We start from the raw sequence: 222,605 nt of genomic DNA, 5'->3' as shown, positions 1-222,605 counted from the left end.
CCGGCTCCGGCCGGGCCAGTACCCGCTGGACGGCGTCGGCGAAGGACGGACCGTCGTCGAGCGCGGTGTCGCCCCCGCCGCCGACCAGCCCGGCCAGCGCCGAGGCCGCGCTGGCGACCACCGGGGTGCCGCAGGCCAGCGCCTCCAGGGCGGCCAGCCCGAACGTTTCGGCGGGCCCGGGCGCCAGCGCGAGATCGGCGCTGGCCTGCAGGGCGGCCAGCCGGTCGCGGTCGGCGAGGTGGCCCAGGAACGCCGCGGGCAGCCGTTCGGCCCGCGCACGGGCGGCCAGCCGGCCCCGCAGCGGCCCGTCACCGACCACCACCAGCGCCGCGTCGATCCCGCGCCGGCGCAGCTCGGCGAGCGCGTCCAGGGCCCGCCCGGGCCGCTTCTCCTGGGACAGCCGGGAGCACATCAGCAGCAGCACCCCGGCCCGGCCCGCGCACCGGCGGCGCAGCTCCGCGCTGCCGCAGTCCGGGTGCCAGGCGTCCAGGTCCACCCCGAGCGGGGCGCGTACGACGTTGCGCGCGCCGGCCCGGGTGAACTCCGCGGCCGCCCACTCGGTGGTGCACACCACCCGGCTGTAGGCGTACGCGGTACGGCGGTTGAGCCGGTCCGCGGCGGCCCGGGCGAGCGGCCGCGGCACGCCCCAGGTGCCCAGCACCCCGTCCACGCTCTCGTGCGAGACCATCACCGCGGGGACCCGGGCCCGGCGGGCCCACTCGCCCGTCCAGCGCAGCGTCGTACGGTCCGAGACCTCCAGCCGGTCGGGAGCCAGCCCTTCCAGCAGTCGCCGCACCCGGTGCCGGTCGGTCAGCATCCGGTACCCCCCGCTGCCGGGCAGCACGCTCCCCGGCAACGTGAACACCCGCCCCTGGGCGGTGAGTTCCTCCCGCATCCGCCCGTCCCCGGGCGGCCCCGGCACGATGAGCACCGGTTCGTGCCCGGCGGCCCGGTAGCCGGCGCCGAGCGCGGCGAGCGCGGTGCGCAGCCCGCCGGAGGCCGGGGTGACGAAGTTGGCGATCCGTACGATCCGCAGGCCCGTCGTGCGGGCCGGCCGCCGGTTCATGCCGCCACCGCCGTCCGGTCGGCGAGCACGTCCTCGTAGTGGCCCAGCAACTGGTCGCCGACCGCCTCCCAGGTGCGGTCCGCGACGGCCCGGCGGGCCGCGGCGCCGTACCGCACGCGCAGTTCGGCGCTGCCCGCCAGGAAGCGCACCGCGTCCCGGAACGCGCTCCCGTCACCGGGGGTGACCAGCAGCCCGGTGCGGCCGTGGTCGACCAGGTCGACCGGCCCGCCGGCCCGCGGCGCGACCACGGGCACACCCGAGGCCATCGCCTCCTGCACGGTCTGGCAGAAGGTCTCGTACGGCCCGGTGTGCACGAAGACGTCGAGGGAGGCGTAGAGCCGGGCGAGCTCGTCACCGGTGCGGCGGCCGAGGAAGCGGACCTCCGGGAGGGCGGCGCGCAGCCCGGCGGCGCTGGGGCCCTCGCCGATGACGACGGTGCGGACGCCCGGCAGCCGGGACGTCTCGGCCAGCAGCCGGACGTCCTTCTCCGGCGCGAGCCGCCCCACGTACCCCACCAGCAGCTCCCGCCCGGCGGTCAGCGAACTGCGCAGCACCGCGTCCCGCCGCCCCGGGTGGAACCGGGTGGAGTCCACCCCGCGCGGCCACAGGTGCACCCGGGGCACCCCGTGCTCGGTCAGGTCCAGCAGCGCCGCACTGGAGGGAGCCAGGGTGCGGTCGGCGGCCCCGTGCACCGCACGCAGCCGCCGCCAGGCGGTGGCGGTGCCGCCGCCGAGATAGGTACGGGCGTAACGGCCCAGGTCGGTCTGGTAGACGGCGACGGCGGGCACCCGCAGCCGGGCCGCGGCGGCCATCCCGCGGGCGCCGAGGACGAAGGGCCCGGCCAGGTGCACCAGATCGGGCCGGTGACCGGCCAGCGCCGCGGACAGCCGCCGCCCGGGGAGCGCGATCCGCACCTGCGGGTATCCGGGCAGCGGCATCGACGGCACCCGCACGACGGGGCAGGGGCTGTCGTACGTACCGGTCGCGGGCGCGGCGCCACCGAGCGGCGCGATGACGAGCGGATCGTGCCCGCGCCGGACGAGGTGACGGGCGGTTTCCAGGGCGCAGTGGGCCACGCCGTTGACATCGGGCGGAAAGGATTCGGTGACGATGACGACACGCATACGGCTGTTGTCGACGCCCGGTGCGTGGAGCGAGCCACGTGGATCTTTCCTGCCGACGAACATTCCACTGCGCTTGCGCTTTGGGGTGCCTCCCACGTACTTGGCTGTCCCGCCGCGGGGCTCGCTCGCCGTTGCGCTTTGCGGCGCGCCCGCACGTAGCTGGCTGTCCCGCCGCGGGGCGTCTGGCCGTTGCGCTTTGCGGCGCGCCGCACGTACCTGTCTGCGGCGCCGCGGGTCGTCTCGCCGTTGCGCCTGCGGCGGGCTGGGTGGGTGTTGGGTGCGGTGACGGGCCTCCGGGGCCGGTTGTGTGGACTGCTGACGCTTTACGTCCACACAACCGGCCCCTCCGGCCCGTCCCCTCCCGCTGTGGGAGAAGGAATGCGGTGGTGGGGGCGGGCGTTGAGGCATGCAAGGGGACCTGGCTACCCCTACGGGACGGTCGAACAGAACCCCTAAGGGTCGCGAGGGCCCCCTGCAGGGCCACAACTCGACGCGCCGGGCGGGGCATTCCCGACACCCCACAACACCAGATGCTCGCTCAACGACGCGCGCCCCCACTCACCCGCACACTTCCTCAAACGGGAGGGGACAGGCCGGAGGGGCCTGGTGTGTGGACGTAAAGCGTCAGCAGTCCACACACCAGGCCCCGGAGGCCAGTCACCGCACCCACCACAAACCCAGCACGCCGCAGGCGCAACGGCCAGACGACCCGCGGCGCAGCAGACAGCTACATGCGAGGCGCCGCAAAGCACAACGGCGAGCAAGCCCCGCGGCGCAGCAGACAGCCACGTGCGGGGGCGCCGCAAAGCGCAACGGCGAGACGCCCCGCGGCGGGAAAGACGGCTACGTGCGGGGCGCCGCAAAGCGCAACGGCGAGCAAGCCCCGCGGCGCAGCAGACAGGTACGTGGGGGCTCACACAGCCGACGCATCGGGGCCGAAGCGGCTGCGGACGGCTGTTTGGACCTCGGCCTCCTCGGCGGGGTCGGCGGCGAGTCGGCGGAGTTGTTCGACGACCCGGTCGTCGCCGGTGGCGGCATGGCGGGCGGCCAGTTCGCGGGTGGTCTCCTCGCAGTCCCAGAGGCACTCGACGGCGAAACCCGCCGCGAAACCGGGGTCGGTGACGGCGAGCGCGGCGGCGGCCCGGCCGCGCAGGTGGGAGGAGGACGTCTCGCGGTAGATGTGCCGCAGTACGGGGGCGGCGCAGGCGACGCCGAGGCGGCCGGTGCCGTCGACCAGCTCCCACAGGCCGGCGGCGTCCGGGCCCTCCTCGCGGACGGTCCGGCGCAGCGCGGCCAGCACGAGATCGGCGTCGCGCTGCGTACCACGGCGGGCGAGCACGGCGGCGGCCGACGCGCCCAGCCGGTCGGTACGCGGCGCCCAGCAGCGGGCCCGCTCGACGGCGGCCGCACCGCGCATCCGCTCGAAGGCGGAGAGCCCGGCGGCGACCAGCGGCTCGGAGGAGAAGGGGCAGGTGACGGCGGTTTCGATCAGGTCGAGGACGTCCGGGTCGCCGCGCTCGGCGAGGTGGTGCAGCGCCGCGGCGCGCGCCGCGTCCGGGCCGCTGCGCGCCGCCCGGAGCAGCTCGGGGCGGTCGTCCGGGCCGGCGACGGCGGCCAGGCAGCGGGCGGCGGCGAGGTACCGGTGCTCCTCGGGTTCCAGCTCCAGTCCCTGCTCGGCCCACCCCAGGACGTCCGCGACGCTCCAGCCGGGGCGTGGTCCGCGCGGCCGCAGCTGGCGTTGCCAGCGGTCGAAGGAGCCCTGTTCGCCGGCGGCGGTCAGCCGCGGGCCGTACCGGGGGTCCTCGGCCCACAGCCGCCAGGGCCGGGGCTCGAAGGCGTCCCGGACCGCGACGGCCAGGTCGGCCCGGCCCTGCTCGGTCTCGGGGAAGCGGGCGAGGACGGCGGGGGCGAGCGACATCAGCCCGGCGTCGTCGTCACGCAGCGCGAGCTCGTCCAGGGCCCAGCGCCAGTTGCTGCCGACCGCGGCGTAGCTGCGCAGCAGCAGCCGGGCGGCGTCCCTGCCGTACGCGGCGAGGTGGCCGAGGACCGCGAGGGCCAGGCCGGTGCGCTCCTCACCGGTGTCGGTGCGGTCGTCGGGGTGGAAGAGGTGGCGTTCGATCTCCTCGAGCCCGCCGTCGAGCTGCATGTAGAGGCGCGCGTAGTACAGCGAGCGGTTCTCCACCTGCCAGTCGCGCCGGGGGTCACGCAGCACGCTGTCGTTGAGCGCGCCGAGCGCCTCGGCCCTCGGTGCCGCGAGGGCGTGCAGGGTCCCGTCGCCGCGGCCTCGCTGCAGGAGGCCGAGCAGGGTGCCACTGGGCGCTATGTCTGGATCGAACATGAGGTCAGCATCCGGTGCGGGGGTCGGGCTGGCAACGGGATTTCCGCTGACCGGCATTCTTGCCGGTGACCACGGGCCGTATGCCTCGTTCCCACCATGGATCGGCAGCAACGCCTGCAGTACGGCGGCCGAAGCCTAGCCTGGAACCTGTCATTCCGCCGATTCCCCCCGGCCTGCCAAGGGAGGCCGGAGGCATATGTCAGCTGCACCACCGTATCGGGTAGTGCCAAATCCCTTACGCACGGTCGCCGCCTGTGCAACAGTCGTTACCGGCCCTTCAGCCCGGCGCCGCCTGATCACGGAGTACGTCATGCCGTCCCCTCTCTTCGCGGACCATCCAGCCGACCGGCCCCCCGAGCGCGACACCGTCGAAGCCCTGATCACGCAGGCGCGCCGCCTGCGCGGCGACCTCGACGCGGTGCGCCGGGAGTCCACGGTGGACACCGGCCTCGCCCCCGACCCGCAGCTGCGCTGGCAGCGGGCACTGTGCGATCTCGCCGTGCATCACCTCGACGATCTCGGGGGTCATCTCGACCAGCTGAGAGACGGCCTGCCCACCGAGAGTGACGATGTCCCGGAGCCGGCGGCCGAGGTACCGGCGCTCCCGGCCGGGCCCGAGCCCCCTGAGCGCGGTGCGCTGCTGCGCCGGGTGGGCAGCGCCGAGTGGAATCTGCTCACCGACGAGGTCAGCTGGTCCGACGAGCTGTTCACGATCTTCGGCCGGTCCCCCGCCGAGGGCCCGCTGACCCTCGACGAACTGCCGTCCCTGGTGGACCCGGACGACCAGGAGGGGCTGGCCACGATGGTCACCGACTGCCTGGTGGACGGCCGGCCGATCGACGGCGAGTTCCGCATCGTGCGTCCGGACGCGAGCCTGCGCACGGTGCACATGGTGGGCGAGCCGGTGCTGGACGACGACGGCAGTACGGCCTGCATGTGGGCCGTCCTGCGGGACGTCAGCGAGCTGCGCCGCAGCCAGCAGGCGGTGCGCGAGACCCGTGACTCGCTGCACCACGAGCGCCGGGTCGCGGAGACCGAGCACCGGCTCGCGGTCGAGCTGCAGCAGGCCGTGCTGCCGCCGTGGCGGGGGTCCCTGCGGTTCCCGCAGGACGGTCGGGTCACCCTCGACCTCGCCGGCCGCTATCTGCCGTCCGGCTCCCACACGCTGATCGGCGGGGACTGGTACGACGCGATGCAACTCCCGGACGGCCGGACGCTGTTGAGCGTCGGCGACCTCACCGGGCACGGCGTCGCGGCCACGTCGGGGATGGCGATGGTGCTCGGCGCGCTGCGCGGGATGGCGGTCGCCGGCCACCGGCCCGGGCAGTTGATGGGGCTGCTCAACCAACTGCTGGACACCGCCGCCCAGCCGGCGCTCGGCAGTGCGGTGTGCGGCACCTTCGATCCGCGGACCCGGACGCTGGAGTGGGCCCAGGCCGGGCACCCCGCACCGCTGCTCTTCCGCGGCGGCACGGGGCGCGCGCTGGACCCGCCCGAGGGCGTTCTGCTGGGGGCGACGTCGGGGGCGGCGTACACCCAGTGCACCGAGCAACTGGAGCCCGGTGACCTGCTCGTGCTGCACACCGACGGGCTGATGCCCACCCGGACGTACGGCACCGGCACGGGCCTGGAGAGTGCCGAGCGGCTCCTGGCACTGGCACCGCGGTTCGCCGCGGCCCGCAGTGCGCAGGACAGCGTCCGCATCGTCGTCGAGGAGTTCGGCAGCGCCGAGCGCGAGGACGACGCGTGCGTGCTGATCGCCAGGGTCGGCGACTGACACACATCGCGGCAGGTGAGGGCGGACCGGCATCGTGCGAGCCGGCCGCCCCGCCCGCATGAGGCGAGAAGCCGTCGGTGGAGGCGTCAGACCGAGAGGTTCGGCCCCAGGCCCGTGCCGATGCCCGGGCCGAGCCGTGATTCCTTGGACTTGGGCCTGGGCTTCGGCAGGACATGCTGGATCTCCTCGCGCAAGTCCTGGATCTTGGCGTAGTTCGCGTACTGGCCCGTGAGCCGGAACATTTCGCGGAGCCGGTCCCAAGTGCGGTGGGAGGAGTTCTCACCGATGGACACCAGGGCCAACCGGGCGTAACGGTCGGCCTGTTCGGGGTCGTCGCCGATGAAGCAGGCCGAGGCCATCGAGAGGTAGTCGAAGATCTGCGAGCGCTGGCGGCCGCCCTCCCGGAGGGCCAGGGCCTGCTTGGCGTGGTGCTGGGCGATCTTGGCGGCCGCGGGGTCGTGTTCGGCGAGGGTGCGGAAGGCCAGGGCCTGCATGCCGTGCAGGTCCGCCTCGTCGAACATCTGCATCCAGCACGGGGGCGGGACGTCGCCCTTGTCCGAGACGAACAGTTCCTCGGCCTCGCCCAGGGTGCGCCGCATCGCCTGGCTCTGGCCCTTGGACGCCTGGGCCCACGCTTCGATGGTGTGCAGCATGGCGCGGGTGCGGGGCAGGGTCTCCTCGCCGGAGCCGGACTTGGCGAGCTTCATCAGGTCCAGCGCGTCGTCCGGTCGGCCCAGATGGACCATCTGACGGGCGGCGCGGGAGAGGGCCTCACCGGCGCGCGGGCGGTCGCCGCCCTCGCGGGCCGCATGGGCGGCGATGATGAAGTACTTCTGGGCGGTGGGCTCCAGGCCGACGTCGTGCGACATCCAGCCGGCCAGCACGGCGAGGTTGGCGGCCACGCCCCAGAGCCGGCGCTGGAGGTGGTCGGGGTGGCGGTAGGCGAGCATGCCGCCCACCTCGTTGAGCTGGCCGACCACCGCCTTGCGCTGCAGGCCGCCGCCGCGGGCCGCGTCCCAGGCGCGGAAGACCTCCACCGAGCGCTCCAGCGCGTCGATTTCCTGCGACCCCACGGGGGCCGCCTCATAGCGGTCGAGGCCGGTCTGGTCGAATTCGTCGAAGGGGTCGGAAGCGAACGGGTCGTCGTGGCGGGAGGCGCCGGTGGGGGCCGGATCGGTGTGGAGCCAGTCGTGCATGGCGCCGGTGAGTGCGGAACCCGCGGCGAGCGCCGCGCCCGCACCCACCAAGCCGCGTCGGTTGAGCATGAGGTCCATTCCCGTGAATTCCGTGAGGACCGCAGCGGTCCGTTCGGGAGCCCACGGCAGACCGTCCATGGCCTGCCGCTTCCCCGAGCGACCGGTTCTGGCGAACCCGAGGTCCTCGATGGTTACGACACGGCCGAGGCGCTCGGTGAACAGCGAAGCCAGGACCTTGGGCACGGGATCGCGGGGGGTCTCCCCCATGTCGATCCAGCGCCGCACTCGCGAGGTGTCGGTCGCCAGCTGCGGATGGCCCATGGCCGCCGCCTGCCGGTTGACGAGCCTCGCCAGCTCTCCCTTGGACCAGCCGGCCAGGCCGAAAAGGTCCGCGAGACGGGTGTTCGGCTGCCTGTCCACGTCAAGCCCCCAGGTTCCTCGACTGAGTTGACAGTAACGGCCGGTGACGTGCGCTGCGACCATTCGCCAGGGTTCGCCAGGGCACGCCAGATGGTCTGCCACCCGCAGCCGAGTGTTCTGTAGACGTGCCGCCCCCGGCCCGGTGGCGGGACCGCATTCCCCAGGGTGCGCGCCCTTCGCAGGGACCCTGGATCGGCCTCCTGCACGGGGCCCGTTCACGGGTTCCCTCCACCGGGCCGGGAGCGCACGCAACTCGTCGGCGCACGAAGGGATCTGTCTCACCCATGTATGCAGCATCGTCCGCCGTGACCGCCCCCGCCCGGCCGCACCGCCCGCACCCGACAGGAAGCGGGCCGTATCTCGCCCCGGCTCCCTCCGCGGGGGCGGTTCCCGGTCTCCCCGGCGGCCGGACCCGGCGGGCACAGGGGACGGGCACCCAACCGCTCAGCGGGAGACTCGACTTGTCCGGGCCCCAGGGCGCACAGCTGCGCGCCGCGGTTGCCTCGGTGCACCGCATCTGTCCCGAGTTCAATCCGGTCCAGGTGCTGCGCCGGAGCGGAAAATCCGTCCTCCTCGTCGGCACGACAGGCCGTATGACCGCGGTCGCCAAGTGTTTACTGGACCAGTCCCCCACGTGGGCGGAAAGGTTCCGGCAGGAAATAAGCGCATACCGCGCATTCGTCCGGCATCGTCCGCCGGTACGGGTGCCGCGGCTGGTGGCGGCGGATCCCGACAACTGCACGCTGATCGTGGAGCGGATGCCCGGCCGGGTCGCGGCCATGACGCGCCACCCGGCCGAGGCGCCGCCCCGGGCCGACATCCGCGCCGCGATCGGCGCGGTCTGCCAGCTCAACCGCTGGCGTCCGCCGGCCGGGCTGTTCGACGCCCCGCTGGACTACGCCGGCCGGATCGGCCGCTACCACGACCTGGGGCTGCTCACCGACCGCGACCTGGGTGACCTGCAGAAGCTGATGCACGGTCTGCCGCACGTCCAGGGCCAGTTCAACCATGGCGACGCGCTGCTGAACAACGTCCTGCTGTCGCCGGCCGGCCCGGTGCTGCTGGACTGGGACCACGCCGGCTGGTACCTCCCCGGCTACGACCTGGCGACGCTGTGGTCGGTGCTCGGCGACGCCCCGGTGGCGCGCCGTCAGATCAGCCAGCTCGCCCAGAACGCCGGTCCCGCCTCGCGGGACTCCTTCCTGGTGAATCTGATGCTGATCCTGACCCGGGAGATCCGGCGCTACGAGACCGCGGTCCAGCGGACCATGCGCGAACCGGCGCCGACGGGGACCACGGCCCCGGGACAACCCGGCGTCCCCACGGCGGGCGAGGAGCAGCGGCTGCTCCTGCGCCGGCTGCACGACGACTGCCAGATGGCCCGTCGTGCGGTACGGGCGGCGGTCGGCACGCGCTGACCGCCCAGGGGGAGTGCCTTTGTCTGCAGGCACTTCCCGCGGGGGATTGTGAGCGGCGCACCCGTTGTGCGGGAGGCGCCGCTCACCCATGTGCGCCGGGCGGTCATTGGTCCATTCCACTGACGCCCCGCAGGCCGGGCGGCGGTCCGGGAAGGCTCCTCTGGAGTTGCCCTGACATGCGAAATCCCGAACCGGTGCGGTATATGACGGGCCGTCGGCCCACCTATGGCTCTGGGCCCCACGGGGCTCTACTCTCGGGTCCACCCCGTACGGCCGTTGGTGCACCATCCGTCACACCGCCCGGCTCGGGCCGGCTGAGGAGGCTGTTGTGCGAGGATCCGCCCCGGAAGACCAGAGAACCCATCGCCCCGCCCTGCGCAGGTCCACCACCGCGGTGGCGGCGGCGGTGCTGCTGCTCCCGCTCACCGGAGCCCCGTCCGCGAGCGCCGGGCAGCCCCGGACGGACGCCCTGCAGCGGGCCTTCACCAAGGCCGCCGTCCGCTTCCACGTGCCGCGCAGTGTGCTGCTCGGCGTCTCGTACCTGGAGTCGCGGTGGGACGGCCACGGCGGCGCGCCGAGTGTCTCCGGGGGCTACGGCCCGATGCATCTGACCGACGCCCGGACGGCGCTGGCGCGGGCGCCGGAGTTCAGCGAGGGCGACGAGGACGCCCGGGGCGACGCCTCGCGCGCCCGCAAGCGGGTCCCGGAGGGTGCGGCGCAGCAGGCCGCGCTGCCCGCCGAACTCCCGGCCCGGCTGCGCACGTTGCCGTCCGCGGCCCGGCTGACCGGGTTGCCGGCCGAGCGGTTGCGTACGGACCCGGCGGCGAACGTGCTGGGCGGTGCGGCGCTGCTCGCCGCGGAGCAGCGCGGGCTCGGGCTGTCCGCCGACGACGATCCGGCCCGGTGGTACGCGGCGGTGGCGCGCTACGGCGGTCAGGACGATCCGCGCGGCGGCCAGGCGTTCGCGGACGAGGTGTTCTCGGTGATCCGCCGGGGCGCGGCGCGGACGACCGATGCCGGGCAGCGGGTCAGCCTGCCCGCGGCCCCGGGGCTGGTCCCCGACGCCGGGCAGCAGAAACGTCTCGGCGGCGCCGTCACCAGGGCCTCCGCGCCGGGTGGCGACCCCGGGCTGGAGTGCCCGCGGAACGTGGCGTGCGAGTCGGTCCCGGCGCCGTACGAGGAGTTCGGCGACCACGACTACGGCAACCACGACAAGGCGGACCGGCCGCGGGACCAGAAGGTCGACACCATCGTCATCCATGACACCGAGGGGTCGTGGGACGTCACGCTGAAGTTGATCAAGGACCCGAAGTACGTGTCCTGGAACTACACCGTGCGGTCCTCGGACGGGCTGATCGCCCAGCACGTACCGGGCAAGGACGTCGCCTGGCACGCCGGCAACTGGTACGTGAACTCGCACTCCATCGGCATCGAGCACGAGGGTTTCCTGGCCGCCCCGGACGCCTGGTACACGGAGGCGATGTACCGGTCCTCGGCCCGGCTGGTGAAGTACCTGAGCCGCAAGTACGACGTGCCGCTGAACCGGCAGCACATCCTGGGCCACGACAACGTGCCCGGCACGACGCCGTCCACGATCCCGGGGATGCACACCGACCCCGGGCCGTACTGGGACTGGGCGCACTACTTCGAGCTGCTGGGCAAGCCGTTCCACGCCACGGCGGGCAAGCACGGCGGGCTGGTCACCATCCTCCCCGACTACGACCGCAACCGGCCGCGCTACACCGGCTGCGAGAAGCCCGGGGACGCCTGCGCGCCGCACGGTTCCGCGGCGGTCCGGCTGCACACCGCGCCGAGCGGGAGCGCGCCGCTGGTCAAGGACGTCGGGCTGCACCAGGACGGCAGCGACTCGACGGACGGCGTGAACGACACCGGGGCCCGGGCCACGACGGGGCAGCGGTTCGCGCTGGCGGGCCGGGACGGTGACTGGACCGCGATCTGGTACCTCGGTCAGGTCGCGTGGTTCCACAACCCGCACGGTGCGCCGACGGCGGTGAACGCCAAGGGGCTGATCGCCACGCCGAAGTCCGGCCGGGAGGAGATCCCGGTCTACGGCCGGGCGTACCCGGAGAAGGCCGCCTATCCGGCCGGGGTGCCCTACCAGTCGGTTTCCCCGCTGCCGTACACGATCGCCGCGGGGCAGCGGTACGCGGTCGGCGGCCGGGTGACCGGCGAGTACTTCTACGCGCCGACGTTCGACGTCTCGAAGCACACGATCGTGCGCGGTGAGGACGACTACTACGAGATCCAGCTGGGGCACCGGGTGGGTTATGTGCGGGCGGCCGACGTGGACGTGCGGCGGTCGTCGTCCTGACCCGGGCGGCCGGGTGAGCGGATGAGGTGCGTGCGCCCGGTGGACGGGGTGTCGTCCACCGGGCGCGCCGCTGTCCCCTCCGGGGTGTCAGCCCTGCTGGAAGAGTTCCGCCGGCAGCGGCTTGAGCAGCGCGTAGAGGTCGTCGGTGATCGGCCGGTCCCAGCTGGCGATCGTGACCAGGACGCCGTCGTTGCGGTCGAACTGGGCGCAGGAGATGCGGCTCTCGGAGCACTTGATGCGCTTGACGATCAGCAGGTTGTCGTCGTGCATCACGGGGGTGTCCTCGCTCTCGACGACCGTGACCGGATCGTCGTTGCCGAGCGCGGCGAGCAGCTGGGCGACCTCGAAGGGCACCTGGTCGCCCTCCAGCTCGCGGGCCGGGGAGCCCTCCGGCAGGTTGCCGATGATCATCGCGGGGCCGCGGCCGCCGAAGAGGTCGTAGCGGAGGAAGACGCCCTGGCAGCTCCCGTCGGGTGCGGGCAGCAGCCCGGCGCCCAGATTGCCCGGCCAGTCCCCCGGGTCCATGGCGAGAACGTCGAAGTCGGGACCGGCGGGCGTGGCTGCGCTGCGGCGGCGGAGGAAGGACATGCCGCCATCGTACGTGGCCCGGCCGGGCCCGCCGCGCCGGACGTCGGGGGCGTGGGCGGCTTGCGGGCCGGTGGGGCGGGCGGTGTGCGGGGGGCCGGGGTTCAGGCCCGTCCGGCCAGTTCACCGAGGCGGCGCAGTGCCTCGTCGGCCGCCTCGTGGGGCACGAAGAGGTGGTCGTGGTGGAAGCCGGCGACGACGTTGCAGCTGAGGCCGGCGTCGGCGAGGGCGGTGGCGACGGCGGCGGTGAGCCCGACCGCGTCCAGTGCGGAGTGCACCCGCAGGGTGATCCAGCCGGCGACGTAGTCGTACGGCAGGCCGGTGCGGTCGGCTTCCTCCTGGCGCAGGACGAGGGTGAGTCCCTCGGGTTCGGCGACGGTGACGACCGGGGCGAGTCCGGCGGGGATCGCGCCGCGCACGGTCGTGAAGACGTACCGGCCCTCGTTCAGTTCGGGGCGCATCCCGCTCAGCAGGGTCACAAGATCGCGTTCACCGGTCATGCCGCCCACCTTACGAGGGGTGGTGCCGTCCTTCCTTGTGCCGCTCGTGGTGGCGGGCGACCCGGGCGCGGTTGCCGCAGGAGGGGCTGCACCATTCCTGGCGGGCGTGGTCCTTGACGAAGTAGCGGACGCAGCGGGGGGCGGGGCAGGCGCGCAGCCGGGCGCGGTCGGGGCCGGCGAGGAAGGTGAGGGCGGCGCGGCCCAGTGCGGCCACGATCCGGTCGGCGGTGGGCGGGGTGCCGTGCGGGTGCAGCCGCAGCGTGGGCACGGCGTCGGGCTCCCAGCTGAGCCGGGGGGCGGTGGGGACGAGGGCGGCGGCGGTGTTCAGCCGGTGCAGTGCGGTGTCCTCGGGGAGGAGCCGGTGGGCGTCGGCGGAGCTGGGCGGTCCGGGGCGGACGGCGCGGGCGAAGAGCGCGCGGACCGCGGCGCGCAGTTCGCGTACGGCGGTGTGGAGTGCCGGGTCGGCGGTGACCGGGTCGGCCGCGCAGTCGAGCAGGTCGGTCCGCTCGGCGATCCAGGCGGTGAGTCCGTCGGGGTCGGCCAGGTCGTCGGTGACACCGCCGTGGCCGTCGTGGCGGATGGTGACGGCGAGATCCAGTGCGAGCCGTGTTGCGGTCATGGAGCTAATGGTAACGTCACCGCCAGCCATTAGGTTCGTCGGGGGAGGTCAGGGGGAAACCTGGCCGGGCTCCGTCAACTGCCCTGCGTGCGCCCGGTGTTCGCGGGCACACCGCCGATCCCCGATCCGGTGGATCCGCCCGGCGGCCCGGTGGCACGCACGTACATCCGGCCGGCCCACCGCCGGGCCGGCGAGAACGGGACGAAGGAGCTGCTGTGGCCGTGACGAAGGAACCCGCCCTGTCGGCCGGGGCGGTCCGCGAGGCGATCGAGGCGGGCCAGGAGCGGTTGCGGGCGCTGCTGCCCGGGCTGACGGACACCGCGGTACGCGAGCCGAGCGCGCTGCCCGGCTGGTCCCGCGCCCATGTCCTCGCGCACATCGAGGGCATCGCCCGGGCCACCGCCCGGCAGGCCCGTTACGCGCTGCGCGGGGAGCTGGTCGAGCTGTACGACGGCGGGCGCCCGGAGCGGGCGGCCGGTATCGAGGCCGGTGCGGTGCGGGACGCGGCGCAGCTGCGGGACGCGGTGGGGGTGGCGTTGGAGGAGTCCTCGGCGGCCTGGGCGGCGGTCGGTCCGGCCGACTGGTCGCGCCCGGTGCGCTACCGGGACGGTGATCTGCGCACGGTGCTGTGGGCCTGGTGGCGGGAGCTGGAGATCCACACGGCGGACGCCCGGCTCGGCCGCGGCCCGCAGGACTGGCCGCACGGGCTCTGCCACCACCTGCTGAGCCATCTGGCGCCGCGCGCCCCGAAGGACGTGGCCCTCGTGCTGGAGGCCACCGACGAGGCGTTCCGGCGGGAGTACGGTGCCGCCGGCGCGCCGGAGGTGACCGTCCGCGGCCACCTCACCGACCTGGCGGCCTGGCTGGCCGGCCGCGCTCCGCACCGGCCGCTGGACTGCCGCCGGTCGGGTCGCCCCGCCGCGCTGCCGGAGCTGCTCGACTGGCCGTAGGGACGCGCCCGGCCCGCCCGGCCGGCTTCCGACCGCCTCGCCCGCACCCCCTGAACGGACTCCGCCATGCTCACCCCGTCCCGCACGCTCAACTTCTGGAAGGCCGGGCTGAGTGCGGTGCCGCCGGAGGTGTGGCGGCGCGCCGACTGGGAGGTGCTGATCCTCGCCGACAACGCCCTGACCTCGGTTCCGGCGGCGCTGGGCGGGCTGCGGGCGCTGCACACCCTCGACCTCGGCCACAACGCGCTGACCGGGATCCCCGAGGAGATCGGCGAGCTGACCGGGCTGACCCGCTACCTCTATCTGCACGACAACCGCCTCACCGCCCTGCCGGAGGCGCTCGGCCGGCTGGACCGGCTGGGCTACCTCAACGTCGGGGAGAACCCGCTCGGCCGGCTGCCGGACACGCTGGGCCAGATGGCCTCGCTGGTCGAACTCCGGGCGCAGCGGGCCTCGTTGGCCGAACTTCCGCCGGGGGTGGGGCGGCTCGGTCGGCTGCGGGAAGTGTGGCTGGGCGGCAATGCGCTGACCGGGCTGCCGGCGGGCTTCTCCGCGCTGCACGAGCTGCGGGTGCTGGAGCTGCGCGACAACGCCCTGCCCCAGGTGCCGGGGGCGCTGCGTGCGCTCCCCCGGCTGGCCCGGCTCGATCTGCGCGGCAACCGGATCGCGGAGCTGCCGCGGTGGATCACCGGGCTCCCGTCGCTGGAGAAACTGGATCTGCGCTGGAACGCCGTGGACGACGGTGCGGAGCCGGTCCGGGCGCTGCGCGCGAACGGGTGCGTGGTGCTCACCTGACGGCGGCCGCCCCCGGCCCGGGGCTAGGTGAGGTCGAACTCCCCGTCGCGGGCGTCGAGGACGAAGGCGCGCCACTCGGCGGGGCTGAAGATCAGCGCCGGGATCTCCGGGCTGCGGCGGTTGCGCATCGCGATGTAGCCCTCGACGAAGGCGATCTGGACGTCGCCCACGCCCTGGCTGCTGGACTGCCACTCGGCCTGGGTCAGGTCGAGATCGGGCCTGGGCCCGCTCGCGAGCCGCTGCTCGGTGATGCTGTCGGCCACGTCGCCGCTCCTCCCGGTTCGTCGTCCGCGGTCAGCCTAGCCACTGTGCCGGGGGACGGACAGAGGACGTGGCGGGGCGGGTCGGCGGAACCGTCAGGTGGCGGGCGGTTCGGTGCCGACCAGCCACATGGAGAAGAACTGGGAGCCGCCGCCGTAGGCGTGTCCCAGGGCCCTGCGCGCACCGTCGATCTGGTGCTCGCCGGCCCGGCCGCGCACCTGCAGCGCCGCCTCGGCGAAGCGGATCATGCCGGAGGCGCCGATGGGGTTGGTGGACAGGACGCCGCCGGAGGGGTTGACCGGGAGGTCGCCGTCGAGCTCGGTGACGCCGGACTCGGTGAGCTTCCAGCCCTCGCCCTCGTCGGCGAAGCCGAGGTTCTCCAGCCACATGGGTTCGTACCAACTGAAGGGGACGTACATCTCCACCGCGTCGATCTGCCGGCGCGGGTCGGTGATGCCGGCCTGCCGGTAGACGTCGGCGGCGCAGTCCTTGCCGGCCTGCGGGGAGACGAAGTCCTTGCCGGCGAAGAGGGTGGGTTCGCTGCGCATCGCCCCGCCGTGCATCCAGGCCGGCGGGTGCGGGGCGCGCGCGGCGCCGGCCCGGCCGGTGAGGATCATCGCGCAGGCGCCGTCGGAGGAGGGGCAGGTCTCGGAGTAGCGGATCGGGTCCCACAGCATGGGCGAGGCCTGGACCTTCTCCAGGGTGAGGTCGTGCTCGTGGAGGTGGGCGTAGGGGTTCTTCAGGGCGTTGCGGCGGTCCTTGTAGGCGACGAGCGAGCCGACGTGGTCCGGGGCGCCGGTGCGGCGCAGGTAGGCGCGGACGTGCGGGGCGAAGAAGCCGCCGGCGCCGGCGAGGAGCGGCTGCTGGAAGGGGACGGGGAGCGAGAGGCCCCACATCGCGTTGGACTCCGACTGCTTCTCGAACGCGAGGGTGAGGACCGTGCCGTGGACGCGGGCCGCGACGAGGTGGGCGGCGACGAGCGCGGTGGAGCCGCCGACCGAGCCGGCGGTGTGCACCCGCAGCATCGGCTTGCCGACGGCGCCGAGCGCGTCGGCGAGGTAGAGCTCGGGCATCATCACGCCCTCGAAGAAGTCGGGCGCCTTGCCGATGACGACCGCGTCGATGTCGGCCCACGTCAACGCGGCGTCGTCCAGGGCGCGTCGGGCGGCCTCGCGGACGAGGCCGGCGATCGACACGTCCCGCCGGGCGGCCACGTGCTTGGTCTGGCCGATGCCTACGACGGCCACGGGCTCCTTGCTCATCGGGGATCCCCTTCGAGGACGGCGACCAGGTTCTGTTGCAGACAGGGGCCGGACGTGGCGTGGGCGAGGGCGCGGTCGGACGCGCCGCGGTGGATGCGGGCGGCGGCCTCGCCGATGCGGAGGAGGCCGGCGGCCATGACCGGGTGGGCGGCCGGCGCCCCGCCGGACGGGTTGACGCACACGTCGTCGCCGAGCCGCAGGGCCTTGCGCAGGACGACCTCCTGTGGGGTGAAGGGTGCGTGCAACTCGGCGGTGTCGACGGGACGCTGGAAGGCGCCGGCCTTTTCGGCGGCCAGCCGGGTGGACGGTGAGTCGGTCAGGTCGCGGACGCCGAGGCCGTGTGCCTCGATGCGGTGGTCGATGCCGCGGATCCAGGCGGGCCGGGCGCACAGCTCCCTGGCCCGGTCCCCCGCGGCGAGGATCACGGCGGCGGCGCCGTCGCCGACGGGCGGGCAGTCGCCGGTGCGCAGCGGCCGTACGACGTAGTCGCCGTGCGGCACCGGACCGCGCAGCTGGGCATGGGGGTTGGCGGCGGCGTCCGCGCGGTTGCGGGCCCCGATCGCGGCGAGGGCGGGCTCGTCCGTCTCGCCGGCGTCGATGAGCGCCTGCGCCTGGAGCGCGGCGAGCGCCACGGAGTCCGGCCACAGGGGCGCGACGTAGTACGGGTCGAGCTGGCGGGTCAGCACGTCGCGCACGGAGCCGGGTGAGGACTTGCCGTACGCGTAGACGAGGGCGGTGTCGGCGTCGCCGGTGAGCAGCTTCGTCCACGCCTCGTACAGGGCCCAGGCGCCGTCCATCTCGACGTGCGACTCGGAGATCGGCGGCCAGGCGCCCACGCCGTCGAGGGCCATGGTGAAGGAGAAGGCGCGACCGGCGAGGTAGTCGGAGGAGCCGGAGCAGGTGAAGCCGATGTCGCTGGTCCGCAGGCCGGTGCGGTCGAGGACCTCGTGCAGCACCGGGAGGAGCATCTCCACCTCGGAGAGGTCGTCGCTGGTGCGCCGGTGGTCGGTCTGGGCGAAGGCGATGACCGCGATCTCACGCGTCACAACAGCTCCTTGTAGGTGTCGTACTCCGCGTCGGGCTCGCCGGTGGGGCGGTAGTGGTCGGGGTAGCGGCCGCCTTCCGTCCACACCGGTTCGACGCGCAGGCCCATCCGCACCTGGTCGTAGGGGATGCCGCCGATCCGGCCGTGCAGTGCGAGGCCGGCGCCGTCGAGGGCGATGTGGGCGTAGACGTAGGGGACCTCGATGTCCAGGTTCGCCGTGTGCGCGGCTTTGATGTTGACGATGCAGTAGGTGGTGACGGTGCCGCGCGGGCCCACCTCGACCTGTTCGGAGGTGGCGACGCCGCAGGTGGGGCAGGCACCCCTGGGCGGGACGTAGACCTTGCGGCAGGAGGGGCAGCGTTCGCCCACGGTCCGCCGCTCGGAGAGGGCGTGGAGGTAGCCGGACTGGGCGCGGCCGGGCGCGTAGACGTAGTCGAGGCGGGCGGGGGCGACGATGCCGGTGACGGGGTCGGCGAACCCGCCGGTGCGACCGGTGGTTCCGGCCGGGTCGCCGTCGTACGGCTCGAAGCAGGCGAGGTCGGTGATGGCGCCGGTGCGTTCCGCCGCCCAGCGGGCGCGGACCCGCATGCCGGTGTGCACCGCCTCGGGGCCGGGGGCGTCGAGGGCGTGCAGCAGGGCGGTGTCGGCGCCGTCGAGACGGACCAGGACCCAGGCGAACGGGGTGGCCAGGGGCTGGCCGCGGCGGGGCTCGGGGTTCCAGGCCCAGGTGGTGACGGTGCCGGTGGGGGCGACCTCGACCAGGTCGCGGATCTCGTCGGCGGTGACGGGGTCGTACTCGACGGGCGGGACGAGGACGCGGCCGTCGCGGGCCTTCACGCCGAGGACGACGCGTTCGCGCAGTCCGGTGAGGAAGGCGCTCTGGACGGGGCCGAGGGAGCGGGTGAAGGGGAATGCGACGACGAGCGGGGCTTTGAGGACTGCTGGCATCACTGGCTCCTCGGGGTCAGGCGCGCTTGTACACGGGCGGTCGCTTCTCCGCGAAGGCGCGGGCGCCCTCCTTGGCGTCGGCGGTGTCGAAGACCGGCCAGCCGCGGGTGAGTTCGGCGGCGAGTCCGTCGGTCTCGGTCATCTCGGCGGTCTCGTACACCGACGCCTTGACGGCCTCGACGGCGAGCGGGCCACAGGCGTTGATCCGCCCGGCGATCTCCAGGGCCTTGGCGAGCGCGGTGCCGTCGGGGACGACATGGCCGATCAGGCCGATGCCGGCGGCCTCGCGGGCGGTGTACGGGCGGCCGGTGAGCAGCATCTCCAGGGCGTGGGTGCGCGGGATCTGGCGCTGCAGGCGGACCGTCGATCCGCCGATGGGGAACAGTCCGCGCCTGACCTCGAAGAGCCCGAAGGTGGCGGACTCGCCCGCGACGCGGAGGTCGGTGCCCTGGAGGATCTCCGTGCCGCCCGCCACGCACGGGCCCTCGACGGCGGCGATCACCGGCTTGCGGGGGCGGTGGTGCCGCAGCATCGCCTTCCAGTGCAGGTCGGGGTCGGCGGTGAGCCGGTCGCGGTACTGCTGGCCGGCCATGCCCTTTCCGGCCAGGGCCTTGAGGTCCATCCCGGCGCAGAACGCGCCGCCGGCGCCGGTGAGCACGATCGAGCGGATCGCGTCGTCCTCGTCGGCCGCCACCCAGCCGTCGTACAGGCCGACGAGCATGGGGAGCGAGAGTGCGTTCTTGGCGTCGGGCCTGTTGAGCGTGAGCACCAGTGTGGCGCCTTCGCGCTGCACGGTGAGGTGTTCCGTCCCACCCATTGCGGTCTCCCGTCTGCAGGAACGAGAACAGGTTGCAGTAGCCGCACGGTGAGTTCAAGGCTTTTCTGACAGGTAGTCAGATTACTTGTGCCGGGCCCCTTCCCTGCTCCTGTCCGCGGCGCTCTAATGACCGCCGGGGTCCGGACCCGCGGGCCTCGCCCGCGCGCCGACGCCGCCCGGTCTGGAGGAGACGTGGAGTACAACCTTGCCGACCTCTTCGAGTCGATCGTGGACACCGTTCCCGATCGCGAGGCCCTGGTGTACCTCGACCACCCCGGGACCGGCGCGGAGCGGCGGCTGACGTACGCGGAGCTGGACCGCGCCGCCAACCGGCTGGCGCACCACCTCGCCGGCCGGGGCATCGGCCCCGGGGACCACGTCGGGCTGCACCTCTACAACGGCGTCCCCTACCTCCAGGCGGTGTACGCCTGCCTGAAGATCCGCGCCGTGCCGGTGAACGTCAACTACCGCTACGTCGAAGAGGAGTTGGTGTACCTCTACCGGGATGCGGACCTGGTGGGGCTGGTCTTCGACGCGGAGTTCACCGACCGGGTGGCCGCCGCGCTGCCGCGGGCGCCGCGCCTGCGGCACCTGGTCCGGGTCGGCACCCCGCCGGACGGCGCCCCCGAACCGGCCCTCGCGCCGGTCGCGCTCGCGGACGCCGAGGCGGCCGGCTCACCGGCCCGCGGCTTCGCGCCGCGCTCCGCCGACGACCAGATCGTCATCTACACCGGCGGCACCACCGGGATGCCCAAGGGTGTGATGTGGCGGCACGAGGACCTCTTCTTCTCCGGCATGGGCGGCGGGGCCCCGACCGGCGACCCGGTCACCCGGCCGCAGGAGCTGGCCGAACGGGTCGCGGCCGGCGGCGAGGGGATCGTCTTCTTCCCCACTCCCCCGCTGATGCACGGCACCTCGACCCTGACCGCGTTCATCGCCTTCCACTTCGGCCAGAAGGTCGTCCTGCACCGCAAGTACGTGCCCGAGGAGGTGCTGCGGACCGTCGAGCGGGAGCGGGTCACCAGTGTGTCGCTGGTGGGCGACGCGATGCTGCGCCCGCTCGTCGACGCGCTCGCCGGGCCGCTCAAGGGCACCGACTGCTCCTCGCTGTTCAGCGTCAGCAGCTCCGGCGCGATCCTCTCCGAGACCGTACGCGCCCAGTTCACCGCGCTGGTGCCGCACGCGATGCTGCTCAACAACTTCGGCTCCTCGGAGTCCGGCTTCAACGGCACCGCCACCGACGACTCGGGGCCCGCCAAGGGGTTCCGGCTGCGGGTCAACTCCCGTACGGCCGTGGTCGATCCGGCGACGCACGAGCCGGTGCCGGCCGGCGAGGTGGGGCGGCTGGCGCAGTGCGGCCACGTCCCGCTGGGCTACTACAACGACCCGGCGAAGACCGCCGAGACCTTCTTCGAGGCGCGGGGTGACCGGTGGGTGCTGCTGGGCGACATGGCCACCGTCGACGAGGAGGGCATCGTCACCGTCCTCGGACGGGGCTCGCAGTGCATCAACTCCGGTGGTGAGAAGGTCTATCCGGAGGAGGTCGAGCAGGCGCTGAAGGCCCATCCGGACGTCTACGACGCGCTGGTGGCGGGCGTCCCGGACGAACGGTGGGGCAACCGGGTCTCGGCGGTGGTGCAACTCCGTGACGGCAGCGGCCCGTTGGACCTGGCCGCCCTCCAGGCCCACTGCCGCACCCGGCTGGCCGGCTACAAGGTCCCGCGCGCGGTCGTCTTCACCGACCGCATCCAGCGCTCCCCGAGCGGCAAGGCCGACTACCGCTGGGCGAAGGCGGTGGCGGCGGGCGAACGGAGGGCGTGAGGGCCCGGGCGGCGCGCCGCCCGGACCGCCGCGGTCATCGGCCCGGGCCGCGGCCGTCGGCCGGGGGGCCGCCGTTCAGCCGGCCGCCCCGCACACCGACGAGAGCGAGCGGGCCAGGGCCACGGTGTGCAGCGGGTCCAGGTGGCGTGCGTGGCGTACCCCGGCGCCGGCCAGGGTCAGCAGCGGGTGGCAGGACGGTGCCGAGCGGGCCGGCGCGGAGGCGGCGATGGCGCGCACCAGTTCCGTGTTGATGCGGTTGATCTCCTTGCGGACCTCGCCCAGGTCCGGGCGCTCGGCCGGAGCCTTTGAGGGATCGGCGTCCCAGCGGCGGTGCAGGCCGCGCTGCACGATCTTGTTGGCCTCGATCTGGTCCCGGAAGATCCGCACCGTCGCGGCCGGGTCGGCGCCGAACTGCCGGGCCTGCTCGGCCACCGCGTCCAGCACCTGCTGCTCGCGGGCCGGATCGTCGATCGGGCTGCCGGTGCCCCACTTCGCCGCGGCCACCAGGTCGCCGGTGGCCAGCCGCTCCGCGGACAGCGCGGCGAGCGGCCGCAGGGCGGCGTACGGGGAGTGCGCCCGGACGGCGGCCGGGGCCGCGGCTGAGGGGGCGGCGGCTGCGGGGGCGGCGGGCGCGGCGACCGCGGCACCGGCGCCGGTGAACATCAGGGTCGCGGCGGCGCCGGCGATCAGCGCGCGACGCGCCGAGAGGGTCAGCTGCACGGTCGGCCTTTCTCGAACCTCCGGGCGGCCGGGGGGAGTTCCCCCGGCGGGCCGTACGCGGGGAGGCGTACGGCCGCGAGCCTAAGGGACGTGCGCGCCCGCCGGCCCCGGGTCGGCGCGGCCGGCTACCGCGGGGCCGGCAGGAACGAGGTGACCGCGGCGAGGAATTCGCCCGGCCGCTCCTCGTGGACGAGATGGCCGGCGCCCTCGACGGTCACCAGGCGGGCGTCGGGGATCAGGTCGGCCATCCGCGCGAGGTGTTCCTGCGGGAGGTGGCTGGTGGGGCCGCCGGCGATGACGAGGGTGGGGGCGGTGATCCGCGGCAGGCACTCCCACCACTGCGGGTCGGGCGCGTTGCGTTCGGCGACCACCGCCGTCTTGGCGCGCCAGTCGAACGCCGGCGTACCGGCCGGCTGCTCCGGTGCCTCCTGCGGCGGGTCGGCGGGGAGCGGCGGGGTGGCCTCCTCCAGGACCAGCCGGTCCACCAGCTCGGGCCGGTCGGCGGCCACCAGCAGGGCGGTCAGCGCACCGACCGAGTGGCCGACGAGGGTCACCCGCTTCAGCCCGAGGGCCTGGAGGAAGCCGATCGCATCGTCGCGCCAGCGGGCGAAGCCGTACTCCCCCGGCCAGTCGCTGTGCCCGTGGCCGCGCTGGTCGAGGGCGAAGACCCGGTGGGTGCCGGCGAGCCGGCCGACCACGCCGCGCCAGTCCTCGCCGTCCTCACCGAGGCAGTGCAGCAGCACCACCGGGGGCGCGTCCTCCTCCCCCCACACCCGGTACGCCAGCCGAACGTCACCTACCTGCACTTTCCGGACGTCAGTCATGCGCGGGACGCTACCCGGGGACGGGCTGCGGCACGCCCCTTGACGTGTTCGCCGCGCGCTGATTACTTGGATCACCATGCAGCTACCGAATGATCGGTAGGGAGACGAGGCGGTGACACTCCATGCCGGAAGCGACCACGGGCAGGGTGCCGGACAGCGCGGCGCGCGACGACGCGGAACGGCTCTCGCCACACGCCCTGCGGGACCTCCAGCTGACCCGGCTGCGCGCCTCGTTGCGCCACGCCTATGACCACGTGCCCTTCTACCGCGCGGCGTTCGACCGGGCAGGGGTGCGCCCCGAGGACTGCCGGACGCTCGGTGACCTGGCCCGTTTCCCGTTCACGGTCAAGGACGACCTGCGTGCGCAGTACCCCTTCGGGATGTTCGCGGTCCCCAAGGAGGAGGTGCGGCGGATCCACGCCTCCAGCGGCACCACCGGCCGCCCGACCGTGGTCGGCTACACCGAACGCGACCTCGCCCACTGGTCGGACGTGGTCGCCCGCTCGATCCGCGCGGCCGGCGGCCGGCCCGGCCACACGATCCACATCGCCTACGGCTACGGGCTGTTCACCGGCGGGCTGGGCGCGCACTACGGCGCGGAGCGGCTGGGCTGCACGGTCGTCCCGGCGTCCGGCGGGATGACCGGCCGGCAGGTGCAGATCATCCAGGACTTCCGGCCCGAGATCATCATGGTCACGCCGTCCTACATGCTCACCCTGCTGGACGAGTTCGAGCGGCGGGGCATCGATCCGCGGTCGACCTCGCTGAAGGTCGGCATCTTCGGTGCCGAGCCCTGGACCGAGCAGATGCGCCGCGAGATCGAGGAGCGGTTCGCGATCGACGCCGTGGACATCTACGGGCTGTCGGAGGTGATGGGCCCGGGGGTCGCCCAGGAGTGCGTGGAGACCAAGGACGGGCTGCACATCTGGGAGGACCACTTCTACCCGGAGGTGGTCGACCCGGTCACCGGTGAGGTGCTGCCGGACGGTGAGCACGGCGAGCTGGTCTTCACCTCGCTCACCAAGGAGGCGATGCCGGTCGTCCGCTACCGCACCCGCGATCTGACCCGGCTGCTGCCGGGCACCGCCCGGCCGGCCTTCCGCCGGATGGAGAAGATCACCGGGCGCTGCGACGACATGATCATCCTGCGCGGGGTCAACCTCTTCCCGGCGCAGATCGAGGAGATCGTGCTGCGCACACCCGGTGTCGCCCCGCACTTCCAGCTCAGGCTCACCCGCGAGGGCCGGATGGACCATCTGACCGTGCGCGCCGAGGCCCGCCCCGATGCCGGCCCCGAGGCGCGTACGGCAGCCGTGGGGCTGATCGCCCACGGGGTCAAGGAGGGCATCGGGGTCTCGGTCGCCGTGGAGATCGTCGATCCGGAGACGCTGGAGCGCTCGGTCGGCAAGATCAAGCGGATCGTGGACGCCCGGCCGCGGGACCCCGCCTGACCGCTCAGGTCATCTCCGGGTCCCCCTTGATCAGGGCGAACGGGGCGCCGAACGGATCCGTCACCATCGCCAGCCGGCCGACGCCGGGGGCGGTGGTCGGCGGGATGAGGACCGTGGCGCCGTGGTCGAGGGCGGCGGCGTAGGTCGCGTCGCAGTCGGTCACGCCGAAGTACGGGTGCCACTCCGAGGCCGAGCCGGCCGCCAGATTCTCCTCCGCCAGCTGCATCACGCCGCCCTGGCCGGTGTCCTCGCCCTGGCCGCCGCCCGGCGAGGAGACGATCGAGTAGAACCGGTCGCCGCCCATCGGCATGTCCTGGAAGCTCCAGGAGAACACCGAGCGGTAGAAGCCCTTCGCCATGGCCACGTCGGTGGTGTACAGCTCCGTCCAGCACAGGGTGTTCGGCTCCATGACCCGCTCCAGGCCCTGGACGTCGCCGGGCTGCCAGACCGCGAAATCGGCGCCGGTGGGGTCGGTGTAGGCGGCCAGCCGGCCGGCCGTGAAGACGTCCATCGGCGGGATCCGCACCGCGCCGCCGGCCTGCTCCACCGCCTTGGTCGTGGCGTCCGCGTCGGCGGTGTGGAAGTACGCCGTCCACGCGGGGCTCGCGCCCTCCTCGGTGAGCGGGCCGACGGCGCCGACGGTCTTCCCGTCGAGCTGGAAGAAGCCGTAGCCGCCGGCCTCCGGGCCGGCGGACGCGAAGCTCCAGCCGAACACGGCGGAGTAGAAGGCGACGGCGGCATCGACATCGGGCGTGCCCAGGTCGAGCCAGTTGGGGGTGCCGGGGACGTAACGGGTGGTCAGCATGGTGTCCTCCGTCGTACGGAACGAGACGTGCAGGGCCGTCGGCCGGCGGTGCTCCGGCCACGCGTTTTCAGCATGGCAGGGGGCACTGACAGTCGCCCTCCGCACGCGTCGCGCGCGCCGCCCGGTGCGCCGCGCACCGCACGGCTCAGGACGCCGCGAACCGTTCCCGCAGCTCCCGCTTGAGGACCTTGCCGCTGGCGTTGCGCGGCAGCGCGTCCACGAACAGCACCCGTTTGGGGGCCTTGAACGGCGCGAGCCGGGCCCGGGCCGCCTCGATCAGCTCCTGTTCCCCTACCGGTCCCCCCTCCGGCCGCCGCACGACCACGGCGGTGACCGCCTCGATCCACCGCTCGTCCGGCAGCCCGATGACCGCGACCTCGGCCACCTGGGGGTGGGCGTAGAGCGCGTCCTCCACCTGGCGCGAGGCGACCAGTACGCCACCGGAGTTGATGACGTCCTTGACCCGGTCCACCACGGTGAAGTAGCCCTCGGTGTCCCGGACGGCCAGGTCCCCGGAGTGGAACCAGCCGTCGCGGAACGCCTCGGCGGTCTCCTCGGGCTTGCCCCAGTAGCCGGAGCACAGCTGCGGGGAGCGGTAGACGACCTCGCCCGGGGTGCCGTCGGGCACCTCCCGGCCCGACTCGTCGACCACCCGCGCCTCCACGAAGAGCACCGGGCGCCCGCAGGAGTCCATCCGCCCCTCGTGCTCGTCCGGTCCCAGGACGGTGGCCAGCGGGCCGATCTCGCTCTGCCCGAAGCAGTTGTAGAAGGCCAGCCCGGGCAGCCGGGCGCGGAGCCGTTCCAGGACCGGCACCGGCATGATCGAGGCGCCGTAGTACGCCTTGCGCAGCGCGCTCAGGTCGCGGTCGGCGAAGCCGGGGTGCTGCGACAGGCCGATCCACACCGTGGGCGGTGCGAACAGGCTGTCCGCCCGGCCGGCCGCGACCAGGTCCAGGATCCGCTCCGGGTCGGGCGCGTCGAGGATCGTGTTCTCCGCACCGACCGCCAGGTACGGCAGCAGGAAGACGTGCATCTGCGCGGAGTGGTACAGCGGCAGGGAATGGACCGGGCGGTCGGTCTCCGCGAGGTCCAGGGCGGTGATCGCGCTGACGTACTCGTGCACCAGGGCGTGGTGGGTCATCATCGCGCCCTTGGGCAGTGCGGTGGTGCCGGAGGTGTACAGCAGCTGGACCAGGTCGCCCGCGTCCGGCGCCGCGGGGTCCGGGTCCGCGGGCGCGGTGCGCAGCCGGACCAGCAATGAGTCGTCGGTGTCGCGCAGCGGCAGCACCCGCGCGGAGTCCGGCAGCCGCCCGGCGAGCTGCGGATCGGCGAGGACGAGGGAGCTGCCGGACTGCTCGACGAGGTAGCGCAGCTCGTCGCCGGTGAGGTGGTGGTTCATGGGTACGTGGATCAGCCCGGCGCGGGCGCAGCCGAGGAAGCCGATGAGGTAGGCGTCGGAGTTGTGGCCGTAGGAGCCGACCCGGTCGCCGGGGCGCAGTCCGGCCCCGCGGAGCACCGCGGCCGCGGCCGTCACGGCCTCGTCGAGCTCCCGGTAGGTCCACGTCCGGTCGCCGTACCGGACCGCGGTGCGGTGCGGCACCCGCCGGGCGCTCCGCCGCAGGATCCCGTCCACCGTGCTGCTGCGCACATCAGTCATGGCGGGATCCTGCGGGCGGCCCGTGGCGAGGTCAAGTACCGCTACACGGCGCGCTCGCGGCCCTCCCAGTAGGGGTCGCGGAGCCTGCGCTTGTACAGCTTGCCGTTGGGGTCGCGCGGCATGACGGCGATGAAGTCGACCGACCTGGGCCGTTTGTAGCCGGCGAGTCGGCGCTCGCAGTGCGCCAGGATGTCGGCGGCCAGTCCGGGCCCGGGCGCATGGCCCTCGGCGGGCTCGACGACGGCCTTGACCTCCTCACCCCAGTCGTCGTGCGGGATGCCGAAGGCCGCGGCGTCGGCGACGGCGGGGTGGCCGAGGAGGGCGGATTCGATCTCGGCGGGGTAGATGTTCACCCCGCCCGAGATGATCATGTCGATCTTGCGGTCGCGGAGGAAGAGGTAGCCGTCCTCGTCGAGGTACCCGAGGTCGCCGACGGTGAAGAAGTCCCCGATCCGGTTCTTGCGGGTCTTGCCCTCGTCCTTGTGGTAGCGGAAGCCGCCGGTGGTCATCTTCATGTAGACGGTGCCGAGTTCGCCGGGCGGCAGGCGATTGCCGTCGTCGTCGAAGATGGCCAGTTCGCTGATCGGCCAGGCCCGGCCGACCGTTCCCGGTTTCTTCAGCCAGTCCTCGGCGGTCGCGAAGGCGCCGCCGCCCTCGCTCGCCGCGTAGTACTCCTCGACGCAGCCGCCCCACCAGTCGATCATGGCGCGTTTGACGTGGTCGGGGCAGGGTGCGGCGCCGTGGATGGCGTGCCGCAGCGAGCTGACGTCGTAGGCCGCCCGGGTCGCCTCGGGGAGCGCGAGCAGGCGGTGGAACTGGGTGGGCACCATGTGGGTGTGGGTGCAGCGGTGCCGGTCGATCAGGGCCAGCATGCCCTGGGGGGTCCACCTGTCCATCAGGACGACGCGGTGGCCGAGATGCAGCGAGGCGCCGGCGAACTGCAGGACGGCCGTGTGGTAAAGCGGCGAGCAGACCAGGTGGACGTTGCCGTCGAACGGCCTGATGCCGAAGATGCCGAGGAAGCCGCCGAGATGGGCCTGCTCGGGCGGGGTGCCGGGCAGCGGGCGGCGGATGCCGCGCGGCCGTCCGGTGGTCCCGGAGGTGTAGTTCATCACCCAGCCCAGCGTCCGGCCGTCGGGCGCCGAGTCGGGCCGGTCGTCGAGGAGTTCGCGGTACGGCCGGAAGCCGTCCGCCGTGCCGACCAGATAGCGCCGGGCGGCCGGCAGCTCCGCCTCGTCCGCGGCCTGCCGGGCCGCGTCGGCGAACCGCTCGTGCGCGATCACCACCTTCGCCCCGGAGTCGGCGACGATCCAGGCGATCTCCGGGCCGACCAGGTGGTGGTTGACCGGGACGAGGTAGAAGCCGGCCTGGGACGCCGCGAGGTAGGCGGTGAAGAACTCCACGCCGTTGGGGAGGACCACGGCGAAGGCGTCGCCGCGTTCCAGGCCGGCCGCGCGCAGCCCGTGGACCAGCCGGTTGCTCGCGGCGTGCAGCCGGCCCGCGGTCCACTCCGCGCCGTCCGGGGCGATCAGCACGGTACGGTCCGGGTCGGCGGCGGCCTGGGCCCAGAAGCCGTTGGGCGGTGGGGAGTTGGTCATTCCGCTGTCCTCCTCGGGTTCATGCGCGTCCGGCGATGCGGTTGATGCGGTCGATGGCCCGCTCGAAGCCGCGGGTCAGGTCGTCGAAGACGGCCTGGACGCTGCGTTCGCTGGTCATCCGGCCGACGATCTGGCCTACCGGGGTGCCCAGCAGCGGCTCGACCTCGTGCCGCTGGATGCGCGAGTTCGCCTCGGCGACCAGCAGTCCTTGCAGCGGCATCGGCAGTGGGCCGGGCCCGGCCGGGTCGTCCCAGGCGTCGGTCCACTCGGTGCGCAGCTGGCGGGCGGGTTTGCCGGTCAGGGCGCGGGAGCGGACGGTGTCGCCGGGGCCGGCGGCGAGCAGTTTGGCGGTCAGCCGCCGGGAGTGCAGTTCGGCCTCGCGGGTGGTCAGCCAGATCGAGCCGAGCCAGACGCCCTGGGCGCCCAGGGCGAGTCCGGCGGCGATCTGCTCGCCGGTGCCGATCCCGCCGGCCGCGAGCACCGGCAGCGGGTCGACTGCGGCGACCACCTCGGGGGTGAGGACCATGGTGGCGATCTCGCCGGTGTGTCCGCCGGCCTCGTAGCCCTGGGCGACGACGATGTCGATGCCGGCGGCCTTGTGGTGCCGGGCGTGCCGGGGGCTGCCGGCCAGTGCGGCGACCAGGACGCCGTGCTCGTGGGCGCGTCGGACGACGTCCGGGGGCGGGGGGCCGAGGGCGTTGGCGAGCAGGGTGATGGGGTAGTCGAAGGCCACGTCGAGCTGGGTGCGGGCGACCTGTTCCATCCAGCCGGTGATCCGCCAGCCGGACGCCTCGCCCTCGGCGAGCGGCGGTACGCCGTAGGTGTCGAGGAGGTGGTCGACGAACCGGCGGTGCCCGTCCGGGATCATCGCTTCGACGTCGGCCTCGCTGACGCCCGCCACCTTCTTGGCGGGCATCACCACGTCGAGCCCGTACGGCAGCCCGTCGGTGTGCTCCTGCATCCAGTCGAGGTCGCGGGCGAGGGCGTCCGGCGCGGTGTAGCGGACCGCGCCGAGCACCCCGAACCCGCCGGCCCGGGTGATCGCCGCGGCGACCGCGGGGAAGGGGGTGAACCCGAAGACGGCGTGCTCCGCGCCCAGCCTGTTGCTCAGCTCCGTCTGCATGCGCGCAGGATGCCGCAGGGCGCCGCACGAGGGAAGAGATTTTCTGATGCAGCGTCAGAAAACCGTCACGGTCCCGGCCGGCCCGGGACCGTGCGCGCCTCCCGGGCCGTCACGCCCTGCTGGAGGACCGTTCCTCCAGCACCGCCATCGCGGCGTTGTGGCCGGGGATGCCGCTCACCCCGCCGCCCCGCACCGCGCCGGCGCCGCACAGGAGGACGGCGTCGTGGCCGGTGGCCACTCCCCAGCGCGCCGCCGCGCCGGCCGGAGCCTCTGCCTCCGGATCGGCGTACGGGAACGCCAGCTCGCGGTGGAAGATGTTGCCGCCCGGCAGGCCGAGTTCGCGGTCCAGGTCGAGCGGGGACCTGGCCTCCACGCAGGGGCGGCCGTCGGCGTCCCGGGCGAGGCAGTCGGTGAGGGGCTCGGCGAGGTGTGTGTCCAGTTCGGCGAGGGTGGCCGCCAGGAGGCGGTCGCGGGTGGCGGCGTGGTCGGCGGTGTCGTCGGCGAACAGCCGCGCGGGGGTGTGCAGGCCGAAGAGGGTGAGCGTCTGGTAGCCGCGGCGGACCAGGTCGGCGCCGAGGATGGAGGGGTCGGTCAGCGAGTGGCAGTAGATCTCGGCGGGCGGGGCGGCGGGCAGGTCGCCGGCGGCGGCCTGCCGGTAGGCCCGTTCCAGCTGGTCGTAGCCCTCGGCGATGTGGAAGGTGCCGGAGAACGCCTCCCGCGGGTCCACCCCGGTGTCGCGGAGCCGGGGGAGCCGGGTGAGCAGCATGTTCACCTTGAGCTGGGCGCCCTCGGCGGGCGGTGGCGGCGCCTCGCCGAGGAGGCGGGCGAGTTCCCGCGGTGAGGCGCCCACCAGGACCCGGCGGGCGCCGATCGTGCCCTGCTCGCAGGTGACCTCGGCGGTGCGGCCGTCGGTGGCCAGCGCGGTCACCGGGCAGCTGGTGACGATCTCCGCGCCGGCCCGGCGGGCGGCGTCGGCCAGGGCGTCGGTGAGGGCGCCCATCCCGCCCAGCGGCACGTCCCAGTCGCCGGTGCCGCCGCCGATGACGTGGTAGAGGAAGCAGCGGTTCTGGCGCAGTGACGGGTCGTGGGCGGTGGCGAAGGTGCCGATGAGGGCGTCGGTGAGGACCACCCCGCGGACCAGGTCGTCGCTGAAGGTCTTCTCGACCAGCTCGCCCAGGGGCCGCTCGAAGACGGCGCGCCAGGTGGCGTCGTCGTCGACCCGGGCGCGCAGCGCGGCGCGGGTGGGCAGCGGCTCGGTGAGGGTGGGGAAGACCCGCTCGGCGAGCCGGCGGGTGGTGCCGTAGAAGCGCTCCCAGGCGGCGAACTCCCGGTCGGAACCGGTGAGTTCGGCGAAGGAGCGGCGGGTGCGGGCCTCGCCGCCGCCGACCAGGAGTCCGGTGGGGCGGCCGTGGCGCACGGTGGGGGTGTAGGAGGACACGGTGCGTTTGCGGACCGCGAAGCGCAGCCCGAGGTCCCGCACGATCTTCGGCGGCAGCAGGCTGACGAGGTAGGAGTAGCGGGACAGCCGGGCGTCGACACCGGCGAAGGCCCGGGTCGACACGGCGGCACCACCGGTGTGGTCCAGCCGCTCCAGCACCAGCACGCTCAGACCGGCGCGTGCGAGATAGGCGGCGGCCACCAGTCCGTTGTGCCCGCCACCGACGATGACCGCGTCGTACGAAGTCCGTTCCGGCATGCCCCTTGGTAGCACGCGGTGATCGCGGAGGCCAGGTGCACGCGGCTGAAACCTCCACTCCGGGCGGTGCGGCTTCTTGACCGGGTCCGGGGCTGCTCCTAGCGTCCGGCCGTGCTCCGCCTCGGCACCGCCCCGGCTGTCCCCCCGTCAGGCTGTCCCGCACACCCGTGAGGTGACCCCGTGTCCCGTCCTTCGGCACCCCGCATCGGCCGCACCGTCGCCGGACTCACCGCCGTCGCCGCCTGCTCGGCCGGGCTGCTGGCCTCCCCGGCGCCCGCCGCCGCCACCCCCGGCCCGGGCCGCGCGCCCGGCCCGGCGCCCGCCGCCGGCCCGTACCCGAACCTGGCCCCCACTCCCCCGATGGGCTGGAACAACTGGTCGTACTACACCTGCCACGTCGACGAGAAGGTGGTGCTCGACAACGCGCGGGCACTGGTCCGTTCGGGCCTGGCGCGCAGGGGCTACCGGACCGTCACGGTCGACGACTGCTGGATGGCCAAGCAGCGCGGCCCCAAGGGCGAGCTGCTGCCCGACCCGGTGAAGTTCCCGCACGGCATGGCCTACCTGGGGCAGCAACTGCACGCCATGGGGCTGAAGTTCGGGATCTACGAGGACGTCGGCACGCTCACCTGTGAGAAGTACCCGGGCAGTCTCGGCCACTTCGCCGAGGACGCGAAGCTGTTCGCGAGCTGGCAGGTGGACTACGTCAAGGCGGACGGCTGCAACGTGCCCACCACGCCGGGACACAGCAAGGAGGAGACCTACCGGGACCTGTACGGCCGGATGAGCCGCGCGCTGCGGGACAGCGGCCGGCCGATCACCTTCTCGGTGTCCGCGCCGGCCTACTTCCAGTTCGACGGCGACGGCGTCTGGCACCGGGTCATCGGCTGGTCGTCCGAACTGGGGAACCTGTGGCGGGGCGGCCGGGACGTGGCGCTGCAGCAGAGCACCCCGGCCGCCAAGTGGTCCTCCATCGTCTACAACTTCCACTACAACGCGAACCTCGCCGATCTGCAGCGCCCCGGGCGCTGGAACGACCCGGACTTCCTGCTCGCCGGGGACTCGGGGCTCAGCCCGGACGAGATGCAGAGCCAGATGTCGCTGTGGGCGATGATGGCGGCGCCGCTGATCTCCAGTACGGACCTCGGCAAGCTCTCCCCACAGGCCCGCGCGGTGCTGGGGAACGCGCACGTCATCGCCGTCGACCAGGATCCGCTGGGCGTCCAGGGGCGCATCGTCGCGCAGGACGAGAACTCGGCCGTCCTGGCCAAGCCGCTGAAGAACGGCGACCGGGCGGTGGCGCTGTTCAACTCCGGTGACGCGCCGCGCACGCTGTCGGTCACCGCCGGCGCGGCCGGTCTGCCGGAGGCGTCCTCGTACCGGCTGCACGATCTGGTCACCGGTCACCGCAGGCACAGCGACGGGGACATCGTGGCGAGCGACGTGCCGGCGCACGGCACGGTGCTGTACCGGGTGACGCCGGCCGACTGAGCGTCCCGCTACCGCCGGTGCGTCGCGCGCTCCCGGCGGAGGGCGGCGATCCGGCGGTGCAGGGCTGCCGCCTCGTCCTGGCGGCCGAGTTGTTCCAGGCACTGGGCGAGGTCGCTCTGGCTGGCCAGGGTGTCGGGGTGGGTGGCGCCCAGTGCCCGGGTGCGGGCGTCAGCGACCCGGCGGTAGCGGTCCAGCGCGTCGTCCCAGCGGCCCAGCCAGCCGAGGGCCACGGCGGTCTCCCGGAGGCTGACCAGTGTGTCGGGGTGGTCGGGGCCGAGCACCCGCTCGCGGGCCGCGGCCACCTGCCTGGCCTCGGCGAGCGCCTCCGGCCAGCGGCCCAGCCGCCCGAGGTTGACGCCGAGGCCGTGCCGGGCGCGCAGGGTGTCCGGGTCGTCGCCGCCCTGGGTGCGGGTGCGGGCGGCGACCAGGTCGTGGTAGAGCATCAGCGCCTCGGCGCTGCGGCCGAGCCGGCCGAGGCCGATGCCGACCTCGGCGCGGGCGTCGAGGGTGTCGGGGTGGTCGGGGCCGAGCGCGGCCGTACGGGCCGCCGTCACCTCCTGGTAGATGCCGAGCGCCTCGGCCCACCGGCCCAGCCGGCCGAGGACGTGGCCGAGTTCGTAGCGGGTGGTGAGGGTGTCGGGGTGCTGGGCCCCGAGGACCCGGGCGCGGGCCGCGGCCACGTCCCACGTCATGGCCCGGCAGTCCTCCAGCCGGCCCAGCCGGCCGAGGTTGCGGGCGAGGTGGTGACGGCAGTCGAGGGTGTCGGGGTGGTCGGGTCCCAGGGTGCGTTCCTGGGCGGCCAGCACCTCGGCGTAGATCTGGTGGGCCTCGAAGTACCGGCCGTCCTCGCCCAGGGCCCGGCCGGCGGCCAGACGGGCGGCGAGGGCGGTGCGGCGGTCGTCCGGAGGTGCGGGGCTGGCGATCCCGGCGGCCACGGCGGCGTCACCGGACCGGGGGTCGCCGCCGGTCCAGGCGTCGGTGAGGGCCGTGCCGGCGCGGCTCGGTACGGAGCGGGGCGGACGGTGGGCGGGGCCGGCCGGTGAACCGGGGGTGATGCCCTCCATCCAGTCCGTCAGGACCGGGACGGTCTCGCCGTCCTGGCGCGCGTCGGCGAGGCGTTTGGCCAGGTCGTCGGCGTCGCGGGGCCGATCGTCGGGGTCCTTGGCGAGCAGCTGGAGCATGATCCGCTCGTAGGCCACGGGCAGGTCGGGACGGAGGGAGCGCGGCGGGGTCGGCGCGGTGTCCCGGTGCCCGACGAGCACCGCCCAGGCGTCACCGAGGTCGAACGGCGGGACGCCGGTGGCGAGTTCGTACAGCACGCAGCCGAGGGAGTACAGATCGCTGCGGTGGTCGACGGGATGGGCGCCGATCTGCTCGGGCGACATGTAGTGCGGGCTGCCCATCGCGACGCCGGTGCCGGTGAGCCGGGCGGTGAAACCGATGTCGTGGCCCAGCCGGGCGATGCCGAAGTCACAGATCTTGACCGTGCCGTCGGCGGTGCGGACGATGTTCGCCGGCTTCAGGTCGCGGTGCACCACGGCCTGCCCGTGGGTGTAGGCCAAGGCGGCGGTGACCTGCTCGGCGATGTCGATGACGTCGGGGACGGGCAGCGGCTGGCGCCGGTTGTCGTCGAGCAGCTGGCTGAGGTTGCGGCCGGTCAGCAGCTCCATGACGAGGAAGAGGGTGCCCTGGTCCTCGCCGAAGTCGTGGACGACGGTGATGCCGCGGTGCTGGAGGGCGGCCGCGACCCGGGCCTCGCGGCGGAAGCGCTCGCGCAGGACGTCGAGGAACTCCCGCTCGTGCCGGGGCCCCAGCGGCTTGAGGCACTTGACGGCGATCTGCCGGCCCAGTGCTTCGTCGCGGGCCCGCCAGACCTCGCCCATGCCGCCGCGCCCGATCGTGCCGAGCAGCCGGTACCGTCCCTGGATCAGCCGGTTCTCCGCCATCGTCTGTCGCCGCCCCCGTCCCCGCCCTCACGACCAGCCGCGTCGCTCCCCCTGCCCGTCCAGTATGGCGGCGGCGCGGCGGAGCTTGTAGGCCGACGGGCGGGTGCCGGGCCCGAGTCGTTCGACGGCACGCAGGATGTGCCGGGGCGGCAGCTGCCAGCGGACGGCGGGCGGAATGGCGCGAAGCAGGCGGCCGGTGGCGCGCAGACGGCGGGTGACGGTGGCCGGTGGCGGCGCCGGGCGCCCGTAGAGCCGGTGGGCGTACGCCGGGAGGGCGCCGTAGGCGAGCCGGGCGATCCACGGCCAGAGCACCGCGCGGGCCGGGACGAACGCGGCGGGCACCGGCGGACGGCGGAGGAACGCGTCCACCTCCCGGGCCTCGGGGGTCGCCGCGAGCCGGGGCCGTACCGTTGCGAAGTACGCGGCGAGCGCGGCGCGGTCGCCGGGGACCCGCGCCGGCTCCAGCCCGACGAGCCGGCCGCTCTCCCGTTGTTCGCGCAGGTAGGTGTCGGCCTGGGCGCCGGTGAGCGGACAGCCGGAGCGGCGCAGCACCTGGAGGTAGGAGTCGACCTCGGCGCAGTGCACCCACAGCAGCAACTCCGGCTCGTCGATGCGGTACCGCTCGCCGGTGGCCGGGTCGGTGGCGGTCAGCCTCCGGTGCAGTCCGCGGACCGCGGCACCGGCGCGTTCGGCGGCGTCGGTGGTGCCGTACGTCGTCGTGCCGACGAAGTTCGCGGTCCGCATGAGCCGGCCCCAGGCGTCGCGCCGGAAGTCCGAGTTCTGCAGGACGCCGCGCACCGCGCGGGGGTACAGCGCCTGCAGGTAGAGCGCGCGGATCCCGGCGATCCACATCAACGGGTCACCGTGCATCTGCCAGGTCACCGACGAGGGCCCGAAGAGTCCGGGGTCAGCTGCTCCCACCACACCTCCCGCGCCCGGCGCGGCCCCCGAGGTGCCCGTCACCCGGCTCGGGCCGTCGGCCGCGCCCCTCCATTTGCTCATACCGCACCCGCCGGGAGAAAGCCCTGCGTGGCGAGGCCGAACGGTTCTGCATATCCTTGAAAGGTATGGGTGTCCGCCGGTTCTCCTGCGCGGTCCGGCCGCGGCGGACACTCGCGGCTGTGCCGCTCGCGGGTTCCGCCCCTGGCGCGCAGGGTGACCCGTCGACATTCGACGGAGGTCGGTGCCATGGACCTCAACACCATCACCGAAGTCGTCCGGCGGCCGTCCGACCGGCCGGGCGCGGACTGGCGCGAGGGCGACGCCTGGCTCGCCGGCGGCACGTGGTTGTTCTCCGTGGAGCAGCCGGGCCTGCGTCGCCTGATCGATCTGACGGCGTTGCGCTGGGAGCCCCTCGTCGCGGGCGAAGCGGGCCTCGACATCGGTGCCACGTGCACCATCCGCGAGCTGTACGCCTTTGCGCCGCCGGGTAATTGGTCTGCGGGCAGCCTCATCGCGAAGAGCTGCGAGGCGTTCCTCTCCTCGTTCAAGGTCTGGAACACGGCGACGGTCGGCGGCAACATCTGCATGTCGCTGCCCGCCGGCCCGATGATCACGCTGACGGTCGCCCTGGAGGCGCGGTACGAACTGTGGGCCCCTGACGGGTCCGCGCGGGCCGTCGACGCCCTCGACTTCGTCACCGGCGACCATCGCAACGTCCTCGCCCCCGGCGAAATCCTGCGGCGCATCACCGTCCCGGCGCACGCCCTGCACAAACGCGCCGCATACCGCCGCTTCACGCTGACCCGTCTCGGCCGTTCAACGGTGTTTCTGATCGGTACGCGGACGCCGGGCACGAGCGACCTGCTGCTCACCGTCACGGCCGGCACCACCCGGCCGGTGCGCCTCGCTTTCGACACGATGCCCGATGCCCGGACGCTGCAGCAGAGCATCGACGTCATTCCCGCCGACGTCTGGTTCGCCGATCCGAACGGGACCCCCGACCACCGCCGCCATCTGACGCGGCACTTCGCCGAGGAAATCCGCCGTGAACTCATGGCGGGGGGCCCGGCATGACGTACACCGTGAACGGCAGGCGCTTCGCCGATGAACCGGGCCCCGGCCAGTGCCTGCGCACGTTCCTCCGCTCGCTCGGCCACCACGGCGTCAAAAAGGGCTGTGACGCGGGCGATTGCGGTGCGTGCACGGTGTGGCTGGACGGCGATCCGGTACACAGCTGCATCACCCCGGCCTTCCGCGCGGACGGTCATGAGGTGACGACGATCGAGGGGCTCGGATCGCCCGGCAACCTGCATCCGATGCAGCGGCAGTTCCGCGATGCCCCCGGCTTCCAGTGCGGTTTCTGCACCGCGGGGATGATCATGACGTCGGCGACGTTCACCGAGGCCCAGAAGGCGGACCTGCCGAGGGCGTTGAAGGGCAACCTCTGCCGCTGCACCGGATACCGGGGCATCGAGGACGCCGTGCAAGGCGTCACCGGAGTGGAGGCGGCCGCGCCGGGAAAGGCCGTCGGGACGAGCGTCGGAGCGCCGGCAGGCGAAGAAGTGGTGACCGGGCGCGCCGAGTTCACGATGGACACCCACCTCGACGGCATGCTGCACCTCAAGGTGGTGCACTCGCCCCACGCGCACGCCCGGATCGTGTCGGTCGACAAGACCGCCGCACTCGCCGTCCCCGGTGTGCACCGGGTCTACACCTGGGAGGACGTGCCGAACAGACGCTTCACCACGGCGATCCACACCGACCATCTCGTCGATCCCGACGACACCCGGATCCTCGACGACACGGTCCGCTTCGTCGGCCAGCGCGTCGTCGCGGTGCTGGCCGACACGGCCGCGGCGGCCGAAGAGGGCTGCCGGAAGGTCGTCGTCGAATACGAGCAACTGCCGGCGGTGTTCGACCCGGAAGAGGCCATGGCCGAGGGGGCGCCCCCACTGCACGGCTCGCACGACCCCTTCGTCCGCGACCCCGCCCACAACATCCTTCTCGAGCTGCACGGCCACATCGGCGATGTCGACGCCGGGTTCGCCGAGGCCGACGTGATCCACGAAGGCACGTACTTCTCACCGCGCGTGCAGCACGCGCATCTGGAGACCCACGGTTCGATCGCCTGGATGGCCGACGGCCGTCTGAACGTCCGCACCAGTTCGCAGTCGCCGTCGATCGCGAAGGTCAAACTGGGGTACCTGTTCGCGCTGCGCCCGGACCAGCTCAGGGTGTTCTGCACCCGCGTCGGCGGCGGCTTCGGCGGCAAACAGGAAGTGATCTCGGAGGATCTGGTCGCGCTCGCCACCCTGGACACCGGGCGCCCGGTCTGCTTCGAATTCACCCGCGAGGAGGAGTTCACCACGGCGTCCCCGCGGCATCCGATGTCGCTGACGGTCAAACTCGGCGCGAAGGCGGACGGAACGCTCACCGCGATCCAGGTCCGCAATGTGTCCAACACGGGTGCCTACGGCAACCACGGCGGCGAAACGCTCTACGCGGGCGGCGCCGCCGTCATGATCTACCGCTGCCCCAACAAGAAGTACGACGCCTACTCCGTCTACACGAACACCGTCCCGAGCGGGGCACTGCGGGGCTACGGGATGACGCAGCCGGCGTACGCGGTGGAATCCGCGATGGACGAGCTGGCCCGCGCCGTGCACCTCGATCCGCTCGCACTGCGGCGCCGCAACATCGTGCGCCCCGGTGATCCGCTCATCGCGATGAGTGAGGGCCCGGACGACGTGTCGTTCAGCGAGGACGGCCTCGCGAGGTGCCTCGACCTGGTGGGCGAGGCCCTGGCCCGGACGGCCGACGAGCCCTCCCCCGGCCCCGGGTGGCTGGTCGGGACCGGCGTCGCGAGTTCCCTGCACGAGACCGCGCCGCCGACGGAGCACGTCTCCGAAGCGTGGGTCACGCTGGGCGACGACCTCGTGTACGAACTCGCCGTCGGCACCGTCGAATTCGGCGAGGGCACGTCGACCGCGCACGTCCAGATCGCGGCCAACCAGCTGGGCACGACACCGTCGCGGATCCGCCTGGTGCAGTCCGACACCGACCGCACCGGATTCGACACCGGCGCCTTCGCGAGTGCGGGGCTCTTCGTGGCGGGCAACGCGGTCCTGCGGGCGGCCAATGCCGTGCGCGACCGCATCCTGGAATTCGCCGCCGCCCACACGGGCGTCCATGTCGTGATGTGCTCGTTGCACGACGAGGGGGTCGTCTGCGGCGAACGGCGCCTGTCGCTGGCCGAACTCGTCGCCCTGGCCCGGGCGCGCGGCATCCGGTTCACCGCCGCCCGCAAGGCCTACGGATCGCCCCGGAGCGTCACCTCCAATACGCAGGGGTTCCGCATCGCCGTCCATCGGGTGACGGGCGAGATCCGGATCCTGCACAGCGTCCAGGCGACCGACGCCGCCGTGGTCATCAATCCCGGACAGGTCCGCGGGCAGGTGGAGGGCGGCGTCGCCCAGGGAATCGGCTTCGCGCTGACCGAGAATCACCACGTCGACGCGAACGGCGTCATGGTCAATCCGAATTTCCGCAACTACCGCATCCCCACCTACGCCGATGTCCCCCGCACGGAGGTGCTGCTGGTGGAGTCGTCGGATTCCGTGGGGCCCCTGCGGTCGAAGGGGATGGCGGAATGCTGTATCAACCCGGTGGCCCCGGCCTTGGCGAACGCACTGCACGACGCCACGGGCGTCCGTTTCCGTGCGCTGCCGCTGACTCCGGAACGCATCTACCGCCGGCTCAACGAGAGCCGGTCGGTGCCGGCGGCGTGAGCACACGGACGGGCTGAGCAGATGACCACGGAACGGCTCGACGACGGCGCCGCGACAGCGATCGAGATCTCCCGGCAGCCGGACTGGACCGTCGTCTACCGCTTCGATTCGATTGCCCATCTGCAGGTCTGGATCAACAGCGCCACCCGGCAGCGCTTCCTCGACACCGGCCGCCCGTTCCTTCTCCTTCGTGACGACCCGGATCTGGACGCTGCCCTGACCCTCAGCGCCGTACCCGCGGCATCCCCAGGCCGATCCACGCGATGATCTCGCGCTGGATCTCGTTGTTGCCGCCGCCGAAGGTGAAGATCACCGCGGAGCGGTAGCCGCGTTCCAGTTCGCCGTGGAGGACGGCGCCCGCCGAGCCCTCCTTGAGGGCGCCCGCGGCGGCGACGACCTCCATGAGCCAGGCGTAGGCGTCCCGCCGCGCCTCGGAGCCGTAGACCTTGACCGCGGAGGCGTCCTGCGGGGTGAGGGTGCCTTCCTGGAGGGCGTTCACCATGCGCCAGTTGAGGAGCTTCATGGCGTCCAGCCGGGTGTGGGTCTGCGCGAGGCGGCGGCGGACCCAGGGCAGGTCCACGACGCGGCGGCCGTCGGCGAGCTTGGTCTTTGTCGCCCAGCGCTGCACGTCGTGCAGGGCGCGGATGGCCATGGTGCCGTGGGCGGCGAGCGTGACGCGTTCGTGGTTGAGCTGGTTGGTGATCAGCCGCCAGCCCTTGTTCTCCTCGCCGACGCGGCGCGAGAGGGGGACGCGGATGTTCTCGTAGTAGCTCGCCGTGGTGTCGTGCGAGGCGAGGGTGTTGATCAGGGTGCAGGAGTAGCCGGGGTCGGAGGTCGGTACGAGGAGGATGGTGATGCCCTTGTGCGGTGGCGCGTCGGGGTCGGTACGGACGGCCAGCCACACCCAGTCGGCGGTGTCGCCGTTGGTGGTCCAGATCTTCTGGCCGTTGACGACGTACGTGTCGCCGTCGCGCACGGCCCTGGTCTTCAGCGCGGCCAGGTCCGTGCCCGCTTCGGGCTCGCTGTAGCCGATGGCGAAGTCGATCTCGCCGGAGAGCACGCGCGGCAGGAAGTACGCCTTCTGCTCCTCGGTGCCGAACTGCATGAGCGTCGGGCCGACGGTGTTGAGCGCCATCAGCGGCAGCGGGACACCGGCCTGGGCGGCCTCGTCGAAGAAGATGAACTGTTCCATCGGGGTCGACCCGCGCCCGCCGTACTCCTTCGGCCAGCCCACGCCGAGCCAGCCGTCCGCGCCGAGCCGGCGGACGGTCTCGCGGTAGAACCGCTTCTGCGCTGCCGGATCCGCGTACCGGGCGTGGGCGTGGTCCGGCACCAGTTCGGCGAAGTAGGTGCGCAGCTCGGCGCGCAACTGCTGCTGCTCGGGGGTGTATTCGAGGTGCACGGCGCCTCCAGATCGTCCGGCAGTCCGGTCGTCCGGCCGACGATCCGCCGGTTTCTGACGGGCCGTCGGTTAACGGATCGGAGGGCACAGTAGAACTTGTTACAGAAATTCGGAAGAGCGCGGGCGGGCGCACGAAGGCCCGGTGCGGCACCTGCGGGTACCGGACCGGGCCTGGGTGCCGGGCGCCATCAGCCCACGGCGTGCTTGGCCGCGTTGTTGTGGGGCGCGATCCGGCCGCGCTGCACTTCCTTGCAGTACTTGACGGAGCCGCTGTTGGTCACGTACTTCGCCGCGACCCAGGTCCCGCGCCCCTCGCCGGTCAGGTACCAGACGCTGTTGCCGCCGACGGGCTGGGTGCGGACCTTGCACACCAGGTTGACCTGGGCGCGGTGCCGCAGGTAGCCCTTCACCGAGGCGTCGGTGCTGGGGTACTGACGCTCGCTCAGGCCCATCTTGGTAGTGACGACGCCGTACGGTTTGGCGGTCGGGCCGGGCGCCGCCTGCGCCGGGGTCATGGCGGACAGCGTCGCTCCGAGGGCGAGCGCCGTGGTCAGTGCGCCCGCGCCGGCTGCGAGCTTCCTGCCGCGGACCGCGAGGAATTCGGTCGTGGACATGGGGGTCTCCTGTTCTTGACGCGCGATGCCACCCATTGGTGCGAAATGGACATTACGCGCAAACCACCCTTGAAATGTGGTGAAACGACGAACAGGCCGCCGATCGTGTGACGGTCAGCCTTCGGTGCCCGCGCGGTGGATGCCGAAGGAGGCCCCCTGCGGGTCCCGGACCACCGCGATCCGCGGGCCCTCGGGCACGTCGGTGGGAGGCACCAGCAGCATCCCGCCGGACTCCGCGGCCCGGGCCGCGGTGTCGTCGACGTCGGCGACGGCGAAGTACGGCAGCCAGTGCGCCCGCACGTCGTCCGGGTAGAACTCGTCCAGCGCGCTCAGCCCGCCGAAGTCGGCGCCGTCGATCCCCCATTGCGGATAGTCCTCATGGGTGCCCACGGTCCAGCCGAAGACCCGGGTGTAGAAGTGCTTGGCGGCCTCCTCGTCGCGGGTGGCGAGCTCCACCCAGCCCAGCGAACCGGGCGCGTTGAGCAGCGCCGCGCCGGGGAAGTCCCGGGCCTGCCACACCGAGAACAGCGCGCCCTCCGGGTCCGCCAGCACCGCGAAACGGCCCTGCTGGAAGACGTCCATCGGTGCCATCAGCTGCCGCCCGCCGGCCTCGGCGACCGCCGCGGCCAGCGCATCGGCGTCCCGGGTGGCGAACGAGACGGTCCAGGCGGTCGGCTGGCCGGGGGCGTAGAGCGGGGTCACCGCGGCGACCGGGGCGGCACCCAGGAGGAAGACGGTGTACCCGCCGGCCTCCGGGCGCAGGTCGGTCTCCGCGCGCCAGCCGAAGACCTCGCGGTAGTAGACCTTGGCGGCGTCGACGTCCGAGGTGCCCAGCTCCACCCAGCAGGGCGCACCGGGGGTGGGCTCGGTGATCTTCACGGTGGGTTCCGTCTCCGTGCGGTGCCGGTCGCTGTCCGTACGCTGCCGATCGTCCGACGGGCGGGCGGGGGCCGCAACCGGAGCTCCGCGCACCGGCGTCGAGCCGCTAGGGCCTGTCGTCAAATTCCCGTCGTCGCCCGAAGGGCGGCAGCGCGGCGTCTGGTGCGTGCTCTGGGGGTCCCCCCGGCCGAAGGCTGGGGGAGTGCCGGGTGGAAGTCCTCGTACTGGAGTACTTGGGCTTTCGCCCGGTGCGGCGAGAGTGCGTGCCAGGCGTCGCGGGGCAGACGGGAATTTGACGACAGGCCCTAGGCGTCGCCGGCCGTCGTCCGCAGGTGGCGCAGCGAGCCCTCCGGGGCGTCGGGGGCCAGGGCGTTGGCCAGGCCGCGGGCGGCCGCCTCGGCGGCGTCGGCGGAGCGGGGCAGCAGCACGGCCTCGTAGGCGCGCAGTGCCGCGTCCCGGTCGGGGTGCCGGACGAGGGCCAGGGCGAGTTCGCTGCCGTCGAGCATGGCGAGGTTGGCGCCCATGCCGGAGAACGGCGTCATGAGGTGCGCCGCGTCGCCGAGCAGCGTCACGCCCGGGGTGTGCGCCCAGGTGTGCGGCACCGGCAGGGCGAACAGCGGCCGGTTGACGAATCCGCCGTCGTTGTCGGTCAGCAGCGCCAGCAGCCGGTCGTCCCAGCCGGCGAACCGGCCGAGCAGCGCGGCCCGTACCGCCTCGGTGTCCGTCATCGTCACCCCGGCCTCCAGGGCCCAGTCCTCCGAGCCCCGGAAGGCGGCGTAACCGCGGAGGTGGCCGCGGCTGTTGCGCTGGACGATCAGCGCCCGCTCGGCGGAGGACGCCATCATGCTGCCGCCGCCGACCAGCTGGGCGATCGCGGGGTGGCGGGCGTCGGCGTCGTCGAAGGAGAACTCGACGAAGGTGACGCCGGAGTAGTGCGGGGTGGCGTCGGAGAGCAGCGGACGGACCCGCGACCAGGCGCCGTCGGCGCCGATGACCAGGTCGAACTCCTCGGTGTGGCCGTCGTCGAACTCCGCCTTGTGCCGGCCGTCGCCCAGCGGGTGCAGCGCGCGCAGGTAGTGGCCCCAGCGGACGGTGCCGGGGGCGAGCGAGTCCAGCAGCAGCCGCCGCAGCTCCCCGCGGTCGATCTCGGGGCGCTCGGTCACGTCTGCGGCCGGGGCATGCCGGAAGAGCAGGGTGGCGTCGCGGCCGTAGAGCCGCATCTCCTGCCCTTCGGGGCGGGCGAGGGCGGCGAACTCCTCGTAGAGACCGGCCGCGCGCAACGCCGCCTGGCCGGTGGCCGCGTGCAGGTCGAGGGTGCCGCCCTGCGGCCGGGCCCCGGCGGAGGCGTCCCGGTCGAGGACGGTGACCGGCAGGCCGTGCCGCTGGAGCACCCGGGCGCAGGTCAGCCCGCCGGGGCCGGCTCCGATGATCGCGGTGCGGGAAGGGGTGGTGGGATGCATGGACCACAGAAAAGCACATCCGATGCGAAAGTACAACGACTTCACTTTTCGTGTTGCTGCACCTTCGGTGCGGGTCTCCTGAACGGGCCTCACGGGGCGCCGGAGCCGGGTGTGTGGTCGCCGTAACGGCGGATGATCGCCTCGTGTGACACGTGGTTAACGGGCCCTTCGTAGGGTCGGAGCCCAGCTTCCGACCACGAAGGGGACCGTCCGTGACCGCAGCGGAAACACCGGCAGAGCGCCTCACGCAGGTGCGCACGGCGTGCCAGTACTGCGGTGTCGGCTGCGGGATCGTGCTGGAGGTCGCGACGGACGGGGACGGCCGGCGGACCGTGCGCCGGGCCAGCGGGGACAAGTCCCATCCGGCGAACCACGGCCGGCTCTGCACCAAGGGCGCGACCAGCGCCGAACTGCTCAGCGCGCCCGGCCGGCTGACCGGCGCCCTGGTCCGCGGCGACCGGGGTGACGAACCGGTGCCCACCGCCATGGACACCGCCGTCAAGCAGACCGCCGCCCGGCTGCGCGAGATCGTCGACGCGCACGGCCCGGACGCCGTCGCGCTCTATGTCTCGGGGCAGATGACGCTGGAGGCGCAGTACCTGGCGAACAAGCTCGCCAAGGGGTTCCTGCGCACCACCCACATCGAGTCCAACTCCCGTTTGTGCATGGCGAGTGCGGGCAGCGGCTACAAGCTGTCGCTGGGCGCGGACGGCCCGCCCGGCTCCTACGAGGACTTCGACCGCGCCGACGTGTTCCTCGTCATCGGCTCCAACATGGCCGACTGCCACCCGGTCCTCTTCCTGCGGCTGCTGGAACGGGTCAAGGCCGGCGCCAAGCTGATCGTGGTCGATCCCCGGCGCACCGCCACCGCGGCCAAGGCGGACCTCTTCCTGCAGATCGCGCCCGGTACGGATCTGGCACTGCTGAACGGGCTGCTGCACCTGCTGGTGGAGAACGGCGACATCGACCAGGAGTTCATCGACGGGCACACCGAGGGGTGGGCGGAGATGCCCGCGTTCCTGGCGGACTATCCGCCCGCGAAGGTCGCCGAGATCACCGGGATCCCGGAGGCGGAGCTGCGCCGGGCGGCCGAGTGGATCGGTGCCGCGGGCGACTGGACGAGCTGCTGGACGATGGGGCTGAACCAGAGCACCCACGGCACCTGGAACACCAACGCGCTGATCAACCTGCACCTGGCGACCGGCGCGATCTGCCGCCCGGGCAGCGGCCCGTTCTCGCTGACCGGCCAGCCCAACGCGATGGGCGGCCGGGAGATGGGCTACATGGGACCGGGGCTGCCCGGCCAGCGGTCGGCGCTGGTCGCCGAGGACCGCGCGTTCACCGAGGAGTTGTGGGGCCTGGCCCCGGGGACGCTGCGGGCGGACGACGGCGGACAGGGCACCGTCGAGATGTTCCGGCGGATGGCGGACGGGGACATCAGAGCCTGCTGGATCATCTGCACCAACCCGGTCGCCTCGGTCGCCAACCGCCGCACCGTCATCGAGGGCCTGGAGGCCGCTGAATTCGTCGTGGCGCAGGACGTGTTCGCGGAGACCGAGACCACCGCGTACGCCGATGTGGTGCTGCCGGCCGCCATGTGGTCCGAGTCCGAGGGCGTGATGGTCAATTCGGAACGCAACCTCACGCTGGTGGGCCGGGCCGCCGATCCGCCCGGCGAGGCCTGGCCGGACTGGCGGATCATCGCGCGGATCGCCTGCGAGATGGGCTATGCGGACGCCTTCTCGTACGACAGCGCGGAGGAGATATTCGAGGAGCTCAAGCGCGCGGGCAACCCGCGGACCGGGTACGACCTCGCCGGGGTGAGCTATCCGCGGCTGCGCGGGACGCCCGTGCAGTGGCCGAGCGCGGCCGCCGACGGACCGGACCGCAATCCGGTGCGCTATCTCAACGACGGGGCCGGCCGGGAGCCGGTCGTACGGCCGGACGGCAGCCGCCCCCGGCTGGTCTTCCCCACCGCCAGCGGGCGGGCCGCGTTCTTCGCCCGTCCGCACCTGCCGCCGGCCGAGCTGCCCGACGACGACTTCCCGTACCTGCTCAACACCGGCCGGCTGCCGCACCAGTGGCACACCCTGACCAAGACCGGCAAGGTCGCCAAGCTGGGCAAGCTGAACCCCGGGCCGTTCGTGGAACTCCATCCCGAGGACGCCGAGCGGCTGGGCGTGCGGGAGGGCGATGCGGTGGAGGTCGCCTCGCGGCGCGGGCGGGCGGTGCTGCCGGCCGTGGTGACCGACCGGGTACGGCCCGGGAACTGCTTCGCGCCGTTCCACTGGAACGACCTCTTCGGTGAGTACCGGTGCGTCAACGCGGTGACCCATGACGCGGTCGATCCGGTCTCCTTCCAGCCCGGGTTCAAGGCGTGTGCGGTCGCGTTGACCAGGGTGCCGGGCGGCGCCGGCCACCCGGAGACCGCGGCGCTCCCGGGCGCGGCGGCGGGCCCGGACGCGGAACCCGGCGGCCCGGCGGACCGGTCGGGGGGCGGTCCGGCGGGCGGCCCGGGAGGGGGCGCCGCGGGGGGCGCGGTGGCGGTCCTGACCGACCTCTTCCGGCTGACCGACCCCGCCCCGCCGGCCCTGGCCGAGCACGAGCGCCGCTATCTGTCCGGCTTCCTCACCGGGCTGGCGTCCCGTCCGGCCGGCGGTACGCCGGTGCTGCCCGCCCAGGCGCCGTTCGACGCGGACACCGCGCTGTGGGTGAACGGCGTGCTGGCCGGGATGTTCTCGCGGACCGCGGACGAGCGGACCGGGACGGCGGCGCGGCACGACCCGGAGGATCCGGGTGACGGGTCGTCGGATTCCGTTGCCCGTACGGTGATCGTGCTGTGGGCCTCGCAGACCGGCAACGCGGAGGAGGTCGCCGCGGACACCGCCCGCCGGCTGAAGGGCAGCGGGCGGGAGGCGACGCTGGTGAGCATGGCCGACAGCACCCCGGCCACCCTGCCGCGCACCGCGGACCTGCTCATCGTGACCAGCACCTTCGGCGACGGCGAGGCCCCCGACAACGGCTCCGGCTTCTGGGAGACGCTCAACGCGCCGGACACCCCGCGACTGGAGGGCCTGCGCTACTCGGTCCTGGCGCTGGGCGACTCCTCGTACGACGACTTCTGCGGCCACGGGCGGCGGCTGGACGCCCGGCTGGCGGAGCTGGGCGCGGTCCGGCTGGCGCCGCGCACGGACTGCGAGCCGGACTACGCACAGCCGGCCGGGCAGTGGCTCGACCAGGTGCTGCGGGCGCTGGAGGACGGATCGCCGGAACCGGCGGCCGACGGGCACACCGGGACGCCACCGGCCCCGGCCGCCCCCGCGGCCTCCGCAGCCCCCGCCAAGGACCCCACCGTCACCGCCCGGCTCGTCGGCAACGATCTGCTCAGCCGGCCCGGCGCCACCAAGGAGGTGCGCCGGTTCACCTTCGACACCCGGGACGCCGAGGGGGTGCCGCTGGCGTACGAGGCCGGTGACGCGCTCGGGGTGCAGCCGCTGAACTGCCCGGAGCTGGTGGCGGAGTGGCTGGATCTGACCGGTCTGGACCCGGCGGCACCGGTGGACGTCGACGGGGTGGGCACGGTGGCGTTCGGCGAGGCGCTGCACCGCCATCTCGACATCACCCGGATCACCCCCGCGCTGCTCCGGCTGGCCGCCGAACAGACCGGGGACCGGACACTGCGGAAGCTGCTGCGGCCCGGCAACAAGGGCGAGCTGGACCGGTGGACCTGGAGCCGGCAGGCCGTCGACGTGGTGGCCGAGCACCGGGTGCGGGCCGACGCCCGGGAATGGGCCGCGCTCCTCCCCCGCCTGCGGCCGCGGCTGTACTCCGTCTCGTCGAGCCCGCTGACCGATCCCGCGCTGCTGCGGCTGACGGTCTCCGTGGTCCGCTACGAGAACCGGCAGGGCCGCTCGCGCAAGGGCGTGGCCTCCGCGTTCCTGGCGGATGCCGAGCCCGGCAGCCCGGTGGAGATCTTCGTGCGGCGCAGCGCACACTTCCGGCCACCGGCCGACCCGGCCACGCCGATGGTGATGGTCGGGCCCGGCACCGGCGTCGCGCCCTTCCTCGGCTTCCTCGACGAGCGGCGGGCCCGCGGCCACCACGCCCCCAACTGGCTGTTCTTCGGCGAGCAGCGCCGCGCCACGGACTTCTACTACGAGGAGGAGCTCGGCCGGCTGCACCACGACGGGCTGCTCACCCGGCTGGACACCGCCTTCTCCCGCGATCAGCGCGCCAAGGTCTACGTCCAGGACCGGATGCGGGAACACGGCGCCCAGCTGTGGTCCTGGCTCCAGGACGGCGCGCACTTCTACGTGTGCGGCGACGCCTCGCGGATGGCCAAGGACGTCGATCGCGCGCTCCGCGAGATCGCGGTGGCCCACGGCGGCCTGACGGAGGACGCCGCCACCGGGTACGTCAAACAGCTCGCGGCCGAGAAGCGGTACGTACGGGACGTGTACTGACGGCTCCGCGCTCCCCTCCCGCTGCCTTTCCTCCTGCGGGTTCTTCCTGCGGTTTCCTCCCGCGGACCAGGTTTCCGCCCCGAACGGGCCGAGTACCCGCATGGGACGCAGGATGGAGAGGAAGGAGAGCGCTATGACCCATGTGAGCACTGAACCCGCGCCCAAGGGGCCGGGCCCCGTACCGAGCGAGCCGGACCCGCTGCCGCGGGACCCGGTGCCGGCCGAGCCGGAACCGGAAACGGAGGAGCCGGGCACCGCCCCCGCCGAGCCGCCCGGGGCCGAGCCGGGAGAGCATCCCGCGCCCGAACCGCCCGACTGACGCAACCGCCCTGGTCAGGCCCTGGTTGCAGGCCCCGGTTGCAGACCCCGTCCCGCGACAGCAAGGTGGGTTGAATGGTGCAGATCGGATACACAATGATGACCGAACAGGCGGGCCCGCGGGCCCTGGTCGGTCATGTCGTCGGTGCCGAACGCGCCGGCTTCGACTTCTCGGTGACCTCCGACCACTACTTCCCGTGGCTGGACTCGCAGGGCCACGCCCCGTACGCCTGGAGCGTGCTGGGCGCCGCGGCGCAGGCCACCACCCGCATCCCGCTGATGACCTACGTGACCTGCCCGACGACCCGCTACCACCCCGCGGTCGTCGCCCAGAAGGCCGCGACCATGCAACTGCTCTCCGGCGGCCGGTTCCGGCTGGGGCTGGGCTCCGGTGAGAACCTCAACGAGCACGTGGTGGGCGCGGGCTGGCCGGCCTCACCCGTACGGCTGGACAAGCTGGCCGAGTCGATCGAGATCATCCGCAAGCTCTTCGGCGGCGGTGAGGTCACCCACCACGGCACCCACTTCGACGTGGTGCACGCCCGGCTGTGGGACCTGCCCGACGAACCGCCGCCGATCGGGGTGGCCGTGTCGGGCGAACGGTCGGTGGAGATCGCCGGCAAGCTGGGCGACCTGCTCATCGCCACCGAGCCCAAGGCCGGGCTGCTGACGTCCTTCGACCGGCACGGCGGCGCCGGCAAACCCCGGGTCGGCCAGCTGCCGGTCTGCTACGACCCCGACCGCGACGCGGCCGTCGCCCGGGCGCACGACCAGTTCCGCTGGATGCTCGGCGGCTGGCAGGTCAACTCCGAACTGCCCGGCCCGAAGGGGTTCGCCCAGGCCACCCAGTACGTCACGCCCGAGGACGTCGCGGAGGCGATTCCCTGCGGCGACGACGTGGGCCGGTTCGTCGAGGCGGTGCGCCCGTACGTGGACGCGGGCTTCACCGAGGTCGCGCTGGTGCAGATCGGCGGCGGCCACCAGGAGCCGTTCCTGGAGTGGGCGGAGGCCAAGCTGCTGCCCGCGCTGCGCGACCTGTGACCTTGACCGTCCGTTGCACGCCACCGTCGTGAGGAGCTGAGCATGTCCGACGCGCACGCCCCGGCAGCGCCCGGAACCAGGCGGTCGGCGGCGCCGGGGCCGCTGGACGCCGCCGAGCTGCGCGCCCTGGACGCGCACTGGCGGGCCGCCAACTACCTGTCCGTCGGGCAGATCTACCTGATGGCGAACCCCCTGCTGGAAGCGCCGCTGCGCCCCGAGCACATCAAGCCGCGGCTGCTGGGCCACTGGGGCACCTCCCCCGGACTGAACCTGGTGCACACCCATCTGAACCGGGTCGTCAAGGCCCGTGAGCTGGACGCGCTGTGCATCTGGGGGCCGGGGCACGGCGGCCCCGCCGTGGTGGCCAACTCCTGGCTGGACGGCACGTACGCGGAGACCTATCCCGACGTCGGCCGGGACGGGGAGGGCATGGCCCGGCTGTTCCGGCAGTTCTCGTTCCCCGGCGGGATCCCCAGCCATGTCGCCCCGGAGACGCCGGGATCGATCCACGAGGGCGGTGAGCTGGGCTACTCCCTCACCCATGCCTACGGAGCGGCCTTCGACAACCCCGGCCTGCTGGTCGCCTGCGTCGTCGGCGACGGCGAGGCGGAGACCGGCCCGCTCGCCGCGTCCTGGCACGCCACCAAGTTCCTCGACCCGGTGCACGACGGCGCCGTCCTGCCGATCCTGCACCTCAACGGCTACAAGATCGCCAACCCCACGGTGCTCGCCCGGCTCCCCGAGGAGGAGCTGGACTCGCTGCTGCGCGGCTACGGACACGAGCCGGTGCACGTCACCGGTGACGACCCGACGGCGGTGCACCAGGCACTGGCCGCCGCCATGGACCGCTGCCTGGACCGGATCTCCGACATCCAGCGCCGGGCCCGCGGCGACGGCCTCACCGACCGCCCGCGCTGGCCGGTGATCGTGCTGCGCACGCCCAAGGGCTGGACCGGCCCGCACGAGGTCGACGGGAAGCCCGTCGAGAACACCTGGCGCTCCCACCAGGTCCCGCTGGCCGGCGTCCGCGACAACCCCGGGCACCTGCGGCAGCTGGAGGAGTGGCTGCGCTCGTACCGGCCCGAGGAGCTCTTCGACGCCCAGGGCCGGCCCACCGCGGAGGTGCTGGCCTGCGTCCCCGAGGGTCCGCGCCGGCTGGGCGCCACCCCGCACGCCAACGGCGGGCTGCTGCTGCGGGACCTGCCGGTGCCGCCGCTGGAGCGGTACGCCGTCGAGGTCGACAAGCGCGGCACCGTGCTGCACGAGCCGACCCGGGTGCTGGGCGGCCTGCTGTCCGGGATCATGGCGGCCACCGCCGGGCGCCGGGACTTCCGCGTGGTGGGCCCGGACGAGACCGCCTCCAACCGGCTGGAGGCGCTCTACGACGTCACCGGCAAGGCGTGGCAGGCCGAGGTGCTGGACACCGACGAGCACCTGGCGCACGACGGCCGGGTCATGGAGGTGCTCTCCGAGCACCTGTGCCAGGGCTGGCTGGAGGGCTATCTGCTCACCGGGCGGCACGGCCTGTTCTCCAGCTACGAGGCGTTCGCGCACATCGTCGACTCGATGGTCAACCAGCACATCAAGTGGCTGCGCACGGCCCGCCGGCTGCCCTGGCGGCGCCCGATCGCCTCGCTGAACTACCTGCTCACCTCGCACGTCTGGCGCCAGGACCACAACGGCTTCTCGCACCAGGACCCCGGGTTCGTCGACCACATCCTCAACAAGAGCCCCGAGGTGGTCCGGGTCTACCTGCCGCCGGACGCCAACACCCTGCTGTCGGTGGCCGACCACGCGCTGCGCAGCCGGGACTACGTCAATGTGATCGTGGCCGGCAAGCAGCCCAGCTTCGACTGGCTGTCCCTGGACGAGGCCCGCGCGCACTGCGCCCGCGGCGCCGGCGCCTGGGAGTGGGCCGGCACCGAGGACGGCAGCCGCGAGCCCGACGTGGTACTGGGCTGCGCGGGCGACGTCCCCACCCTGGAGACGCTGGCCGCCGCCGACCTGCTGCGCCGTCATCTGCCGGAGCTCGCCGTGCGGGTGGTCAACGTCGTCGACATGGCCCGGCTGCTGCCGGCGGGGGAACACCCGCACGGCATGACGGACGCCGAGTACGACGCGCTGTTCACCCGCGACAAGCCGGTGATCTTCGCGTACCACGGCTACCCGTGGCTGATCCACCGGCTCGGCTACCGGCGGGCCGGCCACCCGAACCTGCACGTCCGCGGCTACAAGGAGGAGGGCACCACCACCACGCCCTTCGACATGGTCGTCCGCAACGACCTCGACCGCTACCGGCTGGTGATGGACGTCATCGACCGGGTGCCCGGCCTCGGCGTACGCGCCGTCGCGCTGCGCCAGGCGCTGGCGGACGTCCGCACCCGTCACCACGCCTGGATCCGGGAGCACGGCACCGATCTGCCCGAGGTCGCCGACTGGACCTGGTCCGGCTGACCGGCCGTCCGGCGCTCCGGCGCCCGCGCCGCACGCCGCGCGCCCCGACGGAGTAATGCGCGGCGCGGTGACGGGGCGGCCGGGGCGCCGCATGTGAGCCTGAGGCGCGGGTACCCGGTCGGCAGGGAGGTGGGTGGCGGATGGTGCGAGCGCTGGCGGCCGGGGGTGAACTCCTGGGCTGGTGGGCGGCGTTGACCCTGCTGTGGATCATGCTGATCGGCCCCGTCGACACCCTGGAATGGGTGGTCGGTGCGGGCGCCGGACTGGTCGCCGCCGCGGCGGCCCGCGGGGCCCGGCGTGCGGTCGGCGACCGGTGAACGGCTGGACCGCCGCGGGCACCGCGCTGCTGCTGTGCGGCTTCGCGCCGGCCGCCTGCGGTGTGGCCACCGGGCGGGCCCGGCGGCGGGTGCCCGCACAGAACGTGGCGACCACCTTCCTCAGCCTGGTCTTCCTGCTGCTGTCGCAGGGCTTCGCCCGGCCGGCCTACGTCGACACCGCGCTGATGCTCTCGGTGCTGGGCCCGGCCGGGACGCTGCTCTTTGTGCGGCTGCTCGCCGACCAGTTGGCGGACCATCCGCCCGGGCAGCGGTGGCTGCGCGCGCTGACGGCGGTGAACTACGTCGCGGTGGCCGCCGTGGTGCTGCCGCTCTGCGTCGCCACCGGGCCCGGCCGGGCGATGGTCAAGCTCCTGGTCATCGGGGTGCTGCTGGCACTGGGCTGCCGGGTGGCGACCCGGGCGGTGCAGGCCGCGGCGGCCATCGGCCACGGGCGGGGCGCACCCGCGGAGGGTATGTCCGATGACCGGTGAACTGCCGGTGCTGCTGGGCCTGCTCCTGGTGGCCGCCGCCGGGACCGCGGCGGTGCTGGTGCGCGATCCCGTCCGCCAGTCGTTCGTGCTGTCGCTGCTCGGGCTGTCGCTGGCCACCCTCTTCCTGCTGCTGCAGGCGCCCGACGTCGCGCTCTCCCAGCTCGCGGTCGGTTCCGCGCTGACGCCGCTGATGGTGCTGCTGTCCGTGCGCAAGGTGCGCCGCAAGGCCCGCAGCGAGCGCCGGGAGGAGCGGGAATGACCATGCGGCTGCGGATGTGGGTGCTGGCCCTCGGCGGGCTCGGCGCGGCGGTGCTGTACGTCCTGGCCTGCCTGGACCTGCCCTCGTTCGGGGGCGACTGGCACCCCTACGGCGACCGGGCGGTGCGGGCCGCGCTCGCCCGGCACACCGCCAACACCGTCTCCTCGGTCAACTTCGACCAGCGGGCCCTGGACACCCTCGGCGAGGAGTCCATCCTCTTCGGTTCGGTGCTGGGCACCGTCGTCCTGCTGCGGCAGACCCGGGACGAGGACCGGCAGCAGCCCGAGCCGGCCCGGGTCGCGCCGTCGGTGCGCCGCTACGCGCTGTTCGCCCTGCCGGTCACCCTGCTCATCGGGCTGTACATCGTCGCGCACGGCCAGCTCAGCCCCGGCGGCGGTTTCCAGGGCGGGGTGGTGGTGGCGACCTCGCTGCACCTGCTCTACATCGCGGTGGACTACCGGGCGCTGGAGCGGATCCGGCCGCTGGGGATGTACGAGGTCGCGGACGCCGCGGGCGAGGCGGCGTACGTCCTGGTGGGCGCGGCGGCGCTGCTGGCGGGCTGGGCGTTCCTGGGCAATTTCCTGCCCTACGGCACCTTCAACACCCTCTCCTCGGGCGGCACCGTCCCACTGCTCAACGCCGCCATCGGCGTGGAGGTCGCCGCCGGGGTGGTGGTGCTGCTGGCCCGGTTCCTGGACCAGGCGGTGGAGATCGCGAGTACGGACGAGGAGGCGGAGGACCGGGCATGAGCGCAGCGCCGTACGTGGTCGCGGGCTGGCTGTTCCTGATGGGGTGTTACGGGCTCGCGACCAGCCGCAACCTCATCCACGCCGTGGGCTGTCTGGCGGTCTGCCAGTCGTCGACCTACGTCCTGCTGCTGGCCGTCGGCTACCGCTCCGGCGCCACCGCGCCGGTGTTCTCCGACATCGCCCCGGGCTCGCGTCCGGTCGTCGATCCGGTCGTCCAGGCGCTCACGCTGACCGACATCGTCATCGGCGCGACCGTGACCGCCCTGCTGCTCTCCCTGGTCATCCAGGTCGCCAAGCGCCACCGCACGGTGGACCCGGACGAGCTGTCGGAGCTGCGGGGGTGAGCGTCGCACAGACCCTGCCGCTGATCGTGGTCACCCCGATGTTCGGTGCGGCACTGCTGGTGGGGGCGGGCCGGCGGCTGCCCCGGTACGCCGCCGAGACGCTGGGCTGCCTGTTCGCGGCCGGTGCCGCGGTGCTCGCCCTGCTCGCGCTGGCGGCCACGCCGTCGGCGGCCGGGCAGCCCGCCGAGTGGGTGGGCGGTTGGCGGCCGCACGGCGGGGTGAGCGTGGGCATCGTGCTGGTCGGCGACCGGACCGGCCTGGGGCTCGCCACCCTGGTCTCCCTGCTGGTGCTGGCGGCGCTCGCGTACGCCTGGCGGTACTTCGACGAGCCGCCGCGCCGGCACGCCGGTTCGTTCCCGGCGCTGGTGCTGCTCTTCCAGGCCGGCATGTGCGGATTCACGCTCACCGGCGACCTCTTCAACGCCTTCGTGTTCTTCGAGCTGATGGGCGTGGTCGCGTACGCGCTGACCGGCTACCGGGTGGAGGAGGCCCGGGCCGTCCAGGGCGCCCTGGTCTTCGGCGTGGTCAACTCCCTCGGCGGATACGCCACGTTGCTGGGCATCGGCCTGCTCTACGCGCACACGGGCGAGCTGGGCTTCGCCCAGATCGGCAACGCCCTGGCCGGGTCGCCCGGCGGCACCCCGGACGCGCTGCTGATCGCCGCCTTCACCCTGGTCGTGACCGGACTGCTGGTCAAGGCGGCGGCGGTGCCGTTCCACTTCTGGCTGGCCGACGCCCATGCGGTGGCCCCGACACCGGTGTGCATGCTGATGTCGGGGGTGATGGTGGAGCTGGGGCTGTACGGCACGGCCCGGGTCTACTGGACGGTGTTCGCCGGTCCGGGCGGGCTGCCGGCGCCGGACGCCCACCGGGCGCTGCTGGCCCTGGGCGTGCTGACCGCCGTCCTGGGCGCGCTGATGTGCTGGCAGCAGCGCCACCTCAAGCGGCTGCTCGCCTACTCCACGGTGGCGCACGCCGGACTGTTCCTGGTGGGCATTGCGGTGCTCAGCCCGGAGGGGGTCGGCGGCGTCGCGGTGTACGTCCTGGGGCACGCCGGGGTGAAGGCGGCGCTGTTCGCGTGCGTGGGCATCCTGCTGGACCGGTTCGCCAGCGTCGACGAGCACCAGCTGCACGGCCGGGGGCGCGAACTGCCGTGGGTGGGCGCGCTGTTCGGGGCCGGCGGGCTGGCGCTGGCCGGGCTGCCGCCGTTCGGCACCGCACTGGGCAAGGCGGTCACCGAGGAGGCCGTGGGCGGCTGGGCGACCGCGCTGTTCGTCCTGGTGTCGGCGGTCACCGGGGGCGCGGTGCTGCGGGCCGGGGCCCGGGTGTTCCTCGGTCTGGGCCCCCGGCCGGCCGACGCCGGTGAGCACCCGGCCGACGAGACGACCGGTGAGGAGGAGCCGGAGACCCGGGGCGGTCTGCTCTCCCGGATCCCGGACACCATGCTCACCGTGCCGGCGGTGCTGCTCGCCGCGGCCCTGGCGGTGGGGCTGATCCCCGGCCTGCGGACCGGCATCGGGCAGGCCGCGGACGCCTTCACCGACCACACCGGCTACCTCGCGGCGGTGCTGCACGGCCGGGCGGCGGAGCCGGTGCCCACTCCCCCGCCGCACTGGACCGCCGCCGGGGTGGGGTGGGGTCTGGTGGCCACCGCACTGGCCGCGGGTCTCGCGCTGGGGACCGTACGGCGGCCGGTGCGCGACGAACCGGCCCGCTGGACCGTGCCGCTGCGCCGGGTGCACTCCGGTCATGTCGGCGACTACATCGCCTGGTTCGTCGCGGGCGTCGCCCTGCTGGGGGCCCTGATCGCCTGACGGCTGCGGGCGGTCACCGGTCGCCCAGGGCTCCCGGCCGCCTCAGCCGTCCGCCGCCTCGCGCACGTCGTCCACCACGGACCTGTCCAGCGCGGCCCGCACCAGCGCCGAGGCGAGCGCCGCCAGTTCGTCCTCGCCCACCAGCCGGGCCAGCCTGCGGCCGTCCTCCGGGAGGCCCAGCCGCTCGGCGCCCTGGAGGGCCTTGCCGTCCACGCAGGGGGCGAATTCGGGCCAGACGCCCTGCACCTCGCGCAGGAAGATGTCGCAGCCCGCGGGCCCGAGGCCGGGCACCTTGCGCAGCGCGCCGCGCAGTTGGGCGGCGTCGCCGGCCGCCGCGTCCCGCATCCGCCGCAGGTCCCCGCCGTACTCGTCCAGCAGCAGCTCCGCCGCGTCCCCGAGCTGGGTGGCGGTCCGTTCGTCGTAGCGCCGGTAGCCGCCCTCGCCCAGCGCGTCGACCCGCTGCTGCCAGGTCGCGTCGGCCATCCGCCGCGGCGTGCGCAGACCGGCCTCGAACAGCGCACGCGCCGACGCCACCGCCACGGAGGCCCGGATCCGGGCGCTGAGCAGATGGGCCAGCACCAGCACCTGGTAGAGCGGCTGCGGGGTGTTGCGCAGCCGGATGCCGCTCTCCTGGGCGTAGGTCGTACCGTGTCGTTCCAGCAGCGTACGGGCAAGGGCCCGGTCGGATGTACCGCCCATGGCCGGCTCCTGACGTCGTCGGGCTGCGGGTCTCCTCCCGCTTCCAGGCTGCCCCCTTCGCCGGGCCGGAACCAACCGGTCGGCCCGGGTGCGCGCCGCGCCGCGGGCGGCTACGCTTCGCGTCGGCCGGCCGACCGACCACCGGAGGCACGTGGTGTCGAACGGGACTCAGGACGAGACGCAGGACGAGACGCAGGGCGATGCGCAGGGCACTGCGCGTCACGGGCCGCAGGGCGAGACGCAGGACGGGCCGTCGCAGGACGGGGCGGACGCCAGGACCGCGGTCACCGTGTTCGTGGCGCTCGGCGCCAACCTGGTGATCGCCCTGGCCAAGGTGGCCGGCGGGCTGATCGCCGGCTCGCCCGCGCTGCTCTCCGAGGCCGCGCACTCGGTCGCCGACAGCCTCAACGAGCTCTTCCTGCTCGCCTCCCTCAAGCGCAGCACCCGCGCACCGGACTCCCGGCACCCGTTCGGTTACGGCAAGGAGCGGTACTTCTGGTCCCTGCTCGCCGCCGTCGGGATCTTCGTCATGGGCGGCTGCTTCTCGTTCTTCCAGGGCGTCGAGGCGCTGCGCTCGGGCAGTTCGGAGAGCCGCACGGGCTACACGGTCGGGCTGGTCGTCCTGGGGGTCGCGCTGCTCGCCGAGGGCTCGTCGCTGCTGCGCGCGCTGGCGCAGGTCCGCGGTCAGGCGCGGGAGACCGGCCGGAGCATGCCGGCCGCGATCCGCGCGGGTGACGATCCGGCGTTGCGGACGGTGCTGGCCGAGGACGCCACCGCCTGCTTCGGCGTGCTGGTCGCGATGGCCGGGGTGGGGCTGCACCTGCTCACCGGCGAGGTGGCGTGGGAGGGCTGGGCGTCGGTGGTCATCGGGGCGCTGCTGATGTACGTCGCCTACCAGCTCGCCAAGGAGTCCCGCGGCCGGATCATCGGTGAGGCCGCCGACCCGGCGCTGCGCCAGGCGCTCGCCCGATTCCTGGACCGGCAGCCGGAGATCGACGCGGTGACGACCCTGCTGACCATGCGGCTGGGCACCCGGTCGACGCTGGTCGCGGCCCGGATCGACCTCGTCGGCGGGCTGGACAGCGAGGAGGTCGAGGAGGTGCTGGTCCGGGTGAAGACGGAGCTCCGGCGGCGCTGGCCGGTCGCCGACCAGATCTTCCTGGACGTCACGGAAGCCTCGGCCGAGGACCGGGAACGGGCCCGCCGGGAGCGACAACTGCTCGACGAGGCGGTGCTCGCCGACCGCGAACGGCAGACGCCGGGACCGCACGCCGGGCCGCACGCACCGGGACCGCATGCCGGGCCGGACGCGCCGGACACCGGACCGCCGGCGGACTGACCGGGCCGACGGCCCCTCAGCGCAGTCGGTCGAGCCGCTTGCGGGCCGTGCGCAGCGACCGCCCGCGGGCCGGCACCGCCGACCACGGCCGGGCCCGGGCCTGCTCCAGGACGCCCGCCAGGTCCGTCAACGCCCAGCTCCGCGCGGTCAGTTCGGGGTCGTCGAGCTGCTCGTGGCGGATCGGCACGGCAACCGGCGCGCCCGGCTTGGCCCGTAGCGACCAGGGGGCGACGGCCGTCTGTGCGTAGGCGTTGCGCTGGACGTCCAGGTAGAGCCGGTCGCCGCGGGCCTTCTTGCGCACGGCCGTGGTGAGCCGGTCCGGGTGGCGCCCGGCCAGCACCTCCGCCACGTCCTGGGCGAAGCCGCGCACGGTGTCGAAGTCGCCGCGGCCGTCCAGCGGGACGATGACGTGCAGCCCGCGCGAGCCGGTGGTCATCAGCATCGTCGGCAGCCCGAGTTCGTCCAGCAGCCCGACGAGTTGCCGGGCGGCCTCCCGTACCGGCTCGAAGCCGGAGCCGGGCGGGTCGAGGTCGAACACCAGCCGGTCCGGGTGGTCGGGCCGGCCGGCCCGGGACAGCCAGCGGTGCAGGGTGAGACAGGCCTGGTCGGCGAGGTAGAGCAGGGTGGCCTTGTCGTCGCAGACGGGATGGGTGACGGTGCCGCCCTCCTTGGCCATCTCTTCGCGGCGGATCCAGTCCGGGTAGTGGTCCGGGGTCTCCTTCTGCATGAAGTGCGGCCCGTCCAGCCCCTCCGGGAGCCGTTCCAGCATCAGCGGGCGGTCCCGCAGGTGCGGGACCGCGGCCGCGGCCACCTGGCGGTAGTAGTCGACGACATCGGCCTTGGTCAGCCCGTCGTCCGGGAACAGCACCTTGTCCGGGCGGTGCACCTCCACCGTCCGGCCGCCCGCCCGCACGGTCTTCGTACCGCCCTGGCCGCCCTTGCCGCCCTTGCCGGTCCGCTTGCTGCCGGTTTCCGGGTTCCTGTCCGTGTCCTCCATGCGGGCGGGGGTACCCGCTGCGGGCCGCCGTACGCTCCGGCGTCCGGGTGGCGGCCGCCCGCCACGCCGCATGCCGGGCCCGAAAACGGCAACAAGGGTGGTGTCCCGAAGGGGCCTCATGGGCGTACCGCCCGTGGGGCCGTAGCGAAGGAGGGTGTTGTGCCGGAATCCGTACCGGACGCGACGTGCCGTCAGTGGGGGCGCGGAGCCCGCGACCCCGTACCACCGACGCCGGGCCCGGGGCCCGGGCCGCCCGGACCCACGCCGGGCCCGCGCCCCGGCCCGGTGCCCGCCCCCGGCCCTGATCCGGTTCCGCCACCGGTACCGGCCCCCGAGCCGGATCCGATCCCGCCGCATCCGGCGCCGCCCACGCCGGGGCCCGAACCGGGCCCCGCGCCCGATCCGCTGCCCGCGCCGGGCACCTCGGGCGCGGCCGCGGCGCCGCGCCCCGGGGCCGGCCGGCGCTGATCCCCCCTCAATGCGGGCCCCTCACCCCTGACATGCGGCCGGCCGGTCCCTGTGGAAACGTGGAAACAGTGCATGACCACATGACCCCCGCCGGGATCGCGCCGGCGGCCGGCCGGGTTTCCCAGGTGAGGAGTGAGCCATGGCCACGCAGAAACCCACCATCGTCGGGGGATGGACGGCCTTCGCGGGCGTCCTGATGATCTTCGGTGGGGCGATGACCCTGCTGGAGGGCATCTCCGCCATCGCGAAGGACACCGTCATTCTCACGACGCGGAACTACGTGTTCTCGTTCAGCCTCGCGGGCTGGGGATGGATCCACCTCATCCTGGGCATCGTGATCCTTGCGGCCGGCGTCGCCCTGATCGCCAGCGGAGCGATGTGGGCGCGCATCCTCGGCGTCGTCCTCGTCGGCCTCAGCGCGCTCGCGAACTTCCTGTGGATCCCGTACTACCCGTTCTGGGCCCTGACGCTGGTCGCCATCGACATCTTCATCATCTGGGCGCTCTGCGCGGGAGACCACCGGCACGCCGTGGCGTGACCTGACCGCCCACGGGGCCGCCCGGGGTGCGGGCGCCCCGGGCGGCCGCCGCCCGACCCGATCGGGCCATGCCCGATATGATCCGGGATGTACGGTTCGCCCGGTCCGCTTAGCATGGAGCCGAACGCACCGATGAAGGCGGCCCCCATGCGTCCCACGGCGAAGTTCGCCATCAGCTTCGGCCTGGTCACGATCCCGGTCGCCGCGTACAACGCCACGGAGACCTCCGCATCGGTCAGCTTCGTCCGCATCCACACCAAGGACGGCGGGCGGGTGCGCAACCAGCCGGTGTGCTCCCTGGAGGACGCCGAGGTCTCCCCCGACGAGATCGGCCGCGGCTACCGGCCCGGCGACGGCGACACGGTCGTCCCGCTCAGCGACGAGGACCTGGAGGCCCTCCCGCTGCCCACGGCCAAGACACTCACCATCCTCGCCTTCGTCGCCGGCGGTGACATCGACCCGCTACAGCTGGGCAAGGGCTACTACCTGGGCATCGACGGCCCGGCCGCGGCCAAACCGTACGTCCTGCTGCGCGAGGCGATGGAACGGCACCAGCGGGTCGGCCTGGGGAAGATCGCGCTGCACGGCCGGGAGACGCTGGCGATGATCCGGCCGATGGGCGAGGTCCTGGTGATGCAGCAATTGCTCTGGCCGCACCAGATCCGCCCGTTGCAGGGGGTGCTGCCCGAGCGCGAGGCACCGGTGCACGCCAATGAGGTGGCGGCCGCCGAGGCGCTGATGGACTCCTTCGGCGGACTGTCCGAGGAGGACGTGCACGACCACTACCGCGAGGCGCTCGAAGAGCTGGTGGCGGCGAAGCTGGCCGACCGCGAGCCGGAGTTCGAGACCGGCGAGGAGCCCCCGGCCGGCCAGGTGATGGACCTGATGGCGGCGCTGCAGGACAGCGTCCGGGCGGCGAAGCGGTCGCGCGGCGAGGACGAGGAGTCCGGCCCGGCCGCGACCGCGAAGAAGTCAGCGGGGCGGAAGGCCGCGGAGAAGAAGACGGCCGCCAGCGCGACGGGCACCAAGAAGACCGCCGAGAAGACGGCAGGCACGAAGAAGACCGCCGCGAAGAAGCCGGCCGCGGCGAAGAAGCCGGCCGCGGCGAAGAAGACCGCGGGCCGCGGCGGCCGTCGCGCGGGCTGAGCCGCCCGCCCGGGCCCACCTCGGGGCCCCGCCCCCTCCCCCCGCGCCGGACGTCCCGCCGCGGCCGCGGACATAAGGCCCCCGCCCCGGGGTAACCGCACTGTCAACAGGCCTGACCGTCAAAACCAGTTATGGAGGCAAACACCATGGGTATCGGCGGGTGCATCGGTCTGCTGGCGGTGGGGGCGATCCTCACGTTCGCGACCGACTGGCACATGGCCGGGATCAACCTCGACCTGGTCGGCATCATCATGATGATCGTCGGCATCATCGGGCTCGCGACGTACGTGAGCATCCTCAAACGGCGGCGCACCCAGCCGCCCTCCCCCGGCGCTCCGGTGGTGGACGTCGAGGACAACCGTTACTACCGGGGGTAGCCGGTCCACGGGCTGCCGGCCAGCGGACCGCTCAGCCGCAGCTGCTGCCCGGCCCGGGCAGCACGCCGTCCATCAGGAAACGGTCGACATGATTCTGGATACAGGTGTCGCCGGTGGTGTAGGCGGCGTGCCCTTCCCCGCGGAAGGTCAGCACGACGCTGGAGTTGTCCAGCGCCCGGGCCATGTTGAAGGCGCCCTGGTACGGGGTCGCCGGATCGTTGGTGGTGGCGACGAGCAGCATCGGCGGTGCGTCCGGCGCCGCGACGTCGCGGGAGGAGTCGTCGCCCGCGACCGGCCAGGCGTAGCAGTCCAGCAGGGTCGGGGCGATGTCCGGGCCGAACAGCGGTGAGGCCCGGGTGAGTTCGCGCTCCGCCCGGGGATAGTCGGCGGCGCCGTAGCGCTCCGAGGTGTCCCGGCAGGAGATCGCGCGCAGGGCCAGCTGGTCCTGCGGCGGCAGTTGGTCGTCCTGCCCGGTCCGCCGCGGCGGGAGTCCGGCCCGCGGCGGTACGGCAACGGCCGTGCCGCCGCGGGCCCTGCTGCTGTGGGGGGCCAGGCTGCCGCCGCTGTCGCTGAGCCGGAGGATGCCCGCGCCGTCACCGCGCCGCAGCTGCGCCAGGGCCTGCCGCAGGGCCGGCCAGTCGCTGCGGCTGTAGAGGGCCTCGCGCAGCGCGTAGACATAGGTGGTCTCGTCCACCGTACGCCCCTGCACCGTCAACGGTGTATCGGTCAACTCCCGGTACCAGCGGAGCAGTTGGTCCTGTGCCCGGCCGTCGTCCGTGCCGAGCGGGCAGTCGGCGGCACGGACGCAGTCGGCGGTGAAGTCGTCCAGCGCCCGCTGGAAGCCCCGGGCCTGGCCGAGCGCGGTCTGCCAGGTGTTCTTGGTGGGGTCCTCGACGCCGTCCAGCACCATCCGGCCGACCTTGTCCGGGAATTCATGGGCATAGACCGCGCCGAGCTTGGTGCCGTAGGAGAATCCCAGGTAGTTGAGCTTGTCGTCGTGGACCGCGGCGCGCAGCACGTCCAGGTCCCGGGCGACGTCCGTGGTGCCGACCCAGGGAAGCAGTCCGCCGGAGTACCGCCCGCACGCCTCGTTGATGCGCTTCTCCTTCGCCGCGAGGGTGTCGTCGGCGCCGTTGCCGGGCGGCGGGGCGAGCCGGCTGCCGCAGGAGACGGGTTCGGTGCGCCCGGTGCCGCGCGGATCGAAGCTGACGAGGTCGTAGCGCTGGTTGGGGCGCGCGAAGGCGCTGCCGCTGCCGATCAGGTAGTCGACGCCGGAAGCGCCCGGACCTCCGGGGTTGAGCACGAGGGAACCGAGCCGTTTGCCGGGCCCGGTGGCCGGCAGCCGGACCAGCTGGACCTGCAGCGCGGTCCGGTCGGGGTGGGCATAGTCCCGCGGTACGGTCAGCCGGGCGCATTCCAGCCGGTCGGAGAAGCCCGGCGGCGCGGTGTCGCCCTGACTGCGGGCGCTCTCCTGTACGTCCGGTCCGCACCGGGCCCAGGAGAGCCGCTGCTGGTAGAAGCGCGCCGGCCCGGGGCCGGGGGACGGTTCACCGGCGACCGCCGGCACGGGAGTTACCGCCAGGGCGGCGGGGACGCCGGCCGGTACGCCGAGCAGCGCCACCACCGCCGCCACGGCCGGCAGCCGGGCCGCGGCCGCACACCGGCGGACCCGCCGCGTTCCCCCGGCTCCCCCACGATCTGCCCCCGTACGAGGCGGGGCACGGCGTGATCCCGGCATATTCCGAGCGTAGGACCGTCGCCCTCGGTCCGCACACCTACGGGCCGACGGCAGGCCGGACGTCCTGCGGTTCTTTGACCGCTTTTTGACCGCATCGACGCCACTTTGACGGACCCGCGTGTTTTTCTTCCGGACCGCCGGTAACCCGTAGAGCGGGCTGCCCGTAACGGCGGGCGAACCCGCTGTTCCGGCCTGCCCACGGGGCGCGGCCGCGCTCCGCACCCGCGAGAGGCGCCCGAGATGCGCAGGTCACCACAGGGATCACTCTGGAGATATGGCGCCGATCGGCAGGCTGCCCAGGAAAAGGTGACACGTCCATGAACGAGAGAACGAAGATCATGCTCGCCGCCGCGATGGCCGGCGGCTATGTGCTGGGCCGTACCAAGAAGGGCCGGCTCGCGCTCACGGCGGCGTCCTATCTCGCCGGGCGCCAATCCGGCCTCAACCCCCGTCAGCTGGTGTCCGACAACCTCCGCAAGCTCGGGGACATCCCCCAGGTCGCGGATCTGGGCGACCAGCTCCGCGGTGAGGTGATGGATGCCGGCCGCAAGGCCCTGACGGCCGCCGCCACCCGCCAGCTGGCCTCGCTCGCCGGGACCCTCCAGGACCAGACCCGCCGCCTCCGGCTCGGCCCCGAAGAGGACGAGGAAGAGGAGGAGGAGTACGAGGAGGAACCTCGGGAGGAGGACGAGGAGCCCGAGGAGGAGGAAGAAGAAGGCGAGTACGACCAGGAGGACGAGGAGGGGCCGGACGAGGAAGAGGAGGAAGAGGAGGAAGAGGAGCCGCCTCGCCGCGGCGGCGGAGCCCGCGGGGAAAGGGCTCCGGAGAAGAAGACCGCCGGCAGCCAGGCCCCGGCCAAGAAGGCCGCCGCCAAGAAGGCCCCGGCACGAAAGGCCGCCGCCAAGAAGGCACCGGCGGCGAAGAAGACGGCCAAGGCGGCCAAGAAGGCTCCGGCGAAGAAGAGCGCCGCCAAGAAGACCGCGTCGCGCGGCAGAGGCGGGAGGTGACCGGTCATGGCACGAACGGGATCGGGCCTGGACTCGGGGCTGGACCGGGTGCGGGACGAGTTCGGCAACCTCATGACGGCGTGGGTGGGAAACCTCGCCGAACGCGCCGGCGACAAGCTGACGGACGTGACGGACCGGCTCACGGATGTCGCCGAGAACGGCGGCTCCCTGGGCAAGGAGATCGGCATGGGCCTTCTGGGCGGCAAATCCCCCGCCAAGGCAGTGCTCTCCGGAACGGCGAAAAGCGTCAAGGACAAGCTGGTCGGAAAGGCCAAGGAGGCTTTCGGCGGCGGAAAGAAACGCGCCTCGGGCGACCGGAAGGTCACCAACATCATCGAGGTCCTGGACGTCGGTGTGCCGGTGCGTACCGCCTATGACCACTGGACGCAGTACGAGAAATTCAGCCGCTTCACCAAAGGCGTGCGCAATGTGTCGCCGCACGACGAGACGAGCAGCGACTGGAAGGCCAAGGTCGGACCGTCGACCCGGGGCTGGAAGGCGACCGTCCAGGAACAGATACCGGACGACCGGATCGTCTGGACCTCGGAGGGGGCCAAGGGATCGACCCGGGGCGCGGTGAGCTTCCACGAGCTGGCGCCGAACCTGACCCGCATCGTGCTGGTCGTCGAGTACTACGCCTCGGGCTTCTTCGAGAAGACCGGAAACATCTGGCGTGCGCAGGGACGACGGCTGCGGCTGGACTTCAAGCACTTCCAGCGTTACGTGACCCTCACCACCGAGGAACCGGAGGGCTGGCGCGGCGAGATCCGCGACGGCGAGGTCGTCCGGACCCATGAAGAGGCCGTCGAGGAGGAGGAGAGCGAAGCGGCCGAGGAAGAAGAAGGCGAGGAAGAACGCGAGGAGGGCGAAGGAGAAGGCGAAGAGGAGGAAGAAGAGGAGGAGGAAGAGGAACCGGGAGAAGAGCGCGAGGAGGACGAGGAAGCGCCCGCCGAAGAGGACGAGGAAGAGACCGAAGAGGAGTGAGGCTGATGCGGCTCTCCGCGCGGTACACGAAATTCGCCGTCCTCTCCCCGGGTACGGGTGGCGTCCTGCGGACCGCCACCGGTTCCGGCAGCGACACCGGGACGTGGAAAGGCGCCGCGGCCCGCGCCGAGGCCACGTTCCTGCGTTCCCTGGACGAACTGAGCCGCCTGGAGAAGCTGGACCCGGTGATCGGCCCGCTCCGGCGGGCGGTCCATGGGCTGCCGCTGGGGCGCTGGCGCGATGTGCTGCACGGGCTGCCGATCGGCCATCCGCTGCACCCGGCGCTGGTACAGCTCCCGCTGGGCTCGTGGCTGTCCGCCGCGGTGCTCGACCTGGTGCCCGGCGACCGGCGCGGGGCCCGGGTGCTGGTGGGCGTGGGCGTGCTGTCCGCGCTGCCGGCCGCGCTGGCCGGCTGGGTCGACTGGGCCGAGCAGCAGCAGGACCAGATGCGCACCGGGCTGGTGCACGCCGCGTCGAACGCCGTGGCCATCGGCCTGTACGCCAACTCCTGGGTGCAGCGCGGCCGCGGCCGTACCGCGCTGGGCAAGGCGCTCGGATTCGCGGGGCTGTGCGCGGCCGGTACCGGCGGGCTGCTGGGCGGGCACCTCGCCTACCGGCAGGCCGCGGGCGCCAACAAGGCCCAGCCGGTGCCGTACCTCGTGGCGGCGGGCTGGCACACCGTGGGACGGGTGGAGGACTTCCCGGTCGGCGAGGCGGTGCGCCGGGAGCTGGGTGAGGTGCCCCTCGTCGTGGTGCGGCAGCCGGGCGGCCACATCCACGTCCTCGCCGACCGGTGCAGCCACCTGGCGGGGCCGCTGTCGGAGGGGAAGGTCGCGGACGGCTGTGTGGAGTGCCCCTGGCACGGCAGCGTCTTCCGGCTGGCGGACGGCGCCAACGTACGGGGGCCGGCCACCGCGCCGCAGCCCGCGTTCCAGGTGAGCGTGGAGTCCGACGGCACCGTGCGGGTACGGCTGCCCGACGCCGGCGGCTGACACCGGCCGGGGCCGGGCCGCGCGCACACGCCACCGGTCCCCGCCGCCCGCACGGAGACACGGGCGGCGGGGACCGGTTCTCGTCGGCCGTTCCGGCCGGGCAGCAGGCTCAGTGCTTCAGTGTGTGCCGGCCCTTCTCCACGGCCTGCTTGACCTTGCCCATGGCCTTCTCGGCCCTGCCCCGGTGTTCGAGCCCCGCGTCGCCGCGGGCCCTGCCGGTCGTTTCCTTGGTCCTGCCGATCGCTTCCCTGGCCTTGCCCGCGGCGGTGCCGCCGAGCTCCCGGGTCTTCTTCCTGATGTCCATCTCGCGCTCCTTGTCGTGCTCCTTGTCGTGCTCCTTGTCGTGCTCCTGGTCGTGCTCCTGGTCGTGTTCCTGGTCGTGTTCCTGGCTTCGTGCTCCTGGTTGCGGGACGGCGCCGGTCAGGACGGTGCCGGTGGCAGCAGCGTTCCGAGGGGTCCGAGGTCCAGGTTGAGGTCTTCCAGTGACAGGTCGTACCGGGCGCAGAGGTCCACCATCCGGCTGTGCAGGATCATCAGCGTCTCGCCCAGCCGTTCCTCCTGCTCCTCGGTCAGGTCCCCGGCGTCGACCCGGTGCAGGGCCTGGCGCTCCATGAGTTGCCGCAGCAGCTCGACGAGGGTGAGGACGAGCTTCATGAGGTCGCGTTCCACCGTGTCGGGATCGGTGGCGATCCGGTGGGCGGGCCGGTGCGACGGACCGCCCGGCGTGCGCAGGACCTCGTCCTCCGGTGCCGCGGGCAGCAGGCGGAAGGCGCGCTCCGCCGCGTCGGCGACCTCGTCGAAGCGGGCGCCGGCCGGCCACCGGGCGTCCTGGGTCATGGTCCGCCCTCCGGGAGCGTCGGCTCCTCCGGGTACGGCAACTCGCCCCGCTGCGCCAGTTCCTCGCGCGACGGCCACGGGGAGGGGTTCGCGGCGCTGATGGAGACGACCAGCGCGCGCAGCGTGATGCGGACGAGGTCGATGTCGGCGATGGAGAGCACCACGTCGCCGGTGAGCACCACACCGCCGCTGAGCAGCCGGTCCAGCAGGTCGATCAGCGCGACCTGCTGGTTCGGCAGCGGCTCGTCCGTCCTGGCCGGCGGCCCGCCCACGGGCCTCACGGCGCGGCTCTCCGCACGGGTTCGGCCTCGGCGGGGACGGCGAAGGAGTAGGGCGCCCAGGGCCCGGTGACCTCCACGCGGACGCCGGGGAAGCCGTCACCGGCCCGGAGGACGTCGGTGCGGAAGTCCTCGGCGTCCTGCTGCGGCACGAGGTAGGCGTCGTTGACGACGTTCTCGCCCGGGCCCTGGGCCAGTTCGCCCTGCTGTGCCCGGTGCCTGACCTGGTCGACGGCATAGGTGCGGGCGGTGTCCTCGACCCGCCGGGCCGCCTCTTCGGCCTGCCGGTAGGCGTCCTGGCGGGCGTGCCGCTGGGCCCTGCGCCGGCTGAGGTAGGCCCGCCCGGGGCTCACGTCCTGGTCGGCGGACGGCTCCTCGGGGGCCTCGGCGGCCTCGACGTAGATCTTGACCCCCCACTCGGTCTGGGCGGCCAGCTCGGCGAGCCGGTCGGCGAACGCCTGCCGGCGGTCCGCCAGCATCAGCCGGACGCTTTCGTCGTCGACGTAGACGGTGGCCAGCCGCAGCGGCAGTACGGTGCTGCGGGCGGCCAGCGCCTCGATCACCCGGTGGTGGGCGCGGGCGACCACCTCCAGCCAGTCCAGGTCCTCGAGGTGGGAACGGAGTGCGCTTTCGTCGAAGTCCGCCGCAGGCACCGCGCTGACGGCGACGACCACATCGCCGTCGTCACCGGTACGCACCAGACGCACGGGCGCGTCGGCCACCCCCGGGAGCCCGGACAGTTCCGCCTCCAGCGATCCGTCGGCGTCCCGCGCGACCGCGTAGGCATAGCTGATGAGCTCGGTCATGGCTCGTCCCGCTTCTTGCCCCGGGGGCGCGGCTCGGCCCGCTTGCGTGCGGTGCCGGAGGTGCGGGCCCGGCCCGAGGTGCCGGACGTGCCCGAGGTGCCCGAAGTGCCGCTCACGGTGCGCCGTCCGCGGGGGGCCGGGCGGTCCGCGCGCTCGGCGGGCTCGGGCGGTCCGGGCGGTTCGGCCGGCTCGGCCCCCGGGGCCCGCTTGGCCCGCCTGGCCTGCCCGGCCTGCCTGGTCACCGCGGCCTGCTCGTTCGCCCGGACGTTCTCGGCCTCGTCGCCCGCCGCGGCGTCGTCGGGCTGCTCCGCGGTGTCGCCCGGCGGCAGCTCGTCGCCCACGGGCCGGTCGCGCGCCGCGGCGAGTTCGGCCCGCAGCCGCCGGTTCTCCTCGGCGAGCGAGCGGTAGCCGTCGGAGGCCCGGGAGGACAGTGCGGGGTCGTGCTCCCACCAGTCGATGCCCATCTCCTTCGCCTTGTCCACCGACGCGATCAGCAGCCGCAGCTTGATGGTGAGCAGCTCGATGTCGAGCAGGTTGATCTGGATGTCCCCGGCGATGACGAGGCCCTTTTCCAGGACGCGTTCCAGGATGTCGGCGAGGTTGGCCGAGGTGCCCTGGCCGCCGGACGGGGCGGCCCTGGACGGATGGTCACCCAGCCTCCTGGCGACGGGTTCACTCACGGACCTGCACCTCGCTTCCCTGCCGTTGCGGCGGCCGGGCGGCCCGGCTCAGCCGCCGGTGCCCCGGATATGGGCCCGGATCTCCTCCAGCCGGTCCAGCAGTTCGTCCTCCCGCCGGTCGAACGTCTCCTCGTCGATCTCCCCGGCCAGCAACTGCCGCTCCAGATCGGCGAGTTGCTTCTCCACGGGGGCGGGGTCGTAGTACTCGTTCTCGGCGGCCTCGACCACCCGCTCCATGACCCAGACGACCCCGCGCACCGGGGCGAGCGGAAGGGTGGCGATCTGTCCCAGCAGACCCATGGGAACTCCCTGGACGAGGCCGCGGACCGGACGTCCGGACGAGCCGGACGACCGGCCGGGCCTTGGCGGATCAGACGAAACTGTAGACCGGGAGCGGACCGCGCAGCCGCAGGTCGAAGTCCTCGCCCAGTTCGTCGGCGATCTTCTGCACCGCGGTGCGCAGGCGTTCCTCCCGGTCCCGGTCGACGAGGAACGACACGCTCAGGAAATCGTCCCCGGCCGCCTTGTAGGTGCTCACCTCGCGGGCGAACCCGCTCAGCGCGTCGGAGACCACGGCGGCCAGCCGTTCCTTGCGCGCCTCGACCTCCTTCGAGACCAGTTCGCCGAGCGCGAGCGGCAGGTCCGGGCCGGCCCGGCCGCTTCTGACCTCCTCGTTCATCCGGCGCGCCTGGTCCGATTCCGTGAGGATCTGGCGCAGCAGCGCCTCCTCGCTCTGGGCGGCCTTGAGGTGGTACTCGACACAGCCCTCCAGCGCCTGCAGCCGCTCGGCGTACTCCTCCGCGCGTTCCTCCAGCACGGTCCGCACCGCGTCCTCGTCGTCGGCCGTGAAGCCGAACTGCAGCGGCAGGGCCGTGCCGTCGGCCATCAGCCGTTCCTGCACGGCCTGATGGGCGGCGAGGTCGCGGCGCTTGGGCCGTAGCCCCTCGGGGGCATCACTGACCACCGCGGTCAGCTCCTCGCCGGCCACCGTGCGCAATTCTGACGGCGGGTCGCCCACTCCGTTCAAACCGTCCAGCTTCTGCGGATGGCTGCGGGAGACGATCGCGTAGACGTAGACGGGCATGGCTCAGTCCTTTCGGTGCCTCACCGGTCGCTCGCGCTTGGCCGCGGGCTCCTTGTGCCGTTCCTCGGACTCCTGGACGCCGGCCTTGAGGGCGTCGGCCACGGACTCCGCGACACCGCTCAGGGCCCCCTTGGTCTTGCCGCGCGCGCCGCCCTCGGTGACCTCGCCGACGACGTCCGTCAGCTTGGACGGGGCCTTGCGGCCGGACTCCAGGTCGAGGCGGTTGCAGGCTTCGGCGAAGCGCAGATAGGTGTCCACGCTGGCCACGACGATGCGGGCGTCGACCTTGAGGATCTCCAGGCCCACCAGCGAGACCCGTGCGAAGACGTCGATGACCAGACCACGGTCCAGGAGCAGTTCCACGACGTCGTAGAGGTTGCCGGTGGCCTGTCCGCCACCCGTCGCAACGGCTCCTCCTCCTTGCGGCACTACACTCACGGTGCCTCCCTTTCACCGGCGCACTCCGGATTCCACCGAGGTGGCCGTGTCGTTCACTTGCCGAACGGTGATGTCGGCGTCGGCTAGCTCTGGCCGATCTGTCCTTTGGTGTAGCGGCGGGTGCGCTCGTAGGACATCAGCTCGCCCTCTTCGTCGAGCGTCACCCGGTAGCTCGCCATCACGCTGCTCGTGGTGGGGACGCGTTCGAGTTCCAGAACCTCCACGTCGGCCATCCAGCCGTCCTCCGTCGGTTGCACCGCGGAGACCGACTCGGGGGCCCGGCCCAGGAGCTCCTGGAGCTGCTCGGCCGCGTAGCGCATCGCCCGCGGCGCGGAAACGCGGCGGGCGGCGCGCTCCGTTCCACTCTCATCCGTTTCCCGGCTGCCGGAAGGTGCCTCGCTGCCTTTCCCCGCCGTCTTTCCGCGGCTCGGGCGCCGGTCCGGTGCTTCGTCGTCCTCTTCTTCTGCGGCCATGTTTCCTCTCAGGATTCGGAGGTGACATGCTGCCCGCGCCAGGTTCAAGAGGCGCCATTACATGATATACGGCGGTTTGTCCTATATCGCGAGCCAGACGGCCCGCAGCCGTCCGGCCCTCCGCGTGCCCCGCCGGCACCCGGGCGCCGGTGGCCGCTCGCATGCCGTGATCCGGCCGTCGGCGTAACGTCAGCACTGTTCCGCACGGACGGCGGGCCGGAGTGGGTCGCAGATGTCACGACGACAGCGGTGCGAAGGTGCGAGATGAGCGGCGGGACCGGGACCGACCCGCTGGACCGGGTACTGCTCCGGACGATGCGGGACGCCGGGGCGTCCGCCGGCGGGGTGTACGTGCTGGCGGACGACGAGCCGGTGCTGCAGCTGACCGTCATGAGCGGGGTGCCCGTGCCGTTCCTGGAGCCGTGGAGCCGGGTGGCGCTGGCCGCCCCCATCCCGGTCGCGGTCGCCTTCCGCCGGCGCCACCTGGTGTGGGCGGGCAACCACCAGCAGCTGGTCCGTGACTTTCCCCGTACGGCGGTGGCCGTGCCGTACGACTTCGCGCTGGCCGCGGCGCCGATCGGCGACCGGGACGCGGGCGGGGGCCGGGGCGCGCTGCTGCTGCTGTGGCCGGCCGAGCATCCGCCGCACCTGTCGGCGGACGAGCGGGAGCGCGTCGAGAACGGCTGCCGGCAGCTCGCGGCGGTGCTGGCGGAGCAGCCCCGGCGGTCCGCCGGACACCCGCCGCGGCCGGTCGAGCCGCGGGTGCTGACCCCGCCGCCGGCCCGGACCGTCGGCCCCCAGGAGGCGCTGGCCGCGGTCGATTTCGCCGAACGGCTGCCGGGCGGCGCCTGCGCGCTCGACCTGGACGGCTCCCTCACCCTGGTCACGACCGGCGCCGCGGAACTGCTGGGCGCGGAGCCGGACCGGCTGCTCGGGGCGCGCCCCTGGGAGGCGCTGCCCTGGCTGCGCGACCCGGTGTTCGAGGACCGGTACCGCGCCGCGGTGATCAGCCGTCAGCAGATGTCCTTCGTCGCCTTCCGCCCGCCCGACCGGTGGCTCACCTTCCGGCTCTTCCCGGACGGCCGCGGTCTGAGCGTGTGGATCGCGCCCTCGGAGGTCCCGGCCGGCAAGGAGTACGGCCCGTTGCCGGTGCCCGCGCCGGGAGAGGCGGTGCCGCCCCGGGCCGGCCAGATCTACCACGTGCTGCACCTGGCGGCCGCGCTCACCGAGGCGGTGGGCGTCCAGGACGTCGTCGACCTCGTCGCCGACCAGATCGTGCCGGCCTTCGGGGCCCAGGGGATGCTGATGTACGCGGCGGAAGCCGGCCGGCTGCGGACCATCGGCCACCGTGGTTATCCCCCCGAGGCCATCGCCGCCTTCGAGGGGCTCGCGCTGGGCGCCGCGAAGAGCCCGGCCGTGCACGCCCTGTCCACCGGGGAGCCCAGCTTCTACACCACCCCCGAGCAGATGGAACGCGACTACCCGGGGCTGCCGCGGCTGACCGGCAAGGCGGCCCGGGCCGTGCTGCCGCTGATCGTCTCCGGCCGCCCGGTCGGCTGCTGCATCCTCTCCTACGACCGCCCCCGCACCTTCAGCATGGACGAGCACCAGGTCCTCACCTCGCTGGCCGGACTGATCGCCCAGGCACTGGACCGGGCACGGCTGTACGACGCCAAACAGCAGCTGGCCCACGACCTCCAGGCCGGGCTGCTGCCGCACGGTCTGCCGTCGGTGCCCGGTCTCGCGGTCGCCGCCCGCTATCTGCCGTCGACCCGCGGGATGGACATCGGCGGCGACTTCTACGACCTGATCCGCCTCGACGAGGACAGCGTGGCCGCGGTCATCGGTGACGTACAGGGCCACAACGCGGCGGCGGCCGCCCTGATGGGGCAGGCCCGCACCGCCGTGCACGCCCATGCGACGGCGGGCGCCTCCCCGGGCGAGGTGCTGGCCCGGACCAACCGGCTGCTGACCGATCTGGACCCCGACCTGTTCACCAGCTGCCTGTACGTCCACCTCAACCTGCGCTCCGGCCGGGCCTGTCTGGCCAGTGCCGGCCACCCGCCGCCGCTGCTGCGCCACCCCGACGGGCACACCCGGGTGCTGGACGTGCCGCCCGGGCTGCTGCTGGGCATCGACCCCGACTCCCGGTACGAGGCCACCGAGATCGACCTGCCGCCGGACTCCGTACTGGCGCTCTACACCGACGGCCTGGTGGAGCAGCCGGGGGTCGACCTGGACCGGGCGGTCGCCGAGCTGGCCGGCCGGCTGACCGCGGCACCGCCCCGGCAGCCCGACGCCCTCGCGGACGTGCTGCTGGGGAACCGGTACTCCGGGGCGGACCGCCAGGACGACGTGGCGCTCATGCTGCTGGCCCCGGACAGGATCGGACCGGACGGGCCCGCTTGACCGCTCCGCGGCGGGGTAGCCGCCCTTCCCCGGGGTCGCCCGGCCCCGGCGTGCCAGACCCGAACAGGAGTGACTTCGATGTCCGGTGCCTCGCCGATCCGCCCGGTCCTGGCCGGTGTGGACGAAGGAAGCGACCAACGGACGGTGGTCCGGCACGCCGCACGGCAGGCCGGGCTGCACCACACCCCGCTGCATCTGCTCCACGTCACCGGCCACCCGGATCCCGCCGGTACCACGACGGACGGGCACGGGCCACCGGCGCCGGCGGCCGCCGTCACCGAACGGCTCGCCGAGCTGGCCCGCGTGGAGTTCCCCGGCATCACGGTGACCACGGAGACGGTGCCCGGCCGGGCCGCGCCGGTCCTGCTGGAGCGCTCGGCGGAGGCCTCCTTCCTCGTCCTCGGCCACCGCGGCAGCGGCGGCTTCCCGCGGCTGTCGCTGGGCTCGGTGAGCCAGCAGGTGGCCACCCACGCCGACTGCCCGGTCATCGTCGTACGGCCCGGGGAGACCTCCGCGGACCCGGACAACCGGGTGGTGGTCGGGGTGGACCTCGGCGACCTCCGCGCGCGGGCACTGGACGTGGCGTACGAGGAGGCGGCGGCGCGCGGGGCGAGCCTGCAGCTGCTGCACGCCACCTTTCACCCCGGCGAGGTGCCGACCGGACCCAGCCTGGTCGCGCCGGACTTCGAGGCGCTCGACGCGGCCGCGCTGGAGATCCTCCGTACCGAGGCCGCCCGGCGCCTCGACCGTTTCCCCGAGGTCACGGTGCAGGCCCGCGTCGAACGCATCCGCCCGGCGGCGATGCTGACCGAGTCGTCCCGCGGCGCGGCCCTGGTGGTCGTCGGCACCCACGGCCGCCGGGGCCTGCGCCGGCTGATGCTCGGGTCGGTGAGCGGCGAGGTGCTGCACCGCGCGGCCGCGCCCGTCATGGTCGTGCCGGGGCGGGACGGCGACCACCAGGCGTCATAGGGCGCATCGCACGGAGCGCGCCGCGTCGTCCGCGCGGCGCCGGCGGGCGCGGGCACGGCCGGGTGTCAGGGCCAGGTGCCGGCGCGGAGCGGGACGCCCCGCCCCAGGGCGCGCTGGGTGCGGTGGAGCAGGCTGCCCGGTGCGCGGCGCAGGGCCGCCCGGGCCGCGTTGGCCCCCGGTGCGCCGTGCACCCCGCCGCCCGGATGCGCGCCGGCCGAGGCCAGGTAGAGCCCCTCGACGGGGGTTTCCGGGCGCCCCAGCCCCGGCAGCGGCCGGAAGAACAGCTGCTGGTGGACGGCGGTGGTGCCGCCGTTGACCGCGCCGCCGTGCAGATTGGCGTCCAGCGCCTCCAGGGTGGGCGGGGCGAGGATGCGCCGGGCCTTGATCCGCGCCCGGAAACCGGGGGCGAACCGCTCGACCTGCGCCTCCACCCGGTCCGCCATCGCCTCCTGGTCCCCGCGGTCCCAGGCGCCGGTGATCCCGCCCCGCTCCGCCGCGTCCCCGCGGACCCGGTGCGGTACGTGGGTGTAGGCCCAGGCCGACTCGGTGCCCGGCGGCGAGCGGGTGGGATCCGCGGTGGTCATCTGCCCGAACAGCGCGAACGGCCGGTCCGGTACCTGCCCCATCGCGATCTGGGCGGCGAACCGCGTGAGTTCGTCCATCCCGTCGGCGAGGTGCACGGTACCGGCGGTGGCGGCGGCCTCGGCCGCCCACGGCACCGGACCGCCCAGCGCCCAGTCCACCTTGAACGTGGCGAAGTCCCACTGGAAGCGCCGCAGGTCCGCCAGCACCCGACCGGGCAGCTCACGGGGGTCGATCAGCCGGCCGTACAGCGCCGGGACGGACACGTCGGCCAGCACCGCCCGGCGCGCCGGCACGGTCTCTCCGATCGCGGTGCGCACCGCCACCGCGCGGCCGGCGCGCACCACGATCCCGACCACCCGCTCCCCGCAGCGCAGCACCCCGCCGCGCCGCTGCAGCCGCCGGACCAGCGCCCAGGTCAGCTCCTGCGCCCCGCCGGCCGGCACGGGGAAGCCGTAGGCCTGCGCCAGCATCGACATCAGCCAGCCGAACCCGCCGCTGCCCGCCGCTTCCGGGGCGAGGTCGGCGTGCAGTGCGTTGCCCGCCAGCAGCAGCCGCCCGGCCTCGCCCTGGAACTCCTCGTCGCCCAGGCGCCGTACGGGCAGCAGCAGCTGCCGGGCCAGCCGCAGTCCGCCCGCGGCGCGGAGCCGGGCGGCCAGCCGGGCCGTCGCCCGGACCGGGGGGAACGGGGTGAACAGGGCCTGGAGCAGGTCGGGGCCGATCCGGTCCCACATGCCGCACAGCCCCTGCCAGGCGACCCCGTCGCCGGCGCCGAAGGCTTCCAGTGCGGCCGCGGTGTCCTCGGGGCAGCGGTCCAGCACCGCGCAGCGGCCGTCCGTCAGCGGATGGGCCAGCACCCGGGGCGCATGGCTCCACACCAGCCCCTGCTCGTACAGGTCCAGGCGTGCGAGGACCGGCGAGGCGGCGGCCAGCGGGTAGAAGGAGCTGCACAGGTCGCTGACGTAGTCGGCGTGCACGCCGCGGTCACTGCGGACCGCGCCGCCCGGCTCCTCCTGCTCCTCCAGCACCTCGACCGTCCACCCGGCGTCGGCCAGCAGGTTCGCCGCGACCAGCCCGTTGGGCCCGGCACCGATCACCACTGCGTCCGGCATCGCCGTCTCCCGTCAGGAAACCGCCCCTCGCGTCAGGACACCGCCCCCTCCGCGGCAGGAAGAACCGGCGCGGCTCACCCGCCGTGCTCCACCAGCTCCTTGAACTGCTGCAGGTCGCTGCGCAGGCCCCGCTCGATGGCGGCGGCCTGGGCGAAGCCCTTGGGCCCGCCGAAGGTGTCGGTGATGGTCCCCGGCTCGTACTCGAAGCGGGCCTGCAGGCGGGTGTGGTCGTCGTCGAGGGACAGCAGCGAGAAGGCGCCCCCGAGGCTGGGTCCGCTCGTGGTGCGCCACGTCATCACGTTCTCCCCGCCCCGGTCGGTGATCGTGATCTCGAACTCCCGGGTCCGGCCGCCCGCCTCGACGTCGAGACGGGTCCGCTCCCCCTCCGAACGGGCGGCCCGCACCCCGTCCAGGAACTGCGGATACGCCTCCGCCCGATGCAGGCATTGCCATGCCGTATCGAGCGGAACGCTGATGTCTATGTGTTCTTCGAGAGTGCTCATCGGGCACCTCACAACTCGGCTCATGGCACGCGATTACGCTTCCAGGGTGCCCCGCCCGGAGCGGGGCGGCGACCCGGCCGAGGGGTGCCGCGCGCACCGGATTCGCTACGTCCGCGGTGCGGCGAAGGTCTGTTCGCGGACGAAATCGCAGGAGCGGCGCAGGAGGCGGGAGATGTGCATCTGGGAGAGGCCGACCCGGTCGCCTATTTCCTTCTGGGTGAGGCCCATGAAGTAGCGCAGGTAGAGGATGCGCCGCTCACGCTCCGGGAGCATGCGCAGGCCCGCGGTGGCCGCCGCCCGGTCGTCGACCAGGGCCAGGGCCGGGTCCTCCTGCCCGACGAACTCGCCGAGCGTGTCGGAGCCGTCGCCGCCCAGGGGCCGTTCCAGGGACAGCGTGGTGAAGGTGTTCTCGGCGTCGAGGCCGAGCAGGACCTCCTCCTGGGTCAGGCCGGTGTGGGCGGCCAGGTCGCGTACGGTGATCTCCTGCTGACCGGCGTGCGCGGCCAGCTCCTCCCGGGCGTGGAAGACCTTGGTCCGCAGGTCCTTGACGCTGCGTGGGACGTGCACCGCCCACATCGCGTCGCGGAAGTGCCGCTTGAGCTCGCCGACGATGGTGGGCACCGCGAACGCGCCGAACGGGGTGTCGGCCCGCGGGTCGAACGCGTCGATCGCCTTGAGCAGGCCGAGCGCGGCCACCTGCCGCAGGTCCTCGTCGCTCTCACCGCGGCCGGTGTAGCGGCGGGCCAGCCGGTGGGCCATCGGCAGCCAGGCCCGCAGGATCTCCTCGCGCAGCCTCTCCTTGCGGTCACCGTCGGCCAGTGTGGCCAGTTCCTCGAAGGCCGCCCCGGTGTCCGGGTCCAGGTGCGCGTACCGGCCGGAACCGGCACCGCTGGTCATCGCGCCTCACGCCTCCCGATCAGCCTTTTCGCCCTGCCGCGGGCTGCCCGCCCGCTGCTCGTCCAGCTCATCGTTTCCACTGTGCGGCCAGGGGCGGACGCGCGCGAGACGACCGGGGGCCGCCCCGCCGCACCACCCGTGCCGGAGCACCGGGTGGGAGAATGGGAGGGAGGGCGAGCCGCGCCCCGGGTCCGCAGGCGGTGGGTGAGGGAGCCGCCGCGGTGCCCCCGGTGGCGAACGGCTCGGCTCAGCGGCCCCCGTGCCGGGGATTCCCCGGCACGGGGTCGGCCGATCGGAAGGGGACGCGACCGTGTCCGAGTACCGTCCGGACGGGCCCCGGTCTGAAGGCCGCCGGCGCAGCGGCACCGAGCCGGTCACGGCCCGCAGTGCGCTGCGGCTCCGGCTGGTCCTGTCGGCCGCCGCGGTGGTGGTCTTCGGCGCCGGAACGGCGTGTTTCGCGGTGTGGTCGGGGGCAGCCGGCCCGCAGGACTCCCCCGGCCCGACCGCGCTGCTGGTGCTGGCCGTGGTCTGCGGGGTGCTGGTGCTTCTCGCCGTGCTGGACCTGGTCGTCGTGCGGGGCCGCATCCGCCGCGAGCGGCGCGTGGCCGCCGGGCCGGGCCCGCGCTGAGCCCCGGTCTCAGCGCGCCAGGGCCGGGATGACGCCGCCCGCCAGGACCGCCCGGCGCCGGCCGGGCGAGAGCCGGTGATGGACCGGATACCCCTCGTCGCGGGTGGTGTTGCGGACGCGGAGGGCCGGCGGACCGTGCTCCGCGAGCGCCGCGTGCAGGCCGGTGAGCCGCAGCCGGTCCCCGGGCTCGATGCGCCCGTAGTCGTCGGGGTCGTCGAATTCCAGGGCCAGTACGCCGAAGTTGGCGAGGTTCTGCCAGTGGATGCGGGCGTAGGACTTCGCGATGACGGCGCGTAGGCCGAGATAGCGCGGAGTGATGGCGGCGTGTTCCCGCGAGGAGCCCTGGCCGTAATTCTCCCCGGCGACGATGAGGTGGCCGCCGTCCTCCTGGGCCGCTTTCGCGCGGCGCGGATAGTCCGGGTCGAGCCGGGTCAGGGTGAATTCCGCGAGTTTCGGGATGTTGGACCGGTAGGGCAGTGCCCTGGCGCCCGCCGGGGAGATTTCGTCGGTCGAGACGTCGTCACCGGCCTTGAGGAGAACGGGGAGTTCCAACTCGTCCGGCAGCGGGTCGAGTTCGGGCAGTGCGGAGATGTTGGGGCCGCGTTCCAGCTCCACCCGCAGCGCCTCGTCCGGTGGCAACGGCGGTTCCAGCATGGCGTCGTTGACCGACACCGGGTCCGGGGCGTCGGGTGCCGGGGGGTCCACGGCGCAGCGGGCGGCCCATGCGCGGGGATCGGTGAGGGTGCCGGTGAGCGCGGAGGCGGTGGCGGTCTCCGGCGAGCACAGCCAGACCGCGTCGTCGTCGGTGCCGGAGCGGCCGGGGAAGTTCCGCGGGAAGGTGCGCAGCGAATTGCGGCCCGCGGCCGGCGCCTGCCCCATGCCGATGCAGCCGAGGCAGCCCGACTGGTGGATTCTGGCGCCGGCCGCGATCAGGTCGAAGGTGGCCCCGCACCGGGTCAGGTCCTGGAGGATTTCCCGGGAGGTGGGATTGATGTCGAAACTCACTCCGGGGGCGGTCTGCCGCCCGCGCACCATGGCGGCGGCCACCGCGAAGTCGCGGAACCCGGGGTTCGCCGACGATCCGATGACGACCTGGCCGACCGGTGCCCCGGCGACCTCCCGTACGCCGACGACATTTCCCGGCGAGGTCGGCCGGGCGATCAGCGGTTCCAGCGACGCCAGGTCGATCTCCTCCGCCACGTCGTAGGCGGCGTCCCGTTCGGCGACGATTTCGGTGAAGTCGGCACCCCGCCCGACGGCTTCGAGGAATGCCCGTACGGCGTCGTCGGCGGGGAAGACGGTGGTGGTGGCGCCGAGTTCGGCGCCCATATTGGCGATGACGTGCCGGTCCATGGCGGTGAGGGAGGCCAGTCCGGGGCCGTGGTATTCCAGGATGCGGTGGACACCGCCCTGGACGCCGTGGCGGCGCAGCATCTCCAGGATGACGTCCTTGGCGCTCACCCACGGCGGGAGTTCGCCGGTCAGCCGGATTCCCCAGATCTGCGGCATGGTGAGGTGCAGCGGCCGTCCGGCCATGGCGAGGGCCACTTCCAGCCCGCCGGTTCCGATCGCCAGCATTCCCAGGGATCCGGCGGCGCAGGTGTGGGAATCCGAACCGGCCAGGGTTTTCCCGGGAATTCCGAAGTGCTGCATGTGTGTCGGATGGGAGACGCCGTTGCCGGGTTTGGAGAACCACAGTCCGAAACGGCGGGCGGCCGAGCGGAGGAAGAGGTGGTCCTCCGCATTGCGCTCGTCGGCCTGGAGGATGTTGTGGTCGACGTACTGCACGCTGACCTCGGTGCGGACCCGTTCCAGCGCCAGCGCCTCCAGCTCCTGCATGACCAGCGTGCCGGTGGCGTCCTGAGTGAGCGTCTGGTCCACCCGCAGGGCGATCTCCTCACCCGGTTCCATGCGGCCGGACACCAGGTGGTCGCTGATCAAGCGCTGCGTCACGGTCCCCTGCGAACGCCCCATTTGTTCATGTTAGCCCTCCTCTGCCGCGCCGGCCCTGCCGTACCGTCGGCCGGCCACCGGCCCAGGACCGGCCGCGCGTGGGGCAGACTTGTCGGACAGGCTGGGACGCCGTGGGAGAAGGAGACCGACATGGCCGGCAGGCAACCGCAGCGGCGACCGGTCGTCGCGCTCTACGAGCGCATCGTCGAGGCGGTCCGGGACGGCACCTATCCGCCGGGCTCCACCCTGCCGACCGAGCCCCGGCTCGCCACCGAGCTGGGCGTGAGCCGGCCGGCGCTGCGCGAGGCGCTGATCCTGCTCCAGGAGGACGGCGTGATCACCGTGCGGCGCGGGGTGGGCCGCACGGTCAGCCACCATCTGCCGCCCCGCGGCTTCGAGCACCTCAAGCCGGTCGAGGAGCTGCTGGGCGAGGGCCGCCAGGTCGCCACCACCGCCCTGGCCCGTACACATGAGGAGCCGACCGACTTCTCCACCCAGCACCTGCTGCTGCCGGGCACCTGCCATGTGCGCTTCTGGGAGAGCCGCATCGAGGTGGCCGGTCTGCCCTCGTGCCTGACGCAGGAGTGGGCGGCGCAGGACGAGCTGCTGGCCGAGCTGCTGCCGGCGGCGGTGGAGGCGTTCGACGGGCCGGCGGCGGGCTCGTCGTCGATGCTCCGGCTGCTGCTCGCGGCCGGGCGGGGACTGCCGCTGACCGGCGGCAGCACGGTGGTGGCCACCACCCTCGGCCGGCAGCGCGGGGCGCAGCTGGGCCGCCCGGCGGACACCCCCGCGGTGCTGATCACCCAGGTCGTCCGGCTGGACCGTACGCCGCTGCTGGCGGCCAAGCACATGCTGCCGCCGGGCGCGCCCGCCCTGCCGGTCTGGCAGGCCCGGTAGCCGGCCGGCGGGACGGCCGGCGGGCCCTCGGCCTGGACGGCCCGCCGCTGGTCCGGCCGGCACCCGTTCCCGGGACGCGTTCGCCCTCCCAGGGAAGTCGTGTCATACTCCCGCCCCATGACCTTGTCTGACAAGCTGCCGCTGGTGGCTCCCCACGTCCTCGATGAGCGGCAGATCCGGCGCGCTCCCAAGGTGCTGCTGCACGACCACCTCGACGGCGGCCTGCGCCCCGCGACCGTCATCGAGCTGGCCGGGCACATCGGGTACCGGGACCTGCCCACCACCGACCCCGCCGCGCTGGGCCGCTGGTTCCGCGACGCCGCCGATTCGGGTTCGCTGGAGCGCTACCTGGAGACCTTCGCGCACACCTGCGCGGTCATGCAGACCCCGGAGGCGCTCTTCCGGATCGCCGCCGAGTGCGCCGAGGACCTCGCGGCCGACGGCGTGGTCTACGCCGAGGTGCGCTACGCGCCCGAGCAGCACCTGGCCGGCGGGCTGTCCCTGGACGAGGTCGTGGACGCGGTCAACGCCGGCTTCCGGGAGGGCGAGCGCCGGGCCGCGGCCGCCGGCCACCGCATCCGGGTCGGCACCCTGCTCTGCGCCATGCGCCACGCGGACCGCTCCCTGGAGATCGCCCGGCTCGCGGTCGCGCACCGCGACCGCGGGGTGGCCGGCTTCGACATCGCCGGCGGCGAGATCGGCAACCCGGCGAGCAACCACGCCGAGGCGTTCGACCACCTGCGCGCCCAGGGCGCCCGGGTGACCATCCACGCCGGTGAGGCGGTCGGCATGGACTCCATCCACGAGGCGGTGCTGCGCTGCGGCGCCCACCGCATCGGCCACGGCGTGCGGATCACCGACGACCTCTCGACCGGCCCGGACGGCCGGGTCACGCTGGGCCGGCTCGCCTCGTACGTCCGCGACATGCGGATCGCCCTGGAGGTGTGCCCCACCTCCAACCTCCAGACGGGCGCCGCCGCGAGCTACCCCGAGCACCCGATCGACCTGCTCCGCCGGCTCGGCTTCCGGGTGTGCCTCAACACCGACAACCGGCTGGTCAGCGGTACGACGATGACGCAGGAGTTCCAGCACCTGGCCCGCGCCTTCGGCTACGGCGCGGCCGAACTGGAGGAGTTCACGGTCAACGCGGTCAAGGCCGCCTTCCTCCCCTTCGACGAGCGCACCGCGCTGCTGAACGAGGTCGTCCTCCCCGGCTACGCGCGGCTGCGCGCCGAGGAACTCGGCCGCGTTCCGGCCGGCGCGGGCAGCCTTGTCTGACAGCTAGCCGTCGGCAGGGGCCGGACTCCGCCACGAGGCAGCGGCCCGGGCACCTGCCCGGGCCGCTGCCTCGTCCGCGGGTGCGCCGCCTCCACCGTCTACCAGGAGGACTTGGTGACGCCGGGGAGGAACCCGGCGTGCGCCTGCTGCCGCACCCGCACCCGGGACAGGCCGAACTTCCGCAGGTGCCCGCGCGGCCGGCCGTCCACGCTGTCCCGGTTCCGCACCCGGGTCGCGCTGGCATCGCGCGGCTGCCGGCGCAACTCGGCCTGGGCGGCCGCGCGTTCGTCCCCGGTCGACGAGGGCCGCCGGATGATCTCCTTCAGCTCGGCGCGCCGGGCCGCGTACCGCTCGACGATCACCTTGCGCCGCTCGTTCTTCGCGATCTTGCTCTGCTTGGCCATCTGACCTTCACCCTCGCAACCCCCCACGGGTGCCGCGGCGGAACGTGGGGTGCGCGTCAGCGAGGGGTGAGCACCATCCGGAAGCGGGCCGTTCCGGAGAGCATCTTCCGGTAGGCCTCGTCGGTCCGGTCCAGCGGCGCGGTCTCGATCATCGGGCGGATGCCGTGCAGCGCGCTGAAGGCCATGGTGTCCTGCACGTCCTGGGCGGTGCCGGACGGATGACCGCGGACGGCCTTGCCACTCATGATCAACTGCACCGGGCTGATCCCCAGCGGGTCGGTGGACACCCCGATGACCACCAACTCGCCGCGGTGGGACAGCCCGTCCACGGTCGCGGCGATGGCCTCGGAGCTGGCCGCGGTGGCCAGGACGACCTTGGCGCCGCCGAGGGACTGCAGGGCGTCCGCGACGGGGGTGGCCGCCGTGCTGTCGACGTAGTGGTGCGCGCCGAGCTGCTCGGCGAAGTCGGCCTTGGCCGCGCCACGGGCGATGGCCACGGTCTCGAAGCCCATCGCGGCCGCGTACTGCACGCCGAGGTGGCCCAGGCCACCGATGCCGAGGACGGCGACCAGGTCGCCCGGCCGGGCGGGGCTGCGCCGCAGCCCGTTGAACGTGGTCACCCCCGCGCAGGCCATCGGCGCCGCCTCGGCCGCCGGGAGCGCCTCAGGGATGCGGGCCAGCGCGTCGGTCGGCGCGATCACCACGTCCGCGTAGCCGCCGTCGTACGCCCAGCCCGGGACCTTGAGGTTCTGGCACACCACGAAGTCGCCCTGGCGGCACGGCGGGCAGTGGTGGCAGCTGCCGCCGAACCAGCCGACGGCCACCCGGTCGCCCACGTGCCAGCCGTCGTCCACGTCCACGTCCGCGCCCAGCGCCTCGATGCGCCCGGCGATCTCGTGCCCGGGGACCAGCGGAAACCGTACGCCCGGGACCTGGGCGTCCACGAAGACGGAATCGCTGTGGCAGATCCCGCAGGCGTCCACGGCCACCCTCACCTGCCCGGGGCCGGGTTCCGGCACCTCGCGTTCGACGATCTCGAACGGGGCTTGGGCGGCGGCGACCTGGGCGGCGCGATAGCTCCTCATACGGCCCTCCGGGGACGTGCGACGGGAACGTGCGGACGGCCCCCGTTCCAGCACACCACCTCCGGGCCGATCACGCGCGCGCAGGCGCCCGGCGCGTGCCGGTGCCGTCGGCGCCGCCGCGGGCCGATACTTGAACCGCCGGACCGGCCCGCCCACCAGGAGGTACCCGTGAAGATGCTGATCAACGTGCCGGAGACCGTCGTCGGGGATGCGCTGCGGGGGATGGCCGCCGCGCATCCGGAGCTGGTGGTGGACGCCGAGAACCGGGTGGTGGTGCGGCGGGACGCGCCGGTGGCGGAGAAGGTGGCGCTGGTGTCCGGGGGCGGCAGCGGGCACGAGCCGCTGCACGCGGGCTTCGTCGGGCCCGGGATGCTGGACGCGGCATGCCCCGGAGAGGTGTTCACCTCCCCCGTACCGGACCAGATGGTGCGGGCGGCGGCCGCGGTGGACAGCGGGCGCGGGGTGCTGTTCGTGGTGAAGAACTACACGGGGGACGTGCTCAACTTCCAGATGGCGGCGGAGCTGGCGGAGGACGAGGGGATCCAGGTCGCCAGCGTGCTGGTGGACGACGACGTGGCGGTGACGGACTCGACGTTCACGGCCGGGCGGCGCGGCACGGGCGCGACGCTGTTCGTGGAGAAGATCGCCGGCGCGGCGGCCGAGGAGGGCATGCCGCTGGAGCGGGTGGAGGCGGTGGCCCGGCAGGTCGTCGGGTCCTCGCGCAGCTTCGGGGTGGCACTGAGCGCCTGCACGACGCCGGCCAAGGGCAGCCCGACGTTCGATCTGCCCTCGGGAGAGCTGGAGTTGGGGGTGGGCATCCACGGCGAGCCGGGGCGGGAGCGGCGGCCGATGATGACCTCGCGGGAGATCGCGGACTTCGCGCTGGACGCGGTCCTGGAGGACCTCGAACCGCGGCTGCCGGTGCTGGTGCTGGTCAACGGCATGGGCGCGACACCTCTGCTGGAGCTGTACGGATTCTCCGCGGAGGTGCGCCGGGTGCTCGACGAGCGCAAGGTGGCGGTGGCCCGTACGCTCGTCGGCAACTACGTGACGTCGCTGGACATGGCGGGCTGTTCGGTGACGCTGTGTCAGGTGGACGGGGAGCTGCTGCGGTTGTGGGACGCGCCGGTGCAGACGGCCGGGCTCCGGTGGGGCCGGTAGCGGATCCCCCGGCGGCGCCGGGCCGTTTACCCGTCCCGGTGCTCGTGTATGTAGCTGGGTACCCGTTGCCGCAGGTGAACCGTGAGCAACTCGATCTGAGGAGAGTGGTCCGTGTCCGTAACGGCCCTGGATGCCGCGTTCTTCGTACGCTGGATGACGGCGGCGGCCGCCGCCATCGACCGGGAGGCGGAGCGGCTCACCGAGCTGGATTCGGCCATCGGTGACGCCGACCACGGCACGAACATGCAGCGTGGTTTCGCGGCCGTGGTGAAGATGGTGGAGGCCGAGCCGCCGGCCACGCCCGGGGCGGTGCTGACCGCGGCCGGGCGGCAGCTGATCTCCAGCGTGGGCGGGGCGTCCGGACCGCTGTACGGCACGCTCCTGCGGCGCACCGGGAAGACGCTGGGCGACGCGGCGCAGGTGTCCGCCGAGGAGCTGCGGGCCGGGCTGGGGGCCGGGGTGGACGCGGTGGGGCAGCTCGGCGGGTCGGCGCCGGGTGACAAGACGATGCTGGACGCGCTGGTGCCCGCCGTGGCGGGGCTGGCCACGTCCTTCGAGGCGGCGGCCGGGGCGGCCGAGGAGGGCGCGCGGTCGACGGTGCCGATGCTGGCCAAGAAGGGGCGGGCGAGCTACCTCGGCGAGCGCAGCATCGGGCATCAGGACCCGGGGGCCACGTCCTCGGCGCTGCTGTTCGCGGCACTCGCCGAGGCGGCGAAGTGAGCAGCGGGGGCGAAGTGCGCGGCCAGGGCCCGGCCGGCGGGGCGGAGGCGCTGGTCGGGGTGGTGCTGGTGTCGCACAGCGGGCCGGTCGCGGAGTCCGTGGCCGCGCTGGCCGTCGGGCTGGCCGGGGGCGGCGCCAAGGCGCCGGTGGCCGCGGCCGGCGGCACCCCGGACGGCGGGCTGGGCACCAGCGCGGAGCTGATCACCGAGGCGGCCCGGCGGGTGGACCGCGGTGCGGGGGTGGCGCTGCTGGTCGATCTGGGCAGTGCGGTGCTGACCGTCAAGGCGCTGCTCGCCGAGGGGGACGAGCTCCCCGAGGGCGCACGGCTGGTGGACGCCCCCTTCGTGGAGGGTGCGGTGGCCGCGGTGGTCACCGCCTCCGCCGGGGCGGATCTGGACGCGGTCGCGGCGGCGGCCGGGGAGGCGTACGGGTACCGCAAGGAATGAGCGGGCGGGGCGGCCCCGTTCGGCCCGCTTCCGGCCCGCTCCCGGCCCCCGGCACTCCGCGCGTCAGGGCTTGCGGGCGACGGCCGCGTAGCAGGCGGCCTCGGCGTCGGTGACGTGGGTGGCGTCGGCGGGGTCGTCCGGTCGCCACTGGTGGGAGAGGGCGATGCCCGGCTCCAGCAGGTCCCAGCCGTCGAAGAAGCGGAGGAACTCGGGGCGGGAGCGGAACTGCAGGCGGGTCCCGGCGTCACCGTAGATCTTGATGATCTTCTGCATCGTCTCGGGGGCGAAGTCCGCGGTGGCGTGGCTCATGGCGAGCGTGGAGCCGCTGGGGAGGGCCGCCTTGAGGGTTTCGACGATGGTGTGGGCGCGGTCCCGGCCGTCGTCGGGGACGAAGTGCATCAGGGCGTTGAGGCTGAGGGCGACCGGCCGGGACAGATCGAGGGTGTCGAGGAGTTGCGGCGCGCCGAGGATGCCCCCGGGGTCGGTGACGTCGGCCTGGACGTAGGCGGTGCGGCCCTCGGGGGTGCTGAGCAGCAGGGCCGCGGCGTGCGCGAGGACGATCGGGTCGTTGTCGGTGTAGACGATCCGGGCGTCGGGGGCGCTGCCCTGGGCGATGTCGTGCAGGTTGGGCGGGGTGGGGATGCCGGTGCCGATGTCGAGGAACTGGCGCAGGCCGGACTCGGCGAGGAAGCGGGTGGCGCGGTGCATGAACTCGCGGTTGATGCGGGCCGCGACGAGTGCGGCGGGGAACACTCCGAGCACGCTGCCGGCGGCCATCCGGTCGGCCAGGAAGTTGGTCTTGCCGCCCAGGAAGTAGTCGTAGATCCGGGACGAGTGGGCCCGGTCCAGCTGTAGGTCCACCACCGGCTCGTGTGCGTTCATCGTCCGCTGCCTCCCCAGGTACGGCTCCCACTTGGGCACAGCGCCGCAGGCCGGGCGGCCGGGGGCGCACGCGAAGAGAGCGTGCGCCCCCAGCGCGGGCTTTCGGCCGTTGTGCGCTGGGCTGTGGGAGCTCTGCCCGGTGACGGCCGGATCATGCGGGGCGCACACCCGCGCAGGCAGTGACAGCCCGCCATCTCGGTGTCACGATTCGTCACATGCCATCGTCATGGGTAGTCATATGAATACGCAGCGGAAGATTTTTGCGCCCCTCGTGCCACAAACGGGGCCTGTTTCCTGTTCATTGGAGGGTGAGGGCAAACCGTCCTCCCGCTGTCCTCGGGACACCGCCACCCGGTCAGCGGTGCACGGCAAACGGAACGAGGACTGCTCGTGAGCGCAGACCGGGACCGACTTCTACCGGCGTGCGCCCCGGCGCACACCCTCATCACGGAGTTAGCCGCGCTCCCCCGGTGCCCCCTGCCGCCCGTCACACCGGCCCGGTCCGACCGCCAGCTGTCCATAACCTTCGAGGCGTTCCTCGCGACCCATGCCCGCAAGTGGCTGACCTACGCCTATCTGCACACGGGCAGCGAGCCCGCGGCCCGCGAGGTCGCCCTGTCCGCCTACGAGCAGCTCGGCCGGCTGTGGCCGCACGCGCTGCGGCAGGCGTCGGTGGAGGCGTACGCCTGGTCGGTCCTCAAGGAGCGGGTGGTGGAGTGGCTCTACGACCACCAGCAGCCCACCGCCCTCACCGAGACCGCCGCCTTCGCCGTCGTCACCCATGCCCTGCTGCGCGAGTGCCAGCAGCAATTCGCCATGCTGGAAAGCCAGTTGGGGCTGTACGCGGCGATCGCCAGACTGCCGGAGCGGCAGTGCGACGTGATCGTGCTCCGGCACGTCATCGGCTACAGCGACGCCCAGATCGGCGCCCTGCTCGGCGTCGACGAAGTCACCGTCCGCTCCTACGCGAGCCGCGGCAAGCGCAAGCTCGCCGCGGCGCTCGGTATCGATCAGGGAAATCCCAGGGGGAACTGACCATGTCGCACACCCATTCCGCCGGGCGGCGGGAGACCGTCGAGACGCTGCTCAGCGCCGCCGCCGCGGTCGCCGGGACCGACGGGCCGGCGGGCCTGTACGGTCCCGGCGGGCCGACGCCGCCCGGCGGCCCCCGCCGGATCGGCGTCCCCGTACCGGCGGGCGCCCTCGCGGCGGACGGGACCGGGCCGGCCGGGCTGCCGGGCCGGGCCGACCGGGCGGCGCCGAGCGGCTATCCGAGCGCCCGGGACGAGGCCACCCATGAACTCCAGCTGGCCTGTGCGCTGGTGGTGAACGCCGCGGCGGCCGCGGCCAGCCTGGAGCGGCTGGTCGACGACCACCGCATCGACCCCGAGGGTGCGCTGGTCTTCGCCTGTCTGCTGCACATCACGGGCCGCACCGACGCGGCGCACTTCTGGTGGCACTTCGGCGCCGGCGCCGGCAGCCGGACCGCCGCCTACTGCCTGTACCTCTCGCACCGCCGCAACGGCGAATACCGCGACGCCGCGTACTGGCGCGAGCAGGCCGCGCACGGGCCCGACGAGGAGCGTCCTTCGATGGCCGCGTTCGACGAGAAGCAGCTGCTCCCGGACGCCGCCCGGCACAACCTCCTGGTCCAGTGGCACAGCGGGCTCGCCCCGACCCTGCCGGCCGCCCTGGAGCACGTGATCAACCAGCTGGTCGTGGACAGCGACGACGAGGACTTCGGCGAGATCCCGCGCCCCTCCCCCACCCTGGTCCGGGACCTCGGCCGGACCTGGTAGCCGGCGGCCGGCGGGGCGGTGGTCAGACGAAGCTGACGCCCTGGGCGAGCGGGAGGTCCGCCGAGTAGTTGACGGTGTTGGTGGCCCGGCGCATATAGGCGCGCCACGCGTCGGAGCCGGACTCGCGGCCGCCGCCGGTCTCCTTCTCCCCGCCGAAGGCGCCGCCGATCTCCGCCCCCGACGTACCGATGTTGACGTTGGCGATCCCGCAGTCGGACCCGTCGGCGGCGAGGAAGCGTTCGGCCTCGCGCTGGTCGCGGGTGAAGATGCTGGAGGACAGCCCCTGCGGCACGTCGTTGTGCAGCGCGAGCGCCTCGTCGAAGGTGCGGTAGGTCAGGACGTAGAGGATCGGCGCGAAGGTCTCGGTGCGGACGATCCCGTTCTGCTCGGGCATCCGCACGATCGCCGGGCTCATGTAGGCGGCCTCGGGGGCCTCGTCCGCCAGGCACCGCTCGCCACCGGTCAGCAGCTTGCCGCCGGCCCGCTGTGCGGCGGCCAGCGCCTCGGACATCGCCGTGCGGGCGGCGGGGCCGATCAGCGGGCCGACCAGCGTGGCCGGGTCGAACGGGTCGCCCAGCGGCAGCTGTTGGTACGCGTGGACGATGCGCGGCAGGAAGCGGTCGGCGACGTCCTCGTGGACGATCAGCCGGCGCAGCGTCGTACAGCGCTGGCCCGCGGTGCCGGCGGCGGAGAAGACCACGGCGCGGACGGTCAGGTCCAGGTCGGCCGACGGGGTGACCACGGCGGCGTTGTTGCCGCCGAGTTCGAGCAGGCAGCGGCCGAACCGGGCGGCCACCCGGGGCGCGACCTCGCGTCCCATCCGGACCGAGCCGGTCGCGCTGACCAGGGCCACCCGCGGGTCGTCGACCAGGTGCTCCCCGCAGTCCCGGGCGCCGAGCAGCAGGTGGTGCACCCCGGCGGGCGCGCCCGTGTCGGCGGCGGCCCGGGCGAGCAGCGCGTCGCAGGCCAGCGCGGTGAGCGGGGTGAGCTCGGACGGCTTCCAGACCACCGGGTCGCCGCAGACCAGGGCGATCGCGGTGTTCCAGGACCACACGGCGACCGGGAAGTTGAAGGCGGAGAGCACGCCGACCACGCCGAGCGGGTGCCAGCTCTCGGAGAGCCGGTGGCCGGGGCGTTCGCCGGCGATGGTGCGGCCGTAGAGCTGCCGGGACAGGCCGACCGCGAAGTCGCAGATGTCGATCATCTCCTGGACCTCGCCGAGCGCCTCGGAGCGGATCTTGCCGGCCTCGATGGTGACCAGGTCGGCGAGGTCCTCCTGATGGGCGGTCAGCAGCGCGCCCAGCCGTTTGACCAGCGCCCCGCGCCGCGGCGCGGGCACCGTACGCCACTCCTGGAACGTCCGGTGCGCCTCGGCCACGGCCGCGTCGATCTGCTCCGGCGTGGTGGCGGCGAGGTCGGCGAGGAGGCCGCCGGTGAGGGGCGTACGGGCGGGGAGGGTCGTGCCGGAGGCGGCGGTGACGGCGTCGAGGTCGGCGCCGCAGTGGCGGAGGGCGGTGGCCGCGCGGGCGCGCAGCGCGGCGGTGTCGGGGAGCCGGGGGCCGGCGGGGCTGGCGGCGGGCATGGCGCGCTCCTGGGGGGGAGAAGGGGGCGTTCAGGGGGCGGGGACGGGTTCCGGGTCGATCAGTTCCCCGTGGTCCAGGGCGCGTAGCGCGGCACCCGCCCGGAGGGTGAACAGCGCCTGCCGCAGCGAACGGTCCTGCTGCCCGGCGTAGAGCGCGAACGGGTCGGCCACCGGGCGGCCGATCGCCTCGGACAGCCGGTCGGCGTCGAAGGGCGCGCCGGCCCGGTCCGCGTCGTGGCGGCCCGCCCCTGTCAGGTTGGAGCGGAAGATGCCGGCGGCGGAGCGCGGCAGGAAGTCCTCGTAGACGATCGGGTGCGCGGTGAGCCAGCCGTGGGTGAGCAGGCCGGCCAGGTCGGCGGGCGGGCGCCGGCCGTCCCGGGGGCGCGCGGGCTCCGGGCGGTAGGTGAAGAACGCCAGGTGGGAGAGGGCGAGTTGGTGTTCGGAGCCGGGGAAGCCCTGGAGCCAGAGGCAGCGGGCGGTCTGCTGCCGGTCGGCGCCCGGGCGCAGTACCGTCCGGCGGTCGGTCTCGGCCATGAGGTGGTCGTAGCGGGCCCGGCCGGCGCGGGTGAGGGCGATCCCGCGCGCCTCGACCTCGCCGAACCGGACGCGCAGTGCGCCGCGGGTGAGCCGGCCGTCGGGCTCGCGGAAGGTCCGGGTCTCGGCCAGGGCGCGGAAGGAGGTCTGGCGCAGCAGGACGTCGGGGCCCTCCCAGCGCGGCGGTCCCTGGATCCGGTCGATCATGGTGATGCCGCGTTCGCCCATGCGGCGGTGGAGGGCGTCGATGTCGAGGACGCGCGGGGTGAGGTGGTTGAGGTGGGTGGTCGTCACCCCGCCGATGTCGGCGGCGACGGCCGAGACCCGTTCCAGTTCGGTGTACCAGGCGCGGTCGACCGGCTCCCGTGACATGGCGAACGCGGCGGCCGCGAGGGTGAGGAAGCGTTCGGCCTGGGGGTCGGGGAGCCCGCCCTCCGCCTCGGCGCGGGCGGCCAGGGCGAGGAGTTCGGGCGGGAAGAGCTGACGGCGGGCGAGGAAGGCGTCGAGCCGGGCGGCGAGGTCCGGGCCGAAGAAGCGGCGGTCGGAGGTGGTCAGGAGGGAGGTGAAGACGCGGAAGGGGTTGCGTTCCAGTTCCTCGGGGGCGGTCGGCCGGAAGGCGGTGGAGACGACGGGCACCGCGCCCTCGCCGCCGTCCCGCAGGTCGTAGAAGCCCACCGGGTGCATGCCGAACGCCGCGAACACCTGGGCGGCCTGCCGGAGTTCCTCCGGTGTGCCGACGCGGACGGCGCCGTGCCGTTCCACGCCGACCCGGCCGAGGCCGCCGAGCCGGGCGGCCTGTGGGTCCCGGGCCGCGACCTCGTCGTTGATCTGTGCGGTCACCTCCAGCAGCGTGGTGTACGCGGGGACTTCGGTGCCGTACATGCCGGACAGCCGGCGGGCGAACGCGGCGCGCAGTTGCCAGGTGGGGACCATACGCAGCTCCGGGGACGGGGAGGGACGGGTGCCGGGGAGGGGCTCCGGGGCCGTCGCCGGTGTCGCGGTGGAAGCCATCCGGTCCGCCTTCCCGTGTCGTGGTGCGGGAGCCGGTGCCGGTCGGGCACCGGTGGTGCAGAGGATGACGGGCGTGCCGTCGCGCGTCCATGGGGCGGGGGGCGGACGCGGTGTCCCGGGTTCCGGAACTGCGGGTTTCCGGTCCCAGGGTTCTGGGCGGGGCGGGGTTGCGCAAGGTGGCCGGCTGCTCCGGGCGCGCGGTCCGGTCACCCCGACGGGGCCGGCCGGCGCGCCCGCCGGGCCGCCCTCGCGCACGCTGGAGCGGCCCCGTCGTGTCCGCCTGGAGGTACCGGTGCCCGCAGCCGCCCGCCTGCGCACCCTGGCCGTGCTGCTCGCCGCCGGCGTCGGCGCCGCCCTGCCGACCGCGCCGGGGGCGCCCGCCGCCGTACCCGTCCCGGAATCCGGCCGGGGTGCGCTGTTCGAGACCACGGATCTGGCGGTGTCCGGGCAGGGCGCGCACACGTACCGCATCCCCGCGCTGGCCACGCTGCCGGACGGCACGCTGATCGCGGCGTACGACCGGCGGAACCACAGCGCGGCCGATCTGCCGGGCGACGTGGACGTGATGGTGCGGCGCAGCGTCGACAAGGGGCGCACCTGGAGCGCGCCGCGGGCGGCGGTGGACTACGACGGCGGGGTCGGTGCCGGGGACCCGAGCCTGCTGGTGGACCGGACGACCGGGCGGATCTTCCTCTTCCACGCGTACGCGCCCAAGGGGGTCGGCTTCGGCACCGCGGGCCCCGGCAACGCGCACGACAGCACCGGCGTGCTGCACACCGATTACAGCTCTTCCGACGACGGCGGCCGCAGCTGGCGGCACCGCCGGATCACCCGCGCCCTCAAGGACCCGTCCTGGCGCGGCATCTTCGCCTCGTCCGGTTCCGGCAGCCAGCTGTCCGGCGGGCGGCTGCTGCAGCAGTACGCGTTCCGCAAGGCGGACGGCAGCATGTGGGCGGCGAGCGCGTACAGCGACGACCACGGGGCGACCTGGCGGCTGGGCAGGCCGGTGGGGCCGCGGATGGACGAGAACAAGACCGTCGAGCTGGCCGACGGGCGGGTGCTGCTCAACAGCCGCACCACGAGCACGCCCCGGCGGCTGGTCGCGCACTCGCGGGACGGCGGGCTGTCCTACAGCGCCCCGACGGCCGACGACGCCTTGCCCGACCCGGCCAACAACGCCTCGATCCTGCGGTACGACCCGGCGGCCCGGGCCGGCCGGCCGCGGGCGCACTGGCTGCTGTTCAGCAATACGGCCAGCGCCCGGGCCCGGGAGAACCTCACCGTGCGGGGCTCGTGCGACGACGGGGAGAGCTGGCCGGTGTCCCGGACGGTGGTGCCGGGGCCGGCCGGGTACTCGACGCTGACCCGGCTGCCGGACGGCACGTTCGGGCTGCTCTACGAGTCCGGGCCGTACCGGAAGATCACCTTCGCCCGGTTCAACGGGGCATGGCTGGGGATGCGCTGCCCGGGGCCGTCACCCGGGTGAACCGCCGCTTCACACGGACGGGTCCTCGACGCCGGGCGGCCAGGCCGGGCGGGCGCCGTCGGGGACGGCGGCCAGCGCATGGCCGACCGTCGGGTAGCAGGAGAAGACGCCGAGGGACTGGGTGCCGACCAGCAGCCGGAGCATCCGTACGCCGAGGGAGGCCAGCAGCAGCCGGCCCTCCAGGCGGCGGCACAGCCATTCCAGGGCCAGCAGGCAGCTGAGCCCCCGGGAGTCGCAGAAGCGCAGGGCGGTCAGGTCCAGCACGAGGAAGCGGTGGCCGGCCGAGACCACCGACCGTGCTTCGGCGAGGAACGCCTGCTCGGTGCGGAGGTCGAGTTCCCCGCTGACGCGCAGCACCGCGCACTCCTCCGCCTCCACGACCGAGGTGACCGCCAACGACCGCATCTCCGAGCTCATGCCGTCCAGACTATGCGGCGCCGCCGCCGGCACCACCGCTGCGGGCGGCCGGATCCGATCGGGCGGTCCCGGTGGGCCACGGGCACGCCACAGGAGGGGTACGGGCAGCCGCCCCGGGTCCCGGCCGGTGCGGGAGCGGTCCGGAGCGGGCAAAAACGGGCAGTTTTTCTGTCACTACGGGCAGGACTCCGGTCGGCCCCGGTTGCTATAAACCTGATGCGGGCGGAAACGGGCAGGCCCGTGACCGAACGGAAGCCACCGGAAACCGCCGGACACCGGGCAGGAGTGAGCCATGAGGGCCGAGGAACGCCAGCACCGCATCCTCGCGCTGGCCAGGCAGTCCGGCCGGGTCGAGGTCGCCGATGCCGCGGCCGAGTTCGGCGTGGCCCGCGAGACCGTCCGCCGCGACCTGAGCGAGCTGGAGCGCCGCGGGCTGGTCCGGCGGACGCACGGAGCCGCGTACCCGGTCGAGAGCGCCGGTTTCGAGACCACACTCGCCCGGCGGGAGACCCAGCAGGTGGCCGAGAAGCGGCGGATCGCCGCGGCGGCCGCGGAGCTGGTCGGCTCCGCCGAGACGGTGTTCGTCGACGAGGGCTACACCCCGGAGCTGGTCGCCATGCTGCTGCCCACCGACCGCCCGCTGACCGTGATCACCGCCTCGCTGCGGACCGCGTCCCTGGTCTCCGTCGCGGAGTCCGCCACCGTGCTGCTCGCCGGCGGCCGGGTGCGCTCCGGGACGCAGGCGACGGTGGGGTCCTGGGCCCGCGACATGCTCTCCCGGTTCGTGATCGACCTGGCGTTCCTCGGCGCGAACGGCGTCTCCCGGGAGCATGGACTGACCACCCCCGACCCGGCGGTCGCGGAGGTGAAGGAGCAGGCCGTCCGCTCCTCGCGGCGGCGGGTGCTGGTCGGGGTGCACAGCAAATTCGGCGCCAGCAGCTTCTGCCGGTTCGCCGAGGTCGGCGACTTCGACACGATCGTCACCGACGCGGGACTGTCCGCGCCGGAGGCCCACCGCTACTCCCTCCTGGGGCCGCAGGTGCTCCGGGTCTGACCCACGGCCCGGACCGCACCGGTCCACACGCCACCACCAGCCGCCGCCGAGGCCGCACCGCACCGCGGGCCCTCGTGCGGTTCCCCCACCGTGCCTCGGCACGACCTTGTATCCCCAACATGCCGACATGCAGTGAAAAAGAGAGGTATGAGCCGTGCGAGCACGATCCCCCGGGCCAGGCCGCGGCCCCCGCGCGGCGGGGCTCACCGCCCTGGCCCTGGCCCTGTCGCTGTCCACCACCGGCTGCTACCGCGGCGCCGGTGACGCCGGCAACGACGGCCGCAACACCCTGAACGTCCTGATGGTCAACAACCCGCAGATGGTGGATCTGCAGCGGCTCACCGCCGAGCACTTCACCAAGGAGACCGGCATCAAGGTCAACTTCACCGTGCTGCCGGAGGACGACCTGCGCGACAAGATGAGCCAGGACTTCTCCAGCCAGGCCGGCCAGTACGACGTGGCCAGCGTCAGCAACTACGAGACCCCCATCTACGCCCGCAACGGCTGGCTCGCGGAGCTCGGCACCCGTGCCGCGAAGGACCGGACGTTCGGCCAGAACGACATCCTCCCGCCGCTGCGCAGCTCCCTCACCGCCGCCGACGGCAAGATCTACGCGGAGCCGTTCTACGGCGAATCGTCCTTCCTGATGTACCGCAAGGACCTGCTCCGGGCCGCCGGCCTGACCATGCCCGCCCGCCCCACCTGGCACCAAGTGGCCGCACTGGCCGCCAAGCTGGACGGATTCCGCAAGGGCATGAAGGGCATCTGCCTGCGCGGCCAGCCCGGCTGGGGCCAGCTGGCCGCCCCGCTGACGACCGTCGTCAACACCTTCGGCGGCACGTGGTTCACCAAGGACTGGAAGGCACGGGTCGACAGCCCGGAATTCACCCGGGCCACCCGGTTCTACGTCGACCTGGTCCGCAAGCACGGCGAGGCGGGCGCCCCGCAGGCCGGCTACACCGAGTGCCTCAACGACATGCAGCAGGGCAAGGTCGCCATGTGGTACGACGCCACCGCCGGCGCCGGCTCCCTGGAAACCACCGGCTCCAAGGTCGCCGGCCGGATCGGCTACGCCCCCGCCCCGGTCGAACGCACCCGCACCTCCGGCTGGCTCTACACCTGGGCCTGGGGCGTGCAGAAGGCCAGCACGCATAAGGACGCGGCCTGGAAGTTCATCCGCTGGGCCTCGGGCGCCCCGTACGAACGGCTGGTGGGCCGCGAACTGGGCTGGTCGAGGGTGCCCGGCGGCAAACGGGCCTCGCTCTACCGCAACCCCGACTACACCCGGTCCGCCGGCGCCTTCGCCGCGGCCACGCAAGCCGCCATCGGCTCGGCCCGGCCCGGCGACCCCGGCGTCCAGCAACGCCCCGCCCCCGGGATCCAGTTCGTCGGCATCCCCGAATTCTCCGACCTCGGCACCAAGGTCTCGCACGAGATCAGCGCGGCCATCGCCGGCAAGCAGAGCGTGCCCGAGGCCCTTACCGCGAGCCAGCGACTGGCGCAGGAGGTGTCCGATGCCTACGCAGACCACTGAGCCGGCCCGGGAGGCCGCGGGTCCGGGAGCACCGCCGGCCGGCGGACCGGTCGCCCGCGCCCGCCGCACCGGGCGGGCCAAGGACTGGGCCCGGCGCGCCCCGCTCCTCCCCGCCCTGGTCTTCCTGATCGCCGTCACCCAGCTCCCGTTCGTGGCGACGGTGGTGATCTCCTTCACCCGCTGGAACGCGCTGGCCCCCGACCACCGCGGCTTCGCCGCCTTCGCCAACTACCGGGCGGTCTTCACCGATCCGGCACTGCGGTCCTCGGTGGGCACGACGGTGCTGCTGACCGTGACCGTGGTGCTGGTCAGCCTGGTGCTCGGGCTGGGCCTGGCGCTGCTGCTGGACCGCAGCTTCCGCGGCCGCGGCATCGTCCGGACCCTGCTCATCACCCCGTTCCTGGTCGTTCCGGTGGCCTCCGCGCTGCTGTGGAAGCACGCCCTCTACAACGCCTCGTACGGGCTGATCAACGGCTCGCTGACCTGGATATGGGGCCTGTTCGGCAGCAGCGACGCACCGCAGCCGGACTGGATGACCGACGTGCCGCTGGCCGCGGTCGAGGTGTCGCTGATCTGGCAGTGGACACCGTTCATGATGCTGATCCTGCTGGCCGGGCTGCAGAGCCGGGCGACCGACGCGGTCGAGGCGGCCCGGATGGACGGGGCCACCGCCTTCGACATCTTCCGCTACCTCACCCTGCCGCATCTGCGCCGCTACCTCGAACTGGCCGCGCTGCTGGGCACCGTCTACGTCGTCCAGAACTTCGACGCGGTGTTCACCATCACGTCCGGGGGCCTGGGCACCGCCAACCTCCCGTACACCATCTACCAGACCTTCTACCAGGCCCACGACTACGGACGGGCGTCCGCGCAGGGCGTCGTCGTGGTCGTGTGCTCCCTGCTCGTGGCGACCTTCGCGCTGCGTACCGTCTCGTCCCTGCTGCGCGAGGAGGTCACCCGATGAACCGCGCACCCCTGACCCGGCGCCCACGGCGAACCGGGAGCCTGCTGGGCCTGGCGGCCTGGCTGTGCGGCATCGCCTTCTTCCTGCCGGTCGCCTGGATGGTGCTGACGTCCTTCCACAGCGAGGCGGACGCGGCGACCAACCCGCCGAGCGTCGGCGCGGGGCTGAGCCTGCACGGCTACCGGGAGTTCTTCGGCGCGGACAGCGGCGTCAGCCCCTGGCCGCCGCTGCTCAACTCCCTGACCGCATCGGTGGTTTCCACCCTGCTCGTGCTGGCACTCGCCTTCCCGGCCGCGTACGCCCTGGCCATCAAGCCGGTACGGAAGTGGAGCGACGTCCTGTTCTTCTTCCTCTCCACGAAGATGCTGCCGCTGGTGGCCGGGCTGCTGCCGGTGTACCTCGTCGCCCAGAACACCGGGCTGCTCGACAGCGTCTGGCTGCTGGTCATCCTCTACACGTCGATGAACCTGCCGATCGCGGTGTGGATGATGCGCTCGTTCCTCGCCGAGGTGCCGGTGGAGATGCTGGAGGCGGCCTCGATCGACGGTGCCGGGCTGACCACCACCCTGACCCGCATCGTGGCCCCGGTCGCCCTGCCCGGCATCGCCGCGACGGCGCTGATCTCGTTCATCTTCAGCTGGAACGAGCTGCTGTTCGCGCGGGTCCTGACCGGGATCGTGGCCGGCACCGCGCCGGTGTTCCTGACCGGACTCGTGACCAGCCAGGGCCTGTTCCTGGCCAAGGTGTGCGCCGCCGCCACCGTCATCTCGCTCCCGGTGCTCGTCGCCGGGTTCGCCGCCCAGGACAAACTCGTCCGGGGCCTGTCGCTCGGAGCCGTGAAATGACTCGCGGCCGTGCAACGAAGGGAACCGTGAAATGAAGGCCGCACTGATCAGCGCCCCCGGCAAGGTCGAGGTCACCACCGTCGACGACCCCACCCCCGGGCCCCGCGAGGTCGTGGTCCAGGTCGCCGCCTGCGGGCTGTGCGGAACCGATCTGCACATCCTCCAGGGCGAGTTCGCGCCCACCCTGCCGGTCGTCCCGGGCCACGAGTTCGCCGGAACGGTCGTCGCGACCGGCAGCGCGGTCACCGAGCTCGACGAGGGCGACCGGGTCGCCGTCGACCCCTCCCTGTACTGCCACGAGTGCCACTACTGCCGGATCGGCCGCAACAACCTCTGCGAGCGCTGGGCCGCGATCGGGGTGACCACGGCCGGCGGCGCCGCCGAGTTCGCCGTGGCACCGGTCGCGAACTGCGTCAAGCTGCCCGATCACGTCCGTACCGAGGACGCGGCCCTGATCGAGCCGCTGTCCTGCGCGGTCCGCGGCTACGACATCCTGCGCTCGACGCAGCTCGGCAGCCAGGTGCTGATCTACGGCTCGGGCACGATGGGCCTGATGATGCTGGAGCTGGCCAAGCGGACCGGTGCGGCCGGCGTGGACGTCATCGACATCAACCCCGAACGGCTGGCCACCGCCCGCACGCTGGGCTGCAGCAACGCCGCCGGCTCCGCCGACGAGCTGGACCGGCCGCGCGGCTGGGACGTGGTCATCGACGCCACCGGCAACGAACGCGCCATCCAGGACGCGCTCGGCCGGGTCGGCAAGGGCGGCACGTTCCTCCAGTTCGGCGTGGCCGACTACGCCGCCCGCGCCGTCATCGAGCCGTACCGGATCTACAACCAGGAGATCACCATCACCGGCTCGATGGCCGTCCTGCACAGCTACGAACGCGCCGCGGAACTCTTCGCGGCGGGCGTCCTCGACCCGGAGGTCTTCATCAGCGACCGCCTCCCCCTGGACCACTACGCCGAGGCGCTCGGCCGGTTCCGGGCCGGGCAGGGCCGCAAGATCCAGGTCTGCCCGTAGGACGTGCCCCGGCGTCGTCCACGCCCTCACCGCGGCAGCCGGGCCGGCGCGAGCTCGCCGTGCAGCAGCGCGGTGCCGAGCGGGGTGAGGGCATGGACGACGCAACCACCGTCGCGCCGGCTGCGGGCCAGGCCGGCCTCGCGCAGCGCGCTGACGTGCTCGCTGGCCGACGGCGCGGAGACCCGTAGGCGGCGGGCCAGTTCACCGGTGGTGGCGGGCGCGTCGAGGGCGGCGAGGACCCGGGCCCGGGTGCGGCCGAGCAGGGCGGACAGGGCCTCCGGTCGGCAGCCGCGGGTGGCGGCCGGCGCCCAGCCGGTCGCGTGTTCCACCGGGTGGACGAGGACCGGCGGCAGGCCGGGGTCGGCGAGCGCGATGGGCCGGCGCCAGCAGAAGTGGGACGGGATCAGCCGCAGCCCGCGGCCGCGCAGATGCAGCTCGCGCTCGCAGGGATAGTCCACGGACAGCACCGGCGGGTCCCAACACGCCGACGGGCGCAGCGAGTCGAGCATGCCGTCGACCCCGCCGCGGCAGAACGCGCGGGTCCGGGCGCCGCGGTCGCAGCCGACCGTGGCGGCCACCTCGGTCCAGTCGGGCGCGACCACCGCACGGTGCACCTCCTCGAAGGCGGTGGCCAGTTCGTCGAGCGGCTGCCGGCTGCCGGCGGCCAGCGCACCGGCCCAGCGCGGCAGCCGGGCCGGCAGCGCGGCCCGGGCGGCCTCCGCGACCAGTCGTTCGGCGGGGGTGTCGCGGAGCGCCGCCAGGCCCGCGGCGAGCCCGTCGCGGGCCGCGTCGGGGGTGAGGAAGTCCGGGAAGTAGCGGGCGCCGGCCGGGGCGAGAACGCTGATCAGCCGGGCGGCCCGGGCCAGCCCGCGCGCGTGCAGCTCGCGCCGGGCCCGGGCCCGCCAGGCCGCGTACACCGGCACTCCGGGACCGGCCGGCACCAGCTGGTGCATCGCCAGCACCGTTTCCCAGAGCGGATCGGGTTCCGCGGCGATCTGCACCCGCGCGACATCCCGGTCCTCGAAGTGGATGCGCAACATGCGGCCCCCGCGGCATGCTCACGACCCCGTTGCCGGAGCCCTGTGTTCCGGGCCTCCCCCGGGGCCCCGCCGTCAGCCTGCCGGGCCGGGGACGGGGTGTCCAGGGCGAGGGCCGGCCGGCCGTGTGCACAGGTGGTGAAGGCGGGGAGCGCGGGGCACGGTGCGCGAGCGGCCCGGCGGCCGGTTCCGGGCGCGGGGCGGGGCCTTGGCGGGCCCCGGAGTCAGCCGTCGGCCGTGAGCCGCTCGGCGAGGCGTGCCAGGAACACCCGCTGCCCCGTCACCAGCCGCCCGTGCGCCTCGTCCGGGGCGAACCACGCCACCCGGTCGATCTCCGGGAAGCTGCGGACCGTGCCGGAGCCGCGCGGCCATTCCATGGTGAAGGTGCCGGGCACGATCCGTTCGGGGTCGAGATCGCCCTCGACGGCCCACACGGTCACCACCTTGCCGCCGGACTGCCGGGTCTCCCCCAGCGGCAGGTAGGTGCCGTCGGGCGGCGGCACCCCGAGCTCCTCCTCGAACTCCCGCCGGGCGGCGGCCCACGGCTCCTCGGGCGGCAGGTACTCCCCCTTGGGCACGGACCAGGCGCCCGCGTCCCGCCGGGCCCACAGCGGTCCGCCCATGTGCGCCAGCAGCACCTCGACGCCGGGCCCGCCGCTCCGGTACAGCAGCAGGCCGGCGCTGCGCCGCGCCGCCACGGCCTACCCCTCCCCGCCGGGATGCGCGGCGAGGACGGTGCCCACCGTGTCCGCCTCCGCGGCCGTCTTGTCGTCCCGGTAGCGCACCACGCGCGCGAACCGCAGCGTCACCCCGGCCGGGTAGCGCGAGGACGTCTGCAGCCCGTCGTAGGCGATCTCCACGACGAGTTCCGGCCGCACGGTCACCACATGCCCGTCGTCGGACACCGCGAGCTCCCGCAGCCGCTCGGTCTGCCAGCCGAGGACGGTGTCGGTGAGCCCCTTGAAGGTCTTGCCGAGCATGACGAACCCGCCGTCCGGGTCGCGGGCGCCCAGGTGGAGGTTGGACAGCTTTCCGGTGCGCCGGCCGTGCCCCCACTCCGCCGCCAGCACCACCAGGTCGAGGGTGTGCACCGGCTTGACCTTCAGCCAGGCGGCGCCCCGGCGGCCGGCGCTGTACGGGGCGTCGAGCGCCTTGACCATGACGCCCTCGTGGCCGCGGTCGAGCGTCCGGGTCCAGAACTCCTCGGCGGCCGCGCGGGCCGCGGGGTCGGCCGGGTCCTCGACCACACAGCGCCGCACCCGCATCGGCTCCGGCACCAGCCGCGCCAGCTCCGCATGCCGCCGGGCGCCCGGCAGTTCCAGCAGTTCCCGGCCGTCCACCGCCAGGACGTCGAAGAAGACCGCGGAGAGCGGCAGCGCGGCCTGCGCGGCGGCGACGTCGACCCGTGATCCGAACCGGCCCGCGACCTGCTGGAACGGCACCGGGCGACCGCTGCGTCCGAGGGCGATCACCTCGCCGTCGAGGATGAAGCGGGTGGCCGGCAGCTCCCGGGCGGCGGCGGTCACCTCGGGCAGCCGCCCGGTGACCTCGTCCAGCGTGCGGGTGTAGATCCGCACGTCCGGGCCGTCCCGGTGCACCTGTACGCGGATGCCGTCGAGCTTCTCCTCCACGGCGCAGGCCCCCAGTTTGTCGATGGCCTCGGCCACGGACTTGGCGCTGTGCGCCAGCATCGGCCCGACCGGCCGGCCGACGGTCAGCCGGAAGCGGGTCAGCGCCGCCGGCCCCTCCGCGAGCAGCGCCCGGGCCACGTCCTGCAGCGAGCCCGCGAGCATCACCGCCCGCCGGACGTCCTCGGCGGGCACCTCGGTCGCCGCGGCCAGCCCCTCGACCGCGAGGGCGTCCAGCGCGCCCTGGCGCACCTCGCCGGTGAGCAGCCCGACCAGGAACCGCTGCTCCTCGGCGGTCGCCGCGCCCAGCAGCTCCCGCACCCGCCGGCGCCGCTCCGCCTGCGCCCCGGCCCCGGCGACCCCGGCCAGCCCGGTCAGCGCCGCGTCCGCCTCCCGTACGGTCAGCGTGGCCCGCTCCGCCGCCGGAACCGGCTCGCGCAGCACGCTCCAGCCGACCCCGATCCGCCCCTGGGGCAGCCGCCCGGCCAGATACGGGATGACCACCGGGACGTCCTCCGGCGCCGCGGCCCGGAACAGCCCGGCCAGCAGCGCGATCTTCCGCGACCGCGCGGAGGTCGCGGCCACCTCCCCTGACACCTGCGCGAGATCGGCCAGCAACATAGGGCCATGGTGCCTCCGTACGGCCCGCGGCGCAGCGGGGCCCGCCGTGAAGTAGCTTCACCCACAAGCACTTTCTGCGCCGAACGGGCTGCCGGCCCAGCCGGATTCCCCCGTGCCGCGCGGAGGCGATGCCGCTCGGAGGTCGCGCGATGGACCCGGAAGACCTCATGGCGGAGGCGGCGCGGCTCGCCACCGAATCCGCGGAGAACGGCTGGGGCGGCCCCTTCGGCGCGGTGCTCACCCGCGACGGCGAGATCCTCGCCCGCGGCCAGAACCGCGTCCTGCTGACCGGTGACCCCACCACGCACGCCGAGGTGGAGTGCCTCCGCGAGGCCGTGCGCCGTCTCGACCCCGAGGCCCCGTCCATTTCGCAGGAGCGCCAAGGCGAAAGCACCCTGGCTTACGTACCGCGCCCGGAAGGCTCCTCCGGTCCGGTCCCCGCACGCGCCCGGATGCTCCACCCGGAGCTGGGCGCCCGCGCCTGCGACGCCTGGCGGGCCCGGGCGGACCGGCACTGGTACTGAGTCCCCGTCCGCCCGTGGACGGCCCGCTCACTCGTACATCACGTACTCCGGCTGCGGCCTGAGCGCCAGCACCTCCTTCGGCGTCATCAGGCGGCTGCCGCCCTGCGCGTCCTCCTCGTAGAAGAGCTTGAAACCGGTGTGCAGCCCGTCCGGCAGATCGCGCACCAGCCGCTTCCAGGTACCGCGTTTGAGCCCCGGCGAGCCGATGCCGTCGGCGCTCTTGATCAGCGCCACGCCCGGCTGCGGCCGCAGCGCGGACTGCTCCCGTACGACGGACGTGGCGACCTGATGGAAGACCAGCGGTTTCTCCGGCAGGTCGTGCGCCTCGACCAGCCCCGACAGATAGCGGGCCACCGAGGTGAGCTCATGGCCGTCGGTCCGCCCGTAGGAGTCGCCCGGTATGTCGCCGGGGCCCATCTCCCACTCGGGGTCCAGCGCCACCCCCACGTCCGGGTGGACCAGCCACTTCCGCAGCGCCTTGACCTCGTCGAGCACCGCCGCCCGCCCGGGCTGGACGTTCAGCAGCAGCATCGCCCGCCGGCGGCGCGCCAGCCGGTGGAAGCGGTCGATCGTCGCGGCGGGCGTCCGGGAACGGTATGTGCCGTCCGGGCCGGGGGTGGAGTTGGCGACCACGGCCAGCAGCTCCAGTACGGGCAGTGGTTCGCGCCCCGCCGCAAAACGGCGGGCCGTCTTCTCGATCTCGTCGGCGCGCTCCGCCGAATCGCCGGTCCCGAGCCGGCCGAGCGCCGCCGCACCGGGCAGCCCGCAGAAGCCGACCATCCGGTACCGCGGGAACAATTCGCGTCCGCCGCGCGGGAGTTCAGGGCGGGGGCGGTGCGGTGTCCGGGTGGGGGCGGGAGAACCCTGCGGGCCGGACGGGCCGGGCGAGGCATGCGAGGGCCGGGGAGCGGGTTTGGCGTCCGAGCGGCCGGCGGACGGCGCCTCCCCGCAGCCGGTGAGCAGCGTGAGGCCGGCCGCCGCGGTCGCCGCGAGCACCTCCCGGCGACCGACGCCCGCTGCCCTTTCCGGCGCTCCGTCCGTTGTCCGCCGTGCTGTCCCGTCCGTTCCGGTTCCTGCCGCGGTGTCCGGCACACTGCCTCCGTCCTTCGGGCGACCCTTTCCGTCCAGTGCGCTTCTCCAGCCGATTCCGCGCAAAACCCGCGCCGCCGGCCTCCTTTCGCCGACCCGGCCGGGTCAGGCCATTTCCGGCCCCTCCGGACGAGTGCACGAGGGCGGAGCAGGCGCAACGCCTCCCCCGGCGCGTAGCGTGAAGGTGTGACCAGGCCCCGACGCCTCGATGACGCCACCGCCCGTCCGGACGGCGAGCGCCGCCTGTGGTACGCCGCCTACGGCTCCAACATGCACCTCGACCGGCTGACGTCCTACCTGGCCGGCGGGCGTCCGCCCGGCGGGCTGCGCAGCCATCCCGGCTGCCGGGACCCGCGCCCGCCCGCCCGTACCGAGCCGGTCATGCTGCCCGGCCGGATGTACTTCGCCACCACCTCACAGGTCTGGGCCGGCGGCCGCGCCTTCTACGACCCCGGCCCCCGCGCCCCGCGGCCGCCGCACGGCACCGACGGCCGGGCGCCCGAACTCCCCGCCCGGCTCTACCTCCTGACCCCTGCGCAGTTCTCCGACATCGCCGCCCAGGAGATGTACCGGGAACCGGGCGGGGAGCTCGATCTCACGGAGGTGCTGCGCGAGGGAAGGGCGTGCATCGGCCCGGGCCGCTACGAAACGCTGGTGTGTGCCGGGCGGCTGGACGGCCTGCCGGTGCTGACGTTCACGGCCCCCTGGAACCCCGCCGACGGCACCGTCGACCTGAACCCGCCGTCCGCGGCCTATCTGCGCCACATCGCGGCCGGGATCATCGCCGCCCACGGCTGGAGCGCACGCCGCGCCGCCGGCTATCTGGCCGGCTGCCCGGGCGCCCACGGCCACTGGACGGCGAGGGACATCGCCGCGCTGCTCAGCGGCCCAGCAGCGCCGGCAGATCGGCGAACGAGTCGATGACCTCGTCCGGGGTCCCGTCGGCCGCCTCGACGGCCTCGGGCTGGTACTTGCCGGTCCGGACCAGGACACCGGTGATCCCGCAGCGCTGGGCCGCGAGCACGTCGGACTCGACGTCGTCGCCCACCATCAGCGTGTCGGAGGCGGACGTGCCCAGGTGCGCCAGTGCGGCGGCGAAGAACGCCTCGGACGGCTTTCCGGTGACCACGGCATCGACCCGCGCGGCCCGTTCCAGTCCCACGAGGAAGGCGCCGGTGTCCAGGTCCAGCCCCTGTGCCGTGCGCCAGTACAGATTGCGGTGCATGGCGACGAGCCGGGCACCGGACCGCAGATACCGGAACGCCGCATTCAGCGCCGGGTAGCTGAATTCCTCGCCCGCCCCTCCGAAGACCACCACATCCGGCGGCGCCCCGGAGTCCGCCTCCGGACGGTCCGCCTCCGGTCGGTCCGTCCCCTGGACGATCTCGACGCCTTCCAGGTCGGCCCGGACGTCACCGCTGTTGATCAGCAGACAGCGCGCGTCCGGATGGTGTTCTTGCAGGTAGGCGGCGGTGACCGCGGGTGCGGTGAGGATGTCGTCGGCGCCGACGGGAAAGCCCTCCCCGCCCAGTCGCCGGGCGATCTCGGCGCGGGTGCGCGAGGTGGTGTTGGTGACCAGGGCCAGCGGGAGGCCCGCGGCGCGCAGCCGTTCCATGGCCTCGACGGCGCCCGGCAGCGCCTTCCAGGACACCGTGAGCACCCCGTCGATATCGATCAGCACCGCCCGGATGTGTTCCATGTGCACGACGGTAACCACGGTCGGCGGCATCCGGCCGGTGGACGGACGGCGGCGACCGGCCCGACTTGCGCCCGCCCCCCACTTGCGGTTACGTCGGAGACAGGTGTACGGGGTCGAGGACAGGTAGGGCCGTGACCTCCGTCCCCTGGGCAGGGGGTGCCCATCGTGCTGTTCACCGATCGCGTCGACGCAGGTCAGCGCCTTGCCGAAGCGCTGCGGCAACTGGCGCAGGAAGAGCCCGTGGTCCTGGGCCTGCCGCGGGGCGGGGTCCCGGTGGCCTTCCAGGTGGCGCGGGCGCTGAACGCGCCGCTCGATGTGATCGTGGTCCGCAAGCTGGGCGTCCCGTACCAGCGTGAGCTGGGGTTCGGCGCCATCGGTGAGGGCGGCGTGCGGGTGATCAGCGATGACATCGTCCGTCGCGGCCACCTCGGCCAGGCGGACCTGGCGTCCGTCGAGCGCACCGAGGAGGCGGAACTGGTGCGCCAGGCGGAGAAGTTCCGCGCCGGACGCCCCCGGCTGTCCCTCGAAGGACGGACCGCGATCCTGGTGGACGACGGTATCGCCACCGGCTCCACGGCGGCCGCCGCTTGTGAGGTGGTACGGGCGCAGGGCGCGGCCCGGGTGGTGCTGGCCGTGCCGGTGGCGCCTCCGGACGCGGCCGAACGGCTCCGCGGCAGCGCCGATGAATTCGTCTGTCTGTCCACGCCGTTCGGGTTCTCCGCCGTGGGCGAGTGGTATCAGGACTTCTCCCAGACCCCCGACGACGAAGTGGTCTCCCTGCTGGCGCAGGCCGCCGCCCGGCCCGGTACGGGTGCCGGCGCGACCGCCGACGAGAATCCGGGCGCCGGAGAGGGCGCGGCCCCCGTGGAGGACGGGGACGTCGAGGAGGAGGTGGACGTCGAGGAGGAAGTGGCCATCGACGCTGCCGGGGTCCGGCTGACCGGCGATCTGACCTTGCCGGCGGGCGCCAAGGCGGTCGTGATGTTCGCCCACGGCTCGGGCAGCAGCCGGCACAGCCCCCGTAACCGCCTGGTCGCCACCGCCCTCAACCGGGCGGGCCTGGGCACCCTGCTCTTCGACCTGCTCACACCGGCGGAGGAAGCCAACCGGGCGAACGTCTTCGCCATCGAGACGCTGGCCGAGCGGCTGACCGACGCCACGGAGTGGCTGCGCGGCCGCGTTCCCGTACCGATCGGCTACTTCGGCGCGAGCACCGGGGCCGCCGCCGCGCTACGGGCCGCCGCCTCCCCGAGCGCGGACATCGGCGCCGTGGTCTCGCGCGGCGGCCGCCCGGACCTCGCCGGGCCGATGCTGGCCGGCGTCCGCGCACCGACCCTGCTGATCGTCGGCGGCAACGACCCGCTGGTCCTCGACCTCAACCGCGAGGCCGAATCCGCACTGCGCTGCGAGACCCGTCTCGACGTCGTCCCCGGCGCCACCCACCTCTTCGAGGAGCACGGCGCCCTGGCCCAGGTGTCCGAGCTCGCCCGGGACTGGTTCCTCGACCATCTGGTCGGCTGAGCGGCCCGGTGCCGGCGCCCTCACGTCTCGTCGGTCTCGTGAGCCTCGTCAGTCTCGTCAGTCTCGTCAGTCGATGGTGAGTTCGCCCATCGCGCTCCAGCCGTGGGCGCCCTCGATGGTGGTGCTCACGATCTCGGGGGTACGGCGCAGCAGCGGGCGCATGGCTTCCAGACCGGCCCGGAAGTGAGCGGAGTTGACGTGCGCCTCGCCGGCGTCGTCCTGGAACGCCTCGACGAGGACGTAGGTGTTCGGGTCCTCCAGGCTGCGTGACCACTCGAACCACAGGTTGCCGGGTTCGGCACGGGTGGCACCGGTGAAGGCGTGGACGTGCTGCGGCCACTCCTCGGCGTACTCGGGCTTCACGGGGAACTTGACGACAATGAAGATCATCCGGCGATTCTAGATCACCTGCTGATGTTTCCTGTTAGCCGTGGGTTTGAGTGTGAGTGTCATGGTCTGCGCTGCCGTTCCGCGCTGTGCTCCGGCCGTGATCAGCGCCGGATCAGCGCCGGATCGGGGCTCTCTCAGAGGTGTCTCAGGGGTCTCTCAGGGACGGATCAGGGGCGGGTCGGGGAAAGCCCTGACGGAATCGCGGCGGACTTTCCTCATGCTGAGTCACATGAGTTCTTCTTCCTTGTCCCGCAGGGCAGTTGTGGGTGCGGCGCTGTCCGGTGCGGCGGTCCTGGCGACGCCGGGCCTCGCGCAGGCCGCCGGCCGCTCCCCCGGCCCGCGCCCGCCGCACCGGCCCGTCCCCACCGTCCCGTCCGCCCCTGCCACTCCCCCGGTGCCGGTGCCTCCGCTGAACGTTCCGGCGCTGCGGGCCGCCATCGGCGATCTGGAGCATCCGCAGCTGACCGCGGCGCAGGTGCGGGTGAGCGGCTCGGCGGGCCGGTGGTACGGCGCCGCGGGCGTCGCCGATCGGGACACCGGCCGGGCCGTCCAGGCCCACGACACCTTCCGCATCGGCAGCATCACCAAGGTCTTCGTCGCCACGGTGGTGCTCCAGCTGGTGGCCGAGGGCCGGGTCGCGGTGGAGTCGCCGATCCAGCGCCGGCTGCCCGGGCTGCTGCCGGCCGGGTTCCCGCCGATCACGGTGCTGCAACTGCTGAACCACACCAGCGGGCTCCCCAACGAGCAGGGCGAACCGGACCTGTCCACGCCCGAGGCCATCGCCCGGCACCGCTACGACCGGTGGACCCCCCGTCAGCTCGTCGCCCTCCTCCCGCCCGGCGCGATGAAGTTCACGCCCGGCCGGAAACAGGAGTACCGCGGCATCAATTACGTCCTGCTGGCGCTGCTCATCGAGCGGCTGACCGGCCGGCCCTACGGAGAGGTCGTCGCGGACCGCATACTGCGCCCGCTCGGACTGCACCACACCTGCGTGCCGGGCAACGACCCGCGGATCCACGGCCCGCATGTGCACGGCTATATGAAGATGACGGACGGGTCCCTGCTGGACATCACCGATTTCGACCAGTCGGACGCATGGGGCGAGGGCGAGATGATCTCCACCACGGGTGATCTGGACCGTTTCCTCACCGCCCTGTTCTCCGGTGAGCTGCTGCCGCCCCGTGAGCTGGACCGGATGTTCACGCTGCCGCCGGAGGAGGTGCGGATGCTGGACGGCACCCCGGCGCGCTACAGCGCGGGGCTGCAGACGGTGACGGTGAACGGGATCACCTTCTGGGGGAAGACCGGCGAACGCTTCGGCTATGCCTCGGCCATGGTCGCCACGCAGGACCAACAGCGGCGTGCGGTCCTGTCGTTCAACCCGGTCCGGCGCGATGCCACCCAGGTACAGGCCACCCTCCGCATGGCCGACGCCCTGACGAAGCCCCCGTCCGGGCGCTGACCAGGACCGGCCAGGCCCCGGCCGGACGAAGGCGTAGCCGGCGCCCACGGGGTTGACGGGGGTCGTCCCCAGGGGTGCCGGCTACGAGCGAGGGCGGCCGGGCCTCAGCTCAGCACTGCGGCCGCTTGCCGTGGTTGGCTCCGTTCTTGCGGCGTGCCTTCTTCTTGCGACGGCGCTTCGAGGACATGGCGTCTCCCTTCTCCCTGGCGGCTCATCGATGGTTTCGCCGAATTTCTACCACTTCGGCGCGGTATCCCGCCCGGCGATCATGAGGCCCGTACCCAGCGTTCCGGTGCATCACCCTCCGGCTCCCTGTGAGTCATGCCACCGGACGTCGTCCCGCCGAGTCGTCCCGCCCGGTCCGCCGGGACGACCGCCGCACCGACCCGCAGATCCCCTCCGCACAGATCCCCTCCGCACGGATCGGCCCCTCACAGATCGGCCTCCTCGCCGAGGTACAGACCGGCGAACGCCTCGGCCGCCGAACGGGAACCCAGCAGCCGCCGCAGCCGGGCGGAGGCCGTGCCGGCCCGGAACCGGTCGCCGGACGAGGCGCCGTGCAGCACCTCGGAGAGCCACTGCGAGAACTCCAGGTACTGCCAGACCCGCCGCAGGCAGGCGTCCGAGTAACCGGCCAGGCCGGTGTCGTCGCCGTTGTGGTGCGCGATCAGCGCCTCGGCGAGCAGCAGGGCGTCGTTGAGCGCGAGGTTCATGCCCTTGGCGGCGATCGGCGCGACCAGATGTGCGGCGTCGCCCGCCAGGTAGAGCCGGCCGTACGCCATGGGTTCCACGACGTAGTTGTGCATGTCCAGGACGACCTTCTCCCGCAGGGGCCCTTCGGTCAGGGGCGGGGCCCCGGCGGCGGCGAGCCGGGTGTGCAGTTCGTCCCAGACGCGGGCGTGCGGCCAGTCGTCCGCGTCCTCACCGGGCGGGACCTGGAGGTAGTAGCGGGTGATCTGGGGGCTGCGGGCCATATGGGCGCCGAGTCCGCGCTCGTGGATGCCGAAGACCACACCGTCGGCGGAGGGCGGGGCCTCGGCGAGCAGGGCGAGCCAGGCGACGCCGTGGTCGTAGCGGGTCAGGACGGTCCGTCCGGCGGGTATCGCCGCCCGCGTCACCCCCGCGCGCCGTCGCAACCGGCGATGATGTCGCAGGAGATGTGGTGCCGCGCGCCGGTCCGCGGATCGGTGTACGACACGGCGGGCCGGTCGCCGTCGATGTCGTGCAGCCGGACGTCGCGCACACCGAAGCGGGCATCACCGCCCGCCCGGTCGACGTATGCCGCGGCCAGGTCGGTGACCAGCAACGGCTGGGGGTAGACGAAGTGCCGGCGGCCGGAGAGTTCGGCCGTCCGGAAGGTGTGCCGCTGCCCGTCGGAACGGAACTCGAACTGCGCCTGCGTCTCGGCCGTTTCGAGCAGCCGGTCGGCCAGCCCGTGCCGGGCCAGGGCGCGTACCGCCCACTCCTCGATGAAGCCGGCGCGCGGCCGTTGTTCGATGAACTCCCTGCTCTCCGCCTCCAGTACCACGCAGTCGACGCCGGCCGCGCGGAGCAGATTCGCGAGGGTGAGCCCGGCGGGCCCGGCGCCGACGACGGCGACCGAGGTGCGGGTGAAGGAGGCGGAGGCAGGCGGGTTCACGTCGTGCGATTCCCTTCGGGCGGGGAGAAAGATCGCACGCAGTATGGCGGTTGGCCGGGACGCCCCTCCCGGCGGGCCTCAGTGCTGCCAGACCCGTACGTAATCGACCTTCATGTCCTTGGGCAGAACGGTCGGCCCGCCGATCGACGACGACACCGTGTGGTCCATGACCAGGTATTGCGGGGACCTGGTGATGCCCGTCGCGATCCGGCCGACCTTCACACCGTCGTAGTAGTAAGTGACGCTGCCGGGCTCCCAGTCGGAGGCGAAGGTGTGCCACCCGCTGAGGTTGCCGGGTACGCAGTTGCCGGGGCCGCCCGAGGGGGAATGGAAGTGGAAGCAGGCCTTTCCGCCGAGGCCCTCCATCGTGTCGTTCTCACCGTCCGTCGGCCAGTTCTGGCCGTTGGACCACAGGGCGGGCCAGTTGGCTATCTGCGTCCCGCCGGAGGGGAGGTACGCGCGCCACTCCACCGTGCCGTAGGTGTAGGAGAACCGGCCGTTGCTGCTGACCAGCGCCCCGGTGTTCGGCTTGGTCTGTCCGCCGCAGGTCGAACGGCCTGCCTTGGCCGTCAGATGCAGGGCGCCGTCACCGGGCAGCGTGACATTGCGGGAGTCGTAGCAGGCCTGTTCCTTGCCGTTGACCGGCTTGGTGACCCCGGTGCCGAACCAGCCGGGCGTCCAGCTGCGGGACAGCGTCGTCCCGTTGAATTCATCGGCGAATTTCGTGGTCCAGCTGCCGGGGATTCCGGCCGGCCCGGCCGATGCGGGCCGGGGTGCGACGGCAGCCGAGGGGCGGGCGGTGGTGGACGGCTGGGCCGAGGACGTCGCGGCGGCCTCGGCGATCGCCGGGGCGGAAACGAGCGCCCCGACGGCAAGTGCGGTCGCGGTCACCTTCAGACGATGCACGATTGTGTTGCCCCTCTCGAGCAATCCCCCAGGTGTACGGAAATTCGACAAAGAAATGCGGAGATGGAATGCCGGTGATTGCGCTGTGCTTTCGGCGCACTACCGAATAATCCCGGTCACTTCGCCTCAACCGGGCGAAGGCGAATACCAGGCATACACGGAAAGAGCGGGAATCCACCAGATTCACCGGCCCGATGTGCGAGGTCTCACACACCGGGCCCCTGCCCCTTTCCCCTCCTCCTCCCGCTTCCCCCGGCTCACGCCTGGCGGGTCGGCAGCACGATGGCCTGGCGCAGGTTGACGTGGCGGGCGCGGCTGGTCGTGTAGGCGATCAGGTCCGCGATGTCGTCCGCGGACAGCCCGGTCAGGGCGTCGAACATCCCGTCCAGCTGACCGGACAGCTCCGGGTTGTCGATGTGGCCGCCCAGCTCGGTGTCGGTGAGGCCCGGCTCGATGTTGGTGACGCGGACGTCGCGCGGGCCCAGCTCCGTGCGCAGGGACTGCGAGAGGTAGGTCAGCGCGGCCTTCGTCGCGCCGTACACCGCGTAATTCGGGAAGGGGATGTGCGCGCCGATCGAGGAGATGTTGACCAGGTCCGCGGTCCGGCCGGACTCCGCCACCGCGATCAGGTCGGGTGTGAAGGCGCGGATGACGCGGAGCGCGCCGGCGACGTTGGTGTCGAGCATGCGCTGCCATTCGTCGGAGCGGCCGTCGGTGACCGGGTTGGGCAGCATCACGCCCGCCGCGTTGACCACCAGGTCGACCTGGCCGTACGCGGCGTGCACCCGTTCCGTCGCCGCCTCCACGGACGCCGGGTCGGTGACGTCGGTGACGACCGCGAGGGCCTGCCCGCCCGCTGCCTCGATCTTCGAGGCCAGCTCCGTCAGCCGCTCGGCCCGGCGGGCGAACAGCGCCACCCGTACGCCGTGCGAGGCGAGCAGCAGGGCGGTGGCCTCGCCCATCCCGCTGGCGGCTCCGGTGACGACGGCGGTACGGCCGGTGAGGGTGTCGTACGACATGGGAACTCCTGGTGAGAGGGGGTGTGCCGCCGGGCGTCCCCCGGCGATGACCTCACCTTGCTCCGGTCCGCCGGCCTTACCCAGGGTTGCCGTTTTCCTGGGTCTGGCAGTACCAGGAACGGGGCTGCTGCGGCGCCTAGGATCACGGCATGGACATATCCCCGGACCGGGAACTCGGTGACTTCCTGCGCTCGCGGCGCGCCCGTATCCAGCCCGAGGAGGTCGGCCTGCCCGGTCATGGCAGGCGGCGGGTGCCGGGCCTGCGGCGTGAGGAGGTCGCCCAGCTCGCGGGCGTCAGCGTCGACTACTACATCCGTCTGGAACAGGGCCGCGGCCCTTCCGTCTCGGATGCCGTGCTCGACGCCGTCGGGCGCGTGCTGCGCCTCGACGACACCGAGCAGGAGTACCTGCGCACGGTGGCCAGGCCCGCCGCCCGCCGTAGGGCCGCCGCCGTCTGCGCGCCCCAGAAGGTCCGCCCGGGGCTGCGCCTCCTCCTGGACAGCATCGACAAGGTCCCCGCGTTCATCCTCGGCCGGCGCATGGACGTGCTCGCCTGGAACGCGCTGGGCGACGCCGTCGTCGGCTTCTCGCAGATGCCGCCCGGGGAACGCAATATGCCGCGGCAGGTGTTCCTCCATCCGCAGGCCCGCGAGGTGTACCCCGACTGGCCGGCGGTGGCCGCGGAGACGGTGGCCTATCTGCGCCTGGACGCGGGCAGCCATCCGCACGACCGTCAACTGGCCACGCTGGTGGGCGAGTTGTCGCTCGGCAGCGAGGACTTCCGTCGGCTGTGGGCGGACCACCTGGTCAAGGAGAAGACCGCCGGGGCGAAGCGCATGAGGCATCCCGTGGTGGGTGAACTCACCATGCCGTACGAGACCTTGACCGTGTCCGGGGAGCCGGACCAGATGCTGGTGGTCTACACGCCGGAGCCCGGTTCGCAGACCGAGGAACGGCTGCGGCTGCTGGCCAGCTGGGCGGCGACCCCGGCGGTCTGAGGCCGGCCGGTGACCACGGGCCGCACCTTGGTGAGCATCAGGTCCAGGAACTGGTCGGGGTGGCGGAACGACGCGAAGTGGCTGGCGTCGCGTAGGAGCGCGAATTCCTTGACCGGCGCGGTGACGTCGTCGAAGAACCGCCGGGCGGGCTCGGGCGGGGTGAGCACATCGCGGTCGCCCTGGAAGAGGAAGAACGGGAGACGGAACGCGGTCCCCTCGGCCCATTCGTCGATGCCCATGGCCTGGGGCCCGAGCTGCTCGGAGAAGCTCATGCCCCTGAGGTAGGTGCGCAGCTCGCGGAGGCTGTGCAGCGGGGAGAACCAGAGCGAGCGGACCACCACGGTCTTCATGGTGTCGTAGGTCAGCGGGTCGGTCGTGACGACCAACTTGGCGTACTGCGACCACTCTTCGGCGCTCCAGGCGGAAGCGTCCGCCCCCATGGCGGTGACGGCGGCCAGCTCCTTGCGCTTGCCGGATTCCCGGAGGCGCTCGCACAGGGCGTCGTACGAGGCTAGGTCGCGGCCGCCCGCGACGATGTTCTGGTCGGTGCCGACGTAGCCGGAGAACAGCTCCGGGTGGCTGCGGGCCAGGCGGAGCCCGACGAACGTGCCGAAGGAGTTGGCGACCAGCAGGACCTTGTCGACGCCGAGCCGGGCACGGAGGTGCTCGGTCAGCTCCAGGGCGTCGCTGTGCAGCCGCGCCAGGCTCATCTCGCCCTGCCCGGCCGGGCCGCCGCGGCCGAAGGTCTTGCCGGCGCCGCGCATGTCCCACCGCACGATCGTGAAGTGCTTCTCCCAGGCACGGGTGCGCGGGGCGTGGATCAGGTTGGACGCCCCGGGGCCGCCGTGCAGCTCCAGGACGACCGGGTTGCGGCGGTCCTCGCCGCGGACGGAGACGTACTGGTCGATGCCGCCGATCCGGACGAAGCCGGCCTCGTCGATCCCCCCGGGTGCGGTGATGCGCAGCCGCCGGGTCAGAGCGGCGCGCTTGACCTGGCGGTATCCCAGCAGCCCCGCCGTCGGCGCGGCAACAACGGCGGCAGCAGAAGCCCCAAGAACGGTTCCCAGCATGATGGGTGTCCCCCCTAAACTATTTATGCCATCAGCAGTGAGCTTTACGGTATATACAGTTGGAGCGGACGTCAACCGGCTTCCGTCGACCGCGAGGAGAAGGAGGACCGCCGTGGCCAGGACCACCAAGGCCAAGGAGGCGCGGGACGTGCGCGCGAGCCTCGCGCTGCTGTGGGGCGAGCAGGACCGGCCCACCCGGGGGCCCAAGCCCAGCCTCACCCCGCACCGCATAGCGGAGGCCGCCGTGGCGCTGGCCGATGCCGAGGGCCTGGAAGCCGTCTCCATGAACAAGGTCGCCGGCGCGTTCGACGTCTCGGCGATGGCGCTGTACCGCTACGTCCCCGGCAAGGCCGAGCTGGTCGAGCTGATGATCGAGGCCGTGCTCGCGGAGCGGCCCGACCTCTCGGCGGCGGGAGACGGCTGGCGGCCGCAGCTGACCGAGTGGGCCCGCCGGTCCTGGGCCGTCCACCAGGCGCACCCCTGGCTGCTCGCCGCCACCGCGATGCGCCGCCAGGCCATGGGGCCCCGTCAACTGGGCTGGCTGGACGCCGCGTTGGCGGCCCTGGAGCCGACCGGTCTGACCGCGGCGCAGCGGCACCAGGTCTTCCTGCTCGTCGTCGGGCTGATCCGCAACCTCGCCCAGCAGCTGGTGGACTTCGACGCGGAGCAGGACCAGGAGTGGAACCGCCTCACCGGCGAGCTCCTCGACCGGCACGCCGACCGCTTCCCCGCCCTGACCAAGGCCGTCGCCGCCGGTGCCTTCGCCCCCACCGCCGAGGACCCGCTCGTCTTCGGCCTGGACCGCATCCTCGACGGGGTGCAGACCCTGATCGACCGCGAGGGCCCGCGCGCCGGCTAGGGCCTGTCGTCAAATTCCCGTCGTTGCCCGGAGGGCGGCAGCGCGGCGTCTGGTGCGTGCTCCGGGGGTCCCCCCGGCCGAAGGCTGGGGGAGTGCCGGGTGGAAGTCCTCGTACTGGAGTACTTGGGCTTTTCGCCCGGTGCGGCGAGAGTGCGTGCCAGGCGTCGCGGGGCAGACGGGAATGTGACGACAGGCCCTAGCGGTGTCTCCCCCTGGCCACGACGCCCCCTGCTCCCCGGCCTTCCTGGTCCACGGTGAGTTTCGCGTGGTCGGTGTCGGGGAGCCAGTCGCGCCGGGGGGTGTAGTCCAGCCAGCGGTGGGAGCGGCCGGTTTCGGTGAAGCCGCGGAGCAGGGTGTCGAGCAGCGGGTGGCGGGCGGACTCGCGCCAGGCCAGCGACCAGGCGTACAGCGGGACCGGCTCGACGAGCGGGATCGCGCGCAGGCCCGCGTGGTCGGGGAGCGGGGCGTCGGCGGGGAAGAGGGTGAAGCACGCGGTGTCGCCGCGGAGGTGCTGGACGAGGTGGTCCAGCCCGAGGTTGGGACCGTCCTGCCGCCGGGTGATGCCGAAGGCGTCGGCGAAGCGGCGGAGGAAGTCCAGCCGGGTCAGTTCGGCCGGGCACCACAGCGTGCACGCGCGCAGGTCGGCCGGGCGCAGCGCGTCCGCGCCGGCCAGCGGATGGTCGGGGCCGACCACCGCGTCGACCGGTTCGAGCCGCACCAGCCGCTGGGTGAGCCCCGCGTCGCGGCCGCCGGGCAGCGGGTGGACCCGGCCGAAGCCCAGGTCGGTGCCGCCGTGCAGCAGGGCCTGCGCGACCGAGGGCCAGTCGCGTCCGGGGCCGGGCTCCAGCCGCACCGGACCGAGCCCCTGCACGGCCTGGGCGACGGTGCGCATCGGCGCGTAGAGATGGCCCCAGGTGTCGATGCGTACGGCCGGGCCGGACCCGCTCACCGCCGCGATCGCGCGCTCGCCCGCCGCCAGCGCCTCGTGCGCGGCCGGCAGGAACCGCTCGCCCGCCTCGGTCAGCCGGATGCCCCCTTTGCGCACGAAGAGCCGCACGGCCAGCAGCTCCTCCAGCCGGGCGATGCGCTTGGACAGTGCCTGCTGACTGGTCCTCAGCTCCTCGGCGGCCCGCCCGAAGTGCAGCGTCCCGGCGGTCGTGGTGAACGCACGGACCAGGGCGAGGTCGAGATCCATGCCGCTGACCTTATGCGACAACCGCGCGTTGTCGGCCGGGTGGTCCGGTTGTTGGCCGGGCCGTCCCGCCGCCCGGTCAGATGGTCCCCGACGCCCCACCGGGCGCCGCACCGGGGACGGCCCCCGGAGGCCACCGAGGAGGACCGACCACGATGAAAGCCCTGATACCGACCGGGGATCCCGCCGAACCGGTCGTGCTCGCCGACGTTCCCGAGCCGGCCCCGCGCCCCCATGAGGCGCTGGTCAAGGTGGAGGCGTTCTCGGTCAACCGGGGCGAGACGTTCAAGCTGGAGCGGCCGGTCCCCGGCGAGCGCCCCGGGAAGGACGTCGCGGGGCTGGTGGTGCAGCCGGCCGCCGACGGAAGCGGACCGTCCGGGATCACCCGGGTCGTCGGCCACCCCATGGCGGGCGGCTGGGCCGAGTACGTGGCGGTGCCGACCGATGCGCTCGCGGTCCTGCCGGACGGGGTCCCGGTGCTCCAGGGCGCGGCGCTGCCGCTGGCCGGGCTCACCGCGTTGCGGCTGCTGCGCGCGGCCGGGCCCGTGGTGGGCCGGCGGGTACTGCTGACCGGTGCGTCCGGCGGTGTGGGCCACTACGTGACCGAGCTCGCGGCCGCGGCGGGGGCAGAGGTCACCGCCGTGACGAGGGACGCCGAACGCGGCGCCCGGCTGGCCGGACTCGGCGCCGCGGAGATCGTCCACGAGGTCGCCGACGCGAGCGGGCCGTTCGACCTGGTGCTGGAGTCGACCGGCGGCCGGGCCCTCCCGCTCGCCCTGGCGCGGCTGGCCCGGCGCGGCACGCTCATCTGGTTCGGCCAGGCCAGCCGCACCCCTGCCACGCTCGACTTCTTCGACTTCTTCCGCGGTCCCGAATCGGCCGTGCTCCGGCACTTCCACTACCTCGACGCGGACACCCGCCTCGACGACGACCTGGCGGCGCTGGTCCGGCTGACCGCCGAGGGCCGGCTGCACCCGGAGATCGGCCGCGTCGCGGACTGGGCCGGCACCGCGGCCGTCCTCACCGACCTGCGCGACCGCCGCATCCGCGGCAAGGCCGTCCTCACCCTGTCCTGAACCCTCCCCCGGGCCGGAAGACCCCGGCCCGCGAACGCAACCCGAACGAAGGAGCACGCTCATGAGCACCCTCACCGACCCCCGGTCCGTCGTCATCCGCTACGTCGAGGCCGTGCGCGACGGCGACGCGGACGTCATCCGCGACAGCTTCGCCGAGGACGCCACCTGGGACTACCCGGGCGATCTGCCGGTCTCCCGGGTGTGGCAGGGCCGCGACGCGATCGTCAATGACTTCCTCGGCGGCATGGGGCCCGCCTTCGTCCCCGGCACCATGGACATCGCGCTGGTCAGCACCGTAGCCGAGGGCGACCGGGTGGTCGCCGAATGGACCGCGAAGGCCACGACCGTGCACGGCGACCGGTACGACAACCGCTGCCTCGGGATCTACACCGTCCGCGACGGCCGGATCACCTCGGTCATCGAGTACGCCGACACCCACCATGTGGCCCGCACCCTCTTCCCGGACCACGCCAACTCCCGCTCCACCGGCGGCGCGTGAGCCGGGCCACCGGCCGGAGGAACGCCGGGCGGACAGGTTGACGTCCGCCGCGGCGGCCCCGGGCAGGTGGGCGCCGCGCCGCTTCGCTCAGTCGGTGGCCACCAGGATCTGCGGCGCGGCTTCCTTGATGCGGGTGGTGATCCAGGTGGCCTGGGTGCGGGTCTGCTGCTGGAGCGGGCCGAGGGCGGTCAGCAGGTCCTGGTCGCGGAGGGCCCGGGCGGCCTGGCCGAGCATGATCCAGTTGATGTAGGCGGCCTCGGCCTTGACGTACAGCCGGCGCAGGTCGCGGAGCAGGAGGAGGCCGGACCCGGGGCGGCGGCCGAGGAGTTCGGAAGCGTCGTGGCGCAGCGCGTCCCTGGCCGCGGTCAGCAGGTCGGAGTGGACCGGCGGGTGGAGGGATGCCCCGTAACGCCCGCCCCAGCCGCGGATCTGCTCGGCGTGTGCGTCGCACTGGGCGGCGAGGGTGTGGCACGGGGAGGAGGTGCCGTGGTCGGCGGCGTGGCGCTCGGCCACGGCGTGGTAGGCGGCCGCCAACTCGGTTTCGGAGGCGTGGAGTTCCTTCAGCAGGAGGCCGGTCTTGCTCATGGCCGCTCCTTCGGGGGCTGCGGCGGGGCCACGGCGCTGAGGCCGGGCTCGCTGATGACGACGGGCCGGCCGCCGGCCGCCGCATCGGCGACCTTGACGATGCGGACGGCGGTGACCTTGTAGACCGGCTGTTTGGAGACCGGGTCCCATTCGGTGCGGGTGAGTTCGTTGGCGGCCCGGTTGTGGCGGTCGGGGTCGGCCTGGTCGAAGTAGCCGTAGTGGAACGGGGCGAACACCACGCCGGGCCGGGGTCCGCGCAGCAGGGCGGGGGCGACGAGGTCGCCGCGGCGGGAGGCGACGCGTACCAGGTCGCCCTCGGCGATGCCGGCGTGTGCGGCGTCCTCGGGGTGCAGTTCGACCCACATCTCGGGCGCGGCGTCCTGGAGTTGCGGGCTGCGCGCCGTCTTGGTGCGGGTGTGCCAGTGGTGGACGGTGCGGCCGGTGGTGAGTTGCAGGGGGTAGCGCTCGTCGACCGGTTCGTGCGGCGGCAGGTAGTGCGCCGCCTTGAGTACGGCCCGGCCGTCGGGGTCGTGGGCCCGGTAGGTGTCGGCGTCCTTCTGGGCGCCGGTGGTCAGGTCGTGGCCGTAGTCCTCGCAGCGGTCGGCCGCGGTGGGGAAGAGGTGGTCGGTGTAGAGGCGTTCGGTGCCGTCGGGCGCCCGGTCGGTGCAGGGCCACTGCATGCCGCCGGCGCGGCGCAACGCGTCGTAGGTGAGGGCCGACTGGTCGCAGGGGCGGCCCTGGGTGAGGGCGGTGAAGTCGTGCCAGGCCTCCTCGGGGCGGCTCCACGGGGGCAGGGGGCGGCCGTCCCGGTCGGTGAGGTCCATGCGCCGGGCGTAGTCCAGCAGGACGTCGAAGTCGCTGCGGGCCTCCCCGGGCGGGTCGACGGCCCGCTCGGACAGGTGCACGGTCCGGTCGGCGTTGGTGAAGCAGCCGGTCTTCTCGCCCCACATCGCGGCCGGCAGGACGACGTCGGCCAGGGCGGTGGTCTCGGTGGGGAAGGCGTCGGAGACCACGAGGAACAGCCGGTCGGAGCCGTAGATGGCGCGGATGCGGTGGAGTTCGGGGAGGGAGACGGCCGGGTTGGTGCCGGTGACCCACAGGAACCTGATCGAGCCGTTCTCGCAGTGCCAGAAGATCTCCATGGCGTGGGTGGGCGGTGACCAGTGCGGGATCTGCAGGGCGTCGACGTTCCAGGCGTCGGCGAGCCGCTGTACGTGCGCGTCGTTCTGCCAGTTGAGGTACGCCGGCAGGGTGCCGTCGGCGCCGGTCTCGCGGGTGTTCTCGGCGGTGGGCTGGCCGTTCATCTGGAAGACGGTGCAGCCGGGGCGGCCGATCATGCCGCGGACCAGGTTGATGTTGTTGACCTGGACGGCCGCGGCGGTGGCCTGGTGGGACTGGTAGACGCCCTGCAGCACGGTGGAGACCAGCCGCGCTCCGGTGCCGATGATCCGGGCGGCCGCGCGGATGTCGTCGGCCGGTACGCCGCAGATGTCCGCCGCCTTCTCCGCGGGGTACTGCGCGGTCACCTCCGCCAGGTCCGGGAAGCCGACGGTGTGCGCGTCGAGGAAGGCCCGGTCGATCCGGTCGTTCTCGATCAGCTCGTGGAGCAGGGCGTTGAGCAGGGCGACGTTGGTGCCCGGCCGGAGGGCCAGGTGGACGTCGGCCTCGCGCGCGGTGGGCGTCGAGCGCGGGTCGATCACGACCAGCCGGGGGCGGTCCGGGCCGTGCAGCCGGTCCAGCATCCGCGACCACAGCACGGTCTGGGTCTCCGCGACGTTGTGGCCGACCAGCAGCAGGGTGTCGCAGACGTCGATGTCGGTGTACGAGCCGGGGACGCCGTCGCTGCCGAAGCTCTCGATCAGCGCCCATTCCGCCGTGGCGGTGCACAGCCGGGTGTTGCCGTCCAGGTGCGGGGTGCCGATGCCGGCGCGGGCGATCAGCGCCTGGGCGTAGTACTCCTCGGCGAACAGCTGGCCGCTGGTGTAGAAGGCCATGGCCAGCGGCCCGTGCTCGGCGAGCACCGCCTTCGACCGGTCGGTCACCGCACGCATCGCGGTCTCCCAGTCCGCCGGCCGGAGGACGCCGTCGGTGCGGACCAGCGGCCGGGTGAGCCGGTCGCCGGAGTGGTTGGCCTGCCAGCCGTAGAGGCCCTTCGGTCCCAGCCGGCCGTGGTTGACCCGGTCGTCCTCCCGGCCGCGTACGCCGACCATGCGTCCGCCGGCGACCGCGATGTCCAGCCCGCAGCCGTTCGAGCACAGCACGCAGGCGGACGGCACCCAGCGCTCGACCTCGTCGTCCGGCACGGTCAGGTACCGGTCCCCGCGGGGCGGCCACCGGTCGCCCGCGCCGAACGGGGTGCGTGCCCCCCACACATCGGTGGTCCGGTCAGCCATCGGAGCAGTCCCTTCCAGGTGTGTCACGTCCGGTGCCGGAGGCGGTGCCGCCACCGTCGTCGGCCTGTGCGCCGATGAGGAGGAGCGCGATGTCGTCGCCCCGCGGTGAGGTGAGGCCGGTGCGGCGGAGGAGGTCGTCGGCGAGGGTCTCCATGGGCGGGGGCCCGGAGCGGGCGAGGTGGCCGGCGAGGCCGGCGATCTCCTCCTCGATGTCACCGCCGGGCGTTTCGACGAGGCCGTCCGTGTAGAGGGCGAGCACGCTGCCGGGCCGGAGGGTGATCTCGGTCGTCGGGTAGTCGGTGTCGGGGTCGATGCCGAGCAGCAGGCCGGGCGGCAGGGTGAGGACCTCGGTGTACCCGTCCGGGTGGCGCAGCAGCGGGGGCGGATGGCCGGCGCTGGCCATCCGGGCGCGGTGCTCGGCGAGGTCGAGGTGGACGTAGAGGCAGCTGGTCAGCAGTCCGGCGTCCAGGTCGGTGAGCAGCCGGTTGGTGCGGGCGAGGACCTCGCCGGGGGGCGCGCCGGCGGTGGCGTGGACGGCGGTGCGGACCTGGCCCATGAGGGCGGCGGCGTTGACGTTGTGTCCCTGGACGTCGCCGATGGCCGCGGCGGCGGCGCGGTCCCCGAGGCGGATGAGGTCGTAGAAGTCGCCGCCGATGTCGGTGACCCGGCCGGCCGGGAGGTAGCGGGCGGCCACGTCCAGGCCGGGGATCCGGGGCAGGCGGGTGGGCAGCAGTCCGGCCTGCAGACTGCGGGCGAGCCGGTGTTTGGTGTCGTAGAGCAGGGCGCGGTCCAGGGCCTGGGCGACCAGCCCGGCGAGGGAGGTCAGCATGGCGCGCTCCTGCGGGGACCAGGGGAACGGCCGGTCACAGGCGAGGACGAGGGAGCCGACGGGTGCGCCGGAGGCGATCAGGGGCAGGAAGGCCCAGGCGGCCATGTCGTCCTGCAGGCCGGCCTCGGGGTAGGCCCGTCCGAGGTCCTCCAACGTGGCGAAGAAGCTGGGGACGCCGCTGCTCAGCACGCGGACGACCGGGGTGTCGGCGGTCAGCGTCAGGCCCTCGAAGCGGTCCAGGACGTCGGCGGTGAAGCCGCGGTGGCCGACGATGCGCAGCCGTCCCTCGGCGGCGGTCGTCAGGGCGAGGGCGTGCACGCCGAAGGCGGGCATGATCTGGTTGGCGACCCGTTCGGTCACGTCCTGCACGCCGACCGCTTCGGTCAGCGCGGCGGCCAGGTGCAGCAGGTGGTAGAGCACATCCGTCCGGCTCGGCCCGGCGGGCCCGGCCGGCCGGCTCCGGCCGGCGCCGTCCGCGGGGCGGTCCGCGGCGGTGGACAGGTCCGCGGGCCCGTCCGTGGTCCGGTCCGTCGGCCGGTCCGTGGGTGCCGGGGCGATCAGGACGCTGAGGCCGCCGGCGTCCGGGTGGAGGCGGAAGGACAGCCAGCGGTCCGGCGGGCGCAGCGCGGTGAAGGACACCGGTTGCCGGCTGATGACCGCGGCCCGGTAGTGGTCCTCGAAGACCGGGTCGTGGAGCCAGGGCAGCGCCTCCCACGGCAGCGCGCCGCGCAGCTCGCCGACGGTGGCGCCGACGAGCTCCGCGGCGGTGGCGGTGACGAAGGTGATCCGGCCGTCGAGGTCCAGCGCGCAGGCGCCCTCGGGCAGCCGCTCGGCGAAGTCGAAGGCGGCCAGCGCCTCGGCCGCACCGGGCGCGCGGGTCCGCAGCGCCGGGATGATCCGCGGCTCCGGGCCCGGGAGGACCGGGTGGCCGGTGTCGGCGGCGTGCTGCAGCAGCAGTCCCAGGTGGTGGCAGCAGGCGCGGAGGCTGTCGTGCTCGCGCGGGGAGAGTTCCGGCGGGTGCGAGCCGGGCCAGAGCAGCGCCAGGCCGCCCCAGTCGGTCCCGTCGGCGGTGATCGGCGCGGTGGCCAGCGCGAAGGCGTACGGCAGGGCGAGGGCGGCGCGGGGGTACCGGCGGGCCATCTCCTCGTGGCCGGCGACCCAGACCAGGCGCCGCTCGCGGACCGCGTCCGTCACCGGGACCGATCCGGCCAGCCGCATCCGTTCCCAGGGGGCGACGATCCGCTGGGAGATGCCCGTCATGACGGTCAGGTGCAGCCGGCTGTCGCCCGGGGGCAGCAGGAACACCAGGCCGGCGGAGGCCCCCGATTCCTGGACGGCCTGGACCAGGGGAGCGTCCAGCAGCATGTCGGAGCCCCCGGCGGCAGCGGGCCCGAAGATGTCCGTCACCGCGTCAGCCTCCCCGGCCGGTTGCCGCGTCTGCCGCACCGCGCATGGACCATATCGGGACGATACGCCCGCGATCGGGGGTGCGTCTGCGCCCGGCCGGGCGTGCTGCCGTCGCCGCTCCGCGGTGCCGTTACGCGGACTTCCCACGCCCCGTGACGAAGTCCCTGGCCCGGTCCACCAGCCCGGCCCCGGGCGCGAGCAGCTTGTTCGCCGGCGGGGTGTCGGGCGCGGAAGGGTGCGGGCGGGTGGGGGCCATCTTCTTCGCGGTACGGATCTTGTCGCCGAGGGTGTCCAGGGCGTCGGCGGAGCAGACCGCGCGCAGCCGGGGGAAGAGGTTGGCCTCCTCGTCCTGGACGTGGCTGGTGACCGAGTCCTTCAGCAGCATGAAGAGCTGGTCCAGCTGCGGGTCGTCGGCCGAACAGCCTTCGAGCTTCTTGAGCATCTTCTCGACCTCGGCGTGGTCCTTGAGCTCCTTGTCGGCCATCGCGGCACCGCCCTCGACGTGCTCACGGACCGTCGGGTACAGGTACTGCTCCTCGGCGACGGAGTGCCGTACCAGCTCGATGGTGACCTGGTCGATGAGGTTCTTGCGGTCCTTGTGGCCGCTGGGCATGGCCTCGATCCGGCGGAAGAGGTCCTCGACCTCGCGGTGGTCGGTGGTCAGTTCGTCGATGATGTTGCCGCCGTGTGCCATGAATGCCTCCTGAAACGGTGGGCCGTACTGCCCGCGCACCGTGCGGCGGGCCTCACCACGGGTTCCCGGGCCCAGCGCTTCCTAACGGGGAGAGGGGCGTCTTGGCCCTGGTTGGCGCCGCGTTGTCACCCGGAGGCGGGGACGGGGAGGCGGCGGGCGACGGCGGCGGGGTGCCGGCACGGAGGGGGTGCCGGCACGGAGGGGCAGAAAATTCGGGGCTTTCGCGTGAGCTGCGTCATTTCGCCCGATAGGCCGGGCGCCTAGGCTTCCGGAGGCCCGGTTCCGCGGGCCGCACCTCCTCCCCGTTCCGCGCTTCCTCCCGTTCCGCACCCCGGACGCCCTCGCCGCCGAAGACGCCGGGGCCGCCGCTGCCGCCAGAGAAGGGACCCCGTGCCGTTGTCCGCCGACATCTCGCCGGTCATAGCCTCCACCGCGCAGTGGCTGCTGCGCTCCTACCCCGTCACCGGCGGCGCCCTCGACACGGCCCTCGCGCAGGCCCAGGCGCGGCAGGCCGTCACGGTCGCCGCCTGGCTGCGCTACCCCACGACGGCGGACGCCGCACTGGTCGCGCTGGTCGGCCCCGGCGGTTCGGCCCGGCTGGACTGGCTCACCGGTGCCGACGCGTCCGGGCCCGAGGCCGCCGAGGAAGCCTGGCGGAGCTGGGTCGACGAGGTCGTGGCCAGCTGGGCGGCCTGCCTGCTCACCACCCCCCGGCTCGCCGAGGACGCGGTGGCCGCCCTCGCGGACGGTGAGCACGTCGCCGGAACGTCCCCCGATTTCCGCCGGCTGACCCGGCCCGACGAACGCGACCGCCGGGCCGCTGCCCTGCTGCGCCACCCCGACCTCCTCGCCCCGGTCGCCGAGCTGCACCGCGAGGCGCTCGTACGGCACCTGGACGGCGACCTGCTCGACGCGGACTGCGCCTGACGGACGGCCCCGGGCCTGCCGGCCCGGGCGGGGGAAGGCGCCCGCGCGGCGGGTGACGGGCCGGCGGGCGATAGTGGACAGGTGCCGGTGTCCGACTGTCGCCGGAGGTCCGGATGGACTTGATCCACTTGCGCATGGTCATGCCGCCCGCACTCACCCCGCCGGCCGTCGGCCTGCTCAGCGCGGACGACCGCGTCCTCAACCTCATGGTCGTGCGGTCGGCGCACCTCCCGGAGGGCGACGCGCTCGAATGCGACGTGATGAAGGGCGCCGCGAACGACGTCCTGGGGGAGCTGCGCGAGCTGGGTGTCGACCGGGCGGGATCGATCGCCGTCGACGGTGTGGAGATGATGTTCTCGCACCGCGCCGAGCAGGTCGAGGCCGACCAGCCGAGCGCCCTGGTCCACGCGCCGCTGTGGGCCACGGTCGAGGCACACATCCGGTCGGAGGGCACCTACCTGCCGTCCTTCTACCTGTTCCTGGTGATCGCCGGCCTGATCAGCGCGGTCGGCATCATGTCGAACTCGCAGATCCTCATCGTGGCGGCCATGGTGGTCGGCCCCGAGTACCACGCGATCACCAGCATCGCCCTCGGCCTCGACCGGGGCAACCGGCGCCGGGTCCGGGACGGGGCCCGTGCGCTGACCGTCGGCTTCCTGCTGGCCATCGTGGTCACCCTGGGATTCGCCGCGCTGTCGCGGGCCGCACATCTGCAGTCCGAGGCCTTCGACCTGGGCCTGCGGCCCGTTTCCCACCTGATCGACACCCCGGACGTCTTCTCCCTCGTCGTCGCCTTCCTCGCCGGCGTGGTCGGCATCGTCTCGCTCACCGAGGCGCGCGGCACTGCGCTGCTCGGTGTCTTCATCTCCGTGACCACGATCCCCGCCGCCTCGGACATCGCCGTCTCGCTGGCCTTCGCCGACTGGCACGAGGCGTGGGGCTCGCTGGTCCAGCTCCTGCTCAACGTCGTCGTGCTGGTCGTGGTCGGCGTCCTCACCCTCCGTCTGCAGCGACGCCTGTGGCGCCGCGCGGGCCGGCGTGCCACGAAGAAGCCCCGGCAGTAGGGGCCGGCCGCCCGCGACCGGCCCCCGGGCCCGGCGCGCCGGGTCCGGGCCCCCGCCTTACGCTGGGCGGGGGGCCGCAGCATTCGGCTGGCTCGCACGCCGAAAGGGGCGCCCCGATGGACGACTACCCACTGATCGAGAACCACGGCCTGCTCGGGGATCTGCAGACCGCGGCACTGGTGACCACGGACGGGACGGTCGACTGGCTCTGCTTCCCGCGGTTCGACTCGCCCAGTGTGTTCGGGGCGCTGCTCGACAAGGACAAGGGCGGGCACTGCACGGTCCGGCCGCTGCACCCGACGCATGCGACCAAGCAGTTGTACCTTCCCGACACGGCGATCCTGGTCACCCGGTTCATGACCGAGGCGGGCGCCGGTGAGGTGCTCGACTTCATGCCCGTGACCGGGACGACGGTCACGGCCGGCCACCGGCTGGTGCGCATGGTCCGCTGCGTGCGCGGCAGCATGTCCTTCAAGGTCGAGATCGCCCCGCGCCTCAACTACGGGCGCACGCCCCACCAGTTGCACATCACCGAGCACGGAGCGGTGTTCGCCGCGGACGACGGCACGCAGCTCACCGTGCACCCCATCCGTGAACCGGAGGACGAGCAGCTGCTCGACATCCGGCCGGGCGGGGACGAGGACCTGCATTTCACGCTGACCCTGCGGGCGGGCCAGCAGCGCGGACTGGTGCTGGCGTGGGCCGCCGACGGGCCGCCGAGGGAGATCCGGCTCGCCGAATACCAGCAACTCTTCGAGGACACCGTCGCGTTCTGGCGCTCCTGGCTGGGCCGGTCCCGCTACTCGGGGCGCTGGCGGGAGGCCGTGGAGCGCTCCGCGGTGACGCTGAAGCTCATGACGTACGCCCCCAGCGGCGCCCTGGTGGCCGCCCCGACGGCGGCGCTCCCCGAGCAGCTGGGCGGCGAGCGCAACTGGGACTACCGGTTCACCTGGATCCGCGACGCCTCCTTCTCGGTGTACGCCCTGCTGGGGCTGGGCTTCACCGAGGAGGCCAAGGCGTTCATCGGGTGGCTGGGCGACCGGGTCCACGAGCGGGCCGGGACCGACGAGGACTCCGACCCCCTCAACATCATGTACAAGGTCGACGGCTCCTCCGACCTGGAGGAGCAGATCCTCGGCCACTGGGAGGGCTATGCGGGTTCCGCACCGGTGCGGATCGGCAACGGCGCCGCCACCCAGCTCCAGATGGACATCTACGGCGAGGCCCTGGACAGCGTCTACTTCGCGCACCGGCACGGGATCCAGGTGGGGTACCAGGGCTGGAACGCGCTGCTGACGAACCTGGACTGGCTGGTGGACCACTGGGACCAGGCGGGCGAGGGCATGTGGGAGACCCGCGGCGGCCGGAAGGACTTCACGTACGGCCGGGTGATGTCGTGGGTGGCGTTCGACCGTGCGCTGCGGCTCGCCGAGTCCAACGGCCGGCCGGCCGCGGCCGACCGCTGGCAGCGTGCCCGGGACGAGATCTACGAGCAGGTCATGGCGAAGGGCTGGAGCGAGGGGCGGCAGGCGTTCGTGCAGCACTACGGCAGTGACGTCCTGGACGCGTCGCTGCTGCGGATGGCGACGGTGGGGTTCCTCACGCCCGACGACCCCATGTGGCACTCCACCCTGGACGCGATGGAGCAGGAGCTGGTCAGCGACAGCCTGGTCTACCGCTACGACCCCGGGGCCTCCCCCGACGGCCTGCGCGGCTCCGAGGGCACCTTCTCGCTGTGCACGTTCATGTACGTCGACGCGCTGGCCCGCGCGGGGCGCCTGGACAAGGCACGGCTGGTGTTCGAGAAGATGCTGGGGTACGCCAACCACCTGGGCCTGTACTCCGAGGAAATCGACCTGACGGGTCGCCAACTGGGCAATTTCCCCCAGGCGTTCACCCACCTCGCCCTCATCGACGCGGCCCTCACCCTGAACGCGGCGCTCGACCGGCGGTAGCCGGACCGGTCAGCCGGCCGGTTCCGCCCCCGTCGCGGACGCCGGTCCGAGGAGGATCAGCGTGTCGCCCTCCTCCGCGGTGACCGGCAGGGCCGCGGTGACCGGGTCCAGCCGGCCGTCGCGCCGGACGACGAACAGGGTCGCGTACCCCGGCGGGGGCGGGACCGACGCGGGCTGTACGTGGAAGCGGGCGCCCTGCCCATGACGGGCCACCAGGGCGTGGCGGAGGAGGCCGGTGCCGAAGAGGGTGTCCCCGGCCGTGTAGGGCGCGACGACGCCGCGGCCGTCCGGTGGCGGGCCGATGCGGTACACGGGGCCGTCGACGCTGTCCCGCAGGACGATCGAGGCGAGGGCGTTGAAGTCGTCGTCGTCGGTCAGCAGGAAGGCCGCGGTGACCCCCTCCAGCCGGGCCTGCGGGTCGGTGGCCGCGGCCATCAGCTCCCCGGCCGCCAGCTCGATCCCGGCCTCCGCGATCCGGTCCCGCTGGTGTGCCGGACCGGCCCACATCAGCACGTCGAGTCCGGCGGCGCGCAGCGACCGGGCGAGGTCGACGGCCCAGGGATCACCGCCCACCAGGAGCGGACGGGCCCGGGTGGGGCGGGCGACGCCCAGCCCGGCGGCCACCGGCTTCGCCGTCAGCGCGTAGACCAGGACCGTTCCGACGATCACCAGGAAGGTGACGGGGAGGATCGTGCCGGCGCCGGGCAGTCCCGCTGCGGTGAGCGAGGCGGAGAACGTGGTGGCGGTGGAGGCGGCGACGATGCCGCGCGGGGCCATCCAGCCGATGAAGGCCCGTTCGGGGGCGGCGAGTTCCGTCCCGGCGGTGGAGAGCAGCGCGACCAGGGGTCTGACCAGCAGGACGAGCAGGGCGACGAGGGCGAGGGTGGGCAGCAGCACCGGGACGACGGACGTCGGCGGCACGGTCGCCGAGATGGAGACGAACAGCAGGCCGATGATGAGCTGGACGAGCGTCTCGAAGAACGGCCGCCGGGCGGGCATGTCGAAGCCGGGGAGGTTTGCGACGATCAGACCGGTGACGACCGCGGCGATCAGCCCGGTGTTGTCGTAGACCATGTCGCAGCCCGCGGCCACCGCGACGACGGTGGCCAGTTGGGCGAGCGTGCCGAGCGTCTCGCCGAGCCCGAGCCGCCGGAGGGTGAACCACAGCAGTGCGGCACCGACCACCCCGCCCGCGGTCCCCAGGGCGATGCCGGCGACGAAATCCGCGGCCCGGAACCCGTGTCCGGTCCGGAAGCCGCCGGAGACGACGGAGTGGAAGACGACGGCGCCGAGGATGCCGCCGACGGGATCCACCAGGGACCCTTCCCACAGCAGGACCCGCCGCACCTTGTCCGACGGCCCGACGTGGTCGAGCAGCGGAGCGACGACGGTCGGCCCGGAGACGACGAGGATCACGCCGATCATGCAGGCGACGGCGAACGGCACGCCGTACAGGACCGGCCCCAGCGCCATGACGCTGCCCGCGGTGAGCAGCACGCCCAGCACGATCAGGCGCACGACGACGCTCCGGGTGGCGCCTTTGAGGTGCCGCATCTCCAGCCCCAGGCCGGCGTCGTAGAGGATGAGCGCCACCGACAGCGACACCAGGGGCGAGAAGGCCGGCCCCAGGAGCGCGTCGGGGCGGACGGTGTCGGTGAGCGCTCCGGCGGCGAACCCGGCCGGCAGCAGCACGATCAGGGCCGGGATCCGCAGCCGGCCGGCGAGGATCTGGGAACCGACGGCGAGGGCCACGGTCAGTCCGACGCCCAGCAGGATGTCGTCGGTGCTCATCGCGCCCTCATCCCCCGGTGCGCGCCCCGCGGTGCGCGACCGCCACCGGGCTCAGCCCTCGTCACCGGCGACCGGGCGCCGCAGGTCGGCGTCGGTGAGGCCCTCCAGTTCGCCACGGGTGTCCAGCCGGTACAGCAGCGCGACCGCGGGGACGATCAGCACGAGCGCCACCAGCGTGACGAGCCCGAGCCAGCGCAGCGTGGTGGGCGCGCCCGCTCCCTCGGCGACGGTCAGCGAGGTCGGGATGAGGTACGGGCGCTGTGCCATGCCCCAGCCGAGGACGGCGGACGCGACCACGCCGGCCGCCGCGACCCGGGACCAGGCTCCGGAGGGGCGGAGCAGCAGCCAGGCGGTGGCGAGCGTGCCCAGCGCGGACACGACGACGAAGACGAGCCCCACGCCGTGGGTGAGCCCGTGCCAGACGTGCGGCGCGTCCCCGTGGGTGACGAACAGCGTGACCACGCCGAGGACCGCGACGGCCACCAGGGCGGCCAGCGCGCGCCGCCGGAAGTAGCCGTCGAGTGCGGGCGCGGCGAAGCGGCGGGCGTCCGCCGCCAGGAAGACCGCGCCGAGCAGGGCCGTGGTCGCGACGGCGAGCAGGCCGAAGAGGATCGAGGTGGGGTTGGCCCAGGCGTCCGTCGATGCCGTGGTCGCCGCGGTCACCCGCCCCGAGGCCACCCCGCCGGCCGCGGCGCCGAGGAAGAACGGCGTCAGCAGCGAGGAGACCGCGAACATCGCTCCGTACAGGCGCCGTCGGGCCAGCCGCCGGGCGGGCTTGCGCAGGGCGAAGCCGGCGCCGCGCAGCACGATGCCGACGGCGGCCAGTGCCAGGGGCAGCCACATGGCCGTGAACGCCCGCTGGAAGAAGACCGGGAATCCGGTCCACATGATGACCAGCACGAAGATCAGCCAGACGTTGTTGACCTCCCACACGGGCGCCATCGCATGGTCGATCAGGTCGCGGGGCCGCTTGCCGCGTTCCGCGCCGCCCGCGAGCAGGTCCCAGAACCCGGCTCCGTAGTCGGTGCCGCCGGCACAGGCGTAGGCGGCGACCGCGAGCAGCAGCACGACGGCGATGACCCCGGCGATCACGGCCGGCTCCCCGCGGAGCGCGGGCCGTACGGCGTGTCCGTCTCCGGTGTCTGTGTCCCCGGTCCTTCCGCCGGCGGCGGCCCCTGGCCCGTCGTCGCGTCGGCGAGCCGCCAGCGGGTGCGCATCTTCAGCAGCACCGCGAGGAACGAGCCGAAGACGACCAGGTACACCAGGACGACCAGGCCGAACATGATCCACAGGCTGGTGGAACGGGTCGACGTCACGGCTTCGGCGACCCGCATGTTCTGGTAGACGATCCACGGCTGGCGGCCCACTTCGGTGGTGATCCAGCCGCATTCGACGGCGACGACGGAGGCGAGACCGGCCACGGCGGCGCAGCGGAAGAACCACGGTGAGGCGGGCAGCCTGCGGCGGCGCAGCCACACCAGGGCGTACCAGAGGGCGAGCAGCACCAGCACGGAGCCGATGCCGACCATGATGTCGAAGGTCCAGTGGATGAGGGTGGCCTGGGTGGCCGTCGGCCGGTCGGCGGCCGGGACGGAGGTCAGACCGGTCACCCGGGTGTCCGGGCGGAAGCCGGCGAGGACGGAGTCCAGCTGGGGGATCCTGATGCCGCCGGAGATGCTCCCGTCGGGGTGCAGCCGCCCGAAGAGGTATTCCGGCACATGGGTGTCGGTCTTCCAGACGATCTCCATCGCGGCGAACTTCACCGGCTGCTGGTGGAATACCTGCCGGGCGATGGAGTCGCCGAGCACGAACTGCACCGGGGTGAACACCGCGGCGAGCGTGAAGGGGACGGTGAAGCCGAGCCGGTGGTAGCGGTCCCGGCGGCCGCGCAGCCAGCCGACGGCGTAGACGCCGGCCGTGACGAAGCCGGCCGTCACGAGCATCGCCACGACGAAGTGCCAGTACTGCGGGCCGAACATGGGCGTGAAGATCGCCTTCCAGATGTTCACGTCGACGGGGTTGCCGGCGGGGTCGAGGGAGAAGCCCCGCGGGGTGTTCATCCAGGAGTTGGCGGCCAGGATCCCGAAGGCGCCGAGCAGGGCGGCGGCGGGCAGCGGCAGGGCGAGCAGGAAGTGGGTACGGGAGGGCAGTCGGCGCCAGCCGTAGAGGTAGAGGGCGATCAGCACGGCTTCCAGGAAGAACGCCCAGGTCTCGACCCCGAACCCGATGCCGAAGACATCGCCCCACCGGCCCATCATGCCCGGCCACAGCAGCCCGAATTCGAAGGACAGCACGGTGCCGGTGACGACGCCGATCGCGAACTGCACCGCCATGACCGCCGACCAGCGCCGGGCCAGCAGCAGGGCGGCCGGGTCGTTCCGGCGCAGTCCGTGGCCGTGCATGATGAGCGTGATCAGCGGCAGCGCCACGCCGAAGGGCACCAGGATGATGTGCGAGGCGAGGGTGAAGGCCATCAGCGAGCGGGCCGGGAGCAGCTGCGCCGGCGCGTCGGCCAGCAACGAAACCGCGGGGTGCATGGGGGTCTCCTCGGGACCGGCGTGCGCGGGGGCCGATGTGCGCGCGACCGGTCAGCCGCCGGTGGCGAACCCGGGGAAGAGGGTCATCCCGCCGTCCACGTAGAGGGTGGCGCCCACGACGTAGTCCAGGAGGTCGGAGGCGAGCGCGACGGCCGCGTGGGCGATGTCCTCGGGGGCGCCGACACGGTCGTAGGGGATCAGCCGCAGGAGGTCCTGCTGGGCCTGGGGGGTGTCCCAGGCGTCGCGGTTGATGGGGGTCTTGATGGCTCCGGGGGCGATCGCGTTGACGCGGATCTTCTTCGGGGCGAGCTCCTGCGCCAGCGTCTCCATCATCATCTGCACACCGCCCTTGGAGGCGGCGTAGTTGACGTGGCCGGCCCACGGGATGATCTGGTGCACCGAACTCATGCAGATGATCTTGCCCGCCGCACGCGACACCTCGGGGACGACCCCGCGCCGCAGGAACTCCTTGGTCGCCTCGCGGGCACAGAGGAACTGCCCGGTGAGATTGACGTCCAGGACCTTCTGCCACTGGGCGAGGGACATGTCGGTGAACGACGCGTCGCGCTGCAGTCCGGCGTTGGCCACGAGGATGTCGACGGTGCCGAACTCCTTGACCATCCGGTCCGTCATGGCGACGATCTGGCCCTCGTCGGAGACGTCCGCCTCGTAGGCCGCCGCCCGCACGCCGAAGGACGCGATCTCCTCGACCACCTTCTCGGCTTCCTCGCGGCCGGCCACGTAGTTCACGACGACGTCGGCGCCGGCCCGGCCCAGGGCGACGGCGGTGGCCCGGCCGATGCCCGAATTCGCGCCGGTGACCAGCGCCTTCTGGCCCTTCAGCAGATCCGTGGGGAACACGTCCTGGGGTGCGCCTTCGGGGGAACTCACGATGACCTACTCCTCCACTGCGTGGCCCGGGATCAGCCGGGCCGTGGCCCGGAGGTGCAGGCGTCACACAACCACCGGGGAGGGGTGGCGGCGTGGCCGGGCGGTCCGCTTTGCGCTGCCCGACTGACGATCTTCGCCCGATCGGTGGTGCGTCGCCGCGGGCCGGTCAGCCGAGCCGGGCGAGGAGGTGGTCGCCCACCCGCAGGGCGTTCGCGATGGCCGTCAGGGACGGATTGACCGCGCCGATGCTCGGGAAGAAGCTCGTGTCGACGACGTAGAGGTTGTCCAGGTCGTGGGCCTTGCAGTGGAGGTCGAGGGCCGAGGACGCCGGGTCGTCACCGAACCGCACGGTGCCCGCCTGGTGGGCGGTGGCGCCGATCGGCATGCCCTTGTGCAGGTAGATGCTGTGGGACAGCAGATGGTGCTCGTGCATGCCGAGGTGGCCGAGCATGTGCTGGAGCTTGTGCCGCAGGCGGGTCAGGCCGGCGGTGTTGTTGGTCTCGTCGAGGGCGAGGTGGATGCGGCCGTCGGCGTCCAGGGTGACCCGGTTGTCCGGCTGCGGCAGGTCCTCCCCGCACAGCCAGAAGTCGACGGCGTGGTGGGCCAGGACCTCGAAGGGCATGTCCGGGGTGACCGCGCCGGCCCAGCGCGGCGCCTCGCCGTGGATCTGCTCGGCGTCCGACTTGCCGAGCATCTGGATCCCGCCGAGGGGGTAGTCCCAGTCGTCCGCGCCCAGGTACCAGTCGTGCAGGGCCAGGGTCTTCTGGAACTGGGTGTCGTTGGGCTCCTTCGAAATCGCCATCAGGGCGAGGTTGTTGTGCCGCATGTAGTAGCGGCCGACCACGTCCGAGCTGTTGGCCAGCCCGTGGGGATGCTGGTCGTTGGCCGAAGCGAGCAGCAGGGCAGCGGAGTTGACCGCCCCGCAGGCCACGACCACGATGTCGCCGGAGAACCGGGCCTGCTCCGCGTCCGGGAGCTCGGCGACGACGGTGGTGACGCTGCGTCCGGTCGGATCGGTTTCGAGCCTCGTCACCCGGGCGTGGGTGATCAGCTCGACGCCGTCGTGCCGCAGTGCCGGCTCCACACCGATCACCTGGGCGTCGGACTTGCCGCGGACCAGGCACGGGAAGCCGTCCACCCGGTTGCAGCGGATGCAGACGCTGGAGTGGGCCGCCCGCCCGTTCCCGTCCTGGGTGAGGTCGACCCCGATCGGCAGGTGGAAGGGGTGCAGCCCGCGCTTCTCCAGATCGTCGCTCAACTGCTGGATGCGCGGCTCGTGTTCCACCGGCGGGTAGGCGTACGGTTCGCTGCACGGCCCTTCCGAGGGGTCCTCACCGTGCCGGCCGTGCACCAGGTAGAGGTGTTCCGCCTGGGTGTAGTACGGCTCCAGGTCCTCGTAGCGAAGCGGCCAGGCGGGAGAGACGCCGTCGTGGTGGCGCAGCTCACCGAAGTCCTCGGGGCGCAGCCGGAACAGCGCCGCGCCGTAGAACTTGGTGTTGCCGCCGACGTAGTAGTTGACCTCGGGCGGGAACTCGTTGCCGTGCCGGTCGAGCCAGAACTCCGGGGCCCGGTACTTCGCCTTGACGAAGACGGCGGTGGAGTCCCAGTTGTCGCGTTCGCGCGGCAGCCAGCCGCCGCGTTCGAGGAGGAGCACCCGCTTGCCGGAGGGGGCGAGCCGGTGGGCGAGGCTGCCGCCGCCGGCGCCGGTGCCGATGATGATGACGTCGTAGTGGGAGGTGCCGCCCACGGCGACCACCGTCCTTGCCGTTGTGGTCGCCGGCCGCTGCCGGGACCTGCCGGTAGCCTTCTCCGCCCCTTCGAACGTATACGCCCCGGGACGGCGCGGCACCTGGAAGGGGCAGCGCGTCCCGGCCCGGTCACAGGACGGCGATCGGGTTCACCGGGGAGCCGGTGGCCGCCGGGAGCCGCAGCGGGGCGACCACGCACAGGAAGTGCCAGCGGCTCAGCTGGGCGCACACCGGTACCAGTTCCTCGAAGTTCAGGTAGTCCATGAGATGCAGCCCCATGGCGTTCACGGCCAGCACGTGCACCGGGAACGGGACCTCGGCGACCGCACCGGGGGCCGTGTCGTTGTTGCCGTCCGACCCGAGCGCGGCCACCCGCCGCTCGGCGAGGAAGGGCATCGCCGCCGGGTGCAGGCCGGCCCGCTGCTGCGCGGCGTTCCAGGCGCCGAGGCTCCGGCGCCGGCGACGGTGCCCGACGCGTACGAACAGCAGGTCGCCCGGCCCGACCGTGACGCCCTGGGCCGCCTCGGCCGCGACGAGGTCGTCGGCGGTCACGTGGTCGCCGGGCTCCAGCCACGGCACCCGGCGCAGGCGCGGGACGTCCAGCAGCACACCGCGGCCGACGATGCCGTCGCGCACCAGGTCCGTCGTGAGCGCGCCGGCCCCGTGCGGCGTCACGCTGCTCGCCGGAACACCGCCGTAGAGCTCGCCGTCGAACAGCACATGGCACAGCGCGTCGAGGTGGCTGTCCGCGTCCCCGTGCACGTTCATGGCGAACCGGTCGAGGGCGAAGTGCAGTCCCGGGGCGTCGGCCTCGCCGGGTGCCGGTGCGGTCATCCGGTGGGTGGCGGGCTGCGGGTCGTCCGGCCCCGGCGTGGTCTCGATCGGGGCGGCCAGCGATACGGTCCGGCCGGCCCGCACCCCGGTGGCGGCGGCCACCACCCGCTCGGGGGTGAGGTGGCCCAGCGCTCCGCGCCCGGGATCCGGGCCGTTCAGCGCCTGCTCACGCAGCCGGCGGTACAGGGAGCGGAAGGCCGCCCCGGACATGGGCTGCCGGGCCCCGGGCGTGCGGTCCCCGGCCCCGGGCGGCGACGTCGCGTCCTGGTGCGCACGATCCGGCACGTGAGCTCCTCCTCGTCCGGCGCGGGCCCTGGTCCCAGGGTCGGCCGCCGCCGTTCCCCCCGCATCCCGGAGCGGTCCCGCGGCGTCGTCAGCCGGCGTCCCAGCCCGGGATCGTCGGCAGGACCTTCTCGGCGACGCGGAGCAACGCCGCGTCATCGGGCATCCCCTCGTCCTGCCGCCAGACGACGACCTCGAAGGAGCCGCCGCCGTCCTTGGCGTTCCTGGCGACCTGCAGGCGGCGGGCGATGCCGCCGGGCGCGCTGTCGGCCTTGCCGGGCTTGCCACCCTCGAAGTTGAAGCGGATGGCGATGGTCCGGTCCGAGGAGAGGACCGCGGGACGCCCCAGAACCGTTCGCTTCTCCGCGGTATTGCCCAGGAGGTCGGCCGTCCGGGCAACGGAGAGGTCGTCGGAGGACGCCGAGAGCTGCACGGAGTAGGTCTTCAGCGTCACTTCCGCCTCGGGGGTGACGAACGTGGTGCCGCCGGCGAGCTTGGTCGTGCTCTCGCTGCCGTCAGCGGTCTCCGCCCGCTCCGCCGGCGTTCCGAGGAGCTCCGGCAGGTCCGCACGGTTCAGCGCCGTGCACAGCTGCGCCCCCGAAACGTGCTTGGCCGCGCCGTGCTTCGACGCGGCATGCTTCGGCGACCGGGCGTCGTCATGCGCGGGCGAGCAAGCAGCCGGCTTGCTCTCCTCCACCTCCTGCCCCGAGGCCGTCGCCATGACCCACATGCCCCCCGCGAGGCCCCCGACCAGCACCACCGCCGCGACCACCTGCGCCCCGGCGTTCATCCCCTTCTCGGGCCCGGCCTTGGATCCGGTCACGGATCCGGTCACGGACTCGGGTCCGCTCCCGGTCGCGGTTCCGGTCGCGGATCTGTCGAATTCGCCGTCCATGTCCCCCACTTCCCCCACTTCCCCCACCTGCTGATTCGCGCCGCATGCGCGCCGGGGGAGCGTAACCGGTGATCGCCGGGCCGTCACATGAGGTGCCGGCTTCGGCGCTGCCGCGGGGCCGTGCGGGCCCTCATGGTGGGACCGCGCACCCCGGTGCCCGGAACTATGGCGTCCCACCACATGGGCCACTGACCTGCGCGTTCCTACCGTGTGGCGGCACGAGCACATCCGCCGACCGCCTGGAAGTGGTGCACATGGCCCGCACAGCAACCGCTCCCCCACCACCCGCCGACCTCACGCGCATCGTCGCCGCCAGCCTGATCGGGACCACCATCGAGTGGTACGACTTCTTCCTCTACGGATCCGCCGCCGCGCTGGTCTTCAACAAGCTGTTCTTTCCCGGTTCCGATCCCCTCGTCGGGACCCTGCTGGCGTTCCTGACGTACGCGGTCGGGTTCGCCGCGCGGCCCGTCGGTGCGCTGGTCTTCGGGCACTTCGGCGACCGGCTGGGCCGGAAGAGACTGCTGGTGCTGAGCCTGCTGATGATGGGTGGTGCCACGTTCGCGATCGGGCTGCTGCCGACGCACGCCACGATCGGTACGGCGGCGCCGGTGCTGCTGACCGTGCTGCGGCTGGTCCAGGGGTTCGCGCTGGGCGGTGAGTGGGGCGGCGCGGTGCTGCTGGTGTCGGAGCACGGTGATGCGCGGCGGCGCGGGTTCTGGGCCTCGTGGCCGCAGACCGGCGCGCCCGCCGGGCAACTGCTGGCCACCGGTGTGCTCTCGCTGTTGACGGCGCTCCTGCCGGCCGCGGCGTTCGCCGCCTGGGGGTGGCGGGTACCGTTCCTGCTCTCCGGTGTGCTGGTCCTGGTCGGGCTGTGGATGCGGCTGTCGGTGGACGAATCACCCGTGTTCCGGGCGGCGTTGGAGCGTGCCGAGGCCCGCCGGGCGGAGGGGGCGGCCACCCGCGCGGAGAGGCTGCCGCTGGTCGCCGTGCTCCGGCACCACTGGCGTGAGGTGCTGATCGCGATGGGCGCGCGGATGGCCGAGAACATCTCGTACTACGTCCTCACGGCGTTCGTGCTGGTCTACGCGACCTCGCACGCCGGGGTGGCGCAGCAGACCGCGCTGAACGCGGTGCTGATCGCCTCGGCGCTGCACTTCGCGGTGATCCCCGCCTGGGGCGCGCTGTCGGACCGGATCGGGCGCCGGCCGGTCTATCTGCTGGGCGCGGCCGGCGTCGGCGCCTGGGCGTTCCCGTTCTTCGCGCTGGTGGACTCCGGCCGGTTCGGTCCGCTGCTGCTCGCGGTGGGCGTCGGGCTGTTCTTCCACGGTGCGATGTACGCGCCCCAGGCGGCCTTCTTCGCGGAGATGTTCGCGACCCGGATGCGGTATTCGGGCGCCTCGATCGGTGCCCAGTTCGCGTCGGTCGCCGCCGGTGCGCCGGCCCCGCTGATCGCGACCGCGCTGCTCGCCGACTTCGGCGGCCCGGCGCCGATCGCGCTGTACGTCGTCGCGGCCGCGCTGCTGACGCTGGTCGCGGTGGGCGCGGCCCGGGAGACCCGCAGCCGGGACCTGGCGGCGGTGGCGGAGGACGAGCCGCGGCCCGCCTCCGGGAGGACCGGCGACGGGCGGGAGATGAGGGTCTGATGTGCGGCGGGGGCGCGGCGGGCCGTGGGACGCTCCGGGAGACGGGGCAAGCTCGCCCGCCGCGCCCCCGCCGGACGTCAGGACCGCTCGGTCCTGCGCTTGATGGACTCCTTCGTGCCGCGGATGTTCTCCCCGGCGTCGTCCATGGTGTCCTTGGCCTTGCCCTTGGCCTCTTCCATCCGGCCTTCGGCCTTCAGGCGGTCGTCACCGGTGATCTTGCCGGTGGCCTGCTTGGCCTTGCCCTTCAACTTGTCCTTGGCGCCCTTGCCGGCCATGTCCAACTCCTTCGTGCGTGATCTGGGGCCCGTGGTCCGCGTACGGGCCGGGAAGCCACGGGACGTGCGGAGCACTCGCGGAATGGAGGGCTCCGCATCCAGGCTGCCGCACGCCCCACCGGCGCGCACCCGGAGCTACGGCCCGTTACTCCTCCGTTTCGCACCCGCGCCCACCGGTCCGTCCGCTGCGCCCTTACCGCTCGCTCCCCTGCTCCACGGCGGACGAGAGCTGGTGCAGCCGCAGCGCCAGCTGGAGTTCCAGGGCGCGCGCCGGGCTCTGCCAGTCGGGCCCCAGCAGCCGGCCCACCCGCTCCAGGCGCTGCGCCACGGTGTTCACGTGGACGTGCAGCTCGTCCTTGGTACGGCCGGGGCTCATCCCGCAGGCGAAGTACGCCCCCAGGGTGCGCAGCAACTCCGTCCCGCGGCGGGCGTCGTAGTCGGCGACCACGCCGAGCGTGCGGCGCACGAAGCCGTCGACGTCGCGGGTGTCGGCGAGCAGCAGTCCCAGGAAGCCGAAGTCGGCGGCGGCCGCGCCCTGACCGGCCCGGCCCAGCACCCGCAGCGCCTCCCGGCAGCGCCGGGCCTCCGCGTACGCGTCGGAGACCGCCGCGGGCCGCCCGGCGGGGGCCGGGACCGGGGCCGAGGCACCGACCGTGACCGGTACGTGGAGCGCGGCGCCCAGCCGGGCGGCGACCTCCCGTGCCCGGCCGGCCGGATCGCCGTCGGGCCCGAGCGGCAGCAGCAGGACGGCGCCGCCGTCGCGCACCGCGGCCAGCCCGTGCCGGGTGGCGGCGAGATGGGAGGCCGCCGACCACAGGCGCCGCCGGTCGCCGGCGGCGTCCTGGGCCGCGGGGGCGTCGATCCGGGCGGCCAGCACGACCTGCGGCGCGTCGAGGTCGGCGCCGACCCGGGCCGCGCGTTCCCGCAGCAGCCGGGGGTCGCGCCCGGCGGCGTCCAGGAGGTCGTCCAACAGCTCGCCGCGGACCCGCTGTTCGGCCTCGCCCGCGGTCCGGCGGGCGAGCAGCAGCAGCGAGGTGACCACGGCGGCCCGTTCCAGGGTCCGCTGGTCGACCGGGTCCAGGGCCGGGTGGCCGCGCAGGACCAGCGCGCCGAGGACCTCCCCGCCCGCCGATACGGCGGCGACCCAGTCGGCACCGTCCCGTACGGCGTGCCCGTCGGCCCGGGAACGGTCCAGTGCGTCGGCCGGGGCGTCGGCGGGTTCGGTGAACTCCACCTCGCCGTGCAGCACTTCGGCCACCGCGGCCGCGACGTCCTGCACCCCGCCGCCGCGCAGCACCAGTTCCGTCAGCCGGTCGTGGATGTCCGAGGCGCGTTCGATGACCGCGCTGCGGTCGCGGATGATCTCGTTGGCCGCCTCCAGCTCGGTCAGCGCCTTACGGGTCCCGGCGAGCAGGCGGGCGGTGTCGAGGGCGACCGCGGCGTGCGCCGCGTGGGCGGCGAGCAGGGCGATCTGGCCGGGTTCGAAGACCCGCTCACGGCGGTCGGCGGCGAAGAGCACCCCGATGACGCCGCTGCCCAGCATCAGCGGCACGCCCAGGATCGCCACCAGGCCCTCGTCGCGGACGCCGGCGTCGATGGTGCCGGTGTGCCGGAACCGCTCGTCGTGGAGGTAGCTGTCGGTCACGTACGGGCGGGCGGTCTGCGCGACCAGTCCGCCCAGTCCCTCGCCCATGCCGAGCCGCAGTTGCTGGAACCGCGCGGAGACCGAGCCGTCGGTGACCCGCATAGAGGTGTCGCCGGCGGCCGGGTCGTGGAGGGTGAGGTAGGCGACCTCGGTGCCCAGGAGGGAGCGGGCCCGGCGCACGATGGCCCGCAGCACGGCGTCCAGGTCGCGCAGCCCCGCCAGGTCGTGCGCGGTGGCGTAGAGCGCGGACAGTTCGGCCTCGCGCCGCCGGCGGCCCTCCAGCTCGGTGCGTATCCGCAGCGCCTGGCGTTTGGCCCGCTCCAGGGCGGCGAGCCGGCCGGGCGCGGCGCCTTCGGCACGGGCGCGCAGCACCGGCCGCTCGTAGTCCTCGGCGGGGGCGTCGGCGGCGAGCAGCGCGAGGAAGGGGGCCTCGGCCGGTTCGGTGGCGGGCGCGGACGAGGACGGATCGGTGGGCATGGTCACAGGGATACCTTCGGGTCGTCGCCGTGCGCCAGGGGCTCGGGGGTCCCTCCCCCTGGTGCCGCTCGGCGCCCCTGGATCGTCAGTGCGCGGTCCAGCCGCCGTCCAGGGTGAGCGAGGCCCCCGTCACGAAGGACGCCTGCGGGGTGCAGAGGTAGGCGACGGCCTCGGCGACCTCCTCCGGTTCGAGCAGCCGCTTGACGGCCGCGTCGGCGAGCAGGACGTCGGCCAGCACCCGCTCCTCGGGGATGCCGTGCGCGGCGGCCTGGTCGGCGATCTGCCGTTCGACGAGCGGGGTGCGGACATAGCCGGGGTTGACGCAGTTGCTGGTGACGCCGTGCGGGGCGCCCTCCAGCGCGGCGGTCTTCGACAGGCCCTCCAGACCGTGTTTGGCCGCCACATAGGCGGACTTGAACGGCGAGGCCCGCAGCCCGTGCACCGAGGAGATGTTGACGATCCGGCCCCACCCCCGCGCGTACATGTGGGGCAGGGCGCCGCGCAGCAATCGGAAGGGGGCCTCCAGCATCACGGTCAGCACCTGGTGGAAGACCTCGGGCGGGAACTCCTCGATGGGGCGGACGAGTTGCAGTCCGGCGTTGTTGACCAGCAGGTCGGTGCCGGCCGCGGCCCGCTCGGCGGCGTCGAGGTCGGTCAGGTCGAGGACCTGCGGCTCGATGGTGCCGCCGGAGCCCTCCGGGAGGTCCGCGGCCAGTGCGGCCAGACCGGCGGCGTCCCGGTCGACCGCCCGCACCGTGGCGCCGGCCGCCGCCAGCCGCAGGGCGCAGGCGCGTCCGATGCCGCCGGCCGCGCCGGTGACGAGGGCGGTGCGGCCGCCGAGGTCGAGGGAAACCGGGCCCGGGGTGCCGATCGTGGTCATGTCCGCACCTTAGGCACGGCCGGGCGGGGCACCGATGTGCCGCGGCACCACAGTTCGCGGGCGGAAGGTGGGGGCCGGCCACCCGGTGGGCGCGACGCGCCGGGTCACCTGATCGGCCGCCCCGGTTCGCCGCGCTCCCCCCGGGCTCCTAGCGTCGTACGACGCAGTACGCCGCCTGCACCGCCGCCACGAGGGAGTCCCACATGCGGAGGCTGATCACCGTGCCGACCGTGCTGCTCGCACTGGCCGCGGCGGGCTGCGCGGACGGGGACGACAGCGGCACCCGCTCGGCGTCGTCCACCGGCACCGGGCCCGGGCCGCAGCGCACCGGGGAGGGCTCACCGGGTGTGCCCGGCCAGCCGGTGAGCTGCGGGCGGCTGAAGGACGCGCTGGGCCAGGAGGGGGACGTCGCGCTGTACGCGGACCCGACGGCCGCGGGCACGGTGCCGTGCGCCCAGGCCCGGGACGTGATGACCGAGTTCTTCCTGCGGGCACCGCGGGAGGCCGGCGACGACCGCGGCACGCTGTCCGTACGCGGCTGGTTCTGCCACTACGAGAGCGGGCCGACCGGCACCTGGATCTCGGCCTGCAGCAAGGACAGCCGGGAGATGCACACGGAGGAGGCGGACGGCCAGGACACCGGCCCGGACGCACCCGGCGGGCCGGACGAGCCGGACGTCCCGGACGGCTCGCAGCTGCCCCCGCTTCCCGGTGATCCCTCCGCCCCGATGGACGACCCGTCGACGGAGGAGCTGTAGTCGGCACAGGGGCGGTAAGGGGGTCGTGTCTTCGGGCGGGCCCTTTCTAGACCTCGTCCATCCCGTGGAACCACGTCGGGCCGGCCGCGACGGCCCGGCGGATGCGGGTCAGTGCGTACGCGTCCAGCTCCGGCAGGGCGTCCATGGCGAACCAGCCGACCTCCAGCGACTCGTCGTCGTTGACCCTGGCCCGGCCGCCGACCGCGCGGCAGCGCAGCGTCACGTCCATGAACTGGCAGATGTCGCCGTTGGGGTACTGCGTGGGCGGCATGGTCTCGACGAGGACCACCCCCTCGGGGACGACCCGTACGGCAGTCTCCTCGTAGACCTCGCGCACCGCGGTCTGGGCGGGCTGCTCACCGGGCTCGGGGATGCCGCCGATCACCGACCAGCCGCCGGTGTCGGCCCGCTTGCCCAGCAGGACCCGCCCGTCGTCGTCGAAGACGACCGCACTCACCCCGGGCAGCCACAGCAGCTGCCGGCCGATGGAGCTCCGGAGGTCACGGATGAATTCGGGTGTTGCCATGCTCCGACCCTACGGGACGGCCCGGAGGGCTCCCCGGCCCCCAAGCGCGGCCCGCTCCGCACGCCCCCGACGCGCGCTAGGCGCCCGCCGGGCTCCCCTTGCGCGGCCGCAGCCGGCCGCGGACGGCCCGGACCGCGCCCTCGGCGTCGTCGACCGTGATGGTGAAGGTGCGCCCGTCGCCGAGCCGGAGGACCACGGCCTCCCCGCGGCGGACGACCACCGCCGTGCCCTGGTCCGGGCGCCAGCGGTAGCCCCAGCCGCCCCAGTGGCGGGGCGTGACCCGGGGCGCGAACTCGGCTCCCACGACGGTGTCGAGGGGGATCCGGCGGCGCGGCACCCCGATGTGGCCGCAGCGCACTTCCAGGCACTCCTTGTCGACCCGGACCGCGACGTGGACGAAGGCGAGCGTGCCGAACAGCACCAGCAGGCCGGCCGCGACACAGCCGACCACCGCCATCACCAGCGGCGCCAGGCCGGAGGTCCAGCTGCTGTCGACGGCCAGCTCGATGCCGAGCGCCAGACAGGCCGCCCCGATCGCGGCCAGCAGCCACTGGATCCGGTTGGTGGCGCTGCCGTGCCAGACCTCGGGGAGCTCCGCGTGCGAGCCGCCGGGCACCCGCCCCGGCCCCGCGGGCCGGCCGGTGCCGTCGGTACCGTCGTCCGTGCTGTCGTCTGCGCCGGGGGCTGCTGCCCCCTCGTGGGGGTGGTCCCTCATGAGACGCAGCGTACGCGTCTTCGCACGCTGCGGCAGGGTGTCGGACCCCCCGTTCAGCCGCTCAGCGCCCCGGCGGTGTCCGTACGGGACTGCGCCAGCAGCCGGCCCTCGGCGTAGGCGAGCGTCGCGGCGGGGAGCTCCGCCGGGCGGCCGCTGAGGAGCACGGTGAGTCCGCCGGCCGGGGTGGCCGCGGGCGCCGGCTCGGCACCGATACGGCGCAGCGCCTGGGCGGCGACCGCCTCGGCCGAGCCGTGCAGGACGAGCGCCGGGGCGCCGGGCTGCTGGAGGGCGGCGCGGATGCGTTCGGCGACCAGCTCGTAGTGGGTGCAGCCCAGGACGACGGCCCGCACGTCGCGCGGGGTGCGGCCTGCGGCGACGGCGACGGCCGCGTCGATGGCGGCCTCGTCGGCCTGCTCCACCGCGTCGGCGAGCCCGGGGCAGGCGACGCCGGTGACGTCCACGCCGCGCGCGAAGCGTTCGATCAGGTCCCGTTGGTAGGGGCTGCCGGTGGTGGCGGGGGTGGCCCAGATGGCGACCGGGCCGCCGCCGGTGGCGGCGGGCTTGATGGCCGGGACGGTGCCGATGACCGGGACGGCCGGTTCCAGTTCGGCGCGCAGCGCGGGCAGGGCGTGGACGGACGCGGTGTTGCAGGCGACGATCAGCGCGTCGGGGCGGTGCGCGGCGGCCGCCCGGGCCACCGCGAGGGCGTGCGCCGTGACGTCCTCGGGCGTGCGCGGGCCCCAGGGCATGCCGTCGGGGTCGGAGGAGAGGATCAGATCGGCGTCCGGCCGCAGTCGCCGTACGGCCGCGGCCGCCGCGAGCAGGCCGGTTCCGGAGTCCATCAGCGCGATCTTCACCCGGACACTTTACCGGGCGGCGGGTCCGACTTGTCATACCGGCCCGGCGAGCGGGTGGCCCCGGCCGGACCTGTCCCCCGGACGGGACGCGTCCGGGAGGACACGTCCGGCCCGGCCCGCGCCGGGGACGTCCGGCGGCGGGGCCGGTGCGGCAGACTGCGGCCGTGGGAGCGATGGAGTGGATCGGTGCCGGGTCGCTGCTGGCCTGGCTGTGGCTGCTGCTGGGCCAGGGTTTCTTCTGGCGGACCGACGTCCGGCTGCCGGAGCGGCGGGACCCGGACCGCTGGCCGTCGGTCGCGGTGGTGGTGCCGGCGCGGGACGAGGCCGCGGTGCTGCCGGAGAGCCTGCCCTCGCTGCTCGGCCAGAAGTACCCGGGCCGGGCGGAGGTGTTCCTGGTCGACGACGGCAGCGGCGACGGGACCGGTGCGCTGGCGCGGGAGCTGGCGGCCGCGCGGGGCGGACTGCCGCTGACGGTCACCTCGCCCGGGGAGCCGGGGCCGGGGTGGACCGGGAAACTGTGGGCCCTCCGGCACGGGATCGCGCTCGCGCGGGAGCGGACCGCACCGGACTACCTCCTGCTGACCGACGCGGACATCGCCCACGCCCCGGACAGCCTGCGGGAGTTGGTGGCGGCGGCCCGGTCGGCGGACCTGGACCTGGTGTCCCAGATGGCGCGGCTGCGGGTGGTGACGTTCTGGGAGCGGCTGATCGTGCCGGCGTTCGTGTACTTCTTCGGGCAGCTGTACCCGTTCCGGCGGGTCAACCGGCCGGGGGCGCGGACCGCGGCGGCGGCCGGCGGCTGTGTGCTGCTGCGGCGGGAGGCGGCGGAGCGGGCGGGTGTCCCGGAGGCGATCCGGCACGCGGTGATCGACGACGTGACGCTGGCGCGGGCGGTGAAGCGGTCGGGCGGCGCCGTCTGGCTGGGGCTGGCGGACCGGGTGGACAGCGTGCGGCCGTATCCGCGGCTGGCCGAGCTGTGGCGGATGGTCTCGCGCAGCGCGTACGCCCAGCTGCTGCACCGGCCGGTGCTGCTGCTCGGCACGGTCCTGGGGCTGGCCCTGGTCTATCTGGCGCCGCCGGTGGCGCTGGTGGCGGGGCTGGCCGGCGGCGGGGCGGTGCTCGCGGCGCTGGGCGGGGCGGCCTGGGCGGTGATGTGCGGGACGTACCTGCCGATGCTGCGCTACTACGGTCAGCCGCTGTGGACCGCGCCCCTGCTGCCGTTCACGGCGCTGCTCTACCTCCTGATGACGGTGGACTCGGCGGTGCAGCACTACCGGGGGCGCGGCGCGGCCTGGAAGGGCCGGACGTACGGGGCGCCGTGAGCCGCGCCCGCCGGGGTGTCGTCACTTGCTGGCCGGCGACCAGTTGAGCCCCCAGCCGTAGGCGAGGTCGACGGTGCGCTGCGGGCTGACGCCGGGCTGGGGGACGAGGTAGCGGGCCTCGCGCTGGACGACGAGCTCGCCGCCGTTGTGGGTGATCAGGGCCAGCGCGCAGACGTTGGACGGGACCGTGCAGGCGTCGAGGGTGAAGTCGACGGGGGCGCCGTGCTGCGGCTGGAGGGTGACCGTCGCGTTCAGGCCCTCGAAGGTGCGGGCGCCGGCATAGACGGTGACGAAGATCAGGATGCGCTTGATGCGCGCCTGGTGGTCGAGGTTGATGGTCATGTTCTCGCCGGCCGCGACCGCGCCGGTGCGGTCGTCGCCGTCGAGCTGGATGTACGGCGGGGCGTGCAGGGCACCGAAGTTGTGGCCCAGCGGGTGGATCACCCCGGCCGCGCCGTCGGTGAGTTCGTACAGCGCGCACAGGTCGAGATCCAGCTCGCCGGACGGGGGCAGCAGGGCGCCGCGGGCGCCCATGGCCTGCATCGCCTTGCGGCCGAGCTTCTGGGTCAGCCGCTTGCCGGCGCTGCCGCCGCTCCAGTTGAGGTTCACCCGCATCACCCCGGAGGTGCCGCCCTGCTTCGTCAACGAGACGGCGGGGGCCTCCTTCGTGAGGGTGACTTTTGTCAGACGAACGGCAGGCGACGCGGGGGCCGGCCCGGGCCGCCCCGGCGGGGGCGCCATTGACGCCGCCGGTTGACCGGCCGGCAACGGGGGCGCGAACGCCGCGGGGGGCGGCGCGACGGGGGGCGCGGGCGCCGCGGCCGGGGGCGCGGCGGGCGGTGCGGCGGGCGGCGGAACGGGCGCCGCGGTGGCGGCCGGAGCCGCGGACGGTTCCTCGACGCTGATGCCGAAGTCGGTGGCCAGACCGGCGAGTCCGCTGTCGTACCCCTGCCCGACCGCGCGGAACTTCCACGCCCCCTGGCGCCGGTAGAGCTCCCCCAGCACGAACGCGGTCTCCGTGGTGGCGTCCTGGCTGTCGAACCGGGCGAGTTCGGTGCCGTCGGCCGCGTCCAGTACGCGGATGTGGAGCCCGGGGACGCCCCCGAAGGTGCCGCCGTCGGCGGAGGCGGCCAGCACCACCTTGTCGACGGCCGGCTCCACGGCGCCGAGGGTCACCGTCAGCCCGTCCGTAGAAGCACCACCCTCGACGTGCTTGCCCTCGTGGCGCACCGCGCCGGAGGCGTGCACGGGCTGGTTGTAGAACACGAAGTCGCCGTCGTCGCGGACCTTTCCGGACGAAAGGAGGAGCGCGGAGGCGTCGACGTCCGGTGTGCCGGGGCCGGCCCGCCAGCCCAGTTCCACCCGTACCGCCGGGGCCGGGACCGGAACGTTGCCGCCTTTGGGCATCGACATGCTGCGCCTTCCTCTCGTCCGCCGTGCCGCGTGCGCGGTGGCACCCGTGGCACCCCACCCACGCGACCTCCCTCAACCTAACGTGCCCCGGACCGCGCCGAACGTCCGTCGTTCACCCGCGAGAAGCGAGGTCTTTACACGATTCCAACGGGCGATCGCGACCGATTTTCCCAAGTTCGCTCGCATTGGGGATCCATGGCCACTCCGCACACGTAAAACAACCTTCTTTTCAGGCTCCCCAATCGACACATCGTGGGCTTAACTTATGACGCATGACCTCCCCCCGCTCTACCTACGGCGGCGGCTACTACGCTTCGCCTTCCTTCCCCGACACCCCGATCTACGACAGCCTCGTCGCCGAGCGCGGCACGCCGCAGATCGCGCCGATCAGGGTGAACCCGTCGCCCTACGACACGGGCTCGTCGTATTTGCCGGCGCTGCCCTCGGCGCTGCCGGCACTTCCGGCCGCTCCGTCCCACTCCTCGCCCGCGCAGGGCTACCCGGCTGCCTCCGCGCATCCGGTCGCCCCTCTGCAGCAGGCGCCGGCGCCCTACATCCCCCAGCAGGCGGGGGCCCGCGGCGGCTACCAGCCGCAGCAGGCGCCGCAACCCCAGCGCCCGGCCCCGGGCACGGGCTACGAGGCCATGCGGCCGGCCGCTCCGGTCGCGCCCCGGCCGGCCCCGACGTACGACGATCCGTACGGCCGGCAGTATCCGCGCGGGTACTGACCCGGTCACCGGATCCGCTGTCGGAGGTGCCTGGCAGGATGGAACGCATGCTCAAGCCTGCGCTCCAGTCGATCCATCTCTATCCGGTCAAATCCATTGCGGGGTCCGGTCCCGGCGAGGCGGTCGTGGAGCCGTGGGGGCTCGCCGGGGACCGACGGTGGCTGTTGGTGGACGCCGAGCGCCGGCAGATCACCCAGCGTCAGCAGCCGACGCTGGCGTTGGCGCATGCCGAGGGGCTGCCGGGCGGCGGCCTGCGCCTGACCGCTCCCGGCCAGGAGCCGCTGACGGTGGAGGTGCCCGAGTACACCGGGACCCTCCCGGTGGAGGTCTGGCGGGACGTGGTCGAGGCGGTGCCGGCGGGCACCGCCGCCGCGGAGTGGTTCAGCGCGTATCTGGGCGTCGAGTGCCGGCTGATGTACCTCGACCTCCCGGAGAAGCGCCGGCCGGTCGATCCGGAGTACTCCGGGCCCGGGGACACGGTCAGCTTCGCGGACGGCTTCCCGCTGCTGCTGACCACGACTTCCTCGCTCGACGCCCTCAACTCCCTCATCGCGCAGGGCGACCACGCCGACGAGGGCCCCCTGCCCATGAACCGTTTCCGGCCCAATGTGGTGGTGGACGGCACGGCCCCCTGGGCGGAGGACGACTGGCGCCGGGTCCGGATCGGCGAGGTGGTCTTCGAGGTCGTCAAGCCCTGCTCCCGCTGTGTCGTCACGACCACCGACCAGCTCACCGCGGAGCGCGGCAAGGAACCGCTGCGTACCCTCGCCCGGCACCGCCGCTTCGGTGACCGTCTGGTCTTCGGCCAGAACCTGATACCCCGCGGGGTCGGCACGATCTGCGTCGGCGACCCGTTCGAGATACTCGGCTGACGGGTCGGCGCGGCCCCCGCCCGGCCGCGCCCGCCGCCGGCGGAGCGCGACGGGAGGACGAAGAACTGCGTGTCGATGCCTGCGAACGCCCCTTGGAGCGACCCTCTCCTTCCCGTCCAGCAGCTGCGCCCCGGGGACCATGCCTTGGTGAGTTACGGCAATGACGAGGTGCGCTGGGACGTGGTCACGGCGTTCGTACGGCTCGGGCTGGCCCGCGGCGAGAAGGTCCTGGTGCTGCCCTGCCCCGACGTGCCCGAGGAAGAGGTGCCGGCCCGCATCGACTTCCCCAGCCGCAGCACGCTGCGGGCCCGCGAGCGCCGCCAGTTGGTGGTGAGCAGCATGCGCGAGGTGATCCGCCCCGACGCGGAGTTCACCGCCGCCCGCCAGAGGGGCCGGCTGGCTGCCGAGACGGACCGGGCGACGGCCGGGGGGTACGCGGGACTGCGGGCGTTCATCGACATGGGCTGGGTGCGCGCGCTCGGCGCCGGCGTCGAGGCGATGATGCACCGCGAGACCGGCGCCGAGGCGCTGTTCACCGGCCGGCCGTACAGCGAGATCTGCGCCTACGACCGCCGCCGGTTCGACCGCGCGGTGCTCACCGCCATGGAACGGTCGCATCCGCGCGCGCTGCTGGAGCGGCTGGGCAGCCTGCGCCGGGAGCGCGAGCCGGACGGCGCGCTGCGCTTCGTCGGTGAGGCGGACGCCGCCCAGCAGGACGCCTTCACCCGGGCGCTGCGGATCGCGCCGGCGCACACCGCACCCGCCCGGCGGCTGACGGTGGATCTGACCGGGCTGCACTTCCTGTCGGTGAGCTGCGCCGTCGGCCTGCTCATATCGGTCCGCGGCGCCGTGGGCCACGATGTGGTCGAGGTGCGCTGCGACGGCGGGCAGCGCCGGATGCTGAGCCGGATGGGCGGCGAGGAGTTGCCGCGGCTGGTGTGGGAGGAGGTGGTACGGCCGTGGTGAACGCGGATCCGGCGGACCCGACCGAGGGGTCCGGCCGCCGGCTGCTCCAGCGGCGGTTCACCGCCCGGCTGCTGCCGCAGTTGCGGCTGCTGGTCGAGGAATGCGCCGCCCGGGAGGGCCTGTGCGAGCCCCGGCGGGGCGAATTCGTGCTCGCCGTCGACGAGATCGCGGGCAACGCCGTGGAGCACGCGGGCGGCTCCGGACGGCTGGTGCTGCGCCGGATCGGCGACGAACTGGAGTGCCGGATCAGCGATACCGGCCCCGGGTTCAGCGAGGCGGTGATCCCCGAGCTGCTGCCCGGTCTGGACGGCGCACCGAAGGGGCGCGGGCTGTGGCTGGCGCGCCTGGTGGCGGACCGGTTCTCGGTCGCCTCGGGCCCGGCCGGGACGGGCATGCCGGGGGCCGAGGTGACCCTGGCCGTCCGTCTGCGCTGACCCCGCCGGCGCCGTACGGCGGGCCCGTGCCGCACGGCCGAACCTCCCTTCCGCCCGCGGCCGGGCATCGTGCGCCGGGGGCGTGAGGTAGCTCTCTCTTCGCACAACCCTCGCGTGGACCGCCCCTGATGCGGTATTCAACGGACACGAGAGGGGGCGACGATGCGCGCGATGACAGGAGTCTGGCGCTGGCGGCGCAATCCGCTGCGCCGCCGCACGGACCGGATCGAGGCCTGGGCGGCCCTCACAGCCGCGCTCCTGATCGTGCTCGCGGCGCCCCTGGCGGGCTGGTTCACCGGCCGGGCCGCGCACGGCGCCCTGCTGGAGACCGTACGGCTGCAGCACCAGCAGCGGCATCTGGTCCGGGTCAGCGTCGACCGGCTGGTCTCCCGCGCCCCGCTCGACCCCGATCCGGAGACGTCGTCGCAGCGCGATGCGCACCTCCGGGTCATCGCCCGCTGGACGGCCGTCGACGGCAGTGGGCACATCGGGCAGATCGCGGCGCCGCATCCGGTGGAGCCCGGCGGCGGGTTCCGGATCTGGACGGACGGCCGTGGCCGGGTGATGCCGCGCCCGATGGACGTCAGCACGGCCGGTACGCATGCGGTGCTGGCCGGTCTGGGCACCGCCGCCGCGGCCGGCGGACTGATCGAGGCCGGCCGGCGGCTGGTCGTCGGGCGGCTGATGGCGCGTCGCTTCCGCCGGTGGGACCAGGAGTGGGAGCGCGCGGGCCAGACCTGGGGCCGGGCGGACGCCGGTAGTTGAGGCTTCCGGCCCCGGCGGCTGACCAGCAGCTGACCGTGTCAACTGCCGCCCTCCGGGCGCGCTACGGTGGGGGCGCCAGCCTCCCGGCTGGGGCCCGGCGGACCCGAATGCGGACATCCGCGGACGGAGCGTGCCGGGCCGACATCAGCCGCACGAAGTGGGGACACGACAGCGCCATGGCACAGGGCTCGGTCCAGGTGACGCACTCCGGCACGTCGCGATGGCGGCGCCGTACAGGGGAGTACAGCTCGCTCGCCGCAGCCCTGGAGGCCGCCGGGGACGGTGATGTGCTCACCGTCCCGGCCGGTACGTACCGCGAGAACCTGGTGCTGGCGCGCGCGGTGACGCTGCGCGGCGCGGACGGGTCGCGCGGCTCGGTGCGGATCGCGCCGCCGGACGGCGTGGCGCTGACCATACGGGCGTCGGCGACCGTGCACGACCTCCATCTGGAAGCCACCGATTCGGCCGCGCCCGCACTGCTGGTGGAGGACGGCGCCCCCGAGCTGTCCGGGCTGCGGGTGGTGACCCGGTCCGCGTCCGGCATCGAGGTGCGCGGCGGGGCCCGTCCGACGGTGCGCCGCTGCACCGTCGACAACGCGGGCGGTGTGGGCATCAGCGTCCTGGCCGGCGCCGGCGGGCTCTTCGAGGACTGCGAGGTGATGGCCGCCGGCCAGGCGGGGATCACGGTGCGCGACGGCGCCCACCCCCGCCTGGAGAACTGCAAGGTCCACCACGCCTCGGGCGCGGGCCTGGCGGTCAACGGCGAGGGCAGCGCGGTCGAGGCGGTGGGCTGCGAGCTGTACGAGATCAAGGGCACCGGGATCCAGGTGGCGGCGCGGGCCACCGGCCATCTCACCGACTGCACGATCCACCGCACCTCCGCCGACGGCGTCACCCTGGACACCGACGCGGTGCTCACCCTCGCCGACTGCGACATCCACGACATCCCGGAGAACGCGGTCGATCTGCGGTCCCGTTCGGTGCTGACGCTGACCCGCAGCACGGTGCGCCACTTCGGGCGGAACGGCCTGTCCGTATGGGACCCGGGCACGCGGGTGGACGCCAACCAGTGCGAGATCCACGACAGTACGGGCGACTACCCGGCGGTGTGGGTCAGCGACGGCGCCACCGCCGTACTGGACGCGACCCGGGTGCACGACGTACCGGACGCGCTGTTCGTCCTGGACCGCGGCTCCCGGGCCGACGTGGTGGACTGCGACCTCGCCCAGGTGCGGAACACCGCGGTGTCGGTGAGCGACGGGGCCACCGTCCAGCTGGACGACTGCCGGATCCGGGAGGCCGCGACCGGCGCCTGGTTCCGCGACCACGGCAGCGGCGGCACGCTCGCCAACTGCACCATCGACGGCGCCCAGACCGGCGTGATCGTCACCAAGGGCGCGGACCCCACCATCGAGGGCTGCACGGTCAGCTCCCCGGCGGAGGCCGGGTTCTACGTCTCCGCCGAGGGACGCGGCACGTTCCACGGCTGCCGGGTCACCGGCAGCTCCGGCTTCGGCTTCCATGTGATCGACGGCTGCCGTACGACGCTGACCCGGTGCCGTACGGAGCGGTGCGCGCGCGGCGGCTACGAGTTCGCCGAGGGCGGCGCCGGACAGGGCGACGGGCCGACCGTCCAGGACTGCACCAGCGACGAGAGCCGGGCCGTGCCCGCGCCCGGGACCGGCACCGCGCCCACCGTGCAGCACGCGACGCAGACCGCCGGGCTGCTGGGCAACGTCCCGGCGCAGAGCCCGCCGCCGGCCGCCACCGCCACCGCGGCCCCGGAACCGGAGCCGGCCGTGCAGAGCCGGCCGTCCGACGAGGTACTGGGCGAACTGGACACCCTCGTGGGGCTGGAGAGCGTCAAGCGGGAGGTGCGCAGCCTGATCAACATGATCGAGGTGGGCCGCCGCCGGCAGCAGGCCGGCCTGAAGGCCGCGTCGGTGCGCCGCCACCTCGTCTTCACCGGCTCCCCCGGCACCGGCAAGACCACGGTGGCCCGGCTCTACGGTGAGATCCTGGCCTCCCTCGGGGTGCTGGAGCGCGGTCATCTGGTCGAGGTGTCCCGGGTGGACCTGGTCGGCGAGCACATCGGGTCGACCGCGATCCGCACCCAGGAGGCGTTCGACCGGGCGCGTGGCGGGGTGCTGTTCATCGACGAGGCGTACGCCCTCTCCCCCGAGGACTCCGGCCGGGACTTCGGCAAGGAAGCCATCGACACCCTGGTGAAGCTGATGGAGGACCACCGGGAAGCCGTGGTGGTGATCGTGGCCGGCTACACCGCCGAGATGGAACGCTTCCTGGCGGTCAACCCCGGTGTCGCGTCGCGCTTCTCACGCACCATCAGGTTCGGCGACTACGCCCCGGAGGAACTGCTGCGGATCGTCGAGCAACAGGGCGAGGAGCACGAGTACCACCTCGCCGAGGGGGCCGGCGAGGCGCTGCTGAAGTACTTCACCGTGCTGCCGAAGGGCCCGTCGTTCGGCAACGGCCGCACCGCGCGGCAGACCTTCGAGGCGATGGTCGAACGGCACGCGGGCCGGGTGGCGCAGCTGACCGACCCGAGCACCGACGACCTGACCCTGCTCTACGCCGAGGACCTGCCCGAACTGCCCTGAGCGGGGCGGCCGTCCGGGTGGCCGCCGGCCGGCCGCTGCTCCGGCATCCCCGGCAGCCCCGGGCCGAGCCGGGCGATCAGCTCGGCCCGGACGGTGTCGAAGACCGGGTCGGCCTGGTAGTCGCCGTGGCCCAGTATCTGGGCGGGCAGCGGGTTCTGCAGCGTACGGCCGAAGGCGAGCGGGTCGCGCAGCGGCCCCTGGTCGACCCGGCGGCCGTCCTCGCAGGTGAGCCGGATCGGCCCGCCGATCGGGTCGGTGAACCGCCACAGATTGCGCCAGTCGTCCATCTCGCGGTGGAGTCCGGTGAGCGCGGGCGGGCCGAAGAAGGCCGGGAACCAGCGTCCGTAGAGGCGCTCCAGGGGGCTGCCGTACGTCAGCAGGGCGACCCGGCTGCGGGTGACCAGGTCCAGCTGCCAGACGGCGGCGGCCGCGAGCACGCTGCCCTGGGAGTGCCCGGAGATCACCAGCCGGCCGTCGAACCGCTCGGTCCAGGTGGCCATCCGCCACGTGAGGTCCGGTACGGCGCGCTCGGCGTAACAGGGCGGCGCGAAGGGGTGGGCGGCGCGCGGCCAGAACGTGCCGACGTCCCAGAGGATGCCGATGGTGCGGCGGGCGGAGTGGTCGCGGTAGGCGCGCCGGCCCATGGCGAGCAGCAGTATGACGCCGGCGCTCATCAGCCAGGAACCGAGGGACTCGGCGGTCTCGGCGGCGGCGTGCACGACGGGTGGTGCGCCCTCGGTGGCGCGGCCGGGCGCGCGGTCGGTCAGCCAGGCGCCGGCCACCGCGCCGGCGCCGAGGACGAGGGTGACCGCGGAAGTGGCGGCGACCAGGACGGGCGCGGCGTCGGTGAGCCCGGCCCGGGCGATGGTGCCGGCGATCGCCCGCGTACGGCGGTGGTCGGGGTGTTCGCGCGGGTCGTAGAGGCCGGGCACGTCCGCGGCGACCCGGCGGCGGACGATCAGCACGCGGACGGCGGCGAGCACCGCGACGACCGCGCACACGACCAGCAGGGCCGGGATGGCCGAGGCCTGCCAGGACAGCAGCACCGGCGGGCCGGGGATGGGCGCGTGCGCCTGACCCGGCGTCGCCCCGCCGTCCATCCAGTCGGCGAAGCGCTGGGCCACTCCCCCGGAGAGCACCCCGCCGACCGCGCAGGCCAGCAGGGCGACGGCCGGGCCGCCCATGCCGCGCAGGGCCGTCCGCCCGTCGTCGTCCCGGGCGGCGGCGCGCTGCAGCATCCAGGCGGTCACCGCGAGGGCCAGGACCAGCGCCCCCTGGAAGACGGCGATGCCGCCGAAGGCCGCGGCGCCGGGCAGCGGGCCGTGACTGTGCGATCCGGGCCGCTCCCAGCCGGAATGCACGGTGATCAGCCCGAGCACCGTGAGGGCGGCGTAGGGCAGGGCGCGGACGACGAGCCGGTCGGACTCCTCGTCCGGCGCGGCCTCACTGCGCGCGGTGCGCCAGACGACCACCAGGGTGGCCGCGGCGAGCAGGATGACCAGGGCGGTCAGCACCCGCCCGGTGACCGCGAGAACGGAATAGTGGCCTCCGGCCCCGTCCGCCTTCGCACCGGCCGCGAGCAGCACCGCCGCGATGGTGAGCACCCCCGCGGTGGTGTGCGCGGCACGCAGCCGGGCGACCAGCCGACGGCCGTACCAGAAGCCCTCCAGGCTCAGCGCGGTGCGTTCGGCGTCCGGGGTGTAACGGGAGCTGCCCGGCACCCGTGGTGGCGGCGAGGCGGATTCGTAGGCGCTCCAGGTGCGGTGCGAGAGCCACCACAGGAAGCCGATGACGAGCAGCGGCACCACCGAGGCGAGCGCCAGCCGCCGGCCGGGGGCGCTCCACCAGCCGCCGTTGTCCGGGCTGAGGAACCCCAGCCAGGACTTCCCGGCCACGCACACGGGGGTTCCGGCACACTGCCAGGCCGTGAGGTCCAGGGCGACCTCACAGGCCGCGGCGGCGAGCAGGACGGTCAGGGTGAGGGCGAGCATCCGCACCAGCAGGTCGTAGATCCGCTGCGCCCGGTGGTCGGGTGGTGCGGCCGGGCGCATCCAGTGCGCGAGATTGGCGACCATGAAGGGCACCAGGATCAGCCACAGGGCGCGCGCCCCGTTGCCCGAGGTGAGGTTGGACCAGCAGTACGCCTCCCGCACCGGCTCGCCCCGGTAGTCACCGGGCCGCTCCTCGGCGTCGGCATCCTCCGTACGCCGGTAACAGGCGGCGGTGTCGTCCCCGGTGATCAACTGCACCCGCGGATCACCGAGCATGTCCTGGGCGGTCGTACCACCCACACCGTGCACCAGAAGCTCCAGGGAGAGCTGAGGGGCGGCTGGTGGGCAGTCAACTGGTGGACCGGCAACTGGCCTGGTGGCATGGGTGGTTGAAGGACCGTGATCGTGTCCGTGCGGGTCGGTCGGTACGGGTTCCGCGGTCTCCACTGGTGTCCCCCGTTGTCGGTGTGGCCCGGCCGCGCGGCGGCTGGGCGGCTGGGTGCGGTGTGCGTGTGGTGTGCGTGTGGTGTGGTGTGGGTGATGGCTGTGTGCGGCGCCTGTTGTGGGGCAGTTGTTGTGCGTGGTGCTTGTTGTGTGGTGCTTGTTGTGTGGTGCGGCACTTGGTCTTGGTGCTGCATCGTCGTACTGCGTTGGCTTCGTGCTGCGTCGGTCTTGGTACGGGCTTGGCCTTGGTACCGGCTTGGCCTTGGTGCGCCGGCGAACGTGATGCGGCGCACCAAGGATTGTCCCTTTCCGGCGGGGGCCCATCCACCCGAACTGCCGCACGGATAGGTGCGGCGGCCGGCTGACGGCGCATCCACGCCATGCCACCCGGGCGGACGCGACTTAAGCGAGTGCCCGGGTGTTCCGGGTCTTCCGGGTGGCCCGGATGGCCCGGATGGCCCGGGTGCCACGGGTGTTCCGGGTGGCCCGGGTGTTCCGGGTGTTCCGGGCGCCACGGGGACCCCGGCTGTTCCGGGCGCCACGGGGGCCCGTGTTTCAGATGCCCCGGGTCCCCCGGGTGTTCGGGGTGCCTCGGGTGTTCCGGGCGCCTCGGGTGCGCTTCGCGCGCGACGCCCATCCCCCCACCCCCGAACCCACCCCCCGCCCCCTCCCCCGAAGGGGGAGAGGGGGAGGGGGCGGGGGAAGCCCCGGCAGGCGGCTGCGGGCGCGGCAGGCGGGCGCCGGGCGCTGGCCGGCGGGCGGCGGGCGCCGGGCGGCGGGTGCCGGCAAGGGTAGGTGGGCGAACCGGACGGGCAGGGAGGCGTCCGGGGGTGTCAGCGGTCGGCTCGGTTTCGGCGGTGTTCGTCGGGGCGGCGGCGGTGTCAGTGCCTCGTGCGAGGATGAGGGCATCAGTGATCGCAGGCGGGAGCCGGCGCGTATGACCCGACATGGCGAGCCGGGCGGAAGGGACGGGCGGGGTGAGCGACAACCAGAACCTCCTCGCGGAGCAGCGGCGGGCCCTGATTCTCGACGAGGTCAGGCGACGCGGAGGGGTGCGGGTCAATGAGCTCACCCGCAAGCTGAGCGTGTCCGACATGACGGTCCGTCGCGATCTCGACGCGCTGGCCCGCCAGGGCATGGTGGAGAAGGTGCACGGCGGCGCGGTGCCGGTCAGCGAGCCGAGCGCCCATGAGCCCGGGTTCGAGGCGAAGTCCGGGCTGGAGCTGAGCGCCAAGGAGGACATCGCCAAGGCGGCGGCCCAGATGGCGGCGCCCGGCAGCGCCATCGCGCTCGCGGGCGGCACGACCGCCTTCGCCCTGGCGCAGCAGCTGCTGGACGTGCCGGATCTGACGGTGGTGACGAATTCGGTCCGGGTGGCCGATGTGTTCTACACCGCCCAGCGGGCGGCGGCCAGCGGCGGTGCGGCGCCCCGTGCGGGGGCCGCGACGGTCGTACTGACGGGCGGAGTACGGACGCCCTCGGACACGCTCGTGGGACCGGTCGCCGATGCCGCGATCCGCTCGCTCCATTTCGACGTACTGTTCCTCGGCGTACACGGCATATCGGTGGAAGCCGGACTGTCGACGCCGAATCTGGCGGAAGCAGAAACCAACCGGCATTTCGTCCGGTCCGCGCGGCGGGTGGTGGTGGTCGCCGACCACACCAAGTGGGGCACGGTCGGGCTGAGTTCGTTCGCGACGCTGGACGAGGTGGATGTCCTGGTGACGGACGCGGGGCTGCCCGCGGAAGCCCGGGCCGAGTTCGCGGAGTTGCCGCCGGAGCTGGTGGTGGCGGGCGAGCTCCCGGAGGACGGAGACCTCTGAGGGCCGGCGGCGGAGGACGGGCCGAGGGACGGGTGAACGGACAGGCGGACGGGCGGGCGGGCGGACGGAGACGTCTGGCGGCTGCGGCGCGCACCTGGGCGGTGAAGGGCTGGCCACCTGATGCAGCGTCAGGTACGGTGTGCGGCCCCATCACCTCCTCACCATCATCCCCGCCGCCCACCAGGCTTCCATCCGGCCCGTACCACCCGGCACGACCCCGTACCACCCCTACCGGGCGGCTCCGCACCGTCCGTTCCCTCCCGTCCCCCAGGGGGTGCTCGTCCATGGCACGCCGACTTCGCGCCGTCGAGCTGGACTTCGTCGAGTCCGCGCCGCTGCGGCTGGTGTTCACCGGAGAGGTTGCCGCGCCGCCCCGGGCGGTCTATGCAGCGCTCGCGGACGACGTGGCCGGGTGGTCATCCTGGTTCACGGGGGTGGCGTGGGCATCGTCGACGCACGACGGCCGGGGCCGCGAGGTACGGCTTACGGGAGGCACCCGTTTCGCCGAGACGGTGCTGGCGGCCGAGCCGGACGCGCACTACGCCTACCGGGTCGACGCCACCAACGCCCCAGGGCTGCGCGCCCTGTTGGAGGACTGGCGGCTGACGCCGGCGGGGAGTGGTACCCGTCTGCGGTGGACGTTCGCGGCGGACGGCCCGGCACCGTTCCGCTGGGTGATGGCGCTGGCCAGGCCAGGACTGGGCCGGGCCTTCCGGGAGTCGGCACGGGCGCTGGACCACCGCCTGGCCCGCCCGTAGCTGACGTCAGGCCCCGTCGCGCCGTGGCCCTCGCGGTCGGCCGCGTGCCACTGCAAGCCGCTGCATACCCCCCGACCCCGCACCCCGCCCCCGCCACCCCGAAGCGGGCTCAGAGGCGAGCCGCCCCGTGGGCTCAGAAGCGAGCCCCCCGGTGGCTCGGAGGCGAGCCGCCGCCAGCGCGCTCAGCAGGGCCAGCGCCCCGTGGCCAGGAACTCGTCGAGCGTGCGCGCATAGGGCGTGATGTCCAGGCCCTGGGCGGCCAGCCAGTCGTCGGAGTAGTACTTGTCGAGGTAGCGGTCGCCGGGGTCGCAGAGGAGGGTGACGACGGATCCCGTACGGCCCTCGGCGACCATCTCGGCGACGATCCTCAGGGCACTCCACAGCCCGGTCCCGGTCGAGCCGCCCGCCTTGCGGCCGATCGCCGCCTCCAGGGCGCGTACGGCGGCGATGCTGGCCGCGTCCGGGACCTTCATCATGCGGTCTATCGCGCCGGGCACGAAGCTCGGTTCCATCCGCGGCCGGCCGATGCCCTCGATACGGGAGGCGGTGGCGCAGTCCGTTTTGGCGTCGCCGGTGAGCCAGCCGTCGAAGAAGCAGGAGTTCTCGGGGTCGGGGACGCAGATCCGGGTGTCGTACTGCATGTAGTGGACATAGCGGGCGATGGTCGCGGAGGTGCCGCCGGTGCCCGCGGTGGCCACGATCCAGGCCGGTTCCGGGTACCGCTCCAGCCGCAGCTGCTGGTAGATCGACTCGGCGATGTTGTTGTTGCCGCGCCAGTCCGTGGCCCGTTCGGCGTAGGTGAACTGGTCCATGTAGTGGCCGCCGGACTCGGCCGCGAGGCGGGCGGAGACCTCGTAGACCGTCCGCGGGTCCTGGACGAGATGGCAGCGGCCGCCGTGGAACTCGATCAGCCGGGTCTTCTCGCGGCTGGTCGTCGCCGGCATGACCGCGATGAAGGGGACGCCGATCAGCTTGGCGAAGTACGCCTCGGAGACCGCCGTGGAGCCGCTGGACGCCTCGATGACGGGCTTGCCCGGCCGGATCCAGCCATTGCACAGGCCGTAGAGGAACAGCGAACGGGCCAGCCGGTGCTTGAGGCTGCCGGTGGGGTGCGTCGACTCGTCCTTGAGGTAGAGGTCGATGCCCCACTCCTCCGGCAGCGGGAAGCGCAGGAGGTGGGTGTCGGCGGTGCGGTTGGCGTCCGCCTGGACCTTGCGTACGGCTTCTTTCAGCCAATCCCGGTAGTCCGGATCCGAGCGGTCGACGTCGACGGTCGGCATCGGGGCCCCGGCCGCGACCGTGTCGCCGGGCCGGCTCGTGGGCTGCTGTGCGGTACTCACCGGCGCACTCCTCAGACGGTTGCGAGCCCGCGCACGACGCCGGGCCTGTTTCCGACTATAACCATCGGTCGCACCCTTCTCACCTGCATAAACATCACTTTGAGAGACCCCAAGGCAGCCCTGGGGCGGGCCTCTTGCGGCGGAGATTCCGGTGGGATCACCGGCGGAGTCGTCCGGTACAGGAGCCCGGAAGGGCGGCTTCCGGTAAGCAACGAACCGCCGCGACCGCCGCGACCGAGGGGCCCGTGCCCCCGCACGGTGACCTGCGGCACTGGTGCGCCGGGCGCCCTCCCGGCAAACTTCCCACAAGGGGCGGTGGAGGGGATCCGCCCGTCTCACCGAGGAGGTGCCGGCCATGGCGGAGCCGGAGTTCACCGCGACCGGCGTACGGATCGAGCGCGCGCTGCGGTCGCTGACCCGCGCCGGACAGGTGGTCATCAGCGACGGCCGACTGGTACTGCTGACCAGTTACGGCACGGAGATCGACAGCGCCCCGCTGCAGTCGGTCGAGGCCCACAAACCGCTGTTCGCAGCGCGGGACCGGGCGCTGGCCACCCTCAACGGCCACCGCTATTCGCTCACCCTCGACACACCGGAACTCTTCTTCAAGGCCCTCGAAACGGCCCGCCCGCCGCGTTCCTGACCGGCCGCCGCGACCGGTGAGGTGCGGTTGCGGGAGCGCACCGTCTGACTGACCCTGGACTCGTATCACTGAGGGTTCACCAGCGGTGACGCTGTGGTGCAGCGGGCATCGCTGGATCCGATCTTCGCCCTGCCAGGAACCGGGGGGCGCCCGGCCTCATCAGGGAGTCGCGGTCGTGATCACGCAGCCCAGCAGGCACTGCACGGTGGAGCTCCACGCCGTTCCGGCACGCATCGGCCACGTGCGAAGAATCGTCTCCGCCCAGCTGCGGCGCTGGCATCTCGCCGCCCTGATAGACCCCGTGACGCTCGGGGTGACCGAACTCCTCGCCAACGTCCACCGGCACGCGAGCCCCAGCAAACGCTGCACCGTCGAACTGTGCCTGCTCACCGGCCAGTTGACGGTCTCCGTGCACGACGACGATCCCCGGCTGCCACGGATCCGGACCGCCGGCAACTGGGAGACCTGCGGTCGCGGGCTGGCGCTGATCGCGGCGCTCAGCGAGAGCTGGGGGATGCGCCCGGAGGGCGGCGGGAAGGTCGTGTGGTTCACCCTTCCGGCCCTGACCGCAGCACCCGGGGAGGCCCGCACGGTCCGCTCCCGCTGGGACCCGTTGCCGCTGGACGGCGACCCCGTTCGTACGCCCGCCGAGACCGCGCCCCGGAGCGGCGTACGGGGCGCCCGGGTCGGCTGACCCGACGGGCGACCTATCCGGCCGACCCGGCCGATCCCACCGATCCCACCGATCCGGCAGGGCGACAGGGCGACAGGGCGACAGGGCGACAGGGCGACAGGGCGACAGTCGCCAACTGCCCTGGAGGTAGGGAAGAAACGCAGAAGCGGCACTCCGCGCACTGCCGGCGGCCCGCACCGGCGCCCAGCCGAGGAATCCACCGAGCGCCGGACCGCCAGACCACCGGACGACTGACCGCCGGCCGCCGGTCGCCGGGGAGAGGAGTGAAGACGCCGCGGCCTGTTATGCCGCGCCGCTCTTGGGTCCGCCGGTGGCGAAGTGCTCCTCCAGGACGGACAGCCGGCGCCAGTACTCCTCCTCGTCGATCTCGCCCGCCGCAAATCGACGCCCCAGTACGGCGATCGGGGACGGGACGTCCGCACCGGAGGAGCCGGCGGTGCGGCCCGTACGGGCGGCGGAGCGCGGGCCGCCGGCGAACCGCGGACCGGGCCCGCCGTGGCGCCAGAGCGTGCGGCGCAGCAGCGTGACCACGCCGAAGACCGCCAGCGCCCAGAGGAACGGAACGAAGAGGATCCAGGGGCCGGGGCCGCCGCCGGACCAGGGTTGGGCCAGCTCGAACATCGCCATCAGCTCCTTGGGAGGACGGGACCGCCGTCCTTGCGGGACGGGGGTCGTTGCCCTTCCGAGCCTGGTCTCCCGAGGCCCGCCCGTCGTCGTACGGCCAGCGGCTTCGCCGGTACCACGTGGGGAGTACGGGGAGGTGAGGGGATGCTCCACCGGCCGCAGGACGGCACCCGGCAGTGCGGCGCCCCGCAGTGCGGCGCCCCGCCGGTCTCCCCCTCCACCACCAGCCTCCGCCCACCCCTCCCCAAGCCATACGCCATACCTCACACCTCTACCCTCCCTTGATTTCTGTAACTACTGGTATGTACAGTCCTGATCATGAGCACTCAGGAGCACCGGCCCGCCCCTCCGGCGGCGCAGCAACGGCTCGGCACACAGCCACGGCTCGGCGCGCAGGAGCGGCTGGTGCGCAGCACACAGGAGCTCCTCTGGGAGCGCGGCTATGTCGGTACCAGTCCGAAGGCCATCCTGGAGCGGGCCGGCGTCGGACAGGGCAGCATGTACCACCACTTCTCCGGCAAGTCCGATCTCGCCCTGGCGGCCATCCGGCGGACCGCGGAGGACATGAGGGCGGCCGCCGAGGAGTGCCTGGCCGCTCCCGGTACGGCGTACGACCGGGTGGCGGCCTATCTGCTGCGCGAGCGGCGGGTGCTGCGCGGCTGCCCGATCGGGCGGATGACACAGGACCGCGACGTGGTGCAGAGCGCCGAACTGCGGGCTCCGTTGGACGAGATGTTCGGCTGGCTCCAGGAACGGATCGCCGAGGTCCTCGCCGAGGGAGTGCGCCGCGGCGAACTGGCCGCCGGACTCGATCCGGAAGCCACCGCCGCCACCGTCGCGGCCGTCGTCCAGGGCGGATACGTACTGGCCCGGGCGGCCGACGACCCGGCGCCGTTCGACGCGGCCGTCCGCGGTGTGCTGGCCCTGCTCGCGGCCCAGGCCACCGGGAGCGCCTCCGGCCCCGCCCCGGCCGCCGACGGCGGCCGGTGACACGCCACCGTCCGCCCGTCCCCCCGCCCGTCCGGCCGCCCGTCCGTCCGTCCGTCCGCATCCGTATCGAGACTTCGGAGACCCGATGCACGCCATGCAATACGCCGTCACCCTGCCCGCCGACTACGACATGGGGATCATCCGGGAGCGGGTGCGGTCCAAGGGCCACCTTCTGGACGCCTACGAGGGGCTCGGCCTCAAGGCGTACGGGATGCGGGAGCGGGGTGTCGACGGCTCGCCGGTCAACCAGTACGCGCCGTTCTACCTCTGGGCGGACCCGGAGGCGATGAACCGCTTCCTGCTGGGTGACGGGTTCCGCGGGGTGGTCCGGGACTTCGGGCGGCCGGTCGTCCAGCACTGGAGGGGGCTCTTCCACCGGCCCGGCCCGGCGGCCGGTGCCGTTCCCCGCACGTACACACGGCGGGCCGAGACCCTCCCCGAGGGCGCCGACCTGGCCGCCGTAGTGGCGGAGGCGGCCGACGCGCAGGAGGAGTTGGCCTCGTCGGACGGCGTGCACAGCGCCGTGGTGGCGCTCGATCCGCGGCACTGGGAGCTGATCCGCTTCACCCTCTGGGCGGACGCCGCGGCGGACGTTCCGCCGTCCGCAGGCGATCGCTATCAGGTGCTGCACCTGTCCGCTCCGGGCATCGCCGGGCTCGGTGCGGGGCGGCAGTGGTGACCGGGCCGACGATCCGTACGGTCCTGGGCGACATCGCGCCCGCCGACCTCGGCGTCTGCGACGCACACGACCACCTGTTCCTGCGCAGCCCCCAACTGCCGGGGCAGGAGCTGGCCGACGCCGGTGCCGCGGCCGCGGAACTGGCCGCGTTCCGGGCGGCCGGCGGCGCCGCGGTGATCCAGTGGACGCCGTACGGCATGGGCCGGGGCGCCGCCGAACTTCCGCGGCTGGCACGGGAGTCGGGGGTCACCGTGGTCGCCGCCACCGGGCTGCACCAGGCGGTGCACTACGCGCCGGAGACCGTGGAACGCGTCCGCCCGGGGCTGGCCGAGCTGTTCGTCACCGAGCTGACCGAAGGTATCGGCGGCACCGGGACGCGGGCCGGGATGATCAAGGTGGCCGGCGGGTTCCACGGGCTGGACCCGCACGCCCGGTACACCATGGCCGCGGCCGCCGAGGCCCAGCGGGCAACGGGTGCGGCCATCGGGGTCCATCTGGAGCTGGGCACCGGGGCGCTGGACGTACTGGAGCTCCTCTGCGGCGAGTTGGCGGTGTCGCCGGACCGGGTGATCCTCGGGCACCTCAACCGCTCGCCCGATCTCGCGGTCCACCGGGCGGCCGCGGAGGCGGGCGCGTATCTGGCCTTCGACGGGCCGTCGCGGGCGAACCACGCGACGGACTGGCGGCTGCCCGAGGCGCTGGCCGCGCTGGCGGAGGCGGGCTTCGGTGACCGGATCCTGCTCGGCGGGGACACCACGACGGCCGCCGCGCGCTCGGTCGACGGCGGCCCCGGCATGCCGCACCTGCTCCGCCGCCTCCGGGCCCGTCTCGAACTCGCCCTGGGCGCCGACCTGGTGACCCGCTTCCTGACGGACAACCCGGCGCGGGCGTTCGCGGCGGAGTGGGGGCGGAGTGAGGGGCGGAGTAGGGGGCAGGTGGCGGCCTCGGCCTAGATTTCCGGCGACGGGCGCGCATTCTTCCCGCCGCTTTTCCTCCGCGCTCACCTTCGTTCATCTTTCCCCGCCGCCCACCCCCCTTCGGGGGTGGGCGGGTGTAGTGGTCCACTCCCGCGCCGCGGCCCGCACGACGGTTCCGGACCCCCCGACCCCCGCGAAGACCGCCAGCTCTACCGGGGGCCTCAACCGCTGCGAGGATCGCGACCGTGCCGGGATCGCCGCCGTTGCGATGCGGCGATCGCTACCGCTCCAGCACCACCAGCGGATCGTCCAGCACCGGCTGCCAGGCCAACTCCGCCGCGCCCACCAGGCTGTTGTGGTCGAGGCTGCACGGCAGGATCGGTACGCCGCCGCTGCGGCCCCACAGGCTGCGGTCGGCGACCACCGCGCGCAGCCGCTCCGGGTCGGCCTCCAGCAGGGAGCGGTGCAGCCCGCCGAGGATGATGCGGTCGGGGTTGAGGATGTTGACGAGCCCGGCGATCCCGAGGCCGAGCCGGTCGACGAGGAGGTCGGCGGCGGCGCGTACGCCCGGGTCGGCGTATTCGTCCCGCAGCAGGTCGGCGGCCTGCCGGAGCAGCGAGACCTCGGGGCCCGGTTCACGGCCGGCCGCGACGAGGAAGGCCAGCGGGTCGGCCTCGACGTCCAGGCAGCCTCGGCTGCCGCAGTGGCAGGGCGCGCCCTCGGGGTTGACGGTCAGATGGCCGACCTCCAGCGCCAGCCCCGAACTGCCGCTGTGCAGCCGCCCGTCGAGCACCAGCGCCCCGCCGACGCCCCGGTGGCCGGAGGCCACGCAGAGCAGGTCCCGGGCGCCCCGGCCGGCGCCGTGCCGGTGCTCGGCGAGCGCCATGAGGTTGACGTCGTTACCGGTGAAACCGATCGCCTCGGTGACGCCGGGGATGCCGGCATCGGCGAGCGCCTGGAGGAAGAGGGCGCGTACCGGTGCGCCCGAAGGCCAGGCGAGGTGCAGTGGGTTGAGGGCCTCACCATCCGGTTCCGCGACGGCGGACGGCACCGCCAACCCGGCGCCCAGGCAGCGCCGCCCGGTCTCGCGCAGCAGTTCCGAGCCGGCCGCGACGGCCTCGGCGAGGACGAGGGCCGGATCGGCGGGGATGGTGCCGCAGCCGCTCGTCGTCGCCACGATGCGCCCGCCGAGGCCGACCAGGGCGACCCGGTACCCGTCGGCGTGGATCTGCGCGGCGAGCACCACCGGGCCGTTCTCGTTGACGAACAGCCGGTGGGACGGGCGCCCTTGGGAGCCGGCGGAGGCGGTCGGCCGGGAGTCGACGGTGATCAATCCGAGCGCTTCGAGCTCGGCGGCCACCGCGCCCGCGGTCGCGCGGGTCACGCCGAGTTCCGAGGTCAGCACGGCACGGGTGGGCGCGCGTCCGGTGTGTACGAGCTCCAGTGCGGGTCCGAGGGCGCCACGGCCCCGCTCCAACCTGGTTGTCCGAATCTGGGTCACCCCCCTATTCTGACTTTGTGCCGACGCTAAACAAAATACGGTGGGCCTGGACGAAGCACCACGGCCCCGTCCCCGCCGATCGACACCTGACCCCGTCCCCCTCCGATCCGTCCCGCACCGCCCTGGCCCGACTGCGGCTCGCCCTCACCGCATTCTTCGCCATGGACGGCTTCCTGTTCGCCGGCTGGGTCGTGCGGATCCCCGCGATCAAGCAGCAGACCGGCGCCGGCGCCGGCGCGCTCGGGCTCGCCCTGCTCGGCGTGTCGGCGGGCGCGGTCGCCTTCATGATGCTGACCGGGCGCCTGTGCCGCCGGTTCGGCAGCCATGCCGTGACGACCGCCTCCGGGGCCGCCATGGCGCTGAGCATCGTGCTCCCGCCGCTCACCCACTCGGCGACCGCTCTGGGGCTCGTCCTGCTGGTCTTCGGCGCCGCCTACGGTTCGCTCAACGTCGCGATGAACAGTGCCGCCGTCGACCTGATCGAGGCGCTGCGCCGCCCGGTGATGCCGAGCTTCCACGCGGCCTTCAGCCTGGGCGGCATGCTCGGTGCGGGCCTGGGAGGCCTGATCGCGGGACGCCTCTCCCCCACCGTGCACCTGCTGCTGCTCGCCGTGATCGGCCTGCTGGTGACGGCGGTTGCGGGGCGCGTCCTGCACACCCACCCGGCCCCCGTCGTCCCCGAACGGCTGCCGGCGTCCGCGGACCGCCCGCAGAACGCCGGCCCGTCCCGCGGGCGCCGTCTCGTCCTCGTCTTCGGACTGATCGCCCTCTGCACCGCCTACGGGGAGGGCGCGATGGCCGACTGGGGTGCGCTGCACCTCTCCCAGGACCTGTCCGCCGGGCCGGGGCTCGCGGCGGCCGGCTACGCGGTGTTCGCGCTGGCGATGACCGCGGGGCGGCTGTCGGGGACCGCGGTGGTGCAGCGGTTCGGGGCCGCCCGGTCGCTGATCGCGGGCGGTACGACGGCGGCCGCCGGCATGCTGCTCGGCGCGCTCGCCCCCACCGCCTGGGCGGCCTGCCTCGGCTTCGCCGTCGCCGGGATCGGGCTCGCCAACATCTTCCCCATCGCCATCGCCCGGGCCGGTGAGGCCGGCGGGTCCCACGGGGTCGCGGTGGCCTCCACGGTCGGCTACGGCGGCATGCTGCTCGGCCCGCCCGCCATCGGGTTCCTCGCCGAGACCAGCACGCTGCCGGTCGCCCTCACGACGGTCGCCCTGCTCGCCGCGGTCGCGGCGGGCATCGCCCACACGACACGACGGGCGCACCACGCGGGTCGCTAGGTGTGGCGTCTCGGGACCTTGGTGACACGAAGTCCTCGGAGGTGAGCTGCTGCGGGACGTCCGCGAGTGGTTCGGGCGGTCGGTCGAAGACGATCCGGTAGTCGCTCCCGGCGGTCCGGCTGATGGGCGGTCGGCCGCCGCAGCGCCTCCACCAGGTCGGCGGTGTGCTCGGGGGTGCGGGCGGGACCGGTGGCGGGGCGGGAGGAGTGGTCGAGCAGTCCGTTCTCGCCGTGCGCGCGCCGGCGGGCGTACCACTTGGCCAGGCAGCGGCGGGAGATCCCGGCTCCCGCAGCGACGTGCGCGATCGGTCGTCCGGCGTCGATCCGCAGAGGCGCAGACGTCCTTCGGGGGTCAGCGGTGCGTTCCGATGTCCCCTGCTGGTGGCGCTTTTGGACTCCGCGGCCGCGTTCACCGGGAGCCCTGGGACCTCAGGGCTCCCGCGTGAGCGGCTGTGCGTGGCGTCAGCGTGCGAACTTTTCGATGGCCTCCGGGGTGACGGGGGTGAAGAAGTTGACGAGGTTGCCGTCGGGGTCGCGGAACAGCAGCGAGCGGTTGCCCCAGGGCATCGTGGTGGGCTCCTTGACGACGTCGGTGACGAAGCCGGTCAGGTTCTCGTAAACGCTGTCCACGTCGTCGACGAGGAACTCGGTGATCACGCTGTGGTTGTCCGCCGGGCGGGCAGAGCCCGGGGCGAACAGCGGGACGGTGCGGGTGCTGCCGATCGCGAGGGTGGCGCCCGCGGTCTTGAGTTCGGCGAAGTCCTCGGTGGCCCACGTCGCCCGCGCCCCTGTGGCTCGCTCGTAGAACTCGACGAGGCGCGCTACGTCGCTGGTGATGATGCGGATCGAGACGAAGTTCATGGGAATCTCCTTGGCTGTGCTGGAGTCGGGCACGTCGCAGGCTAGGAGAAATAGTGGACAGAATCGGTCCTATATTCGCGTTAGGCTGCGGACATGCCTCGACCCACCGGCCGCGTGCTGACACTCCTGGAGCTGCTGCAGTCGGGCGGCACCCGGACGGTGGCCGAACTCTCCGACCGGCTCGGCGTCGAAGGGCGCACCGTGCGCCGGTATGTGGGCCAGCTGATCGACCTCGACGTACCCGTGGAATCGGTGCGCGGCCGCTACGGCGGGTACCGGCTCGCCCCCGGGTACCGCTTGCCTCCGCTCATGCTCAGCGACGACGAGGCGCTGGCCGTGCTGCTCGGCCTGGTCGCGGGCCGCCGAGCAGGGTTGACGACGACGGAGCGCACGGCAAGCGAGACGGCATCGGCGAAGATCCGGCGGGTGCTGCCCAAACACATCGCCCGTCGGCTCGACACCCTCCTGGCAGCTCTCGCCTTCACGGACCAGCCCGGGGAGTTCGACACCCCGGACGCCGGGGTCCTGCTCACGATCGCCGATGCGGTGCGCCACCACCGACCGGTCTCGATCCGCTACACCGACCGTGACGGACGGCGCAGCGAACGCACGCTGCACGCGTACGGGATCGTCGCCCATGCGGGCCGGTGGTACGTCACGGGCAAGGACGCCCAGATCGCCGAGGACCGGACCTTCCGGCTCGATCGCATCGCAGACGCGCGGACCCTGCCCGGCTCGTTCGAAGCGCCAGTGGGTCCCGGTCCGGCGCAGCGCGTGTTGTCAGGGTTCGCCACGGCCGAGTACCGGCATGAGGTGATCTTGCGGATCCACGGGACGGTTGAGGAGATCCGCGCCCACCTTCCGGCCGGCGTCGCGAGCCTGGAGGAGCACGAGTCCGCGGCCGGCGAGGACCGGGCGGCCGAGCGCTGGCTGCGCGTCGAGCTGCGGGCGGAGCGGCTCGACTGGTTGCCTCCGGTACTCGCCGCACTCGACCGGCCGTTCGTCATCGAGCGCCCCGACGAACTCCGCGACCTCGTCATCGCGCTCGCCGAGCGCCTCACGTCCTGTGCCCGCCGAGCCTGACAGCGAGGAACCAATGTCAGGAGAGGGCACAGCCAGGGGGCCGCGACGGGCGCACCGATCGGGCCGCCAGGGGTGAGTCCCCTGGTCGCCGGGCCCCTTTGGTCGCTGGTCCCCTGGTCCCTTTGGCCCCTGGCCCCCTGGATCTCCGGTCCTCGCCCCCGGGCGGTGGGCGGGCCGATACCGGCCGGCGGGCGCCGCCCCGGCCGGGCGTTGCGGGCGTGGTCCACGCAGCGCGCCCGCACGCCCTTCTGGCTGCGGTGGACCCGCGCCGGTCCGTTGTCAGTGGCGGCTGGCACACTCGTGGGCATGGAGATCACTGAGTTCGTCGAAACGCTGCGTCTGGACGGCGGTCTGCTCGCCGACGCCGCCCAGGAAGCTGGCCTGGACGCGGCCATTCCGGCCTGCCCCGAGTGGCGGATGCGGGACCTGGTCGTCCATGTGGGCCGGGTCCACCGCTGGGCGACGGAGATAGTGACGCAGGGGCTGCAGCAGCCCATCCGGCCCGCTGAGGCACCGGATCTGACCGACGACGCACTCGTGCCCTGGCTCCGCGAGGGCCACCACCAGCTCGTCCTGGCGCTGCACGGCGCCCCGCGGGACCTGACGGCCTGGACGATATTGCCGACGGACTCGCCGCTGGCGTTCTGGGCCCGCCGGCAGGCCCACGAGACTTCGGTGCACCGCGTCGACGCCCAGCAGGCGGCAGCCGCCTCCCTCACCCCCCTGCCGTCCGCCTTCGCCGCCGACGGAGTGGACGAACTCCTCACGGGCCTGCACTCCCTGGAGCGCAGCAAGCTGCGCGCCGACATCCCGCGGACCGTCCGGGTGCGCGCGACGGACGTGCCCGGCGCCGACTGGACCGTCCACCTCTCCGACGCGCCGCCGCGCGCGATCCGTACGACCCCGGCGCCGGCCCCGACTCCCGGCACCCCGGTGGACCAGCCGACGGCCGACGTGAAGCCCGCCGACTGCACGATCGAGGGCCCCGCCGAGGAGCTGTACCTCGCCCTGTGGAACCGCCTGCCGTGGGACGCCCTCACGGTCACGGGCGAGCAGGCCCTGGCCGAGCTGTGGCGTGCGAAGGGGGGCATCTGAGAGGGGAGCGGGACGGTATGTCTGAGGTGAAAGCGGGGCTGTATGCCTGAGGTGAGAGCGGGACGGTATGTCGCCCAGCCGTAGCCGCGCCGAGCGTGACGCGATCACCGTCGAGATCATGTTCGCGCTGGTCAGCGGCGGATTTCTGGGAGTCGCCGGATTCCTGGTGCTGGGCAGTGCGGTGTTGTGGGCCGGCCTGCCTGGCGGATGGAAGGGGCCGTGGCTCACGGTCAGCGCCGTGGTCGGCGGTGTGCTGTTCGCCGTCCGGGTGGTGCGGGTCTTGCGCCGGCCCTACGTCGCGTCCGGCGGACGGCCGAGCGTCCGGGACGTCGTGTGGGGGCCCGATCAGCCCAGCCAGCCGGGCCGCACCAGCCCGGACTCGTAGGCCAGCACGACGAGTTGGGCCCGGTCGCGGGCGCCCAGTTTGACCATGGTGCGGCTGACGTGGGTCTTGGCGGTCAGCGGGCTGACGACCAGGCGGCGGGCGATCTCCTCGTTGGAGAGGCCGATGCCGACCAGTGCCATCACCTCGCGCTCCCGCTCCGTCAGGGCGGACAGCGCGTCGGCGGCGGCCGGTTCCTTGGAGCGGGCCGCGAACTCCGCGATCAGCCGCCGGGTGACCCCGGGCGAGAGCAGTGCGTCACCGGCCACGACGGCACGCACGGCCCGCAGCAGTTCGTCCGGTTCGGTGTCCTTGACCAGAAAGCCGGAGGCGCCCGAGCGGATCGCCTCGAAGACGTACTCGTCCAGCTCGAAGGTGGTCAGCATGACCACCCTGACGTCTGCCAGTTGCGGGTCCCCGGTGATCCGCCGGGTGGCGGCCAGCCCGTCGAGCACCGGCATGCGGATGTCCATCAGGACGACGTCCGGGCGGTGTTCGCGGACCGCGGCCACCGCCTGCTGCCCGTCGTCGGCCTCGGCGACCACCTCGATGCCGGGCTGGGCGTCCAGCAGCACCTTGAAGCCGGCCCGGACCAGCAACTGATCGTCGGCGAGCAGTACGCGGATCACGACTCCTCCTCGGTGGCGGGGGCCGATTCCTGTGCCGGGGCCGGCGTGCTGGCGGGGTGTGGATTCGTGGCGGGGGCCGACTCGGGAGCCGGTGACGGGGCCGGGGCAGAGGCCGGGGCAGAGGCCGGGTGTGACTCCGGGACAGGCGCAGGGGAAGGGGCTGGGGCCGACTCCGGGGCAGGGGCGGGGGCAGGGGCCGGAGACGAGAACGGGGCCGACTCCGGGGCAGGGGACGGAGACGGGGAGGAGGCCGGGGACGGGGACGGGGGCACGGTATCGGGCGGTTCCTCGGCCGCAGCGGCGGTCAGGGGGATGCGGGCGCGGATGCGGAAGCCGCCGTCCCGGCGCGGGCCGGCCTCGACGGTGCCGCCGAGTGCCGCGGCCCGCTCCCGCATTCCCACCAGCCCGTTGCCGCCGCCGGCCGGCTCGCCTGTCGTGGAGGTCGCCGGGCCGTCGTCGTCGACCCGGATGTCCAGTTCCCCGGGCGCGTAACGGAGCCGTAGCCGGGCGGTGCGGGAACCGGAATGCCGGACGATGTTGGTGAACGCCTCCTGGACGATGCGGAAGGCCGCGAGGCCGGTGCCGGGCGGCAGCGGGCGCGGGGTGCCCTCGGTGGTGACGGCCACGGCGAGTCCGGCGCGCCGGGCCTGCTCGGTGAGTTCGGGCAGCCGGTCCAGCCCGGGCGCCGGGGAGCGCGGCGCGGCACCCCGGGTACGCAGGGTGTCGAGGACCTGACGGACCTCGCCGAGCGCTTCCTTGCTCGCCGCCTTGATGGTGGTCAGTGCGGTGCGCGCCTGCTCCGGATCCTGGTCCAGCAGGGCCAGGCCGACCCCTGCCTGAACGTTGATGACGGAGATGCTGTGGGCGAGGACGTCGTGCAGCTCGCGGGCGATCCGCAGCCGTTCCTCGTCGGCCCGGCGGCGTTCCGCGGCGGCCCGCTCGGCCCGGGCCCTGGCGAGCTGCTCGCGGCGTACGCGGACCAGTTCGGAGAGGGCCACCACGGCCACCACCCAGGCAGTGACGAAGAGTTCGTCGCTCCAGGGGGCGGGGCCGTCGTGCGGGGGCGGCAGCCAGCGGTACAGCCAGTGGGTGACGAGGAGATGGGTGGCCCACACCCCGCCCAGCGCGCACCAGGCGACCGCGCGGTGTCCGGCGACAAGTGCGGCGAAGGCACCGAGGGCGAGTGTGAGGAAGACCGGCCCGTAGGGGTAGCCGGCGGCGAGGTAGGCCGCGGTGGTCGCGGCCGCGCCGAGCGCGACGGTGCGCGGGGCGCGATGCCGGAACAGCAACAGGACCGCGCCGACGACCAGGAGCGCGCGTCCGAGTGCGTCCAGCGGGGCACGGTCCGGCTGCTGGTGCGCGGCGAAGCCGGAGCCGACGGTGACGAAGACGGTCACCGCCAGCGTCGACAGCCAGGGCAGCCGGGCGGCCGGACGGTCGTGCCCGGGGGCGGGCGGGGCCGACAGCCACCGCTCCCACACCGGGCCGAGGCAGCGCCGCGCCCACGGCGGCCGTGCGTTCTCCATGCCGCAACGCTAGACCGTGGCGGGGCGCGACGTCGTCAGCCGGACGCGGTGACCGGTCGTACTCCCACGGGAGTACGACGAGCCGGCGAGCGACGCGGCGGACCCCCGGCACACCCACTCAGCCCCCTCCCCCGGCTCGCCCTCCCCCTCGGTCCGGCGCGCGGCGCTCCCACGCCGGCCGCCCCCTCATCCCCGGTCCAGCGCCTCCAGGGCGCGGCGGGCCATGCCGTTCGTGCGGATCATCTCGGCGAGGGTGGTCGTCCCGCGGGTGATCTTCGCGAACGCGTGCCAGGCCGGGCGGAAGCCGGTGACCGCGGCGTGCATCATGCCGGGGCGGCGGGAGAAGACCTGGAGCATGCGCCGGCCCACGCCCATCTCCACCCCGAGGCCCGCCTTGATCGCGAAGGCGTAATTGAGCGCCTGGCGACGGGCGTCGACCGCATCGTGGGCCTCCGCGACCCGGACCGCCCACTCCCCCGCGAGCCGCCCGGACCGCAGGGCGAACGAGATGCCCTCCCGGGTCCACGGCTCCAGCAGGCCGGCCGCGTCGCCGCACACCAGCACCCGGCCGCGGGAGAGCGGCGAGTCCTCGGCGCGGCAGCGGGTCAGATGGCCCGAGGAGATGCTCGGCTCGAAGCCCGCCAGGCCCAGCCGGCCGATGAAGTCCTCCAGGTACCGCTTGGTCGCCGCGCCCTCGCCGCGCGCCGAGATGACGCCGACGGTGAGCGTGTCGCCCTTGGGGAAGACCCAGCCGTAGCTGCCGGGGAGCGGACCCCAGTCGATGAGCACCCGGCCGGCCCAGTCCTCGGCGACCGGCTCGGGCACCGGAATCTCCGCCTCCAGCCCGAGGTCGACCTGGTCGAGCTTGACCCCGACGTGTGCTCCTATCCGGCCGGCGCTGCCGTCCGCGCCCACTACGGCGCGCGCCAGCACCACCTCCCCGTCACCCAGCACCACCGCGACCGTGCGGCGGTCCGGGACCGAGGCGCCGTGCTGCTCGACCCGGGAGACCGTGACGCCCGTACGGACCGTGGCGCCGGCGTCCTTGGCCGACTCGACCAGCCGGGCGTCGAATTCCGGCCGGTTGATCAGTCCGAAAAGCATGTGCTTGGAGCGGCGGGTGCGGCTCAGCCGGCCGTTCAGCGAGAACGTCACGGCGTGCACGCGATCGCGCAGCGGCAGGTCGAAGCCGGGCGGGAGGGAGTCGCGCGAGGGGCCGATGATGCCGCCGCCGCAGGTTTTGTAGCGCGGCAGCTCGGCCTTCTCCAGGAGGAGCACCCGGCGCCCCGTACAGGCCGCGGCGTGTGCGGCCGAGGCGCCCGCCGGCCCCGCCCCCACCACCACGACGTCCCACACCTGCTGGTTGCCCTCCGCTGCCCGATCGCTGCTCACCTGTGCTTCTGCTCCCGTTCGATGCCTGGCTGCGTACCGCCCTCGCATCCTACGGGCCGCTGTTGCGCACGGGGCCTGTGGGAAGATCGGTGGAATGCACACCCGCAGGGCCCCTACGGGAAGCCGTGCCCTGCGTCCGGCCCGGCCGGCTCACGAGGCCGGGCGGCCGGTCCCCACACGCCGCGCCCACAAGGAGCGTTCATGTCCGACAGCCCGCTCGCGCAGACCGTCGCCGCGCTGCAGCCCCGTGCCAGGACCGAACTGGCGGAGCTCGTGGCCTTCAAGTCGGTGGCCGATCCGGCCCAGTTCCCCCCGAGCGAGTGCGAGGCGGCCGCCGAGTGGATCGCCGCGGCGCTGCGGGCGGACGGTTTCCAGGACGTGGCGCTGCTCGACACCCCGGACGGCACCCGATCCGTCTACGGCTATCTGCCCGGCCCCGAGGGCGCGAAGACCGTCCTGCTCTACGCCCACTACGACGTGCAGCCGCCGCTGGACGAGGCCGCCTGGGTCTCCCCGCCGTTCGAGCTGACCGAGCGGGACGGCCGCTGGTACGGCCGCGGCGCCGCGGACTGCAAGGGCGGGCTGATCATGCATCTGACGGCGCTGCGCGCGCTGAAGGAGCACGGCGGGGTCCCGGTCAACGTCAAGGTGATCGTGGAGGGTTCCGAGGAGCAGGGCACCGGCGGGCTGGAGCGGTACGCCGAGGCGCACCCGGAGCTGCTGGCCGCGGACGCGGTCGTCATCGGTGACACGGGGAACTTCCGGGTCGGGCTGCCGACGGTGACCGCGACGCTGCGCGGGATGACCCTGGTGCGCGTCCAGGTCGACACCCTGGAGGGCAATCTGCACTCCGGACAGTTCGGCGGTGCGGCCCCGGACGCGCTGGCGGCGCTGATCCGGATCCTGGACTCGTTGCGCGCCGAGGACGGTTCCACGACGGTGAACGGGCTGGCCGGCGACGCGAGCTGGGAGGGCCTGCAGTATCCGGAGGAGAAGTTCCGCCGGGACGCCAAGGTCCTGGACGGCGTGGAGCTGATCGGCAACGGGTCGGTCGCGGACCGGATCTGGGCCCGCCCGGCCGTCACGGTGCTGGGCATCGACTGCCCGCCGGTGGTCGGCGCCACCCCGTCCGTACAGGCCGGGGCGCGGGCCCTGGTGAGCCTGCGGGTCCCGCCGGGCACGGACGCGGCGGCGGCCACGAAGCTGCTGGCGGCGCATCTGGAGAACGCCGCGCCGTGGGGCGCACGGGTGGCGGTGGAGCAGGTCGGCCAGGGCCAGCCGTTCCGCGCGGACACCAGCAGCCCGGCGTACGCCTCGATGGCGGCGGCGCTGCGGGATGCCTACGACGGCGCGGAGATGCAAACATCGGGTATGGGTGGCTCCATCCCGCTGTGCAACACCCTGGCCGGTCTGTACCCCGACGCGGAGATCCTCCTCATCGGGCTGAGCGAGCCGGAGGCCCAGATCCACGCGGTGAACGAGAGCGTGTCGCCGGAGGAACTGGAGCGGCTCTCCTTGGCGGAGGCGTTGTTCCTCCGGCGGTACGCCGCCCTTGGCTGAGCCCCGTACGTACTTGGCTGTCCCGCCGTGGGGGTTGCTCGCCGTTGCGCTTGGCGGCGCCCCCCACGTACCTGGCTGTCCCGCCGCGGTTGCTTCTCGCCGTTGCTCCCCCACTGCCCAAAGGGCGTGGGAGGTACCCCCAGCGGCGGGCGTTTGTGTGGCGGGGGCGGTGACAGCCCTACGGACTTCGTCCTCCGGTCTGTCCCCTCCCGGGAGTGGGGGGTTTGAGGTCGGTGGGGGTGGGCGTCGTCGTTTTGGGTGTGCCTCGCGTCGTGGGTGGGTGTCGGGAATACCTCCCCCACCCGTGGGGTTGAGGCCCTGCAAGGGGCGCTCGTGACCCCTACGGGATCTGTTCGACCCTCCCCTACGGGAATCCCGCCCGAAGGCGAGCCATCACCGCGTCGCCGCCCCGGATCAGACGGGAACGCCCGCCTCCAAGTGGAGTGGGTGCCCCTTTTCCCGGGCGCGCAGTGCCCAGCGGAGGCGGTTCCAGCGGACCGGGGGGAGCATGGTCTCCGCCTCGGCCTCGGTGACGAAGCGCCAGGCGCGCAGTTCCGCGTCGGGCAGCAGCAGTTTGCTGATCCGGTCGTCGCTCAGCATGCCGCCGTCGTAGAGCAGCCGCAGGCCGCCGTAGCCGGGCGGGCGGGGCGCCTCCCAGTCGAGCACCAACAGGCGGAGCGCACGCGGGAGTTCGATGCCGAGTTCCTCGGCGACCTCGCGGACGCCGGCGTGGGTGGGGGCCTCGCCGCGTTCCACGATGCCGCCGGGGAATTCCCAGCCCGCCTTGTAGGTGGGGTCGACCAGCAGCACCCGGTCCTGGTCGTCGAAGAGCAGGACGCCGGCGGCGAGGGTCTCGGCGGTCGGTTCGGGGGTCTGCACGATGTCGCAGGCGCCGGCGCCGGTGCGGAGCGCCTCGGCGACGCGTTCGGCGGTCTGCCGGGGTGTCAGCCGGGTGGTGTCGACGACGTGGGCGTCGGTCGTCAGCCAGGGCAGCGCATCGGCGTACGGGCCGAGGTGCGCCAGGCACCAGCGGCGGACGGACGCATTGGCCGCGTCGTCTCCCGGCGTTTCCTCCCGGTGCGCTATCCGCGTGCGCAGGATCGTTTCCTCCGCATGGAGGAGAACGTGCCGTACGGGTATCCGGCGGGCGGCGAGGGCGCCGAAGATCTCATCGCGGTATTCCTGCCGCAGCAGCGTCATGGGGGTGACCAGCGGGCCGGGGACCTCGGTGAGCAGCGCCGCCGCGGTGTCGACCACCATGCGCCGCCAGGACGGCAGGTCCTGGTAGTCGTCGACCTCCTCGAAGCGCTTGGCCGGCAGCATCAGCCGCAGGCCGTTGCCGAGGAGTTCGGGGTCGTAGAGCGTGCTTCCGGGAAGCAGGTCGAGCAGTTCATGAGCCGCTGTGGTCTTGCCCGCACCGAACGTGCCGTTCAGCCAGACGATCACGGTTTCCCCTCTTCCCTAGACCCAGGTGAGTTGCCCGCAACACCCTGCCACGGAAACGCTCGGGGTCACGGGCCGCGCGCACGGCCGGGAGCGCGGCCTGTTCGACCGCCGGTCCGGCCGGGGAGGCCCCGGCAAACAAGCGCTCCCCCGCCCCTCCAGCACCGAAACCCTCACCCGCACACCCGGTGCGCGTACCTGCGCGGAAGCGCCGGAATCCGCATATGACGGGGGCGCATCGTGCCCGGCTCCGGCGGCGCGCACGGCGGTCAGCCCTTGCTCGCCCCGAGGGTCAGGCCGGCGATGAAATGCCGTTGCAGGAGGAGGAAGACCAGGACGGTGGGGAGGGCGACGAGGACGGAGCCCGCGGCGAGCAGGTTGTAGTCCGTGAAGAACTGGCCGCGCAGGTTGTTGAGGGCGGAGGTGACCGGCAGTTTGTCGCCGTCCGAAAGGAAGACCAGGCCCCACAGGAAGTCGTTGTACATCCAGGTGAATTGCAGGGTGCCGAGTGCGGCGAGTGCGGGCCGGCACAGCGGGAGGGTGACCTGTCGGTACTGCGTCCAGACGCCGGCGCCGTCGACGATCGCGGCTTCGAGGATTTCCCGTGGCAGGGTGCGCATGAAGTTCGCCAGGACGAAGACGCAGAATCCGAGCTGGAAGGCGATCTGCACGGCGATGACGGCCCAGAGAGAATCGTAGAGCGTCATCGAATCGGACATCCAGTACGGCAGCGGGATCTTGTTGAAGAGGACGTAGAGCGGGGTGACGAGCACTTGCTGGGGCAGCAGGTTCCCGGCGGTGAAAACCATCAGCAGGACCGTGCCGCCGCGGATCCGGAGCCGGGAGACGGCGAACGCCACGAACGATGCGAGGAAGAGGGTGAGCAGGACTCCGGGGACGGCGATGACGAGCGAGTTCAGGAAGTACTTGCTCATTCCGGAGTCGACGAATGCCTGACGGTAATAGGCGAAGGAAAGATGGCGCGGGAGGGAGAAATAGCCGTACTGCGCGGTCTCTTCGTAGGGCCGCAGGGAGGCGTAGACGGCCAGCAGCAGGGGGGCGAGGAAGGCCAGCGAAACGGCGGTGAGGAAGAGGTGCACGCCGAACCGGCCGCGGCGGGCCGGGCGATGACGCGTGGGCACCGGAAGCGGGGCGGTCGATACGGTCATCGCTGCTGCTCCCCTCGGAGTTCCTGGACGAGATAGGTCACGATGAATCCGAGCGACACGAGGAGCAGGACGACGGCGATGGCGGAGCCGAAGCCGATCCGGCCGGCCTCCCCGATGATGTTGTCGGTGACGAGCACGGACAGCAGTTCCAGGCCGTTGCGGCCCTTGTTGACGGCGTAGACGATGTCGAAGGCGCGCAGCGATTCGATGACGGTGATGACGCCGACGATGACGTTCACCGGCCGCAGGGTGGGGAGTACGACCCGGAAGAATGCCTGCCGTTCGTTCGCGCCGTCGATGGCGGCGGCCTCTTTGAGGCCGGGGTCGACGGATTTCAGGCCGGCGAGATAGAGAATCATGACGTATCCGGTGTGCCGCCAGCAGGCCGCCAGCAGAACCATCCAGATGTTGCGGTCGGGATCTCCCAGCCAGTCGGTGGGATTCTTCCCGCCGAGTACGGCGTTGAGTGCGCCCTGGTCCCGGGAGAGGATGAGCTGGGCGATGAAGCCGACGACGGCGAGCGACAGCACCACCGGCATGTACAGGGTGGACTGGTAGAAGCGGCTGAAGCGGACGCCGCGGTCGATGAGGACGGCGAGCAGCAGTCCGAAGGGGGCGGCGAGCAGGCCGAGGAATGCCAGCCACAGCAGATTGTGGCGGACCGCGGGCCAGAAGGGCGGATAGTCGGTGAAGAGGTTCCGGTAGTTTTCCAGGCCGGCCCATTTGAGGTCGCCGATGCCGTCCCAGGTGGTGAAGGACAGTCCGACGGAGGCCAGTGTCGGGCCCCAGATCAGGGCGAGATCGAGCAGGATCGGCAGGCCCAGCAGGGCGCCGAGGACGGCGAGGTCGCGGCGGGTGTGCCGCCGCGGCCCCGGTCTTCCGGCGTGCCGGGCACGGGTTTTCACCACGGCGGTTCGCTCCCCGTCATTTCTCGCGGCAGGTCGATTCGTCGGTGACCGGGGCTCATCCGGTGGCGAAGATCTGCTTCTTCTGGCGCTCGATGTCGTTGACCAGGCCGTCGATGTCCTCCGGATTGTTGAGGAACTGCTGGATCGCCTGGATCATCACGGTCGAGGCAAAATCGGGCCGGGTGTCGCGGTCCATGAACTGCGAGATCTGCTTGGCGCCGGCGACGAGGTGCACGGCCTTCTTCTGCAGCGCGGTGTACGAGCCCGTATCCGCGCCGCTGTTGACCGCGATGTTGTTGGGGTCGTACGTGAGGTAGGTGTTCTCCGCCTGCGGGGTGGCGAGGAACTTCAGCAGGTCTCTGGCGCCGTCCTTGTCCTTGGCCTTGCGCGACATCAGGAATCCGTCGATCGGTGCCTCGACCGCGTCCTGGCCGTGCGCCGGGTCGATTTCCGGGAAGGGGAAGAAATCCAGATCCGGACGGTCGGCGGCGCTGAACTGCTGCCCGGGGTGGGGAAGTCCGAGGACGGTCATGCCGGCCTTCTTCTGTGCGAGCGTCTGCGCGGCCTCCTGCCAGGTGCGGCCGTTGGCGCCTTTCTGGTGATAGGGCATGAGCCCGCGCCACAGGTCGAAGACCTGCTTGACCTGCGGGCTGTTCCAGGATTTCTCGCCGCTCATCAGCGCGAGGTGGAAGTCGTAGCCGTTCGCGCGCATGTTGAGGTAGTCGAAGGTGCCCATCGCCGGCCAGCCGTCCTTGTCACCGAAGGCGAACGGCACCAACCCGTCCTTGTGCATCTTCTTGGCGAGCGCCCGGTATTCGTCGAAGGTCCGGGGTATCTCGTAACCCCTTTCCCGGAACACGCTCTTACGGTGGAAGACGGCCCAGGGATAGTAGTAGTACGGCACGAGATACTGCTTGCCGTCCCGTCCCGTCGACTGCTTCTTCAGCGCGTCGGTGAATCCGTCGAAGTGCCGCCACAGATCGCTGATGTCGGAGAGCAGACCCTTCTGCGCGAAGTACTGCATGCGGTTCCCGGCGAACCACATGAAGACGTCGTCCGGACTCCCCTGGAGATAGCGGTTGATGTTCTCCTGGAAGTTCTCGTGATTGACGGTGTTGACCTTCACCGTCTTCCTGGACTTCTTCTCGTACGCCGTGAAGGCCGCGGCGAAGGCCTTCTTCGGTACGGCGTCCGAGGCGTTGGACCCCACCGTGATGCCGCTGGGACCGCTGTCGCAGGCGGTGAGCAGGGCCGGCAGGGCCACCGCCCCGGCGCCGAACGCGGCGCCCCTCAGCAGCGTCCGGCGGGACATCCGACGTCCTGCCGCTTCCCCGTACGCCTCCGAACCGCTGCACGGTGACTGAGCCATGGCCCCCTCCTCAGGGGTGGAACCAAACAGAAACGAACGCGAGTGGTGGGATCTCACTCTGAACTGCTGGGCACGTCAAGAGTTTTGGCAGGCAGAGCATCAACCGTTACCGCTCCTCTTCCAACAGACTCCAACAAGCTCTACCGTAAGCACTCGCCAGTGGCAGGTACCCGACCTCACCCCACCTCTCGCGAAGACGGAGGACGCGAACCATGCGCGTTCCTATCCGCTCCATCCGCCGGACGGGCCACCGACGAATCGTCGGAGCGCTGTCCCTCGCCCTGCTCTGTGCGGCGGGCGCGACCGCGCCGCCCGCCGCGGCCCGTACCCCGGGCAACCCCGGCGCGGCACCGGCCGCCCCCGCACACGCCGCCCCGCGGCTCCCCGACGGGCTCGCCAAGACGCCCCCGATGGGCTTCAACAACTGGAACTCCACGCACTGCCGCGCCGAGTTCAGCGAGGACATGGTCAAGGGCATCGCCGACCTCTTCCTCGCCAAGGGACTCAAGGACGCGGGATATCAGTACGTCAATCTCGACGATTGCTGGGCGCTGCCCGCGCGCGACGGCAACGGCAAGCTCGTACCGGACCCCCGCCGATTCCCGCACGGCATCAAGGCGGTCGCCGACTATGTGCACTCCAAGGGCCTGAAGTTCGGCATCTATACCAGCGCCGGCACCAAGACCTGCAATTCCGCCGGATTCCCCGGCGGCCTCGGACACGAGAAGTCCGACGCCCAGCAGTTCGCCGACTGGGGCGTGGACTACCTCAAGTACGACAACTGCAATAACCAGGGCGTGGACGCCCAGCAGCGGTACCGCGCGATGCGGGACGCGCTGCGGGCCACCGGACGGCCCATCGTCTACAGCATCTGCGAATGGGGCGAGAACAAGCCCTGGGAGTGGGCGTCGGACGTAGGACACCTGTGGCGCACGACCGGCGACATCAGTGACTCCTGGTCGAGCATGCTGGCGATCGCCCGGCAGAACCTGCCGCTGGCGCCGTACGCCGGCCCGGGACACTGGAACGACCCGGACATGCTGGAGGTCGGCAACGGCGGGATGACGGACACCGAGTACCGCAGCCACTTCTCCCTCTGGGCGATGATGGCCGCACCGCTGCTGATCGGCTCCGATCTGCGCAAGGCCGGCCCGGAGACGTTCGAGATCCTGGCCAACAAGGACGTCATCGCGCTCGACCAGGACGCCCTGGGCAAGCAGGCCACCGTGCTGGCGTCCGAGTCCGGCCGCTGGACCCTGGTCAAGCAACTCGCCGGCGGCGAACGGGCGGTGGCGCTCTTCAACGAGACCGACCGGCCGCAGCGGATCGCCACCACCGCCCGGGCCGCCGGCCTCCCCCAGGCCGCCGGCTACCGGCTGCGCGACCTGTGGCAGCACCGCGACACCCACACCACGGGCGCCATCGCCGCCACCGTCCCCGCGCACGGCACCACCGTCTACCGGGTCGCCGCCGACAAGAACTGGGCGACCTACCCGCCGGCCGTCGAGACCGGCACCGACCACACGCCCCTGGTCGAGGCCGGAGCGACCACGGACATCCGCTCCACCGTCCGCAACCTGGGCGGCACCCCCGCCCGGAACCTCACCGTGACACTCAAGGCCCCGCAGGGCTGGCACGCCACCGCCGTCTCCCCCGCCACCGCCCGAGCGCTGCCCGGCGGCCGGGCCCTCACCACCACCTGGCGGATCGCCGCACCGGCCGGCGCCGCCCCCGGCGCGTACGACCTGCCGCTGACCGCCGACTATCGCTCACCACGCGGCGAACGGGTCACCACCAGCCTGCCCGGCACCGCCCACATCGTGGTCCCGCCGCCCGCCGGGACCGCGTACGCCGCCGAACTCCCCTGGCTGACCGCCGCCAACGGCTGGGGCCCGGTCGAGCGGAACACCAGCGTCGGGGAGAGCGCGGCCGGGGACGGCGGCCCGCTCCGGATCGGCGGCACCGGCTTCGCCAAGGGCCTGGGCGTCCATGCGGCCAGCGACGTCACCTTCTACACCGGCCGGAAGTGCTCGGCGTTCAGCGCCCAGGTCGGGATCGACGACGAGGCCGGTGACCGGGGTTCGGCCGGCTTCGAGGTCTGGGCGGACGGCAAACGGGTCGCCGCGAGCGGGACCGTGACCGGCACCGACGCCGCCCGGACGCTGTCCGCCGCGGTCGCCGGGGCCGAGACCGTCCGCCTCGTCGTCACCGACGGCGGGGACGGCATCGACTACGACCACGCCGACTGGGCGGACGCCAAGTTCAGCTGCTGATACGGCAGTTGAACGCTTGACCCGCACTCGCGGGCGGGCGGGTTCCCGGGCACTGCCACCGGGTCCCGCCCGCCCTCCGCGCTGTGCGAACGGCCGTCAGCAGACCGGCAGCCCGGGGACGGGCTGGTCGTTCGCCCCGCCCTTGAGGTAGACGACACTGAGGTAGACCCCCGTGTTGCCGCTGTCGTCGTCCGTCCTGGCCCACCAGACGTTCGTCCACTTCCCGTAGGTCTCGCGGCGGCCCAGCTTCGCCTGGCAGTAGAAGTAGTTGGTGCCCATGTTCACCGTGCCGACCTGCTGGAACGAGGCGGTGTAGGAATGCGCGGTGCGCCAGACGTCGCAGTTGGTCTTCCCGCCCCCGATGGACACACAGGACGTCGGTGCCGGGGTCGGGTCGCCGCCGCTGCCTGCGGTGCCACCGCTCCCGGAGTCACCGCCGTGCGTCCCGCCCGAGCCGCTGCCGCCACCGCTGCCGTCATGGCCGCCGTCCGCTCCGCCGCTCCCGTCGCCGCCCGAACTCCCGCCCGTTCCACCGGGCTTGGTGTCCTTGCCCTTGGACGTCGCACCGTCCGTGGGCCGACCGGTCGCGGACGACGACGCGCCCGCCCCGCCGTCCGCCCCCGCGTCCCGTGCCTTCCCCTCTCCCTTGCCCCGGGCGTCGTCCTTGTCGGTGGCCGTGCTGGGTGCGCCGGGCCCGCCGGGCGTCGGCGCCGGTTCAGGCGACTGCCGGCCGCGGTCCGCGACCGTATCGCTCGGACCGCCGCCGACCAGTGCGTACGTCACCCCGCCACCGGCGGCGAGCACGGCCAGCACCGCCGCCACGGCCAGCGCCACCCGACCGCGACGCCGCGCGGGCAGCCGCTCGGTGTCCCGCTCGCCGGGGTTCGCCGGGTACGGGTGGGCGCCCGTGCTGTCCACGGTGGGGCCGGCCGCCACACCGGGCGGATCGGCGGCCGCCCCGGGGGTCGCGTAGGAAAAGCCGGGCTGCTGGGCGGTGGCCGGGGGCGGGGTGTGGGGGTGGGGGAGTGCCTGGGTGGGGCCCTGGGGCTGGGGGTGGTTGTGCCCCTGGGCCCGGGTCTGGGGCTGCGGCGGTGGCGGGAGTTGCTGCGGCGGGGGCGGCGGGGTGAGCGGCCGCAGGTCGGTCGCGGTGGGCAGATGCGGTGCGCCGGGTGCCGGGGCGGGCGCGGGGTCCCGTCCCTCGGCCACCGCCCGCAGCATGCTCCGGGCCGCCGCGGCGGACGGCCGGTCGGCCGGGTTCTTGGCCATCAGGGCGTGCAGCACGGGCGTCAGCGGACCGGCCCGGCGCGGTTCGGGCAGCGCCTCGGTCACGATCGCGGTGAGCGTGGACCACACCGACGTACGGCGGAACGGCGCGCCGCCGCCCTCGACCGCCGCGTAGAGCGTCATGCCCAGCGACCAGATGTCGCAGGCCGAGGTGGGGTCCAGGCCCTGCGCCCGCTCCGGGGGCAAGTAGTCGAGGGAGCCGACGAGTTCGCCGCTGCGGGTGAGGTTCGTGGTCGCGCCGTCGCCCGGGGCCTCGATGCTGGCGATGCCGAAGTCGGTGAGCACCACCCGGCCGGTACGGTCGAGCAGCACATTGCCCGGCTTCACATCGCGGTGCAGCACGCCCACCTGGTGGGCGGCGTCCAGGGCGTCCATCACCTGGGCGCCGATCCGGGCGATCTCCCGCGGGTCGAGCGGGCCGCGCTCCGCCACGGCGTCGTCCAGCGACGGGCCGTCCACCAGCTCCATGACGATGACCGGCCGGCCGTCCTCGTCGATGACGTCGTGGACCGTGATCACACCGGAATGCCGGATCCGGGCCGCAGCGCGCGCCTCGCGCTGCATACGGGTGCGCAGATCGGCGAGCTCCGGCGCGGAGGCGTCCGTATAGGCGCGCAGCACCTTGACCGCGACCTCGCGGCCCAGCACCTCGTCCACGGCCCGGCAGACCACTCCCATACCGCCGCGGCCGATCCGGTCGGTGACGCGGTAGCGGCCGCCGAGCAGCCGTCCGGTCAGATCGTCGTCGGTGCCGCGCCGGGGACCGCTCGCCCCGGCGGCGCGGGGTGCACCAGGTGCGCCGCCGGCCGGACTGTCCGGTGCGGCCGCAGCCGGGCCGTCATCCGTGTCCTGCGACGGGGCTCCGCCTGGCTCCCCGGGGACGTTCGCCCCCTCCGCGCCCTGTGCCCCACCCGCCCCCGTTACCTCGTCCGGCCCGCGCTGCTCCCGCTCCCCCGATGTCACCGTCGCCAATCCCCTCGGTACCCAGGTCCGTTCCGCACACCGGGCACCTCACACGTGCCGGCGCACGGCCGCCGGCACGTCGTCGTGCGGCGCGGTCGGCACCAGACTAAGGGGCGCGCGGGGGCCTGTGGTGGCGTCAGGGTGCGGCGGCGAAGGCATCGAGACGGGACTGTTGCGCGGCGGCAGCGGCGGCGCCCACCAGCCCGGCGTCGGTGCCCATTTGGGCAGGTACGACGGTCAGGTCGGCGACGAACGACAGCGTCGCGTACTCCCGCAGGGCCGAGCGCAGGGGGGCGAACAGGATCTCTCCGGCGCCCGCGACTCCCCCGCCGATGACCGCTATGTCGATCTCGACGAGCGTGGCGGTGGCGGCGATTCCGGCGGCCAGCGCCTGCGCGGCCCGCTCGAAGGAGCGTAGGGCGACCTCGTCACCCGCCCGTGCGGACGCGGCGACGGCGGCTGCGCTGGCATCCCCGCCGGGGCCCGGACGCCAGCCGTTGGCCAGGGCGCGGCGGGCGATGTTCGGGCCGCTGGCGATGCGCTCGACACAGCCCCGGCCGCCGCAGGGGCAGGGGTCGCCGTCGAGGTCGACGCTGATGTGGCCGATGTGGCCGGCATTGCCCGTGGGGCCGGGGTGCAGCTGCCCGTTGAGGACCAGACCGCCGCCGACTCCGGTGGAGACCACCATGCACAGCGCATTGGCGTGCCCCCGCGCGGCGCCCTGCCAGTGTTCGGCCGCGGTCATCGCGACGCCGTCGCCGACCAGCACGACCGGGCGCCCGCCGACGAGCGCCCGTACGCCGGCGACGAGCGGGAAGTCGCGCCAGCCGGGGATGTTGACCGGGCTGACCGTGCCGGCCCGGGCGTTCACCGGGCCGGCGCTGCCGATGCCGACCGCCGCCACCCGGCCCCAGTCAGGGGCCGCGGACAGCTCGCCGACCACCTCGGCCACCGCACGCATCACCGTCGCCCCGTCCTGGTCGGCCGGGGTGGGCCGGGCGGCCCGGACGAGCAGTCTGCCGCGGGCGTCCACCAGAGCGCCGGCGATCTTCGTGCCGCCAATGTCCAGCGCTGCGCTGAGGTCCGTCTGCATCGGTGTGGAATCTCCTGGTGGGCCCGGGGGCCGGGGCTGCCGGCCCGGCGTTGAGAACGCCAGTCTTCCCTCGTTTGACAACGTTGTCTAGAGGCTATGCTCGACGCCACACCCAGGCGCCGAGAGAAACAGGACCGCAGACCGTGACCGACACCGCGCGGGGCACGTCCCGCCGCTATGGCACCCGTCCCACGATGAAGGATGTCGCGGCGCGCGCCGGGGTCGGCCTCAAGACGGTCTCCCGCGTGGTCAACGGCGAGGCGGGTGTCACCCCGGACACCGAACGCCGCGTCCAGGAAGCCATCACGGCCCTCGGATTCCGCCGCAACGACTCGGCGCGGATCCTGCGCAAGGGCCGCACGGCCAGCATCGGTCTCGTCCTGGAGGACCTCGCCGACCCCTTCTACGGCCCGCTCAGCCGCGCCGTGGAAGAGGTCGCCCGCAGTCACGGCGCACTGCTGATCAACGGCTCCAGCGCCGAGGACCCGGCGCGCGAACAGGAGTTGGTGCTGGCGCTGTGCGCACGGCGGGTGGACGGGCTGGTCATCATCCCGGCCGGTGACGACCACCGCTATCTGGAGCCGGAGATCACGGCCGGGATAGCGACCGTGTTCGTCGACCGCCCGGCGGGCCGGATCGACGCGGACGCGGTGCTCTGCGACAACTTCGGCGGCGCGCGGGACGCGGTGGCCCACCTCATCGCGCACGGCCACCGGCGGATCGGCTTCATCGGCGACCAGCCGCGGATCCACACCGCGCGGGAGCGGCTGGGCGGCTATCACAGCGCAATGGCCGCCGCGGGGCTGCCCGTTGACGACTCCTGGGTGTCGCTGGGCTCCACCGCGCCCGAGCGCGTACGCTCCGCCGCCGCGGCCATGCTGGACGCGCCGGAGCCGGTCACCGCGCTCTTCGCGGGCAACAACCGCGTCACCGTCACCGCCGTGCGGGTCCTCGGCGCCTCGCCACGACCGGTCGCGCTCGTCGGCTTCGACGACTTCGAACTCGCCGATCTCGTACGGCCGGCGGTCACGGTCGTCGCCCAGGACCCGGCCCTGATGGGCCGCACGGCCGCCGGGCTGCTCTTCCGCCGCCTCGACGGCATCACCGAACCGCCGCACCGCACGGAGATCCCGACCCGCCTGATCCCCCGCGGCTCCGGCGAAATCCCCCCGACGGAAGGCTGATCGCCCGCCCCGGCCGAGACGTGACGGCTCCTTGAGGCCGGTGCCTGGCTGCGGCGTGGGGTCGGCGTCTGACTGCCTCGCGGGGCCGGCGCCTGACTGCGTCGTGGGGCCGGCGAACGGCCGCACGGTGGGGTCGGCGCCGGCGCCCGGCCGCACGGTGGGGTCGAGGCTTGACCGCACGTTGGGGTCAAGGCTTGACCGCCCCGCACGGTCGACGCGTGACCGCACCACGGGGTCGGCGCCGGCTCGCCACGTACGGCGGCCGACCGCCCCTCGTCCTCGCCCCATCAGCTCCCCCGCCCCGCTGCACCCGTGCCCTGCCCTACCCTGCCCACGGCTCGTACCGCTGCGTCGTCCTGGCCCTTCCCCAACGCACCGTCATGCTCGCACGAGCCACTGACAATGCCGGGGACTCAGGCAGGTTCAGGCAGGTTCAGGCGGGTTCAGGCGGGTTCAGGCGGGTTCAGGGCCGGCAGGCTACGGGCTCGGGGCCGGCAGGCGGCGCCCCGCGGTCTCCCCCGCCCCCTCCCCCTCTCCCCCTTCGGGGGAGGGGGCGGGGGGTGGGTTCGGGGGTGGGGGGATGGGCTCTCGTGGTGCGGGGTGAGTTCGGGGTGGGGGTTCTGGTGAAGGTGGGTCCCAGTGGCGGGTGGGTCCGGGTGAGAACGGGTCCGGGTGAGAGCGGGCTCGGGTGAGAGCGGGCTCGGGTGAGAGCGGGCTCGGGTGAGAGCGGAGCGACTACCCCGTCTGCCCCCTCTACCCCACTTTCCCCGCCCGCCCCGCCAGCGCGTCGAGGTCCGTGCGCGTCAGGCCCGTGAGGCGGGCGACCTCGGCCGTGTCGACGGCGCCGCAGTCGAGGCCGCGGAGGAGATAGCCGCTGAGGGCCTTGGCGGTGGCGGGTTCGTCCATGACGTCGCCGCCCGCCTTGGCCACGTACGCCGCGAGCCGGGCCGCGGCCTGTTCGAGGCCCTCGCGGTAGAAGGCGTAGACGGCCGCGTAACGGGTCGGGAGGTGGGCCGGGTGCATGTCCCAGCCCTGGTAGTACGCGCGGGCCAACGAGCGGCGTACGAGGCCGTGGTGGAGCCGCCAGGCGTCGTGCACCTGAGCCGTCGGGCCGACGGGCAGGACGTTCGTCGAGCCGTCGGACAGCCGCACCCCGGTGCCCGCGGCGGCCACCTGCATCACGGCCTTGGCGTGGTCGGCCACCGGGTGGTCGAGGGACTGGTGGGCGGCGCTGACACCGCAGGAGGCGCTGTAGTCGAAGGTGCCGTAGTGGAGGGAGGTGGCGCGGCCCTCGGCGGCCTCGATCATCCGGGTGACGGTGGCCCGGCCGTCGGCGCCCAGGATGGCCTGGGTGGTCTCGATCTGGATCTCGAAACCGATCCGGCCGCTCGCCAGACCGTGCGCCTTCTCGAACGCCTCCAGCAGCCGCACCATGGCGGTGACCTGCTCGGCGTAGGTCACCTTGGGGAGCGTGAGGACCAGGCCGTCGGGCAGTCCGCCGGCCGCCATCAGGCCGGTGAGGAAGATGTCGAGGGTGCGGATGCCGCGGTCGCGGACGGCGGCCTCCATGCACTTCATCCGGATGCCCATGTACGGGGCGACGGTGCCTCCCCCGACCTCCGGCCGGGAGGCGTCCGCACGGTGAGCGGCCGCGACCAGGGCCGCGGCGCGGGCCGCGGCCTCGTCCTCCTCGGCGTCCGGGCGCGGGCCGTAGCCGTCCTCGAAGTCGATCCGCAGGTCCTCGACGGGCTCGCGGGTCAGCTTGGCGCGGACGCGGTCGTGGACGTCGGTGGCGAGCTCGTCCGGGATGCCCAGTACGGCGGCGAGGGCGGCGGCGTCGGGGGCGTGCTCGTCCAGGGCGGCGAGCGCCTGGTCGCCCCAGGAGCGCACGGTGTCGGCGGCGAAGACGTCGCCGGGCACGTAGACCGTGTGCACCGGCTGGCGGGTGCCGGGGTCACCGGGGTAGCGCCGGGCCAGATCCGCGTCCACCTGGGCGAGTGCGGCGCCGATCCCCTCGCGTACGGTGTCCGCGAGGCTCGTCGCCACGGTCTCCTGCTGCCCCATTCGTTACCCTCCCGACGCTTACGCCCGATGCTGCTGCCGGGCGTTTTCCGCTTAACGGAATCAACAATCCGTAGAGCGAAGTTAACCGGGGAGATTGCCGAGGTCAACACCCCACCGCGGGAGGCGGTGCAGGTCACGGCCGCCGGCACCGGCCGGTGAAACCCCATGGCGCCTGCCGCGCCGCACCATCGGACTCGCGGCATGACGTGGACCGCACCGCCCCTCCAGCGCAGAGACCTCCCTGGGTCTACGTCCAACTGATCGGGCCTACGTCCCCCTGATCGAGGAGTACGCGCGCCACAACGGCCACGCGGACCTGCTGCGCGAACGGATCGACGGGGTGACGGGCGACTGGGCCGAACGCCCTCTTCAAGATCACTTACGATCCCTCACCAGTGATCACATCCGTGTGATCGCATCCGTGTGATCCCACCCGTGTGATCACATCCGTCCGCAGTGCCCCAGGAGGCCCCGTGCCCGTCGTTGTCGCCACCATCCGGACCAAGCCCGGCCGCCGCGCGGACGTCCTCGCCGCGTTCCGGCGGCACACCCCGGCCGTGCACGCCGAGCCGGGCTGTCTGCTCTACGCGGTGCACGCCGGTGAGGACCGGGTCACCGTCATCGAGAACTGGGCCGACCAGGCGTCCCTCGACGCCCACTCGGCCGGCCCGGCCCTGGCGGCCCTGGGAGCGGAGATCGCCGAGGCGCTGGCCGCACCGCTGGACGTGGCCGTCGTCGAGCCGGTGCCGTCCGGGGAGCCCGGCAAGGACCGGCTCCCGCACACCTGAGGGCCGGGCCCCCGTCGGGTCCGGGCAGCACGAGGCCCCGTACGCAACCGCGCGTACGGGGCCTCGTGCGGTTCTGGCGGAGACGCGGCACCCGGAAGGAGCGCCAAGAGGCTCAGCCCTTGCGGGACTTGACCTCTTCGGTGAGGGCCGGGACGACGTCGAAGAGGTCGCCCACCACGCCGTAGTCGACCAGGTCGAAGATCGGCGCCTCGGCGTCCTTGTTGATGGCGACGATGGTCTTCGAGGTCTGCATGCCGGCGCGGTGCTGGATCGCGCCGGAGATGCCCGCGGCGATGTACAGCTGCGGCGAGACGGACTTACCGGTCTGGCCGACCTGGTTGGTGTGCGGGTACCAGCCGGCGTCCACCGCGGCGCGCGAGGCACCGACGGCCGCACCGAGCGAGTCGGCGAGCGCCTCGATGACCGGGAAGTTCTCGGCGCCGTTGACGCCGCGGCCGCCGGAGACCACGATCGCGGCCTCGGTCAGCTCCGGGCGGCCGGTCGACTCGCGCGGGGTGCGCGAGACGATCTTGGTGCCCTTGGAGGAGTCGGCGACGGTCACCGCGAGCGGCTCGACCGTACCGGCGGCCGGCGCGGCCTCCGGGGCGGCGGAGTTGGGCTTGACGGTGATGACCGGGGTGCCCTTGGAGACACGGGACTTGGTGGTGTACGAGGCCGCGAAGACGGACTGCGTGGCCACCGGGCCCTCGTCGCCGGCCTCCAGGTCCACGGCGTCGGTGATGATGCCGGAGCCGATGCGCACCGCGAGGCGGGCGCCGATCTCCTTGCCCTCGGCGGAGGACGGCAGCAGCACGGCGGCCGGGGAGACCGCGTCGTAGGCGGCCTGCAGCGCGTCGACCTTGGGGGCGACGAGGTACTCGGCGAACTCGGGTACGTCGGCGGCCAGCACCTTCACGGCGCCGTGCTCGGCGAGGACCTTCGCGGCCTCCTCGGCGTTCGGGCCGAGGTGGACGGCCACCGGCTCGCCGATGCGGCGGGCCAGGGTGAGCAGTTCGAGGGTGGGCTTGCGGACGGCGCCGTCCACGTGGTCGACGTAGACAAGGACTTCAGCCATGGGAATGCTCTCCTGCGGGAAGAATGAGGGCGGGGGGAAGGGCTGCGGCTCAGATGAACTTCTGGCCCGCGAGGAACTCGGCGAGCTGCTTGCCGCCCTCGCCCTCGTCCTTGACGATCGTGCCCGCCGTACGGGCCGGGCGCTCGGCCGCGTCCTCGACCTTGGTCCAGGCGCCTTCGAGGCCGACCTCGTCCGCGTCGATGTCCAGGTCGTCCAGGTCCAGGGACTCCACCGGCTTCTTCTTTGCGGCCATGATGCCCTTGAAAGAGGGGTAGCGCGCCTCACCGGACTGGTCGGTGACGGACACGACGGCCGGCAGCGCGGCCTCCAGCTGCTCGCTGGCGGTGTCGCCGTCCCGGCGGCCGGTGACCTTGCCGTCGGCGACGGACACCTCGGAGAGCAGGGTGACCTGAGGGACGTTCAGCCGCTCGGCGAGCAGGGCGGGCAGCACGCCCATCGTGCCGTCGGTGGAGGCCATACCGCAGACGACCAGGTCGTAGCCGGTCTTCTCGATGGCCTTGGCGAGCACGAGCGAGGTGCCGAGCGCGTCGGTGCCGTGCAGGTCGTCGTCCTCGACGTGGACGGCCTTGTCGGCGCCCATGGACAGGGCCTTGCGCAGCGCGTCGTTGGCGTCCTCGGGGCCGACGGTCAGGACCGTGATCTCCGCGTCGTCGGCAGCTTCCTTGATCTGCAGGGCCTGCTCGACGGCGTACTCGTCGAGCTCCGAGAGCAGACCGTCCACGTCGTCACGGTCGACGGTCAGGTCCTCGGCGAAGTGCCGGTCGCCGGTGGCGTCGGGCACGTACTTCACACAGACAACGATCCTCAAGCTCACGCCGGCTCTCCTACCTGCTTGGTCTCTTCAGAACTGCCTCGTGCTGGCAGCATAGGCGCCTCTCGGGGCGGCTCCCGGTCGGATGCGGTTCCCCACGCCGACCGCCATATTACTCGCCAGTACATACAGTCTCGTGCCCCGAATCAAGGCCGTCGAAATGTGACCTTCCCAACGGCCCTGATCGGGCGAAGAGCGCGGGTGAGAAGCGCGCCGCGGCGGACGCGTCAGTCGCGCAGCGCGTTGAAGCGGCCCTGGTGGTAGAGGAGGGGGCGGCCGGGCCCCGCGGGGTCGCCGACGACGGGCTGGGCGACCACGATGCGGTGGTCGCCGGCCGGCACCCGGGCGACGACCTTGCAGACCGTCCAGGCCAGTACGCCGTCCAGGAGGGGCACGCCCTCGGGACCGGTGCGCCAGGAGGTGCCGGGCCCGAAGCGGTCCGCGCCGCTGCGCGCGAAGGTGGCGGCCAGGTCCGCCTGGTGCTCACCGAGGATGTGGACGCCTATGTGGTCGGCCACCGAGACGGCCGGCCAGCTGGAGGCGCCGGTGCCGATGCCGAACGAGAGCAGCGGCGGCTCGGCGGCGACGGAGGTGAGGGAGGTGGCGGTGAAGCCCACCGGGCCGGAGCCCCGAGCGGTGATCACCGCGACACCGGCGGCGTGCCGGCGGAAGACGGAGCGCAGGAGGTCGGGCGAGGCGGCGCGGGGCGTGCCGAGGTCGGACGAGACCGTCATGGAGTTGTCCTTCTGCTGGGGCGGACGAGCCGGGGCGGGGCCGCCGGCGCCCGTACGGCGCCCTGCGGCGGTTACGTCGTCGTTGCTCACACGCCCGGACAGCGGGCGCTGGCGGTCCGCAGAAGGTCGACATGGGCGCGTCCGTAGAGAAGGGTTCCTGGCCGCATCACGTCAGAGTGACGATGTGTGACCCACAGCGTCAAGGGCGGCCCGGTATCTGGGAGATCAATCACGGACCGCCGCCCCGAGCGCCGCGATGACGTCGGCCTTGCGGGGCTGGCCGGAGGCGCGGCGGACGATCGTGCCGTCGGCGTCGAGCACCAGCACCGTCGGGGTGCGCAGCACGTTCAGCTGCCGTACGAGGTCGAGGTGAGCCTCGGCGTCGATCTCCACATGGGCCACCCCCTCGACCATGCCGGCGATCTCGGCGAGGGTGCGCCGGGTGGCGCGGCAGGGCTGGCAGAAGGCGCTGGAGAACTGCAGCAGGGTGGCCCGCTCCCCCAGCGCCGCGCCGATCTCCGCGGCCCCGAGCCGCGCCGTTTCGTCCCGCTTGCGCACCGACAGTCTCCCGTTGCGGCGTTGGTGCCATACGCCGAAGAGGCCCGCTGCCGCGAGCACCGCGAGGCACACCATGAGTCCGGTCATCGAGGAGTGCAGCATTCACACGACCGCAAAGATTCCCGGTGCGCCAGGCGGGCCGTTCCGGGGGAAGGTAGGGGCATGACGAGCGACAGGGTCGACGACCGGGTCGACGTACGCGGCCCCCGGTTCGGGGCGGCGCTGACGGCCGTGGTGCTGGCGGCGGTACTGATCAGCGGGAGCGCAGCGCTGCTGGCCTGCCAGGCGCTGGTCTTCGCGGTGGGGGCGGTGGCCGGGGTCCAGCGGTCGCCGTACGCCTGGCTGTTCAAGGCGGTGGTGCGGCCGCGGCTGCCCGCGCCGACGGCGTTCGAGGATCCGGCCCCGCCGCGCTTCGCCCAGCGGGTCGGGCTGTTCTTCGCGCTGGTGGGTCTGGCCGGCTTCGCCGCGGGGGCGCAGTGGCTGGGGCTCGCGGCCACCGCGGTGGCCCTCGCGGCGGCCTTCCTCAATGCCGCTTTCGGGTACTGCCTGGGGTGCGAAATGTACCTTCTGCTACGGCGGGCGACCGGCTGAGCCGGTCGGGTACGTGACGAGGATCTCTCGGCCGGGGCGGTCGGCGCGCTGGCCGCGGCGGCCGCAATCGGGCACGATCTCCCGAAAGCCGCAGTGACGACGGCGTAGGTTTCCGCCGGGAGAACCCTCCCCAGGCATGGAAAAAGGGGTCCTCCGGACAATGGCAGAGCTCGTCTACCCGCCCGTGATCGGTGCCGCGCGCACGCTGTTCAAGGCGCTCGACCTGAAATTCGACATCGCCGGGACGGAGAACATTCCGCGCCGCGGCGGGGCGGTGCTGGTGAGCAACCACATCGGGTACCTGGACTTCGTCTTCGCGGGGCTCGCCGCCCGCCCGGCCAAGCGGCTGGTGCGGTTCATGGCGAAGGAGTCGGTGTTCCGGCACAAGGTGTCCGGACCGCTGATGCGGGCGATGAAGCACATCCCGGTGGACCGCGCGCAGGGCATGCACGCCTACAAGCACGCGCTGACGGCGCTGCGTTCGGGCGAGATCATCGGGGTCTTCCCGGAGGCGACCATCTCCGAGTCGTTCACCCTGAAGTCCTTCAAGTCGGGCGCGGCGCGGCTGGCGCAGGAGGCCGGGGTGCCGCTGCTGCCGGTGGCGCTGTGGGGCACCCAGCGGCTGTGGACCAAGGGCCACAAGCGGGACCTGAGGCGCAACCACATACCGATCACGATCCGGGTCGGCGAGCCCGTGGCGGCCGATCCCGCCGAGCCCGCGGAGAAGATCACCGACCGGCTGCGGGCCCGCGTCCAGGACCTCCTGGAGGCCGCCCAGCGCGCCTATCCCGTACGCCCCAAGGGCCCCGACGACACCTGGTGGATCCCGGCCCACCTCGGCGGCACGGCGCCGGCGGCGCCCGGCGCGTAACGCAGCGCACGGGGCGGGCCGGCCGGTGCCGGTCCGCCGCTATGCGGCGTGGATCCCGCCGATCTCGACCCGGGCGCCGGGGCAGCTCTTCTGAAGCGCCTCGGCCAGCTCCTCGCCCGCGGCCGCGAGGTCGTCGAGGGGCATCGGAGCCATCCGTTCCAGCAGGAACAGCGCGCTGACGGAATCCTCGGTCAGCCGGGTGCGGACGCCCTGGCGCCAGTTCCAGCGGCGGCAGGTGACGCCCTCGTCGTCGCACCAGACCACCTCGCCGGCGTCGGGGTGCTCGATCACCTCGGCGCCGCCGGCCGCGGTCGCGAACGGCTCGTCGCCGGCCGCCCGGACGAGTCGCATACCGCCCTGGATGCGGTCCAGGTCCTCACCGCCGACGGGGACGAGGTGGGCGACGCTGATCGCGTTGTAGAGGTCGACGAGGCGGTTGATCCGCGGCAGCCCGCCGTCCGCGAGGGCGCGCCGGGCCAGCGCCTCGGCGGAGTTGCGGGTGCGCGAGGGCTTGGCGCCGAAGGCGGTGTACGCGGCGCGCCAGGCGGCGAGGTGCGGGTCGTCCTGCGGGGCGCGCCCGTCGAGGCGCCGGACCAGCCGGCGGGCGGCCTCGTCCAGCAGTGCGGCGCTCGCTGCGTCACTGGGCCCGTTGGTCAGGCCGTGGGCTTCGACGGCGAGGTGGGCGAAGCCCGGGGCCAGGGCGCGTACCTCGTCGGAGACGTACAGGGGTGTGGGCATCGGGCCGTTCCTCGCGGGTCGTGGCGGTGGCTGCCGGTGGCGCGGCCGCGTCGGCGGCCCTCCGGCGGCATTGCAGCACGACCGGGCACGGTAAATCAAACCGTACTGTCGAGTTCATTGTGCTGTACCAGCCGGTGCCGTACCAGCCCGTGCCGCCGCGAGGGTGCCGGAAAAGGCCCGCGCCCGGCCGGGGGTCACGTCATGACCTCCGGCCGGGCGCGGGCCCGTCGGGTCCGGCGTCAGCGGGCGATTTCCTCGCGGAGCGCGGCGAGGAAGCCGTCGACGTCCTCCTCGGTGGTGTCGAACGCGCACATCCAGCGCACATCGCCGGCCTGCTCGTCCCAGAAGTAGAAGCGGTAGCGCTTCTGGAGGCGTTCGCTCACGTCGTGCGGCAGCCGGGCGAAGACCGCGTTGGACTGCACCGGGTAGAGGATCTCCACCCCGTCGACCTGCCGGACGCCGGCCGCCAGCCGCTGCGCCATGGTGTTGGCGTGGCGGGCGTTGCGCAGCCACAGGTCCTTGGCGAGCAGCGCCTCCAACTGGACCGACACGAAGCGCATCTTGGAGGCCAGCTGCATGGACAGCTTGCGCAGGTGCTTCATCGCGCGCACCCGGTCGGGGTTGAGCACGACCACGGCCTCACCGAAGACGGCACCGTTCTTCGTGCCGCCGTAGGAGAGGATGTCGACGCCCACGGCGTTGGTGAAGGCCCGCATCGGGACGTCCAGCGTCGCCGCGGCGTTGGCTATCCGCGAACCGTCCAGATGGACCACCATGCCGCGCTCATGCGCGTGTTCGCAGATCGCCCGGATCTCGTCGGGCGTGTAGACCGTGCCGAGCTCCGTGCTCTGGGTGATCGAGACGACCTGCGGCATGGCGCGGTGCTCGTCGTCCCAGCCCCAGGCCTGGCGGTCGATCAGCTCGGGGGTGAGCTTGCCGTCCTCCGTGGGCACGGTGAGCAGCTTCAGCCCGCCGACCCGCTCGGGCGCACCGCCCTCGTCGACGTTGATGTGCGCCGTCTCGGCGGCGATCACCGCGCCCCAGCGGTCGGTCACGGCCTGGAGGGCGACGACGTTGGCGCCGGTGCCGTTGAACACCGGGAACGCCTGCGCCCGCTGGCCGAAGTGGCTGCGGAACACCCGCTGGAGGTGCTCGGTGTAGTCGTCCTCGCCGTAGGCGATCTGGTGACCGCCGTTGGCGAGGGCGAGCGCGGCCAGCACCTCGGGGTGGGCGCCGGCGTAGTTGTCGCTGGCGAAGCCGCGGATCTGCGGATCGTGGTGCTGCCGGGCGTCGGTCTTCGCTCCGGTCACGGCTCGGGGGTCAGCCACAGACGCTGTCCATTCACTTCCTGGGCGGGCCGGTCCCAGACCCCGGCGATGGCCTCGGCCAGCTCCGAGACGTCCGTGAAGCCCGCGAACTTGGCGTTCGGTCGCTCGGCGCGCATCTGGTCGTTGACGAGCGCCTTGACGACCAGGATGGCAGCCGCGGCGCGCGGTCCCTGCTCGCCCCCCGCCTTGCGGAAGCCGTCCGCCATGGCGAGCGTCCAGGCCTCGGCGGCTGCCTTGGAGGCGGCGTAGGCGGCGTTGCCCGCGGTGGGCTTGCTGGCGCCGGCCGCGCTGATCAGGAGGAAGCGGCCGTTCCCGCTGCGTTCCAGGGCGTCGTGGAAGGCGAGCGAGGTGTGCTGGACGGTGCGGATCAGGAGCCGGTGCAGGGCGTCCCAGTCCCGCAGGTCGGTCTCGGCGAACGTGGACGAGCCGCGCCAGCCGCCGACGAGGTGCACCAGACCGTCGATGCGGCCGAATTCCTTCTCCGTGCGGTCCGCCCATTCGCGGGTCTGCTCGAGGTCCAGGAGGTCGACGGTGTCCCCGATCACCGTGGCACCGCCGTGCGCGTAGCGGGCCGCGTCCACGGCCTCGGCGAGCCGTTCGGGGTTGGCGTCCGAGCCGACCACCACGGCGCCCGCCTCGGCCAGCCGCAGCAGCGTGGCCCGGCCGGCCGGACCGGCCGCTCCCGCCACCGCGATGACCGCACCCTCCAGCGGCCCGTGACCGCCCGTCGAAGTCACCATCTCCGTCGCCTCCTCGTCCTGCTCCTGGACGGCCGTGGGCCGGTTGTCACGGTCGGTGCTCATGCCGCCGCCAGCGTGTCGCTGTGGGCGGTGATGCCCTTGGTCGAGGCGATCACGGAACGCAGCTTCTTGGCGAGCGCCTCGTAGAACATGCTCAGCGGGAATTCGTCGGGCAGCACGTCGTCCACAAGCTTGCGCGGCGGCTGGTCCAGGTCGAGGGCGTCCGGTCCCTTGGCCCAGACCGAGCCCGGGTGCGGGGCGAGATAGGTCGAGACGAGGTCGTACGCGGCGAACCAGTGGACCAGCTTGGGCCGGTCGATGCCGTCGCGGTAGAGCTTTTCGATCTCGCCGCACAGCTCGTTGGTGACCTTGGGCGCCCGCTCCCAGTCGATGTGCAGTGTGTTGTCCGTCCAGCGTACGACGTCGTGCTTGTGCAGGTAGGCGAAGAGCAGCTGGCCGCCCAGGCCGTCGTAGTTGCGGACCCGGTCGCCGGTGACCGGGAAGCGGAACATCCGGTCGAAGATCACCGCGAACTGCACGTCGCGGGCCTGGGAGTAGCCCTCGGCCTCCAGCTTCACGGCCTCCTTGAAGGCGGTGAGGTCACAGCGCAGCTCCTCCAGGCCGTACATCCAGAACGGCTGGCGCTGCTTGATCATGAAGGGGTCGAAGGGCAGGTCGCCGTGGCTGTGGGTGCGGTCGTGGACCATGTCCCACAGGACGAACGCCTCCTGGCAGCGCTCCTGGTCGGTGAGCATCTCGCGGATGTCCTCGGGCACTTCGAGGCCGAGCGTCTCGACGGCGGCCTCGGTGACCCGGCGGAAGCGGGCGGCCTCGCGGTCGCAGAAGATGCCGCCCCAGGTGAACCGCGCGGGGGCCTCGCGCACCGCGATGGTCTCCGGGAAGAGGACCGCGGAGTTGGTGTCGTAGCCGGCGGTGAAGTCCTCGAAGGTGATGCCGCAGAAGAGGGGGTTGTCGTAGCGGGTGCGCTCCAGCTCGGCGAGCCAGTCCGGCCAGACCATGCGCAGCACGACGGCCTCGAAGTTGCGGTCCGGGTTGCCGTTCTGGGTGTACATGGGGAACAGCACCAGGTGCTGCAGGCCGTGGGCGCGCGCCTGCGCGGGCTGGAAGGCGAGCAGCGAGTCCAGGAAGTCCGGCACGCCGTAGCCGTCGTCGGCCCAGCGGCGCAGGTCGGCGACGAGCGCCTCGTGGTAGGCGGCGTCGTGCGGGAGCAGCGGGGCGAGCTCCCGGACGGCCGCTATCGCCCGCTCGACCTCGGCGCGCACGGCGTCCGCGGTCGGCGCGCCCTCGGCCGCGAGGTCGATCGAGCCGTCCTTGGCCTGCCAGGGCCGGATGGTCTCGACGGCGTCCTTGAGCACGGGCCACGCCGGGTGATCCACCACACGCTCTGCGGTCCGAGTGCCTCCCGGGACACCCACAGGCGAAAGAATTTCCGTCATGACTGCCCTCCGGCGGTAGATCGTGTTGTCAGCACACGGTAACCAGCCAAGGATCGTCCGCTCAAGTGGGGGATCCGAAAATTATTCGGCCGGTACCCCGCCCCTACCCTCATTTTTCCTGTCCGAGCCCGCTCCGGCGACACTTACTGCCTGCGGCGGCAAGGGATTTGGCACTTTCTCCGGTTGCGGCCACTGTGGCATATGCCACACTCCCCCACCCCCGCCGGTGAACGGAGTGAGGGGTTCCGAGGCCGGCGCGGTGGGTGCCGCGTCAGCGGGACGGGGGCGCGCCCACGTGTGGGTGAGGGGTGCCGGGGGCGGATATGGCGGGTACGGGTACTGGACACACCGCGGGGTCGTTCGGCAACCGGTTTCCGGGCATGCGGGCCGTTAGGCTGAGCGCCGTTTCGCACGCCGTTGCCGACGGTCGACGGTCGACACCGGCAGTGAGCCGACAGCACTACCGAGCCGACAGAAGCGAGGCAGCCTTGTCCTTTCTCACCATCGGGCACCGCGGGATCATGGGCGTCGAGCCGGAGAACACCCTGCGCTCCTTCGTACGTGCCGAGCACGAGGGCGTCGACGTCATCGAGCTGGATCTGCATCTGAGCAAGGACGGCGCGCTGGTCGTCATGCACGACGCGGACGTGGACCGGACCACCGACGGGGCCGGGCCGATCGCCGAGCGCACCCTCGCCGAGCTGCGTGAGCTGGACGCCGGCCAGGGCGAGCGGATCCCGGTGTTCGAGGAGGTCGTGGACGCGGTCAAGGCGCCGCTGCAGGCCGAGATCAAGGACGTGGCGGCCGCGCAGGCGCTGGCCGAGGTGATGCGGGCGCGCGATCTGACCGGCCGGGTCGAGGTGATCTCCTTCCACGACGAGGCGCTGGCCGCGATCCGCACGCTGCTGCCCGGGGTGCGCACCGCGCTGGTCGGCAGCCGGTACGGCGCCGACGTCGTCGACCGCGCCCAGGCCGTCGGCGCGTACATGCTGTCGCTGAACATCCGCCGGCTCACCCTGGAGCTGGTCGAGCGGGCGCACGCCGCACAGCTGAAGGTCGTCGCCTGGACGGTCAACACCCACGACCAGCTCCGGCTGGCCCGCGGCCTCGGGCTGGACGGGGTGGTGACCGACCTCCCGGAGATCCGGCGGGCGGTCCGCTTCACCGCCTGACGGTCCGCCGGACGGGGAAATCCGCAGTTCACAGCGGAGCAACAGGCTTCCAGCATGCGGACGTTTTCCCCGATGATCTCGACAGACGGCGGTGCGCACTGCCACTCTCCCGCCATGCGCCTCGTCAACCGCCCTCTTCGCCTGGCCACTTGCGCCGCCGCCGTACTGCTCACCGCGGCCGTCGGCTGCGCCCCGCAGGACGAGTCCCCCGGTGGCCCGCGGGCCGCCGGGCAGGGCAAGCAGAGCTGCGACCGCGGCAAACTCGCCACCGTGCGGGCCGGGAAGCTCACCGTCGGCACCGACAAGCCGGCCTACGCGCCGTGGTTCCAGGACGACGACCCGGCCAGCGGCAAGGGCTTCGAATCGGCCGTCGCCTACGCCGTCGCCCGCCGTCTGGGCTACGGCAAGGGCGCGGTGGACTGGCAGACCGTGCCGTTCACCAACGCCTTCGCGCCCGGCGAGAAGAAGTTCGACTTCGACATCAACCAGATCTCCATCAGCGCCCAGCGCAAGCACGCGGTGGCGTTCTCCTCCGGCTACTACGACGTGCGCCAGGCGGTCGTCGCGCTCAAGGGCTCCCGGGCCGCACGCGCCAGGAGCATCGCCGACCTCCGGCACGTCAAGCTCGGCGCCCAGGTCGGCTCCACCAGCCTGGACGTCGTCAACGACACCATCCACCCGGACCGGACCGCCGCGGTCTTCCAGAAGAACGACTACGCGAAGACGGCCCTGAAGAACGGCCAGGTCGACGCGATCGTCACCGACCTTCCGACGGCGTTCTACATCACCTCGGCCGAGGTCCGGGACGCAAAGGTGGTCGGCCAGTTCGCGGGCACCGGCAGCACGAAGGAGCAGTTCGGGCTGGTCCTGGACAAGGAGAGCCGGATCACCGGGTGTGTGACGGCCGCGGTCGACGCGCTCCGGAAGAACGGCACGCTGGCCGCGCTGGAGAAGAAGTGGCTGACCGACGCCGTTGCCGTTCCGGTGCTCAAGTGACGTACGGCAAGGGGTTGTTGAAGGTGCCGGCGGACAGCGGGGAGCCGGCCGGGGACGGCTATGTGCCGTCCGCGCGGCGGATCGAGCGGGAGCGGTTCAAGCGGGCCAGGGCCCGTCGTGCGACGGCGGTCGCCGCGCTGAGCACCCTGGTCACCGCCGCCGTGCTGTTCGTCGTGATCACCGGCTCCCCGGGCTGGCCGCGCACCCGGGACACGTTCTTCAGCGCCGCGTACGCCCGCAAGGCGCTGCCCCAGGTGCTGGACGGACTGCTGCTGAACCTGCGGCTGCTGGTGGTGTGCGGGGCCGCGGTGCTGGTGCTCGGGCTGCTGCTGGCGGTGGCCCGTACGCTGCGCGGGCCGGTGTTCTTCCCGCTGCGCGCGCTGGCCACCGCGTACACCGACTTCTTCCGCGGGCTGCCGCTGATCATCTGTCTGCTGATGGTGGTGTTCGGCGTGCCGGCGCTGCGGCTGCAGGGCGTGACCACCGATCCGGTGGTGCTCGGCGGGGCCGCGCTGGTGCTGACGTACTCGGCGTACGTGGCCGAGGTCTTCCGGGCCGGGATCGAATCGGTGCACCCCTCGCAGCGGGCCGCGGCCCGGTCGCTGGGGCTCTCCAGCGGGCAGGCGCTGCGCTTCGTGGTGCTGCCGCAGGCCGTGCGGCGGGTGGTGCCGCCGCTGCTGAACGACCTGGTCTCGCTGCAGAAGGACACCGGTCTGGTGTCCATCGCCGGCGCGGTGGACGCGGTGTACGCCGCGCAGATCATGGCCGGCAAGGACTTCAACTTCACGCCGTACGTCGTGGCCGGGCTGGTCTTCGTCGCGCTGACGATCCCGATGACCCGCTTCACGGACTGGGTCACGGCCCGGACGGACCGCCGGCGCGCCCAGGGAGGACTGGTATGAGCACGACGGACCGCACACCGCGGCCGGCCGCCGAGGAGAGTGCGGCGGCCCTGGGGGACGGCCCCGTCCTGCGGCTGGAATCGGTGCGCAAGACCTACGGGCGGGACACGGTCGTGCTGCGGGACGTGGACCTGGAGGTGCCCCCGCACACCGTGACCGCGCTGATCGGCGCCTCCGGGTCGGGCAAGTCGACACTGCTGCGCTGCGCGAACCTGCTGGAGGACATCGACGACGGGGCGATCTTCCTGGACGGCGCGGAGATCACCGATCCGCGGGCCGACGCGGACGCGGTGCGGCGCCGGATCGGGGTGGTCTTCCAGGCGTACAACCTCTTCCCGCACATGACCGTGCTGGACAACATCACGCTGGCGCCGCGGCGGGTGCACGGGGTGCCGCGCGCCGAGGCGGAGGAGCGGGCCCGGGAGCTGCTGGACCGGCTGGGGCTCGGCGGGCGGGCCGGTGAGTATCCCGACCGGCTCAGCGGCGGCCAGCAGCAGCGGGTGGCGATCGTCCGGGCGCTGGCCGGCCGGCCCCGGCTGCTGCTGCTCGACGAGATCACCGCGGCGCTCGACCCGGAGCTGGTCGGCGAGGTCCTCGGCGTGGTCCGCGACCTCAAGGAGGAGGGCATGACCATGGTCATCGCCACCCATGAGATGGGCTTCGCGCGGGACGTCGCCGACCAGGTCTGCTTCCTGGACGGCGGGGTGGTGCTGGAGCGCGGCGCGCCCGGGCAGGTCTTCGGGGAGCCGCGGCACGACCGCACCCGGCAGTTCCTGCAGCGGATCATCCGGGCGGGGCGGCTGTAGCGCGCCCCGCGGGGACGGTCAGCCCAGCGGCTTGACCAGCACCTCGAACTCCAGGTCGGCGCGTTGCGGGATGCCGAACCGCTCGTCGCCGTACGGGAACGGGCTGAACTCGCCGGTGCGGCGGTAGCCGCGGCGCTCGTACCAGGCGATCAGTTCCGTGCGCTGCCGGATGACGGTCATCCGCATCTCCTGGGCCTGCCAGGTCTCCCGGGCGGTCCGCTCGGCCTCGGCGAGCATGGTCCGGCCGAGACCGCCGCCCTGGAGCACGGGGCGCACCGCGAACATCCCGAAGTACGCGTGGTCGCCGCGGTGTTCGAGCTGGCAGCAGGCGGTCAGCGCACCGTCCCGCTCGGCGACCAGCAGCAGCCCGGTCTCGTGCCGCACCACGGCGGCGACGCCCTCCGGGTCGGTGCGCTGCCCCTCCAGCAGATCGGCCTCCGTGGTCCAGCCGGCCCGGCTCGCGTCGCCCCGGTACGCCGACTCGATGAGGTCGACGAGGCCGGGGACGTCGGCGTCGACGGCGGTACGGAAGATCAGCTCGGTGGTCGGCATGGCGGGCGGAGTCCTCTCGGGCCGGGCGGGGCGGAGCCGGGCGGCTGGCGGGTCCGAGGCTAACAAGAGGTGCGCGTGCCGCGTCAGGGCCACCGGTCGTGCGGCGTAGGGTCGCCGGCATGGTGCATGTACTGAGCAGCAGGGTGCTGTTGCGGCCGTCCGATCCGGAACGGTCGCGGGCGTTCTACGGCGAGGCGCTGGGGCTGGAGATCTACCGGGAGTTCGGCACCGGTCCCGAGCGCGGCACGGTCTACTTCCTCGGCGGCGGCTTCCTGGAGGTCTCCGGCCGCGCCACGGAACCGGCCACGGACACCCTCCGGCTGTGGCTCCAGGTGGCCGACGCCGAGGCCGCGCACCGGAAGCTGGTGACGCGCGGGGTGGAGGTGCTGCGGCCGCCGGTGCAGGAGCCCTGGGGGCTGATCGAGATGTGGATCGCCGACCCGGACGGGCACCGCATCGTGCTCACCGAGGTCCCCGCGGACCATCCGCTGCGCTACCGGCCCTAGAGGCCCTCCCGCCGACCTCCGCGCTCCCCGTCTGCGCCCGTGCGCTCCCGTGTGCGGCCTCCCCCGCGGGCATCCTGCAGCCGACGCGTACGGGTGGCGACGGCCGCAGGGAGGCGCTTCGTGCACGCACCACCGTTGGTCGGCTGGCTGCTGGTCCTGTTGTGCGCGGGCGCCGGCGCCTACTGCCTGGCCCGGGCCGGCGGCGTACCGCCGGCGCAGCGGGTGGCGGCCCGCGGGGAAGGGGTGATGGCGCTGGGGATGGCGGTGATGGCCGTGCCGGCGTCCGTGGTGGCGCCGCCGCCGTGGTCGCCGTGGCTGTTCACCGCGGTCTTCGGGGCGACGGCCGGGGCGGCGCTGGTGCGCCGGCATCTGCACCACGCGGTGGGCGCGCTGGCGATGGTGTACATGGCGCTGGCCATGGTGGGGCCGGGCGGCCCCGCGGGCCCGCCGGGGGCCGGGCACGGCATGACCGGGACGGGCCACCTGGGCGCGATGACGCACTCCGCGCCGGGCGGGGTGCCGTTGCTCACGGGTCTGCTGCTCGCCTACTACACGGTCTATGTGATCGGCGCGGGGGTCCGGCTGGTGCCTGCGGCGGGTGCGACGGCGGACGGGCCGGCGGTGGCCGGGGCGGGCGGGGCCGGGACGGCGGACGTGCTGCGCGCCTGCCGGGTGGCGATGGGGATCGGCATGCTGGCGATGCTGCTCATGATGTGACCCCGGCGGCGCGCCCCGGCAGGTACGGCCGCCCCGTGCCACACCTCGCACCGGGGTGGCGTACGTCACTTCCGATGCGTGCCTGTACCAACGAGTAGTCGTGCGCTCATAGGCTGACGCCATGATGGTCCCTATCGCGCTGATGATTCTCGGCGCGCTGGCCGCGGCGACGGCGCCGCGGCTGATGGCCCGTTCGGACTGGCCCGACCGCGAACCGGTGCTCGCCCTGTGGGTGTGGCAGTGCGTGGTGGCCGGTGTTCTGCTGTGCTGCGTCCTCGCGATGTCGCTGAGCGCGGCCGCCGCCTGGGAATCCGTCCGCAGCCCGGTGTTCGGCCCGGCGCCCCGGGTGGTCGTCGAGGCGTACGCCCTGCAGGCCCACGGGCCTTGGGCCGGGGTGCTGGCCCTGCTGCTCGCGGGCGGCGGTGCCTGGACGGGCCTCGCGCTGACCCGGGAGGTGTGCGACGCACGGGCCCGCCGGCGCCGGAGCCGGGACGAGCTGCGGCGGCGGGTCCCGCTGCTGCCCGGTGAGGAGCCCGCCGGGGAGCGGCTGGTCGTCCTGGAGGGCGACCGCCCGGAGGCGTGGTGGCTGCAGCACTCCTCGCCCCAACTGGTCCTCACCACCGCGGCGTTGCGACGCCTGAAGGGCCGCCAGCTCGATGCGCTGATCGCCCATGAGCAGGGCCATGTGCGGGCCCGGCACGATCTGCTGCTCCACTGCGCGTCGGCGCTGGCGGCCGGCTTCCCGCAGATCCCGGTGTTCGCGGCGTTCCGCGACCAGGTGCACCGGCTGGTCGAACTGGCCGCCGACGACGTGGCCTCGCGCCGCTTCGGCCGGCTGACGATCGCCCTGGCCCTGGTCGAACTCAACGAGGACCGCGGGGTGTTCGGGCCCTGCCCGACGCAGCTCGCCCAGGTCCCGCAGCGGGTGGACCGGCTGCTCGCGCCCGCCCCGCGCTTCACACCGGGCCGCCGGCTGCGGATGACCGCCTGCGCCGTGCTGCTGCCGGCGGTACCGCTGCTGGTGACGTTCATCCCGGGGCTGAGCGCGCTGACCTGAGGGGCAGGAGCCCGGTCGGCAGGCCGGTCCTGCGGCCGGGGCCCGCCGGCCCCGCGCCGTACCCGCCCGTCGCCCCGCGCGGCGTTCCGCGCCAGGATGGGGCCATGACCACGATCAAGGGTGTGCTCTTCGACTTCTCCGGGACGCTGCTGCGGATCGAGCCCGCCGACGCCTGGCTGCGTGCCGCGCTGACGGCGACCGGGGTCGCCATGGAGGAGGCGGAGCTGGCCCGCCGGGCGGCCGAGCTGGAGCGGGCGGGGGCGCTGCCCGGCGGCTCCTCCCCCGTCGCGCTGCCCGACGGGCTGGCCGGGCTGTGGGAGATCCGGGACCGGGACGCCGCACACCACCGCGCGCTGTACACCGGGCTGGCCCGTCAAGTCCCGCTCCCGGCCGAGGAGTTGTACGACGCGCTCTACGAACGCCACATGACGGCGGCGGCCTGGCGGCCCTACCCGGACGCCGCCGAGGTGCTGGCGGAGCTGCGCCGGCGGGGTGTGCCGACCGGCGTGCTGAGCAACATCGGCTGGGACCTTCGGCCGGTGTTGCGCGCGCACGGCCTGGCCCGTTACCTGGACAGCTGTGTGCTGTCGTTCGAGCACGGTCTGCAGAAGCCGGATCCAAGGCTGTTCGCGGTCGCCTGCCGGGAGCTGGGCCTGGACCCGTCGACCGTGCTGATGGTGGGCGACGACCGTACGGCGGACGGCGGGGCGACCGCGCTGGGCTGCGCCTACCTGCCGGTGGACCATCTGCCGGTGGAGCGCCGCCCGGACGGCTTGCGGCCGGTGCTGGACCTGGTGGGGTGAGCGGCGCCCCGCCCGGGCCGGGTCAGCCGGCGGTGCGCGGGGCCAGCCACTGCTGGATTTCGAGGAGGTTGCCCTCCGGGTCCCTGAGGTGGGCGACGCGCATCCGATCGGTCATCGGGGCCGGGCCGTGGTCCAGGACCGCGCCGCGCCCGGTGAGCTGCGCGCAGTATCCGTCGAGGTCGTCGACGCGCAGGGCGACGAGGGAGCGGTGCCCGGCCGGAAGTGCCGCCAGATCGCCGAGGACCCCGGCCAGCTGGGCGCGGTCCTGGAGGGCGAGGCCCGCGGAGCCCTGGTCGCAGGTGAACTTGGCGTACGGGCCGTCCTCCGCCTCGAACTGCGGGGTGAGGCCCAGCACGTCCCGGTAGAAGCGGTAGCAGCCGCGGAAGTCCGTGACGAGCAGGCGGACCTGAGCGAGTTCCATCCGTGCGTTCCCCCGTGAGACGTGATGACCGGGTCGCCCGGACCGGTCGCGGCGGTCATGGGCGGCGGTGGTGCCGGGGTGACGCTACCTCGCCGGGGGCCGCCGTGCCGCCGGGTTACGGCCCCTGGTCACGGCCGGCTCCGGGGGCTGGTCGGCGGCCGCTTTCCGGAGCGCGGCGAAGTCGCCCGGGAGGAGGCCGCGGCGGGATCGACGCGGTGCGGGAGGACGGGGGCCCGGGTGGTGGCGGGCGATCCGGTGCCTCTCCGGGCGTTCCAGCTTGGGGAGTCCGGACAGATGCCGCGGACGGCGCCGGACCGATCGGTTCCGGTACGGCGCCGCCCCGGCCGGGCGGGATGCCGGCCGGGGCGGGGCGGGGCCGTGGGGCCCGCAGCGGCTGGATCAGCCGAGCGAGGCGATGGCCTGGTTGAACGTCTGCGACGGGCGCATGACCGCCGCGGCCTTCGCCGGGTCGGGCTGGTAGTAGCCGCCGATGTCGGCCGGCGAGCCCTGCACCGCGATCAGCTCGTCGACGATGGTCTTCTCCTGCTCGGAGAGGGTCGCCGCCAGGCCCTTGAACGCCTCGGCGAGCTGGGCGTCCTCGGTCTGCTTGGCCAGCTCCTGGGCCCAGTAGAGCGCCAGGTAGAAGTGGCTGCCGCGGTTGTCGATACCGCCGAGCCGGCGACTGGGCGACTTGTTCTCGGTGAGGAAGGAGCCGGTCGCCCGGTCGAGGGTGTCGGCGAGCACCTGGGCGCGCGCGTTGCCCGTCTTCTGGGCGAGGTGCTCGAAGCTGACCGCGAGCGCGAGGAACTCGCCCAGGCTGTCCCAGCGCAGGTAGTTCTCCTTGACCAGCTGCTGGACGTGCTTGGGCGCGGAGCCGCCGGCGCCGGTCTCGAACAGGCCGCCGCCGTTCATCAGCGGGACGACCGAGAGCATCTTGGCGCTGGTGCCCAGCTCCAGGATCGGGAACAGGTCGGTCAGGTAGTCACGCAGGACGTTGCCGGTGACCGAGATGGTGTCCTCGCCGCGGCGGATGCGGTCGAGGGAGAACTTGATCGCGTGGACCGGCGCCATGATCTCGATCTGCAGGCCCTCGGTGTCGTGCTCGGTGAGGTACTGCTTGACCTTCTGGATCAGCTGGGCGTCGTGGGCGCGCTCGGCGTCGAGCCAGAAGACGGCCGGGTCGCCGGTCGCGCGGGCGCGGCTGACGGCGAGCTTGACCCAGTCGCGGATCGGGTCGTCCTTGGTCTGGCACATCCGGAAGATGTCGCCGGCGCTGACGACCTGCTCCAGGACGACGTTGCCGGCCGCGTCGAGGACCCGCACGGTGCCCGTGGTGGGGATCTCGAAGGTCTTGTCGTGGCTGCCGTACTCCTCGGCCTTCTGCGCCATCAGGCCGACGTTGGGCACCGAGCCCATGGTCGACGGGTCGAAGGCGCCGTGCGCGCGGCAGTCGTCGATGACGACCTGGTAGATGCCGGCGTAGCTGCTGTCCGGGAGGACCGCGAGGGTGTCGTGCTCCTGGCCGTCCGGGCCCCACATGTGGCCGGAGGTGCGGATCATGGCCGGCATGGAGGCGTCGACGATGACGTCGCTGGGGACGTGCAGGTTGGTGATGCCGCGGTCGGAGTCGACCATGGCGAGCTCCGGGCCCTCGGCGAGCTCCGCGTCGAAGGACGCCTTGATCTCGGGGCCCTCGGGCAGCGACTCCAGGCCCTTGTAGATGCCGCCGAGACCGTCGTTCGGGGTGAGGCCGGCGCTGGCGAGGACCTCGCCGTACTTGGCGAAGGTCTTCGGGAAGAAGGCCCGGACCACGTGGCCGAAGACGATCGGGTCGGAGACCTTCATCATCGTGGCCTTGAGGTGCACGGAGAACAGCACGCCCTCGGCCTTGGCGCGGGCGACCTGGGCGGTGAGGAACTCGCGCAGCGCGGCGACCCGCATGACGGAGGCGTCGACGACCTCGCCGGCGAGGACCGGTACCGACTCGCGCAGGACGGTGGTGGAGCCGTCGTCGCCGGAGAGCTCGATGCGCAGCGAACCGGCCTCGCCGACCACCGCGGACTTCTCGGTGGAGCGGAAGTCGTCGTTGGTCATGTGGGCGACGTTGGTCTTCGAGCTCGCCGTCCACTCACCCATGCGGTGCGGGTTGGACTTGGCGTAGTTCTTCACCGAGGCGGGGGCGCGGCGGTCGGAGTTGCCCTCGCGCAGGACCGGGTTGACGGCGCTGCCCTTGACCTTGTCGTAGCGGGCGCGGATGTCGCGCTCCTCGTCGGTCTTCGGGTCGTCCGGGTAGTCCGGGAGCGCGTAGCCCTGCTCCTGCAGCTCGGCGATCGCGGCCTTCAGCTGCGGGATCGAGGCCGAGATGTTGGGCAGCTTGATGATGTTGGCCTCGGGCGTCTTGGCCAGCCGGCCGAGCTCGGCGAGGGCGTCCTCGATGCGCTGCCCCTCCTGGAGACGCTCGGGGAAGCTCGCGATGATGCGACCGGCCAGGGAGATGTCACGCGTCTCCACGTTGACGCCGGCCTGCGACGCGTAGGCCTGGACCACAGGCAGGAAGGAATACGTCGCGAGGGCGGGGGCCTCGTCAGTGTGGGTGTAAATGATGGTCGAGTCAGTCACCGGGTGCTCCGCTCCACGTCTGCAACATTGCTCGACATCAAGATATCTCGTGACGGCCTCCCCCTCGACAGGACCCTTCCACTGCGTTTGGCTTTCCTCCCACGTAGCCGTCTGTCCCGCCGTCGGGGTTGCTCGCCGTTGCGTGCTTTGCGGCGCCCCCCACGTACCTGGCTGGCCCGCCGCGGTTGCTGCTCACCGTTGCGCTTTGCGGCGCCCCGCACGTACCTGGCTGTCCCGCCGCGGTTGCTGCTCACCGTTGCGCTTTGCGGCGCCCCGCACGTACCTGGCTGGCCCGCCGCGGTTGCTGCTCACCGTTGCGCTTTGCGGCGCCGCGCACGTAGCTGTCCGCGGCGCCGCGGGTCGCCTCGCCGTTGCGCCTGGCGGCGGGCGTTTGTGTGTCGGGTGCGGTGCCGACCCTCCAGACTTCGTCCTCCGGTCCAGCCCTCCCGTGAGTGGGGGGTGAGCTGGGTGGGGGCGGGCGTCGTCTCAGAAGTACCTCATGTCGTGGGCAACGGGAATACCTCCCCCGCCCGTCGAGTTGAGGCCCTGCAGGGGGCGCTCGTAACCCTTACGGGTTCTGTTCGACCGTCCCCTACGGGTCCCAAGGGCCCCTTGTATCCAGCAACGCCCACCCCCACTCACCGCATTCCCCTCCCCCAACGGGAGGGGGCGGGCCGGAGGGGCCGGTGTTTGGGACGTAAAGCGACAGCAGTCCCAAACACCGGCCCCGCAGGCCCGTCACCGCACCCACCACAAACCCAGCCCGCCGCAGGCGCAACGGCGAGAAACCCCGACGGCGGGACAGACGGCTACGTGCGGGGCGCCGCAAAGCGCAACGGCGAGAAACCCCCACGGCGGGAAAGCCAGGCACGTGGGAGGCACCGCAAAGCGCAACCGTTGACAGCCCCCCGTACGCGCCGGTTATCTGGCCCGGTGCCCACACTGCGCTTCGTACGGGTGGACGGCGAGACCGGTCTGGCGGACTGGCAGCACGTCCACAACGTGATCATCCCCACCCACCAGCTGTCCCTCGACGACGTACGGGAGCGCTCCGGGCGCCACCACCTGGAGGTCGCGTATCTCGGTGACGTCCTCATCGGCTGCAGCACCGTCCGGCCGCCGGTGGACGGCACGGCCACGGTGATCGCCCGGGTGCTGGCCGCCCACCGGGGGCAGGGGTACGGCGGGGAGCTGTACGCGCGGGGGCTGGCGCGGGCCCGCGCGCTGGGCGCCGGGACGGTCGAGACCGTGGTCCTGTCGTCGAACGAGGACGGCCTCCGGTTCGCGCTGAAGCACGGCTTCGACGAAGTGGAGCGCTACCTCCTGCCGGGCGACACCATCCCCTGGATCGACCTGCGGCTCGCCTGACTCCCGCCCCCGCGGACCCCGCCCCGCTGGCCCCTCAGAAGTAGGACTGCAGGGTGCCCCGGCGGCGGACGTCAACGGTGGCGCAGTGGAACGATCCACCGAAGCTGTTGAAATTGCGGAAATTGCAGGGAATGGGGGTGAAACCGAACTTCTTCATCGTCGAGATCATCGGCTCGTCCTGCCGCTCGACGATGACCCGCTGTTCGTCCAGCATCAGGATGTTCATGTTGATCCATTTGCTGGTCATGTAGAGCGGATGCGCATCCGGAATGACCGGCTGGGGTGCGGTCATCACGTCCCAGCCCTTGAACAGCTCCGGCACTTCCGGCACCCGTTCGGGGTGGATCAGCAGTTTTCCCGGCGCCATCGGAACGAGCGTGGCGTCGATGTGCATCGGGTGCGAGTCCTTGAACTCGAAGACGTGGATGCGGTATTCGTCGCCGAGGTGGCGGCGCAGCCACTCGATTCCGAAGTCATTGGTGACATTGCTCTTCTGCGCGATGATGTCGCGTCCACAGCGGGTGAAGTCGGCCGCGTCGAAGGTCGGCTCGAACTCCGTCACCACCAGCCGCTGCGGGCCGTCCTCGCCCGGATCGCTCCATTCCTGGTCGAATTGGGCGTCGGTCAGCTCGGGCTTGGGCCCGGCGGTCCATTTCGCGCCGCCGCGGAAGTATTCCTTGAGCAGCGGGCGGTAGGCGAGGTTCTCGTAGTAGCGGGAGCGCCAGGCCATCGGGCATTCGATGATGTCGTCACCGACGACGAGAATCGCGTCCCTGGGCATCGCCGCGTACATTCCGGTGCTGGTCCAGTCGAGCGTGGTGTAGGGCGTGCGCTGAGGTATGGGCTCCGGTCGGCGCACCGTCACCCCCTCGCCCTCCAGTATCCGGACGAATTCCTCCAGTTCGGCGCGGGCCGCGGCGACCTGTTCGGGCGGGAACGGCTGCCCGGCATTCCGCCGGAAGGTCTCGTGCTGGTCGCCGGGGAGCACCGGCGGTAAGGCCATGTGCCAGGTCGGGAAACTGGCGTCGTCGACGATGCCGACGATCACTTCCTCCAGCGGGTCCCACTCCGTGTAGGAACACACCGGACTCTTGGGCCGGTCCCCGGAAACGACGGACGGGTACGTCCGCACGGGCGGGTCGTTCTGCGCTGTCACGCACTCGCTCCTCGATCTCATGGCGCACGGCAGCCAGGAACCTGACTGCCGTGATGAAGATCGATTGAACGCGGCGACCGGCGGCCGGAGCAAGGGTCGTTCACATCTTGGCCAAAACTCCTGCCTTGCCACTCATTACGCGCTCTGCTATTCAACCGGGAACGGAAAAGGGCACAACCAACGCCCGGAAAACGGGAGTTGGCCGCGCCCTTGCCCTTGCGGGACGTTTCCGTCAGACGACCCCGACCGCACGCAGCGCCCTGCGCTGTACGGCACTGGGCTTGGCCGGGAAGTACAGGTAGCAGACCCCGCCACTGCCGCTGACGGTCCTGCCGTCGGCGTTCTTGCGCTTCGTCCGCAGCCAGATGTTTTCGAACTGAAGTGCGAGGCTTTGGCAGACACCGGGCGGCTTCCGGCATTGACGAGTGGCAGCAAGGACAGCCCAGGGCCGCAACGCGCGCACTCTTCACCGTCCGTCACCTCGGCCCCAGCGCCAGCTACCTCGCGGAGGCCGTCTACGACTGGCCCACGACGGTCAGAGGGCGTGGCGTGCCCCTGTTCGATGCGGCCGTATCCCTACCTATCGTGTCGCACTCCTGACTTACAAAAGTGAATGGCCACGGACCAACGATGCGGACCGTGCCGGCTCTCGCCAAATCTCTCGGAAATCCCCTCTCACGAGTTGACGGCAATCACGAGAAGCAAGCCATCCCAAGTTTCCGCGTAGAGCAACAACTGCGGTTCTGGGCCAGCGAGATCAAGACCCGGCTGAAGGACATCTGTCGCGAGCAGGAGGCTGCATGAACAACGAGTACAAGGAATCCCTGTACGTCGCCCCCGCCGCTCCCTCGGATGGTCGCAGCATGGACGTACTTCACCCCGGTGGCCCGGCAGATCCGCCAGTACAGCCTGTCCTCCGCCGGCATCGGCGACACCCCGATGCTCGCCATACTCCACCACCTGGCCGCCACCGGGGCGTCCCGGCAGGTCGTCGTCCACGCCGACCCCTCTCTGGCCGACCACGCCCACTCCGACGAACTGCTTCGCCCGGTCGGCACGCCGCCTCACGCTTCGCTGCACCTGTGGTATGAGGAAGTGGACCAGCGGGCATCCGCGTCCGCGTCCGCGTCGGTGACGGTGTCCGCGGGCCGAGCCGACGTCGGCGGGCTGCCCCTGCCCGAGGGCATCACCGCCCACCTCTGCGACCCCCTACCGTTCATGCATACCCTGTGCGGCGATCTGCTCGGCCGCGGGCCCCGCCACAGGCGATCCACTACGAGGTGTTCCGCCCCGACCTCTGGCTGGCGTGGCAGTGGGGCCTGTCCTTGATGGCCCCGTGTAGGGGGCCTCTTGCCCTACACGGCGCCCGGGCGGCCTTCGGGTGTCCGTCCGGCCCTCCGGCTGTCGCTTCATGCGGGTGTAGCACGCGGGCTGGGCCGGCACGACCCGCGGACAGGTGCGATCAGGGCGGCTAGCCTGTTCCTCAGGCGAAACCTCAGGGATGGCAATGAACGAGCTCGTTCGATTTGAGACCGCGCAAGGGCCCGCACTGATCGAAGTCGACCTGGATTCCTACGGAGTTGAACAAGTCTCCCGTGACGCGAATGGAGTGATCGAATCAGGCCGCCGACTGGATGAGGCGTTACATGCGGCGCGTCCCGCCATTGATGCAGTGGTGCACACAGTGCAGCAGATTCTGCCGGACGGGTTCGAAATCGAGTTCGGCATGAAGCTGAATGCCGAGGCCGGTGTGATCGTGGCGAAGACGGCAGCGGAGGGGCACTTCACCGTAAGGCTGACTTGGCATCGGACGAGCGGGAGCCGGGCTGGTGCTGCCCTCGACGATTGAACGTCCGCCCTGGTTGCTACGGATTCGCCGGGATGCAGGTGAGGCGCCGGTAGGCGCAGGGATCTATGTGGGCGGGTGGCACCTCCTCACCTGTGCTCACGTCATTGCGAGCGGGCAGGCGCAGACGCCCCCTGCAACCCCCGTGCTCGTCGAGTTTCAGTTCGTGGAACCGCATACGCCCCTTCCCGCACGGGTGGTTGACGACGGGTGGCACCCGGACCGGGGCGACGGGACCGGAGACATCGCAGTCCTCAGATTGCAGACACCGCCGCCCCGCGGCACGGTGGCCGCTCCCCTTCGTTCGACCGAAGCCGGGGTCTGGGACCACCGCTTCCGCGCCTACGGTTATCCGCGGGGGCATGAGGAATCGGGAGTACCCGCACGGGGATCGGTTGTCGGTGCCGCAGGTGCCGAGCGGCTGCAACTGCAATCGGACTCCTCTCTAGGTTTCGCACTGGAGAGGGGCTTCTCGGGGGCACCGGTCTGGGATATCGATATCTCGGCGGTGATCGGTATGGTCGTCACCCGGGACCGCACGCGGGGTGACAGAGGAGATCCTCGAACCGGTTATGCGATTCCCGTGGAGACTCTTGCACGGTATGGGGATCTGGGACTTCTGTCTGATGTCGGCGGCGCCAACCAAGGGCCGCGCGGCATGACACCGGAGAGAAGGGAACACCTTCGCAAGCTGCTGGGTGTACATGAGCGAAGCGTCCGCATCCTTGAGGAACAGGAAGCACGGTATGCGGGGAGTGCCCCCGTGCATCTCCTGACCCAACTTGAGGACGAACGCCTTCGGCTGTCCGAATTGCGGCGCCAGCTCGGAGAAGAAGAGTGAGGGAGCCTCCATTGTCACGAAACCCCACTACGTATCGAGTGGGAAACTCCTCATTCAGTGTCACCTACGGGCCGCTTACTGAGTCACATGCCGAGGTGCTGGTAAGTTCCGACGACAATTACTTGACCATGGGTGGCGGAGTCTCGCTGTCTCTTCTCAGGGCGGGCGGCAAAGAGGTCCAGAGGCATGCCAGGAAGTTGATCCCCCTGGCCATCGGGGATGTAGCGGTGACGAGCGCCGGCGCTCATCCCGCAGCGTACATTTTCCACGCCGTCACCATCGATCTGGATCACCGGAAATATCCGGATCATCAATGCATCGTGACTCTGGCGAACCGTGCACTCGATTTGGCCGAGAGCCTGCACATCCGCAGTATCGCCTTCCCGGCGCTAGGCACCGGTGTCGCCGGTTTCCCCTTCTATGATGCGGCCGATGCCCTGGTTTCGACGATTTGCCGTCGGCTCGCGCAGAACATGGCGTTGCGCGAGGTCAGCCTGCACTTACTTGCCAGGGAAGGAGTAAGGGAGAACGATTTGGTCATCTTCTACGAGCGCGCAGCCTCACTGGCGTCGTTGGCCGCACAGGGGCAGCGGTTGGCGTCATCCGTAAAGCGACTCCAGGAAGTGGCCGACGAGACTACGTCCTCGAACCTGAAGTCCGCCCTGGAAGACGTACTGTCTGAGATCATGGGCGAGGTGGTAACCCTCGCGAGCCGGCCCCAGTCCGTCGATGAGATCGAACGCCGACAGGAAGAAAGCCATTTCGCCACTGCCGGAAAGCGCGTCATTGAATTGGCCGACGAGGCGGTCGGTGATAGCCAGTGGAAAGACGCGCAAGTGGAGAAGAAGGCGCTCCAGACGAGACTGGAGGGCCTGAGTACGCTCCTCAACGTGCATTATGGTTCACTGAACAAGCTGGAGATCGAGCGAGCTCGATATGCCGGAGTGGGCATTCCGGTCATCCTGGAGAACCAAATCCTGGAAGTCAATGCCGAGATCGAACGCGTCGAGGAGCTGACCAGGGAAACCCGGCGGAAGATCGAAAATCTCTCCGCTCGGGATGCTTCCGGATAGGTGACTGCTTCTGGCCGCTGTGCGCCAATTGGGCGCAGGGCCGTAGCGGCTCGATGGTGGCGTCGTGGTTGGGGAGGTAGAAGGGCGAGTGGCCGCTGTCCCTCCGGATCCAAAACGCCCAGGCCGAGTTGCTGTCACTGATCGGCGATGTGCTGTGGGCAGTCGATCTCAATCACGCGGCGCTGCCCTGCTGATCGGTCCGCTCACCGCCCACGGCCAGCCCGTCGCATACCTCACCGGCTTGGCAATCCGCCGGGGCTCGGTCACGTACCGGGGTGAGGGGGAGATAGACGCGAAGGACGCCTTCGTCATCGCCGACCAGGGCCCGCATCCGACGGGACCTGGGGCTGCTCAGGCCCGGCGACGAGATCGCCGTCGATCTACGCACTCTGGCCACCCGGCGCCTGGACCTTGTCCTCGACCCCATCCGGCAGATCAACCGCATTCGAGCCCAACTACTAGAGATATTTCCTGAGTCGGAGCGGTCGCTGGACTTGACGAGCAAGGGGCCGGTGATGCTGCTGACGGGCTACCAGTCTCCAGCTACGATCCGCCGCACGAGTACGAAGCGGATCGAGACCTGGCTGAAGAACCGAAAGGCCGAAGGAGCCGCCGCACTCGCCCGCACCACCGTGGAAGCTGCTCGGGCCCAGCTCATCGCGCCGCCCGGCGAGAAGCTGGCCACTGCCATGTGGTCCGTCTCGCGAAGGCGGTGATGGCCCTCGACGAGGAGATCGCCGAACTCGACGCCCTCATCGAGGCACCGTTTCACGAGCACCCGCATGCCAAGGTGATTCGCAGCCTGCCCGGCATGGGACCCAAGGTCCGCGCCGAGTTCATCGCCGCAATCGGCGGCGACATGGACGCCTTCGGAAGTGCTGACCGCCTGGCCAGCTTTGCCGGCCTGGCCACGCAGCCCCACGATTCCGGCGAAGAGAGTGGGAAAGGGACGCAATCCGGCTCTCCTCGCCCTCGCTCGTCGTCGAATGAACGTTTTGTGGGCGATGATCGGTGACGGCGCGTGCCATCGGAGCTCACTCCCTGTCGCATCAGCCGCTTGACATAAGCACTGGGAAGTCCCGTAAATGATCTCTAACCCGCTGGGTGACCTGCGGGTTTCCGTGCCACCCGGCGAGCACAAGGTGATGCGGGCCGACGATGCCAAGCATGGCCTGGTGAACGGCAGAGCCTCTCAGCCGGCAGTCTCTAAGGATCCTCCAACCCTTCATCCGGGCTGAGTCGCGCTCCACGCGGGCAGGGGCGATGACCTGGTCCTACCGACGGCGTCTTTCGCACCGGACAGCTCCCACGCCTTGCAGTCGTTACGGTTCCTGGCGACTGATCGACCGACGGCGACGACGAGGCGGGTGCCGTCGTCGACGACGACCCGGTGGTTGATGGAGTACCAATGTTCTTGGACTCTCGGCGATGGTGTGATCGCGGGTGGGGGACCAGGGTGCCGCCCACGATCAGCACGGTGTCCTTGCGGAACCGCTTGCGCTGCTGGAGCGCGAGGGCGGGCCCGTGATGGTCGGCGATGCGGTCGGCGACCGACTTGAAACCCCCGGAACACCGAAGCTAGTTGTCGCAGTGTCAGGTTCGTCCGCAGCCGGTATGCGGCGACCAAGAGCACGGGGCCCTCCAGCGGCCGACTCCAGGGCCGGCCCTTGCGCACCGGGTCCGCACCCTCACGCAGCAAGATGGTGATCAGCTTGCCGAACTGACGCGGGCTGAGCCCGGTGAACGGGGCCGTCCAGGAGGGCCGGACGGCGTGGTCACACCAGTCACGGCAAGATCATCTCACCCGCGACCAACAGTTACGCGACAACCCTTGGGTTTTCCGTTATCCCAGCCCCATCGCCGTTGCCTTCACCGGGAGCGAGCCGCTCTGCCGGTAACTGCGTAGACGTCGTACGCAGCCGCTTGGTGAGGCTGCGATTCGTGCCTAACGTGTCACGCTCCCGATCCACGGAAGCGGAACACGCTATACCACCGGATGCGTACCATGTCAACTCTAGCCGACTACCTCGGCAAGCTCACCTCATGGGTTTATGACAATCACGAGAAGCAAGCCATACCAAGCTTCCTGGCCGGACAACAACTGCGGTTCTGGCCCGCCGGGATAAAGCATTGGCCGCTGAACCACTGCAGCGAACGAGAGGCTGCATGCACGAGGGGTACAAGGAGCCACCGCACCCCGCTCCCCCGCAGTTCCAGCGGATGGTCGACGCAGAGCGGCTGGGGCGTAAGTCGGGTTCGGGCTTCTACTCATAACTGGAGTGCGAAGACGCCGCCAACTGGTGTTGCTACTCGGCGAGTTCAGTGGACGCTGCACCGACAGCGCTGCACTCGGTAGCTCTCGCTGCCCCCTCAGCCCCTTCACCCACGCAGCCTTGCCCGGCCTACCTGGCCAGTACGGGGACACGGCCTGGTGAGCGTCGTCGACTGCTGGGGAACTGGCCCTGACCTCTGGGCCGCAGCGCTGGACGACGAGGTGGGAAGGCCCAAGTTCCCTCGTCGAGCGCCTGCTGGCTACCGCACACATCACCGAGGACACGGTGACCGAGCACCACGACCGGCAGACCTTTCGTGATGACGCCGCGGTCCGCCATCCCGAGGATCGGTACGACGAGACCAGCGACACCGGCCATGGCTGCCTCCTTTTCTTCCAGGATGTACCCGAGGGCAAGTCCGGCAAGAACCGCCTGCACCGGGACATCCACAGCGAGCCCGGCGGGCTCGACAAGCTGGTGGCCCGACTGGAGGACCTGGGGGCAACCCTCATCGCGAGATAAGCAAGGGACTGGCTGGGCACTGGTGGATCGTGCAGGACCCGGAGGGCGACGAGTTCTGCGTGGCGTAGATCCGGCCGGCCCGCTGAGGGAACGGGAGCCGCGGGCCACTCCCCCGTCCAGGACGTCGTGTACACATCGCACTCATCGGCGCACGGCGAATCGTCGATTACTCGACCATGACCGTGCACTCCCCAATGCAGGCCGGTGACCCCGTTTTCGCTACCACTGTGCCGGGGGTAAGTGTGCAGTTGCAGAAGGCAACCTCGAAGTGACCAGGGATGACAGGCGTCGGCGAATACACACCGGCACGGCAACCGGCGCCGGTTGAGGTTGGCTTGATCTCCACGCCCTATGCACCGGCCGGTCCGGAGTCGATGATAATTGCCATCGGCTCCATTGGAGGGTGTGCTTTAACTCTCGCCGAACCAAATGCCCTTACACCAACCGCGGGGGACGGTGGCACTGGACAGCGGACATCACCTGGCTCCGATGACAACTCCATCCGAGACTTCACCCGGTAGGGCCCTCATGAGCCGAAGTCAGCCATTCTCGCCGCATATTTCGGCACACCCCTGGCTTTTCCTGAAGGTGAATCACTGAAGGCATGCTCACTCGGATGCACGCAGTCACACTACTACCCCAGTAAGGAATGAACAGAACCGGAAATGTCTTATAGTTACCTCAAGTTACGTCACCGATGCAGGCCACTGTTGAAACAGCTCAGCTTACCCTCCCCCTTCTCCATCGCGGCCCTGTGTCACCACCTGGCCGAGCAACGCGGGAGACCACTGCATCTGCACTCGTTACAGCCGGAGGCAGCCATGTCGGGCGCCTGCGGACTACTGCTCGCCACCTCGACCGACGACCACATCTTCTACGAACGGCGAACGGGTCGATTACATCAGGAGCACATCGTTCTGCATGAGATCGGGCACCTGCTGTTCGATCACCGGACCATCAATCTGTCGGAGGACGCCGGACGGAGGTCGCTCCTTCCCGATCTGGACCCACGCCTGGTGCAACGGCTCCTGGCCCGCTCGAACTACGACACGCAGCAGGAACAGGAGGCGGAGCTGCTCGCCAGTCTGATCCACACCAGAGTGCTCCGACGCGAGCCGGTGGTGCCCAGCGGCGTGCTCGGCAAACTGGAGGCGGCTCTCGGGGTCAGATCCACGCGTGGCGAATGACTTGCTGGAACTCGGCCTTCAACTACAGTATTTCAGCCTGATCGTCCTCTGGATTGCCGTAATCCTGCGCAGCCCATCAGGAATTCGTTTCCCTCATCAACGTGGATTGTGGTTGGCGGTCGTCTTTGCCGTCACAGCATTGACACTCGACCTGATGGCCAGCGCCTCGTCCGTGCTCCACGTCAGCGGGCTGACCCACCCTGTCGCTCTGGCGAAGGACCTGATCGGCGTGTTGTCTGCGGGCGCGGTACTCCATTTCGTCGCGGCCACCTTCTACGGTCGACGGCTCAGGCTTGGATTGTGCTGTAGCACGGGCGCAGTGATAGCTGTCTTGCTCGCCCTCGATCTGACCGTGCCCCAACGTCCGCGCCATGCCCTTTCCGACGGCACGGTTGACGTACCCTCTCTCGCCTATTGGCTGCTCCTGATCACCACTCATTTGACGGCGACCGCCGTCTGCTTCTGCGTATGTTGGCGATACAGCAGACGCACCGAAACCCGTCCCCTCACGATAGCCCTTCGGCTATTCGGTATAGGAACTGCCTTCATCGGCGCGTTCTGGTTCCTCCGCCTCCTGCACATGTGGTGCGACGGCAAGTGGTATGCGCCCTCCATGCAGCTTCTGATCAGCCTGCACAACCTGTTCAGAGCCGCAGCAATTTTGGTGCCGACGTTCCTGTCGATCGGTCACGTGGCAGCGGACATCGCTACCGTCTGGCGCCTGTGGCCGTTGTGGCACGATCTGGTCCGCGCCGTGCCGCACGTCGCCTTGGCCAGGCCCCGGGCCCGACTGCTCGAACTCATCTGGCCTCACGTACCCTGCGATCTTTTGGTGTACCGAAAGCTCATCGAGACGCGCGACGCCATCCTGGCACTCAATGAATACATCGGACCGACGGTGCCACGTTCCGCCCGGAACTACGTACGGAACTGCGCCGTGTCACCTGCCAGCGTGGACGCGACGGTGTTGGCCTGTGTCGTCCGAAGCGCCCGGAACGCCAAACTCGCCGGCTGCCCACCCGAAAAGCGCCAGTTGAGCCTTTTCGTATTTGATGGCGGCGACCTGGAGGGCGAAAAGGCGTTTCTACTCCAGATGGCACGTGCCTACGAATCCGACCCCGTCCGACGCTTCGATCGCTCCCGACCATCCGTGCTCACTGTCGACGAACCGTGACCGCTGGCCGGATCGCCTCGTCCGGGGCGCTTGCTCCGACAACAGCTCCGGCCGGAGCGCAGAAGCGGACGGAGAGTTCAGCGTGCTCCGTGACACCGGCCTGCGGGGCTGCAGGGCTGCGGCCTTGATCTGGTCGTCCACTGTGGCGGATGCGGCGCGGCACAGCGAGATACACTATGGCCGCGTCAGCGGGCGAGTCGAACGCCCCATCGCCTTCCCTAAGTGAGGCCGCCTCATGCCCAATGATCCAGCACATCGCGATGATGGCAGACCGATCCTGCAAAAGCTGGACCAGCGGATCAATGAACTCATCGGGGCCCTCTATCCCGATGAGCGCACCCGCCCGGGGTATGCCCGCCTCGCCAAGGAGATCGGCGAGACGACTGGCGGCAGCATCTCCGGGACCTACCTATGGGAACTTGCCACGGGCAAGAAGCGCAACATCACATTGGGACAGCTGGATGTGCTTGCGGAGTTCTTCGGCGTCTCTCCGGAATACTTCCTCAATGAAGAAGTCCATCAGCGCGTCAATGCACAACTGGCACTGGCCACCGCGCTGCGCAACGCAAAGATACGCAGCATCGCCCTACGCGCTGACGGGCTGTCACCTGCCAGTTTGGACGCGCTGCTCACCATGGTGAACGAGGCTCGCAAGATGCAGAATCTGCAGTCCATCAGCCGACCCGAAGATGATGCCACCGAGATCCCCGAATAGGCCGGACCTCACATTTCTCACCAGCACTACCGTCTCCAGTCGAGACTGGAGACGGTGACATACTGCTTCGTCGATGCGCCTTGATGGCCCCCTGCACGACGTACGCCCACGGTTTGCCAGTCCGCCATGTCACCGCTGCCAGTTCTTCGGACCAAGTCTGGCATCGCTCGCTGATCCGCCGTCGCAACAGCTCCGCCCGACAGTTCACGGAGCTGGCCGAAGGGGGCGATGCCATGGCGCCCTCCACTCTCACCCTCTCGTCCACACACGCGCGTGCGGGTGGATCCCTGA

Annotated in this window: 204 protein-coding genes and 7 pseudogenes (1 of these 211 running past the window's edge); 104 read left to right on the top strand and 107 right to left on the bottom strand. The window is 72.9% G+C overall.

Annotation, left to right across the window (positions count from 1 at the left end; all coding sequences use genetic code 11):
• The 3 genes from ACZ7MX_RS11430 to ACZ7MX_RS11420 all read right to left on the bottom strand — a co-directional run.
• Positions 1 to 1,066 carry the 5' portion of a glycosyltransferase gene (locus tag ACZ7MX_RS11430; RefSeq protein ID WP_472131321.1) on the bottom strand. The gene continues 158 nt to the left of window position 1, outside the view, so 1,066 of the gene's 1,224 nt are visible here — the first part of the coding sequence; the start codon lies at positions 1,064 to 1,066; its stop codon lies beyond the left edge, outside the window.
• Entirely contained in the window at positions 1,063 to 2,190 is a 1,128-nt protein-coding gene (locus ACZ7MX_RS11425; protein ID WP_472131320.1) for a glycosyltransferase family 4 protein, read from the bottom strand. Before ACZ7MX_RS11425 ends, ACZ7MX_RS11430 begins: the two co-directional genes overlap by 4 nt.
• 913 nt (positions 2,191 to 3,103) lie before the next feature.
• The gene (locus tag ACZ7MX_RS11420) at positions 3,104 to 4,528 is read right to left on the bottom strand and encodes a HEAT repeat domain-containing protein (protein ID WP_472131319.1); all 1,425 of its coding nucleotides are present in this window, start codon (positions 4,526 to 4,528) and stop codon (positions 3,104 to 3,106) included.
• A 310-nt stretch (positions 4,529 to 4,838) separates the two neighbouring features.
• Between ACZ7MX_RS11420 and ACZ7MX_RS11415 the strand changes: the two genes are divergently transcribed.
• Positions 4,839 to 6,305 carry a PP2C family protein-serine/threonine phosphatase gene (locus ACZ7MX_RS11415; protein ID WP_472131318.1) on the top strand — a complete coding sequence of 489 codons (1,467 nt, stop codon included), beginning with the start codon at positions 4,839 to 4,841 and terminating at the stop codon, positions 6,303 to 6,305.
• Between the two features lie 86 nt (positions 6,306 to 6,391).
• Here ACZ7MX_RS11415 and ACZ7MX_RS11410 read toward each other — a convergent pair whose 3' ends face one another.
• Positions 6,392 to 7,921, bottom strand: coding sequence for a DNA-binding protein NsdB (locus ACZ7MX_RS11410; RefSeq protein WP_472131317.1), 1,530 nt, complete (start codon positions 7,919 to 7,921; stop codon positions 6,392 to 6,394).
• 284 nt (positions 7,922 to 8,205) lie between these two features.
• Between ACZ7MX_RS11410 and ACZ7MX_RS11405 the strand changes: the two genes are divergently transcribed.
• Both ACZ7MX_RS11405 and ACZ7MX_RS11400 read left to right on the top strand, forming a co-directional pair.
• On the top strand, positions 8,206 to 9,339 hold the full coding sequence (locus ACZ7MX_RS11405) for an aminoglycoside phosphotransferase family protein (RefSeq protein WP_472131316.1): 1,134 nt from the start codon (positions 8,206 to 8,208) through the stop codon (positions 9,337 to 9,339).
• A 328-nt stretch (positions 9,340 to 9,667) separates the two neighbouring features.
• Entirely contained in the window at positions 9,668 to 11,671 is a 2,004-nt protein-coding gene (locus ACZ7MX_RS11400; protein ID WP_472131315.1) for an N-acetylmuramoyl-L-alanine amidase, read from the top strand.
• 87 nt (positions 11,672 to 11,758) lie between these two features.
• Here ACZ7MX_RS11400 and ACZ7MX_RS11395 read toward each other — a convergent pair whose 3' ends face one another.
• The 3 genes from ACZ7MX_RS11395 to ACZ7MX_RS11385 all read right to left on the bottom strand — a co-directional run bounded on the left by ACZ7MX_RS11395 (position 11,759) and on the right by ACZ7MX_RS11385 (position 13,375).
• Complete coding sequence (locus ACZ7MX_RS11395; protein WP_472131314.1) at positions 11,759 to 12,259, bottom strand: hypothetical protein; 501 nt, start codon at positions 12,257 to 12,259, stop codon at positions 11,759 to 11,761.
• Positions 12,260 to 12,360: 101 nt separating this feature from the next.
• Positions 12,361 to 12,756: an ACT domain-containing protein gene (locus ACZ7MX_RS11390; protein ID WP_030411305.1), complete on the bottom strand. Its 396-nt coding sequence runs from the start codon at positions 12,754 to 12,756 to the stop codon at positions 12,361 to 12,363.
• A gap of 10 nt (positions 12,757 to 12,766) precedes the next feature.
• Positions 12,767 to 13,375 (bottom strand): CGNR zinc finger domain-containing protein, encoded by a 609-nt coding sequence (locus ACZ7MX_RS11385; RefSeq protein WP_472131313.1) that lies wholly within the window; start codon positions 13,373 to 13,375, stop codon positions 12,767 to 12,769.
• 87 nt (positions 13,376 to 13,462) lie between these two features.
• Here ACZ7MX_RS11385 and ACZ7MX_RS11380 point away from each other — a divergent pair, with 87 nt between their 5' ends.
• From ACZ7MX_RS11380 to ACZ7MX_RS11370, 3 genes are all read left to right on the top strand, one after another.
• Positions 13,463 to 13,600, top strand: coding sequence for a hypothetical protein (locus ACZ7MX_RS11380; RefSeq protein WP_472131312.1), 138 nt, complete (start codon positions 13,463 to 13,465; stop codon positions 13,598 to 13,600).
• Complete coding sequence (locus ACZ7MX_RS11375) at positions 13,597 to 14,325, top strand: maleylpyruvate isomerase family mycothiol-dependent enzyme (protein WP_472131311.1); 729 nt, start codon at positions 13,597 to 13,599, stop codon at positions 14,323 to 14,325. Before ACZ7MX_RS11380 ends, ACZ7MX_RS11375 begins: the two co-directional genes overlap by 4 nt.
• 66 nt (positions 14,326 to 14,391) lie before the next feature.
• Positions 14,392 to 15,120: a leucine-rich repeat domain-containing protein gene (locus ACZ7MX_RS11370; protein WP_472131310.1), complete on the top strand. Its 729-nt coding sequence runs from the start codon at positions 14,392 to 14,394 to the stop codon at positions 15,118 to 15,120.
• 23 nt (positions 15,121 to 15,143) lie between these two features.
• On the opposite strand, the gene ACZ7MX_RS11365 is transcribed toward ACZ7MX_RS11370, so the two are convergent.
• The 5 genes from ACZ7MX_RS11365 to ACZ7MX_RS11345 form a co-directional block, all read right to left on the bottom strand.
• Entirely contained in the window at positions 15,144 to 15,383 is a 240-nt protein-coding gene (locus tag ACZ7MX_RS11365) for a DUF397 domain-containing protein (protein ID WP_467569303.1), read from the bottom strand.
• Positions 15,384 to 15,476: 93 nt separating this feature from the next.
• A complete protein-coding gene (locus tag ACZ7MX_RS11360; RefSeq protein WP_472131309.1) occupies positions 15,477 to 16,643 on the bottom strand; it encodes a thiolase domain-containing protein in 1,167 nt (388 codons plus the stop codon).
• Positions 16,640 to 17,689 (bottom strand): thiolase domain-containing protein, encoded by a 1,050-nt coding sequence (locus ACZ7MX_RS11355; protein ID WP_472131308.1) that lies wholly within the window; start codon positions 17,687 to 17,689, stop codon positions 16,640 to 16,642. The genes ACZ7MX_RS11360 and ACZ7MX_RS11355 overlap by 4 nt, the downstream gene beginning before the upstream one ends.
• Positions 17,686 to 18,636, bottom strand: coding sequence for a Zn-ribbon domain-containing OB-fold protein (locus ACZ7MX_RS11350; protein WP_472131307.1), 951 nt, complete (start codon positions 18,634 to 18,636; stop codon positions 17,686 to 17,688). The genes ACZ7MX_RS11355 and ACZ7MX_RS11350 overlap by 4 nt, the downstream gene beginning before the upstream one ends.
• 16 nt (positions 18,637 to 18,652) lie before the next feature.
• The gene (locus ACZ7MX_RS11345; RefSeq protein WP_472131306.1) at positions 18,653 to 19,453 is read right to left on the bottom strand and encodes a crotonase/enoyl-CoA hydratase family protein; all 801 of its coding nucleotides are present in this window, start codon (positions 19,451 to 19,453) and stop codon (positions 18,653 to 18,655) included.
• A 192-nt stretch (positions 19,454 to 19,645) separates the two neighbouring features.
• On the opposite strand from ACZ7MX_RS11345, the gene ACZ7MX_RS11340 reads away from it, so the two are divergent.
• Positions 19,646 to 21,274, top strand: a complete 1,629-nt coding sequence (locus tag ACZ7MX_RS11340; RefSeq protein WP_472131305.1) for an acyl-CoA synthetase — start codon at positions 19,646 to 19,648, stop codon at positions 21,272 to 21,274.
• Positions 21,275 to 21,349: 75 nt separating this feature from the next.
• On the opposite strand, the gene ACZ7MX_RS11335 is transcribed toward ACZ7MX_RS11340, so the two are convergent.
• On the bottom strand, positions 21,350 to 21,994 hold the full coding sequence (locus tag ACZ7MX_RS11335) for a chorismate mutase (protein ID WP_472131304.1): 645 nt from the start codon (positions 21,992 to 21,994) through the stop codon (positions 21,350 to 21,352).
• A gap of 125 nt (positions 21,995 to 22,119) precedes the next feature.
• Positions 22,120 to 22,818 (bottom strand): alpha/beta fold hydrolase, encoded by a 699-nt coding sequence (locus ACZ7MX_RS11330; RefSeq protein WP_472131303.1) that lies wholly within the window; start codon positions 22,816 to 22,818, stop codon positions 22,120 to 22,122.
• 122 nt (positions 22,819 to 22,940) lie between these two features.
• On the opposite strand from ACZ7MX_RS11330, the gene paaK reads away from it, so the two are divergent.
• Entirely contained in the window at positions 22,941 to 24,269 is a 1,329-nt protein-coding gene (gene paaK / locus ACZ7MX_RS11325; protein ID WP_472131302.1) for a phenylacetate--CoA ligase PaaK, read from the top strand.
• A 4-nt stretch (positions 24,270 to 24,273) separates the two neighbouring features.
• Here paaK and ACZ7MX_RS11320 read toward each other — a convergent pair whose 3' ends face one another.
• The 5 genes from ACZ7MX_RS11320 to ACZ7MX_RS11300 form a co-directional block, all read right to left on the bottom strand.
• Positions 24,274 to 25,074 carry a VOC family protein gene (locus ACZ7MX_RS11320; RefSeq protein WP_472131301.1) on the bottom strand — a complete coding sequence of 267 codons (801 nt, stop codon included), beginning with the start codon at positions 25,072 to 25,074 and terminating at the stop codon, positions 24,274 to 24,276.
• Between the two features lie 145 nt (positions 25,075 to 25,219).
• Complete coding sequence (locus ACZ7MX_RS11315) at positions 25,220 to 26,731, bottom strand: acyl-CoA synthetase (protein ID WP_472131300.1); 1,512 nt, start codon at positions 26,729 to 26,731, stop codon at positions 25,220 to 25,222.
• 41 nt (positions 26,732 to 26,772) lie between these two features.
• On the bottom strand, positions 26,773 to 28,329 hold the full coding sequence (locus tag ACZ7MX_RS11310; protein WP_472131299.1) for an acyl-CoA synthetase: 1,557 nt from the start codon (positions 28,327 to 28,329) through the stop codon (positions 26,773 to 26,775).
• 19 nt (positions 28,330 to 28,348) lie between these two features.
• Complete coding sequence (locus ACZ7MX_RS11305; RefSeq protein ID WP_472131298.1) at positions 28,349 to 29,452, bottom strand: NAD(P)H-dependent flavin oxidoreductase; 1,104 nt, start codon at positions 29,450 to 29,452, stop codon at positions 28,349 to 28,351.
• A gap of 109 nt (positions 29,453 to 29,561) precedes the next feature.
• Positions 29,562 to 31,148, bottom strand: a complete 1,587-nt coding sequence (locus ACZ7MX_RS11300) for a phytoene desaturase family protein (protein WP_472131297.1) — start codon at positions 31,146 to 31,148, stop codon at positions 29,562 to 29,564.
• A 180-nt stretch (positions 31,149 to 31,328) separates the two neighbouring features.
• Here ACZ7MX_RS11300 and ACZ7MX_RS11295 point away from each other — a divergent pair, with 180 nt between their 5' ends.
• A complete protein-coding gene (locus ACZ7MX_RS11295) occupies positions 31,329 to 32,639 on the top strand; it encodes a glycoside hydrolase family 27 protein (RefSeq protein ID WP_472131296.1) in 1,311 nt (436 codons plus the stop codon).
• 8 nt (positions 32,640 to 32,647) lie between these two features.
• Here the strand turns inward: ACZ7MX_RS11295 and ACZ7MX_RS11290 are convergent, their stop codons facing one another.
• Both ACZ7MX_RS11290 and ACZ7MX_RS11285 read right to left on the bottom strand, forming a co-directional pair.
• Complete coding sequence (locus tag ACZ7MX_RS11290) at positions 32,648 to 34,585, bottom strand: serine/threonine-protein kinase (protein ID WP_472131295.1); 1,938 nt, start codon at positions 34,583 to 34,585, stop codon at positions 32,648 to 32,650.
• 27 nt (positions 34,586 to 34,612) lie between these two features.
• Entirely contained in the window at positions 34,613 to 35,455 is an 843-nt protein-coding gene (locus ACZ7MX_RS11285; RefSeq protein WP_472131381.1) for an oxygenase MpaB family protein, read from the bottom strand.
• Between the two features lie 318 nt (positions 35,456 to 35,773).
• Between ACZ7MX_RS11285 and ACZ7MX_RS11280 the strand changes: the two genes are divergently transcribed.
• Genes ACZ7MX_RS11280 through ACZ7MX_RS11270 form a run of 3 tightly spaced genes read left to right on the top strand, consistent with a single transcriptional unit; the run spans position 35,774 to position 39,582 of the window.
• A complete protein-coding gene (locus ACZ7MX_RS11280; protein WP_472131294.1) occupies positions 35,774 to 36,601 on the top strand; it encodes an FAD binding domain-containing protein in 828 nt (275 codons plus the stop codon).
• Entirely contained in the window at positions 36,598 to 39,315 is a 2,718-nt protein-coding gene (locus ACZ7MX_RS11275) for a molybdopterin-dependent oxidoreductase (RefSeq protein ID WP_472131293.1), read from the top strand. Before ACZ7MX_RS11280 ends, ACZ7MX_RS11275 begins: the two co-directional genes overlap by 4 nt.
• Before the next feature lie 21 nt (positions 39,316 to 39,336).
• Positions 39,337 to 39,582, top strand: coding sequence for a hypothetical protein (locus tag ACZ7MX_RS11270; RefSeq protein ID WP_472131292.1), 246 nt, complete (start codon positions 39,337 to 39,339; stop codon positions 39,580 to 39,582).
• Here ACZ7MX_RS11270 and ACZ7MX_RS11265 read toward each other — a convergent pair.
• The 4 genes from ACZ7MX_RS11265 to ACZ7MX_RS11250 all read right to left on the bottom strand — a co-directional run bounded on the left by ACZ7MX_RS11265 (position 39,539) and on the right by ACZ7MX_RS11250 (position 43,670).
• On the bottom strand, positions 39,539 to 40,717 hold the full coding sequence (locus ACZ7MX_RS11265) for an acyl-CoA dehydrogenase family protein (RefSeq protein ID WP_472131291.1): 1,179 nt from the start codon (positions 40,715 to 40,717) through the stop codon (positions 39,539 to 39,541). The two genes, ACZ7MX_RS11270 and ACZ7MX_RS11265, sit on opposite strands and share 44 nt — an antisense overlap.
• Positions 40,718 to 40,905: 188 nt before the next feature.
• Positions 40,906 to 41,331: an SH3 domain-containing protein gene (locus ACZ7MX_RS11260; RefSeq protein WP_472131290.1), complete on the bottom strand. Its 426-nt coding sequence runs from the start codon at positions 41,329 to 41,331 to the stop codon at positions 40,906 to 40,908.
• Positions 41,332 to 41,445: 114 nt separating this feature from the next.
• Positions 41,446 to 42,210 carry a VOC family protein gene (locus ACZ7MX_RS11255; protein ID WP_472131289.1) on the bottom strand — a complete coding sequence of 255 codons (765 nt, stop codon included), beginning with the start codon at positions 42,208 to 42,210 and terminating at the stop codon, positions 41,446 to 41,448.
• A gap of 305 nt (positions 42,211 to 42,515) precedes the next feature.
• Positions 42,516 to 43,670, bottom strand: a complete 1,155-nt coding sequence (locus ACZ7MX_RS11250; protein ID WP_472131288.1) for an FAD-dependent oxidoreductase — start codon at positions 43,668 to 43,670, stop codon at positions 42,516 to 42,518.
• Between the two features lie 212 nt (positions 43,671 to 43,882).
• Between ACZ7MX_RS11250 and ACZ7MX_RS11245 the strand changes: the two genes are divergently transcribed.
• The 10 genes from ACZ7MX_RS11245 (at position 43,883) to ACZ7MX_RS11200 (ending at position 55,920) form a co-directional block, all read left to right on the top strand.
• Positions 43,883 to 48,133 carry a molybdopterin-dependent oxidoreductase gene (locus tag ACZ7MX_RS11245; RefSeq protein WP_472131287.1) on the top strand — a complete coding sequence of 1,417 codons (4,251 nt, stop codon included), beginning with the start codon at positions 43,883 to 43,885 and terminating at the stop codon, positions 48,131 to 48,133.
• Positions 48,134 to 48,266: 133 nt separating this feature from the next.
• A complete protein-coding gene (locus ACZ7MX_RS11240) occupies positions 48,267 to 48,452 on the top strand; it encodes a hypothetical protein (RefSeq protein ID WP_472131286.1) in 186 nt (61 codons plus the stop codon).
• A gap of 74 nt (positions 48,453 to 48,526) precedes the next feature.
• A complete protein-coding gene (locus ACZ7MX_RS11235; protein ID WP_472131285.1) occupies positions 48,527 to 49,492 on the top strand; it encodes an LLM class F420-dependent oxidoreductase in 966 nt (321 codons plus the stop codon).
• A gap of 42 nt (positions 49,493 to 49,534) precedes the next feature.
• The gene (locus ACZ7MX_RS11230; protein WP_472131284.1) at positions 49,535 to 51,946 is read left to right on the top strand and encodes a phosphoketolase family protein; all 2,412 of its coding nucleotides are present in this window, start codon (positions 49,535 to 49,537) and stop codon (positions 51,944 to 51,946) included.
• A gap of 140 nt (positions 51,947 to 52,086) precedes the next feature.
• On the top strand, positions 52,087 to 52,263 hold the full coding sequence (locus ACZ7MX_RS11225) for a hypothetical protein (RefSeq protein WP_385857492.1): 177 nt from the start codon (positions 52,087 to 52,089) through the stop codon (positions 52,261 to 52,263).
• A complete protein-coding gene (locus tag ACZ7MX_RS11220) occupies positions 52,260 to 52,754 on the top strand; it encodes a monovalent cation/H+ antiporter complex subunit F (protein WP_472131283.1) in 495 nt (164 codons plus the stop codon). The genes ACZ7MX_RS11225 and ACZ7MX_RS11220 overlap by 4 nt, the downstream gene beginning before the upstream one ends.
• Entirely contained in the window at positions 52,744 to 53,013 is a 270-nt protein-coding gene (locus tag ACZ7MX_RS11215) for a hydrogenase subunit MbhD domain-containing protein (RefSeq protein WP_472131282.1), read from the top strand. Before ACZ7MX_RS11220 ends, ACZ7MX_RS11215 begins: the two co-directional genes overlap by 11 nt.
• The gene (locus ACZ7MX_RS11210) at positions 53,010 to 53,762 is read left to right on the top strand and encodes an MnhB domain-containing protein (RefSeq protein ID WP_472131281.1); all 753 of its coding nucleotides are present in this window, start codon (positions 53,010 to 53,012) and stop codon (positions 53,760 to 53,762) included. Before ACZ7MX_RS11215 ends, ACZ7MX_RS11210 begins: the two co-directional genes overlap by 4 nt.
• A complete protein-coding gene (locus tag ACZ7MX_RS11205; RefSeq protein WP_467569363.1) occupies positions 53,759 to 54,106 on the top strand; it encodes a sodium:proton antiporter in 348 nt (115 codons plus the stop codon). Before ACZ7MX_RS11210 ends, ACZ7MX_RS11205 begins: the two co-directional genes overlap by 4 nt.
• Complete coding sequence (locus ACZ7MX_RS11200; protein WP_472131280.1) at positions 54,103 to 55,920, top strand: complex I subunit 5 family protein; 1,818 nt, start codon at positions 54,103 to 54,105, stop codon at positions 55,918 to 55,920. Before ACZ7MX_RS11205 ends, ACZ7MX_RS11200 begins: the two co-directional genes overlap by 4 nt.
• Positions 55,921 to 55,962: 42 nt before the next feature.
• Here the strand turns inward: ACZ7MX_RS11200 and ACZ7MX_RS11195 are convergent, their stop codons facing one another.
• Positions 55,963 to 56,619 (bottom strand): HhH-GDP family DNA glycosylase, encoded by a 657-nt coding sequence (locus ACZ7MX_RS11195; protein ID WP_472131279.1) that lies wholly within the window; start codon positions 56,617 to 56,619, stop codon positions 55,963 to 55,965.
• A 154-nt stretch (positions 56,620 to 56,773) separates the two neighbouring features.
• On the opposite strand from ACZ7MX_RS11195, the gene ACZ7MX_RS11190 reads away from it, so the two are divergent.
• Positions 56,774 to 57,958, top strand: a complete 1,185-nt coding sequence (locus ACZ7MX_RS11190) for a cation diffusion facilitator family transporter (RefSeq protein WP_472131278.1) — start codon at positions 56,774 to 56,776, stop codon at positions 57,956 to 57,958.
• Positions 57,959 to 57,974: 16 nt separating this feature from the next.
• Here the strand turns inward: ACZ7MX_RS11190 and ligD are convergent, their stop codons facing one another.
• A complete protein-coding gene (gene ligD / locus ACZ7MX_RS11185) occupies positions 57,975 to 58,955 on the bottom strand; it encodes a non-homologous end-joining DNA ligase (RefSeq protein WP_472131277.1) in 981 nt (326 codons plus the stop codon).
• 607 nt (positions 58,956 to 59,562) lie between these two features.
• Here ligD and ACZ7MX_RS11180 point away from each other — a divergent pair.
• From ACZ7MX_RS11180 to ACZ7MX_RS11170, 3 genes are all read left to right on the top strand, one after another.
• Positions 59,563 to 59,961: a DUF7144 family membrane protein gene (locus ACZ7MX_RS11180; RefSeq protein WP_472131276.1), complete on the top strand. Its 399-nt coding sequence runs from the start codon at positions 59,563 to 59,565 to the stop codon at positions 59,959 to 59,961.
• Positions 59,962 to 60,108: 147 nt separating this feature from the next.
• On the top strand, positions 60,109 to 61,107 hold the full coding sequence (gene ku / locus ACZ7MX_RS11175; protein ID WP_472131275.1) for a non-homologous end joining protein Ku: 999 nt from the start codon (positions 60,109 to 60,111) through the stop codon (positions 61,105 to 61,107).
• Between the two features lie 146 nt (positions 61,108 to 61,253).
• Entirely contained in the window at positions 61,254 to 61,484 is a 231-nt protein-coding gene (locus ACZ7MX_RS11170) for a DUF6458 family protein (RefSeq protein WP_030798711.1), read from the top strand.
• A 31-nt stretch (positions 61,485 to 61,515) separates the two neighbouring features.
• Here ACZ7MX_RS11170 and ACZ7MX_RS11165 read toward each other — a convergent pair whose 3' ends face one another.
• Positions 61,516 to 63,222 (bottom strand): alpha/beta hydrolase, encoded by a 1,707-nt coding sequence (locus ACZ7MX_RS11165; protein ID WP_472131274.1) that lies wholly within the window; start codon positions 63,220 to 63,222, stop codon positions 61,516 to 61,518.
• A gap of 317 nt (positions 63,223 to 63,539) precedes the next feature.
• Here ACZ7MX_RS11165 and ACZ7MX_RS11160 point away from each other — a divergent pair, with 317 nt between their 5' ends.
• From ACZ7MX_RS11160 to ACZ7MX_RS11150, 3 genes are read left to right on the top strand one after another with little or no spacing between them, the layout of a single operon-like run.
• On the top strand, positions 63,540 to 64,229 hold the full coding sequence (locus tag ACZ7MX_RS11160; protein WP_472131273.1) for a histone protein: 690 nt from the start codon (positions 63,540 to 63,542) through the stop codon (positions 64,227 to 64,229).
• 6 nt (positions 64,230 to 64,235) lie between these two features.
• The gene (locus ACZ7MX_RS11155) at positions 64,236 to 65,213 is read left to right on the top strand and encodes an SRPBCC family protein (protein WP_472131272.1); all 978 of its coding nucleotides are present in this window, start codon (positions 64,236 to 64,238) and stop codon (positions 65,211 to 65,213) included.
• Between the two features lie 5 nt (positions 65,214 to 65,218).
• Complete coding sequence (locus tag ACZ7MX_RS11150) at positions 65,219 to 66,205, top strand: Rieske (2Fe-2S) protein (RefSeq protein WP_472131271.1); 987 nt, start codon at positions 65,219 to 65,221, stop codon at positions 66,203 to 66,205.
• Positions 66,206 to 66,314: 109 nt separating this feature from the next.
• Here ACZ7MX_RS11150 and ACZ7MX_RS11145 read toward each other — a convergent pair whose 3' ends face one another.
• The 9 genes from ACZ7MX_RS11145 to ACZ7MX_RS11105 form a co-directional block, all read right to left on the bottom strand.
• A complete protein-coding gene (locus tag ACZ7MX_RS11145; RefSeq protein ID WP_472131270.1) occupies positions 66,315 to 66,509 on the bottom strand; it encodes a CsbD family protein in 195 nt (64 codons plus the stop codon).
• Between the two features lie 116 nt (positions 66,510 to 66,625).
• A complete protein-coding gene (locus ACZ7MX_RS11140) occupies positions 66,626 to 67,042 on the bottom strand; it encodes a gas vesicle protein K (protein WP_472131269.1) in 417 nt (138 codons plus the stop codon).
• Positions 67,039 to 67,323 (bottom strand): gas vesicle protein, encoded by a 285-nt coding sequence (locus ACZ7MX_RS11135; protein ID WP_472131268.1) that lies wholly within the window; start codon positions 67,321 to 67,323, stop codon positions 67,039 to 67,041. Before ACZ7MX_RS11135 ends, ACZ7MX_RS11140 begins: the two co-directional genes overlap by 4 nt.
• Positions 67,320 to 68,126 (bottom strand): GvpL/GvpF family gas vesicle protein, encoded by an 807-nt coding sequence (locus tag ACZ7MX_RS11130; RefSeq protein ID WP_472131267.1) that lies wholly within the window; start codon positions 68,124 to 68,126, stop codon positions 67,320 to 67,322. The genes ACZ7MX_RS11135 and ACZ7MX_RS11130 overlap by 4 nt, the downstream gene beginning before the upstream one ends.
• Entirely contained in the window at positions 68,123 to 68,806 is a 684-nt protein-coding gene (locus ACZ7MX_RS11125) for a gas vesicle protein (RefSeq protein WP_472131266.1), read from the bottom strand. Before ACZ7MX_RS11125 ends, ACZ7MX_RS11130 begins: the two co-directional genes overlap by 4 nt.
• A 48-nt stretch (positions 68,807 to 68,854) precedes the next feature.
• The gene (locus ACZ7MX_RS11120; RefSeq protein WP_472131265.1) at positions 68,855 to 69,106 is read right to left on the bottom strand and encodes a gas vesicle protein GvpG; all 252 of its coding nucleotides are present in this window, start codon (positions 69,104 to 69,106) and stop codon (positions 68,855 to 68,857) included.
• A gap of 70 nt (positions 69,107 to 69,176) precedes the next feature.
• Positions 69,177 to 69,890: a GvpL/GvpF family gas vesicle protein gene (locus ACZ7MX_RS11115; protein ID WP_472131264.1), complete on the bottom strand. Its 714-nt coding sequence runs from the start codon at positions 69,888 to 69,890 to the stop codon at positions 69,177 to 69,179.
• Positions 69,891 to 69,893: 3 nt separating this feature from the next.
• Positions 69,894 to 70,328, bottom strand: coding sequence for a gas vesicle structural protein GvpA (locus tag ACZ7MX_RS11110; RefSeq protein WP_030411251.1), 435 nt, complete (start codon positions 70,326 to 70,328; stop codon positions 69,894 to 69,896).
• Between the two features lie 83 nt (positions 70,329 to 70,411).
• Complete coding sequence (locus ACZ7MX_RS11105) at positions 70,412 to 70,801, bottom strand: gas vesicle protein GvpO (protein WP_472131263.1); 390 nt, start codon at positions 70,799 to 70,801, stop codon at positions 70,412 to 70,414.
• A gap of 264 nt (positions 70,802 to 71,065) precedes the next feature.
• Here ACZ7MX_RS11105 and ACZ7MX_RS11100 point away from each other — a divergent pair, with 264 nt between their 5' ends.
• Both ACZ7MX_RS11100 and ACZ7MX_RS11095 read left to right on the top strand, forming a co-directional pair.
• Positions 71,066 to 73,210, top strand: a complete 2,145-nt coding sequence (locus ACZ7MX_RS11100; protein WP_472131262.1) for a SpoIIE family protein phosphatase — start codon at positions 71,066 to 71,068, stop codon at positions 73,208 to 73,210.
• A gap of 78 nt (positions 73,211 to 73,288) precedes the next feature.
• On the top strand, positions 73,289 to 74,179 hold the full coding sequence (locus ACZ7MX_RS11095) for a universal stress protein (RefSeq protein ID WP_472131261.1): 891 nt from the start codon (positions 73,289 to 73,291) through the stop codon (positions 74,177 to 74,179).
• A 65-nt stretch (positions 74,180 to 74,244) separates the two neighbouring features.
• Here the strand turns inward: ACZ7MX_RS11095 and ACZ7MX_RS11090 are convergent, their stop codons facing one another.
• The 3 genes from ACZ7MX_RS11090 to ACZ7MX_RS11080 form a co-directional block, all read right to left on the bottom strand.
• Entirely contained in the window at positions 74,245 to 75,873 is a 1,629-nt protein-coding gene (locus tag ACZ7MX_RS11090) for a phytoene desaturase family protein (protein WP_472131260.1), read from the bottom strand.
• A gap of 74 nt (positions 75,874 to 75,947) precedes the next feature.
• On the bottom strand, positions 75,948 to 76,376 hold the full coding sequence (locus ACZ7MX_RS11085) for an SRPBCC family protein (protein WP_472131259.1): 429 nt from the start codon (positions 76,374 to 76,376) through the stop codon (positions 75,948 to 75,950).
• Positions 76,377 to 76,481: 105 nt separating this feature from the next.
• Positions 76,482 to 77,273, bottom strand: a complete 792-nt coding sequence (locus ACZ7MX_RS11080) for a SigB/SigF/SigG family RNA polymerase sigma factor (RefSeq protein ID WP_472131258.1) — start codon at positions 77,271 to 77,273, stop codon at positions 76,482 to 76,484.
• Between the two features lie 310 nt (positions 77,274 to 77,583).
• Between ACZ7MX_RS11080 and ACZ7MX_RS11075 the strand changes: the two genes are divergently transcribed.
• Positions 77,584 to 77,901, top strand: a complete 318-nt coding sequence (locus ACZ7MX_RS11075; protein ID WP_472131257.1) for a DUF6343 family protein — start codon at positions 77,584 to 77,586, stop codon at positions 77,899 to 77,901.
• Between the two features lie 9 nt (positions 77,902 to 77,910).
• Here ACZ7MX_RS11075 and ACZ7MX_RS11070 read toward each other — a convergent pair whose 3' ends face one another.
• Positions 77,911 to 79,875 carry an aconitate hydratase gene (locus tag ACZ7MX_RS11070; protein ID WP_472131256.1) on the bottom strand — a complete coding sequence of 655 codons (1,965 nt, stop codon included), beginning with the start codon at positions 79,873 to 79,875 and terminating at the stop codon, positions 77,911 to 77,913.
• Between the two features lie 129 nt (positions 79,876 to 80,004).
• Here ACZ7MX_RS11070 and ACZ7MX_RS11065 point away from each other — a divergent pair, with 129 nt between their 5' ends.
• Together ACZ7MX_RS11065 and ACZ7MX_RS11060 are read left to right on the top strand one after the other, a co-directional pair.
• Positions 80,005 to 80,751 carry a GntR family transcriptional regulator gene (locus tag ACZ7MX_RS11065; protein WP_472131255.1) on the top strand — a complete coding sequence of 249 codons (747 nt, stop codon included), beginning with the start codon at positions 80,005 to 80,007 and terminating at the stop codon, positions 80,749 to 80,751.
• A gap of 117 nt (positions 80,752 to 80,868) precedes the next feature.
• The gene (locus ACZ7MX_RS11060; protein ID WP_472131254.1) at positions 80,869 to 82,029 is read left to right on the top strand and encodes an adenosine deaminase; all 1,161 of its coding nucleotides are present in this window, start codon (positions 80,869 to 80,871) and stop codon (positions 82,027 to 82,029) included.
• A gap of 98 nt (positions 82,030 to 82,127) precedes the next feature.
• Here the strand turns inward: ACZ7MX_RS11060 and rpsN are convergent, their stop codons facing one another.
• Both rpsN and ACZ7MX_RS11050 read right to left on the bottom strand, forming a co-directional pair.
• On the bottom strand, positions 82,128 to 82,433 hold the full coding sequence (rpsN, locus tag ACZ7MX_RS11055) for a 30S ribosomal protein S14 (RefSeq protein ID WP_472131253.1): 306 nt from the start codon (positions 82,431 to 82,433) through the stop codon (positions 82,128 to 82,130).
• A 56-nt stretch (positions 82,434 to 82,489) separates the two neighbouring features.
• Entirely contained in the window at positions 82,490 to 83,518 is a 1,029-nt protein-coding gene (locus ACZ7MX_RS11050; RefSeq protein ID WP_472131252.1) for an alcohol dehydrogenase catalytic domain-containing protein, read from the bottom strand.
• Positions 83,519 to 83,686: 168 nt separating this feature from the next.
• Between ACZ7MX_RS11050 and dhaK the strand changes: the two genes are divergently transcribed.
• From dhaK to ACZ7MX_RS11035, 3 genes are all read left to right on the top strand, one after another.
• Complete coding sequence (gene dhaK, locus ACZ7MX_RS11045) at positions 83,687 to 84,679, top strand: dihydroxyacetone kinase subunit DhaK (protein ID WP_472131251.1); 993 nt, start codon at positions 83,687 to 83,689, stop codon at positions 84,677 to 84,679.
• A 111-nt stretch (positions 84,680 to 84,790) separates the two neighbouring features.
• Positions 84,791 to 85,399 (top strand): dihydroxyacetone kinase subunit DhaL, encoded by a 609-nt coding sequence (gene dhaL / locus ACZ7MX_RS11040; protein ID WP_472131250.1) that lies wholly within the window; start codon positions 84,791 to 84,793, stop codon positions 85,397 to 85,399.
• Complete coding sequence (locus tag ACZ7MX_RS11035; protein WP_472131249.1) at positions 85,396 to 85,845, top strand: PTS-dependent dihydroxyacetone kinase phosphotransferase subunit DhaM; 450 nt, start codon at positions 85,396 to 85,398, stop codon at positions 85,843 to 85,845. Before dhaL ends, ACZ7MX_RS11035 begins: the two co-directional genes overlap by 4 nt.
• A gap of 63 nt (positions 85,846 to 85,908) precedes the next feature.
• Here the strand turns inward: ACZ7MX_RS11035 and ACZ7MX_RS11030 are convergent, their stop codons facing one another.
• Positions 85,909 to 86,727 (bottom strand): SAM-dependent methyltransferase, encoded by an 819-nt coding sequence (locus tag ACZ7MX_RS11030; protein ID WP_472131248.1) that lies wholly within the window; start codon positions 86,725 to 86,727, stop codon positions 85,909 to 85,911.
• A 390-nt stretch (positions 86,728 to 87,117) separates the two neighbouring features.
• On the opposite strand from ACZ7MX_RS11030, the gene ACZ7MX_RS11025 reads away from it, so the two are divergent.
• The gene (locus ACZ7MX_RS11025) at positions 87,118 to 87,762 is read left to right on the top strand and encodes an RNA polymerase sigma factor (protein ID WP_310723806.1); all 645 of its coding nucleotides are present in this window, start codon (positions 87,118 to 87,120) and stop codon (positions 87,760 to 87,762) included.
• Between the two features lie 2 nt (positions 87,763 to 87,764).
• Positions 87,765 to 88,526, top strand: coding sequence for a hypothetical protein (locus ACZ7MX_RS11020; protein WP_472131247.1), 762 nt, complete (start codon positions 87,765 to 87,767; stop codon positions 88,524 to 88,526).
• Positions 88,527 to 88,548: 22 nt separating this feature from the next.
• On the opposite strand, the gene amaB is transcribed toward ACZ7MX_RS11020, so the two are convergent.
• Entirely contained in the window at positions 88,549 to 90,108 is a 1,560-nt protein-coding gene (amaB, locus tag ACZ7MX_RS11015; protein WP_472131246.1) for an L-piperidine-6-carboxylate dehydrogenase, read from the bottom strand.
• A gap of 30 nt (positions 90,109 to 90,138) precedes the next feature.
• Positions 90,139 to 91,575: a 2-oxoadipate dioxygenase/decarboxylase gene (hglS, locus tag ACZ7MX_RS11010; RefSeq protein ID WP_472131380.1), complete on the bottom strand. Its 1,437-nt coding sequence runs from the start codon at positions 91,573 to 91,575 to the stop codon at positions 90,139 to 90,141.
• A 370-nt stretch (positions 91,576 to 91,945) separates the two neighbouring features.
• Between hglS and ACZ7MX_RS11005 the strand changes: the two genes are divergently transcribed.
• Positions 91,946 to 93,139, top strand: coding sequence for a sialidase family protein (locus tag ACZ7MX_RS11005; RefSeq protein WP_472131245.1), 1,194 nt, complete (start codon positions 91,946 to 91,948; stop codon positions 93,137 to 93,139).
• A 9-nt stretch (positions 93,140 to 93,148) separates the two neighbouring features.
• Here ACZ7MX_RS11005 and ACZ7MX_RS11000 read toward each other — a convergent pair whose 3' ends face one another.
• Complete coding sequence (locus ACZ7MX_RS11000) at positions 93,149 to 93,556, bottom strand: STAS domain-containing protein (RefSeq protein WP_472131244.1); 408 nt, start codon at positions 93,554 to 93,556, stop codon at positions 93,149 to 93,151.
• A gap of 292 nt (positions 93,557 to 93,848) precedes the next feature.
• On the opposite strand from ACZ7MX_RS11000, the gene ACZ7MX_RS10995 reads away from it, so the two are divergent.
• From ACZ7MX_RS10995 to ACZ7MX_RS10975, 5 genes are all read left to right on the top strand, one after another.
• Positions 93,849 to 94,610, top strand: coding sequence for a DeoR/GlpR family DNA-binding transcription regulator (locus ACZ7MX_RS10995; protein WP_472131243.1), 762 nt, complete (start codon positions 93,849 to 93,851; stop codon positions 94,608 to 94,610).
• Between the two features lie 211 nt (positions 94,611 to 94,821).
• Positions 94,822 to 96,144 (top strand): ABC transporter substrate-binding protein, encoded by a 1,323-nt coding sequence (locus ACZ7MX_RS10990; protein ID WP_472131379.1) that lies wholly within the window; start codon positions 94,822 to 94,824, stop codon positions 96,142 to 96,144.
• Positions 96,125 to 97,108: a carbohydrate ABC transporter permease gene (locus ACZ7MX_RS10985; protein ID WP_472131242.1), complete on the top strand. Its 984-nt coding sequence runs from the start codon at positions 96,125 to 96,127 to the stop codon at positions 97,106 to 97,108. The genes ACZ7MX_RS10990 and ACZ7MX_RS10985 overlap by 20 nt, the downstream gene beginning before the upstream one ends.
• Positions 97,105 to 97,953, top strand: a complete 849-nt coding sequence (locus ACZ7MX_RS10980) for a carbohydrate ABC transporter permease (RefSeq protein WP_472131241.1) — start codon at positions 97,105 to 97,107, stop codon at positions 97,951 to 97,953. The genes ACZ7MX_RS10985 and ACZ7MX_RS10980 overlap by 4 nt, the downstream gene beginning before the upstream one ends.
• 31 nt (positions 97,954 to 97,984) lie before the next feature.
• Positions 97,985 to 98,977 carry a zinc-dependent alcohol dehydrogenase family protein gene (locus ACZ7MX_RS10975; protein ID WP_472131240.1) on the top strand — a complete coding sequence of 331 codons (993 nt, stop codon included), beginning with the start codon at positions 97,985 to 97,987 and terminating at the stop codon, positions 98,975 to 98,977.
• 26 nt (positions 98,978 to 99,003) lie between these two features.
• Here ACZ7MX_RS10975 and ACZ7MX_RS10970 read toward each other — a convergent pair whose 3' ends face one another.
• From ACZ7MX_RS10970 to ACZ7MX_RS10960, 3 genes are all read right to left on the bottom strand, one after another.
• Entirely contained in the window at positions 99,004 to 100,017 is a 1,014-nt protein-coding gene (locus ACZ7MX_RS10970; protein ID WP_472131239.1) for a winged helix-turn-helix domain-containing protein, read from the bottom strand.
• A gap of 221 nt (positions 100,018 to 100,238) precedes the next feature.
• On the bottom strand, positions 100,239 to 100,712 hold the full coding sequence (locus ACZ7MX_RS10965; protein WP_472131238.1) for an NUDIX hydrolase: 474 nt from the start codon (positions 100,710 to 100,712) through the stop codon (positions 100,239 to 100,241).
• A gap of 3 nt (positions 100,713 to 100,715) precedes the next feature.
• Entirely contained in the window at positions 100,716 to 102,263 is a 1,548-nt protein-coding gene (locus ACZ7MX_RS10960) for an ATP-dependent DNA ligase (RefSeq protein WP_472131237.1), read from the bottom strand.
• Positions 102,264 to 102,412: 149 nt separating this feature from the next.
• Between ACZ7MX_RS10960 and ACZ7MX_RS10955 the strand changes: the two genes are divergently transcribed.
• Positions 102,413 to 102,787, top strand: coding sequence for a tRNA-specific adenosine deaminase (locus tag ACZ7MX_RS10955; RefSeq protein ID WP_472131236.1), 375 nt, complete (start codon positions 102,413 to 102,415; stop codon positions 102,785 to 102,787).
• Positions 102,788 to 102,814: 27 nt separating this feature from the next.
• Here ACZ7MX_RS10955 and ACZ7MX_RS10950 read toward each other — a convergent pair whose 3' ends face one another.
• Entirely contained in the window at positions 102,815 to 103,783 is a 969-nt protein-coding gene (locus ACZ7MX_RS10950) for a hypothetical protein (RefSeq protein ID WP_472131235.1), read from the bottom strand.
• 279 nt (positions 103,784 to 104,062) lie between these two features.
• Between ACZ7MX_RS10950 and ACZ7MX_RS10945 the strand changes: the two genes are divergently transcribed.
• Positions 104,063 to 104,800, top strand: coding sequence for a histone deacetylase (locus ACZ7MX_RS10945; RefSeq protein ID WP_472131234.1), 738 nt, complete (start codon positions 104,063 to 104,065; stop codon positions 104,798 to 104,800).
• On the opposite strand, the gene ACZ7MX_RS10940 is transcribed toward ACZ7MX_RS10945, so the two are convergent.
• On the bottom strand, positions 104,757 to 105,575 hold the full coding sequence (locus ACZ7MX_RS10940) for a TIGR01458 family HAD-type hydrolase (protein ID WP_472131233.1): 819 nt from the start codon (positions 105,573 to 105,575) through the stop codon (positions 104,757 to 104,759). The two genes, ACZ7MX_RS10945 and ACZ7MX_RS10940, sit on opposite strands and share 44 nt — an antisense overlap.
• A 165-nt stretch (positions 105,576 to 105,740) precedes the next feature.
• On the opposite strand from ACZ7MX_RS10940, the gene ACZ7MX_RS10935 reads away from it, so the two are divergent.
• Positions 105,741 to 107,096 carry a phosphoribosyltransferase family protein gene (locus ACZ7MX_RS10935; protein WP_472131232.1) on the top strand — a complete coding sequence of 452 codons (1,356 nt, stop codon included), beginning with the start codon at positions 105,741 to 105,743 and terminating at the stop codon, positions 107,094 to 107,096.
• Positions 107,097 to 107,162: 66 nt separating this feature from the next.
• On the opposite strand, the gene ACZ7MX_RS10930 is transcribed toward ACZ7MX_RS10935, so the two are convergent.
• Positions 107,163 to 107,486: a putative quinol monooxygenase gene (locus ACZ7MX_RS10930; protein ID WP_472131231.1), complete on the bottom strand. Its 324-nt coding sequence runs from the start codon at positions 107,484 to 107,486 to the stop codon at positions 107,163 to 107,165.
• A gap of 229 nt (positions 107,487 to 107,715) precedes the next feature.
• Here ACZ7MX_RS10930 and ACZ7MX_RS10925 point away from each other — a divergent pair, with 229 nt between their 5' ends.
• Positions 107,716 to 108,948, top strand: a complete 1,233-nt coding sequence (locus tag ACZ7MX_RS10925; protein WP_472131230.1) for a serine hydrolase domain-containing protein — start codon at positions 107,716 to 107,718, stop codon at positions 108,946 to 108,948.
• Positions 108,949 to 109,057: 109 nt separating this feature from the next.
• Here ACZ7MX_RS10925 and ACZ7MX_RS10920 read toward each other — a convergent pair whose 3' ends face one another.
• The 4 genes and pseudogenes from ACZ7MX_RS10920 to ACZ7MX_RS10905 all read right to left on the bottom strand — a co-directional run bounded on the left by ACZ7MX_RS10920 (position 109,058) and on the right by ACZ7MX_RS10905 (position 112,512).
• Complete coding sequence (locus ACZ7MX_RS10920; protein ID WP_373558710.1) at positions 109,058 to 109,135, bottom strand: 50S ribosomal protein bL37; 78 nt, start codon at positions 109,133 to 109,135, stop codon at positions 109,058 to 109,060.
• A gap of 244 nt (positions 109,136 to 109,379) precedes the next feature.
• Positions 109,380 to 110,587, bottom strand: a pseudogene (locus ACZ7MX_RS10915) (4-hydroxybenzoate 3-monooxygenase).
• Positions 110,588 to 110,665: 78 nt separating this feature from the next.
• The gene (locus tag ACZ7MX_RS10910; protein ID WP_472131229.1) at positions 110,666 to 111,478 is read right to left on the bottom strand and encodes a glycoside hydrolase family 16 protein; all 813 of its coding nucleotides are present in this window, start codon (positions 111,476 to 111,478) and stop codon (positions 110,666 to 110,668) included.
• 272 nt (positions 111,479 to 111,750) lie between these two features.
• The gene (locus ACZ7MX_RS10905) at positions 111,751 to 112,512 is read right to left on the bottom strand and encodes an SDR family oxidoreductase (protein ID WP_472131228.1); all 762 of its coding nucleotides are present in this window, start codon (positions 112,510 to 112,512) and stop codon (positions 111,751 to 111,753) included.
• Between the two features lie 149 nt (positions 112,513 to 112,661).
• Between ACZ7MX_RS10905 and ACZ7MX_RS10900 the strand changes: the two genes are divergently transcribed.
• Complete coding sequence (locus ACZ7MX_RS10900) at positions 112,662 to 113,510, top strand: helix-turn-helix transcriptional regulator (protein ID WP_472131227.1); 849 nt, start codon at positions 112,662 to 112,664, stop codon at positions 113,508 to 113,510.
• On the opposite strand, the gene ACZ7MX_RS10895 is transcribed toward ACZ7MX_RS10900, so the two are convergent.
• Positions 113,432 to 114,580 (bottom strand): alpha/beta fold hydrolase, encoded by a 1,149-nt coding sequence (locus tag ACZ7MX_RS10895; RefSeq protein ID WP_472131226.1) that lies wholly within the window; start codon positions 114,578 to 114,580, stop codon positions 113,432 to 113,434. The genes ACZ7MX_RS10900 and ACZ7MX_RS10895 overlap by 79 nt on opposite strands.
• Before the next feature lie 112 nt (positions 114,581 to 114,692).
• On the opposite strand from ACZ7MX_RS10895, the gene ACZ7MX_RS10890 reads away from it, so the two are divergent.
• Positions 114,693 to 115,439 carry a TetR/AcrR family transcriptional regulator C-terminal domain-containing protein gene (locus ACZ7MX_RS10890; protein WP_472131225.1) on the top strand — a complete coding sequence of 249 codons (747 nt, stop codon included), beginning with the start codon at positions 114,693 to 114,695 and terminating at the stop codon, positions 115,437 to 115,439.
• Positions 115,440 to 115,635: 196 nt separating this feature from the next.
• Here ACZ7MX_RS10890 and ACZ7MX_RS10885 read toward each other — a convergent pair whose 3' ends face one another.
• Positions 115,636 to 116,634 (bottom strand): LysR family transcriptional regulator, encoded by a 999-nt coding sequence (locus ACZ7MX_RS10885; RefSeq protein WP_472131224.1) that lies wholly within the window; start codon positions 116,632 to 116,634, stop codon positions 115,636 to 115,638.
• Between the two features lie 152 nt (positions 116,635 to 116,786).
• On the opposite strand from ACZ7MX_RS10885, the gene ACZ7MX_RS10880 reads away from it, so the two are divergent.
• Entirely contained in the window at positions 116,787 to 117,707 is a 921-nt protein-coding gene (locus ACZ7MX_RS10880) for a zinc-binding dehydrogenase (protein WP_472131223.1), read from the top strand.
• Positions 117,708 to 117,768: 61 nt separating this feature from the next.
• Positions 117,769 to 118,206: a nuclear transport factor 2 family protein gene (locus tag ACZ7MX_RS10875; protein ID WP_472131222.1), complete on the top strand. Its 438-nt coding sequence runs from the start codon at positions 117,769 to 117,771 to the stop codon at positions 118,204 to 118,206.
• 87 nt (positions 118,207 to 118,293) lie between these two features.
• On the opposite strand, the gene ACZ7MX_RS10870 is transcribed toward ACZ7MX_RS10875, so the two are convergent.
• From ACZ7MX_RS10870 to ACZ7MX_RS10855, 4 genes are all read right to left on the bottom strand, one after another.
• A complete protein-coding gene (locus ACZ7MX_RS10870; RefSeq protein WP_472131221.1) occupies positions 118,294 to 118,791 on the bottom strand; it encodes a hypothetical protein in 498 nt (165 codons plus the stop codon).
• Positions 118,788 to 121,184 carry a molybdopterin oxidoreductase family protein gene (locus tag ACZ7MX_RS10865; protein WP_472131220.1) on the bottom strand — a complete coding sequence of 799 codons (2,397 nt, stop codon included), beginning with the start codon at positions 121,182 to 121,184 and terminating at the stop codon, positions 118,788 to 118,790. Before ACZ7MX_RS10865 ends, ACZ7MX_RS10870 begins: the two co-directional genes overlap by 4 nt.
• Positions 121,177 to 123,378, bottom strand: a complete 2,202-nt coding sequence (locus tag ACZ7MX_RS10860; RefSeq protein WP_472131378.1) for a SpoIIE family protein phosphatase — start codon at positions 123,376 to 123,378, stop codon at positions 121,177 to 121,179. Before ACZ7MX_RS10860 ends, ACZ7MX_RS10865 begins: the two co-directional genes overlap by 8 nt.
• Before the next feature lie 172 nt (positions 123,379 to 123,550).
• On the bottom strand, positions 123,551 to 124,114 hold the full coding sequence (locus tag ACZ7MX_RS10855) for a hemerythrin domain-containing protein (RefSeq protein WP_472131219.1): 564 nt from the start codon (positions 124,112 to 124,114) through the stop codon (positions 123,551 to 123,553).
• A 396-nt stretch (positions 124,115 to 124,510) separates the two neighbouring features.
• Between ACZ7MX_RS10855 and ACZ7MX_RS10850 the strand changes: the two genes are divergently transcribed.
• The 3 genes from ACZ7MX_RS10850 (at position 124,511) to ACZ7MX_RS10840 (ending at position 128,060) form a co-directional block, all read left to right on the top strand.
• Positions 124,511 to 125,041, top strand: coding sequence for a hypothetical protein (locus tag ACZ7MX_RS10850; RefSeq protein ID WP_472131377.1), 531 nt, complete (start codon positions 124,511 to 124,513; stop codon positions 125,039 to 125,041).
• A 113-nt stretch (positions 125,042 to 125,154) separates the two neighbouring features.
• The gene (locus ACZ7MX_RS10845) at positions 125,155 to 126,105 is read left to right on the top strand and encodes a DUF389 domain-containing protein (RefSeq protein WP_472131218.1); all 951 of its coding nucleotides are present in this window, start codon (positions 125,155 to 125,157) and stop codon (positions 126,103 to 126,105) included.
• A gap of 116 nt (positions 126,106 to 126,221) precedes the next feature.
• Entirely contained in the window at positions 126,222 to 128,060 is a 1,839-nt protein-coding gene (locus ACZ7MX_RS10840; protein WP_472131217.1) for a glycoside hydrolase family 15 protein, read from the top strand.
• 9 nt (positions 128,061 to 128,069) lie between these two features.
• Here the strand turns inward: ACZ7MX_RS10840 and ACZ7MX_RS10835 are convergent, their stop codons facing one another.
• The 7 genes from ACZ7MX_RS10835 to ACZ7MX_RS10805 form a co-directional block, all read right to left on the bottom strand.
• On the bottom strand, positions 128,070 to 129,851 hold the full coding sequence (locus tag ACZ7MX_RS10835; protein ID WP_472131216.1) for a cation:proton antiporter: 1,782 nt from the start codon (positions 129,849 to 129,851) through the stop codon (positions 128,070 to 128,072).
• Between the two features lie 51 nt (positions 129,852 to 129,902).
• Positions 129,903 to 130,943, bottom strand: a complete 1,041-nt coding sequence (locus tag ACZ7MX_RS10830; protein ID WP_472131215.1) for a cytochrome d ubiquinol oxidase subunit II — start codon at positions 130,941 to 130,943, stop codon at positions 129,903 to 129,905.
• Positions 130,940 to 132,388, bottom strand: a complete 1,449-nt coding sequence (locus ACZ7MX_RS10825; RefSeq protein WP_472131214.1) for a cytochrome ubiquinol oxidase subunit I — start codon at positions 132,386 to 132,388, stop codon at positions 130,940 to 130,942. Before ACZ7MX_RS10825 ends, ACZ7MX_RS10830 begins: the two co-directional genes overlap by 4 nt.
• A gap of 51 nt (positions 132,389 to 132,439) precedes the next feature.
• Positions 132,440 to 133,279 (bottom strand): SDR family oxidoreductase, encoded by an 840-nt coding sequence (locus tag ACZ7MX_RS10820; protein ID WP_472131213.1) that lies wholly within the window; start codon positions 133,277 to 133,279, stop codon positions 132,440 to 132,442.
• Between the two features lie 166 nt (positions 133,280 to 133,445).
• Entirely contained in the window at positions 133,446 to 135,035 is a 1,590-nt protein-coding gene (locus tag ACZ7MX_RS10815) for a GMC oxidoreductase (RefSeq protein ID WP_472131212.1), read from the bottom strand.
• 121 nt (positions 135,036 to 135,156) lie between these two features.
• Complete coding sequence (locus ACZ7MX_RS10810; RefSeq protein ID WP_472131376.1) at positions 135,157 to 136,071, bottom strand: cyclase family protein; 915 nt, start codon at positions 136,069 to 136,071, stop codon at positions 135,157 to 135,159.
• A gap of 163 nt (positions 136,072 to 136,234) precedes the next feature.
• Positions 136,235 to 136,978: a DUF6215 domain-containing protein gene (locus ACZ7MX_RS10805; protein WP_472131211.1), complete on the bottom strand. Its 744-nt coding sequence runs from the start codon at positions 136,976 to 136,978 to the stop codon at positions 136,235 to 136,237.
• A 314-nt stretch (positions 136,979 to 137,292) separates the two neighbouring features.
• Between ACZ7MX_RS10805 and ACZ7MX_RS10800 the strand changes: the two genes are divergently transcribed.
• Positions 137,293 to 138,684 (top strand): MFS transporter, encoded by a 1,392-nt coding sequence (locus tag ACZ7MX_RS10800; protein ID WP_472131210.1) that lies wholly within the window; start codon positions 137,293 to 137,295, stop codon positions 138,682 to 138,684.
• A 77-nt stretch (positions 138,685 to 138,761) separates the two neighbouring features.
• Here the strand turns inward: ACZ7MX_RS10800 and ACZ7MX_RS10795 are convergent, their stop codons facing one another.
• The 3 genes from ACZ7MX_RS10795 to ACZ7MX_RS10785 all read right to left on the bottom strand — a co-directional run bounded on the left by ACZ7MX_RS10795 (position 138,762) and on the right by ACZ7MX_RS10785 (position 141,961).
• The gene (locus ACZ7MX_RS10795) at positions 138,762 to 138,959 is read right to left on the bottom strand and encodes a CsbD family protein (RefSeq protein WP_351532559.1); all 198 of its coding nucleotides are present in this window, start codon (positions 138,957 to 138,959) and stop codon (positions 138,762 to 138,764) included.
• A gap of 193 nt (positions 138,960 to 139,152) precedes the next feature.
• Positions 139,153 to 141,081 carry a helix-turn-helix domain-containing protein gene (locus ACZ7MX_RS10790; protein WP_472131209.1) on the bottom strand — a complete coding sequence of 643 codons (1,929 nt, stop codon included), beginning with the start codon at positions 141,079 to 141,081 and terminating at the stop codon, positions 139,153 to 139,155.
• Positions 141,082 to 141,166: 85 nt separating this feature from the next.
• Positions 141,167 to 141,961 (bottom strand): 3-hydroxybutyrate dehydrogenase, encoded by a 795-nt coding sequence (locus tag ACZ7MX_RS10785; RefSeq protein WP_472131208.1) that lies wholly within the window; start codon positions 141,959 to 141,961, stop codon positions 141,167 to 141,169.
• A gap of 203 nt (positions 141,962 to 142,164) precedes the next feature.
• On the opposite strand from ACZ7MX_RS10785, the gene ACZ7MX_RS10780 reads away from it, so the two are divergent.
• On the top strand, positions 142,165 to 142,719 hold the full coding sequence (locus ACZ7MX_RS10780) for a hypothetical protein (protein WP_472131207.1): 555 nt from the start codon (positions 142,165 to 142,167) through the stop codon (positions 142,717 to 142,719).
• Between the two features lie 46 nt (positions 142,720 to 142,765).
• Here the strand turns inward: ACZ7MX_RS10780 and ACZ7MX_RS10775 are convergent, their stop codons facing one another.
• The 3 genes from ACZ7MX_RS10775 to ACZ7MX_RS10765 all read right to left on the bottom strand — a co-directional run bounded on the left by ACZ7MX_RS10775 (position 142,766) and on the right by ACZ7MX_RS10765 (position 144,817).
• Complete coding sequence (locus ACZ7MX_RS10775; protein WP_472131206.1) at positions 142,766 to 143,245, bottom strand: NUDIX hydrolase; 480 nt, start codon at positions 143,243 to 143,245, stop codon at positions 142,766 to 142,768.
• Positions 143,246 to 143,321: 76 nt separating this feature from the next.
• Positions 143,322 to 143,960: a hypothetical protein gene (locus ACZ7MX_RS10770; protein ID WP_472131205.1), complete on the bottom strand. Its 639-nt coding sequence runs from the start codon at positions 143,958 to 143,960 to the stop codon at positions 143,322 to 143,324.
• A 53-nt stretch (positions 143,961 to 144,013) separates the two neighbouring features.
• Positions 144,014 to 144,817: a glutamate racemase gene (locus tag ACZ7MX_RS10765; protein ID WP_472131204.1), complete on the bottom strand. Its 804-nt coding sequence runs from the start codon at positions 144,815 to 144,817 to the stop codon at positions 144,014 to 144,016.
• 173 nt (positions 144,818 to 144,990) lie between these two features.
• Here ACZ7MX_RS10765 and ACZ7MX_RS10760 point away from each other — a divergent pair, with 173 nt between their 5' ends.
• Positions 144,991 to 146,139 carry a glycosyltransferase gene (locus ACZ7MX_RS10760; RefSeq protein WP_472131375.1) on the top strand — a complete coding sequence of 383 codons (1,149 nt, stop codon included), beginning with the start codon at positions 144,991 to 144,993 and terminating at the stop codon, positions 146,137 to 146,139.
• Between the two features lie 21 nt (positions 146,140 to 146,160).
• Here ACZ7MX_RS10760 and ACZ7MX_RS10755 read toward each other — a convergent pair whose 3' ends face one another.
• Positions 146,161 to 147,552 carry a TerD family protein gene (locus ACZ7MX_RS10755; RefSeq protein WP_472131203.1) on the bottom strand — a complete coding sequence of 464 codons (1,392 nt, stop codon included), beginning with the start codon at positions 147,550 to 147,552 and terminating at the stop codon, positions 146,161 to 146,163.
• A gap of 272 nt (positions 147,553 to 147,824) precedes the next feature.
• On the opposite strand from ACZ7MX_RS10755, the gene ACZ7MX_RS10750 reads away from it, so the two are divergent.
• The 6 genes from ACZ7MX_RS10750 to ACZ7MX_RS10725 all read left to right on the top strand — a co-directional run bounded on the left by ACZ7MX_RS10750 (position 147,825) and on the right by ACZ7MX_RS10725 (position 153,935).
• Entirely contained in the window at positions 147,825 to 148,280 is a 456-nt protein-coding gene (locus tag ACZ7MX_RS10750) for a DUF6643 family protein (RefSeq protein WP_472131202.1), read from the top strand.
• Between the two features lie 47 nt (positions 148,281 to 148,327).
• Positions 148,328 to 149,152 (top strand): MOSC domain-containing protein, encoded by an 825-nt coding sequence (locus ACZ7MX_RS10745; protein ID WP_472131201.1) that lies wholly within the window; start codon positions 148,328 to 148,330, stop codon positions 149,150 to 149,152.
• A gap of 147 nt (positions 149,153 to 149,299) precedes the next feature.
• A complete protein-coding gene (locus tag ACZ7MX_RS10740) occupies positions 149,300 to 150,118 on the top strand; it encodes an MEDS domain-containing protein (RefSeq protein ID WP_472131200.1) in 819 nt (272 codons plus the stop codon).
• Positions 150,112 to 150,552, top strand: a complete 441-nt coding sequence (locus tag ACZ7MX_RS10735; protein WP_472131199.1) for an ATP-binding protein — start codon at positions 150,112 to 150,114, stop codon at positions 150,550 to 150,552. Before ACZ7MX_RS10740 ends, ACZ7MX_RS10735 begins: the two co-directional genes overlap by 7 nt.
• Positions 150,553 to 150,714: 162 nt before the next feature.
• The gene (locus ACZ7MX_RS10730; RefSeq protein WP_472131198.1) at positions 150,715 to 151,317 is read left to right on the top strand and encodes an Rv1733c family protein; all 603 of its coding nucleotides are present in this window, start codon (positions 150,715 to 150,717) and stop codon (positions 151,315 to 151,317) included.
• Positions 151,318 to 151,493: 176 nt separating this feature from the next.
• Positions 151,494 to 153,935, top strand: coding sequence for a right-handed parallel beta-helix repeat-containing protein (locus ACZ7MX_RS10725; protein WP_472131197.1), 2,442 nt, complete (start codon positions 151,494 to 151,496; stop codon positions 153,933 to 153,935).
• On the opposite strand, the gene ACZ7MX_RS10720 is transcribed toward ACZ7MX_RS10725, so the two are convergent.
• Positions 153,905 to 156,235 carry a hypothetical protein gene (locus tag ACZ7MX_RS10720; protein ID WP_472131196.1) on the bottom strand — a complete coding sequence of 777 codons (2,331 nt, stop codon included), beginning with the start codon at positions 156,233 to 156,235 and terminating at the stop codon, positions 153,905 to 153,907. The genes ACZ7MX_RS10725 and ACZ7MX_RS10720 overlap by 31 nt on opposite strands.
• 1,112 nt (positions 156,236 to 157,347) lie before the next feature.
• On the opposite strand from ACZ7MX_RS10720, the gene ACZ7MX_RS10715 reads away from it, so the two are divergent.
• Complete coding sequence (locus ACZ7MX_RS10715) at positions 157,348 to 158,193, top strand: DeoR/GlpR family DNA-binding transcription regulator (protein ID WP_472131195.1); 846 nt, start codon at positions 157,348 to 157,350, stop codon at positions 158,191 to 158,193.
• Between the two features lie 284 nt (positions 158,194 to 158,477).
• On the top strand, positions 158,478 to 158,951 hold the full coding sequence (locus ACZ7MX_RS10710) for an SRPBCC family protein (RefSeq protein WP_472131194.1): 474 nt from the start codon (positions 158,478 to 158,480) through the stop codon (positions 158,949 to 158,951).
• A gap of 182 nt (positions 158,952 to 159,133) precedes the next feature.
• Here the strand turns inward: ACZ7MX_RS10710 and cds1 are convergent, their stop codons facing one another.
• On the bottom strand, positions 159,134 to 160,231 hold the full coding sequence (gene cds1, locus ACZ7MX_RS10705; protein ID WP_310723878.1) for an L-cysteine desulfhydrase Cds1: 1,098 nt from the start codon (positions 160,229 to 160,231) through the stop codon (positions 159,134 to 159,136).
• Positions 160,232 to 160,646: 415 nt separating this feature from the next.
• On the opposite strand from cds1, the gene ACZ7MX_RS10700 reads away from it, so the two are divergent.
• The gene (locus tag ACZ7MX_RS10700; protein ID WP_360948279.1) at positions 160,647 to 160,934 is read left to right on the top strand and encodes a hypothetical protein; all 288 of its coding nucleotides are present in this window, start codon (positions 160,647 to 160,649) and stop codon (positions 160,932 to 160,934) included.
• A gap of 175 nt (positions 160,935 to 161,109) precedes the next feature.
• Positions 161,110 to 161,628, top strand: coding sequence for an ATP-binding protein (locus ACZ7MX_RS10695; protein WP_472131193.1), 519 nt, complete (start codon positions 161,110 to 161,112; stop codon positions 161,626 to 161,628).
• Between the two features lie 282 nt (positions 161,629 to 161,910).
• On the opposite strand, the gene ACZ7MX_RS10690 is transcribed toward ACZ7MX_RS10695, so the two are convergent.
• Positions 161,911 to 162,249, bottom strand: a complete 339-nt coding sequence (locus ACZ7MX_RS10690; RefSeq protein ID WP_472131374.1) for an SHOCT domain-containing protein — start codon at positions 162,247 to 162,249, stop codon at positions 161,911 to 161,913.
• A gap of 321 nt (positions 162,250 to 162,570) precedes the next feature.
• Between ACZ7MX_RS10690 and ACZ7MX_RS10685 the strand changes: the two genes are divergently transcribed.
• From ACZ7MX_RS10685 to ACZ7MX_RS10675, 3 genes are all read left to right on the top strand, one after another.
• Positions 162,571 to 163,242, top strand: coding sequence for a TetR family transcriptional regulator C-terminal domain-containing protein (locus tag ACZ7MX_RS10685; RefSeq protein ID WP_472131192.1), 672 nt, complete (start codon positions 162,571 to 162,573; stop codon positions 163,240 to 163,242).
• Between the two features lie 85 nt (positions 163,243 to 163,327).
• On the top strand, positions 163,328 to 163,921 hold the full coding sequence (locus ACZ7MX_RS10680) for a DUF4865 family protein (protein WP_472131191.1): 594 nt from the start codon (positions 163,328 to 163,330) through the stop codon (positions 163,919 to 163,921).
• Complete coding sequence (locus tag ACZ7MX_RS10675; RefSeq protein WP_472131190.1) at positions 163,918 to 164,874, top strand: phosphotriesterase family protein; 957 nt, start codon at positions 163,918 to 163,920, stop codon at positions 164,872 to 164,874. Before ACZ7MX_RS10680 ends, ACZ7MX_RS10675 begins: the two co-directional genes overlap by 4 nt.
• 244 nt (positions 164,875 to 165,118) lie before the next feature.
• On the opposite strand, the gene ACZ7MX_RS10670 is transcribed toward ACZ7MX_RS10675, so the two are convergent.
• Positions 165,119 to 166,339, bottom strand: a complete 1,221-nt coding sequence (locus tag ACZ7MX_RS10670) for an ROK family protein (RefSeq protein ID WP_472131189.1) — start codon at positions 166,337 to 166,339, stop codon at positions 165,119 to 165,121.
• A gap of 17 nt (positions 166,340 to 166,356) precedes the next feature.
• Between ACZ7MX_RS10670 and ACZ7MX_RS10665 the strand changes: the two genes are divergently transcribed.
• A complete protein-coding gene (locus tag ACZ7MX_RS10665; RefSeq protein WP_472131188.1) occupies positions 166,357 to 167,619 on the top strand; it encodes an MFS transporter in 1,263 nt (420 codons plus the stop codon).
• A 143-nt stretch (positions 167,620 to 167,762) separates the two neighbouring features.
• Here ACZ7MX_RS10665 and ACZ7MX_RS10660 read toward each other — a convergent pair.
• Together ACZ7MX_RS10660 and ACZ7MX_RS10655 are read right to left on the bottom strand one after the other, a co-directional pair.
• Positions 167,763 to 168,031: pseudogene (locus tag ACZ7MX_RS10660) on the bottom strand (helix-turn-helix domain-containing protein); the annotation flags it as partial.
• Positions 168,032 to 168,080: 49 nt separating this feature from the next.
• The gene (locus ACZ7MX_RS10655; RefSeq protein ID WP_472131187.1) at positions 168,081 to 168,479 is read right to left on the bottom strand and encodes a VOC family protein; all 399 of its coding nucleotides are present in this window, start codon (positions 168,477 to 168,479) and stop codon (positions 168,081 to 168,083) included.
• Between the two features lie 93 nt (positions 168,480 to 168,572).
• On the opposite strand from ACZ7MX_RS10655, the gene ACZ7MX_RS10650 reads away from it, so the two are divergent.
• From ACZ7MX_RS10650 to ACZ7MX_RS10640, 3 genes are all read left to right on the top strand, one after another.
• Positions 168,573 to 169,562, top strand: coding sequence for a helix-turn-helix transcriptional regulator (locus ACZ7MX_RS10650; RefSeq protein WP_472131186.1), 990 nt, complete (start codon positions 168,573 to 168,575; stop codon positions 169,560 to 169,562).
• Positions 169,563 to 169,868: 306 nt separating this feature from the next.
• Positions 169,869 to 170,657, top strand: coding sequence for a maleylpyruvate isomerase family mycothiol-dependent enzyme (locus tag ACZ7MX_RS10645; RefSeq protein WP_472131185.1), 789 nt, complete (start codon positions 169,869 to 169,871; stop codon positions 170,655 to 170,657).
• A gap of 67 nt (positions 170,658 to 170,724) precedes the next feature.
• Positions 170,725 to 171,042 carry a DUF6332 family protein gene (locus ACZ7MX_RS10640; protein WP_472131184.1) on the top strand — a complete coding sequence of 106 codons (318 nt, stop codon included), beginning with the start codon at positions 170,725 to 170,727 and terminating at the stop codon, positions 171,040 to 171,042.
• Here ACZ7MX_RS10640 and ACZ7MX_RS10635 read toward each other — a convergent pair.
• The 3 genes and pseudogenes from ACZ7MX_RS10635 to ACZ7MX_RS10625 form a co-directional block, all read right to left on the bottom strand.
• Entirely contained in the window at positions 171,003 to 171,668 is a 666-nt protein-coding gene (locus ACZ7MX_RS10635; protein WP_472131183.1) for a response regulator transcription factor, read from the bottom strand. The two genes, ACZ7MX_RS10640 and ACZ7MX_RS10635, sit on opposite strands and share 40 nt — an antisense overlap.
• A gap of 284 nt (positions 171,669 to 171,952) precedes the next feature.
• A pseudogene (locus tag ACZ7MX_RS10630) lies at positions 171,953 to 173,194 on the bottom strand (sensor histidine kinase); the annotation flags it as partial.
• 186 nt (positions 173,195 to 173,380) lie between these two features.
• Positions 173,381 to 174,586 (bottom strand): geranylgeranyl reductase family protein, encoded by a 1,206-nt coding sequence (locus ACZ7MX_RS10625; RefSeq protein ID WP_472131182.1) that lies wholly within the window; start codon positions 174,584 to 174,586, stop codon positions 173,381 to 173,383.
• 201 nt (positions 174,587 to 174,787) lie between these two features.
• Between ACZ7MX_RS10625 and ACZ7MX_RS10620 the strand changes: the two genes are divergently transcribed.
• A complete protein-coding gene (locus ACZ7MX_RS10620) occupies positions 174,788 to 176,146 on the top strand; it encodes a M20/M25/M40 family metallo-hydrolase (protein WP_472131181.1) in 1,359 nt (452 codons plus the stop codon).
• A gap of 414 nt (positions 176,147 to 176,560) precedes the next feature.
• Here ACZ7MX_RS10620 and ACZ7MX_RS10615 read toward each other — a convergent pair whose 3' ends face one another.
• The 4 genes from ACZ7MX_RS10615 to ACZ7MX_RS10600 all read right to left on the bottom strand — a co-directional run bounded on the left by ACZ7MX_RS10615 (position 176,561) and on the right by ACZ7MX_RS10600 (position 180,978).
• Complete coding sequence (locus ACZ7MX_RS10615; protein ID WP_472131180.1) at positions 176,561 to 177,592, bottom strand: NUDIX hydrolase; 1,032 nt, start codon at positions 177,590 to 177,592, stop codon at positions 176,561 to 176,563.
• A 266-nt stretch (positions 177,593 to 177,858) separates the two neighbouring features.
• Complete coding sequence (locus tag ACZ7MX_RS10610; RefSeq protein ID WP_472131179.1) at positions 177,859 to 178,758, bottom strand: carbohydrate ABC transporter permease; 900 nt, start codon at positions 178,756 to 178,758, stop codon at positions 177,859 to 177,861.
• Positions 178,755 to 179,666, bottom strand: a complete 912-nt coding sequence (locus ACZ7MX_RS10605) for a carbohydrate ABC transporter permease (protein WP_472131178.1) — start codon at positions 179,664 to 179,666, stop codon at positions 178,755 to 178,757. The genes ACZ7MX_RS10610 and ACZ7MX_RS10605 overlap by 4 nt, the downstream gene beginning before the upstream one ends.
• 55 nt (positions 179,667 to 179,721) lie before the next feature.
• Positions 179,722 to 180,978: an ABC transporter substrate-binding protein gene (locus tag ACZ7MX_RS10600; RefSeq protein ID WP_472131373.1), complete on the bottom strand. Its 1,257-nt coding sequence runs from the start codon at positions 180,976 to 180,978 to the stop codon at positions 179,722 to 179,724.
• A 269-nt stretch (positions 180,979 to 181,247) separates the two neighbouring features.
• Between ACZ7MX_RS10600 and ACZ7MX_RS10595 the strand changes: the two genes are divergently transcribed.
• Positions 181,248 to 183,308, top strand: coding sequence for an NPCBM/NEW2 domain-containing protein (locus tag ACZ7MX_RS10595; protein WP_472131177.1), 2,061 nt, complete (start codon positions 181,248 to 181,250; stop codon positions 183,306 to 183,308).
• A 96-nt stretch (positions 183,309 to 183,404) separates the two neighbouring features.
• On the opposite strand, the gene ACZ7MX_RS10590 is transcribed toward ACZ7MX_RS10595, so the two are convergent.
• Together ACZ7MX_RS10590 and ACZ7MX_RS10585 are read right to left on the bottom strand one after the other, a co-directional pair.
• Positions 183,405 to 185,555 carry a serine/threonine-protein kinase gene (locus ACZ7MX_RS10590; RefSeq protein WP_472131176.1) on the bottom strand — a complete coding sequence of 717 codons (2,151 nt, stop codon included), beginning with the start codon at positions 185,553 to 185,555 and terminating at the stop codon, positions 183,405 to 183,407.
• 136 nt (positions 185,556 to 185,691) lie between these two features.
• Positions 185,692 to 186,648: an ROK family protein gene (locus tag ACZ7MX_RS10585; protein ID WP_472131175.1), complete on the bottom strand. Its 957-nt coding sequence runs from the start codon at positions 186,646 to 186,648 to the stop codon at positions 185,692 to 185,694.
• Positions 186,649 to 186,791: 143 nt separating this feature from the next.
• Between ACZ7MX_RS10585 and ACZ7MX_RS10580 the strand changes: the two genes are divergently transcribed.
• Positions 186,792 to 187,832 carry a LacI family DNA-binding transcriptional regulator gene (locus ACZ7MX_RS10580; RefSeq protein WP_472131174.1) on the top strand — a complete coding sequence of 347 codons (1,041 nt, stop codon included), beginning with the start codon at positions 186,792 to 186,794 and terminating at the stop codon, positions 187,830 to 187,832.
• A gap of 753 nt (positions 187,833 to 188,585) precedes the next feature.
• Here the strand turns inward: ACZ7MX_RS10580 and ACZ7MX_RS10575 are convergent.
• Positions 188,586 to 189,896 (bottom strand): DUF6986 family protein, encoded by a 1,311-nt coding sequence (locus ACZ7MX_RS10575; protein ID WP_472131173.1) that lies wholly within the window; start codon positions 189,894 to 189,896, stop codon positions 188,586 to 188,588.
• Between the two features lie 268 nt (positions 189,897 to 190,164).
• Here ACZ7MX_RS10575 and ACZ7MX_RS10570 point away from each other — a divergent pair.
• Positions 190,165 to 190,248: pseudogene (locus ACZ7MX_RS10570) on the top strand (mycothiol transferase); the annotation flags it as partial.
• A 121-nt stretch (positions 190,249 to 190,369) separates the two neighbouring features.
• A complete protein-coding gene (locus ACZ7MX_RS10565; protein WP_472131172.1) occupies positions 190,370 to 190,684 on the top strand; it encodes a putative quinol monooxygenase in 315 nt (104 codons plus the stop codon).
• Positions 190,685 to 190,796: 112 nt separating this feature from the next.
• Here ACZ7MX_RS10565 and ACZ7MX_RS10560 read toward each other — a convergent pair whose 3' ends face one another.
• The 4 genes from ACZ7MX_RS10560 to ACZ7MX_RS10545 form a co-directional block, all read right to left on the bottom strand.
• Complete coding sequence (locus ACZ7MX_RS10560; protein ID WP_472131171.1) at positions 190,797 to 191,759, bottom strand: electron transfer flavoprotein subunit alpha/FixB family protein; 963 nt, start codon at positions 191,757 to 191,759, stop codon at positions 190,797 to 190,799.
• 49 nt (positions 191,760 to 191,808) lie between these two features.
• Positions 191,809 to 192,594: an electron transfer flavoprotein subunit beta/FixA family protein gene (locus tag ACZ7MX_RS10555; protein WP_261952655.1), complete on the bottom strand. Its 786-nt coding sequence runs from the start codon at positions 192,592 to 192,594 to the stop codon at positions 191,809 to 191,811.
• A 224-nt stretch (positions 192,595 to 192,818) separates the two neighbouring features.
• Complete coding sequence (locus ACZ7MX_RS10550) at positions 192,819 to 193,325, bottom strand: flavin reductase family protein (protein ID WP_472131170.1); 507 nt, start codon at positions 193,323 to 193,325, stop codon at positions 192,819 to 192,821.
• A 225-nt stretch (positions 193,326 to 193,550) separates the two neighbouring features.
• On the bottom strand, positions 193,551 to 193,970 hold the full coding sequence (locus ACZ7MX_RS10545) for a thioredoxin family protein (protein WP_472131169.1): 420 nt from the start codon (positions 193,968 to 193,970) through the stop codon (positions 193,551 to 193,553).
• A gap of 75 nt (positions 193,971 to 194,045) precedes the next feature.
• Between ACZ7MX_RS10545 and ACZ7MX_RS10540 the strand changes: the two genes are divergently transcribed.
• Complete coding sequence (locus tag ACZ7MX_RS10540) at positions 194,046 to 194,474, top strand: DUF4395 domain-containing protein (protein WP_472131168.1); 429 nt, start codon at positions 194,046 to 194,048, stop codon at positions 194,472 to 194,474.
• 160 nt (positions 194,475 to 194,634) lie between these two features.
• On the top strand, positions 194,635 to 195,345 hold the full coding sequence (locus ACZ7MX_RS10535) for a lysophospholipid acyltransferase family protein (RefSeq protein WP_472131167.1): 711 nt from the start codon (positions 194,635 to 194,637) through the stop codon (positions 195,343 to 195,345).
• 39 nt (positions 195,346 to 195,384) lie between these two features.
• On the opposite strand, the gene ACZ7MX_RS10530 is transcribed toward ACZ7MX_RS10535, so the two are convergent.
• The 4 genes from ACZ7MX_RS10530 to ACZ7MX_RS10515 form a co-directional block, all read right to left on the bottom strand.
• Entirely contained in the window at positions 195,385 to 196,083 is a 699-nt protein-coding gene (locus tag ACZ7MX_RS10530; RefSeq protein ID WP_472131166.1) for a B3/B4 domain-containing protein, read from the bottom strand.
• Positions 196,084 to 196,322: 239 nt separating this feature from the next.
• Positions 196,323 to 197,393: a threonine aldolase family protein gene (locus ACZ7MX_RS10525; protein ID WP_472131165.1), complete on the bottom strand. Its 1,071-nt coding sequence runs from the start codon at positions 197,391 to 197,393 to the stop codon at positions 196,323 to 196,325.
• Complete coding sequence (locus ACZ7MX_RS10520; protein WP_030799752.1) at positions 197,390 to 198,151, bottom strand: SDR family NAD(P)-dependent oxidoreductase; 762 nt, start codon at positions 198,149 to 198,151, stop codon at positions 197,390 to 197,392. The genes ACZ7MX_RS10525 and ACZ7MX_RS10520 overlap by 4 nt, the downstream gene beginning before the upstream one ends.
• A 59-nt stretch (positions 198,152 to 198,210) precedes the next feature.
• Positions 198,211 to 199,608, bottom strand: coding sequence for a DUF6421 family protein (locus tag ACZ7MX_RS10515; RefSeq protein ID WP_310723730.1), 1,398 nt, complete (start codon positions 199,606 to 199,608; stop codon positions 198,211 to 198,213).
• A 488-nt stretch (positions 199,609 to 200,096) separates the two neighbouring features.
• On the opposite strand from ACZ7MX_RS10515, the gene ACZ7MX_RS10510 reads away from it, so the two are divergent.
• The 4 genes from ACZ7MX_RS10510 (at position 200,097) to ACZ7MX_RS10495 (ending at position 203,484) form a co-directional block, all read left to right on the top strand.
• Positions 200,097 to 200,780 (top strand): glycerophosphodiester phosphodiesterase, encoded by a 684-nt coding sequence (locus tag ACZ7MX_RS10510; protein ID WP_030413225.1) that lies wholly within the window; start codon positions 200,097 to 200,099, stop codon positions 200,778 to 200,780.
• A 114-nt stretch (positions 200,781 to 200,894) separates the two neighbouring features.
• Positions 200,895 to 201,776, top strand: coding sequence for an ABC transporter substrate-binding protein (locus tag ACZ7MX_RS10505; protein ID WP_472131372.1), 882 nt, complete (start codon positions 200,895 to 200,897; stop codon positions 201,774 to 201,776).
• A complete protein-coding gene (locus ACZ7MX_RS10500; protein WP_472131164.1) occupies positions 201,773 to 202,678 on the top strand; it encodes an amino acid ABC transporter permease in 906 nt (301 codons plus the stop codon). Before ACZ7MX_RS10505 ends, ACZ7MX_RS10500 begins: the two co-directional genes overlap by 4 nt.
• The gene (locus ACZ7MX_RS10495) at positions 202,675 to 203,484 is read left to right on the top strand and encodes an amino acid ABC transporter ATP-binding protein (RefSeq protein ID WP_472131163.1); all 810 of its coding nucleotides are present in this window, start codon (positions 202,675 to 202,677) and stop codon (positions 203,482 to 203,484) included. Before ACZ7MX_RS10500 ends, ACZ7MX_RS10495 begins: the two co-directional genes overlap by 4 nt.
• 18 nt (positions 203,485 to 203,502) lie before the next feature.
• Here the strand turns inward: ACZ7MX_RS10495 and ACZ7MX_RS10490 are convergent, their stop codons facing one another.
• Entirely contained in the window at positions 203,503 to 204,036 is a 534-nt protein-coding gene (locus tag ACZ7MX_RS10490) for a GNAT family N-acetyltransferase (RefSeq protein WP_472131162.1), read from the bottom strand.
• A gap of 119 nt (positions 204,037 to 204,155) precedes the next feature.
• Here ACZ7MX_RS10490 and ACZ7MX_RS10485 point away from each other — a divergent pair, with 119 nt between their 5' ends.
• The 4 genes from ACZ7MX_RS10485 to ACZ7MX_RS10470 all read left to right on the top strand — a co-directional run bounded on the left by ACZ7MX_RS10485 (position 204,156) and on the right by ACZ7MX_RS10470 (position 207,119).
• Positions 204,156 to 204,542, top strand: coding sequence for a VOC family protein (locus tag ACZ7MX_RS10485; RefSeq protein WP_472131161.1), 387 nt, complete (start codon positions 204,156 to 204,158; stop codon positions 204,540 to 204,542).
• Between the two features lie 120 nt (positions 204,543 to 204,662).
• Entirely contained in the window at positions 204,663 to 205,259 is a 597-nt protein-coding gene (locus ACZ7MX_RS10480) for a DUF5134 domain-containing protein (protein WP_472131160.1), read from the top strand.
• 121 nt (positions 205,260 to 205,380) lie between these two features.
• Complete coding sequence (locus tag ACZ7MX_RS10475) at positions 205,381 to 206,316, top strand: M56 family metallopeptidase (protein WP_472131159.1); 936 nt, start codon at positions 205,381 to 205,383, stop codon at positions 206,314 to 206,316.
• 104 nt (positions 206,317 to 206,420) lie between these two features.
• Positions 206,421 to 207,119 (top strand): HAD family hydrolase, encoded by a 699-nt coding sequence (locus ACZ7MX_RS10470; RefSeq protein WP_472131158.1) that lies wholly within the window; start codon positions 206,421 to 206,423, stop codon positions 207,117 to 207,119.
• A 22-nt stretch (positions 207,120 to 207,141) separates the two neighbouring features.
• Here the strand turns inward: ACZ7MX_RS10470 and ACZ7MX_RS10465 are convergent, their stop codons facing one another.
• Both ACZ7MX_RS10465 and ACZ7MX_RS10460 read right to left on the bottom strand, forming a co-directional pair.
• Positions 207,142 to 207,540: a VOC family protein gene (locus ACZ7MX_RS10465; RefSeq protein WP_472131157.1), complete on the bottom strand. Its 399-nt coding sequence runs from the start codon at positions 207,538 to 207,540 to the stop codon at positions 207,142 to 207,144.
• A 399-nt stretch (positions 207,541 to 207,939) separates the two neighbouring features.
• Entirely contained in the window at positions 207,940 to 210,159 is a 2,220-nt protein-coding gene (locus ACZ7MX_RS10460; RefSeq protein WP_472131156.1) for an NADP-dependent isocitrate dehydrogenase, read from the bottom strand.
• A 933-nt stretch (positions 210,160 to 211,092) separates the two neighbouring features.
• Between ACZ7MX_RS10460 and ACZ7MX_RS10455 the strand changes: the two genes are divergently transcribed.
• Positions 211,093 to 211,527 carry a GNAT family N-acetyltransferase gene (locus ACZ7MX_RS10455; protein WP_472131155.1) on the top strand — a complete coding sequence of 145 codons (435 nt, stop codon included), beginning with the start codon at positions 211,093 to 211,095 and terminating at the stop codon, positions 211,525 to 211,527.
• A 34-nt stretch (positions 211,528 to 211,561) separates the two neighbouring features.
• Here the strand turns inward: ACZ7MX_RS10455 and ACZ7MX_RS10450 are convergent, their stop codons facing one another.
• Both ACZ7MX_RS10450 and ACZ7MX_RS10445 read right to left on the bottom strand, forming a co-directional pair.
• A complete protein-coding gene (locus ACZ7MX_RS10450) occupies positions 211,562 to 212,683 on the bottom strand; it encodes an amidinotransferase (RefSeq protein ID WP_472131154.1) in 1,122 nt (373 codons plus the stop codon).
• Positions 212,684 to 212,915: 232 nt separating this feature from the next.
• A pseudogene (locus ACZ7MX_RS10445) lies at positions 212,916 to 213,062 on the bottom strand (peptidase C39 family protein); the annotation flags it as partial.
• Positions 213,063 to 213,535: 473 nt separating this feature from the next.
• Between ACZ7MX_RS10445 and ACZ7MX_RS10440 the strand changes: the two are divergent.
• The 7 genes from ACZ7MX_RS10440 (at position 213,536) to ACZ7MX_RS10410 (ending at position 217,458) form a co-directional block, all read left to right on the top strand.
• Complete coding sequence (locus tag ACZ7MX_RS10440) at positions 213,536 to 214,012, top strand: ferredoxin reductase domain-containing protein (protein ID WP_472131153.1); 477 nt, start codon at positions 213,536 to 213,538, stop codon at positions 214,010 to 214,012.
• A 178-nt stretch (positions 214,013 to 214,190) separates the two neighbouring features.
• On the top strand, positions 214,191 to 214,532 hold the full coding sequence (locus tag ACZ7MX_RS10435) for a CU044_2847 family protein (protein WP_472131152.1): 342 nt from the start codon (positions 214,191 to 214,193) through the stop codon (positions 214,530 to 214,532).
• On the top strand, positions 214,513 to 215,370 hold the full coding sequence (locus tag ACZ7MX_RS10430) for a trypsin-like serine peptidase (RefSeq protein ID WP_472131151.1): 858 nt from the start codon (positions 214,513 to 214,515) through the stop codon (positions 215,368 to 215,370). Before ACZ7MX_RS10435 ends, ACZ7MX_RS10430 begins: the two co-directional genes overlap by 20 nt.
• 95 nt (positions 215,371 to 215,465) lie before the next feature.
• A complete protein-coding gene (locus tag ACZ7MX_RS10425) occupies positions 215,466 to 216,443 on the top strand; it encodes a macro domain-containing protein (RefSeq protein WP_472131150.1) in 978 nt (325 codons plus the stop codon).
• A gap of 64 nt (positions 216,444 to 216,507) precedes the next feature.
• A complete protein-coding gene (locus ACZ7MX_RS10420) occupies positions 216,508 to 216,918 on the top strand; it encodes an IS110 family transposase (RefSeq protein WP_472131149.1) in 411 nt (136 codons plus the stop codon).
• A 40-nt stretch (positions 216,919 to 216,958) separates the two neighbouring features.
• Entirely contained in the window at positions 216,959 to 217,159 is a 201-nt protein-coding gene (locus ACZ7MX_RS10415; protein ID WP_472131148.1) for a hypothetical protein, read from the top strand.
• Complete coding sequence (locus tag ACZ7MX_RS10410) at positions 217,159 to 217,458, top strand: transposase (protein ID WP_472131147.1); 300 nt, start codon at positions 217,159 to 217,161, stop codon at positions 217,456 to 217,458. Before ACZ7MX_RS10415 ends, ACZ7MX_RS10410 begins: the two co-directional genes overlap by 1 nt.
• Positions 217,459 to 217,492: 34 nt before the next feature.
• On the opposite strand, the pseudogene ACZ7MX_RS10405 reads toward ACZ7MX_RS10410, so the two are convergent.
• Positions 217,493 to 218,214: pseudogene (locus ACZ7MX_RS10405) on the bottom strand (IS5/IS1182 family transposase); the annotation flags it as partial.
• 395 nt (positions 218,215 to 218,609) lie between these two features.
• On the opposite strand from ACZ7MX_RS10405, the pseudogene ACZ7MX_RS10400 reads away from it, so the two are divergent.
• From ACZ7MX_RS10400 to ACZ7MX_RS10380, 5 genes and pseudogenes are all read left to right on the top strand, one after another.
• A pseudogene (locus tag ACZ7MX_RS10400) lies at positions 218,610 to 218,717 on the top strand (3-hydroxyacyl-CoA dehydrogenase family protein); the annotation flags it as partial.
• 284 nt (positions 218,718 to 219,001) lie between these two features.
• Complete coding sequence (locus tag ACZ7MX_RS10395; protein WP_472131146.1) at positions 219,002 to 219,238, top strand: VOC family protein; 237 nt, start codon at positions 219,002 to 219,004, stop codon at positions 219,236 to 219,238.
• Positions 219,239 to 220,059: 821 nt separating this feature from the next.
• Positions 220,060 to 220,425, top strand: coding sequence for a hypothetical protein (locus ACZ7MX_RS10390; protein ID WP_472131145.1), 366 nt, complete (start codon positions 220,060 to 220,062; stop codon positions 220,423 to 220,425).
• Positions 220,415 to 221,599, top strand: a complete 1,185-nt coding sequence (locus tag ACZ7MX_RS10385; RefSeq protein ID WP_472131144.1) for an MAB_1171c family putative transporter — start codon at positions 220,415 to 220,417, stop codon at positions 221,597 to 221,599. Before ACZ7MX_RS10390 ends, ACZ7MX_RS10385 begins: the two co-directional genes overlap by 11 nt.
• Before the next feature lie 235 nt (positions 221,600 to 221,834).
• On the top strand, positions 221,835 to 222,314 hold the full coding sequence (locus ACZ7MX_RS10380; RefSeq protein ID WP_472131143.1) for a hypothetical protein: 480 nt from the start codon (positions 221,835 to 221,837) through the stop codon (positions 222,312 to 222,314).
• Positions 222,315 to 222,605 lie beyond the last annotated feature (291 nt).

The organism is Streptomyces sp. NPDC107765, assembly GCF_055657085.1.
Note: the sequence above shows the minus strand (reverse complement) of the source record. Positions and strands in the feature narration are given on the sequence as shown.

Bases quoted from the DNA above. Each gene is read 5' to 3' on its own strand.
- ACZ7MX_RS10470 (WP_472131158.1), top strand. From the start codon at position 206,421: ATGACCACGATCAAGGGTGTGCTCTTCGACTTCTCCGGGACGCTGCTG.
- ACZ7MX_RS11130 (WP_472131267.1), bottom strand. From the start codon at position 68,126: ATGACCGAGCTCATCAGCTATGCCTACGCGGTCGCGCGGGACGCCGAC.
- ACZ7MX_RS11260 (WP_472131290.1), bottom strand. From the start codon at position 41,331: ATGTCCACGACCGAATTCCTCGCGGTCCGCGGCAGGAAGCTCGCAGCC.
- ACZ7MX_RS11050 (WP_472131252.1), bottom strand. From the start codon at position 83,518: ATGAGGAGCTATCGCGCCGCCCAGGTCGCCGCCGCCCAAGCCCCGTTC.
- ACZ7MX_RS10860 (WP_472131378.1), bottom strand. From the start codon at position 123,378: ATGCTGCTGGACGCTCCCCTGGTCCAGGCCGTCCAGGAATCGGGGGCC.
- ACZ7MX_RS10840 (WP_472131217.1), top strand. From the start codon at position 126,222: ATGGACGACTACCCACTGATCGAGAACCACGGCCTGCTCGGGGATCTG.
- ACZ7MX_RS10700 (WP_360948279.1), top strand. From the start codon at position 160,647: ATGGCGGAGCCGGAGTTCACCGCGACCGGCGTACGGATCGAGCGCGCG.
- amaB (WP_472131246.1), bottom strand. From the start codon at position 90,108: ATGCCCGCCGCCAGCCCCGCCGGCCCCCGGCTCCCCGACACCGCCGCG.
- ACZ7MX_RS10995 (WP_472131243.1), top strand. From the start codon at position 93,849: ATGAGGGCCGAGGAACGCCAGCACCGCATCCTCGCGCTGGCCAGGCAG.
- ACZ7MX_RS10845 (WP_472131218.1), top strand. From the start codon at position 125,155: ATGGACTTGATCCACTTGCGCATGGTCATGCCGCCCGCACTCACCCCG.
- ACZ7MX_RS10535 (WP_472131167.1), top strand. From the start codon at position 194,635: ATGGCAGAGCTCGTCTACCCGCCCGTGATCGGTGCCGCGCGCACGCTG.
- ACZ7MX_RS11215 (WP_472131282.1), top strand. From the start codon at position 52,744: ATGACCGGTGAACTGCCGGTGCTGCTGGGCCTGCTCCTGGTGGCCGCC.
- ACZ7MX_RS10520 (WP_030799752.1), bottom strand. From the start codon at position 198,151: ATGGTGACTTCGACGGGCGGTCACGGGCCGCTGGAGGGTGCGGTCATC.
- ACZ7MX_RS10600 (WP_472131373.1), bottom strand. From the start codon at position 180,978: ATGTCCCGCCGGACGCTGCTGAGGGGCGCCGCGTTCGGCGCCGGGGCG.
- ACZ7MX_RS11310 (WP_472131299.1), bottom strand. From the start codon at position 28,329: ATGACCAACTCCCCACCGCCCAACGGCTTCTGGGCCCAGGCCGCCGCC.
- ACZ7MX_RS10585 (WP_472131175.1), bottom strand. From the start codon at position 186,648: ATGCAGACGGACCTCAGCGCAGCGCTGGACATTGGCGGCACGAAGATC.
- ACZ7MX_RS11070 (WP_472131256.1), bottom strand. From the start codon at position 79,875: ATGGGGCGTTCGCAGGGGACCGTGACGCAGCGCTTGATCAGCGACCAC.
- ACZ7MX_RS11390 (WP_030411305.1), bottom strand. From the start codon at position 12,756: ATGACCGGTGAACGCGATCTTGTGACCCTGCTGAGCGGGATGCGCCCC.
- ACZ7MX_RS11195 (WP_472131279.1), bottom strand. From the start codon at position 56,619: ATGGGCGGTACATCCGACCGGGCCCTTGCCCGTACGCTGCTGGAACGA.
- ACZ7MX_RS10800 (WP_472131210.1), top strand. From the start codon at position 137,293: ATGGCCCGCACAGCAACCGCTCCCCCACCACCCGCCGACCTCACGCGC.
- ACZ7MX_RS10785 (WP_472131208.1), bottom strand. From the start codon at position 141,961: ATGACCACGATCGGCACCCCGGGCCCGGTTTCCCTCGACCTCGGCGGC.
- ACZ7MX_RS10650 (WP_472131186.1), top strand. From the start codon at position 168,573: ATGCCTCGACCCACCGGCCGCGTGCTGACACTCCTGGAGCTGCTGCAG.
- ACZ7MX_RS11140 (WP_472131269.1), bottom strand. From the start codon at position 67,042: ATGACCCAGGACGCCCGGTGGCCGGCCGGCGCCCGCTTCGACGAGGTC.
- ACZ7MX_RS11350 (WP_472131307.1), bottom strand. From the start codon at position 18,636: ATGCCAGCAGTCCTCAAAGCCCCGCTCGTCGTCGCATTCCCCTTCACC.
- ACZ7MX_RS11420 (WP_472131319.1), bottom strand. From the start codon at position 4,528: ATGTTCGATCCAGACATAGCGCCCAGTGGCACCCTGCTCGGCCTCCTG.
- ACZ7MX_RS11160 (WP_472131273.1), top strand. From the start codon at position 63,540: ATGAACGAGAGAACGAAGATCATGCTCGCCGCCGCGATGGCCGGCGGC.
- ACZ7MX_RS10435 (WP_472131152.1), top strand. From the start codon at position 214,191: ATGAACGAGCTCGTTCGATTTGAGACCGCGCAAGGGCCCGCACTGATC.
- ACZ7MX_RS11000 (WP_472131244.1), bottom strand. From the start codon at position 93,556: ATGAGCTCGGAGATGCGGTCGTTGGCGGTCACCTCGGTCGTGGAGGCG.
- ACZ7MX_RS10770 (WP_472131205.1), bottom strand. From the start codon at position 143,960: ATGAGGGACCACCCCCACGAGGGGGCAGCAGCCCCCGGCGCAGACGAC.
- ACZ7MX_RS10975 (WP_472131240.1), top strand. From the start codon at position 97,985: ATGAAGGCCGCACTGATCAGCGCCCCCGGCAAGGTCGAGGTCACCACC.
- ACZ7MX_RS11150 (WP_472131271.1), top strand. From the start codon at position 65,219: ATGCGGCTCTCCGCGCGGTACACGAAATTCGCCGTCCTCTCCCCGGGT.
- ACZ7MX_RS11250 (WP_472131288.1), bottom strand. From the start codon at position 43,670: ATGCATCCCACCACCCCTTCCCGCACCGCGATCATCGGAGCCGGCCCC.
- ACZ7MX_RS10795 (WP_351532559.1), bottom strand. From the start codon at position 138,959: ATGGCCGGCAAGGGCGCCAAGGACAAGTTGAAGGGCAAGGCCAAGCAG.
- ACZ7MX_RS10475 (WP_472131159.1), top strand. From the start codon at position 205,381: ATGATGGTCCCTATCGCGCTGATGATTCTCGGCGCGCTGGCCGCGGCG.
- ACZ7MX_RS10835 (WP_472131216.1), bottom strand. From the start codon at position 129,851: ATGAGCACCGACGACATCCTGCTGGGCGTCGGACTGACCGTGGCCCTC.
- ACZ7MX_RS11230 (WP_472131284.1), top strand. From the start codon at position 49,535: ATGTCCGACGCGCACGCCCCGGCAGCGCCCGGAACCAGGCGGTCGGCG.
- ACZ7MX_RS11095 (WP_472131261.1), top strand. From the start codon at position 73,289: ATGTCCGGTGCCTCGCCGATCCGCCCGGTCCTGGCCGGTGTGGACGAA.
- ACZ7MX_RS10640 (WP_472131184.1), top strand. From the start codon at position 170,725: ATGTCGCCCAGCCGTAGCCGCGCCGAGCGTGACGCGATCACCGTCGAG.
- ACZ7MX_RS10790 (WP_472131209.1), bottom strand. From the start codon at position 141,081: ATGCCCACCGATCCGTCCTCGTCCGCGCCCGCCACCGAACCGGCCGAG.
- ACZ7MX_RS10905 (WP_472131228.1), bottom strand. From the start codon at position 112,512: ATGTCGTACGACACCCTCACCGGCCGTACCGCCGTCGTCACCGGAGCC.
- ACZ7MX_RS10920 (WP_373558710.1), bottom strand. From the start codon at position 109,135: ATGTCCTCGAAGCGCCGTCGCAAGAAGAAGGCACGCCGCAAGAACGGA.
- ACZ7MX_RS10895 (WP_472131226.1), bottom strand. From the start codon at position 114,580: ATGCTGGGAACCGTTCTTGGGGCTTCTGCTGCCGCCGTTGTTGCCGCG.
- rpsN (WP_472131253.1), bottom strand. From the start codon at position 82,433: ATGGCCAAGCAGAGCAAGATCGCGAAGAACGAGCGGCGCAAGGTGATC.
- ACZ7MX_RS10870 (WP_472131221.1), bottom strand. From the start codon at position 118,791: ATGAGCAAGACCGGCCTCCTGCTGAAGGAACTCCACGCCTCCGAAACC.
- ACZ7MX_RS11020 (WP_472131247.1), top strand. From the start codon at position 87,765: ATGTCGCACACCCATTCCGCCGGGCGGCGGGAGACCGTCGAGACGCTG.
- ACZ7MX_RS10620 (WP_472131181.1), top strand. From the start codon at position 174,788: ATGTCCGACAGCCCGCTCGCGCAGACCGTCGCCGCGCTGCAGCCCCGT.
- ACZ7MX_RS11415 (WP_472131318.1), top strand. From the start codon at position 4,839: ATGCCGTCCCCTCTCTTCGCGGACCATCCAGCCGACCGGCCCCCCGAG.
- ACZ7MX_RS11360 (WP_472131309.1), bottom strand. From the start codon at position 16,643: ATGAGCAAGGAGCCCGTGGCCGTCGTAGGCATCGGCCAGACCAAGCAC.
- ACZ7MX_RS11330 (WP_472131303.1), bottom strand. From the start codon at position 22,818: ATGACTGACGTCCGGAAAGTGCAGGTAGGTGACGTTCGGCTGGCGTAC.
- ACZ7MX_RS10885 (WP_472131224.1), bottom strand. From the start codon at position 116,634: ATGGATCTCGACCTCGCCCTGGTCCGTGCGTTCACCACGACCGCCGGG.
- ACZ7MX_RS10750 (WP_472131202.1), top strand. From the start codon at position 147,825: ATGACCTCCCCCCGCTCTACCTACGGCGGCGGCTACTACGCTTCGCCT.
- ACZ7MX_RS11395 (WP_472131314.1), bottom strand. From the start codon at position 12,259: ATGTCCTTCCTCCGCCGCCGCAGCGCAGCCACGCCCGCCGGTCCCGAC.
- ACZ7MX_RS11170 (WP_030798711.1), top strand. From the start codon at position 61,254: ATGGGTATCGGCGGGTGCATCGGTCTGCTGGCGGTGGGGGCGATCCTC.
- ACZ7MX_RS10655 (WP_472131187.1), bottom strand. From the start codon at position 168,479: ATGAACTTCGTCTCGATCCGCATCATCACCAGCGACGTAGCGCGCCTC.
- ACZ7MX_RS11180 (WP_472131276.1), top strand. From the start codon at position 59,563: ATGGCCACGCAGAAACCCACCATCGTCGGGGGATGGACGGCCTTCGCG.
- ACZ7MX_RS10545 (WP_472131169.1), bottom strand. From the start codon at position 193,970: ATGACCGGACTCATGGTGTGCCTCGCGGTGCTCGCGGCAGCGGGCCTC.
- ACZ7MX_RS10645 (WP_472131185.1), top strand. From the start codon at position 169,869: ATGGAGATCACTGAGTTCGTCGAAACGCTGCGTCTGGACGGCGGTCTG.
- ACZ7MX_RS10960 (WP_472131237.1), bottom strand. From the start codon at position 102,263: ATGTTGCTGGCCGATCTCGCGCAGGTGTCAGGGGAGGTGGCCGCGACC.
- ACZ7MX_RS11155 (WP_472131272.1), top strand. From the start codon at position 64,236: ATGGCACGAACGGGATCGGGCCTGGACTCGGGGCTGGACCGGGTGCGG.
- ACZ7MX_RS11105 (WP_472131263.1), bottom strand. From the start codon at position 70,801: ATGGCCGCAGAAGAAGAGGACGACGAAGCACCGGACCGGCGCCCGAGC.
- ACZ7MX_RS11205 (WP_467569363.1), top strand. From the start codon at position 53,759: ATGAGCGCAGCGCCGTACGTGGTCGCGGGCTGGCTGTTCCTGATGGGG.
- ACZ7MX_RS11405 (WP_472131316.1), top strand. From the start codon at position 8,206: ATGTATGCAGCATCGTCCGCCGTGACCGCCCCCGCCCGGCCGCACCGC.
- ACZ7MX_RS11305 (WP_472131298.1), bottom strand. From the start codon at position 29,452: ATGCAGACGGAGCTGAGCAACAGGCTGGGCGCGGAGCACGCCGTCTTC.
- ACZ7MX_RS10780 (WP_472131207.1), top strand. From the start codon at position 142,165: ATGCGGAGGCTGATCACCGTGCCGACCGTGCTGCTCGCACTGGCCGCG.
- ACZ7MX_RS10530 (WP_472131166.1), bottom strand. From the start codon at position 196,083: ATGCCCACACCCCTGTACGTCTCCGACGAGGTACGCGCCCTGGCCCCG.
- ACZ7MX_RS10440 (WP_472131153.1), top strand. From the start codon at position 213,536: ATGGTCGCAGCATGGACGTACTTCACCCCGGTGGCCCGGCAGATCCGC.
- ACZ7MX_RS11065 (WP_472131255.1), top strand. From the start codon at position 80,005: ATGGCCGGCAGGCAACCGCAGCGGCGACCGGTCGTCGCGCTCTACGAG.
- ACZ7MX_RS10515 (WP_310723730.1), bottom strand. From the start codon at position 199,608: ATGACGGAAATTCTTTCGCCTGTGGGTGTCCCGGGAGGCACTCGGACC.
- ACZ7MX_RS11165 (WP_472131274.1), bottom strand. From the start codon at position 63,222: ATGCCGGGATCACGCCGTGCCCCGCCTCGTACGGGGGCAGATCGTGGG.
- ACZ7MX_RS11425 (WP_472131320.1), bottom strand. From the start codon at position 2,190: ATGCGTGTCGTCATCGTCACCGAATCCTTTCCGCCCGATGTCAACGGC.
- ACZ7MX_RS10760 (WP_472131375.1), top strand. From the start codon at position 144,991: ATGGAGTGGATCGGTGCCGGGTCGCTGCTGGCCTGGCTGTGGCTGCTG.
- ACZ7MX_RS10415 (WP_472131148.1), top strand. From the start codon at position 216,959: ATGCTGCTGACGGGCTACCAGTCTCCAGCTACGATCCGCCGCACGAGT.
- ACZ7MX_RS11080 (WP_472131258.1), bottom strand. From the start codon at position 77,273: ATGACCAGCGGTGCCGGTTCCGGCCGGTACGCGCACCTGGACCCGGAC.
- ACZ7MX_RS11280 (WP_472131294.1), top strand. From the start codon at position 35,774: ATGGACCTCAACACCATCACCGAAGTCGTCCGGCGGCCGTCCGACCGG.
- ACZ7MX_RS10390 (WP_472131145.1), top strand. From the start codon at position 220,060: ATGTCGGGCGCCTGCGGACTACTGCTCGCCACCTCGACCGACGACCAC.
- ACZ7MX_RS11345 (WP_472131306.1), bottom strand. From the start codon at position 19,453: ATGGGTGGGACGGAACACCTCACCGTGCAGCGCGAAGGCGCCACACTG.
- hglS (WP_472131380.1), bottom strand. From the start codon at position 91,575: ATGGTCCCCACCTGGCAACTGCGCGCCGCGTTCGCCCGCCGGCTGTCC.
- ACZ7MX_RS11370 (WP_472131310.1), top strand. From the start codon at position 14,392: ATGCTCACCCCGTCCCGCACGCTCAACTTCTGGAAGGCCGGGCTGAGT.
- ACZ7MX_RS10505 (WP_472131372.1), top strand. From the start codon at position 200,895: ATGCGCCTCGTCAACCGCCCTCTTCGCCTGGCCACTTGCGCCGCCGCC.
- ku (WP_472131275.1), top strand. From the start codon at position 60,109: ATGCGTCCCACGGCGAAGTTCGCCATCAGCTTCGGCCTGGTCACGATC.
- ACZ7MX_RS10925 (WP_472131230.1), top strand. From the start codon at position 107,716: ATGAGTTCTTCTTCCTTGTCCCGCAGGGCAGTTGTGGGTGCGGCGCTG.
- ACZ7MX_RS10970 (WP_472131239.1), bottom strand. From the start codon at position 100,017: ATGTTGCGCATCCACTTCGAGGACCGGGATGTCGCGCGGGTGCAGATC.
- ACZ7MX_RS10485 (WP_472131161.1), top strand. From the start codon at position 204,156: ATGGTGCATGTACTGAGCAGCAGGGTGCTGTTGCGGCCGTCCGATCCG.
- ACZ7MX_RS10575 (WP_472131173.1), bottom strand. From the start codon at position 189,896: ATGGGGCAGCAGGAGACCGTGGCGACGAGCCTCGCGGACACCGTACGC.
- ACZ7MX_RS10380 (WP_472131143.1), top strand. From the start codon at position 221,835: ATGCCCAATGATCCAGCACATCGCGATGATGGCAGACCGATCCTGCAA.
- ACZ7MX_RS10875 (WP_472131222.1), top strand. From the start codon at position 117,769: ATGAGCACCCTCACCGACCCCCGGTCCGTCGTCATCCGCTACGTCGAG.
- ACZ7MX_RS10810 (WP_472131376.1), bottom strand. From the start codon at position 136,071: ATGTCCGGGGCGGCCTTCCGCTCCCTGTACCGCCGGCTGCGTGAGCAG.
- ACZ7MX_RS11385 (WP_472131313.1), bottom strand. From the start codon at position 13,375: ATGACCGCAACACGGCTCGCACTGGATCTCGCCGTCACCATCCGCCAC.
- ACZ7MX_RS11100 (WP_472131262.1), top strand. From the start codon at position 71,066: ATGAGCGGCGGGACCGGGACCGACCCGCTGGACCGGGTACTGCTCCGG.
- ACZ7MX_RS10495 (WP_472131163.1), top strand. From the start codon at position 202,675: ATGAGCACGACGGACCGCACACCGCGGCCGGCCGCCGAGGAGAGTGCG.
- ACZ7MX_RS11285 (WP_472131381.1), bottom strand. From the start codon at position 35,455: ATGCACGGTGACCCGTTGATGTGGATCGCCGGGATCCGCGCGCTCTAC.
- ACZ7MX_RS11210 (WP_472131281.1), top strand. From the start codon at position 53,010: ATGACCATGCGGCTGCGGATGTGGGTGCTGGCCCTCGGCGGGCTCGGC.
- ACZ7MX_RS10465 (WP_472131157.1), bottom strand. From the start codon at position 207,540: ATGGAACTCGCTCAGGTCCGCCTGCTCGTCACGGACTTCCGCGGCTGC.
- ACZ7MX_RS11115 (WP_472131264.1), bottom strand. From the start codon at position 69,890: ATGCCCGTCTACGTCTACGCGATCGTCTCCCGCAGCCATCCGCAGAAG.
- ACZ7MX_RS10930 (WP_472131231.1), bottom strand. From the start codon at position 107,486: ATGATCTTCATTGTCGTCAAGTTCCCCGTGAAGCCCGAGTACGCCGAG.
- ACZ7MX_RS10690 (WP_472131374.1), bottom strand. From the start codon at position 162,249: ATGTTCGAGCTGGCCCAACCCTGGTCCGGCGGCGGCCCCGGCCCCTGG.
- ACZ7MX_RS10955 (WP_472131236.1), top strand. From the start codon at position 102,413: ATGGACCCGGAAGACCTCATGGCGGAGGCGGCGCGGCTCGCCACCGAA.
- ACZ7MX_RS11290 (WP_472131295.1), bottom strand. From the start codon at position 34,585: ATGGCGGAGAACCGGCTGATCCAGGGACGGTACCGGCTGCTCGGCACG.
- ACZ7MX_RS11315 (WP_472131300.1), bottom strand. From the start codon at position 26,731: ATGACTGATGTGCGCAGCAGCACGGTGGACGGGATCCTGCGGCGGAGC.
- ACZ7MX_RS11145 (WP_472131270.1), bottom strand. From the start codon at position 66,509: ATGGACATCAGGAAGAAGACCCGGGAGCTCGGCGGCACCGCCGCGGGC.
- ACZ7MX_RS11320 (WP_472131301.1), bottom strand. From the start codon at position 25,074: ATGCTGACCACCCGTTACGTCCCCGGCACCCCCAACTGGCTCGACCTG.
- ACZ7MX_RS10900 (WP_472131227.1), top strand. From the start codon at position 112,662: ATGGACATATCCCCGGACCGGGAACTCGGTGACTTCCTGCGCTCGCGG.
- ACZ7MX_RS10610 (WP_472131179.1), bottom strand. From the start codon at position 178,758: ATGACCGTATCGACCGCCCCGCTTCCGGTGCCCACGCGTCATCGCCCG.
- ACZ7MX_RS10985 (WP_472131242.1), top strand. From the start codon at position 96,125: ATGCCTACGCAGACCACTGAGCCGGCCCGGGAGGCCGCGGGTCCGGGA.
- ACZ7MX_RS11090 (WP_472131260.1), bottom strand. From the start codon at position 75,873: ATGCCGGACGCAGTGGTGATCGGTGCCGGGCCCAACGGGCTGGTCGCG.
- ACZ7MX_RS10865 (WP_472131220.1), bottom strand. From the start codon at position 121,184: ATGGCTGACCGGACCACCGATGTGTGGGGGGCACGCACCCCGTTCGGC.
- ACZ7MX_RS11300 (WP_472131297.1), bottom strand. From the start codon at position 31,148: ATGCCGGAACGGACTTCGTACGACGCGGTCATCGTCGGTGGCGGGCAC.
- ACZ7MX_RS10730 (WP_472131198.1), top strand. From the start codon at position 150,715: ATGCGCGCGATGACAGGAGTCTGGCGCTGGCGGCGCAATCCGCTGCGC.
- ligD (WP_472131277.1), bottom strand. From the start codon at position 58,955: ATGGAGGACACGGACAGGAACCCGGAAACCGGCAGCAAGCGGACCGGC.
- paaK (WP_472131302.1), top strand. From the start codon at position 22,941: ATGCCGGAAGCGACCACGGGCAGGGTGCCGGACAGCGCGGCGCGCGAC.
- ACZ7MX_RS11225 (WP_385857492.1), top strand. From the start codon at position 52,087: ATGGTGCGAGCGCTGGCGGCCGGGGGTGAACTCCTGGGCTGGTGGGCG.
- cds1 (WP_310723878.1), bottom strand. From the start codon at position 160,231: ATGCCGACCGTCGACGTCGACCGCTCGGATCCGGACTACCGGGATTGG.
- ACZ7MX_RS10490 (WP_472131162.1), bottom strand. From the start codon at position 204,036: ATGCCGACCACCGAGCTGATCTTCCGTACCGCCGTCGACGCCGACGTC.
- ACZ7MX_RS10410 (WP_472131147.1), top strand. From the start codon at position 217,159: ATGGCCCTCGACGAGGAGATCGCCGAACTCGACGCCCTCATCGAGGCA.
- ACZ7MX_RS11030 (WP_472131248.1), bottom strand. From the start codon at position 86,727: ATGAACGCACACGAGCCGGTGGTGGACCTACAGCTGGACCGGGCCCAC.
- ACZ7MX_RS11060 (WP_472131254.1), top strand. From the start codon at position 80,869: ATGACCTTGTCTGACAAGCTGCCGCTGGTGGCTCCCCACGTCCTCGAT.
- ACZ7MX_RS10755 (WP_472131203.1), bottom strand. From the start codon at position 147,552: ATGTCGATGCCCAAAGGCGGCAACGTTCCGGTCCCGGCCCCGGCGGTA.
- ACZ7MX_RS11240 (WP_472131286.1), top strand. From the start codon at position 48,267: ATGACCCATGTGAGCACTGAACCCGCGCCCAAGGGGCCGGGCCCCGTA.
- ACZ7MX_RS10550 (WP_472131170.1), bottom strand. From the start codon at position 193,325: ATGACGGTCTCGTCCGACCTCGGCACGCCCCGCGCCGCCTCGCCCGAC.
- ACZ7MX_RS10745 (WP_472131201.1), top strand. From the start codon at position 148,328: ATGCTCAAGCCTGCGCTCCAGTCGATCCATCTCTATCCGGTCAAATCC.
- ACZ7MX_RS10880 (WP_472131223.1), top strand. From the start codon at position 116,787: ATGAAAGCCCTGATACCGACCGGGGATCCCGCCGAACCGGTCGTGCTC.
- ACZ7MX_RS10595 (WP_472131177.1), top strand. From the start codon at position 181,248: ATGCGCGTTCCTATCCGCTCCATCCGCCGGACGGGCCACCGACGAATC.
- ACZ7MX_RS10560 (WP_472131171.1), bottom strand. From the start codon at position 191,759: ATGGCTGAAGTCCTTGTCTACGTCGACCACGTGGACGGCGCCGTCCGC.
- ACZ7MX_RS10825 (WP_472131214.1), bottom strand. From the start codon at position 132,388: ATGCACCCCGCGGTTTCGTTGCTGGCCGACGCGCCGGCGCAGCTGCTC.
- ACZ7MX_RS10710 (WP_472131194.1), top strand. From the start codon at position 158,478: ATGGCACGCCGACTTCGCGCCGTCGAGCTGGACTTCGTCGAGTCCGCG.
- ACZ7MX_RS11120 (WP_472131265.1), bottom strand. From the start codon at position 69,106: ATGGGTCTGCTGGGACAGATCGCCACCCTTCCGCTCGCCCCGGTGCGC.
- ACZ7MX_RS11270 (WP_472131292.1), top strand. From the start codon at position 39,337: ATGACCACGGAACGGCTCGACGACGGCGCCGCGACAGCGATCGAGATC.
- ACZ7MX_RS11085 (WP_472131259.1), bottom strand. From the start codon at position 76,376: ATGAGCACTCTCGAAGAACACATAGACATCAGCGTTCCGCTCGATACG.
- ACZ7MX_RS10980 (WP_472131241.1), top strand. From the start codon at position 97,105: ATGAACCGCGCACCCCTGACCCGGCGCCCACGGCGAACCGGGAGCCTG.
- ACZ7MX_RS10540 (WP_472131168.1), top strand. From the start codon at position 194,046: ATGACGAGCGACAGGGTCGACGACCGGGTCGACGTACGCGGCCCCCGG.
- ACZ7MX_RS11275 (WP_472131293.1), top strand. From the start codon at position 36,598: ATGACGTACACCGTGAACGGCAGGCGCTTCGCCGATGAACCGGGCCCC.
- ACZ7MX_RS10940 (WP_472131233.1), bottom strand. From the start codon at position 105,575: ATGGAACACATCCGGGCGGTGCTGATCGATATCGACGGGGTGCTCACG.
- ACZ7MX_RS10685 (WP_472131192.1), top strand. From the start codon at position 162,571: ATGAGCACTCAGGAGCACCGGCCCGCCCCTCCGGCGGCGCAGCAACGG.
- ACZ7MX_RS11235 (WP_472131285.1), top strand. From the start codon at position 48,527: ATGGTGCAGATCGGATACACAATGATGACCGAACAGGCGGGCCCGCGG.
- ACZ7MX_RS10680 (WP_472131191.1), top strand. From the start codon at position 163,328: ATGCACGCCATGCAATACGCCGTCACCCTGCCCGCCGACTACGACATG.
- ACZ7MX_RS10725 (WP_472131197.1), top strand. From the start codon at position 151,494: ATGGCACAGGGCTCGGTCCAGGTGACGCACTCCGGCACGTCGCGATGG.
- ACZ7MX_RS10775 (WP_472131206.1), bottom strand. From the start codon at position 143,245: ATGGCAACACCCGAATTCATCCGTGACCTCCGGAGCTCCATCGGCCGG.
- ACZ7MX_RS10855 (WP_472131219.1), bottom strand. From the start codon at position 124,114: ATGGCACACGGCGGCAACATCATCGACGAACTGACCACCGACCACCGC.